At 67.0% G+C, this 224,201-nt stretch carries 213 protein-coding genes, 7 tRNA genes and 1 riboswitch (2 of these 221 running past the window's edge); of the genes, 114 read left to right on the top strand and 106 right to left on the bottom strand.

The window, feature by feature from the left end; all coding sequences use genetic code 11:
* Together DEH84_RS06910 and DEH84_RS06905 are read left to right on the top strand one after the other, a co-directional pair.
* On the top strand, positions 1–143 hold the final stretch of the coding sequence (locus DEH84_RS06910; RefSeq protein WP_159098892.1) for a hypothetical protein. Its footprint begins 163 nt before the window's first position; the window shows 143 of its 306 coding nt (coding positions 164–306); the start codon falls outside the window, past its left edge; its stop codon occupies positions 141–143.
* A gap of 81 nt (positions 144–224) precedes the next feature.
* Positions 225–608 (top strand): hypothetical protein, encoded by a 384-nt coding sequence (locus tag DEH84_RS06905; protein WP_109035980.1) that lies wholly within the window; start codon positions 225–227, stop codon positions 606–608.
* Positions 609–1,236: 628 nt separating this feature from the next.
* Here the strand turns inward: DEH84_RS06905 and DEH84_RS06900 are convergent.
* A complete protein-coding gene (locus DEH84_RS06900; protein WP_109035978.1) occupies positions 1,237–1,629 on the bottom strand; it encodes a helix-turn-helix domain-containing protein in 393 nt (130 codons plus the stop codon).
* A 285-nt stretch (positions 1,630–1,914) separates the two neighbouring features.
* Between DEH84_RS06900 and DEH84_RS06895 the strand changes: the two genes are divergently transcribed.
* The 24 genes from DEH84_RS06895 to DEH84_RS06785 all read left to right on the top strand — a co-directional run bounded on the left by DEH84_RS06895 (position 1,915) and on the right by DEH84_RS06785 (position 12,969).
* Positions 1,915–2,238: a hypothetical protein gene (locus DEH84_RS06895; RefSeq protein WP_109035976.1), complete on the top strand. Its 324-nt coding sequence runs from the start codon at positions 1,915–1,917 to the stop codon at positions 2,236–2,238.
* A complete protein-coding gene (locus DEH84_RS06890; protein ID WP_109035974.1) occupies positions 2,235–2,987 on the top strand; it encodes a helix-turn-helix domain-containing protein in 753 nt (250 codons plus the stop codon). The genes DEH84_RS06895 and DEH84_RS06890 overlap by 4 nt, the downstream gene beginning before the upstream one ends.
* Entirely contained in the window at positions 2,947–3,603 is a 657-nt protein-coding gene (locus DEH84_RS06885) for a hypothetical protein (RefSeq protein ID WP_159098891.1), read from the top strand. Before DEH84_RS06890 ends, DEH84_RS06885 begins: the two co-directional genes overlap by 41 nt.
* Positions 3,600–3,992, top strand: a complete 393-nt coding sequence (locus DEH84_RS06880) for a hypothetical protein (protein ID WP_109035971.1) — start codon at positions 3,600–3,602, stop codon at positions 3,990–3,992. The genes DEH84_RS06885 and DEH84_RS06880 overlap by 4 nt, the downstream gene beginning before the upstream one ends.
* Positions 3,989–4,417, top strand: coding sequence for a hypothetical protein (locus DEH84_RS06875; protein WP_109035969.1), 429 nt, complete (start codon positions 3,989–3,991; stop codon positions 4,415–4,417). The genes DEH84_RS06880 and DEH84_RS06875 overlap by 4 nt, the downstream gene beginning before the upstream one ends.
* Positions 4,414–4,896, top strand: a complete 483-nt coding sequence (locus DEH84_RS06870; protein ID WP_109035967.1) for a hypothetical protein — start codon at positions 4,414–4,416, stop codon at positions 4,894–4,896. The genes DEH84_RS06875 and DEH84_RS06870 overlap by 4 nt, the downstream gene beginning before the upstream one ends.
* Entirely contained in the window at positions 4,893–5,093 is a 201-nt protein-coding gene (locus DEH84_RS06865; RefSeq protein ID WP_109035965.1) for a hypothetical protein, read from the top strand. Before DEH84_RS06870 ends, DEH84_RS06865 begins: the two co-directional genes overlap by 4 nt.
* The gene (locus DEH84_RS06860) at positions 5,090–5,398 is read left to right on the top strand and encodes a Ref family recombination enhancement nuclease (protein ID WP_109035963.1); all 309 of its coding nucleotides are present in this window, start codon (positions 5,090–5,092) and stop codon (positions 5,396–5,398) included. The genes DEH84_RS06865 and DEH84_RS06860 overlap by 4 nt, the downstream gene beginning before the upstream one ends.
* Complete coding sequence (locus tag DEH84_RS06855; protein WP_109035961.1) at positions 5,395–5,778, top strand: DUF1064 domain-containing protein; 384 nt, start codon at positions 5,395–5,397, stop codon at positions 5,776–5,778. The genes DEH84_RS06860 and DEH84_RS06855 overlap by 4 nt, the downstream gene beginning before the upstream one ends.
* A 217-nt stretch (positions 5,779–5,995) precedes the next feature.
* Positions 5,996–6,454, top strand: coding sequence for a hypothetical protein (locus tag DEH84_RS06850; RefSeq protein WP_109035959.1), 459 nt, complete (start codon positions 5,996–5,998; stop codon positions 6,452–6,454).
* A 153-nt stretch (positions 6,455–6,607) separates the two neighbouring features.
* Positions 6,608–6,991: a hypothetical protein gene (locus tag DEH84_RS06845; RefSeq protein ID WP_109035957.1), complete on the top strand. Its 384-nt coding sequence runs from the start codon at positions 6,608–6,610 to the stop codon at positions 6,989–6,991.
* Complete coding sequence (locus DEH84_RS06840) at positions 6,991–7,173, top strand: hypothetical protein (protein ID WP_109035955.1); 183 nt, start codon at positions 6,991–6,993, stop codon at positions 7,171–7,173. The genes DEH84_RS06845 and DEH84_RS06840 overlap by 1 nt, the downstream gene beginning before the upstream one ends.
* A complete protein-coding gene (locus DEH84_RS19085) occupies positions 7,142–7,288 on the top strand; it encodes a hypothetical protein (RefSeq protein ID WP_159098890.1) in 147 nt (48 codons plus the stop codon). Before DEH84_RS06840 ends, DEH84_RS19085 begins: the two co-directional genes overlap by 32 nt.
* 67 nt (positions 7,289–7,355) lie before the next feature.
* Positions 7,356–8,018, top strand: coding sequence for an ATP-binding protein (locus DEH84_RS06835; RefSeq protein WP_109035953.1), 663 nt, complete (start codon positions 7,356–7,358; stop codon positions 8,016–8,018).
* Positions 8,015–8,236: a hypothetical protein gene (locus DEH84_RS06830; RefSeq protein WP_109035951.1), complete on the top strand. Its 222-nt coding sequence runs from the start codon at positions 8,015–8,017 to the stop codon at positions 8,234–8,236. Before DEH84_RS06835 ends, DEH84_RS06830 begins: the two co-directional genes overlap by 4 nt.
* 67 nt (positions 8,237–8,303) lie before the next feature.
* The gene (locus tag DEH84_RS06825) at positions 8,304–8,978 is read left to right on the top strand and encodes a hypothetical protein (protein ID WP_109035949.1); all 675 of its coding nucleotides are present in this window, start codon (positions 8,304–8,306) and stop codon (positions 8,976–8,978) included.
* Between the two features lie 210 nt (positions 8,979–9,188).
* Positions 9,189–9,548 (top strand): hypothetical protein, encoded by a 360-nt coding sequence (locus DEH84_RS06820; RefSeq protein ID WP_109035947.1) that lies wholly within the window; start codon positions 9,189–9,191, stop codon positions 9,546–9,548.
* Positions 9,549–9,559: 11 nt separating this feature from the next.
* Complete coding sequence (locus DEH84_RS06815) at positions 9,560–9,997, top strand: nucleoside triphosphate pyrophosphohydrolase family protein (protein ID WP_218929767.1); 438 nt, start codon at positions 9,560–9,562, stop codon at positions 9,995–9,997.
* Positions 9,998–10,048: 51 nt separating this feature from the next.
* Positions 10,049–10,729 carry a siphovirus Gp157 family protein gene (locus tag DEH84_RS06810; RefSeq protein WP_109035945.1) on the top strand — a complete coding sequence of 227 codons (681 nt, stop codon included), beginning with the start codon at positions 10,049–10,051 and terminating at the stop codon, positions 10,727–10,729.
* 4 nt (positions 10,730–10,733) lie between these two features.
* Positions 10,734–11,003, top strand: coding sequence for a hypothetical protein (locus DEH84_RS06805; RefSeq protein ID WP_109035943.1), 270 nt, complete (start codon positions 10,734–10,736; stop codon positions 11,001–11,003).
* On the top strand, positions 11,000–11,254 hold the full coding sequence (locus tag DEH84_RS06800) for a hypothetical protein (protein ID WP_109035941.1): 255 nt from the start codon (positions 11,000–11,002) through the stop codon (positions 11,252–11,254). The genes DEH84_RS06805 and DEH84_RS06800 overlap by 4 nt, the downstream gene beginning before the upstream one ends.
* A complete protein-coding gene (locus DEH84_RS06795) occupies positions 11,233–11,463 on the top strand; it encodes a DUF4224 domain-containing protein (RefSeq protein ID WP_159098889.1) in 231 nt (76 codons plus the stop codon). The genes DEH84_RS06800 and DEH84_RS06795 overlap by 22 nt, the downstream gene beginning before the upstream one ends.
* Positions 11,464–11,467: 4 nt before the next feature.
* Positions 11,468–11,920 carry a hypothetical protein gene (locus DEH84_RS06790; RefSeq protein ID WP_109035938.1) on the top strand — a complete coding sequence of 151 codons (453 nt, stop codon included), beginning with the start codon at positions 11,468–11,470 and terminating at the stop codon, positions 11,918–11,920.
* Complete coding sequence (locus DEH84_RS06785) at positions 11,917–12,969, top strand: site-specific integrase (protein WP_109035936.1); 1,053 nt, start codon at positions 11,917–11,919, stop codon at positions 12,967–12,969. The genes DEH84_RS06790 and DEH84_RS06785 overlap by 4 nt, the downstream gene beginning before the upstream one ends.
* A gap of 388 nt (positions 12,970–13,357) precedes the next feature.
* Here the strand turns inward: DEH84_RS06785 and DEH84_RS06780 are convergent.
* From DEH84_RS06780 to uvrC, 7 genes are all read right to left on the bottom strand, one after another.
* Positions 13,358–13,433: transfer RNA gene (locus DEH84_RS06780), tRNA-His, on the bottom strand.
* A 42-nt stretch (positions 13,434–13,475) separates the two neighbouring features.
* Complete coding sequence (locus DEH84_RS06775) at positions 13,476–15,422, bottom strand: peptidylprolyl isomerase (RefSeq protein WP_159098888.1); 1,947 nt, start codon at positions 15,420–15,422, stop codon at positions 13,476–13,478.
* A gap of 78 nt (positions 15,423–15,500) precedes the next feature.
* Positions 15,501–15,576: transfer RNA gene (locus tag DEH84_RS06770), tRNA-Val, on the bottom strand.
* Between the two features lie 31 nt (positions 15,577–15,607).
* Positions 15,608–15,880 (bottom strand): HU family DNA-binding protein, encoded by a 273-nt coding sequence (locus tag DEH84_RS06765; RefSeq protein ID WP_109035932.1) that lies wholly within the window; start codon positions 15,878–15,880, stop codon positions 15,608–15,610.
* Between the two features lie 176 nt (positions 15,881–16,056).
* A complete protein-coding gene (gene pgsA, locus DEH84_RS06760; protein ID WP_109035930.1) occupies positions 16,057–16,626 on the bottom strand; it encodes a CDP-diacylglycerol--glycerol-3-phosphate 3-phosphatidyltransferase in 570 nt (189 codons plus the stop codon).
* A gap of 31 nt (positions 16,627–16,657) precedes the next feature.
* Complete coding sequence (locus DEH84_RS06755) at positions 16,658–17,194, bottom strand: hypothetical protein (protein ID WP_245932702.1); 537 nt, start codon at positions 17,192–17,194, stop codon at positions 16,658–16,660.
* On the bottom strand, positions 17,181–19,322 hold the full coding sequence (gene uvrC / locus DEH84_RS19430; RefSeq protein WP_245932701.1) for an excinuclease ABC subunit UvrC: 2,142 nt from the start codon (positions 19,320–19,322) through the stop codon (positions 17,181–17,183). The genes DEH84_RS06755 and uvrC overlap by 14 nt, the downstream gene beginning before the upstream one ends.
* A 62-nt stretch (positions 19,323–19,384) precedes the next feature.
* On the opposite strand from uvrC, the gene earP reads away from it, so the two are divergent.
* From earP to DEH84_RS06725, 4 genes are all read left to right on the top strand, one after another.
* Positions 19,385–20,530 carry an elongation factor P maturation arginine rhamnosyltransferase EarP gene (gene earP, locus DEH84_RS06740; protein ID WP_109035928.1) on the top strand — a complete coding sequence of 382 codons (1,146 nt, stop codon included), beginning with the start codon at positions 19,385–19,387 and terminating at the stop codon, positions 20,528–20,530.
* A 136-nt stretch (positions 20,531–20,666) separates the two neighbouring features.
* On the top strand, positions 20,667–21,221 hold the full coding sequence (gene efp / locus DEH84_RS06735; protein WP_109035926.1) for an elongation factor P: 555 nt from the start codon (positions 20,667–20,669) through the stop codon (positions 21,219–21,221).
* A 119-nt stretch (positions 21,222–21,340) separates the two neighbouring features.
* The gene (locus DEH84_RS06730) at positions 21,341–22,336 is read left to right on the top strand and encodes a GGDEF domain-containing response regulator (RefSeq protein ID WP_109035924.1); all 996 of its coding nucleotides are present in this window, start codon (positions 21,341–21,343) and stop codon (positions 22,334–22,336) included.
* Positions 22,337–22,444: 108 nt separating this feature from the next.
* Entirely contained in the window at positions 22,445–23,464 is a 1,020-nt protein-coding gene (locus DEH84_RS06725; protein WP_109035922.1) for a diguanylate cyclase domain-containing protein, read from the top strand.
* A 6-nt stretch (positions 23,465–23,470) separates the two neighbouring features.
* Here the strand turns inward: DEH84_RS06725 and dusA are convergent, their stop codons facing one another.
* The 8 genes from dusA to DEH84_RS06685 form a co-directional block, all read right to left on the bottom strand.
* Entirely contained in the window at positions 23,471–24,562 is a 1,092-nt protein-coding gene (gene dusA / locus DEH84_RS06720) for a tRNA dihydrouridine(20/20a) synthase DusA (protein ID WP_109035920.1), read from the bottom strand.
* Positions 24,563–24,581: 19 nt separating this feature from the next.
* Positions 24,582–25,724, bottom strand: a complete 1,143-nt coding sequence (locus DEH84_RS06715) for an enoyl-CoA hydratase/isomerase family protein (protein WP_109035918.1) — start codon at positions 25,722–25,724, stop codon at positions 24,582–24,584.
* A 77-nt stretch (positions 25,725–25,801) separates the two neighbouring features.
* A complete protein-coding gene (typA, locus tag DEH84_RS06710) occupies positions 25,802–27,634 on the bottom strand; it encodes a translational GTPase TypA (protein WP_109035916.1) in 1,833 nt (610 codons plus the stop codon).
* A gap of 22 nt (positions 27,635–27,656) precedes the next feature.
* Positions 27,657–28,676, bottom strand: coding sequence for a tRNA pseudouridine(55) synthase TruB (truB, locus tag DEH84_RS06705; RefSeq protein ID WP_109038253.1), 1,020 nt, complete (start codon positions 28,674–28,676; stop codon positions 27,657–27,659).
* A 5-nt stretch (positions 28,677–28,681) separates the two neighbouring features.
* On the bottom strand, positions 28,682–29,080 hold the full coding sequence (gene rbfA, locus DEH84_RS06700) for a 30S ribosome-binding factor RbfA (protein WP_109035914.1): 399 nt from the start codon (positions 29,078–29,080) through the stop codon (positions 28,682–28,684).
* A 94-nt stretch (positions 29,081–29,174) separates the two neighbouring features.
* Positions 29,175–32,252, bottom strand: a complete 3,078-nt coding sequence (gene infB / locus DEH84_RS06695; RefSeq protein WP_109035912.1) for a translation initiation factor IF-2 — start codon at positions 32,250–32,252, stop codon at positions 29,175–29,177.
* A 74-nt stretch (positions 32,253–32,326) separates the two neighbouring features.
* The gene (nusA, locus tag DEH84_RS06690) at positions 32,327–33,802 is read right to left on the bottom strand and encodes a transcription termination factor NusA (RefSeq protein WP_109035910.1); all 1,476 of its coding nucleotides are present in this window, start codon (positions 33,800–33,802) and stop codon (positions 32,327–32,329) included.
* Entirely contained in the window at positions 33,799–34,458 is a 660-nt protein-coding gene (locus DEH84_RS06685) for an LSm family protein (protein WP_109035908.1), read from the bottom strand. The genes nusA and DEH84_RS06685 overlap by 4 nt, the downstream gene beginning before the upstream one ends.
* A gap of 375 nt (positions 34,459–34,833) precedes the next feature.
* On the opposite strand from DEH84_RS06685, the gene fabI reads away from it, so the two are divergent.
* Both fabI and DEH84_RS06675 read left to right on the top strand, forming a co-directional pair.
* Positions 34,834–35,619, top strand: a complete 786-nt coding sequence (fabI, locus tag DEH84_RS06680; RefSeq protein WP_109035906.1) for an enoyl-ACP reductase FabI — start codon at positions 34,834–34,836, stop codon at positions 35,617–35,619.
* Between the two features lie 167 nt (positions 35,620–35,786).
* Positions 35,787–36,077: a DUF4404 family protein gene (locus DEH84_RS06675; RefSeq protein ID WP_109035904.1), complete on the top strand. Its 291-nt coding sequence runs from the start codon at positions 35,787–35,789 to the stop codon at positions 36,075–36,077.
* A gap of 16 nt (positions 36,078–36,093) precedes the next feature.
* On the opposite strand, the gene DEH84_RS06670 is transcribed toward DEH84_RS06675, so the two are convergent.
* From DEH84_RS06670 to DEH84_RS06650, 5 genes are read right to left on the bottom strand one after another with little or no spacing between them, the layout of a single operon-like run.
* Entirely contained in the window at positions 36,094–38,097 is a 2,004-nt protein-coding gene (locus tag DEH84_RS06670) for an ABC transporter ATP-binding protein (RefSeq protein WP_109035902.1), read from the bottom strand.
* A 10-nt stretch (positions 38,098–38,107) separates the two neighbouring features.
* A complete protein-coding gene (locus DEH84_RS06665) occupies positions 38,108–39,547 on the bottom strand; it encodes an ABC transporter permease (RefSeq protein ID WP_109035900.1) in 1,440 nt (479 codons plus the stop codon).
* A 10-nt stretch (positions 39,548–39,557) separates the two neighbouring features.
* Positions 39,558–40,541 (bottom strand): ABC transporter permease, encoded by a 984-nt coding sequence (locus DEH84_RS06660; RefSeq protein WP_109035898.1) that lies wholly within the window; start codon positions 40,539–40,541, stop codon positions 39,558–39,560.
* Entirely contained in the window at positions 40,541–42,802 is a 2,262-nt protein-coding gene (locus DEH84_RS06655; protein ID WP_109035896.1) for an ABC transporter substrate-binding protein, read from the bottom strand. Before DEH84_RS06655 ends, DEH84_RS06660 begins: the two co-directional genes overlap by 1 nt.
* Positions 42,803–42,847: 45 nt before the next feature.
* Positions 42,848–43,792: an LD-carboxypeptidase gene (locus DEH84_RS06650; RefSeq protein WP_109035894.1), complete on the bottom strand. Its 945-nt coding sequence runs from the start codon at positions 43,790–43,792 to the stop codon at positions 42,848–42,850.
* Between the two features lie 84 nt (positions 43,793–43,876).
* On the opposite strand from DEH84_RS06650, the gene DEH84_RS06645 reads away from it, so the two are divergent.
* Positions 43,877–44,893 (top strand): alpha/beta hydrolase, encoded by a 1,017-nt coding sequence (locus DEH84_RS06645; protein WP_109035892.1) that lies wholly within the window; start codon positions 43,877–43,879, stop codon positions 44,891–44,893.
* Here the strand turns inward: DEH84_RS06645 and DEH84_RS19620 are convergent.
* Positions 44,868–44,999, bottom strand: a complete 132-nt coding sequence (locus DEH84_RS19620; RefSeq protein ID WP_281262564.1) for a hypothetical protein — start codon at positions 44,997–44,999, stop codon at positions 44,868–44,870. The two genes, DEH84_RS06645 and DEH84_RS19620, sit on opposite strands and share 26 nt — an antisense overlap.
* 141 nt (positions 45,000–45,140) lie before the next feature.
* Between DEH84_RS19620 and DEH84_RS06640 the strand changes: the two genes are divergently transcribed.
* On the top strand, positions 45,141–46,172 hold the full coding sequence (locus DEH84_RS06640) for a M14 family zinc carboxypeptidase (protein WP_245932700.1): 1,032 nt from the start codon (positions 45,141–45,143) through the stop codon (positions 46,170–46,172).
* Positions 46,173–46,182: 10 nt separating this feature from the next.
* Positions 46,183–47,013 carry an alpha/beta fold hydrolase gene (locus DEH84_RS06635; RefSeq protein ID WP_109035888.1) on the top strand — a complete coding sequence of 277 codons (831 nt, stop codon included), beginning with the start codon at positions 46,183–46,185 and terminating at the stop codon, positions 47,011–47,013.
* Here DEH84_RS06635 and DEH84_RS06630 read toward each other — a convergent pair whose 3' ends face one another.
* From DEH84_RS06630 to cysS, 7 genes are all read right to left on the bottom strand, one after another.
* Complete coding sequence (locus DEH84_RS06630) at positions 47,014–48,024, bottom strand: recombination-associated protein RdgC (RefSeq protein ID WP_109035886.1); 1,011 nt, start codon at positions 48,022–48,024, stop codon at positions 47,014–47,016.
* An 81-nt stretch (positions 48,025–48,105) separates the two neighbouring features.
* Positions 48,106–48,198 (bottom strand) — tRNA-Ser (locus DEH84_RS06625).
* 70 nt (positions 48,199–48,268) lie between these two features.
* Positions 48,269–49,525, bottom strand: coding sequence for an aspartate kinase (locus DEH84_RS06620; protein ID WP_109038252.1), 1,257 nt, complete (start codon positions 49,523–49,525; stop codon positions 48,269–48,271).
* A 113-nt stretch (positions 49,526–49,638) separates the two neighbouring features.
* On the bottom strand, positions 49,639–51,018 hold the full coding sequence (gene tilS / locus DEH84_RS06615; protein ID WP_245932699.1) for a tRNA lysidine(34) synthetase TilS: 1,380 nt from the start codon (positions 51,016–51,018) through the stop codon (positions 49,639–49,641).
* Positions 51,015–51,986, bottom strand: coding sequence for an acetyl-CoA carboxylase carboxyltransferase subunit alpha (locus DEH84_RS06610; protein ID WP_109035884.1), 972 nt, complete (start codon positions 51,984–51,986; stop codon positions 51,015–51,017). Before DEH84_RS06610 ends, tilS begins: the two co-directional genes overlap by 4 nt.
* A 33-nt stretch (positions 51,987–52,019) precedes the next feature.
* Positions 52,020–52,691, bottom strand: coding sequence for a DNA-3-methyladenine glycosylase family protein (locus DEH84_RS06605; RefSeq protein ID WP_109035882.1), 672 nt, complete (start codon positions 52,689–52,691; stop codon positions 52,020–52,022).
* A 23-nt stretch (positions 52,692–52,714) separates the two neighbouring features.
* On the bottom strand, positions 52,715–54,100 hold the full coding sequence (gene cysS, locus DEH84_RS06600) for a cysteine--tRNA ligase (protein WP_109038250.1): 1,386 nt from the start codon (positions 54,098–54,100) through the stop codon (positions 52,715–52,717).
* A 290-nt stretch (positions 54,101–54,390) separates the two neighbouring features.
* Here cysS and DEH84_RS06595 point away from each other — a divergent pair, with 290 nt between their 5' ends.
* The 5 genes from DEH84_RS06595 (at position 54,391) to DEH84_RS06575 (ending at position 58,661) form a co-directional block, all read left to right on the top strand.
* On the top strand, positions 54,391–55,461 hold the full coding sequence (locus DEH84_RS06595) for a nuclear transport factor 2 family protein (RefSeq protein WP_109035880.1): 1,071 nt from the start codon (positions 54,391–54,393) through the stop codon (positions 55,459–55,461).
* 95 nt (positions 55,462–55,556) lie between these two features.
* Positions 55,557–56,786 carry a L,D-transpeptidase family protein gene (locus DEH84_RS06590; protein ID WP_245932698.1) on the top strand — a complete coding sequence of 410 codons (1,230 nt, stop codon included), beginning with the start codon at positions 55,557–55,559 and terminating at the stop codon, positions 56,784–56,786.
* Positions 56,783–57,358, top strand: coding sequence for a peptidylprolyl isomerase (locus DEH84_RS06585; protein WP_109035876.1), 576 nt, complete (start codon positions 56,783–56,785; stop codon positions 57,356–57,358). Before DEH84_RS06590 ends, DEH84_RS06585 begins: the two co-directional genes overlap by 4 nt.
* A 3-nt stretch (positions 57,359–57,361) precedes the next feature.
* Positions 57,362–57,862: a peptidylprolyl isomerase gene (locus tag DEH84_RS06580; RefSeq protein WP_109035874.1), complete on the top strand. Its 501-nt coding sequence runs from the start codon at positions 57,362–57,364 to the stop codon at positions 57,860–57,862.
* 4 nt (positions 57,863–57,866) lie between these two features.
* On the top strand, positions 57,867–58,661 hold the full coding sequence (locus tag DEH84_RS06575) for a UDP-2,3-diacylglucosamine diphosphatase (RefSeq protein WP_109035872.1): 795 nt from the start codon (positions 57,867–57,869) through the stop codon (positions 58,659–58,661).
* A 77-nt stretch (positions 58,662–58,738) separates the two neighbouring features.
* Here the strand turns inward: DEH84_RS06575 and clpA are convergent, their stop codons facing one another.
* Positions 58,739–61,060, bottom strand: coding sequence for an ATP-dependent Clp protease ATP-binding subunit ClpA (clpA, locus tag DEH84_RS06570; RefSeq protein ID WP_109035870.1), 2,322 nt, complete (start codon positions 61,058–61,060; stop codon positions 58,739–58,741).
* Complete coding sequence (clpS, locus tag DEH84_RS06565) at positions 61,057–61,410, bottom strand: ATP-dependent Clp protease adapter ClpS (RefSeq protein WP_109035868.1); 354 nt, start codon at positions 61,408–61,410, stop codon at positions 61,057–61,059. The genes clpA and clpS overlap by 4 nt, the downstream gene beginning before the upstream one ends.
* 343 nt (positions 61,411–61,753) lie before the next feature.
* Between clpS and DEH84_RS06560 the strand changes: the two genes are divergently transcribed.
* Positions 61,754–62,047 (top strand): cold-shock protein, encoded by a 294-nt coding sequence (locus tag DEH84_RS06560; RefSeq protein ID WP_109035866.1) that lies wholly within the window; start codon positions 61,754–61,756, stop codon positions 62,045–62,047.
* Between the two features lie 116 nt (positions 62,048–62,163).
* Here DEH84_RS06560 and icd read toward each other — a convergent pair whose 3' ends face one another.
* The 3 genes from icd to hemN all read right to left on the bottom strand — a co-directional run bounded on the left by icd (position 62,164) and on the right by hemN (position 65,824).
* Positions 62,164–63,417: an NADP-dependent isocitrate dehydrogenase gene (icd, locus tag DEH84_RS06555; RefSeq protein ID WP_109035864.1), complete on the bottom strand. Its 1,254-nt coding sequence runs from the start codon at positions 63,415–63,417 to the stop codon at positions 62,164–62,166.
* Between the two features lie 145 nt (positions 63,418–63,562).
* Positions 63,563–64,390 (bottom strand): sulfite exporter TauE/SafE family protein, encoded by an 828-nt coding sequence (locus DEH84_RS06550; protein ID WP_109035862.1) that lies wholly within the window; start codon positions 64,388–64,390, stop codon positions 63,563–63,565.
* Positions 64,391–64,414: 24 nt separating this feature from the next.
* Entirely contained in the window at positions 64,415–65,824 is a 1,410-nt protein-coding gene (gene hemN / locus DEH84_RS06545; RefSeq protein ID WP_109038249.1) for an oxygen-independent coproporphyrinogen III oxidase, read from the bottom strand.
* Between the two features lie 206 nt (positions 65,825–66,030).
* On the opposite strand from hemN, the gene fnr reads away from it, so the two are divergent.
* Positions 66,031–66,747: a fumarate/nitrate reduction transcriptional regulator Fnr gene (fnr, locus tag DEH84_RS06540; RefSeq protein ID WP_245932755.1), complete on the top strand. Its 717-nt coding sequence runs from the start codon at positions 66,031–66,033 to the stop codon at positions 66,745–66,747.
* A gap of 77 nt (positions 66,748–66,824) precedes the next feature.
* On the opposite strand, the gene DEH84_RS06535 is transcribed toward fnr, so the two are convergent.
* From DEH84_RS06535 to DEH84_RS06495, 9 genes are all read right to left on the bottom strand, one after another.
* Positions 66,825–67,115: a hypothetical protein gene (locus tag DEH84_RS06535; protein WP_179950620.1), complete on the bottom strand. Its 291-nt coding sequence runs from the start codon at positions 67,113–67,115 to the stop codon at positions 66,825–66,827.
* Positions 67,116–67,208: 93 nt separating this feature from the next.
* Positions 67,209–67,472, bottom strand: a complete 264-nt coding sequence (locus tag DEH84_RS06530; RefSeq protein WP_218929766.1) for a nitrogen fixation protein FixH — start codon at positions 67,470–67,472, stop codon at positions 67,209–67,211.
* Between the two features lie 23 nt (positions 67,473–67,495).
* Positions 67,496–68,971, bottom strand: coding sequence for a cytochrome c oxidase accessory protein CcoG (gene ccoG / locus DEH84_RS06525; protein ID WP_109035858.1), 1,476 nt, complete (start codon positions 68,969–68,971; stop codon positions 67,496–67,498).
* Positions 68,972–69,109: 138 nt separating this feature from the next.
* Complete coding sequence (gene ccoP, locus DEH84_RS06520; RefSeq protein WP_109035856.1) at positions 69,110–70,045, bottom strand: cytochrome-c oxidase, cbb3-type subunit III; 936 nt, start codon at positions 70,043–70,045, stop codon at positions 69,110–69,112.
* Between the two features lie 14 nt (positions 70,046–70,059).
* Entirely contained in the window at positions 70,060–70,197 is a 138-nt protein-coding gene (locus tag DEH84_RS06515) for a cbb3-type cytochrome oxidase subunit 3 (protein WP_109035855.1), read from the bottom strand.
* A 12-nt stretch (positions 70,198–70,209) separates the two neighbouring features.
* Positions 70,210–70,842 (bottom strand): cytochrome-c oxidase, cbb3-type subunit II, encoded by a 633-nt coding sequence (ccoO, locus tag DEH84_RS06510; RefSeq protein ID WP_109035853.1) that lies wholly within the window; start codon positions 70,840–70,842, stop codon positions 70,210–70,212.
* 16 nt (positions 70,843–70,858) lie between these two features.
* Entirely contained in the window at positions 70,859–72,295 is a 1,437-nt protein-coding gene (ccoN, locus tag DEH84_RS06505) for a cytochrome-c oxidase, cbb3-type subunit I (RefSeq protein WP_109035851.1), read from the bottom strand.
* Positions 72,296–72,343: 48 nt separating this feature from the next.
* Positions 72,344–72,520: a cbb3-type cytochrome oxidase assembly protein CcoS gene (gene ccoS, locus DEH84_RS06500; protein ID WP_109035849.1), complete on the bottom strand. Its 177-nt coding sequence runs from the start codon at positions 72,518–72,520 to the stop codon at positions 72,344–72,346.
* 7 nt (positions 72,521–72,527) lie between these two features.
* Entirely contained in the window at positions 72,528–74,954 is a 2,427-nt protein-coding gene (locus DEH84_RS06495) for a heavy metal translocating P-type ATPase (protein WP_109035847.1), read from the bottom strand.
* Between the two features lie 159 nt (positions 74,955–75,113).
* On the opposite strand from DEH84_RS06495, the gene DEH84_RS06490 reads away from it, so the two are divergent.
* Positions 75,114–75,545 carry a DUF192 domain-containing protein gene (locus tag DEH84_RS06490; protein ID WP_109038247.1) on the top strand — a complete coding sequence of 144 codons (432 nt, stop codon included), beginning with the start codon at positions 75,114–75,116 and terminating at the stop codon, positions 75,543–75,545.
* A 14-nt stretch (positions 75,546–75,559) separates the two neighbouring features.
* On the opposite strand, the gene DEH84_RS06485 is transcribed toward DEH84_RS06490, so the two are convergent.
* Positions 75,560–76,357 carry a patatin-like phospholipase family protein gene (locus tag DEH84_RS06485; RefSeq protein ID WP_342755631.1) on the bottom strand — a complete coding sequence of 266 codons (798 nt, stop codon included), beginning with the start codon at positions 76,355–76,357 and terminating at the stop codon, positions 75,560–75,562.
* A 219-nt stretch (positions 76,358–76,576) separates the two neighbouring features.
* Between DEH84_RS06485 and DEH84_RS06480 the strand changes: the two genes are divergently transcribed.
* From DEH84_RS06480 to DEH84_RS06425, 12 genes are all read left to right on the top strand, one after another.
* Positions 76,577–77,551: a sulfite exporter TauE/SafE family protein gene (locus DEH84_RS06480; RefSeq protein ID WP_109035843.1), complete on the top strand. Its 975-nt coding sequence runs from the start codon at positions 76,577–76,579 to the stop codon at positions 77,549–77,551.
* Positions 77,552–77,617: 66 nt separating this feature from the next.
* On the top strand, positions 77,618–79,327 hold the full coding sequence (locus DEH84_RS06475) for a nitrite/sulfite reductase (protein ID WP_109035841.1): 1,710 nt from the start codon (positions 77,618–77,620) through the stop codon (positions 79,325–79,327).
* Between the two features lie 26 nt (positions 79,328–79,353).
* Positions 79,354–79,860 carry a DUF934 domain-containing protein gene (locus DEH84_RS06470; protein ID WP_109035839.1) on the top strand — a complete coding sequence of 169 codons (507 nt, stop codon included), beginning with the start codon at positions 79,354–79,356 and terminating at the stop codon, positions 79,858–79,860.
* A gap of 51 nt (positions 79,861–79,911) precedes the next feature.
* Positions 79,912–80,661, top strand: a complete 750-nt coding sequence (locus tag DEH84_RS06465) for a phosphoadenylyl-sulfate reductase (protein ID WP_109035837.1) — start codon at positions 79,912–79,914, stop codon at positions 80,659–80,661.
* 18 nt (positions 80,662–80,679) lie between these two features.
* Entirely contained in the window at positions 80,680–81,633 is a 954-nt protein-coding gene (gene cysD, locus DEH84_RS06460; protein WP_109035835.1) for a sulfate adenylyltransferase subunit CysD, read from the top strand.
* The gene (locus DEH84_RS06455) at positions 81,633–82,958 is read left to right on the top strand and encodes a sulfate adenylyltransferase subunit 1 (RefSeq protein ID WP_109035833.1); all 1,326 of its coding nucleotides are present in this window, start codon (positions 81,633–81,635) and stop codon (positions 82,956–82,958) included. The genes cysD and DEH84_RS06455 overlap by 1 nt, the downstream gene beginning before the upstream one ends.
* Positions 82,959–82,991: 33 nt before the next feature.
* On the top strand, positions 82,992–83,819 hold the full coding sequence (gene cobA, locus DEH84_RS06450; RefSeq protein WP_109035831.1) for a uroporphyrinogen-III C-methyltransferase: 828 nt from the start codon (positions 82,992–82,994) through the stop codon (positions 83,817–83,819).
* A 57-nt stretch (positions 83,820–83,876) separates the two neighbouring features.
* Positions 83,877–84,200, top strand: a complete 324-nt coding sequence (fdxA, locus tag DEH84_RS06445) for a ferredoxin FdxA (protein WP_109035829.1) — start codon at positions 83,877–83,879, stop codon at positions 84,198–84,200.
* Between the two features lie 14 nt (positions 84,201–84,214).
* Entirely contained in the window at positions 84,215–85,312 is a 1,098-nt protein-coding gene (locus DEH84_RS06440) for an NAD(P)/FAD-dependent oxidoreductase (protein ID WP_109035827.1), read from the top strand.
* 5 nt (positions 85,313–85,317) lie between these two features.
* A riboswitch (TPP riboswitch) is annotated at positions 85,318–85,419 on the top strand.
* Between the two features lie 132 nt (positions 85,420–85,551).
* Positions 85,552–87,771, top strand: coding sequence for a TonB-dependent siderophore receptor (locus DEH84_RS06435; RefSeq protein ID WP_159098887.1), 2,220 nt, complete (start codon positions 85,552–85,554; stop codon positions 87,769–87,771).
* Between the two features lie 165 nt (positions 87,772–87,936).
* Positions 87,937–88,012 (top strand) — tRNA-Asn (locus DEH84_RS06430).
* 16 nt (positions 88,013–88,028) lie between these two features.
* A tRNA-Asn gene (locus DEH84_RS06425) sits at positions 88,029–88,104 on the top strand.
* Positions 88,105–88,171: 67 nt separating this feature from the next.
* Here DEH84_RS06425 and DEH84_RS06420 read toward each other — a convergent pair.
* Positions 88,172–88,519 carry a four-helix bundle copper-binding protein gene (locus DEH84_RS06420; RefSeq protein WP_109035823.1) on the bottom strand — a complete coding sequence of 116 codons (348 nt, stop codon included), beginning with the start codon at positions 88,517–88,519 and terminating at the stop codon, positions 88,172–88,174.
* Between the two features lie 256 nt (positions 88,520–88,775).
* Between DEH84_RS06420 and DEH84_RS06415 the strand changes: the two genes are divergently transcribed.
* From DEH84_RS06415 to DEH84_RS06390, 6 genes are all read left to right on the top strand, one after another.
* Entirely contained in the window at positions 88,776–89,174 is a 399-nt protein-coding gene (locus DEH84_RS06415) for a c-type cytochrome (RefSeq protein ID WP_109035821.1), read from the top strand.
* A 109-nt stretch (positions 89,175–89,283) separates the two neighbouring features.
* Positions 89,284–89,712 (top strand): host attachment protein, encoded by a 429-nt coding sequence (locus DEH84_RS06410; protein WP_109035819.1) that lies wholly within the window; start codon positions 89,284–89,286, stop codon positions 89,710–89,712.
* 12 nt (positions 89,713–89,724) lie between these two features.
* Positions 89,725–90,897 (top strand): hypothetical protein, encoded by a 1,173-nt coding sequence (locus DEH84_RS06405; RefSeq protein WP_109035817.1) that lies wholly within the window; start codon positions 89,725–89,727, stop codon positions 90,895–90,897.
* 11 nt (positions 90,898–90,908) lie between these two features.
* Positions 90,909–91,637 carry a ferritin-like domain-containing protein gene (locus DEH84_RS06400; RefSeq protein WP_109035815.1) on the top strand — a complete coding sequence of 243 codons (729 nt, stop codon included), beginning with the start codon at positions 90,909–90,911 and terminating at the stop codon, positions 91,635–91,637.
* Between the two features lie 4 nt (positions 91,638–91,641).
* Positions 91,642–92,937: an SDR family oxidoreductase gene (locus DEH84_RS06395; protein ID WP_218929765.1), complete on the top strand. Its 1,296-nt coding sequence runs from the start codon at positions 91,642–91,644 to the stop codon at positions 92,935–92,937.
* Positions 92,937–93,404, top strand: a complete 468-nt coding sequence (locus DEH84_RS06390; protein ID WP_109035813.1) for a DUF2269 family protein — start codon at positions 92,937–92,939, stop codon at positions 93,402–93,404. Before DEH84_RS06395 ends, DEH84_RS06390 begins: the two co-directional genes overlap by 1 nt.
* A 20-nt stretch (positions 93,405–93,424) precedes the next feature.
* Here DEH84_RS06390 and DEH84_RS06385 read toward each other — a convergent pair whose 3' ends face one another.
* Complete coding sequence (locus DEH84_RS06385; RefSeq protein ID WP_109035811.1) at positions 93,425–94,390, bottom strand: SDR family oxidoreductase; 966 nt, start codon at positions 94,388–94,390, stop codon at positions 93,425–93,427.
* A 226-nt stretch (positions 94,391–94,616) separates the two neighbouring features.
* Here DEH84_RS06385 and DEH84_RS06380 point away from each other — a divergent pair, with 226 nt between their 5' ends.
* Together DEH84_RS06380 and DEH84_RS06375 are read left to right on the top strand one after the other, a co-directional pair.
* Positions 94,617–95,795: a zinc-dependent alcohol dehydrogenase gene (locus DEH84_RS06380; RefSeq protein ID WP_109035809.1), complete on the top strand. Its 1,179-nt coding sequence runs from the start codon at positions 94,617–94,619 to the stop codon at positions 95,793–95,795.
* A gap of 10 nt (positions 95,796–95,805) precedes the next feature.
* On the top strand, positions 95,806–96,330 hold the full coding sequence (locus DEH84_RS06375) for a transcriptional regulator (RefSeq protein ID WP_109035807.1): 525 nt from the start codon (positions 95,806–95,808) through the stop codon (positions 96,328–96,330).
* Here the strand turns inward: DEH84_RS06375 and yfbR are convergent.
* Positions 96,291–96,896: a 5'-deoxynucleotidase gene (yfbR, locus tag DEH84_RS06370; RefSeq protein ID WP_109035805.1), complete on the bottom strand. Its 606-nt coding sequence runs from the start codon at positions 96,894–96,896 to the stop codon at positions 96,291–96,293. The two genes, DEH84_RS06375 and yfbR, sit on opposite strands and share 40 nt — an antisense overlap.
* A gap of 76 nt (positions 96,897–96,972) precedes the next feature.
* Here yfbR and DEH84_RS06365 point away from each other — a divergent pair, with 76 nt between their 5' ends.
* Both DEH84_RS06365 and DEH84_RS06360 read left to right on the top strand, forming a co-directional pair.
* A complete protein-coding gene (locus DEH84_RS06365; RefSeq protein WP_159098886.1) occupies positions 96,973–97,353 on the top strand; it encodes a DUF3592 domain-containing protein in 381 nt (126 codons plus the stop codon).
* A gap of 79 nt (positions 97,354–97,432) precedes the next feature.
* The gene (locus DEH84_RS06360; RefSeq protein WP_109035801.1) at positions 97,433–97,723 is read left to right on the top strand and encodes a metal-sensing transcriptional repressor; all 291 of its coding nucleotides are present in this window, start codon (positions 97,433–97,435) and stop codon (positions 97,721–97,723) included.
* A gap of 4 nt (positions 97,724–97,727) precedes the next feature.
* Here the strand turns inward: DEH84_RS06360 and DEH84_RS06355 are convergent, their stop codons facing one another.
* Genes DEH84_RS06355 through DEH84_RS06345 form a run of 3 tightly spaced genes read right to left on the bottom strand, consistent with a single transcriptional unit; the run spans position 97,728 to position 100,092 of the window.
* Positions 97,728–97,922: a YgaP family membrane protein gene (locus DEH84_RS06355; protein ID WP_109035799.1), complete on the bottom strand. Its 195-nt coding sequence runs from the start codon at positions 97,920–97,922 to the stop codon at positions 97,728–97,730.
* Between the two features lie 35 nt (positions 97,923–97,957).
* Entirely contained in the window at positions 97,958–99,739 is a 1,782-nt protein-coding gene (locus DEH84_RS06350; RefSeq protein WP_109035797.1) for a SulP family inorganic anion transporter, read from the bottom strand.
* Between the two features lie 8 nt (positions 99,740–99,747).
* A complete protein-coding gene (locus tag DEH84_RS06345; RefSeq protein WP_109035795.1) occupies positions 99,748–100,092 on the bottom strand; it encodes an ArsR/SmtB family transcription factor in 345 nt (114 codons plus the stop codon).
* A gap of 74 nt (positions 100,093–100,166) precedes the next feature.
* Here DEH84_RS06345 and DEH84_RS06340 point away from each other — a divergent pair, with 74 nt between their 5' ends.
* The 3 genes from DEH84_RS06340 (at position 100,167) to DEH84_RS06330 (ending at position 103,039) form a co-directional block, all read left to right on the top strand.
* Positions 100,167–101,036 carry an MBL fold metallo-hydrolase gene (locus tag DEH84_RS06340; RefSeq protein WP_109035793.1) on the top strand — a complete coding sequence of 290 codons (870 nt, stop codon included), beginning with the start codon at positions 100,167–100,169 and terminating at the stop codon, positions 101,034–101,036.
* Between the two features lie 33 nt (positions 101,037–101,069).
* Positions 101,070–101,516, top strand: coding sequence for an OsmC family protein (locus tag DEH84_RS06335; protein WP_109035791.1), 447 nt, complete (start codon positions 101,070–101,072; stop codon positions 101,514–101,516).
* Positions 101,517–101,692: 176 nt separating this feature from the next.
* Positions 101,693–103,039, top strand: coding sequence for a DUF3422 family protein (locus tag DEH84_RS06330; RefSeq protein ID WP_109035789.1), 1,347 nt, complete (start codon positions 101,693–101,695; stop codon positions 103,037–103,039).
* Positions 103,040–103,054: 15 nt separating this feature from the next.
* On the opposite strand, the gene DEH84_RS06325 is transcribed toward DEH84_RS06330, so the two are convergent.
* Genes DEH84_RS06325 through DEH84_RS06315 form a run of 3 tightly spaced genes read right to left on the bottom strand, consistent with a single transcriptional unit; the run spans position 103,055 to position 110,354 of the window.
* Positions 103,055–107,311 (bottom strand): translocation/assembly module TamB domain-containing protein, encoded by a 4,257-nt coding sequence (locus tag DEH84_RS06325; protein WP_159098885.1) that lies wholly within the window; start codon positions 107,309–107,311, stop codon positions 103,055–103,057.
* Positions 107,308–109,188 (bottom strand): autotransporter assembly complex protein TamA, encoded by a 1,881-nt coding sequence (locus DEH84_RS06320; protein ID WP_109035785.1) that lies wholly within the window; start codon positions 109,186–109,188, stop codon positions 107,308–107,310. Before DEH84_RS06320 ends, DEH84_RS06325 begins: the two co-directional genes overlap by 4 nt.
* Complete coding sequence (locus DEH84_RS06315; protein WP_109035783.1) at positions 109,185–110,354, bottom strand: vWA domain-containing protein; 1,170 nt, start codon at positions 110,352–110,354, stop codon at positions 109,185–109,187. The genes DEH84_RS06320 and DEH84_RS06315 overlap by 4 nt, the downstream gene beginning before the upstream one ends.
* Before the next feature lie 82 nt (positions 110,355–110,436).
* Between DEH84_RS06315 and DEH84_RS06310 the strand changes: the two genes are divergently transcribed.
* The gene (locus DEH84_RS06310) at positions 110,437–111,615 is read left to right on the top strand and encodes a GGDEF domain-containing protein (protein ID WP_109035781.1); all 1,179 of its coding nucleotides are present in this window, start codon (positions 110,437–110,439) and stop codon (positions 111,613–111,615) included.
* Positions 111,616–111,643: 28 nt separating this feature from the next.
* Here DEH84_RS06310 and DEH84_RS06305 read toward each other — a convergent pair whose 3' ends face one another.
* On the bottom strand, positions 111,644–112,486 hold the full coding sequence (locus tag DEH84_RS06305) for an AAA family ATPase (RefSeq protein WP_109035779.1): 843 nt from the start codon (positions 112,484–112,486) through the stop codon (positions 111,644–111,646).
* 108 nt (positions 112,487–112,594) lie between these two features.
* On the opposite strand from DEH84_RS06305, the gene DEH84_RS06300 reads away from it, so the two are divergent.
* The gene (locus DEH84_RS06300; RefSeq protein WP_109035777.1) at positions 112,595–113,293 is read left to right on the top strand and encodes a c-type cytochrome; all 699 of its coding nucleotides are present in this window, start codon (positions 112,595–112,597) and stop codon (positions 113,291–113,293) included.
* 42 nt (positions 113,294–113,335) lie between these two features.
* Here DEH84_RS06300 and DEH84_RS06295 read toward each other — a convergent pair whose 3' ends face one another.
* The 3 genes from DEH84_RS06295 to DEH84_RS06285 all read right to left on the bottom strand — a co-directional run bounded on the left by DEH84_RS06295 (position 113,336) and on the right by DEH84_RS06285 (position 131,188).
* Complete coding sequence (locus DEH84_RS06295; protein WP_159098884.1) at positions 113,336–130,108, bottom strand: Calx-beta domain-containing protein; 16,773 nt, start codon at positions 130,106–130,108, stop codon at positions 113,336–113,338.
* A gap of 291 nt (positions 130,109–130,399) precedes the next feature.
* The gene (locus tag DEH84_RS06290; RefSeq protein ID WP_109035773.1) at positions 130,400–130,831 is read right to left on the bottom strand and encodes a DUF1841 family protein; all 432 of its coding nucleotides are present in this window, start codon (positions 130,829–130,831) and stop codon (positions 130,400–130,402) included.
* 6 nt (positions 130,832–130,837) lie between these two features.
* Complete coding sequence (locus DEH84_RS06285; protein ID WP_109035771.1) at positions 130,838–131,188, bottom strand: FKBP-type peptidyl-prolyl cis-trans isomerase; 351 nt, start codon at positions 131,186–131,188, stop codon at positions 130,838–130,840.
* Between the two features lie 113 nt (positions 131,189–131,301).
* Here DEH84_RS06285 and DEH84_RS06280 point away from each other — a divergent pair, with 113 nt between their 5' ends.
* Positions 131,302–131,952, top strand: coding sequence for a response regulator (locus DEH84_RS06280; RefSeq protein WP_109035769.1), 651 nt, complete (start codon positions 131,302–131,304; stop codon positions 131,950–131,952).
* A 17-nt stretch (positions 131,953–131,969) separates the two neighbouring features.
* Here DEH84_RS06280 and urtE read toward each other — a convergent pair whose 3' ends face one another.
* The 5 genes from urtE to urtA form a co-directional block, all read right to left on the bottom strand.
* Entirely contained in the window at positions 131,970–132,674 is a 705-nt protein-coding gene (urtE, locus tag DEH84_RS06275) for an urea ABC transporter ATP-binding subunit UrtE (protein ID WP_109035767.1), read from the bottom strand.
* 15 nt (positions 132,675–132,689) lie between these two features.
* Positions 132,690–133,589 carry an urea ABC transporter ATP-binding protein UrtD gene (urtD, locus tag DEH84_RS06270; protein ID WP_109035765.1) on the bottom strand — a complete coding sequence of 300 codons (900 nt, stop codon included), beginning with the start codon at positions 133,587–133,589 and terminating at the stop codon, positions 132,690–132,692.
* Positions 133,586–134,725, bottom strand: coding sequence for an urea ABC transporter permease subunit UrtC (urtC, locus tag DEH84_RS06265; protein ID WP_109035763.1), 1,140 nt, complete (start codon positions 134,723–134,725; stop codon positions 133,586–133,588). The genes urtD and urtC overlap by 4 nt, the downstream gene beginning before the upstream one ends.
* Positions 134,726–134,735: 10 nt before the next feature.
* On the bottom strand, positions 134,736–136,292 hold the full coding sequence (urtB, locus tag DEH84_RS06260; RefSeq protein WP_245932753.1) for an urea ABC transporter permease subunit UrtB: 1,557 nt from the start codon (positions 136,290–136,292) through the stop codon (positions 134,736–134,738).
* 201 nt (positions 136,293–136,493) lie between these two features.
* A complete protein-coding gene (gene urtA / locus DEH84_RS06255; RefSeq protein WP_179950619.1) occupies positions 136,494–137,771 on the bottom strand; it encodes an urea ABC transporter substrate-binding protein in 1,278 nt (425 codons plus the stop codon).
* 344 nt (positions 137,772–138,115) lie between these two features.
* Here urtA and DEH84_RS06250 point away from each other — a divergent pair, with 344 nt between their 5' ends.
* The 3 genes from DEH84_RS06250 to DEH84_RS06240 all read left to right on the top strand — a co-directional run bounded on the left by DEH84_RS06250 (position 138,116) and on the right by DEH84_RS06240 (position 141,017).
* Entirely contained in the window at positions 138,116–139,678 is a 1,563-nt protein-coding gene (locus DEH84_RS06250; RefSeq protein ID WP_281262563.1) for a methyl-accepting chemotaxis protein, read from the top strand.
* Positions 139,679–139,743: 65 nt separating this feature from the next.
* On the top strand, positions 139,744–140,481 hold the full coding sequence (locus tag DEH84_RS06245) for a spermine/spermidine synthase domain-containing protein (RefSeq protein WP_109035759.1): 738 nt from the start codon (positions 139,744–139,746) through the stop codon (positions 140,479–140,481).
* A 14-nt stretch (positions 140,482–140,495) separates the two neighbouring features.
* Entirely contained in the window at positions 140,496–141,017 is a 522-nt protein-coding gene (locus DEH84_RS06240; protein WP_109035758.1) for an NUDIX domain-containing protein, read from the top strand.
* Between the two features lie 49 nt (positions 141,018–141,066).
* Here the strand turns inward: DEH84_RS06240 and DEH84_RS06235 are convergent, their stop codons facing one another.
* Together DEH84_RS06235 and DEH84_RS06230 are read right to left on the bottom strand one after the other, a co-directional pair.
* Positions 141,067–142,026, bottom strand: a complete 960-nt coding sequence (locus DEH84_RS06235; protein WP_109035756.1) for a response regulator transcription factor — start codon at positions 142,024–142,026, stop codon at positions 141,067–141,069.
* Between the two features lie 18 nt (positions 142,027–142,044).
* On the bottom strand, positions 142,045–145,596 hold the full coding sequence (locus DEH84_RS06230; RefSeq protein ID WP_109035754.1) for a hybrid sensor histidine kinase/response regulator: 3,552 nt from the start codon (positions 145,594–145,596) through the stop codon (positions 142,045–142,047).
* 71 nt (positions 145,597–145,667) lie between these two features.
* On the opposite strand from DEH84_RS06230, the gene DEH84_RS06225 reads away from it, so the two are divergent.
* The 7 genes from DEH84_RS06225 (at position 145,668) to ureG (ending at position 150,521) form a co-directional block, all read left to right on the top strand.
* On the top strand, positions 145,668–145,970 hold the full coding sequence (locus DEH84_RS06225) for an urease subunit gamma (RefSeq protein WP_109035752.1): 303 nt from the start codon (positions 145,668–145,670) through the stop codon (positions 145,968–145,970).
* A gap of 126 nt (positions 145,971–146,096) precedes the next feature.
* Positions 146,097–146,279: a hypothetical protein gene (locus DEH84_RS06220; RefSeq protein WP_109035750.1), complete on the top strand. Its 183-nt coding sequence runs from the start codon at positions 146,097–146,099 to the stop codon at positions 146,277–146,279.
* A complete protein-coding gene (locus DEH84_RS06215) occupies positions 146,279–146,584 on the top strand; it encodes an urease subunit beta (RefSeq protein WP_109035748.1) in 306 nt (101 codons plus the stop codon). Before DEH84_RS06220 ends, DEH84_RS06215 begins: the two co-directional genes overlap by 1 nt.
* Positions 146,585–146,646: 62 nt before the next feature.
* Positions 146,647–148,374, top strand: coding sequence for an urease subunit alpha (gene ureC, locus DEH84_RS06210; protein ID WP_109035746.1), 1,728 nt, complete (start codon positions 146,647–146,649; stop codon positions 148,372–148,374).
* A gap of 15 nt (positions 148,375–148,389) precedes the next feature.
* A complete protein-coding gene (gene ureE / locus DEH84_RS06205; protein ID WP_109035743.1) occupies positions 148,390–149,118 on the top strand; it encodes an urease accessory protein UreE in 729 nt (242 codons plus the stop codon).
* Entirely contained in the window at positions 149,119–149,877 is a 759-nt protein-coding gene (locus DEH84_RS06200; protein WP_109035741.1) for an urease accessory protein UreF, read from the top strand.
* Entirely contained in the window at positions 149,874–150,521 is a 648-nt protein-coding gene (gene ureG, locus DEH84_RS06195) for an urease accessory protein UreG (protein ID WP_109035739.1), read from the top strand. The genes DEH84_RS06200 and ureG overlap by 4 nt, the downstream gene beginning before the upstream one ends.
* Here ureG and DEH84_RS06190 read toward each other — a convergent pair.
* The 6 genes from DEH84_RS06190 to DEH84_RS06165 form a co-directional block, all read right to left on the bottom strand.
* Entirely contained in the window at positions 150,508–151,890 is a 1,383-nt protein-coding gene (locus DEH84_RS06190) for an ATP-binding protein (RefSeq protein WP_109035737.1), read from the bottom strand. The genes ureG and DEH84_RS06190 overlap by 14 nt on opposite strands.
* Positions 151,887–152,558, bottom strand: a complete 672-nt coding sequence (locus DEH84_RS06185) for a response regulator transcription factor (protein ID WP_109035735.1) — start codon at positions 152,556–152,558, stop codon at positions 151,887–151,889. The genes DEH84_RS06190 and DEH84_RS06185 overlap by 4 nt, the downstream gene beginning before the upstream one ends.
* Positions 152,533–154,497 carry an LTA synthase family protein gene (locus DEH84_RS06180; RefSeq protein WP_159098883.1) on the bottom strand — a complete coding sequence of 655 codons (1,965 nt, stop codon included), beginning with the start codon at positions 154,495–154,497 and terminating at the stop codon, positions 152,533–152,535. The genes DEH84_RS06185 and DEH84_RS06180 overlap by 26 nt, the downstream gene beginning before the upstream one ends.
* A gap of 116 nt (positions 154,498–154,613) precedes the next feature.
* Positions 154,614–155,213 carry a PEP-CTERM sorting domain-containing protein gene (locus DEH84_RS06175; protein WP_109035731.1) on the bottom strand — a complete coding sequence of 200 codons (600 nt, stop codon included), beginning with the start codon at positions 155,211–155,213 and terminating at the stop codon, positions 154,614–154,616.
* A 161-nt stretch (positions 155,214–155,374) separates the two neighbouring features.
* Positions 155,375–155,449, bottom strand: a tRNA-Arg gene (locus DEH84_RS06170).
* 46 nt (positions 155,450–155,495) lie between these two features.
* Complete coding sequence (locus tag DEH84_RS06165; protein WP_109035729.1) at positions 155,496–155,777, bottom strand: H-NS histone family protein; 282 nt, start codon at positions 155,775–155,777, stop codon at positions 155,496–155,498.
* 237 nt (positions 155,778–156,014) lie between these two features.
* Here DEH84_RS06165 and DEH84_RS06160 point away from each other — a divergent pair, with 237 nt between their 5' ends.
* The 5 genes from DEH84_RS06160 to DEH84_RS19310 all read left to right on the top strand — a co-directional run bounded on the left by DEH84_RS06160 (position 156,015) and on the right by DEH84_RS19310 (position 161,730).
* Positions 156,015–157,676: a methyl-accepting chemotaxis protein gene (locus DEH84_RS06160; RefSeq protein ID WP_109035727.1), complete on the top strand. Its 1,662-nt coding sequence runs from the start codon at positions 156,015–156,017 to the stop codon at positions 157,674–157,676.
* Positions 157,677–157,802: 126 nt separating this feature from the next.
* Positions 157,803–158,546 (top strand): metallophosphoesterase family protein, encoded by a 744-nt coding sequence (locus DEH84_RS06155; RefSeq protein ID WP_109035725.1) that lies wholly within the window; start codon positions 157,803–157,805, stop codon positions 158,544–158,546.
* A complete protein-coding gene (locus tag DEH84_RS06150) occupies positions 158,536–159,984 on the top strand; it encodes a bifunctional serine/threonine-protein kinase/universal stress protein (RefSeq protein ID WP_109035723.1) in 1,449 nt (482 codons plus the stop codon). Before DEH84_RS06155 ends, DEH84_RS06150 begins: the two co-directional genes overlap by 11 nt.
* Positions 159,985–160,085: 101 nt before the next feature.
* On the top strand, positions 160,086–161,084 hold the full coding sequence (locus tag DEH84_RS06145; protein WP_109038243.1) for a sodium-dependent bicarbonate transport family permease: 999 nt from the start codon (positions 160,086–160,088) through the stop codon (positions 161,082–161,084).
* Positions 161,085–161,244: 160 nt separating this feature from the next.
* Positions 161,245–161,730, top strand: a complete 486-nt coding sequence (locus DEH84_RS19310) for a DUF4405 domain-containing protein (RefSeq protein WP_218929764.1) — start codon at positions 161,245–161,247, stop codon at positions 161,728–161,730.
* 6 nt (positions 161,731–161,736) lie between these two features.
* Here DEH84_RS19310 and parC read toward each other — a convergent pair whose 3' ends face one another.
* Positions 161,737–164,061: a DNA topoisomerase IV subunit A gene (gene parC, locus DEH84_RS06135; RefSeq protein WP_109035721.1), complete on the bottom strand. Its 2,325-nt coding sequence runs from the start codon at positions 164,059–164,061 to the stop codon at positions 161,737–161,739.
* A 162-nt stretch (positions 164,062–164,223) separates the two neighbouring features.
* Between parC and DEH84_RS06130 the strand changes: the two genes are divergently transcribed.
* From DEH84_RS06130 to DEH84_RS19615, 7 genes are all read left to right on the top strand, one after another.
* Complete coding sequence (locus DEH84_RS06130) at positions 164,224–165,813, top strand: cryptochrome/deoxyribodipyrimidine photo-lyase family protein (RefSeq protein ID WP_109035719.1); 1,590 nt, start codon at positions 164,224–164,226, stop codon at positions 165,811–165,813.
* 1 nt (position 165,814) lies between these two features.
* A complete protein-coding gene (locus DEH84_RS06125; RefSeq protein ID WP_109035718.1) occupies positions 165,815–165,976 on the top strand; it encodes a DUF2256 domain-containing protein in 162 nt (53 codons plus the stop codon).
* Positions 165,973–167,364 (top strand): DASH family cryptochrome, encoded by a 1,392-nt coding sequence (locus DEH84_RS06120; RefSeq protein ID WP_109035716.1) that lies wholly within the window; start codon positions 165,973–165,975, stop codon positions 167,362–167,364. The genes DEH84_RS06125 and DEH84_RS06120 overlap by 4 nt, the downstream gene beginning before the upstream one ends.
* Positions 167,361–168,899, top strand: coding sequence for a cryptochrome/photolyase family protein (locus DEH84_RS06115; protein ID WP_109035714.1), 1,539 nt, complete (start codon positions 167,361–167,363; stop codon positions 168,897–168,899). Before DEH84_RS06120 ends, DEH84_RS06115 begins: the two co-directional genes overlap by 4 nt.
* A 64-nt stretch (positions 168,900–168,963) precedes the next feature.
* The gene (locus DEH84_RS06110) at positions 168,964–169,818 is read left to right on the top strand and encodes an EAL domain-containing protein (protein ID WP_109035712.1); all 855 of its coding nucleotides are present in this window, start codon (positions 168,964–168,966) and stop codon (positions 169,816–169,818) included.
* Between the two features lie 47 nt (positions 169,819–169,865).
* Positions 169,866–170,477: a methyltransferase domain-containing protein gene (locus DEH84_RS06105; RefSeq protein ID WP_109035710.1), complete on the top strand. Its 612-nt coding sequence runs from the start codon at positions 169,866–169,868 to the stop codon at positions 170,475–170,477.
* Between the two features lie 135 nt (positions 170,478–170,612).
* Positions 170,613–172,172: a methyl-accepting chemotaxis protein gene (locus DEH84_RS19615; protein WP_109035708.1), complete on the top strand. Its 1,560-nt coding sequence runs from the start codon at positions 170,613–170,615 to the stop codon at positions 172,170–172,172.
* A 13-nt stretch (positions 172,173–172,185) separates the two neighbouring features.
* Here DEH84_RS19615 and DEH84_RS06095 read toward each other — a convergent pair whose 3' ends face one another.
* The gene (locus tag DEH84_RS06095) at positions 172,186–174,192 is read right to left on the bottom strand and encodes a DNA topoisomerase IV subunit B (protein ID WP_109035706.1); all 2,007 of its coding nucleotides are present in this window, start codon (positions 174,190–174,192) and stop codon (positions 172,186–172,188) included.
* A gap of 129 nt (positions 174,193–174,321) precedes the next feature.
* On the opposite strand from DEH84_RS06095, the gene DEH84_RS06090 reads away from it, so the two are divergent.
* Positions 174,322–174,921, top strand: coding sequence for an FxDxF family PEP-CTERM protein (locus DEH84_RS06090; protein WP_109035704.1), 600 nt, complete (start codon positions 174,322–174,324; stop codon positions 174,919–174,921).
* Between the two features lie 16 nt (positions 174,922–174,937).
* Here DEH84_RS06090 and fliR read toward each other — a convergent pair whose 3' ends face one another.
* The 13 genes from fliR to fliF all read right to left on the bottom strand — a co-directional run bounded on the left by fliR (position 174,938) and on the right by fliF (position 186,646).
* Positions 174,938–175,702 carry a flagellar biosynthetic protein FliR gene (gene fliR / locus DEH84_RS06085; RefSeq protein WP_109035702.1) on the bottom strand — a complete coding sequence of 255 codons (765 nt, stop codon included), beginning with the start codon at positions 175,700–175,702 and terminating at the stop codon, positions 174,938–174,940.
* A 6-nt stretch (positions 175,703–175,708) separates the two neighbouring features.
* Positions 175,709–175,978 (bottom strand): flagellar biosynthesis protein FliQ, encoded by a 270-nt coding sequence (gene fliQ / locus DEH84_RS06080; protein WP_109035700.1) that lies wholly within the window; start codon positions 175,976–175,978, stop codon positions 175,709–175,711.
* Between the two features lie 14 nt (positions 175,979–175,992).
* Positions 175,993–176,766: a flagellar type III secretion system pore protein FliP gene (gene fliP, locus DEH84_RS06075; RefSeq protein WP_281262562.1), complete on the bottom strand. Its 774-nt coding sequence runs from the start codon at positions 176,764–176,766 to the stop codon at positions 175,993–175,995.
* Positions 176,767–176,768: 2 nt separating this feature from the next.
* A complete protein-coding gene (locus DEH84_RS06070; RefSeq protein ID WP_109035696.1) occupies positions 176,769–177,155 on the bottom strand; it encodes a FliO/MopB family protein in 387 nt (128 codons plus the stop codon).
* A 27-nt stretch (positions 177,156–177,182) separates the two neighbouring features.
* Complete coding sequence (gene fliN / locus DEH84_RS06065; RefSeq protein ID WP_109035694.1) at positions 177,183–177,674, bottom strand: flagellar motor switch protein FliN; 492 nt, start codon at positions 177,672–177,674, stop codon at positions 177,183–177,185.
* On the bottom strand, positions 177,667–178,668 hold the full coding sequence (gene fliM, locus DEH84_RS06060) for a flagellar motor switch protein FliM (protein WP_109035692.1): 1,002 nt from the start codon (positions 178,666–178,668) through the stop codon (positions 177,667–177,669). Before fliM ends, fliN begins: the two co-directional genes overlap by 8 nt.
* Positions 178,669–178,715: 47 nt before the next feature.
* Positions 178,716–179,348: a flagellar basal body-associated FliL family protein gene (locus tag DEH84_RS06055; RefSeq protein ID WP_109035690.1), complete on the bottom strand. Its 633-nt coding sequence runs from the start codon at positions 179,346–179,348 to the stop codon at positions 178,716–178,718.
* A 141-nt stretch (positions 179,349–179,489) separates the two neighbouring features.
* Positions 179,490–180,791, bottom strand: a complete 1,302-nt coding sequence (locus DEH84_RS06050; protein WP_109035688.1) for a flagellar hook-length control protein FliK — start codon at positions 180,789–180,791, stop codon at positions 179,490–179,492.
* Positions 180,792–180,849: 58 nt separating this feature from the next.
* Positions 180,850–181,329 (bottom strand): flagellar export protein FliJ, encoded by a 480-nt coding sequence (gene fliJ / locus DEH84_RS06045; RefSeq protein ID WP_109035686.1) that lies wholly within the window; start codon positions 181,327–181,329, stop codon positions 180,850–180,852.
* A 46-nt stretch (positions 181,330–181,375) separates the two neighbouring features.
* On the bottom strand, positions 181,376–182,806 hold the full coding sequence (fliI, locus tag DEH84_RS06040) for a flagellar protein export ATPase FliI (RefSeq protein ID WP_281262561.1): 1,431 nt from the start codon (positions 182,804–182,806) through the stop codon (positions 181,376–181,378).
* Positions 182,803–183,894 carry a FliH/SctL family protein gene (locus DEH84_RS06035; RefSeq protein ID WP_109035682.1) on the bottom strand — a complete coding sequence of 364 codons (1,092 nt, stop codon included), beginning with the start codon at positions 183,892–183,894 and terminating at the stop codon, positions 182,803–182,805. The genes fliI and DEH84_RS06035 overlap by 4 nt, the downstream gene beginning before the upstream one ends.
* Positions 183,881–184,879, bottom strand: coding sequence for a flagellar motor switch protein FliG (gene fliG, locus DEH84_RS06030; RefSeq protein WP_109035680.1), 999 nt, complete (start codon positions 184,877–184,879; stop codon positions 183,881–183,883). Before fliG ends, DEH84_RS06035 begins: the two co-directional genes overlap by 14 nt.
* Positions 184,880–184,897: 18 nt before the next feature.
* Positions 184,898–186,646: a flagellar basal-body MS-ring/collar protein FliF gene (gene fliF, locus DEH84_RS06025; protein ID WP_109035678.1), complete on the bottom strand. Its 1,749-nt coding sequence runs from the start codon at positions 186,644–186,646 to the stop codon at positions 184,898–184,900.
* A 204-nt stretch (positions 186,647–186,850) separates the two neighbouring features.
* On the opposite strand from fliF, the gene fliE reads away from it, so the two are divergent.
* The 5 genes from fliE to bamC all read left to right on the top strand — a co-directional run bounded on the left by fliE (position 186,851) and on the right by bamC (position 190,886).
* Positions 186,851–187,201: a flagellar hook-basal body complex protein FliE gene (gene fliE, locus DEH84_RS06020; protein ID WP_109035677.1), complete on the top strand. Its 351-nt coding sequence runs from the start codon at positions 186,851–186,853 to the stop codon at positions 187,199–187,201.
* 44 nt (positions 187,202–187,245) lie between these two features.
* Entirely contained in the window at positions 187,246–188,493 is a 1,248-nt protein-coding gene (locus DEH84_RS06015; RefSeq protein WP_109035675.1) for an MFS transporter, read from the top strand.
* A gap of 15 nt (positions 188,494–188,508) precedes the next feature.
* Positions 188,509–188,676: a hypothetical protein gene (locus DEH84_RS19235; RefSeq protein ID WP_170119671.1), complete on the top strand. Its 168-nt coding sequence runs from the start codon at positions 188,509–188,511 to the stop codon at positions 188,674–188,676.
* 96 nt (positions 188,677–188,772) lie between these two features.
* Positions 188,773–189,654, top strand: a complete 882-nt coding sequence (gene dapA / locus DEH84_RS06010) for a 4-hydroxy-tetrahydrodipicolinate synthase (protein WP_109035673.1) — start codon at positions 188,773–188,775, stop codon at positions 189,652–189,654.
* A 62-nt stretch (positions 189,655–189,716) separates the two neighbouring features.
* On the top strand, positions 189,717–190,886 hold the full coding sequence (gene bamC / locus DEH84_RS06005) for an NlpB/DapX family lipoprotein (RefSeq protein ID WP_109035671.1): 1,170 nt from the start codon (positions 189,717–189,719) through the stop codon (positions 190,884–190,886).
* 239 nt (positions 190,887–191,125) lie between these two features.
* Here bamC and DEH84_RS06000 read toward each other — a convergent pair whose 3' ends face one another.
* The 3 genes from DEH84_RS06000 to DEH84_RS05990 all read right to left on the bottom strand — a co-directional run bounded on the left by DEH84_RS06000 (position 191,126) and on the right by DEH84_RS05990 (position 193,181).
* The gene (locus DEH84_RS06000) at positions 191,126–191,332 is read right to left on the bottom strand and encodes a hypothetical protein (protein WP_109035670.1); all 207 of its coding nucleotides are present in this window, start codon (positions 191,330–191,332) and stop codon (positions 191,126–191,128) included.
* A 159-nt stretch (positions 191,333–191,491) separates the two neighbouring features.
* Positions 191,492–191,992, bottom strand: a complete 501-nt coding sequence (locus tag DEH84_RS05995) for a hypothetical protein (protein WP_109035668.1) — start codon at positions 191,990–191,992, stop codon at positions 191,492–191,494.
* Positions 191,993–192,011: 19 nt separating this feature from the next.
* Positions 192,012–193,181: a JmjC domain-containing protein gene (locus DEH84_RS05990; protein WP_109038242.1), complete on the bottom strand. Its 1,170-nt coding sequence runs from the start codon at positions 193,179–193,181 to the stop codon at positions 192,012–192,014.
* Positions 193,182–193,325: 144 nt separating this feature from the next.
* Here DEH84_RS05990 and DEH84_RS05985 point away from each other — a divergent pair, with 144 nt between their 5' ends.
* Positions 193,326–193,850 (top strand): FKBP-type peptidyl-prolyl cis-trans isomerase, encoded by a 525-nt coding sequence (locus DEH84_RS05985; protein ID WP_109035666.1) that lies wholly within the window; start codon positions 193,326–193,328, stop codon positions 193,848–193,850.
* Between the two features lie 4 nt (positions 193,851–193,854).
* Here the strand turns inward: DEH84_RS05985 and dut are convergent, their stop codons facing one another.
* From dut to alaS, 7 genes are all read right to left on the bottom strand, one after another.
* Positions 193,855–194,307: a dUTP diphosphatase gene (gene dut / locus DEH84_RS05980; protein ID WP_109035664.1), complete on the bottom strand. Its 453-nt coding sequence runs from the start codon at positions 194,305–194,307 to the stop codon at positions 193,855–193,857.
* Positions 194,304–195,536 carry a bifunctional phosphopantothenoylcysteine decarboxylase/phosphopantothenate--cysteine ligase CoaBC gene (coaBC, locus tag DEH84_RS05975; RefSeq protein ID WP_109035662.1) on the bottom strand — a complete coding sequence of 411 codons (1,233 nt, stop codon included), beginning with the start codon at positions 195,534–195,536 and terminating at the stop codon, positions 194,304–194,306. Before coaBC ends, dut begins: the two co-directional genes overlap by 4 nt.
* Positions 195,537–195,611: 75 nt before the next feature.
* Complete coding sequence (locus DEH84_RS05970) at positions 195,612–196,667, bottom strand: AraC family transcriptional regulator (RefSeq protein WP_159098882.1); 1,056 nt, start codon at positions 196,665–196,667, stop codon at positions 195,612–195,614.
* Positions 196,668–196,979: 312 nt separating this feature from the next.
* On the bottom strand, positions 196,980–198,050 hold the full coding sequence (locus DEH84_RS05965; protein WP_109035658.1) for an AraC family transcriptional regulator: 1,071 nt from the start codon (positions 198,048–198,050) through the stop codon (positions 196,980–196,982).
* Between the two features lie 73 nt (positions 198,051–198,123).
* Positions 198,124–199,011: a metal-dependent hydrolase gene (locus tag DEH84_RS05960; RefSeq protein ID WP_159098881.1), complete on the bottom strand. Its 888-nt coding sequence runs from the start codon at positions 199,009–199,011 to the stop codon at positions 198,124–198,126.
* 215 nt (positions 199,012–199,226) lie between these two features.
* A complete protein-coding gene (locus tag DEH84_RS05955; RefSeq protein ID WP_109035654.1) occupies positions 199,227–200,120 on the bottom strand; it encodes a metal-dependent hydrolase in 894 nt (297 codons plus the stop codon).
* A gap of 189 nt (positions 200,121–200,309) precedes the next feature.
* Complete coding sequence (alaS, locus tag DEH84_RS05950; protein WP_109035652.1) at positions 200,310–202,937, bottom strand: alanine--tRNA ligase; 2,628 nt, start codon at positions 202,935–202,937, stop codon at positions 200,310–200,312.
* A 146-nt stretch (positions 202,938–203,083) separates the two neighbouring features.
* Here alaS and DEH84_RS05945 point away from each other — a divergent pair, with 146 nt between their 5' ends.
* The gene (locus DEH84_RS05945) at positions 203,084–204,571 is read left to right on the top strand and encodes an NAD-dependent succinate-semialdehyde dehydrogenase (RefSeq protein WP_109035651.1); all 1,488 of its coding nucleotides are present in this window, start codon (positions 203,084–203,086) and stop codon (positions 204,569–204,571) included.
* A 62-nt stretch (positions 204,572–204,633) separates the two neighbouring features.
* Here DEH84_RS05945 and DEH84_RS05940 read toward each other — a convergent pair.
* Positions 204,634–204,707 (bottom strand) — tRNA-Gly (locus DEH84_RS05940).
* A gap of 81 nt (positions 204,708–204,788) precedes the next feature.
* Between DEH84_RS05940 and trmB the strand changes: the two genes are divergently transcribed.
* A complete protein-coding gene (gene trmB, locus DEH84_RS05935; RefSeq protein WP_109035649.1) occupies positions 204,789–205,538 on the top strand; it encodes a tRNA (guanosine(46)-N7)-methyltransferase TrmB in 750 nt (249 codons plus the stop codon).
* A gap of 90 nt (positions 205,539–205,628) precedes the next feature.
* Here the strand turns inward: trmB and DEH84_RS05930 are convergent, their stop codons facing one another.
* From DEH84_RS05930 to msrB, 4 genes are read right to left on the bottom strand one after another with little or no spacing between them, the layout of a single operon-like run.
* Positions 205,629–206,453 (bottom strand): peptidylprolyl isomerase, encoded by an 825-nt coding sequence (locus DEH84_RS05930; protein ID WP_109035647.1) that lies wholly within the window; start codon positions 206,451–206,453, stop codon positions 205,629–205,631.
* A 31-nt stretch (positions 206,454–206,484) separates the two neighbouring features.
* A complete protein-coding gene (locus tag DEH84_RS05925) occupies positions 206,485–206,769 on the bottom strand; it encodes a BolA family protein (RefSeq protein ID WP_109035645.1) in 285 nt (94 codons plus the stop codon).
* Positions 206,770–206,798: 29 nt separating this feature from the next.
* The gene (locus DEH84_RS05920) at positions 206,799–207,437 is read right to left on the bottom strand and encodes a septation protein A (RefSeq protein WP_109035643.1); all 639 of its coding nucleotides are present in this window, start codon (positions 207,435–207,437) and stop codon (positions 206,799–206,801) included.
* A 7-nt stretch (positions 207,438–207,444) separates the two neighbouring features.
* Positions 207,445–207,852, bottom strand: a complete 408-nt coding sequence (gene msrB, locus DEH84_RS05915) for a peptide-methionine (R)-S-oxide reductase MsrB (protein WP_109035641.1) — start codon at positions 207,850–207,852, stop codon at positions 207,445–207,447.
* Between the two features lie 183 nt (positions 207,853–208,035).
* Here msrB and DEH84_RS05910 point away from each other — a divergent pair, with 183 nt between their 5' ends.
* Entirely contained in the window at positions 208,036–208,845 is an 810-nt protein-coding gene (locus DEH84_RS05910) for an undecaprenyl-diphosphate phosphatase (protein ID WP_425429007.1), read from the top strand.
* Between the two features lie 27 nt (positions 208,846–208,872).
* Positions 208,873–209,733, top strand: a complete 861-nt coding sequence (locus DEH84_RS05905; protein ID WP_109035638.1) for a ferritin-like domain-containing protein — start codon at positions 208,873–208,875, stop codon at positions 209,731–209,733.
* Here DEH84_RS05905 and DEH84_RS05900 read toward each other — a convergent pair.
* Together DEH84_RS05900 and hmpA are read right to left on the bottom strand one after the other, a co-directional pair.
* Positions 209,693–210,178 (bottom strand): Rrf2 family transcriptional regulator, encoded by a 486-nt coding sequence (locus tag DEH84_RS05900; RefSeq protein WP_109035636.1) that lies wholly within the window; start codon positions 210,176–210,178, stop codon positions 209,693–209,695. The two genes, DEH84_RS05905 and DEH84_RS05900, sit on opposite strands and share 41 nt — an antisense overlap.
* A gap of 69 nt (positions 210,179–210,247) precedes the next feature.
* A complete protein-coding gene (gene hmpA / locus DEH84_RS05895; RefSeq protein WP_109035634.1) occupies positions 210,248–211,471 on the bottom strand; it encodes an NO-inducible flavohemoprotein in 1,224 nt (407 codons plus the stop codon).
* A 111-nt stretch (positions 211,472–211,582) separates the two neighbouring features.
* Between hmpA and DEH84_RS05890 the strand changes: the two genes are divergently transcribed.
* A complete protein-coding gene (locus tag DEH84_RS05890; RefSeq protein ID WP_425428993.1) occupies positions 211,583–211,810 on the top strand; it encodes a DUF3079 domain-containing protein in 228 nt (75 codons plus the stop codon).
* Positions 211,811–211,824: 14 nt separating this feature from the next.
* Here DEH84_RS05890 and DEH84_RS05885 read toward each other — a convergent pair whose 3' ends face one another.
* Positions 211,825–212,841: an FAD:protein FMN transferase gene (locus DEH84_RS05885; RefSeq protein WP_109035632.1), complete on the bottom strand. Its 1,017-nt coding sequence runs from the start codon at positions 212,839–212,841 to the stop codon at positions 211,825–211,827.
* Between the two features lie 5 nt (positions 212,842–212,846).
* Positions 212,847–213,254 carry a c-type cytochrome gene (locus DEH84_RS05880; protein ID WP_109035630.1) on the bottom strand — a complete coding sequence of 136 codons (408 nt, stop codon included), beginning with the start codon at positions 213,252–213,254 and terminating at the stop codon, positions 212,847–212,849.
* Positions 213,255–213,437: 183 nt separating this feature from the next.
* Here DEH84_RS05880 and DEH84_RS19080 point away from each other — a divergent pair, with 183 nt between their 5' ends.
* The 9 genes from DEH84_RS19080 (at position 213,438) to DEH84_RS05840 (ending at position 223,068) form a co-directional block, all read left to right on the top strand.
* Positions 213,438–213,794, top strand: a complete 357-nt coding sequence (locus tag DEH84_RS19080; protein ID WP_159098880.1) for a DUF2946 family protein — start codon at positions 213,438–213,440, stop codon at positions 213,792–213,794.
* A gap of 26 nt (positions 213,795–213,820) precedes the next feature.
* Entirely contained in the window at positions 213,821–215,755 is a 1,935-nt protein-coding gene (gene nosZ / locus DEH84_RS05875; protein ID WP_109035628.1) for a TAT-dependent nitrous-oxide reductase, read from the top strand.
* Positions 215,752–218,385 carry a NosR/NirI family protein gene (locus DEH84_RS05870; RefSeq protein ID WP_109035626.1) on the top strand — a complete coding sequence of 878 codons (2,634 nt, stop codon included), beginning with the start codon at positions 215,752–215,754 and terminating at the stop codon, positions 218,383–218,385. The genes nosZ and DEH84_RS05870 overlap by 4 nt, the downstream gene beginning before the upstream one ends.
* 61 nt (positions 218,386–218,446) lie before the next feature.
* Positions 218,447–219,679: a nitrous oxide reductase family maturation protein NosD gene (locus tag DEH84_RS05865; RefSeq protein ID WP_109038240.1), complete on the top strand. Its 1,233-nt coding sequence runs from the start codon at positions 218,447–218,449 to the stop codon at positions 219,677–219,679.
* Entirely contained in the window at positions 219,660–220,586 is a 927-nt protein-coding gene (locus tag DEH84_RS05860) for an ABC transporter ATP-binding protein (RefSeq protein ID WP_109035624.1), read from the top strand. Before DEH84_RS05865 ends, DEH84_RS05860 begins: the two co-directional genes overlap by 20 nt.
* Positions 220,583–221,416, top strand: coding sequence for an ABC transporter permease (locus DEH84_RS05855; RefSeq protein WP_109035622.1), 834 nt, complete (start codon positions 220,583–220,585; stop codon positions 221,414–221,416). The genes DEH84_RS05860 and DEH84_RS05855 overlap by 4 nt, the downstream gene beginning before the upstream one ends.
* The gene (locus DEH84_RS05850) at positions 221,413–221,928 is read left to right on the top strand and encodes a nitrous oxide reductase accessory protein NosL (protein ID WP_109035620.1); all 516 of its coding nucleotides are present in this window, start codon (positions 221,413–221,415) and stop codon (positions 221,926–221,928) included. The genes DEH84_RS05855 and DEH84_RS05850 overlap by 4 nt, the downstream gene beginning before the upstream one ends.
* Before the next feature lie 149 nt (positions 221,929–222,077).
* Complete coding sequence (locus DEH84_RS05845; protein ID WP_245932696.1) at positions 222,078–222,581, top strand: nitrous oxide reductase accessory protein NosL; 504 nt, start codon at positions 222,078–222,080, stop codon at positions 222,579–222,581.
* A gap of 43 nt (positions 222,582–222,624) precedes the next feature.
* Entirely contained in the window at positions 222,625–223,068 is a 444-nt protein-coding gene (locus DEH84_RS05840) for a CopD family protein (protein ID WP_109038239.1), read from the top strand.
* Between the two features lie 21 nt (positions 223,069–223,089).
* Here DEH84_RS05840 and xerD read toward each other — a convergent pair whose 3' ends face one another.
* Both xerD and DEH84_RS05830 read right to left on the bottom strand, forming a co-directional pair.
* Complete coding sequence (gene xerD, locus DEH84_RS05835; RefSeq protein ID WP_109035616.1) at positions 223,090–223,986, bottom strand: site-specific tyrosine recombinase XerD; 897 nt, start codon at positions 223,984–223,986, stop codon at positions 223,090–223,092.
* Positions 223,973–224,201, bottom strand: partial view of a chalcone isomerase family protein gene (locus DEH84_RS05830; protein ID WP_159098879.1) — the 3' end only. Its footprint extends 404 nt past the window's final position; 229 of the gene's 633 nt are visible here — the last part of the coding sequence; the start codon falls outside the window, past its right edge; the stop codon is at positions 223,973–223,975. The genes xerD and DEH84_RS05830 overlap by 14 nt, the downstream gene beginning before the upstream one ends.

Here is a 224,201-nt window from a genome sequence, read left to right as displayed (position 1 = left end):
ATGACGACGGGGACGAGCTTTACCGCATCGACCCGGAGGAACTGCGGGCCATCCGTCAGCTGTACCTGACCGGCCGCGAGCTGGAGGCGTCACACCGAGCGCGCACGCTGATCGGCGAGCTGCTGGGGTGCGCCATCTGTTGATTCCGGGGTGCATGCCCCACAACCCGCCGCGCAAACCCTGGCGACATGACCAGGGGCGGCAAACAACCGGAGAACCAGAGAATGCCATTCCGAACGAACAAGCCACCCCGGCCTGGCGCGCTGCGCGTCGTCAAGGCGCAGACCAAGGGGTGCACCGAAGACGGCCTGCGCATCGAGATTGACGGCCAGCTGTTTTGCGACGTCCCGCAGGGCGCCGAGCTGCTGGTGGTGCGCGACGAGCTGACCGACGAAGTGGCCGCCATCTTCGGCCCCGCCGGCGACAGCATGAGCAAGCGCGATGCGGCGCAGTTTGTCGTGTCGGGCCGGCTGGCCCAGGCGTCCGAAAACCTGCTGACCTACATGCACACCAACAAGCTGGACCAGCACGACGCGGCCGGCGGCCTGTACCTGCTGACCGCAGAGGTGCGCACCTGCCTCAACCTGATGGAGTCGGGCCACGCATGAGCGAGCACCACCACCCACCTGCACGCGCCCCGTAGGCGTGACGGTCGAACAACAGCGGCAAACAGTCGGCGCGATAATTCGCCCTGGCTGTTGCGTCACCCACGGGGTGCGCCGCTTGCCTTCTCTCCGGTTGTGCGGAGCGTCGAGCAGCAGTCCTTCCCCTCGGGCCTGGCCCGGGGGCCTTTTTCCCTGGCGCCAACCAGCACCATGACCCGACCCAAACCGGCCGGCACCAGGGAAAAAGGCCCGCCAAAAAGAACGGGCCCCGCGGCATGACCGTGGGGCCCGTCAAGGCAGACAAGCAAGCTAGAGAGTCACGCCGAGACACGAAATCCCAGCGTGCACGAACTATAGCAGCATTCCGACACTATAGGAAGCATTGCAACCCAGCGGGTATGCCTTCTGGCCACAGCGTGGCCAGTGCGTCAGCCGCTGTCACGCCAAGCGTTGCGGCATTGAGACAGACCGCCTCACGGATGAACCGTTGTCGCCCCTCGTCGGTCAGCTGGCTGAGTGCGTCAACGAGGGCGGGCGGCCCATCTTCCTTGATTTCATTGTTCACGGGATTCCTCTTGCCGGCGCGTTGTTGTTGACCCCTGCGGGCCGGCGCCGGAAGGGGCAGTGAGCATCAGGCTTTATCACCGCGGGTAGCGAGCGACAAAGCCAGGTCTAAAAGGGTCTGCTGCACCTGCACCGGGCTGCGTCGATAGAGTTCCAACGCAGTGGCCAAGAACTTGCGTTCCTCGGCATCGTCGCCATCGACTGGCGCCGGGCCTAGTTCGTGGTTGTGATCCATCCACCCGTGCGACAGACCTAGACCGCGCTCCATTTCCCGGCACAGATCGTCCCCGAGGTTCTTGCGACCGTTGTTGATGTGCGAGAGGTAGCGAGGGTTGACGCCAGCCTTGGCGGCAAAGCGGGCGATGCGCCCGTAATCGCTTCGCGCCGCCTCATCTGGCGAGTTCGCAAACTGCAGGAGCAGGTTGCGGTAATTGATAAGCCGTATCTGGTGGATGTCCATGTTTACCTCTCTCTGCGCGTCAGCCGGAAGGCCGCATTGCGCCCTGGATTCGTTATACCTCGGAGCATACGTGCGCGCCCCACAGGATGCAATACACCCTTACGGGTAGCGTGATAAGGCACCTTCATTTGGGTGGCGGCACATAAATCGCAACATTCCAGCAACAGTCACAGGCTCGCAATCTGAGCGTGATGGCGACCGCTGGAGTGTTTTTTTTCGCCCTACTTTGCTACCATGTAGGACGCATTCATACCAACGCGGACACACCGCACAACCGGAGAACCTATGACCGAGAAGAACAGCACGCAGCCCATGGGCCTGCGTGCGTACTGGAAGCACGTGGGCACCGACAACGCCAAGAAAGTGGCCGAGAAGGTCGAAACCAGCTGGGGCTACTTTCGGGCCATGGCGTACGGGCAGAAGCGCCCGAGCTATGACATGGCCAAGAACCTCATTGCCGCCGCGCAGGCCGTTACGCCCGGCTGGGCCCCGGACCTCGAGCTGCTGATGGAAGGGCCGCCCAAGCCCCTGACCAATGGCAGACGCGGCCGGCCGTCGGCCGCCTTCCTGGCTTCGCAAGCCGCTCAGGGCCGAGGTGCGGCGGCATGAGCATTTTCGTCACGTCCCTGGTCTGGAAGTTCAGCAAGTCCGAAGGCTCCACCCTGCTGGTTGCCCTGGCCATTGCCGACTTCGCAGACGACGAAGGGAGAGCCTACCCCGCCGTGTCGACCCTGGCCGCCAAGGCCCGCGTGAGCGAGCGAACCACGCAGTACGCGCTGGCCCAGCTGGTCGACTTGAACGAGCTGCGCATTGAGCGCGGCACCGGCCCGAGAGGCTGCAACACGTACGCAGTGCAGGTGCAAAACCTGCGGGGTGCAAATTCTGCGGGGGTGCAAAACACTGCAGAAGGGGGTGCAACCCATTGCACCCAAACCGTCATAGAACCACCAAAGAAGAAGAAAGAGAAGGACGCAGCCCGCGATCCGATCCGCTTCGACGCCAAGACCGGCGACTTCGTGGGCATCACCGACGACGACCTGGCCATGTGGGCCAAGGCGTACCCGCTGGTCGATGCACGCGGCGAAATCACACGCGCCTCCTGCTGGCTCATCAGCAACCCCACGCGCCAAAAGCAGCAGCTGCGCCGCTTCATCACCAACTGGCTTTCCAAGGCCAACCGTGACCGTGAGAACGGCACCGCGCCGCGCATCGCCTCCCCGCGTGCGCCCTCCCCCGCTCAAGACAAGAACGCCCACCGGGACGCATTCAGCGCGCACCTGTGGGGCAACACCCAGCAACCGCAGAAAGGATCCGATGATGACGGGATCGTTGACGTTGTGGCAACCCAAGTCGAGTAAGGGCGCCGCCCCCATGTCGGTGGAGTCGGTGCGCACCATCCTGGCCACCCTGCAGGCCCGGTATGGCAACAAGTTCGCCGACCTGTGGCGCGGCGTGCCGCCCGCCAGCCTTGAGGCCGTCTGGTCCGAGGATCTGGCCGGCTTCACCGTCGCCGAAATCAAACGCGGCCTGGATGCGTGCAAGCACCGCGACTGGCCGCCCACCCTTCCCGAGTTCATCAACCTGTGCCGCCCGGCCATGGACATGGAGCGGGTGTTTCTGGAGGCGCAAGAGGGCATCCGTGCCCGCGACCGTGGCCAGCCGTACAAGTGGACCCACCCGGCCCTCTATTGGGCCGCCGTCGACTTCGGTGCATCGGACCTCATGCGCATGACCTGGCGCGAGGCCCGCCACCGCTGGCAGCTGTGCATGGACAAGCAGGGGCGCCGCGACACCTGGCCGGCCATACCTGCCCCGCCCGCCGGCTACCTGCCGCCGCCCGAGCCCAAGCAGGCGCCGGCCGCCGTGCGCGAGCAGCTGCGCGGCCTGTTGCAGCAGATGCCCCGCGCCCCCCGCAAGACCACGCCGGCCGAAATGACCAACCGCGTTCAGCAGTACCAGGCAAGCAACCCATGAACACCACCAGATCACCCGAGGCCCGCGTGGCATTGCCCGCCCGCGACCTCACCCCACTGCTGCGGGCCACCACCGGCCGGCAGCGCAAACAGCGCGGCATCGAGCGCGTGCAGAACCGATGCGCCGGCTGGCTGCAGCTCACGCTGGCCGACCTCACCGACTGGCTGCGCGCCGAGCTGGACGCCGGGCATCCGACGTTCACCTACGAACAGTTCAAGGCTCACCAGGCCCGCCGTGGCATCGCGCCGCCCGCCTCCCCGAACGCATGGGGCGCGCTGGCCGGCATGGCCGCGGCGCGAAACCTGGCCGAGTGGACCGGCGAGCACGTCAGCGCCAAGGCGCCCAAGGCGCACAACCGTTCGGTCAAGCTGTGGAGGGCCATAGGATGAGCAGCCTATCCGCAGCGCGAGCCCTGGCCGCCGCCATCAACGTCCCGCAAGGCGACAAGACCCCGCCGGAGGTGCGCCAGCTGCTGGCCGCCTTCGCCTCAATCAAGCCCGCCCCGTGCTCCGACTGCGAGCGCAGCGGCCGGTGTGCGGCCGACCGCACGGCGTGCTGGTCGTTCGTGGCCTACGTGCAGACCGGCAAGCGTCAGAAGGAATACCTCCGCGTGTTCCCCAGCCGCGAGCTGTTCGACCTGGCGCAGCGCAGCGAGGCCGGCCCGGACGACCCGCTGCCCGACATGCCGCCCCGGCTGGCCGCGCTGGTCGAGGCGCGCCGCCATGAGCAGGTGCAGGCATCCAAGCGTCGACTGGCAGAGGCGACCGCTCGCAAGCGGGCAGCGAAGGCCGAGGCCATGGGAGGCGCGTCATGAGCGTGCCCACCGCGTACCAAGGCGAGCTGATGCTGGCCGGCTGGAAAGAAACCCACACGGGCGGCGCGCAGGTGACCTTCTGGCTTCCCGACAGCCAGGCCCTTGAGCCGTTCCGGCACATGACCGTCAAGAAGGGCAACACCGCCGGCCAGCGTTTCATGGCCGTGCTGGTCCTGCTGGGCGATGACGACCTGCCACAAGCCATCGAGCGCAAGCCCGGCGGCCCGCTCGGCGCACTGGCCAAGTCGGCTGTCCTGTTGTGCCAGGGCGATGCCTTCCAGGCGTTCGTGGCCGACCTTGAGGGCATGCAGCTGGCCACACCCGAGGGGCGCGAGCTGCAGGCGTCGGACCACATCAAGCGAGTCTGCCAGGTGGCCAGCCGCAAGGATCTGGACGCCAGCCCGCAGGCCGCCGGACTGTTCCGCGACCTCATGACGCGGTTTCGGGACTGGCGCGAGCGCACGGGGGTGTCCGCATGATCCGTCTATACGCACGCACCAAGGGCTCCAGCGAGCTGGCCATGCTCGAGCTGGACCCTGAGCAGATCACCATCGAGGACGGCCGCACGCTGGCCGCCAGCATGCTGGGCCAGGCGTTGGCCAGCCCGGTGCTGGCCGTCATTGCCGGCGGCCCCGCGGCGCCTGCCGCGCCCAACATCCCGCCGGGGTCCGCATGAGCCGAACCGCCCCCACCAGCGCCTGGCTGGGCCGCGTGGCCGGCATTGGCTGCATCGTGTGCCTGCTGGCTGGCCACCCCGGCACGCCGGCGCACGTGCACCACATCCGCACCGGCCAAGGGGGTGCCCAGCGCGCACCCGATGAGCTGGTGATTCCACTTTGCCCCGAGCACCACACAGGCGACACCGGCCTGCACACCGACCGCGAGCTGTTCGCGCTCATGTGGGGCTCGGAGCTTGATCTGTTGGCGCTGACCATCCGCGAGGTCTGCCGCCAGCTCTACCTTGAAGGAAAGCTGAAATGACAAGCACGCTACTGCACCAGGGCTCGCCACGGGCCAGAGCCCCCGCCTACTTCGCCCTGGGCCGCATGAAGGCCGGGAAGATGAACAAGACCGAGGAAGCCTACAGCCAGCACCTTGAGGCCGAGAAGCAGGCCGGCCGCGTTGTCTGGTGGGCTTTCGAGGGCATGACGTTCAAGCTGGCCGATGACACCCGGTACACCCCCGACTTCAACGTGATGCTGGCCAGCGGCCACATCGAGCAGCACGAAGTCAAAGGGCATTGGCGCGACGACGCCCGCGTGAGGGTCAAGGTGGCCGCCAGCCTGTTCCCGTTCAAGTTCGTGGCCGTCAAGGCGTTGCCCAAGAAGCAGGGCGGCGGCTGGGGCCTGGAGGAATTCTGATGTTCGGACGTCACCCATCTTTCCGGGATCCGATGGTCATTCTGATGAAACGAGAGGAACGCACATGCAAGGGATGCACACACGAAACGACGCAATGGGCACGGCCAGCGTGCGGCCTGGGCAAGAACCACGGGCGCAAGTGCCGGGAATACAGCGAGCGACAGACGAGCCGCCCCTGTTCCCCACCGTCCGCACGGCGCTGAGATGGGCGTGGCAGATGGAGGGCGCGACGTTCTGCAAGTCCCCGCAGTACGGGCCGCCGCCCCCCCGCCGCGCATCGACCCTTGATGGCCTGAGCGTGCAGGAGCGCGTGGCGCAAGCCGCCTGGATCCGGCAGGCCACAGAAAAGCGTCTGCGCCGCGACGAGCTGGAGGTGGTCATGGCGCACTACGCCGAGGGGCGCGGCCGAAACGAGGCCCGCCGCATCGTGTCCCGCCGGGTAGCGTTCGCCGTGCGCAACCGCGACCTGGGGCGAGCCCTCGCCATGCGCCACTTCGACGCGCACCGCGACAGCTGCCCGACGCTGGCCAGCATCGCGGCCGAGTTCGGCGTGCCGGCCCGGACTGTTGAGCGGCTGTCCGCTGTCATCGGCGTGGAGCTGGACCGGCTGCTGGCCGAGGTGGACGAGCGGCTGCACGCGCTGTTTGTCGAAACCGGCATTGCCGCCCGGGTGTGACCCGCCGCCCTGGCGCCATGTTGCGGAATCCCAACAGGTAGCCTTTTTTTGCCTCTTTTGTATCCCGCTGGGTAGCTTTTGCACCCCGACGGGATACATTAGAGCTTGCCGAGAGCAAAAAACAGCCCGGCAAAACAACCGGAGATTTTCACCATGTTGAGCACCCAAAGACCGAGCGCCACCCGGCGCCCCCCCTGCCCCGGCTGCGATGCCGACTACCTGGCAAAGCAGGAAGACGCAGACGCCAAGGCAGACCGTTTCGACGCCATTGCCGACCGCGCCGAGGCCGATTTTCTGCGGGCACTGCGAGCCGACCCGGCGGGCCGGGTTGCGTCCCCCTGGGACTTCGGCGCCAAGTGTGCGCTGGCCGAGGTGGTCTACGCGAACGAGAGCCAGCCAGCCGAGGCGGCCGAGATTGTGGCGGCCATGTCCCTGGTTCTGCGAGGCGACGAGGCCGGCGCCCTGGCCAAGCTGCGCGAGGCGGTGAAGTTTGCCGCCCAGCGTTACGCCGACACCCGCGCCGAGCTGGAGGCGTGATGTACCGCATCGCGTTCATAAACCGCGATGCCCAGCGCGTTGTGCGCTGGATCGAGGAAGGCCGCGCCGAGCTGGATGCGGCCATCGACCGGGCGTTTGACGAAGACGGCGCCCAATTTCTGAGCATCAAAAAGGTCAAGGGAGAAGACCATGGAAACGACCAAGCGAGTGCTGGACGTTGACGGCCCGCACCGCCCCCGGCGCCGCCCCCTGGGGCTGGCCTGGTGGCTTGCGACAGGAGCCAGCGCCCTGCTGTTCCTGGCCGCGTTGAGCGGGCACCCGTTCAACCTGAGATAGCCCGCGGGGCCTTCGGGCCCCTTCCCGAACAGTCGAACAGAGAACCCAACAACCGGAGAACCCCACCATGAGCCATGCAGCGTTGATCCTCGGCGAATCAGGCAGCGGCAAGTCCGCGAGCCTGCGCAACCTTGACCCGGCCCGCACCCTGCTGATCCAGGCCGTCAGAAAGTCCCTGCCCTTCAAGTCCACCGGCTGGCGCCCGTGGAGCCCGCAGAAGGGCGGCAACGTCGTGACCACCGACGACCCCGTGGCCATCGAGCGTTTCATGCGCAAGTCGCCCCACGAAATCGTGGTGATCGACGATTGGCAGTACATCCTGGCCAACGAGTTCATGCGCCGCAGCGGTGAAAAGGGCTTTGACAAGTTCACCGACATTGGCCGCCATGCGTGGGATCTGCTCATGGCCGCCAACAACCTGGCCGACGACCGGCGCGTTTACATCCTGGCCCACACCGCCACGGATGACCTGGGCAACACCCGCGTCAAGACCATCGGCAAGCTGCTGGACGAGAAGATCACGCCCGAAGGGCTGTTCACCATGGTGCTGCGCACCCGCGTGATCGACGGCAAGCACTACTTTTCGACCGTCAACAGCGGCAGCGACACCGTGAAGTCGCCCATGGGCCTGTTCGCTGACGCCATGATCGACAACGACCTGGCCGCCGTCGACGCCGCCGTGTGCGACTACTACGGCATCGGGGCGATGCCCGAGAAGGCCGCGGCATGAGCGTCCAGAACATCACCGGCGACCAGCTGCGCGTCGGCGACACCATCGAGGTGTGGTGGCAACCCAAGCGGGCCACGATCACCGCGCTTCGCCCCTACAACCCGCCGGCCGTGATGGGCCTGCCGCCCGGCAACTGGCGCATTGCGCAGTTTGCCGTCGGCCCGGACATGACCATCGAACCCGGGACCACGTACACCGTGCTGCATCGCGCCAACTGATCCCACCCGAAGCGGGAGCCTGCCCCGCCGAACCCGTCAACAGGCAAACAACCGGAGAACCTGAATCATGAGCACAGTTTTCAAGCTGAACACCGAGAAGGCCAAGGCCGCAGACGCACCCGCCCGCATCAACCAGACCGGCCCCTACCTGGGCAAGTTCACCCGTGCCGAGCTGGTCACGTCGAGGCAGGGCACGCAGGGCGTTGATTTCAGCTTTGTGGCCGAGGACGGCCAGCGCGCCGACTACCTGACCCTGTGGACCGTCAAGAAGGACGGCACCGAGCTGTCCGGCCTCAAGGTGCTGCACGCCCTGCTGGCATGCCTGGCCCTGCGCGAAGTGGCCAGCCAGGCCGGCACCGTCCGCGTGTGGGACAACGAGCAGAAAAAGGAAGTCGACCGCGCCGCCGAGCTGCTGCCCACCCTGATGAATCGCCCCATCGGCGTGGTGCTGCAGCGCGAGGAATACTGGCCCGAGAACGGCAACCAGAAGCGCGACCGCATGAACCTCGTCACCGTGTTTCAGCACGGCACGAACCTCATGGCCAAGGAGATTCTGGACCGCAAGCCGACGGCCGAGGCGCTGGCCAAGTTCGTGCCGACCATCAAGGACAAGCTGGCCGCAGACCGCCCGCAGCGTTCTGGTGGAGGTGGTGGCCAGGCCGGCGGCTATGGCGACCAGGGCCACGCGGGCGCCGGCTATGGCGGCGGCTTCGATCAGATGGATGACGACATCCCTTTCTGACGTCGGGGCGGCGCCTGATGTACCACCCCGAGAGCGATTCGCTGCTTGAGGTGGACTCGATACCGCCAGGCGCCGCCTATGACCCCGATTGGGGGCTGTGTGTGGACGTGACAGGCAACCCCGATCACGAAGCCCGATACCGGCGCGAACAGCGCGCCAACCGATGACAACAGCCCGGCCCCGAGCCGGGCACCACAACCGGAGAAAACCATGCTCAAGAGCATCCAAGTCAGCAAGGCCGACCTCATCGCCGTTGTCGAGGCCAACCGCACCAATCACCGCGAGGAACACCAGAAGGCGCACGCCGCCTGGCGCAGCCAGCAACAGTCGGCACTGAGCGAGGCCCACGCCCACCTGGTCAACAACGGCACACTGCCCGATCGCGGCGCGATCCTGCTGCCCGAACCCAAGAGCTACGAAGCCGAGTACAGCAAGGCGCTGCGCATGCTGCACATGAGCGTGGCCGACACCATCGAGCTGTCCGCTCAGGAGTACGAGGAACTGGTGGAGGACAACTGGCACTGGCAGTCGGCATTCAAGGCCGTGAGCGCCACCTACGCCCGCAAGTGAGGTGCGACACCATGAGCAAGGTCTACACCTTCCCGTCGAATTTCGTCATGAGCCCGCCGCGCATCCAGCACGCGGCCGAAGTCCTGCAGAACCAGTGTCACGGCCTGGCCTACGCCTGCGGCTGGTGGCACGACCTGGGCAGCGGCGCCGATCTGACCAGCACCCCGGGCGAGCCCGCCAAACGCAACGTGGCCGAACTGCTGTGCCTGGTGCACAGCGAGGTGAGCGAAGCCATGGAGGGCCACCGCAAGGGCCTGGCCGACGACAAGCTGCCGCACCGTTCCATGCTCGAGGTCGAGCTGGCTGATGCCGTCATCCGCATCTTTGACATGGCCGGCGGCCTGGGCCTGGACGTGGCCGGCGCCATCGCTGAAAAGCTGGAATTCAACGCCACCCGCGCAGATCACCAGCCCGACAACCGCCGAGCCGACGGCGGCAAGAAGTTCTAACGCGGACCCAAGCCCCGGCACAGACCGGGGCCCGCACAACCGGAGAAACACATGAACGCACCCGTGAAGCCCGAACACCTGGCAAGGCCAGCGCACACCGCCACGCTGTACCAGCTGGCCGATGAGTACATGGAGGGCCTGGCCATCCTGGCCGATGCTGACGTGCCGCCCGAAGTCGTGTTCGACACCCTGGAAGGCATGCAGGGCGAGCTGGTCGACAAGGTGGACGCCGTGATGGCCTACGCCGCCAACTTGCAGGCCCTGGCAACCGTGCGCAAGGCCGAGGCCGAGCGCCTGGCCAAGTCGGCCAAGTCGCTGGAGTCCAAGGTGGAGGGGCTGCACACCTACGTGCAGATCATCCTGGCGCGCACCGGCATCAAGCTGCCCCTGGTCACCGGCCGCTTCACCTTGAACCTGGCCAAGAACCCGCCGAGCACCGACGTCGTGGACGAGGGCAAATTGCCGTCTCTCTACAAGACCGAAACCGTCACACTGTCGGGCAGCCCCGGCCTGTGTGAGCAGGTTCGCATGGCCCTCGAGCAGTCTAGCGACACGTTTGGGATTCTGGCCCGAGCGGCCATTGACAGTAAGGTGACCGTCGACAAAAAGGCCCTGCTGACCGACCTCAAGACTGTTGCGGCGGCCAACGAGGCGAAACAGCCCGGCGATGCGCGTGATGCGATCCCCGGGGCCCGCCTGCAGCCGACCAGCTACCGGCTGACCGTGAAGTAACAGCATGCCGGCAGACACCAAGACCATCGACAAGATGGATACGTTCGGCCGCATCCGGCCGGTCTGCCCGGCGTGCGCCTACCAGCTCACCACGCTGGACATGATGCGCCCGCCGAAGCAGACCGACGACGCACCGACCAGGGCCGCCCTGGCAGACCTCGCGCAGACCGAGGGACGCACGACGATCCGTTGCCCGCGCTGCGCCGTGACGTACCACTGCCGCGGCCACTTCATCCCGCAGTACACCACCGCATTGGACGAAAGCGACCTATGACAGACGCCCGCCTGCGTGACATTCGCGCCATGGCCGAGGCCGAGGGGCTGACCGTCGTGGCCATCAGGCGCACGAACGGCGGCCACGTGAAGCTGACAGCGCGCAACAGCCGCGGCGCCGAGGCCGGCATTGTCATGTCGTTCTCGGCCAGTGACTGGCGCGTGGACATGAAACGCCGCGCCCAGCTGCGCCGCTTTGCCACCGGAAGGTGGACCCCAGGGGGGGCGCCGTGTCTGACGACCTCTGGCTGACCAAAGAGCAGCTGGCCAGGCTGACGGGCTACCGGCAGAAAGCCCGTCAGATCGCCAAGCTGAAAGCCGATCGCATCCCCCACACCGTCAGCCGCACCGGCCACCCCGTCGTGGCCAGGGCGGCCATCGAGGGGGCCGGCGGCATCGAGAAGGTGCGCCGCAAGCGCAAGGAACAGACAGAACCGAATTGGGCCGCCATCGGCCTTTGAACACATGAGCAACGACAACAGCACACCACCGGCAACAGCCGCCCAGGCGTTCGCCCTGTCCGACACCATGGCCGCGCTCACCAGGCCGGCGGCAAAGCATCTGGCCATCATGGCCTATGGCAACAGCATGACCGTCTCCGGCGTCGAGGCGCTGCGCGAGCTGCGCAAGGCCGTCGACTGCGCGCTGGGGGGCGCCAAATACGAGCACTCTCAGCGGCCACACCGCACGGACGCGGAGATAGTCGTGCAGACCGAAATGCTGGCCTCGTTCCTGTTGGGTTGGCGCTGGGGCCAAGAGCCGGAAGCCGGCGCCCCTCCGTTCAGGACAACCCGCAACGTCAAGGCGCAAGGCTGCTGGGATGCTGCCTGCAAGATCCAAGAGCTGCTGACCGATACCGACGTGGAGAACGCGGTGGCGGGCTTTGATGACGCGGCGCCAGAGGGCAAGCAGCCATGACCGAGCACGTCAAGATCGAGGAAGGGCTGTATGCCCGCGTGGGGGCCCGCGTCACCAGCTACAGCACCATGGTCGACGGCAAGCGCGTGCCCTTGGGCAAGACGCTGGACGAGGCCAGGGCCAAGCTGGCCGAGCTGCGCGGCCAGGTCAAGGTGGAGAACACCATCAGGGCCATGTGCCGCGGGTACATCGCCGAGCAGCGCGAGCTGGCCGCCACCGGCGACAGCAACGCGCTGAAACCCCGCACCATTGACGAATACGAAATCTGCCTTGAGGGCAACGTGATCCCCGTGCTGGGCGACATGGCGCCGTCGGCATTCAGGTCGATGCACGCCGCGCAGTATCTGGACAGGCGCCGCAAGGGCAGCACCGACGGAAAGAAGCGCGCCCCCGTCGGCGCCAACAGGGACATGGCGGCCCTGTCCGGCGCCTTCAACTACGGCATGCGCCAGGGCATGGTGGAGTCGAACCCCTGCCACGGCGTCAAGCGCAACAAAGAGCGGGCCCGCACCCGGGACGTGTCCCGCGTCGAGTTCAACGAGTTCATGCGCTTCGCCAAGGAAAAGCCGACCGCGCTCTACATGGCCGCCCTGGTCACCGCCGCCGTGGCCGTCAGCGGCCGGCGCCGCGCCGAGCTGTTGCCGCTTGGGGTCGATGCGCTCACGGACGAGGGGATCGACACCCGGGACGCCAAGACCAAGGCGCACGAAAGCGTGCGCAACTATCTGGTCAAGTGGTCCCCCCTGCTGGTCAGCATCTTGACCGAGGCGCACCGGATCCGGCCGAAGGCCGCGGCCAAGTCGCAACGACTGTTCCCGACCCGCACGGGCGATGCCTACACCCCCAACGGGTTCAAGGCGACGTGGAACAAGCTCATGACGGCTTGGGTCAAGGCCGGCGGCGAGCACTTCACCAGCCACGATCTGCGGGCGTTCTACATCAGCCGCATGCTCGAGCAAGACCGCGACCCGAACACCCACAAGAACGTGGCCACCATGATGCGCGTCTACGACCGGCGCAAGACAATCGAGGTCACCCCGCTGGCATGAGCTGGGCGATCCTTACCCGCCGAGCGGCCCGCCGCGGAAACGTGTCGGGCACCGTGGCGCCGATCTTTGAATGGGTGCCATGCCCCGGGCACCTTGATCCATACCCGACAGCGGAGGCGGCGCGCAGGGCGCTGATGGTCAGCCTGATGCCCGAGCTGGCGGGGCACGATGATGCTCAGATCAAGCGTCATTACCTGGCCTGGCAGCGCAACGTGCAGGCCCACAAGCTGGCCCGCGTGTGACGCGCAAACGACAAAAAAGCCCCCCGGCCGTGTGGCTGGGGGGCTTTCTACCTTTCGGCTATCCTTCGCGTCGTTTCCAAACTTGGAAACTTGGAAAGATTTTCGACTTTCGGCGCGTTGGTGAACGCCGCTAAGTCATTGATTTTTGGGGTGGCTGATGGGACTCGAACCCACGACAACCAGAATCACAATCTGGGACTCTACCAACTGAGCTACAGCCACCGTTGAGCGAAGACTTAGAGTATATCTCGATTTCGCGCCAAGTTACGAAGGTGTGTCGGTTTTTTGCTGCTCGGCCGACTTGTTGCTGCCGTCCATCACCTTCTTGCCCTCGTTCAGGTACTCGACCTTGTACTGGCGCTTGAGGGCGCGGTAGTAGGCATCGGCCTCGGCGCGGCCCCAGTAGTTGCCAAACTGGGCCTCGGTCTCCTGCAGCTCTTGCGGCGACACCTGCGGCGGCACGGCCTTGATCACCTTCAGCAGCGCGACACCGTCCGCCCCCAGGTCCACCACCTTCCAGGCGGGCAGCTGCGATTCGGGCACGCGCAGCGCGGCGTCCATCACCGCAGGCGGCTGGTTGAACACCGTGCGACGCGAGATCTGCACCGACGCGGGCATCTGGGCCTGGTCGGGCGCCTTGCTCCAGGCAGCCAGCTTGCGGTCGGCGTCGGCGCGTGCGGCCTTGCGGGCTTCGGCGGCCACCCAGCGCTCGCGCAGTTGGGCTTCCACGGCCTCATACGGCAGGCGGGCAGCCGGGCTGTACTTCACGATGCGGGCCGACACCAGCTTGCTCGGGCCCACTTCCACCGCTTCGGTGTTGCGCCCCTTCTCGCGGTTGGCCGGATCGAACAGCGCCTCAAGCAGACGCGGGTTGGACAGCACGCCCTGGTCCTTGGCGCCCGGCACGCGCAGCACATCGCTCATCGACTGCACGGAAAGCTTCAACTCGTCCGCCACCGGCTTCAGCGAATCCGACTGCTCGTACACCGCATTGGTGAACTTCTCGGCGGCTTCGGCGTACAGGCGCTGGGCGAGCTGCTTGCGGGCGTCGTCTTCCAGTTGCGCGCGCACTTCCTCGAAGGGCTTGGCCTGGCCACCGCGCACCGCAGTGAGCTTGATGATGTGGAAACCGAATTCGCTTTCAACCAGATCGCTGATCTCGCCGGTCTTCAGCTTGAACACGGCTTCGTCGAAGGGCTTGACCATGGCGCCGCGACCGAAGAAGTCCAGGTCGCCACCATTGGTGGCCGAGCCCTCGTCGCTGGAGTTCGCACGGGCCAGCTCACCGAAGCCGGCCGGGTTCTTGCGCGCCTGGGCGAGCAGGCCCTCGGCCTTGGTGCGGGCGGCCTTTTTCTGATCTGCGGTGGCCTTCGGGTCGACGCTGATCAGAATGTGGCTGGCACGGCGCTCTTCCGGCGTGCTGAAGCGGCTGGCGTTTTCCTGGTAGGCACGACGCAGATCGTCTTCGCTGACCGACACCTGCGACTTCAGGCTGTCCAGATCCAGCACCACGTATTGCACGTCGGCCTTCTCGGGGGCCATCAGCCAGCCGACGTTGGCAGGGTCGTTGTAGAAAGTCTTGAGCTGGTCGGCCGTGGGGTTCAGGCCGGCCACGTAGGCCTTGGGCTCGAACTTCATCCACTGCACTTCACGCACCTGGAACAAGGCCTCGACGGCGTGGCGGTTCGACACCCTGGATGTCTGGCCCGTGTTCTGCACGCCCGACAGCACCTGGCTGAGGGTGAGTTCCTGGCGCAGCAGGCCGACGAACTGGTTGGCCGTCATGCCGCGTGCCTCCAGCATCGCCTTGTTCAGCGTGCCATCCGGGTTGCGCAGGTTGGCGAACTGCGGATCGGTGCTGAACAGGCGTTGCACCCGCGCGTCGGCCGCGGTCAGGTGCTGGTCGTTCGCAGCGGCGGCCAGCACGTACTGGCGCACCAGCGCTTCCAGCGAGCGCTGCTTGAACTGGGGCGTGTCAAACAGCCGCGCATCGACATCGGGCTGCTCCGCGCGTGCGCGCTCGACGGCATTGCGGTGCGCGTTGTCCCACTCGGCCTGAGGCACCTTCTGGCTGCCCACCTTGGCCACTGTGTCGGCCTGGTCCGAGAACTGCGAATAGCCCTGGATGCCGAACACCACGAAGGAGGGAAGGATCAGCACCAGAAGCAGAAGCTGCAGGATGCGGGTGTTATTGCGAACGAAATCGAACATGTCGTAGGACCGGTCTCGCCAGTCGGGTCGCAGACAACACAAAGGCGAACCAAGGTTCGCCTTCTGGATGCCCATCGGTGGTGGGTGCTGAGGGGCTCGAACCCCCGACCTACGCCTTGTAAGGGCGCCGCTCTACCAACTGAGCTAAGCACCCGATGAACTGTGGAAGGCGCTAGTCTAGCTGATTAATTCAGGTGGTCTTTGAGGGCCTTGCCGGGGCGAAATTTCGGGATGCGGGCCTTCTTGATCTTGATGGCGTCGCCGGTTCGGGGGTTGCGCCCCTCACGGGCGGCTCGGGTGCTGACACTGAAGGTGCCGAAACCCACGAGCGTCACCGCGTTGCCCTTCTTCAGCGAGCTGCACACGCCGCCGATGAGGGCCTCCAGCGCCCGACCGGCCGCAGCCTTGGAGATGTCGGCCTGCTCGGCGATGTGCTCGATCAACTCTGCCTTGTTCACGGATACGCCCCCCAATCCAGAATCCAGATGTGCACGCTGACACACGCTTCGAGGCGGGCGTCGGTCAAAAAAGATTCTATGCCGGCGTGGCAGGCCAGGCCGCTTGTCCCGGACGCGGACAAGCTCGCTTGACAGACGGGCTTTGACCCCGCGCAAACAGCCCTCAGGCGCCGGGGTCAGCGCGACTTGGCCCGGATGTCGGGCAGGGCCTTCTTCAGGTAGTACACCATCGACCAGATGGTGAGGGCCGCCGCGATGTAGATCAGCCAGGTGCCCAGTTCACGCGCGTGGAACATGCCGCCCGGCAAGGGGCCGTCGAGCAGCAGCAGCACGATGGCGCCCATCTGGGCCGCCGTCTTCAGCTTGCCCACCATGTGCACCGCCACACTGCGCGACGCACCGATCTGGGCCATCCACTCGCGCAGCGCAGAAATGGCAATCTCACGGCCGATGATGACCAGCGAGATCAAGGCGTTGACCCGGCCGAGTTCCAGCAGGATCAGCAGCGAGGCACAGACGAGGAACTTGTCGGCCACCGGGTCGAGAAAGGCGCCGAACGCCGAGGTCTGGTTCAGGCGACGGGCCAGCCAGCCATCGGCCCAGTCGGTCAGCGCCACGACGACAAACAGGACGCTGGCCATGAGGTTCATCTCGGCCAGGGGCAAAGGCAGGTGGTACACGCCCACGATCAGCGGAATCGCGACGATCCGCGCCCAGGTGAGCAAGGTGGGCAATGTCCAGAACATGGGGTGTCATTGTGCCCGTGATCCGGGCGGATCACCGGCGGTCCAGCGTCATGGGCTTGAACTTGCGCTCGCCGTTGAACAGAAAGGTCTCGTTGAACTTCCAGGGGCGTGGCAGCTTCGACACATCGCCGAAGGGCGCGGCCCGACGCACGGCATCCTTGGCCAGCTCCACCGTGTCGCGCGCCTGCCCGGGGTAGCGCATCACCTCGATGTGGCGGATGCGCCCGTCGGCATGCAGCTCGATGGTGAGCACCGGGATGGCGAGCAGCACGTCCGGCGCCGCGCCGGTGTAAGTCAGGCCCGGATTGGCCGCCACCAGACGCTGGGCCGCCTGCAAACGAGCGGTCTCCCAGTTGCGGGGTGTGGCGGGCGGCGGCAGGGCCACCACCCGGCTGCCCGGCGTCGCGGGAGCCCGTTCGCCCGCCGTGGCCGGCACGGGGGCCGACGGCGAAGGCTCGGTGGGCGACGGAGCACGCTGTGCGCAGCCTCCCAGCACGAGCGCCAAGGTCAGCAGCGCCGCCCCACCCAGGGCAGCCCGCCGGGCACCACGGGGTTCAGCGCAGCGCACGGTAGATCTCCTCGGCCAGGTCCCTCGAAATCCCGTCGACGGTGGCCAGCTCTTCCACACTCGCCGCCGCGACGCCACGCACGCCACCAAAGCGCTGCAGCAGCCGGGCGCGGCGCTTGGGCCCCACGCCGGGAATGTCTTCCAGCTTGCTGCCGCCCGTGCGCACGCTGGCGCGGCGGGCCCGCATGCCGGTGATGGCAAAGCGGTGTGCCTCGTCGCGGATCTGCGCCACCAGCATCAGGGCGGCCGAGGTGGGCGCCAGGGCCAGCTTGGGGCGGCCGTCGGCAAAGACGAGTTCCTCGAGGCCGACCTTGCGGCCCTCGCCCTTCTCCACGCCCACGATGATGGACAACGGCAGGCCCAGCGCCTGGAACACCTCGCGCGCCATGGCGACCTGGCCCTTGCCACCGTCGATGAGGACGATGTCCGGCACGCGGGCCGCCTTGGTGCCGGTGGCGCTGTAGCGGCGCTCCAGCGTCTGCTTCATGGCCGCGTAATCGTCGCCCGGGGTGATGCCGGTGATGTTGTAGCGCCGGTACTGACCCGATTGCATCTTGTGACCCTCGTAGACCACGCACGAGGCCTGGGTGGCTTCGCCGGCCGTGTGCGAGATGTCGAAGCACTCGATGCGCAGCGTGGCCAGGGGGTCGTGCCGGGGTGCCCCGCGCGCCGTGCTGTCGGCATGGCTGGCCTCACCCGTGACGGTGCCGGTCGGACTGGCGTTGTCCGTGTCGTCGCCGCCGGGGGCCTCGCCGTGCCCCGTGGCCGTGTTTTCCGCTTCCTTCGGCGCGCCATCCAGGCCGGCTTCACGGGCATCGAGGTCGAGATCCAGGTTGAGCGCCTCGACCAGCGCGCGGGTGCGGGCCTGCTGGGAGCCTTCTTCCGACAGCAGGCGGGCCAGCGACAGTTCGGCGCCCTTGACGGCCATCTCGAGCCAGACGCGGCGCTGCTCGCGCGGCTGGTGGATGACCGTCACCTTGCGCCCGCCCTGCTCGCCCAGTGCCTCGATCAGCGCCGGGTTCACGGGATGGCTCAGCACCAGCAGGGCCGGCACGCTGCCGCCCAGGTAGTGCTGTGCCAGGAAGGCCTCGAGCACATTGACTTCGCTTGCATGCTGGAGGGCCTCGGCCGAGGCGTCCGGCGCCTCCGCGGGGGTGTCGGCCTCATCCAGCGTCATCACCGCGTCCTGCACATGCACCGGGAAGTGGGCCCGGTCGCCCAGGTGACGGCCGCCGCGCACCATGGCGAGGTTCACACAGGCGCGACCACCAGCCACCTTGACGGCCAGCACGTCGACGTCCTTGTCCATCACCGTGTCCACCGACTGCTGGTGCAGCACGCGTGACAACGCCCCGATCTGATCGCGCACGCCGGCGGCCTGCTCGTACTCCATGCGCTCGGCGTAGGCCATCATCCTGGCCTGCAGGTCATCGAGCACGGCCTCGGGCTCGCCCAGCAGAAAGCGCTCGGCCTGCCCCACCGCCGCGCGGTAGTCCTCGTCCGACACCAGGCCCACACACGGCCCGCTGCACCGTTTGATCTGATAGAGCAGACAGGGGCGCGTGCGGTGGTTGTAGACGGCGTCCTCACAGGTGCGGATCTGGAAGACCTTCTGCAAAAGCTGGATGGTCTCCTTGACTGCCCAGGCGTTGGGAAACGGGCCGAAATAGCGGTGCTTGCGGTCGACGGCGCCGCGGTAGTACGCCATGCGCGGGAAGGCGTGCGTCGCGATCTTCAGATAGGGGTAGCTCTTGTCGTCGCGGAACAGGATGTTGAACCGCGGGTTGAGCGTCTTGATGAGGTTGTTTTCAAGCAGCAAGGCCTCGGCCTCGCTCCGCACCACGGTGGTTTCCATGCGCACGATGCGCGACACCATGTGACCAATGCGGCTTCCCCCGTGGTTCTTGTGGAAGTAGCTTGAAACGCGCTTCTTCAGGTCGCGGGCCTTGCCCACGTACAGCACGTCGCCGCGTGCGTCGAAGTAGCGGTACACCCCCGGCAGCCCCGACAGCGTGCTCACCTCGGCCAGCAACCGCGCCCACGTCTGTTCACGGTCTTCGGCGGGGGCCGGCTCGGGTTGGCCCGGCAGGTCATCGGGCAGGATCGGGGCGTCTTGCGGCTCGCTCATGGGGCGGCATTGTCCCCGACCTGGCGGCATGCCGTCTGCCGCACTTGCCATAATCCGCCCCCATGCTGTGGGACGTGTTCTGTCAGGTCATCGACAACTTCGGCGACATCGGTGTCTGCTGGCGGCTCACCCGCGATCTGGCCGCCCGCGGCCACACCGTGCGGCTCTGGGTGGACGACGCCGCGGCCCTGCAGTGGATGGCGCCCGATGTGCAGTGGACGACGCGGGATGCCCACCGCATCGGCTCGCTGGGCCGCATCACGGTGCACCCGTGGGCCGCGGCCACCGTGGCGGACGACCTGCCCGAGCCCGGTGACGTGGCGATCGAGGCCTTTGGCTGCAACCCGCCAGACACCTTCCTGGCGCGAATGGTGCGCCCCGCCCCGCCGCAATGGATCAATCTGGAATACCTGAGCGCCGAAGACTACGTGGAGCGCAGCCACGGCCTGCAGTCGCCCGTGTGGTCGGGCCCGGCTGCGGGGCTGGTGAAGCACTTCTTCTACCCGGGCTTTACTGCACGCACGGGCGGCCTGCTGCGCGAGCCGGGGTTGATCGAAGCACAGGATGCGATCCGGCAGGACGCGACCGCACGGGCGGCCACGCTGGCAAACCTGCAGGTGCCGCACCAGCCGGAGGAGCGGCTGGCCTCGGTGTTCTGCTACGCGCACGCCCCGCTGGCGCGGTGGCTCGACGCCCTGGCCGCCGAGCCCGTGCCGACCCGGGTGCTCCTGACGCCCGGACACGCCACGCGACTGGGTGAAGCGTGGGCGCACGCCCGGACGGCCGCTGGCACGCCGCCTGCGTCCCACCTGCACCTCACGCCCCTGGCCGCCCTCAGCCAGCCGGACTTCGACCGGCTGCTGGCGTGCTGTGACCTCAACCTGGTGCGCGGGGAAGACTCCGCCGTGCGGGCGCTCTGGGCGGGGCGTCCACACGTCTGGCACATCTACGAACAGGACGACGGGGTGCACGCCGACAAGCTCGACGCCTTCATGGCCCGCTGGATGGCGGGCTGGCCTGCGTCGCTGGCACGGGACGTGTCGGCATGGTGGCGCGCCTGGAACGGTCTGGCGCCCTGGCCTGCCACGCTGCCCGCCTGGCCCGACCCCGCCGGATGGGGGCACGCCACCCTGCGCGCCCGCGAGGCATTGCGCGCTGAACAAGACCTTGTCACACAGTTGATCGCTTTTGTCACGCGGTCAGGCTAAAATCTTAGGCTTTGCTTCTGGCGGAAAGCGCGTGGGCGCGCGTTTCGTGAAGGCCAGCGGCCCAAGAACTGCGGTTTCGGCCACGCGCACAGTGCTGCCGGCCGGCACCGCCAACCCGTTTCCCCCTGGAATCACCATGAAACTCGCACAAGAAATCCGCGCTGGCAACGTCATCATGCAGGGCAAGGACCCGATGGTCGTCCTGAAGACCGAATACAGCCGCGGCGGCCGTGGCGCGGCCACCGTCCGCATCAAGATGAAGAACCTGCTGAACGGCGGCGGCGCCGAAGTGGTCTTCAAGGCCGACGACAAGATGGACCAGATCATCCTCGACAAGAAGGAGTGCACCTACTCCTACTTCGCCGACCCGATGTACGTGTTCATGGACGCCGAGTACAACCAGTTCGAAGTCGAAGCCGAGAACATGGGTGACTCGGTGAACTACCTGCTCGACGGCATGGAAGTCGAAGTGGTGTTCTACGACGGCAAGGCCATCTCGGTCGAACTGCCCACCACCATCGTGCGCGAAATCGAGACCGAGCCGGCCGTCAAGGGCGACACCTCGGGCAAGGTTCTGAAGCCCGCCCGCATCGTCGGCACCGGCTTCGAGATCTCGGTGCCCCTGTTTGTGGAATCGGGCGACAAGATCGAAATCGACACCCGCACCAACGAATACAAGAAGCGCGTCTGATCCAGACCTGCCTCCAAGAAGCACCCTGCGGGGTGCTTTTTTTCGTTTGTGGCGCCTGAAAGCTCCAGTTTTTCACGGTCTGGCCGATAAAACGGCGTCTCTGCTGTACCCGCTCGCCCATGCCTGCCTCACCGATGCACGTCCTGCTGGTTGAAGACCAGCTCTCGGTTCGCTCCACACTGCGACGTCAGCTGGAAGCACATGGCCACAGCGTGACGGAAGCCGAAACCGCCATGGAAGCGGTGGCCGCCTTCCAGCGGCAACGCCCCGACCTCGTTCTCATGGACGTGGTCCTGCCTGTCGAGGACGGCTACTGGGCTGCCCGCGAAATCCGCAGCCTGGAAGGCAGCGACTGGACACCGATCATCTTCCTGTCGGCCCGCGACCACGAACTGGACCTGTGGCGGGGCATCGAGTCCGGCGGCGACGACTACCTCGTCAAGCCCGCCTCGGCCGTGGTGCTGGCTGCCAAGCTGCACGCCATGTCGCGCCTGCAGCGCATGCGGCAACAGCTCATTCAGACCTCGGAAGCCCTGCGAGCAGCGAACGAGCGCCTGGCGCACCTCACCACACTGGACGACCTCACCCAGCTCGGCAACCGCCGGGGTTTCGACGAGCGGCTGTACACCAGCGTGCACCAGTGTGCCCGCGACAAGCAGCCGCTGAGTCTCATCCTGTGCGACATCGACCACTTCAAGGCCTACAACGACGCGCTGGGACACGTGCAGGGCGATGCCTGTCTGCAGCGCGTGGCCAAGGTCCTGCGCTCGGTGTGTCGCCGCCCGCTCGATTACGTCGCGCGCTACGGCGGAGAGGAGTTCGGGCTGATCCTGCCCAACACGCCCCGGTCGGGCGCCATGACCTTTGCCCGCGCGCTGCAGCACATGCTCGCCACGCATGCCGAGCCCCACGCGGCCTCTCCGTTCGGCGTCGTGACGCTGTCGGGCGGCATCACCACCGTGGTGCCCGACGCCAGCACCACCGCGCAGGGCCTGCTGCTGCGGGCCGATGAAGCCCTCTACAGCGCCAAGGCCCAGGGCCGCAACCGCTTCTTCAGCTTCGAGATGCAGGTCGACACAGTGGCCCACCTGCACGGCGACGGCCAGCCGGGCTGACAGCCTGGTCGCGCAGCCCCGTGTTCCCACGGGTGGTATCGACGACACCGCTGAGGCACACTTCGTGCACGCGTTCACGTTTCCGTGGGCATCGGAACCCGTTAAAGCATGCACAACGCCCCGCTACGGGTGCTGGTCGTCGAGGACCAGCCCCTTTTACTCGCCCGCCTGAGCCAGCTTCTGCAGAAAGACGGGCACCAGGTTCTGGAGGCGTCGTCGTTTCATCAGGCCTGGCGCCTGTTCGACGAGCAACGCCCCGACATGCTGCTGCTCGACATCCTGTTGCCGGACGGCAGCGGGCTGGAGCTGGCGCGCCGCATCCGCGCGGGTGCCAAAGGCCCCTGGACACCGATCATTTTCGTGTCGAGCCTGGACAGCGAGGCCGACCTGAGTGCCGCCATCGAGGCCGGCGGCGACGACTACCTCGTGCAACCGGTGTCGCCGCTGGTGCTCAAGGCGAAGGTGCACGCCATGCAGCGCCTGCTTGAGGCCCGGCAGGAGCTGAACGCCACCGCCGTGGCGTTGCAGCAAGCCAATGAGCAGCTGAGCCGGCAGATCCGGCATGACCCGCTCACCGGCCTGGGCAACCGCAAAGGGCTGGATGACCAGCTGGTCCGGGCGCTCGGCGATGCACGGCGGGAACAGCGACCGCTGTCCATGATCCTGTGCGACGTGGACTTCTTCAAGCGCTACAACGACCGCCTGGGCCACCTGGAGGGCGATCAGTGCCTGCAGCAGATCGGCCGCATCCTGCAACAGGTGTGCCGTCGGCCGATGGATTACGCGGCCCGCTACGGCGGCGAGGAATTCGTGCTGCTGCTGCCCTACACGCCGCCTGAAGGGGCACTGAGCTTTGCACTGGCCCTGCTGCACCACATGGAGCGCGACAGCCTCTATCACCCTGATTCCCCGGTGGCCCGCCACGTGACGCTGTCAGGCGGCATGGTCAGCGGCATTCCGGCGGAAGACGAAGACGCCACTGTGTGGCTGCAGCGTGCCGATGAGGCGCTGTACGCGGCCAAGCAACGGGGTCGCGATCGCTTCGTCAGCCTGCAACATGGCCACGACACCGGCGAGCTCCTGGCACGCCGGCTGCCGGCGGGCCAACGCGCCGGCCGCGTGGCCTGAACCGCTTCAGGCCGCGGCGCCTTCCTCGCGCCGAGGCGGGCGGGTGTGCGCCTGCTTCATCACCTCGGCCGGCGGCAGGTTCTTCAGGTGGTGGTCTGACCACACCTGACGCCAGCGCCGGGCACCGGGCAGGCCGTTGTACAGCCCCAGCACGTGCCGCATGACCTGCGGCCAGCGTACCTCACCGTGCGGCCAGCCCGCGGTGCGATCCATTTCGCGCTGCGCATAGGCCACCATCTCGGCCTCGACCTGCTCGCGCGTGAGGCTGTCGGTGCGCGGGCCGCGGCCGAAGAGGCGCTCGTCCCACTCGGCCATCATCCACGGCGTGTGGTACGCCACGCGCCCCACCATCACGCCGTCCAGCGCCACCCCGTCGTGCACGGCGCCGGGCTGCAGCTGCGCCACGCAGGCGTCGTTGTCGGCCAGCCCCCCGTTGAGCACGATGACCAGATGGGGAAAGTCTTGCTTGAGCTGGTGCACCACCTCGTAGCGCAGCGGCGGGATCTCGCGGTTTTCCTTGGGGCTCAGGCCCTTGAGCCAGGCGTTGCGGGCGTGCACGATGAACACCTCGCAGCCCGCCTCGGCCACCGTGCCGACGAAATCGCGCACGAAGGCATAAGACTCGTTCTGATCGATGCCGATGCGGTGCTTCACCGTGATCGGCATGCCGGGGTCGCCGCCGCTCGCATCCAGCATGGCGCGCACGGAGTCGGCCACCAGCCCGGCCTCGTTCATCAGGCAGGCGCCGAAAGCGCCGCGCTGCACGCGCTCGCTCGGGCAGCCGCAGTTCAGGTTGACCTCGTCGTAACCGAACTTCGCGGCCAGCTTCACGCAATGTGCCAGGTCTTCCGGCTCGCTGCCTCCGAGCTGCAGCGCCACCGGGTGCTCGCCTTCGTTGTACTCGAGGAAGCGATGCAGTTGACCATGCACCAGCGCGCCGGTGGTGATCATCTCCGTGTAGAGCCGCGAGTGCGGGCTCAGCAGCCGATGAAAGTAGCGGCAGTGACGATCGGTCCAGTCGAGCATCGGGGCAACGCAGGCGCGCCACGGGCTGAGGCCAGTGGCCGGGTCGATCTTGGGAATGCGTTGAGCGGACATGTCGGCAGGGAAAACGGAATCAGAGGGGATCGTGCAGATCGCGCAGGGGGTGGGCGTGCGGGGGCCACACCCCCTCGAAAAAGGCCTCGACCATCTGAGGCTGCACCTCGGCCACGGCCGCGGGTTGCCAACGCGGCGCATGGTCCTTGTCGACCACCAGCGCGCGGACGCCCTCGACCGTCTCGCTGTCGCGGCCCTTGCGCAGCTGGAAGCAGTGCCGCACCATCGTGCGCTCCATGCGGAAGACCTCGGCCAGCGGCATGCTGCGCGCCCGGCGGATCTGCTCCAACGTCACGCCCATCATCAGCGGTGAATGACCGGCCATGTGCTGCAGGGTCTCTGCCGCCCAGGTGTCCCCCGCCGCCCGGGCGGCTTCGAGCGAGGCCACGATGTCCTGCAGCGTGTGCCCGCTGAAGTGGCGATCGATGTCCGCAAAGCGCGCCGTGGTGGTGGCCTCCGGCAAGGCACCCAGCGGGTGCTGCGCCACGTGGCCCCTCACGCGGGCCATCAGCTCATCGGCGTCACGGGCCGGGCCAGCGCGCAGGCCGTCCAGCAGCGAAGCCAGGCAAGCGCTTTCGGCATGCATGTCGGCCAGGCCGAGCGCCAGCGCATCGGTCACGTGCAGGTGCGGCCCCACCACGCCGAGGTACTCGCCCGCATGGCCGGCCAGCCGCGACAGGAAGTAGCCCCCGCCCACGTCGGGAAACAGGCCGATGCGGGTTTCGGGCATCGCCATGCGCAGCGACGCCGTGGCCACACGCAGATCACACCCTTGCGCCAGCCCCATGCCGCCGCCCATCGTGATGCCGTCCATCCAGGCCACCGTGGGCTTGGGGTAGACGTGGATGAGGTGGTCGAGCGCGTACTCTTCGGTGAAGAAGTCTTCGATCGCCGGATCGCCTGCCAGCGCCGCGTCGTGCATGAAGCGGATGTCACCCCCCGCACAGAAATGGGTCACCACCGGCTTGCCCTCCATCGGCGGCCGGGCCGAGCCCCGCAGCAGCACCCCCAGCACGGCCGGGTCGGTGGCCCACCCCCGCAGCACCACCGTCAACTCGCGCACCATCTCCAGTGTCAGCGCGTTCAAGGCTTTGGGGCGATGCAGGGTGATGACCCCGAGGCCCCCCACCACGTCGGTGAGGATCAGGCTGTCTGCTGGCATGTCTCATGGGCTCCTGGGCGACTTTTCGCCTCTGAAAGGAAAAAAGCGCCCCGCAGGGCGCCTTCGGCGAGATCGGATCAGGCGCTCGCTTCGCGCGAAGCGCGCTTGCGGTCGTGCTCCTTCAGGTGACGCTTGCGCAGGCGGATCGACTTCGGCGTGATCTCGACCAGTTCGTCGTCGTCGATGAAGTCGACGCCGTACTCCAGGGTCAGGTCGATCGGCGGCGTGATCTTGACCGCGTCTTCCTTGCCCGAGACACGGAAGTTGGTCAGCTGCTTGGTGCGGGTGGCGTTCACCACCAGGTCGTTCTCGCGGCTGTGGATGCCGACGATCATGCCTTCGTAGACCGGGTCGTTCGCCTTCACGAACATGCGGCCACGGTCGTCCAGCTTGCCCAGGGCGTAGGTGAAGATTTCACCGTCGTCCATCGAGATCAGCACGCCGTTCTTGCGGCCGCCGATTTCACCCTTGTGGGCTTCATAACCGTCGAAGATCGACGAGATCAGGCCCGAGCCGCGGGTCAGGTTCAGGAACTCGTTGCTGAAGCCGATCAGGCCGCGGGCCGGAATGCGGTACTCGAGGCGCACGCGGCCACGGCCGTCCGGCTCCATGTTCAGCATCTCGCCCTTGCGCAGGCCGAGGGCCTGCATCACGCCGCCCTGGTGGATTTCTTCCACGTCGGCCGTCACCAGCTCCATCGGCTCCGACTTCACGCCGTCGATGTCCTTGAACATCACGCGGGGCTTCGACACGGCCAGCTCGTAGCCTTCACGGCGCATGTTTTCCAGCAGGATGGTCAGGTGCAGTTCGCCGCGGCCACAGACTTCGAAGATGCCGTCTTCGTCGGTTTCCTTCACGCGCAGGGCCACGTTGTGCTGCAGTTCCTTCTGCAGGCGGTCCCAGATCTGGCGGCTGGTCACGAACTTGCCTTCACGGCCGGCCAGCGGCGACGTGTTCACGCAGAAGTTCATGGTCAGCGTCGGCTCGTCGACCTTCAGCATGGGCAGCGGCTGCGGGTTGGCCGGATCGGTCACGGTCACGCCGATGCCGATGTCCTCGATGCCGTTGATCAGAACGATGTGACCCGGGCCGGCTTCCGTGACCTGCACGCGGTCCAGACCCTGGAAGGTCAGCACCTGGTTGATGCGGCCCTTGATGGTCTTGCCGCCGGGACCTTCCATCACGACCACGTCCTGACCCGGCTTGGCCGTGCCCTGGCTGATGCGGCCCACGCCGATGCGGCCCACGAACGACGAGTAGTCCAGCGCCGAGATCTGCAGCTGCAGCGGGGCAGCCGGGTCACCCTTCTGCGGCGGCACGTGCTTCAGGATGGTGTTGAAGAGGGCCGACATGTCGGGGCCCCACTGCTCGCCCGGCGCGCCCTCCTCCAGCGAGGTCCAGCCGTTGATGCCCGAGGCGTACACCACGGGAAAGTCCAGCTGCTCGTCGGTCGCACCCAGCTTGTCGAACAGGTCGAAGGCGGCGTTGATGACGGCATCCGGCTTGGCACCCGGCTTGTCCACCTTGTTGACCACGACGATGGGCTTCAGACCCAGGGCCAGCGCCTTCTTGGTCACGAAGCGCGTCTGCGGCATCGGGCCTTCCTGGGCGTCGATCAGCAGCACCACGCCGTCGACCATCGACAACGCGCGTTCGACTTCACCGCCGAAGTCCGCGTGGCCCGGGGTGTCAACGATGTTGATGTGCGTGCCTTCCCAGCTCACGGCGCAGTTCTTGGCCAGGATGGTGATGCCACGCTCACGTTCGATGGCGTTGTTGTCCATCACCGTGTCGACGATCTTCTCGTGCTCGGCGAAGGTGCCAGACTGGCGCAGCAGCTGGTCGACCATCGTGGTCTTGCCATGGTCAACGTGGGCGATGATCGCGATGTTGCGAATTGGAGTGCTCATAGGAAGCTCACAAAGGTCGGATTCAGGGGGCGGCCACCAGGTCGGCCGGTTGGGAAGCACTGTGCATCAGCACCATGCCTTGCACCTCGGCCGGACTCAACAGACGGGTGGGGATCAGTTCACCGCCCTGGATGTGGGCACTGCCCAGCAACACACGGCGGGCGGCGTCTGCTGGCGCCGCAGGATGGGGCCCGTACACACGCACCTGCGGCGCATCGGGCAACTTCGTTCGCCGGCGCAAGCCGGTGAGGAAACGGGTGGCGTCCTGCTCACCGAGCAGCACGTCAGGCCAGTCGGAGAGCAGCACGTCGGCAGGCTGCAGCAGCGTGTCACGGTCGGATTCGTCCATCGCCAGCAAGGCGTCGAGCGTCACCGCGCCGTCCAGTGTCACGCCGCCGCTGCCCGTGCGACGCAGGCCGATCAGGTGGGCACCACAGCCGAGGTGCTCACCGATGTCCTGGGCCAGGGTGCGGATGTAGGTGCCCTTGCTGCAACGCACGTCGATCTCCAGCACATCATCCTGGCATCCCAGGATGTCGATGCCGTGAATCGTCACGCGGCGCGGCGCACGCTCGATCTCGATGCCTTCGCGGGCGTACTCGTACAGCGCTCGTCCTTCATGCTTGAGCGCCGAGTGCATCGGCGGCACTTGGTCGATCTCGCCAGAGAAGGCCGCGCAGGCCGCAGCAATCGAATCCGGCGTCGTCATTTCCGGCGTCACCGTGCGCGTGGACACCACCTCGCCTTCGGCATCGCCGGTGGTCGTGACCACTCCGAGCTTCACCCGGGCGGTGTAGCGCTTGTCAGCGTCCAAGGACACCTGGGAGAACTTCGTCGCGGCGCCGAAGCACAGGGGCAACAGCCCAGTGGCGAGCGGGTCGAGCGTGCCGGTGTGGCCGGCCTTTTCGGCGCGAAACAGCCACTTCACCTTCTGCAAGGCGTCGTTGCTGGACAGGCCCAGCGGCTTGTCCAGCAGCACCACGCCATGCAGCGCCCGGCGCGGCTTGCGCGGCGGACGACCCGCCCGCTGACCGGCTTGCATCTCGCTCACGGCTGACCGCCCTCCCCGCTGGCGGGCTCGTCCGGGTCCTTGGCCTTGTCGGCCACGGCCCGGTTGATCAGGGCGTTGAGCTCGGCCGCGCGTTCGGTGGTGCGGTCGAAATGGAAGTGCAGCGTGGGCACGGTGTGGATCTGCAGCCGCTTGAAGAGGCTGTTGCGCAGGAAACCGGCGGCCTCGTTCAGGCCGGCCTCGGTGTCTTCCGGGTTGCCGATCAGCAAAGAGAAGAACACCTTGGCGTGGGCGTAATCGGGCGTCACGTCAACATGGCTGATCGTGACCATGCCGATGCGCGGATCCTTGAGGTCGCGAACCAACTCGGCCACATCACGCTGGATCTGGTCGGCGATCCGGTTGCTGCGGTTGGGGGTGGAGCGTTTATGGCGCATGGTGCATTCCTGCTGGCAAACGGCAGCGGCCCATCAAGCACAAACCCCGCCTGGGCTCAGGCGGGGTTGCAAGTGAAAGGGCCTGCGCGGTGTCTTACAGCGTACGGGCCACTTCCTTGATTTCGAAGAACTCCAGGACGTCGCCTTCCTTGATGTCGTTGTAGCCCTTGATGTTGAGGCCGCATTCGAAGCCCTCGCGGACTTCCTTGACATCGTCCTTGAAGCGCTTGAGGCCTTCGAGTTCGCCGGTGTAGATGACCACGTTCTCGCGCAGCAGGCGCAGCTTGGCGCTGCGACGCACCACGCCGTCGGTGACCATACAGCCCGCGATCGTGCCGATCTTCGAGGCGATGAACACCTGGCGGATCTCGGCCGTACCGATGACTTCCTCGCGCTGCTCGGGGGCCAGCATGCCGCCCATCGCTGCCTTCACCTCATCCACAGCGTCGTAGATGATGTTGTAGTAGCGCAGGTCGACACCGTTGTGCTCGGCCAGCTTGCGGGCGTTGGCGTCGGCACGGGTGTTGAACCCGATGATGACGGCCTTCGAGGCAATTGCCAAGTTGACGTCCGACTCGGAGATGCCGCCCACGGCAGCGTGCACGATCTGCACACGCACTTCCTCGGTCGACAGCTTGAGCAGCGAAGCGGCCAGCGCCTCTTGCGAACCCTGCACGTCGGCCTTGATGATGAGCGGCAGCGTCTGAACGTCGGCACCCGAACCCATTTGCTCGAACATGCTCTCGAGCTTGGCGGCCTGCTGCTTGGCCAGCTTCACGTCGCGGTACTTGCCCTGACGGAAGGTGGCGATTTCACGGGCACGGCGCTCGTCCGACAGCACCATGAATTCGTCGCCCGCTGCCGGCACTTCGGTGAGGCCCTGGATTTCGACCGGAATGGACGGACCCGCTTCGGTCGCGGCCTTGCCGTCTTCGTCCAGCATGGCGCGCACGCGGCCATACGAAGCCCCCGCCAGCACGACGTCGCCGCGCTTGAGCGTACCCGACTGCACCAGCACAGTGGCCACAGGACCACGGCCCTTGTCCAGACGCGCTTCGATCACCAGGCCCTTGGCAGCGGAGTCGACCGGAGAGGTCAGCTCCAGCACCTCGGCCTGCAGCAGCACGTTCTCGAGCAGATCGTCGATGCCCTGGCCGGTCTTGGCCGACACCGGCACGAACGGCGACTCACCACCGTAGGCTTCCGGCACCACGGACTCGGCCACCAGTTCCTGCGTCACGCGGTCGAGGTTGTTGCCCGGCTTGTCGATCTTGTTGATCGCCACAACGATGGGCACACCCGCGGCCTTGGCGTGGTGGATGGCTTCCTTGGTCTGCGGCATCACGCCGTCGTCCGCCGCCACCACCAGGATGACGATGTCGGTCGCCTTGGCACCGCGGGCACGCATGGCCGTGAAGGCCTCGTGACCCGGGGTGTCCAGGAAGGTGATCATGCCGCGCGGCGTGTTGACGTGATAAGCGCCAATGTGCTGCGTGATGCCGCCGGCTTCACCTGCTGCCACACGCGAGGTGCGGATGTAGTCCAGCAGCGAGGTCTTGCCGTGGTCGACGTGGCCCATGACGGTCACGACCGGCGCACGCGGGAAGGCCTCGGCGGCCTGGTCGGCGTGTTCCTCTGCCAGGAAGGCGTCCGGATCGTCGAGCTTGGCAGCCAGCGCCTTGTGGCCCATTTCTTCCACCACGATCATGGCGGTTTCCTGGTCCAGGTGCTGGTTGATGGTGACCATCTGGCCGAGCTTCATCATCTGCTTGATGACCTCGGTGGCCTTCACCGACATCTTGTGGGCCAGATCGGACACCGAGATGGTTTCCGGAATGTGGACCTCGATGATCTGCGGCTCGCTCGGTGGCACGAAATTCGATGCGCTGTCGCCGCGGTCGCCACGGCGACCACCCTTGCCGCCCGGGGCCTTCCAGCTGTTGCGGCCAGACCCGCCCGTGTCACCGCCGCGGCCCTTGGAGGGCGCGCCGCGCTTCTTGGCGTCATCGGCCCAGCTCGACGACAGCTTCTCGGACTTGACCGACTTCTTGTCGCCCGGCTTGGCACCGGCACCCGTGGTGGCACCCGGCGTGGCGCCCGGTGCGCCCTTGGGCTTGTGGATCGTGCCCTTGATACCTTCCTTGCCGGCTTCGGCAGGCTTGACTTCTTCGGGCTTCTTGGCCGTCAGCACCTTCTTCGGTGCGTTCATCATGGCGCGGATGGCTGCAGCCTCGGCTTCAGCGGCCTTGCGACGGTTCGCCAGATCGGCCAGTCGCTGCTTTTCTTCCGCTTCACGGTCAGCGGCCTTCACCACGCGCACACCGGCGCCGGGCTTGGGCGCATCGGCCTGCACGGGCACGCCTGGCGTGGCAGCGGGCGCAGCCGGAGCGGCTGCAGCCGGCGTGACGGCAGCGGCCGGCGCCTTGACCGGCTCGGCAGCCTTGGGCTCGGGCGCGGCGGGCTTGTCGGCAGCGGCACGCAGCGTACCGCCCCGCGCGGCGCGCTGGGCGGCGGCGGTCAGGGCAGCGGCTTCGGCACGGGCGGCCTCCTGAGCCGCAGCGCGCTTCGCAACGGCGGCTTCGCGCTCGGCGGCATCATCGCTGGCACCGCCGGCGGGCACAGCCGAAGCCTTGGCAGCAGCAGCGGCAGCCTCGCGTTCGGCCTGCTCGCGGGCAGCCTGCTCGGCTGCGGCACGGGCGCGGGCTTCGGCCTCTTCACGCTCGCGGCGCTCGGCTTCTTCACGCTGGCGACGGGCCTCGGCCAGTTGTTCTTCCTGCTCACGCAAGGCATCAGCCTGGGCACGAGCTTCTTCTTCGCGGCGGGCCAGTTCGGCCTCTTCCTGCGCCTTGGCGGTCGCCTCGTCCACGCCGTCATCGCGCTTCACGAACACGCGCTTCTTCTTGACTTCGACCTGGATGGTGCGGGCTTTGCCAGATGCGTCCGCCTGCTTGATTTCGGTGGTCGACTTGCGGGTCAGCGTGATCTTCTTGCGGTCGCCGCCGGTGGAACCGTGGGCGGTGCGCAGGTGGTCGAGCAGACGCTCTTTGTCGGCCTCCGTGAGCACGTCTTCAGGGGCGGCCTTGGGCACGCCCGCAGACTGAAGCTGCTCCAGCAGTGTCGCAGCCGGGCGATTCAGTTCCGCGGCGAATTGTGCGACGGTGGTCACGGCCATTGTGTTGATCCTTGCGATGAGCTTTTGCGTAAATAGGTCGAGTGGGTCGTCTCAGGTGGCTGAAGCGTGGGCGATCAGGCGAACCAGTGTTCGCGCGCCTTGAGGATCAGGGCGCGCGCCTGTTCGTCGGACACACCGGTGATCTCGGTGAGTTCGTCCACGGCCAGATCGGCGAGATCGTCACGGGTGTGAATGCCCGCTTCGGCCAGCTTCGCAATCAGCTCGGGGGTCAGACCTTCCAGACCCTTGAGATTTTCCGACAAAGCCTCGACTTCTTCTTCCTTGGCGATTTCCATGGTCAGCAAAGCGTCTTTCGCACGGGTGCGCAGCTCGTTGACCGTGTCTTCGTCGAACGATTCCATTTCCAGCATTTCCTGCAGCGGCACATACGCCACTTCTTCCAGGCTGGAGAAACCTTCGGCGATCAGGATGTCGGCGACTTCCTCGTCCACGTCGAGCTTTTCGACGAAGAGCTTGCGGATGGAGTCGCTTTCGACGGCCTGTTTCTGGGCCGATTCCTCGGCCGTCATGATGTTGATGCGCCAGCCGGTCAGGTCCGAGGCCAGGCGCACGTTCTGTCCACCACGGCCGATGGCGATGGCGAGGTTCTCCTCGTCCACAACCACGTCCATGGCGTGTTTTTCTTCGTCCACAAAGATCGACTGCACGTTGGCCGGAGCCAGCGCGCCGATCACGAACTGGGCAGGGTCTTCCGACCACAACACGATGTCGACGCGTTCGCCGGCCAGTTCGTTGGTCACGGCGGTGACGCGCGAGCCGCGCACGCCAACGCAGGTGCCGATCGGATCGACCCGCTTGTCGTGCGACAGCACGGCGATCTTGGCGCGCGAACCTGCGTCACGGGCGCAGCTCTTGATCTCCAGCAGGCCTTGCTCGATCTCGGGCACTTCCTGGGCAAACAGTTCGATCATGAAGTCGGGCGACGAGCGCGACAACATGATCTGCGGACCACGGGCCAGGGTATCGACGCCCAGCATGTAGGCGCGAACGCGGTCGCCCGTGCGCAGGTTTTCCTTCGGGATCATCTCGCCGCGCTTCAGGCGGCCTTCGACGCGACCCGATTCGACAATGATGTCGCCCTTGTCCAGACGCTTGACGGTGCCGACGAAGATCTTCTCGCCGCGCGACAGGAAGTCGTTCAGCAGTTGCTCGCGCTCGGCGTCGCGGATCTTCTGCAGGATGACCTGCTTGGCAGCCTGGGCACCGATGCGGCCGATGGGCAGCGACTCGATCGGCTCTTCGATGTAGTCGTCGACCTCGATGTCGGGGATCTGCTCCTGGGCTTCGAACAGCAGGATTTCAGCATCAGGCAGTTGCAGGCCGGCCTCGTTGGGCACGACGTGCCAGCGGCGGAAGGTCTCGTAGACGCCGGTTTCACGGTCGATGGCGACACGGATGTCGACCTCGCCCTGGTACAGCTTCTTGGTGGCAGAGGCCAGGGCGGATTCGACCGCACCGAACACCACTTCACGGTCGACGCTCTTCTCACGGGAGATGGCGTCCACCAGCATCAGCAATTCACGATTCATTTCTTCTGACCTCCGAGATCTTGCGCCTCATCGACGGCAACAGTACCGTCCGCCGGGGTTGCCGCCCGACGGCTACGCCCCTTGAAACTCACTTCCGGCACCAGACGGGCCTCGCGAATCTCGTCGAGCGTGAAATCCAAAACCTGATCCGCTTCTGCGGGCGGGGCTTCGCCTCTGGCCTGAGCCTTGGCGAGCTTCTTGGCGGCCGTGTTCGACAGCGGCTTGTCTGCATCTGCCGACTTCAGCACCAGGCCCCAGGCCTGCCCCGCCTCGATCTGGGCGGGGTCGGCGCTCTGCGCGGGGCACAGCTCACCGCTGTAACGCTTTCGTCCCTGGAACGGGTGCTTCAAGGCGATCTCGATCTGCTCGCCCACAAAGCGCGCAAAGTGCGCCGGGGTCTTGAGCGGCCGGTCCACACCGGGCGAGGACACCTCGAGGCGGGCGTAATCGGCGTCGATCGTCTCGAGCGCATACTGCAGCTGACGCGTGACCTTCTCGCAGTCGTCCACCGTGACCAGGTCGCCGGGCAAATCGTAGGGCTGATCGGGCAGCCGGTCGATGTAGACACGCAGCAATCCATGCGTACTGCGCTCGCAGTCCACCAGTTCGTAACCCAGACCGGTCACAGTGTCTTCAACGACTTTCAGCCAACTCATCCAGCAAACCCAGCGACGATCGCACCCAGTAAAAAATGTCGAGCAAAAAAAATGGGCTGGAAAGATCCGCCCATTCGTGAACATCCACGAGACGAACTGCCCGCAAGCCACCACGACCTGCCCCGACCACCGTTGTGATCAAAGGCGCCAGCCTTGCGACTTCGGCACTTCGGCATCACAGCCCGCACACCTGCCGCGCTTTTGAAGTGCAAGCAGGCCACATCAGGCAGCCAATCCCGCATTTTACTCCGAGGAAACGGCTCGAGCAAGGCTGCGCGGTGAATTTCCTGTTGTGCGCCACGATGCATGCGAAAATCCGTTCATCGTTGAGCGGGTGGGCGGTTGTTCACCCCTTGTTTTTTTCATGGAGACCATATGGGCTTTCTCGCCGGCAAGCGCCTGCTGATCACCGGACTGCTGTCCAATCGTTCCATCGCCTATGGCATTGCCAAGGCCTGCAAGCGCGAAGGCGCCGAGCTCGCATTCAGCTACGTGGGCGAGCGCTTCAAGGACCGCATCACCGAATTCGCCAGGGAATTCGACTCGGAGCTGGTGTTCGACTGCGACGTGGCGAATGACGAGCAGATCGCCGCGCTGTTCGCGGACCTGGCGAAGACCTGGCCGACGTTCGACGGCTTCGTGCACTCGATCGGCTTTGCACCGCGTGAAGCGATTGCCGGCGACTTCCTGGAAGGTCTGTCGCGCGAGGCCTTCCGCATCGCGCACGACATCTCGGCCTACAGCTTCCCGGCCATGGCCAAGGCGGCCCTGCCCTACCTGAACCCGAACGCCGCGCTGCTGACGCTGTCCTACCTGGGCGCCGAGCGCATCGTGCCGGCATACAACACCATGGGCCTGGCCAAGGCGTCGCTCGAGGCCAGCGTGCGCTACACCGCGTCCAGCCTGGGCCCGAAGGGCATCCGCGTCAATGGCATCTCGGCCGGCCCGATCAAGACCCTGGCTGCCTCGGGCATCAAGGGCTTTGGCAAGATCCTCGACGTGGTGGAGCAGAACGCCCCGCTGCGCCGCAATGTGACGATCGAAGACGTCGGCAACGTGGCTGCGTTCATGCTGTCGGATCTGGCCGCGGGCGTGACCGCCGAGATCACCTATGTGGATGCTGGCTTCAGCCAGGTCATGGGTGGTGTGACGGAGGCCTGAGGCCACACCGGCCCCCACGCCGTGAACCGAGGTCGACCGCGTGTCGGCCTTTTTCATGCCCGCTTGACGACCGTCAGCCCGTGGCAACGTCGGGCTCGCCCTGTCTTGGAAGGCTTGCAACGCCGTCGCACAATGAGGCAGCACCTTACTGACCTCACGGAGTAGCCATGGACGCCACCGAACTCAAGACCCTGCTGCAGCGCCTGAAGAACGAGCTCGAAAGCGGACAGCCTGTGGCCCCGGAGCTCAAGGCCCTGCTGCAGGACCTCGACCGCGACATCCAGCAGGCGCTCGAGGCTCAGCCCTCGCCCGCCGGAAACGAAAAAGCCCCGTCCGAGGACGAGGCTTCCCTGAATGCGCGGGCGCAGGCCATCGAGGCCCGCTTCTCCACGGATCACCCTTATCTGGCCAGCACGCTGCGCGACGTGCTCGACACGCTGGGCAAGATGGGAATCTGATCGGGCCCACCGCCCCTCAGACCGGGCGACGCGGCACCGCAGCCAGCAAGGTCTGCGTGTAAGGGTGCTCGGGCTGCTCGAGCACTTGCGCGGCGGGTCCCTGCTCCACCAGCTGGCCCCGCTGCATCACGGCCACCTGGTCGGCCAGGTAGCTGACGACGCCCATGTTGTGCGTGATGAACAGCAGGCCCAGGCCGAGTTCGGTCTGCAGTTCGCGCAGCAGGTTGAGGATCTGAGCCTGCACCGATACGTCGAGCGCGGAGGTCGGCTCGTCACACACGAGCACCCGTGGCGCCACGGCCAGGGCACGCGCGATGGCCAGCCGTTGTCGCTGCCCGCCGGAGAACTCGTGCGGGAAGCGCGGCAGCGCATCGGTGCGCAGCCCGACCCGGCCCACCAGGTCGGCCACGCGGTCACGGCGCTCGGACGCCGACAGATCGGACCGCAGGGTCAGCAGCCCTTCTTCGAGGATCTCGCTGACGCGCATGCGCGGGTTGAGCGAGGCAAACGGGTCCTGGAACACCATCTGCACCTGCCGCCGGGCAGCCTGCAATGCCGCCCCCTGAAGGGCGAACAGGTTCTGGCGCACGCCCCCGTCAGCCAACCAGGCCTCGCCCGCCACGCGGATGCCGGGCTGGGCCCGCAGCAGCTGGACGATGGCGCGGCCCGTGGTGGTCTTGCCGCACCCCGACTCCCCCACCAGCGCCAGCGTCTGCCCGGGCAGGATGCGGAACGCCACACCGGACACCGCCTGCACCTCGTGCGCGCGCCGGAGCAGCCCGCCGCCGGAGCGGAAGCTGACCGAGAGATCTCGGACTTCGAGCAAGGCCGGTGCTTCAGTCTGTGCCGTGCCCGCTTCGCGTTGCTTCAACGGCTCAGGGCCGGCGGTTGTCGGCACCGGCAAAGCGGACGCCACCGGCGCGGGCGCAGGTGGCACCGGGCCCAGTCGCACGTCGATGGGCGGTCCGAGTCGAACGGCGTCGGGCGGCGGCGGGATGTCGCCCTCGCGGAAGCCATCGGTGACCGGGAAGGTGCCCGCGCCCGCCCCGCCCAGAGGGAACCAGCAACGCACGCGCCCTTCCCCCAGGCGGTCCAGCCGTGGTGCCTCAGCATGGCAGCGGGATTCAGCCCGTTCGCAACGCGGTGCAAAGCGGCAACCCTCGAAGCGCTGCCACAGCGGCGGCACGGAGCCCGCAATGGCGACCAGGGGCTGGCCGCGCCGGGTGGCATCGGGGAGGGCCTGCAGCAGAAGCCGCGCATACGGGTGCTGCGGTCGGCTGAAAAAGCGTGCGGCAGGCGCCTCTTCCACGATCTGGCCGGCGTACATCAGGGCCACGCGGTGCGCCATGTCGGCGACCACGGCGAGGTCGTGCGTGATGAGCAGCAGCCCGAGCTGGCGTTCGCGCTGCAGGTCTTTCAGCAGGTCGAGCACCTGCTTCTGGATGGTGACGTCGAGCGCCGTGGTGGGCTCGTCGGCAATCAGGTAAGCCGGCTCGGCGGCCAGCGTCATGGCAATCATGACCCGCTGCTTCTGCCCACCACTCATCTCGAACGGGTAGCTGTCGATGCGGTGCTCGGGCTCCGGAATGCCGACACGCCGCAGCCATTCGACGGCCTTCGCCAGTGCTGCCTCACCCCGCAGCGGCGTGTGGGTCTCGATCGCCTCGACGATCTGATCCCCGACGCGCATCACCGGGTTGAGGCTGGTGGCCGGCTCCTGAAAGATGATGCCGACGCGGCCGCCGCGCACCTTGCGCATCAGTGATTCGGGGAGCGCCAGCAGCTCGGTGGGCTTGGCGTCGGGGGCATCGGCACTGAGGGCCACGCGCCCGCGTGAGACGCGACCGTTGTCGGGCAGCAGGCGCATCATGGCGAGCGCCGTCATGCTCTTGCCGCAGCCCGATTCGCCCACCAGTGCGTAGGTTTCGCCCCGCGACAGCGCTAGGCTCAGGCCATCGAGCGCGCGCACCAGGCCGGCGTCGGCTTCGAGCACCACCTGCAGGTCATCAAGTTGCAGCATGGGACTTCCTTCAGCGGGGGACGGCGGCGCGCGCCACCTTCACGGGCCGGGCCACACGGGCACGCGGGTCGAAGGCGTCACGCACGGCGTCGGCAAAGAGGTTGGCGGCCAGCACGATGCCCACCATGAACACGAAGGCCGCAGCGAAGGACCACCACACGATGGGGTCGCGCGACATCTCGACGCGCGCCTGGTTGATCATGCCGCCAAAGCTGTTCATCGACGGATCGACCCCGACGCCCACGTAGGACAGCACGGCTTCGTACAGGATCAGGCTGGAGAACTCGAGCACGGTGGTGATCAACACCAGATGCATGACGTTGGGCAGGATGTGCCGGCGCATGATGCGCCACGGCCCGGCACCGAAGGCCACGGCGGCCTGCACGTACTCGAGTTCGCGCAGCTTCAGGGTCTCGGCACGCAACAGGCGGCACAGGCCGGCCCAGCCCGTCACGCCCAGGATCACGCACAGCAGGAAGATCTTGAGGTCGGCCCGCTCCAGCCCGGTCTCGAAAAGCTCGGGGTGCTTGTCGAGGAAGACCTGCACCATCAGCACGCAGGCGGCGATCAGCAGGATGTTCGGCACCGAAGACAGCACGGTGTAGAGGTACTGGATGATGTCGTCGACCCAGCCCTTGAAGTAGCCCGCGGCAATGCCGAAGGCCAGCGCCAGCGGCAAGGTTGCGATGGTGGCCAGCGAGCCGATCACGAAGGCGGTTCGCACGCTCTTGAGCGCCTGGTAGAGCACGTCGTTGCCGGTGCGGTCGGTGCCCAGCACGTGGTAGCCCTGCCCCCAGCTGAGCGCCACGATGCACGCGACCATCACAGACAGCACGGCGGCCGCGAGCCAGGCGGCATGCCAGGCCTGGGGCACCTCGGGTTCGAAGCGACGGCGCATCGCCCAACGCAGCGCCAGCGCCACCACCGCACCCGCCGCGATGCCCACCAGCAGACGCTGGATCAGGTCACGGGCATGGTCGGCCTCCGGATCAGCCAGACCGGCGCCACCGTGCTTGAGCCGGGGATAGGCGCGCGGCGGGGGCAGCGGCACGCCGTGCTCGTCCACGCGCGGCGGCTCACCGGCCTTCGGCGGCACGCTTTCCTTCACGAAACCGTGGGTGGCCAGCGGTGCCGAGTAGCTCTTCTCCCGGCTCTGAACCAGCTTGCTCAGCGCGACATCCAGCAGCGACTCTGTGCGCGTGTCATATGCCTCGGTCGCCCCCGGCTGGCTGGTGAGGGCTCGTCGGAAGTGCACGCTGTCCGTCAGCGTCAGGGCCAGCATGGCCACCAGCACCACGCACGAGGCCATGGCCGGCGCACTGGTGAAGACCTTGCCCCAGGTGGCGCGCAGCGAGGGGTCGCGGCGCACATGGACGATGTAGGCCGCCAACCCGCCGAGCATCAGCCAGAGCACGACGTCTGTCCAGAGAATGACCAGTTTGAATCCCATGCCTGCTGCCTCACTGCATCCGCACGCGCGGGTCGGCCCAGGTGTAGGCCACGTCGATCAGGATGTTCGACAGGATGTAGAGCACCGAGCCGAGGAAGACCATCGTGCGCACGATGGCGAAGTCCTGGCTCGCGATCGCGTCGATGGTGTAGGCGCCCAGCCCCGGGATGCCGAAGAAGCTCTCGGTAACCAGGCCGCCCATGAACAGGTAAGGCAACGACGCCCCCGCACTCGTGATGATGGGCAGCATGGCGTTGCGCAGCACGTGCCGGGTCAGCACGGTGGCTTCCTTCAGACCCTTGGCGCGAGCGGTGCGCACGTAGTCCTTGCCCGCCTCTTCAAGGAACAGGGTGCGGTAGAAGCGCGCCTGCCCCGCCAGGCTGGCGACAAGCATCAGGCCGATGGGCAGCACGAGGAAGCGGATGGCCTCGAGCCCGTTGGCGTAGCCCGAGATGGGCGCCAGCCGCGCCAGGCGCGAGAACAGGTACTGCCCGACGATGATGTAGAACAGGCTGGAGATGGACATCATCACCACGCACACCACCACGCCCCAGAAGTCGACCGGTGTGCCGCGGAACATGACCAGCCACAAAGCGAAGATGACGCTGGCCATCAGGCCGAGGATGAACAACGGCACGGTGAGCTGCAGGCTCACGCCCATGCGCTTGCGGATCTGGTAGCCGATGTCGCCGGCGCTGTCGTTATCGGCCCGGCCGAAGTCGAACAGGAACAGGGACACGGAGCGATCCCAGAACACCGTCTCGGTGAACTTCTCTCTGCCCTGGGCCGCGTCGTTGTAGAGCATGGGCTTGTCGTACCCCCGCTCGGCCTTCCACTTCTCGATCTGCTCGGGTGTGACGCGCTTGCCGCCGATGTTGAGGCGCGCCATGTCGTCCGGCGTGTTGACGGTGAAGAAGAGCACGAAGGTGATCAGGTTCACCCCGATCAGAATGACCAGGCCGTAGCCCAGGCGGCGAAGGATGTAGTTCAGCATCAGCGACCCCGCTTGCTCAGGAGCCCGGCCGGCAGCGGCAGGGCCGTCTGCGCCTCGCGGGTGCGGAAGGTGCGCACGGCCCACCAGGCCATGGCGATGACGGCCAGCACCAGCACGGCAATCGGCCAGTACACAGGGCGATTCCATTCGGCCAGGCTGCGGGTGCGCTCTGCCGTGTCAAGGCGGTAGTACTGCGCCTGGTCACGCACCACGATGCTGGGCTTGCCGTTGTGCAGCCAGCGGTGATAGGCCCCGGACGCATACGGAAAGTACCCCCACGACCAGGGCGCATCTTCCTGGAGGATGCGCACCATCTGGTCGATCACCGCCTGCTTGGCCGGGCCGTCGTCCATCAGGCGCAGGCGGCTGTACAGGCGGTCGTACTCGGGGTTCTGGTAGTTGGCCGCGTTCTCGCCGTCGTGCACCGACTTGGCACCCGGGCCGTACAGCAGGAAGAGGAAGTTCTCGGCATCCGGGTAGTCGGCCAGCCAGCCCCAGGTGAAGATCTGGTGCTTGCCACGACGCACCTTGTCCTGAAACTGGTTGTAGTCGGTGGCACGCACCTCCAGCTGGATGCCCAGCCTGGCGAACTGCTTGCTCGTCCAGTCCAGCGTGGCCTTGGCTTCCGGTGTGGCCGGTGCGCCGAAGTCGTAGTTCAGTACCAGCGGCCTGCCGGTGCGGGCATCGCGGCCATCGGGGTAGCCGGCTTCAGCGAGCAGCTTGCGGGCGTCTTCGATCGGGCGGCGCACGGCCAGACCGTCCACCCAGCGATGGGTGACCGGGTTGAGGCCCTCGCGTGTGCCGTGCCGTGAGCCGAACACCCCGCCTGGCAGGGGGCCCTGGGCCACCTCACCGGCCGCCTTCGGGAAGATGCGGTTGTACTCATCCCAGTCGATGGCGATCGACAGGGCCTGCCGCAGCTTGCGGTTGCGCACGCGCTGCTCGGGCGTGTCGCCCTGCCCCACCACCGGGTCCAGCCAGTTGAAGCCCATGTAGCGAGACGAAAGGTCCACCGTTCGCCTGATCACGATGCCCTTGTCGGTGAACTCCTTGTTGAACCGGTCGGAGTCTTCCATCTGGATCTTGTAGGCGTTGCCATAGCTCATCTGGTCGAACTCGGGCACGTCCAGATAGCCTTGCCGGAACTTGGCATCCTGCGGCACGGACTCCTTCTCCAGGCTGAACACCACCGTGTCCACGAACGGCGTGGGCTTGCCGCAATCGACCAGGAAGCCCAGTGCCTTGTCCTGAGGCTGCCCTTCGCACGGATAGGGCTCACCGCGGTAGTTGGGGTTGCGCTTGAGCACGTGGCGGCGGTCCTGGATGAACTCGGCCATCATGTAGGGCCCCGTGCCCACCGGCCAGGTGTTCAGCGACAGGCCGTTGGCTGCCATGCCGGGCTGCGCATAGAAGGCATCGGCTTCCCAGGGCACCGGCGCCAGAAAGGTCATGGCCATCCAGTACTTCCACTGCGGGTACTTGCCGATGATGCGGATGCGCAGCGTGTGGCTGTCGATGGCCTGGGCGCCGGCCAGCGGCCAGCGGCGGAAATCGAGAAAGGGCTTGTCGCGCGAGGTGGGCGGCAGCCCGGCGCGCAGCTTCTTGTCTTCCTCGCGGATGAGCTTGCCGTACTCGGCCAGCCCGACCACGTACTCGGAGAAGATGCCGAACACCGGCGCGGCCGTGCGCGTGGTGGCGTGGCGCTTGATGGCGTAGACGTAATCGTCTGCCACCAGTTCGCGCGTGCCCGTGTGCCCGAAGGCCCAGGGGCTGCGCTTGTCACCCACCTCACCGGGCTGCAGACGGTGATAGCGGTAGTGCCCCTGCTCATCCCTGGCGAAGGCCGGATGCGGTGCGTACAGGATGCCGCGCTTGAGCGGAATTTCGTAGATGCTTTCGGCAATCTGGTCGGCCGGGGCATCGTCCGGCAGCGGCTTGCCGGCCTTGTCCACATACCGTGGCTGGACCACCGCCGCTGCAGCCTTGGGCACCAGCTCGTAAGGCCGCTTGAGGTAGTGATAGCCGTACAGCGGCTCGTAGACCTGGTAGGTGAACGGCGTTTCGTTGCTGCTGTAGGACGAGGTCGGATCCAGGTAACGGGGCGAGCGCTCGTTGAAGGCGGTGTAGAGCGTGTTCTCGCGCTCCGCGCCCGCCGGATACGGGTTGTTGTGGCAGGCAGCCAGCGCCAGCAGCAGACCGCCCGTCATGGCGATCCGCGAGATGGTCACACCGCGGCGAAACAAGTCCCTCAGTTTGCGCATGGGGCTATTGTGGGCCCGCCCGGCACCGGCTTCACCCAGGGCTTGTCACCAGAGGATGAACGCGTCGCGTCCTTGCACCATGAGGTTCACCTTGCGCCCCACCGGCAGGCACACCTTCACCGGCACATGCCCGAACGGCAGACCCGTGAGGATGGGCGCGGGGCAGACGCTGCGCAGATGGGCGATGACGGTCTTGAGGTTGTAGCCGCGGTCCAGCGGCGACTTGCGGTACTCGGTGAACGCGCCCAGCACGATGGCCTTCTGCTGGGCCAGCACACCGGCCTGGTGCAGCTGCAGCAAGGCGCGCTCGATGCGGTAGGGGTGCTCGTTGACGTCTTCCAGGAACAGAACGCCGCCGCGTACCCTCGGGAAGTGCGGCGTGCCCAGCAGGGCCTGCACGATGGCCAGGTTGCCCCCCCACAGCCGCCCGCTGGTCTCGAGGCCATCGAAGCCCGCTTCGGTGCGGAAGCCCACGGCCTCCAGTTCACCCGACATCGCCTCGGAGAACGTGTCCTGCGTGACGTCGTCGCCACCCAGATCGCTGTCGTCGCGGCCGAAATCGTCGCACGCCATGGGCCCTGCCCACAGGCCCGCACGCACCCCCTCGCCGGGCTGCGCCGCGCCTGCCGCACCGTGAGCCAGCGCAGCGAGGTGCAAGGCCGTCATGTCGCTGTAACCGACCCAGGCCGTACCCTGCTCCACGCTGCGCTGCATGGCCTTCCAGTCCAGCCGATCGAGCAGGCGGCTCAGGCCATACCCTCCGCGGGTGGCCAGCGCCACCGCTGGGGCCTCGCCGGCTATGCGATGCAGGGCCGCCAGCCGGGTATCGTCGTCGCCGGCAAAACGCTGCTGCTTGAGCAACGCGGCCTCGTCGACGCGCACATCGAAGCCCATGGCCTTGAGCCGACGGGCGGCCTTGCGCACGGGTGCGGCCCTGGCCACGATGCCGGAGGGACTGAACAGGACGAGGTCATTGCGGGCGGTACTCATGCGCGCATTGTCGCGTATGGTGTGTCAACGCCGCGGGGCTGCGAACCATTGAGTCAACCAGAAACACCACACCCAGGACCGTCCATGCATTCACGCCGCCTTGCCGTGCCACCGCGTCACCGATGGCTTGCCTTGGCGATCTCCTGGTGGATCGGCCTGCAGGCACTGACCGCCCCGGCAGTGGCCGGCCCGTTGCGTGATCTGCTGCATGCGCGGCAGGCAGCCCGTCTGGATGCGGCCGAGCAGGACATGGAAGAAGCGCCTGGCACAGGCCGCGCCTTCCGCGGGTTGCCCGCGGGCGTGAAGCGTCTGGCGGACCAGTCTTACGGCCCGACCGCCGCGCATCGGTACGACGTCTACCTGCCGCAACGGCCTGCCGACGCGCAACCAATGCCCATCCTCTTCATGGTGCACGGCGGCGGGTGGGCCCGAGGCGACAAGGCCCACGCGCCCGTGGTGGAAAACAAGGTCCGCCACTGGGTGTCGCACGGCGTCGCGCTGGTCTCCGTGAACTACCCGATGCGGCCCGACACCGCGCCCGATCAACAGGCCCGTGAAGTGGCCCGCGCCCTGACCGCGGTGCAGGGTCGCGCCGCATCCTGGGGTGCCGACCCGGCACGCGTGGTGCTCATGGGCCACTCGGCCGGCGCCCACCTGGTCGCGCTACTCTCCGCACGCCCGGAGCGCGCACAGGTGGAAGGGGCCCGGCCGTGGCTGGGCACAGTGTGCCTGGACAGCGCCGCCTTCGATGTCGTGCGCATCATGGAGGCGCGGCACCCCGGCCTGTATGACCGGGCGTTCGGACCGGATCGCGCTGACTGGCTGGCAGCCTCACCCGCGCACCAACTGACGCGTCCCGTCGCGCCCATTCTGGCGGTGTGCAGCGCACGCCGCGCCGAATCATGTCAGCAGGCGCGCGACTTTTCTGCGCGGGTGCCGGCCGGCGCACCTCAGGTCCAGGTACTTCCGGTGGACCTTTCCCACGGCGAGATCAACGCCACGCTGGGAGAGCCCGGCACCTACACCGATGCCGTCGATCGCTTTCTGGGCGGGCTTCCCGGGTGGCGAACACCGCTCAGCGGTGGGCGGCCCACCCACTGAGACGCGACCGCATCAGCGCCCCGCATTCCCACAAGCCCGCGAGCAAGGCAAGCCCCAGGGCCATCGAGCGATACAGGCGGCGCGAACGGATGACGGTGTGAAGCATGGGTGATCCTCCGCCGCGCACGGTACCCGGGGCGTGTGACGGATCCATGACAGTCAACCCTGTCTTCAAACTGACATGGTGACCGGGCACCATCGGCCCATCCGACCACGGGGCGCCAATCCAAGGGGCCCAGCCCCCAGCTTGCTCCCGCACCTCCCCGAACTCGATGACCTTCTTCGGCTGATCGATGCCGGGGGCCGGCACGTCCAGGCGCGGATGGCCTGCAAGGTGGACTGCGGCCCGGTGCAGTTCGATGTGCCCGTGATCAGCCTGGGCAGCCACGATGTCACCCACCCGGCTGTGGCCTTTGTCGGCGGGGTTCACGGGCTGGAGCGAATCGGCTCGCAGGTGGTGATGACCTTTCTGCGCACCGTGATCGAACGCCTCAAATGGGACACGCTGCTGCACCGGCAGCTGGAAAGCCTTCGCATGGTGTTCATGCCGCTGGTGAACCCGGGCGGGCTCTGGCGCGGCACCCGGGCCAACGCGCAGGGGGTCGACCTCATGCGCAACGCGCCCCTGGAAGCAGAGGAACCCGTCCCCTTCCTGATCGGCGGTCAGCGGCTGAGCGCCCTCCTGCCGTGGTACCGCGGCCCGGCCGGGCAGCCCATGCAGCCCGAAAGCCAGGCGCTGTGCGACACCATCGAGCGCGAACTGCTGTCTCGTCCGTTCAGCATCGCGCTCGACTGCCATTCCGGCTTCGGCGTGCAGGACCGGCTGTGGTTTCCGTACGCCCACACGACGCGGCCACTGCCGCACCTGGCCGAACTCCACGCGCTGCGCTGCATCCTCGACCAGGGCTATGCCCATCACCCCTACGTGTTCGAGCCGCAGAGCCAGCAATACCTCACCCATGGCGACCTGTGGGACCACCTGTACCTGCGCGCGCTGACCGGCCATCCCGGCCACCTCTTCCTGCCGCTGACGCTGGAGATGGGCTCCTGGCTGTGGGTCAAGAAGAACCCCCGACAGCTCTTCAACCGCCACGGGATTTTCAACCCGCTCATCGACCATCGGCAGCAGCGCGTGCTGCGCCGGCATCTGGGCCTGATGGATTTTCTGGCGCGTGCTGCCATCGGACACCGGCGCTGGCTTCCTGCAGCCGAAGCCCGAGAAACCTTGCGGCTGGATGCCCTGCGCCGCTGGTACGCCCACAGACCGGAACTGCGATAGGAGCCGCGCCATGCCAGACACTTCGCCGCCCATCTGGATCCTGCTGCGCGGCCTGCTGCGCGAAAGTGGTCACTGGGGCGGGTTCGTGCAGACCCTGCAAGCGGCGCTGCCACTCGGCAGCCTCATCATCACACCCGACCTGCCTGGCAACGGGGCGCGCTGGCGTGAGCCGAGCCCCACGCGTGTGGTCGACATGGTGGAAGCCGTACGAAGCGACCTTCGTGCGCGTGGAGTGGACCGCCCCTGCCACGTTCTTGCCATGTCGCTGGGTGCGATGGTTGCCACGGAATGGGCCCGGACGCACCCGGACGAGTTGCATCGCTGCGTGCTCGTCAACACGAGCCTGCGCCCTTACAGCCCCTTCTGGCACCGACTGCAGCCACAGCAGTACCGCCGCATCGCGCGGCTGATTCTCAGCGGCACCTCGCTGGAATGGGAGGACGGCATCATGCGGATGACGACCCGTCACCCTGGCCCGCGTCAGGCCCTGCTGGCCGCCTGGCTCAGCCTGCGATCCAGTCACCCCGTGAGTCGACTGAACGGGCTGCGACAGCTGTGGGCGGCCGCGCGTTACCGCGCCGACAGCGCGCCCGACGTGCCGCTGCTGTTGCTCAACAGCGCGGGCGACGAGCTGGTTCACCCGAGCTGCTCTGCGCGTCTCGCCACCGCTTGGGGGCTGCGTCTGCACACCCACCCGACAGCCGGACATGACATCCCGGTCGACGATGGGGCCTGGGTGGCCAGACAAGTGGCCGAATGGCTGGCCGACGACACCGCCTGCCCGCAGCCGCCTCCGTTGAACACGGTGGCGGTGGACGTCGCTGTCAGCGCCCCCTTCTGATCACGCCCAGGGTGGGGCGTCGACCGATTCTGCCGGCGCCGTCGTGTCCTGCACCGCGGACGGACGGGCTGCAGGCACCACCGGCGTCTCCTTCGGCATGCTGCCCGGCTCCAATTCGCCACCCAGCGCGTCCAGCAACTCCGGAATCAGCTCGATCAACTCGCCCGTGGCAATGGCCGCATCCGCATCGAAGGACTCGGCCTTGTCCTGCTTGGCCGCTGCAGCCGACGTGCCCTCGAACACCACATCGAGAAACGCCAGCTTGCGCACCTGCAGCGACTCGGTCAGCAGGAAGGAGACGCGGTCGCGCCAGGTCATGGCCACCTTTGTCGGCACCTTGCCGCTCACGATGTGCTGACGCACCTCGTCGGTGTCCAGCGGGTGACGCGCGTAGCGCACGACCGACTTCATTTCGTCCGTCGACTTGAGCTCGCACTCGCGGTCGATCGTGAAGGCGTAAGGGGCCTCCCCCGTGCCCAGCCAGTGCGCCATCGCAACCTGAGGCGACATCTCGGTCTGGATCAGGCTCACGGCAAAACCGGGCATGGCCTGCACCAGCAGGGTCACCACCTCCTCGGCCCGGGCCTGGCTGCCGGTGTCCAGCACCAGCAGGCGCTCCTTGGGCGCAATCCACACCCGCGTCACCGACTGCTTGGTGAACGCCATGGGCAACAGCTCGTGCAAGGCCTGCTCCTTGAGCTCCTTGATCTGCTTCTTGCCCGGCTTGCGGCCAGTCTGCCTCTCGATCTGCGCAGCGATCTCGTCGCAGCGGCGCTTCACGACCGAGCCCGGCACCACCTTCTGCTCAACCATGAGCTTGAGCAGGATCTGGCCATCGACCACCTCGACCAGCGGGCCGTGGTCGACACCACGCGGCTCCAGCCAGCCCACCGACTTTTCCTGCGACGCGCCGCACGGCGCAAAGCGCGACTTTTCCAGCTCGGTTTCGATCTCGGCCGCCGTGGTGCCCCACTCCGAGCCGATGCGATAGACCGTCAGGTTCTTGAACATGGCAGTACGTCCTTCCTTCGCAGCAAATCAAAGCCCAGAAACAAGAAACCCCGAGTGACGGATCACTCGGGGTTCATGTTTTGGCGGAGACGAAGGGATTCGAACCCTTGATGCAGGTTTTGCCCACATACTCCCTTAGCAGGGGAGCACCTTCGGCCTCTCGGTCACGTCTCCAGCAACAGCAGGCATTCTAGCCCAGAATTTCAGGCCGTCTGCCTGTTGCGCTCAAAACAACGCTCGGCGCTCAGGCCTTGGATGCATCCAGGCCGAAAGCCTTGTGGAGGGCGCGCACGGCCAGCTCCATGTACTTCTCGTCGATCACGACCGAGGTCTTGATTTCCGAGGTGGTGATCATCTGGATGTTGATGCCTTCGTCCGACAGCGTCTTGAACATCGTCGAGGCGATGCCCACGTGGCTGCGCATGCCGATGCCGACGATCGACACCTTGCAGATCTTCGGGTCGCCCACGATCTCACGCGCGCCCAGGGCGGGCTGGACCTTGGTCTGCAGCAACTCGATGGTCTTGGCGTAGTCACCGCGCGGCACGGTGAACGAGAAATCCGTCTTGCCGTCGTGCGAGACGTTCTGGATGATCACGTCCACGTCGATGTTGGCCTCGGCCACCTTGCCCAGGATCTGGTAGGCGATGCCGGGGGTGTCGGGCACGCCGACCACGGTGATCTTGGCTTCGTCGCGGCTGAACGCGATGCCGGAAACAACGGCTTGTTCCATGTTCTCGTCTTCCTCAAAACTGATGAGCGTGCCCGACTTGGCTTCTTCTTCCACGTCGATGTCCCAGGGGGTGAAGCTGGAGAGCACGCGGGTCGGTACACGGTACTTGCCGGCAAACTCCACCGAGCGGATCTGCAGGACCTTCGAGCCCAGCGAGGCCATTTCCAGCATCTCTTCAAAGCTGATGGCCTTCATGCGACGGGCTTCCGGCACCACGCGGGGGTCGGTCGTGTACACGCCATCCACGTCGGTGTAGATCAGGCATTCGTCGGCCTTCATGGCCGCGGCGATCGCCACGGCCGAGGTGTCCGAGCCACCGCGACCCAGGGTCGTGATGTGGCCGTTCGGGTCGACGCCCTGGAAACCGGTGATCACCACCACCTTGCCGGCGGCCAGGTCGGCGCGCACGCGAGCATCGTCGATGCTTTCGATACGGGCCTTGGTGAACGACGAGTCGGTCTTGACCGGCACCTGCCAGCCTGCGTAGCTGACGGCTTCGACGCCTTCAGCCTGCAGCGCAATGGCCAGCAGCCCCACGGACACCTGCTCGCCCGTGGAGGCGATCATGTCGAGCTCGCGCGGGCTGGGACGCTCGGAGAGTTCTTTGGCCAGGCCCAGCAGGCGGTTGGTCTCACCGCTCATGGCCGAGGGAACGACCACGAGTTGATGTCCCGCCCGCACCCACTTGGCCACGCGCTTGGCCACGTTGCGGATGCGCTCGGTGGAGCCCATCGACGTGCCGCCGTATTTGTGAACGATCAGTGCCATGTCAGATGTGGTTGAAAAGACCGCGCCGCAGATTGAATCGGCCACGAAGATGACCATGCGCGATCAACCTTCGATTTTAGCCCGGCGCAACCGCGCTTCTTCGGCGGAAACGCTTAACGCGACACCAAAACAGGCGGCAATCCGGTGTCCGTGCTGCCATCAGGCCCGTCGGGCACCCACTGCAGCCCCCATTGAGGCCCCCCTTCGGCGGCCCAGTGCCGGGCGTCCATACCCAGCCCTGGGGCAAACAGCAAGGTGCCGGCCTGCCAGCACAACGGGCCTGCGCGTGCCCATGTCGGCACACCGGCCTGCTGGTATTGCTTCTTCAGTGAGCGCGCCGGCCTGCCGGGCCCCGCCTGAAACTGCTCGCCGCCCGCACGCGCACCCACTTGCATCCCTTGCAAGGCCGACCAAGGCACACCCCGCGCCGACACCAGCTCGGCATGCAGGGCCCCGCGCCAGGCGGGCAGGCGCAGCATCCCATCGGGCGGCATGCTGAGCGTCACCACCTCGGCGGGACAAGCCGCCGGAGCAGGTTGCCCGCCCCCGGGCGAATCGAACCGCAAGCGCCCGCGATAAAGCGACACGCCAAGCGCGGCCCAGCGAGCAGGCTGCTGACGCGCCAACAAGGCCGGCACCTCATTGGCCAGGCGTTCCACCCAGCTCGACGACCACCCTGCTCCGCCCCCGCACTGCGACCACTTGACCAGCATCAACCGGCGCATCGGGGCGTCCAGGTCCGCCCAACCCGCCGCATCCAGCGCACCGGCGCCATCCGTCAACCCGTTCAGCGCGCCCGTCACCGCCTGGTCAACCACGGCCTGCGCATCGGCCAGCCGTCGGGCTGATGCGGCAAGCGCGGCCTCGGCCTCCGGAAACGCCTGCGTCAGCGCCGGCCACACCGCCAGGCGCAGGCGGTTGCGCGCAAAGGCGGGGCTGTCGTTGCTGTCATCCTCCACAGGCGCCAACCCGTGCGCTGCGATGTACGCGTCGATCGCCTGCCGCGTGTGGCCAAGCCACGGACGGATCCAGCAAATGCCACCTCGCCATGCCTCACGCGGCATGGCCGCCAGGCCGGCTGCGCTGCCACCGCGCAAGGCTTGCAGCAACACGGTTTCGGCCTGATCCCGGCGGTGGTGCGCCAGCAGCACGCGGTCTGCACCGGCTTCCCGCGCCATGTCGCGCAGGGCCTCATACCGCGCGGCACGGGCTGCAGCCTCCACGCCTCGCCCATCGTCCGCGCACTGAACGCGGCGCACCATGCAGCGCACCGGCAGGCCCTGCTTGACCCAGGCCGCACAGCAGCGCTCGACGTGCGCCTGCCATGCATCGGCATGGGCGCTCAGGCCGTGGTGCACGTGAAATGCAACGACCGCCAACCCCGGCACATCGCGTGCGGCACTGGCGGTCGCATGGAGCAGCGCCAGGGAGTCCCGCCCCCCGCTGCAGGCCACGGCCACCACGGCCGGGCCTTCAAGCACGGTCGCGCTCAACGCTCCTTGGTGTCGGTGAACCGGCCGTAGCTCTGCAGACGGTCGTAGCGCGTCTGCAGCAGGTCCTTCACCTTCAGGTCGCTGACCTGGCGCAGCGCGTCGTTCAGACCGCGCTTCAGGTTGGCTGCGGCCTGCTTGTGGTCGCGGTGTGCGCCGCCCACCGGCTCGCTCACAATCTTGTCCACCAGGCCCAGCGCCTTCAGGCGGTGTGCCGTGATGCCCAGCGCTTCGGCCGCGTCCGACGCCTTTTCAGCCGTCTTCCACAGGATGGACGCACAGCCCTCGGGCGAAATCACCGAGTACACCGAGTACTGCATCATCAGCACCTGGTCGGCCACGCTGATGGCCAGCGCGCCGCCCGAACCACCTTCACCGATGATGGTGGTGATGATGGGCACTTCCAGCTTGGCCATTTCGAAGATGTTGCGGCCGATGGCCTCGGACTGGTTGCGCTCTTCCGCGCCGATGCCCGGATAGGCACCCGGCGTGTCCACGAAAGTGAACACCGGCAGGCCGAACTTCTCGGCCGTCTGCATCAGGCGCAACGCCTTGCGATAGCCCTCGGGGCGCGACATGCCGAAGTTGCGCGCCGCGCGCTCCTTGGTGTCACGGCCCTTTTGATGGCCCAGCACCATGCACGCCTGGCCATTGAACCGCGCCAGCCCACCCACGATCGACAGGTCGTCGGCGTAGTGGCGGTCACCGTGCATTTCCTGGAAATCGGTGAACAGCTCGTTGACGTAGTCCAGCGTGTACGGACGCTGCGGATGACGCGCGATCTGCGTCACCTGCCACGGCGTCAGGCTGGCATAGATGTCCTTGGTGAGCAGCTGGCTCTTCTTGCTCAGGCGGTCGATTTCTTCAGAGATGTCGACAGCCGATTCGCTCTGCACATAACGCAGCTCTTCGATCTTGGATTCCAGTTCGGCAATCGGTTGCTCGAACTCCAGGAAGTGTCTTTTGCTCATGGCGGATCCTTCTTCTCTCAGGCTGGCACGCGATCAGGCGTCGGAGGGCAGCGGATCAAGGCTGCGCCAAAGATACCAGGTGCCCACGGTACGGTACGGTGCCCAGGCCTCGGCCACGTCGCGTGCCTCGGCACGCGACACGGGTTCACCGCTGAAATAGTTCTGGCTGATGCCCTTGATGAGCCCCACGTCGTCAAGGGGCAGCACGTTCGGACGCAGCAGGTGGAAGATCAGGAACATCTCGGCCGTCCAACGACCGATGCCGCGAATGTCGGTCAGTTCCTCGATGATGGCCTCGTCGTCCATCTTCTGCCAGTCGCTCACATGCACCTGGCCGTTGTCGAAGTGGCCGGCCAGGTCGCGCAGGTAATCCACCTTGCGCGCAGACAAACCCACCTTGCGCAGCACATCGGGCTCGACGCGCAGCAGGTCCTGCACCTTCAGCGGGCCCCGCGCATCTTCGGACTCGACCTCGAACAGGCCAAGCAGACGGTTCCACACCGCCTGCGCCGACGCCACCGACACCTGCTGGCCCACGATCGAACGCGCCAGGGTGGTGAAGGCATCGCCACGCGTGTAGAGGCGTGCATGGCCGTGATCGGCCACCAGCTTGCGCATCACGCGATCGCGCTTGGCCAGATGGCGACAGGCGTCGTCCCAGTAAGTGGGCGTGACCAGGCTGGTGCTCGTCTGGGCTGCACCCATCGTTGACAGAGGGGCGTTCGGCATCAGGCTTTCACCCAGGTCGTGCCTTGGGGACCGTCCTTCAACACCACACCCTGCGCGGCCAGTTCGTCGCGAATGCGATCGGCACCCGCGAAATCGCGCACCTTCTTGGCTTCGGCACGGCGGGCAATCAGCCCTTCGATGGTGGCGGCATCCAGGCCAGCGGCCATGGCCCCACCCTGCAGGTAGGCCTTCGGCTGCTGCTGCAGCAGGCCGAGCACCCCTGCCAGCGCCTTCAACTGCTGGGCCACGGCAGGCGAGCTGGAACGGTTCAGTTCCGCAGCCAGGTCGAACAGCACCGACAGGGCGATGGGCGTGTTGAAGTCCTCGTCCATCGCGGCCTTGAAACGGGCCGCCTGAGGATCGCTCCAGTCCACCTCGACAGCGGCCACCTCGCCGGCCGCATCCAGCGCGGTGTAGAGGCGACGCAACCCGCTGCGGGCATCGTCCAGCCCCGCGTCGCTGTAGTTGAAGGGGCTGCGGTAGTGCGTGCGCAGCATGAAGAAGCGGATGGTCTCGCCGTCGTACTGCTTCAGCACCTCGCGGATGGTGAAGAAGTTGCCCAGGCTCTTCGACATCTTCTCGTTGTCGACGTTGACGAAGCCATTGTGCAACCAGTAGTTGACGAAGCGTTTGCCCGTGGCCCCTTCGCTTTGCGCAATCTCGTTTTCGTGGTGAGGGAACTGGAGATCCAGGCCGCCGCCGTGGATGTCGAACTGCTCGCCCAGCAGACTGCAGCTCATGGCCGAGCACTCGATGTGCCAGCCAGGCCGGCCCGCACCGTACTCCGAGTCGTACTTGGCGTCAGCCGGCTCTTCCGGTTTGGCGGCCTTCCAGAGCACGAAGTCCATCGGATCCTGCTTGCCGTCGTCCACCGCGACGCGCTCGCCGGCGCGCAACTGGTCGAGCGACTTGCCGGACAGCTTGCCATAGCCCTCGAACTTGCGCACGGCGTAGTTCACGTCGCCACTCGGCGCCCGATAGGCCAGGCCACGCGCTTCCAGTCGGCTGATGAGGCTCAGCATCTGCGGCACGTACTCGGTGGCACGCGGCTCATGCGTCGGCGGCTCGATGCCCAGCGCGGCAATGTCCTCGTGCATGGCCGCGGCCATCTCTTCGGTGAGCTGGCGGATGGTGATGCCACGTTCCACCGCACGTCGAATGATCTTGTCATCGATGTCGGTGATGTTGCGGACGTAGGTGACCTGCAGACCGCTCGCGCGCAGCCAGCGCTGCACCACGTCGAACGCCATCATCATGCGGGCGTGGCCCACGTGGCACAGGTCGTAGATCGTCATGCCGCACACATACATGCGGACCTGACCCGGCGTCATCGGTACAAAGGGCTCGACCTGACGCGACAGGCTGTTGAATAAGCGCAGACTCATGAGGAATTCGTGGCGGGCGGCAGACAGGTACAGGGCTTGGACCTCGGAACACACAGGCACCGGAATCCTGGACGACAGACGCGCCTCAGCCCAGTGCGCGCCGGGAAGGCGCTCGCCACCGCTCAGATACAATCGCCGAAGTATAGCGGGAGGCCCGCGGATCAGGGAGATCGTCGAGTCCGACGGCTTCATGGCGCTGCTATCCTCAACCGGTCTTGAACGACCGCCAGCCGCGCGCAAGGCGCCCGTTCGAGGCCGCCCGCAGTCCCCTTCAACCGGTACACGATCCCATGCAAGTTGCAGTGCCCCATGTCGGCCTTCGCCTGACCTCCCTGGCAGCGAAGGTTCTGCTCGTCGCATCCCTGTCCGTTGCGGCCTTCGGCGCCCGCGCCGACGATGTGGCCGATGTCCAGCGCCTGCTGTCGGCAGGCAAGAATGCCGAGGCACTGCAGAAGGCCGACCAGTTCCTCTCCAGCAAGCCGCGCGACCCGATGATGCGATTCCTGCGTGGCATCAGCCTGTCGCAGGCGGGCCGCAGTGCCGAAGCCATCACGGCCTTCACCAAGCTCACGGAAGACTTCCCCGAGCTGCCCGAGCCGTTCAACAACCTGGCTGTGCTGTATGCGCAGCAGGGCCAGTACGACAAGGCTCGCACGGCGCTCGAGATGGCGATCCGCACCAACCCCAGCTACGCCACCGCCTACGAAAACCTCGGCGACGTCTACGCGAAGCTGGCCAGCCAGGCTTACTCCAAAGCGCTGCAGATCGACACCCGCTCGGCTGTGGCGCCCAAGCTCGCGATGATCCGCGACCTGTTCCCCAAGGAGCGCAACAGCATGGTGGCCGCAGCCGGCCAGGCTCCGTCACCCGCACCGGCGCCGACGCCCGTTACGCCGCCGTCGGCCACGCCGGCTCCGGTGACCCCACCGCCCGCCGTCAAGCCGCCGCCTGCACCGCCGGCCGCCAAGCCGGCTCCGGCGCCAGCCCCCGAACCCAAGCCTGCGCCGGCCGAACCGAAGGCCGATCACCGCGCCAAGGACGTCGAGGCCGCCGTGCGCGCCTGGGCCGACGCCTGGGGCCGCAAGGACCTCAAGGACTACTTTGCTGCCTACGCACGCGACTTCGACGGCGGCAAGAGCCGCAAGGCCTGGGAGGAAGAGCGTCGTGATCGCATCAATGGCAAGCGCAGCATTTCGGTGCGCATCAGCAACCTGCGCATCGAGGTCGACGGCAACAAGGCGGTGGCCCGTTTCCGTCAGGATTACAAGGCCGACAGCCTGAGTGTGAGCAGCGGCAAGCGACTGGATCTGGTACAGCGCGGCAACAGCTGGGTCATCGTGAAGGAAAGCACGGGCTCGTGACGATGCGTGAGTGGCGCCACCCGCCAGCCAGTCGGGCAGCGGGGTGGCCTGGGCGTCTCACCCGAAGAGGGCTGGTTGCAGCGACTTGGGTTGCAATGCTGCTGCCTGTGGCGTCGCACGCCTCATCGCCCCGGCAGAAGGTGGTCGAACCGGCCAGGATCGTGCGCGCCAATGTGCGGCCCGCCACCCCGGCCATCCCGCCGCTCCCCAGGCAGGCCGCGCCGGCCGAGGCACGCCTGCTTGAGATCTACCGTCTGATCGGACAGGGGCAGGCCAGGCAAGCGCTCGACAAGGCCCAGGCGCTCGTGCAGGACGTCCCGAATTTTCAGCTGGCTCAACTGGTGTACGGCGACCTGCTGCTTGCCCGCACCCACGCCTTGCCGGCCATGGGGCACGCCCCCGCGCCCCTCGTCGGGCGGGCGCCGCAGCGCCTGGAGCAACTGCGCACCGAGGCCAGCCGCCGCATGGCGGCACTCACCGAGCGCCCCCCGGCCGGCGCCCTGCCCGCTCAGTTCATCGAGGTTCCCTCCACCACCCGACACGCCATCGCGGTGGACGCGAGCCGCTCGCGTCTCTACCTGTTCGAGAACGGCCCCAAGGGTCTGACGCTGGTGGCCGACCATTACGCATCGGTGGGGCGACTCGGCACAGACAAGCGCGCCGAGGGCGACCAACGCACGCCGCTCGGGGTGTACTACATCACCAGCCGACTTGAGTCGAGCCAGCTGACGGATTTCTACGGCGTGGGCGCCCTGCCTCTGAACTACCCGAACGAGTATGACCGCCGCCTCGGCCGCACCGGCAGTGGCATCTGGCTGCATGGGGTGCCCAGCGAAAGCTACGCCCGCAGCCCCAACAGCACCGACGGCTGCGTGGCGCTTGCGAACCCCGAGCTTCAGACGATTCTGCAGAGGGTTCAGCCCCGCACGACGCCCGTCGTGATCGCCCAGCAGCTGCAGTGGATCAAGCCGGACCAGCGCGAGCCGGAACGCCGCGCGCTCAACAACCTCATCGAGGGCTGGCGCGTCGCGCGCACCAACGGTGACCTGAACCGTCTGATGTCCTTCTACTCGAGCCAGTTCTCGGCCGGCAACAGGGACATCACGCAGTGGCGTCAGTTGCTCGAACGCGATGTCGTGCAACAACGCGGGCGGGGCGTGCAGTTGAAAGACCTTGCTATCCTCGGCTGGCGCGACAAGGGCGACGTGCTCGTCGTGACCTTTGGCGAGATCGTCGAAGGTCAGCGCACCGGCGCCATCAAGCGCCAGTACTGGGGCAAGGAAGGCGGCCTCTGGAAAATCTTCTATGAAGGAGTGATCGGATGATGCACCACACCCTGCGGCGTCTTGCGCGCCTCGCTCTGGCCGTCACCTGCGTGACCGCCGCATTCGCGGCACAGGCCCAGACCGTGAAGCTGGTCACCACGCAAGGCGACATCGTGCTGCAACTGGACGCTGCCAAGGCCCCACGCACCGTGGACAACTTCGTGCAGTACGTCAAGGCGGGCCACTACAACGGCACGGTCTTCCACCGCGTCATCGACGGCTTCATGATTCAGGGCGGCGGCATGACGCCCGACCTCAAGGAGAAGCCGACCCGCCCCCCCATTCAGCTCGAGAGCCAGAATGGCCTCAGCAACCAGCGCGGCACGGTCGCCATGGCACGTACCCGCGACCCGCACTCTGCCACCGCGCAGTTCTTCATCAATGTGAAGGACAATGCCTTCCTGGACGCCGCACGTTCGCCGGACGGCCACGGCTACGCCGTCTTCGGCAAGGTGACGCAAGGCATGGACGTGGTCGACCGTATCCGCAAGGTCCGCACGACCCAGCTCGGCATGTACGCCGACGTGCCCGCCGAACCCGTGATCATCAAACAAGCCGTCATCGAGAAATAAGCCATGACCAAGACCGTTGAACTTCAGACCACCGCTGGCGTGATCCGCCTGGAACTCGATGAGGCCAAGGCCCCCATCACCGTTGCCAACTTCCTGGAATACGTGAACGCCGGCCACTACGACGGCACCGTGTTTCACCGCGTCATCAAGGGCTTCATGGTCCAGGGCGGTGGCTTCGAGGCCGGCATGAAGCAGAAGGCCACGCGCGGCGAAATCCAGAACGAGGCCAACAACGGCCTGAAGAACGACAAGTACACCATTGCCATGGCCCGCACCAGCGCACCGCACTCGGCCAGCGCCCAGTTCTTCATCAACGCCGCCAACAACGACTTCCTGAACTTCAAGTCGGAATCGGCCCAGGGTTGGGGCTATGCGGTGTTCGGCAAGGTCGTGGCCGGCACCGAAGTGGTCGACGCGATCGAGAAGGTCCGCACGGGTCGCAAGGGCTTCCATGACGACGTGCCGCTGGACGACGTGGTGATCACGAAGGCCACCGAAGTCTGACGCGATGGGGAAGCCCCCCTTCCCCGCCCCGGACATCCTCACTGCACCGCCCTCGTGGCGGTGCATTGATTTTGTGTCCGACCTGCACCTGCATGAGGGCCTGCTTCGCACGCGCGATGCGTTTGCACGTTACCTGCAGGACACGCCAGCCGATGCCGTGCTCATTCTGGGCGACCTATTCGAAGCCTGGGTGGGCGACGACATGCGCTGCGAGCCTTTTGAAGCCGGCTGCGTTCAGGCATTGCGAGCCTTCGGTGAGCGACGCCACCTTGCCATCATGGTTGGCAACCGCGACTTCCTGCTGGGCGAAGACATGCTACAGGCCTGTGCGGCCCACCCACTCGGCGACCCGACCGTGCTGAAAGCCTTTGGGCAGCGCCACCTGCTCATCCATGGTGACAGCCTGTGCCTGGCCGACACTGCGTATCTGCAGTTTCGGGCGCAAGTTCGCCAGCCAGCCTGGCAGCAAGCCTTCCTGGCCGCGCCGCTCGGCGCACGGCTGGATCAGGCACGTCGCATGCGGGAAGCCAGTCAGGCGCACCAGCAACAGCAGGCGCGAGAAGAATGGGCCGATGTCGATGAAGCCGCCGCAGAGGCCTGGCTGGACGCGGCAGGCGCCCACACCCTGGTTCACGGCCACACACACCGGCCTGCCAGCACCCCCTTCGGCGGACTGCAAGACGGCATGGCCCGCTGGCGACACGTCACGATGGACTGGGACCTCGACCACGGAGCGCCCCGGGCCGAGGTGCTTCGACTCACTGCCGAGGGCTTCTCCCGGCACCCCGTGACAGCCTGACACCCTCGCTCTGAAGCAAAGCCCAGAACGACAACGCGGCCCGGAGGCCGCGTTGTGCTTTCAGCGCCTAACCGGGATCACTCGGCTGTGGCCGCCTCGGGCTTGGTCTTGTCGCTCTTTTTGTTCGGCTGAATGTCGAGCTTGACCTCAGGCTCACCCTTGTCGTTGTCGACCACATCCACCGTCAGGCGCCCGCCGTCGACGAGGCTGCCGAACAGCAGTTCGTCGGCCAGTGCACGACGAATCGTGTCCTGGATCAGCCGCTGCATCGGACGCGCGCCCATCAGCGGGTCGAAACCGCGCTTGGCCAGGTGGCGACGCAGCGCATCGGTGAACGTGACCTCGACCTTCTTCTCGGCCAGCTGGCCTTCCAGCTGCAGCAGGAACTTGTCGACCACGCGCAGGATGACCTCCTCATCCAGCGGCTTGAAGCCCACGATGGCGTCCAGGCGGTTGCGGAACTCCGGCGTGAAGGTGCGCTTGATGTCGCCCATCTCGTCACCCATCTCACGCTGTGTGGTGAAGCCGATGGTGGACTTCTGCAGCGTCTCCGCGCCCGCGTTGGTCGTCATGATGATCAGCACGTTGCGGAAGTCAGCCTTGCGACCGTTGTTGTCCGTCAGCGTGCCGTGGTCCATGACCTGCAGCAGGATGTTGAAAACGTCCGGGTGGGCCTTCTCGATCTCGTCAAGCAGCAGCACCGCATGCGGCTTCTTCGACACCGCCTCGGTCAGCAGGCCACCCTGGTCGAACCCGACGTAGCCCGGAGGCGCCCCGATCAGACGGCTCACCGCATGGCGCTCCATGTACTCCGACATGTCGAAGCGCATCAGCTCAATGCCCAGGATGTAAGCCAGCTGCTTGGCGACCTCCGTCTTGCCGACGCCGGTCGGGCCGCTGAACAGGAAGGCACCGATGGGTTTGTCAGGCTTGCCCAGCCCGGAGCGGGCCATCTTGATGGCCGCCGAAAGGGCATCGATGGCCGCGTCCTGACCGAACACCACGCTCTTCAGATCGCGGTCGAGCGTCTTGAGCTTCGAGCGATCGTCGTTCGACACGCTGGTGCTCGGGATGCGGGCGATCTTCGCAACGATCTCCTCCACCTCGGCACGCGTGATGGTCTTCTTCTGACGGCTCTTGGGCAGCACGCGTTGCGCAGCCCCCGCCTCATCGATGACGTCGATCGCCTTGTCAGGCAGATGCCGGTCGTTGATGAACTTGGCAGACAGCTCGGCAGCGGCCTGGAGGGCTCCCAGCGCGTACTTCACGCTGTGATGCTCTTCGAAGCGCGACTTCAGGCCCTTGAGGATCTCAATGGTCTGCTCGACCGACGGCTCCACCACCTCGACCTTCTGGAAACGGCGCGACAAGGCCGCATCCTTCTCGAAGATACCCCGGAACTCGGTGAAGGTGGTCGCGCCGATGCACTTCAGCTGCCCCGAGCTCAATGCCGGCTTCAGCAGATTGCTCGCGTCCAGCGTGCCACCCGACGCCGCGCCAGCCCCGATGAGGGTATGGATCTCGTCGATGAACAGAATGGCGCCCGCCTGCTCCTTGAGCTGCTTGATCACGGCCTTGAGTCGCTGCTCGAAATCACCGCGGTACTTCGTGCCAGCGAGCAACGCGCCCATGTCGAGGGCAAACACCTCGGCATCGGCCAGCACTTCTGGCACATCGTTCTGGGTGATGCGCCAGGCGAGGCCCTCCGCGATCGCGGTCTTGCCCACACCGGCCTCACCCACCAACAGCGGATTGTTCTTGCGGCGACGGCACAAAACCTGGATCACGCGCTCGACCTCGGACTCGCGCCCGATGAGCGGATCGATCTTGCCTTCGCGGGCCAGCTGGTTGAGGTTCTGGGTGTACTGCTCCAGCGGAGAAGCCTTGCCCTCACCCTCGTCCTTCTCGGCGTCGACCTGGGACGGCTCGGCACCGCTCGACTTCGCTGCCTCGGGCGGATCGGCCTTGCGGATGCCATGCGCAATGAAGTTCACCACGTCGAGACGCGTGACGCCCTGCTGATGCAGGTAATACACGGCGTGGCTGTCCTTCTCCCCGAAGATCGCCACCAGCACGTTCGCCCCGGTGACCTCCTTCTTGCCGCTGCCAGATGACTGGACGTGCATGATCGCGCGCTGGATGACACGCTGGAATCCGAGCGTGGGCTGGGTGTCGACCTCGTCGGTGCCCCCCACGGTCGGCGTGTTGTCCCGGACGAACTGGTCCAGGTTCTTGCGCAGCTCATCCAGATTGGCGGCGCAGGCTTTCAACACCTCGGAAGCAGAGGGGTTGTCGATCAGGGCGAGCAGCAGATGCTCCACGGTGATGAACTCGTGGCGCTGCTGCCGAGCCTCGACGAAGGCCATGTGCAGACTCACTTCCAACTCTTGCGCAATCATGCGGTCTCCAGGATGCACTGCAAGGGATGCCCGGCTTGACGGGCGGCGGCAAGAACGAGTTCGACCTTGGTGGCCGCGACGTCCTTGGTGTAGACGCCGCACACACCACGACCCTCGTGGTGGATTTTGAGCATGATCTGGGTTGCGGTCTCGATGTCGTGACGGAAGTGTTCCTGCAACACGAAGACAACAAACTCCATGGGGGTGAAATCGTCATTCAGCATGACGACCTGAAACAGTCGGGGCGGTTCGAGCGCGAGTTCTTCCTTCTCGGCCACAGCCGCACCCTGCCCGTCCTCTGCGGGCCCTTCCGGCTTGGCCATCAGGATCGGGTGTAACGGATTGGTCATGAAAAAGATTCTACGGGAGCCCCTCACCTCATGCCATGTCATCTTGGGGTGTCCGACCCGGGTTCAAGGGCAGGAAATTCGCAACCCTCACCGTGCTTTTTATTCTTTCCCGCACGAGCCCCGGCAATGTCCACGGGAATACCCCGCCGTCCACTACGGCCATGTGACCTGACTCGAAGCGCGCAACACCGGAGGACCATCCAAACTGCAGAAGTTTCAAGCAGTTACGTACACAAGAATCACGAAACATACCGATCGGCAATTCGGACAGCACCCCTTTGTGGCGCTTGACACGGGCGCTGACACCCCCAGAAAATGAGAACAAATTAACAGGAGGGGCAGTATGGCCACAGGCACTGTCAAGTGGTTCAATGACGCCAAAGGTTTCGGCTTCATCGAACCGGATCAAGGGGGCGGCGACGTGTTCGCCCATTTCTCGTCCATCCAGATGGACGGCTTTCGCACCCTCAAGCAGGGCTCCAAGGTCAGGTACGACCTGGTGGCCGGGCCGAAGGGAATGATGGCGCAGAACATCCAGCCCATGGATGGCGCGACCGCGGGTGACCTCACGGCAGACGCCCTGAGTGACCTGCATTTCCGCGAGCACGCGTCGGCGGGCAGGAGCCTGCCGCACTGACCCTGCTCCCACGGCAGCCCATGCCGCCATGAAGAAAGCCCGCACAAGCGGGCTTTCTTGTTTCAACGCGCCAGCTGGCGCCTTGATGAACGGCACCCGATGGTGCCGAACCAGACTTACATCGACTCGATCATCACCTGACCGAAGCCCGAGCAGGAAACCTGCGTGGCACCGTCCATCAGGCGAGCAAAGTCGTACGTGACCTTCTTGCTCTGGATGGCCTTGTTCATCGAGCTGATGATCAGGTCAGCGGCTTCGAACCAGCCCATGTGGCGCAGCATCATTTCTGCCGACAGGATCTCGGAACCGGGGTTCACGTAGTCCTTGCCAGCGTACTTCGGTGCCGTCCCGTGGGTGGCTTCGAACATCGCCACGCTGTCGGAGAGGTTCGCCCCCGGGGCAATGCCAATGCCGCCGACCTGGGCAGCCAGGGCGTCAGAGATGTAGTCGCCGTTCAGGTTCAGCGTGGCGATCACGCTGTACTCGGCCGGGCGCAGCAGGATCTGCTGCAGGAAGGCGTCGGCGATGGCGTCCTTGATGACGATGTCCTTGCCCGTCCGCGGGTTCTTGAACTTGCACCACGGGCCGCCGTCAATCAGTTCTGCGCCGAACTCGCTTTGTGCCAGCGCGTACGACCAGTCACGGAAGCCACCTTCGGTGAACTTCATGATGTTGCCCTTGTGCACGATCGTCACGCTGGGCTTGTCGTTGTCGATGGCGTACTGGATGGCCTTGCGCATCAGGCGCTCGGTGCCTTCCTTCGACACGGGCTTGATGCCGATGCCCGAGGTTTCCGGGAAGCGGATCTTCTTGACGCCGAACTCGGTCTGCAGGAAGTTGATCAGCTTCTTGGCCTTGTCGCTCTGCGCTTCGAATTCGATGCCGGCGTAGATGTCTTCCGAGTTCTCACGGAAGATCACCATGTCGATCTTTTCCGGCTCCTTCACGGGCGAAGGCACGCCCTTGAAGTAGGTCACCGGGCGCAGGCAGACGTACAGATCCAGTTCCTGGCGCAGGGCCACGTTCAGCGAGCGGATGCCACCACCGACCGGGGTCGTGAGCGGGCCCTTGATCGACACGACATAGTCCTTCAGGACCTGCAGCGTCTCTTCCGGCAGCCACACGTCGGGACCGTACACGCGGGTCGACTTCTCGCCGGCGTAGATCTCCATCCAGTGGATCTGACGCTGACCGCCGTAGGCTTTCGCGACCGCGGCATCGACCACCTTGATCATCACCGGCGTGATGTCGAAGCCGGTGCCATCGCCCTCGATGTAAGGAATGATCGGGTTGTTGGGAACATTGAGCGAGAAGTCCGGGTTGACCGTGATCTTCTGCCCACCTTCGGGCACCTTGATGTGCTGGTACATGTCGTGGTCTCCGCGTTTGGCGTGTCCGAGAAAAACATTGCCATGGATGTCGGCAAGGCGGAACGATTCTACGCCACCGGACAGTCAAATCTTATATAGGACTGACCAGATGGACAGCGGTCTGCCCAGGTGTTGGAATGACGTGTCAGGCGCACCAGGCACGCCATTGCGCCACCAGGTGATGCGACAGTCCCCATGCCGCCATCGCCGCGAGCAGCAAGCCCGATGCCCGGAGCGCCCAGCGCGGATCGATTGGTGCGCCATCAGCACCCGCGTTGGCACTGCTTGCGGCCGCCGCCGTGCCGTCGCGCTGCAGCCAGAGCACGGGCGCCGCGCCGGCCGGCGCGAGCCCGCCCACGCCGCTCGGTGATTGCGCGCTCTGCGCACGCCCCGTGAAGCGGCGGCGCAGCCATGCGAGCAAAGCCGGGGCAAACCAGACCCCTGCGGAACTGGCCACCGCGAACGACAGCATCACCAGGGAACCACCCCACGCGGACGGCGCCAGGACCGCCACCATCAGCGCGCCATACAACAGTCCGCAAGGCATCAGCGCCCACAGCATCCCGGCCAGCAGCACGGCTGCGCGCCGTGCGCTCGGCCGGCCGTCGCCAAGAGCCCCGGACGATGCGAACCGCCTGCGCAGACGGTGATAGAGGTCGATGCCGAACCGGTCGAGCCACGCCGGCACACGCCCCTTCCAGAGCAGCCAGAGGCCGAACAGCACCGCACCGAACTGGGCCATGACCCAGAACGGCTGAAGGATCGCAATTTCGCGCCCCCAGGATGCGACAAGCCCCGCGGAGGCGGCAGCCACGCCGCCCAGCAACGCGTAACCCAGGGCCCGGCCGACGAGTGCCAAACCGGGCAGCCCCTTCGGAAACGCGGCAGCACAGGGCGCGCCGCACATCACGGCACAGTGAGGCAGCCCGCCCAGTCCCATCAGGAAGGCGGAGATCAAGAGGCCAGACAGCATGTCGGCCCCTTCACGCAAGACGGGTCAGATGATTCGGGAGAATCGCTCGACCGCCTTGTCCATCTGCAGATGGCGGTCAAACACCATCGCGATCGCTCGCACGAAATACCAGCCGAGCGCCGTGACACGGACACCGTCGAACTCCACTTGCACCAACCCCGACTCCACGAGCGGTTCCAGCAGGCGCATCTCAGCCTCGAAGTATTGCCGGAAATCGACCAGGTAGGCGAGTTCAATGGATTCGAAGTCCACCCGGCCCTGGCACATGATGGCCATGATGACCGCACGCCTCACCAGGTCATCGCGCGAGAGCGTGAGGCCTCTCACGGTGGGCAATTCACCGCGGCGCAGCGCGTCGTAATACTCGGGCAGCGACTTGGCGTTCTGCATGTAGTGCGGTCCGACGCGGCCAATGGCAGAGACGCCCAGACCGATCACATCACAGTCGGGGTGGGTGCTGTAGCCCTGGAAGTTGCGGTGCAGGCGCCCCTGGCGACGGGCCACCGCCAGGCTGTCATCGTGCAGCGCAAAGTGGTCCATGCCGATGTAGTCGTAGCCCGCCGCACCAAAGCGGTCGATGGCCGAGGCGAGCATCCCGACCTTGTCGGCGCCCGCCGGCAGCGCAGCTGCGTCGATGCGACGTTGCGGCTTGAAGCGTTGCGGCAGGTGTGCGTAGGCATACACGGCCACACGGTCCGGACGGAGCCCGATCACCTGGTCCAGCGTGTGTGCAAAGCGCTCGGGCGTCTGCTTGGGCAGACCGTAGATCAGATCCATGTTGATGGAATCGAATCCCTCGGCGCGGGCCGCTTTCATCAGCTCGGCCACCATTTCATAGGGCTGGACCCGGTGGATGGCCTGCTGAACCAGCGGATCGAAGTCCTGAACACCAAGGCTCAAGCGGTTGAAACCCATGGCCGCCAGGCGCTTGAGTCGCGCGGCATCCACGGTGCGAGGGTCGACTTCGATGGCGTACTCGCCGCCCGGCACGAAACGGAAGGCGTCCTGCAGCATGGTGAGCAGGCCTTCCAGCTCGTCATCGCTGAGGAAGGTGGGGCTGCCGCCACCCAGGTGCAACTGCGACACGGCCTGACCGCGGCCAATCTGGTTGATCACCAATTGAACCTCGGAGCGAAGCGCTTCCAGGTACTCGGTGGCCCGACCATGGTGGCGCGTGATCACTTTGTTGCAGGCGCAGTAGTAGCAGACCGACTCGCAGAACGGGATGTGGACATACAGCGACAGCGGCACGGCACCGCCCGCCATGGCCCCCGCCCCTTCGCTGCGCTGGACGAGCGCCTGGCGGTGCTGGGTCGGCCCGAAGGCCTCCACAAACCGATCGGCCGTCGGGTACGAGGTGTAGCGTGGTCCGGACACGTCAAGTCGAGTCAGCACCTCGCTCGAGATGATGGGGGCGGGTTGAATGGTTATCATGGCCTGGTCGCTCATATACGGAGTCTGTGCCAAACTGGCAGTGCTGCGGGTTGATCTGCCTCAACCTCGAGTCCGGGGATCGGGCAACAATCAGGAAGACCTTGAGGTTCCTCATGTTGAATAACACCATCCCCGTCCTGGACCAGAGCAACACCGACGCATGCCGCTCTTCGAGCAAGGGCTCCACCAACGGTTCGTCGTGTGCAATGAAATACGAAGCATTCAAAGTTGCCTGCTCCAGCTGCAATCTGCGTGAGCTGTGCCTCCCTGTGGGGCTCAGCCAGCCGCAGCTGAGCCATCTGGACTCGCTCGTGGCCACGCGCAAGACCGTCAAGCGGGGCGACGCGTTGTTCCACACGGGCGATGCCTTCCGATCGGTCTATGCGGTGCGCACCGGCTTTTTCAAGACCCGCATCTCCTCCGAGGATGGGCGCGATCAGGTCACCGGCTTCCAGATGGCCGGCGAGTTGCTGGGCCTGGACGGTATCAGCACCGACCGCCATGCCTGTGACGCCATTGCGCTGGAAGATTCTCAGGTCTGCGTGATCCCGTATGCGCAGCTGGAAGACCTGTCGCGCGAGTTCTCGGATCTGCAGCACCAGTTCCACAAGATCATGAGCCGCGAAATCGTGCGTGACCACGGCGTCATGCTGCTGCTGGGCAGCATGCGCGCCGAAGAGCGGCTGGCCGCCTTCCTGCTCAACCTGACGCAGCGCCTGCATGCGCGTGGTTTTTCAGCCTCGGCGCTGGTGCTCCGCATGACGCGGGAAGAGATTGGCAGCTACTTGGGCCTCAAGCTCGAAACCGTGAGCCGCACGTTCTCGAAGTTTCAGGACGAAGGCCTGCTTGAGGTCAAGCAGCGCGACATCCGCATCACCGACGAAGCAGGCCTGCGCGCACTGGTCAACAGCGTGCGGTGCTGATTCCGCATCCCTGATGTGCCTTTGAATAAACCCGCCGCTGGCGGGTTTTTACTTTCGGCGGGGCGAAGCAGCAGAAGTCAGGGACGCGCTGCAGCGTGCCCATGGCGAGACCGCCGAACGCGCCGCTCGATCCGTCTGGCCCCGACCTCGTCATGGCGCATCAGCCAGTGCGACGCCGCCGTAGCCAGGGCAATCAAGGCCCAGAAGGCGAGGAACGTCAGGCTGTAGACGGTGTCGGCATCCGGATACCAGCTGCCGATCTGCAGCATGCCGGGATCCACCCAGGCAAACACCAGCATCTCCAGCAGCCCGGCGACCAAGAACGCGGGCCAGAGGATCTGGGCAGCGTGCAAGCTACGCTGTGTCATGCGGCACTCCTCTCACAGGAATAGGGACACGACCTGATGTTCCGCCAGTCGGGCGGGCTTGCCTGCGGGATTTACCCGCAGGCGGGGGCGCACTCAGCGCTCCGCGGGCTGGGTGCTGCCTTCAGCCGCATGGTTGCGCGCCTTCACCGCGGGCAACTCGTTCGTGGAAGACACCTGGCCTTTGGATGTGTCCAGCACCGGATCCACGTTCTTGACGGCGATGCCGACCGTGAACAAGGAGGCCACGACGACGGCCAGCGGCCCGCCGATCACCATCCACACGATCGGAAGCTTCCACCAGGGGGGCTGGGACACCGGCGCCGAAGGCTGCTCGGAGGCAAGGGCTTGTTCAGACATGAGGGTTCTCCGTGAAGGCCCGCTCAGCGCGGGACCATGAAAGTGGTTCGCTCGCGGATGTCGACCTGCGGGCGGTCACCGTGCCGCAACTGCTCGACCAGCAAGGTCATGCTGTTTGCACCGGTGCCCATCCGGGCGGCCACTTCGGGCGGCACGCGCACGGCAACGGGCACCCAGCGGGCCTCTGCGGGGCCGAGGACGATGTTCTCGCCCCCTTCGACCCGTGCAGCGGTCAGCTGCTCCACACCGATCCGGTAACGCTGCACCTGCTCGCTGGCATTCATCAACTGCACGCGGTAGACGTTCTCCACATAGCCATCATCCACCACCCGGGCCAGAGCCCCGCGGTCGCGGACGATGTCGACCCTGAAGAGAGGTCGGCTATAGATGCTGTACATGAACGCCGCAATCACCGCGAAGAGGATGGCGGTATAGATCAGCACACGGGGGCGCGCCACACGCGCCCACATCTGCGCACGACCCCAACCGTTGTCCATGGAGTTTTCGGTGGCGTAGCGGATCAGGCCACGCGGCGTACCCATCTTGTCCATGACCGAGTCACACACGTCGATGCAGGCGGCACAACCGATGCACTCGTATTGCAGGCCCTTGCGGATGTCGATGCCGGTCGGGCACACCTGGACGCACAGGGTGCAGTCGATGCAATCACCCTTCCCTGCCGCCTTCGCGTCGGTCTTGCGGGAGCGCGATCCACGCGGCTCGCCACGCTTCTCGTCGTAGCTGATGATCAGCGTATCGCGGTCGAACATCGCGCTCTGGAAGCGCGCATACGGGCACATGTACTTGCAGACCTGCTCGCGCATGTAGCCGGCGTTGCCATAGGTGGCAAAGCCGTAAAACAGGATCCAGAAGGATTCCCAGGGGCCGAGACCGAAGCTGATCACGGCCTGGGCCAGTTCACGGATGGGCGTGAAGTAGCCGACGAAGGTGTAGCCCGTCCAGAGCGACACCGTGATCCAGGCAACCTGCTTGCCGGTCTTGCGCAAGACCTTCTGGATGGACCAGGGTGCCTTGTCGAGCTTCATGCGGCGCGTGCGATCGCCTTCGATCTTGCGCTCGATCCACATGAAGATCTCGGTATAGACCGATTGGGGGCACGCGTAACCGCACCACAGCCGACCGGCTACCGCCGTGAACAGAAACAGCCCGTATGCCGAAATCATCAGCAGGGCTGTCAGGTAGATCAGGTCCTGCGGGTAGAGAACCAGATTGAAGAGGTAGAAGCGCCGCGTGCCCAGGTCGAACAGGACCGCCTGGCGATCATTCCACATCAACCAGGGCGTGCCGTAGAAGACGATCTGCGTCACCCACACGAGCACCCAGCGCCAGCGGCTGAACCAACCGGACACCTCGCGCGCGTAGATCTTCTCGGTCTTCTTGTACAGCGACACCGTTTCTTCGCGCCGCTGCTGAGACGCTGCGGGCTGGATGGGGATGACGCGCTTGGTGTCTGCGGAGGGACTGGCTGGCTCTGACATGGCTTGCAGAAATGACTGACGGCGGGGAGGCCGGATACCCCAAAGGGTATCACGATCCATCCTCCGCCGTTCTTTGCTTTCGGATCCAGCTTGACGCGTGTCAAGCTTTGCCGGGCGCAGGGCCCGGCCTGTCACAGGTCACTTGGCCGACGCGGTCTTGACCGGATGAGACTGGGCCCACACGTAGGACGCCACGATCTTGATCTGGTCTTCCGACAGACGCGGGCTCTGGGCCGGCATCACGTTGACCTTGCCGTTGTTGACGATGTGCTGGATGGCCTCTTCGCCCCAGCCATGCAGCCAGACCTTGTCGGTCAGGTTCGGCGCGCCGATGGCCTGGTTGCCCTTGCCGTCCGCACCGTGGCAGGCTGCGCAGGCTGCCTTGAACTTCGCCTTGCCGAGTTCAGCCAGGATCGAGTTGTGGCCCGAACCGGACAGGCTCAGCACGTAGTTCGCCACCTGACGGACTTCGTCCGGGGTGCCGACAGCGGCAGCCATCGGAGGCATCTGGCCACGACGACCCAGCGTGATGGTCTCGATGATCTTCTCGGGCGAGCCGCCGTGCAGCCAGTCACCGTCGGTCAAGTTGGGGAAGCTTTTGGCACCCTTGGCGTCCGAGCCGTGGCAGGCTGCGCAGTTGTTCAGGAACAGACGCTCGCCGATGGCCTGAGCCTGCGGGTCGCGTGCCAGGTCTTCGACCGAGGCGTTCTTGAACTTGGCGAAGATCTTGTCCTGCTCGACCTTGGCCTTGACCATCTCGGCTTCGAGCTGGCCCGTGGAAGACCAGTTCAGCTTGCCGGGGTTGGCACCCAGACCCGGGTACAGCACGAGGTAGCCGATGGCGAAGATCAGCGTGAAGATGAACAGGAACAGCCACCAGCGAGGCAGCGGGTTGTTCAGTTCGCGCAGGTCACCGTCCCACACGTGGCCGGTCGTCTTGTCGACATTACCCTGTGCATCGTAGACAACCTTGTGCTTGGCCGCGCCGATCAGGACGAACGCGCAATACACCAGGCCGAACACCACGATGGCCGTGACATACCACGCCCATCCATTCGAAATGAAGTCGCTCATGTCTGAGCCTCCAGTCAATCTTCTGCGAGAGGCAGCTGGGCTGCCTCTTCAAACTGAGCCTTGTTGCTGCGCGCGTAGGCCCAGACAACGATGCCCACGAAAACGCACAGGCATGCCACCGTGAAGAGGCTTCTCACATCGATGATGTCCATGTGCGCTGCTCCTTACTTGACGGCGGTGCCGAGGACCTGCAGGTACGCGATCACGGCTTCCAGCTCGGTCTTGCCCTTGACCTCCTCGTCGGCGGCCTTGATCTCTGCGTCGGTGTACGGGACACCGACCTTGCGCAGGGCCTCCATGCGGGGCGCCACGGCAGGACCGTCCTGCAGCTTGCTTTCGGCAAGCCACGGGTAAGCCGGCATGTTGGACTCGGGCACCACATCACGCGGGTTGATCAAGTGGGCACGATGCCACTCGTCCGAGTACTTGCCGCCCACGCGGTGCAGGTCGGGACCGGTCCGCTTGGAACCCCACTGGAAGGGGTGGTCGTACACGAACTCGCCGGCCATCGAGTAATGGCCATAACGCAGGGTCTCGGCGCGGAAGGGGCGAACCATCTGCGAGTGGCAGCCGTAGCAGCCTTCACGCAGGTAGACGTCGCGACCGGCCAGCTGGAGCGCGGTGTAGGGCTTCAGGCCTTCCACGGGTTGGGTCGTGCTGTGCTGGAAGAACAGCGGCACGATTTCGACCAGGGCGCCGAAGGCCACGACGACCAGCGTGAGCACGATCATCAGGAAGTTGCTGGTCTCGATCCTCTCGTGGGAGAAGAGCGCAGGCTTGTGGTTGTGATCAGCCATGTTGTTCTCCTTGTTATCAGGCGTGAGCCGGCTGAGCCTGGGCCGAGATCGGCGCATCCACGGCGCGACCAGCCAGGGCAGTCATCACGGTGTTCCACAGCATCAGGATCATGCCGCCCAGGTAGAGCAGGCCGCCCGCGACGCGGATCACGTAGAACGGATAGGTTGCCTTCACGCTTTCGACGAAGGAGTACACCAGGGTGCCGTCCGGGTTCACAGCGCGCCACATCAGGCCCTGCATCACACCGGCAATCCACATCGCAGCGATGTAGAGCACGATGCCGATGGTGGCAGCCCAGAAGTGCAGCGAGATGGCTTGCACCGAGTACATCGTGGTGCGGCCGAACATGCGCGGGATCAGGTAGTACAGCGAGCCCATCGAGATCAGACCCACCCAGCCCAGGGCGCCCGAGTGCACGTGGCCGACCGTCCAGTCGGTGTAGTGCGACAGCGAGTTCACGGTCTTGATGGACATCATCGGACCTTCGAAGGTCGACATGCCGTAGAACGACAGGGCCACGATCAGGAACTTCAGGATCGCGTCGTCGCGCAGCTTGTACCAGGCACCCGACAGGGTCATGATGCCGTTGATCATGCCGCCCCAGGAGGGAGCCAGCAGGATCAGCGAGAACACCATGCCGACGGACTGGGTCCAGTCAGGCAGCGCGGTGTAGTGCAGGTGGTGAGGACCCGCCCACATGTAGGTGAAGATCAGGGCCCAGAAGTGCACGATCGACAGGCGATACGAGTACACGGGCATGCCGGCCTGCTTGGGGATGTAGTAGTACATCATGCCCAGGAAGCCTGCCGTCAGGAAGAAGCCCACGGCATTGTGGCCGTACCACCATTGCACCATGGCGTCCTGAACACCGGCGTACACCGAGTAGGACTTGGTCAGGCTGACGGGGATTTCAGCGCTGTTGACAATGTGCAGCAGGGCCACGGCGATGATGAAGGCGCCGTAGAACCAGTTGGCCACGTAGATGTGGCGAACCTTGCGCATCCCGATGGTGCCGAAGAAGACGACAGCGTAAGCCACCCAGACCAGGGTGATCAGGATGTCGATCGGCCATTCCAGCTCGGCGTATTCCTTGCCGCTGGTGTAGCCCAGGGGCAGCGAGATGGCCGCCAGCAGGATCACCAGTTGCCAACCCCAGAACGTGAAAGCGGCCAGAGGGCCTGCGAAGAGGCGCGTCTGGCACGTTCTTTGCACAACGTGGTAGGACGTTGCGAACAGGGCACAGCCACCGAACGCAAAAATCACCGCATTGGTGTGCAGGGGTCGCAGTCGACCGTAGGAAAGCCAGGGGATCCCGAAATTGAGTTCCGGCCAGGCCAGCTGGGACGCAATGAGGACGCCGACGGCCATACCGACGACGCCCCATAGGACGGCCGCTATGGCGAACTGCCGGACAACCGTGTCGTTGTACGTGGCAGAGTGGGTGGATGCCATCTCTTCTTCTCCTAAGTTACAGCGCGAATTGTGAGGGCAAACCCCCGCCTAAATTTGATGACGCTCAACGTTATCCTCGACTTTTTGAGACTCATCAGACAGGATGCGAATGCCTTCCTGCTCGATGTCTTCAAACTGTCCTGAGTGGACCGCCCATCCCAGGATGGCCAGGATGGCGAGCACCAGCAGGACCGAAACGGGCAACAGGACGTAGAGGATTTCCATGGCGTGATCAGGCTGAAGGGCGGGAGCCCGCCGGATGGGCGCCGAGTCTAAGCGCGTTGAGCACCACGAACAGCGAACTCAGCGCCATGCCGAGGCCCGCCAGCCACGGGGGCAGCAGGCCCATCAGGGCCAGCGGAATGCATGTGAAATTGTAGGCAGCGGCCCACAACAGGTTCTGCCGGACGATGCGCATGGCACGTCGCGCCACGGTCACCGCAGCGGGCACACCCAGCAGCCGCCCCCCCAGCACGATGAAGTCGGCCTGAGACTGGGCCAACGCAGCCCCCTGGTCCAGGGCCACCGACACATCGGCCTTGGCGAGCACGGGGGCGTCGTTGATGCCATCGCCGACCACGGCCACGCGGTGCCCCGCGGCCTGCGCCTGGCGGATCTCTTCGAGTTTGTCTTCGGGCGTGGCCTGGGAGCGGGCCGCCAGGGGCTCGGCACCGGTCGACAGATGGCGGGCTGCAGCGACCACACGCTCGTGCTGGTCGCCGGAAAGCAAAGCCGATTCGCACCCGAGTTGCTGCAATTGTTGCAAGGCGGGGGCCGCCTCGGTGCGGAAGACCTCGTCGAAGACGAAGCCCAGTGCCTCGTCCTGGACGCCCTGGCCCTGGGCATCGAGCGGGGCGATCCACACACGGGCCGCGGACGACACAGGGTCGGGACCCAGCACCCAGGCACCAGAGCCCAGGCGCCAGACGCGGCCTGTGGGATCGCGCCCTTGAACCCCCTTGCCCGCCTCTTCGTGCAAGTCCTGCCAACTGCGTGTGTGCACGGGCTGCCAGGCCTGGACCGCGGCCACGAGGGACCGCGACAGCGGGTGCTGCGAACAGGCGGCCAGGGCAGCGGCGCGCGCAAGCGGCTCGGCGAAGACGGCGGTGCGCCATTCATCGTGACGCCGCCCCTGCCATTCAAGGGCGACCAGACTCAGCTCGCCCTCGGTGAGTGTGCCGGTCTTGTCGAAGTAGACGCGAGACACGGCAGACAAGGCTTCGATCGCGTCCAGCCTGCGAACAAGAACGCCGCGGCGCGCCAGCGCGCCAGCCGCAGAAAGCAGCGCCGCCGGCGCGGCCAGGGACAGGGCACAGGGGCATGTGACGACCAGCACGGAAACCGCCACCCACACTGCGCGCGAGGGGTCAATCCACTGCCAGGCGAGTGCGCCAGCGCCCGCCAGAAAAAGCACCATCCACAGAAAGGGACCGGCCATGCGGTCGGCGGTGCGCATCCAGCCCGGCTTTTCGGTCAACGCCTGTTGAACGAGTGAGACGATCTGCTGATAGCGTGTGTCCGGGCCCAGGCGCTCGACACGCATCCACACCGGGGCGCCGAGGTTCATGCTGCCCGCGACCACCACCTGCCCCGCCACCCGCGGCACGGCGCGCGATTCGCCAGTCAGCAGCGACTCGTCAACCTCCGTGCGACCATCGAGGATCTGCCCGTCCGCCGGGAAGGACTGCCCCACGGCGATCCGCAGGCAGTCGCCGTGCTGCAGCGCAGACAGGGCCACGGATTCGGTCTGGCACGCAGTCCAGTCCGGCGGGGCCGCAGCCGGGTCGGCCGACACGCCAACGGCCCGGTCGACCGCTTCCGGCAGGCGCAGGCACAGCGCCTCCAGGGACTGCGTCACCCGCTCACGCGCGCGCATTTCCAGCCAGCGCCCGGCCAGCAGGAAGGTGACGAACATGGTCAGGGAGTCGAAATAGGCATCGGGCCCGAAGACGTCCTGCGCCCCGAAAGTGACGCCGGTGCTGACAATGAAGGCGGCCGCCATGCCGATCGCGACCGGCGTGTCCATCGCCACCCTGCCCTGCCGCGCAGCGCGCCAGGCGCCAGCAAAGAAGGGCCCGCAGGAAAACAGCATCACCGGGAGGCTCAGCACCCAGCAGGCCCAGTTCAACAACTGCCAGATGTCGGCCGGGATTTCGCCCGGCGAGGCCACGTACTGCGCCCAGGTGATCATCATCACCTGCATCATGCAGAAGCCCGCCACGGAAAGCTGCCACAGCAGCTTGCGCCGCTCACGCAGGCGCTCATGCCCCGCGCGCGCAGCCGAGTCGGGCCAGGCCTTGTAGCCCACCCGCTGCACCGCCTCGACCAGTTCGGACAGCCGGACACGGGCCGGGTCGATCAGGATGCGTGCGCGCTGAGAGGCAGACTGCACCTGGACGTCGGAGACGCCGGGCACCTTGAGCAACGCCGTCTCGATGGTGATGGCACACGCAGCGCAGTACATGCCGGACAGACCCAGGCCGATGCGGCGCTGGCTGCTGCCAAGCGGCGCCTCGAGCACGCACTGCGCAAGCAGGTCCGGATCGTCGAGCCCCGCCGCCTGGGAAGGGGTCAGGGGCGGCAACGGCGGCAGCGCCACGCCGGGCAGGGGCGCGGCGGCTTCACCCGACGGGAAGGCGGTACTGGCAGAGGGAGGCATGGGAGGGCGCTGCTACAGTCTGGCTCGGTGCGAGGGCGGAAAGCCAGGAAGGACTGGCAGAGGCGGCACTGTAAGGGCTGGGCAGAACCCGACCCTGAGCAAGGTCAACGAGGAACCGAGATTGTGTTTCAAGAACGGCTGAAATGGGGGGTGGCCGCGATGGCAGCCACAGCCCTGCTGTGGACAACCACACCCCGGGCCCAGTCGGCCCCTCAGAAGCTGCCCACCATCACCCTGGGCGCCGGCATGCACAACATCCGCGCCGAGGTGGCTTCGACGCCAGAGCAGCACCAGATCGGGCTGATGTTCCGCAAGGAGATGGCGCCCAACGACGGCATGCTGTTCATCTTCGACCGGCCGGGGCAACAGTGCTTCTGGATGAAGAACACGTTGATTCCGCTGTCGGTCGCGTTCATTGCAGACGACGGCACCGTGGTCAACCTGGACGAGATGGCACCGCAGACGCTGGAGTCCCACTGCTCGACGCGGCCCGTGCGCCACGTGCTGGAAATGAACGCTGGCTGGTTTGCGCGCAAAGGGATCAAGCCGGGCAGCAAGCTGAGCGGGGCGCCTTTCGGCACACCCCGCTGAAGCCTGACCACCGCTCACCGTGTGCGGGCGGCAATCCGCTCCTTGAGTTGCGGCAGAACCATCAGTGCGGCCTCACGGCCAGCGAGGATGGAGAGGCGACGGGCACTGAATTCCGTGCTGCCGATGCCTTCGAGCTTGGGGCGCATCACCACGTCCGCATCCTGCAGTTCGAACTGGCTGATGGCGTGCCCCATGATGTTGTAGGTCTGCAGCAGGATGTCGACCGGCCCCTTGACCGGCATGCCTTCGGGGATGGCCGAGATGTCGACCGCGATGACAACGTCGGCGCCCATCTGGCGGGCGAAGCGGACGGGGACGGGAGACACCGCCCCACCGTCGATGTACTCGCGACCCGAGATGCGAACCGGCTCGAACACCGCGGGGACCGAACTGGAAGCCCGCACGGCCGTGCCGACATCGCCTCGGCGGAAGAGGATGGGTTGACCGCTCTGCAGGTCGGTGGCGACGATGCCGAGGGGAACGCGCATCGCTTCAATGTTCTTGCCACCGGTGTGGGTCCGGACGAACCTGGCGAGCGCCTCGCCCTTCAACAGGGAGCGCCCCGGGAAGACCCAGTCGGTGATGGAAGACTCGTCGAGCGACATGGCCATGGTGGCGAGCTCGGTCGGGGTCTTGCCCGCCGCATAGAGGGCCCCCACCACACTCCCCGCCGACGTGCCCACGACGACATCGGGCCGGATGCCTTGTTCCTCAAGCACCTGAAGTACGCCGATGTGGGCAAAGCCGCGGGCGGCACCGCCCCCCAGCGCCACCCCGATCCGGGGCGGCTTGGGTGCGGGTTTCGGTTGCACCACGGCGGGCGTGACAGGCGCGGCAGGCCCCGACGGCAACACGCCGCAGCCCGCCAACAACGCGACCGAAGCGACAGCCAGGCATCCAGCCAAACGCCTTAATACCCAGAAGTTATGTGCAACTTCCATAAATGTTCTTCGTCTTTATATAGTTGATCGATAGCATCCGCAGCTCTCCCACATTGTCACGCGCCGCCGGGCTTCCCATCGCGCAGTTCCATGAAGATCCGCAACCTCGACCTCTCCGACAACCCGATCAATGCGGAGCACACGGCGCTCGGGCTGCCCCCGGTCGAAGACGACATCACCCACCCGTCCAACCATCCGGTGCTGCGCATCGCCGTGTGGGCGGTGGGGTTCCTGCTGGTTGGCGTGCTCGCCTACCTCGCATCGAAGCTCTTCAACGGGCAACACGAACAGACGGGCATGCAGCTCATCGCGAGCACCCTGCAAGGTGACGCGTTCTGGAAGGCGGTCCTGGTCGGCCTTCTGGCGCAGACGGTGGATGGCGCGCTCGGCATGGCGTACGGCATCACGTCGACGTCCTTTCTGCTCGCCACCGGCAGCACGCCCGCTGTGGCGTCGGCCAGTGTGCACATCGCCGAGGTGTTCACGACCGGCGTCTCGGGCATCTCGCACGTGAAGCTGGGGAACGTGAACCGCTCGCTGTTTCTTCGCTTGCTGGTACCCGGCATTCTGGGTGCCAGCCTGGGCGCCTGGGTGGTTTCGTCGGTGGATTCGGCCGTCATCAAACCCATCGTGTCCGCCTATTTGTTCGTCATGGGCCTGTATATCGTCAGCAAGATTTTCAAGAAAATCACGCCGCGCCGTGAAACCCCGAAGCACGTTGCCAAACTGGGGCTGTTCGGAGGGTTTCTGGATGCGGTGGGCGGTGGCGGCTGGGGTCCGGTCGTGACCACGACGCTGGTGGGCACGGGCCAGGATCCACGCACCACCATCGGTTCGGTGAACCTGGCAGAGTTTTTCCTGACTTTTGCCAGCGCCGCCGTGTTTGCCGGCCTGGTCGAGGAAGGGCCGTGGCCGACGGTCGCCGGGCTGGTGGTCGGGGGGCTTTTTGCCGCGCCGTTTGCGGCCTTCCTCACGCAGCGGCTCAACACCCGGACGCTGCTGATGCTGGTAGGCGGAGTGATCTCCTGCATCAGCCTCTACAATCTGTACCGGGCTCTCGGCTGACTGTTTTCAACTTCACTGCAGGCTTTAACCCTCGCGGTCTGATTCGCTTTTCCCTCGCTGCGCACCATGTATCAATATACCGAGTTTGATAAACAGTTTGTCCGCCAGCGCGCGGCGCAATTTCGCGACCAGCTCGAGCGCAACCTCGCGGGCAAGCTGGGCGACGAAGAATTCCGCCCTCTGCGCCTGCAGAACGGCTGGTACATCCAGCGCCATGCGCCAATGCTGCGCGTGGCTGTGCCCTATGGCGAGATGTCGTCGAAACAGATCCGCCAGCTGGCGCGCATCGCGCGCGAGTTCGACCGCGGCTATGCCCACTTCACGACCCGCCAGAACGTTCAGTACAACTGGATTCCGCTGGCCAAGGCCGCCGACGTGATGGAGCTGCTGGCCGAAGTCAACATGCACGGCATCCAGACCTCGGGCAACTGCATCCGCAACATCACGGCCGACGCGACCGTGGGCGTGGCCGAAGACGAGGTCATCGACGCCCGCCCGTATTGCGAAGTGCTGCGCCAGTGGTCCACGCTGCACCCCGAGTTCGCCTTCCTGCCGCGCAAGTTCAAGATCGCCGTGAACGGGGCCAAGGAAGACCGCGCTGCCACCGCCTGGCATGACATCGGCCTGCACCTGGTGAAGAACGACGCCGGCGAAGTGGGCTTCCGCGTGCTGGTGGGCGGCGGCATGGGTCGCACCCCGATCACGGCCACCGAGATCAACGCCTTTGTGCCCTGGCAGCAGATCCTCGTCTACATCGAGGCCATCGTGCGCGTGTACAACCGCTATGGTCGCCGCGACAACATGTACAAGGCGCGGATCAAGATTCTGGTCAAGGCCGAAGGCCAGAAGTTCTTCGACCAGGTCAATGCCGAGTTCCAGAACATCCTTGAGCGTGACGTGGACGGTGCCGCCCACATCATCCCGCAGGCCGAATTCGACCGCGTGAACGCCAGCTTCGCCTTCCCGGCCTCGGTGCAGGCGCACCTGCCCGCCGGCAACGGCCTGCCTGCCGACGCGACCGACGCAGACCGCACCCAGTTCACCAAGTGGCTGGCGCGCAACGTAGTGGGCCACAAGGTGCAGGGCTACAAGAGCGTGCACCTGTCGGTCAAGCGCGTGGGCCAGGCCCCGGGCGATGCCACCGACACCCAGATGGACGCGATCGCCGACATCGCCGACCAGTTCAGCTGCGGCGAGCTGCGCATCACGCACGACCAGAACGTGCTGCTGCCCTTCGTGCGCGAGGAAGACCTGTTTGCCGTGTGGAAGGCTGCCAAGGCGAACAGCTTTGCCTCGCCCAACATCGGCCTGCTGAGCGACATGATCGCCTGCCCGGGCGGCGACTTCTGCGCCCTGGCCAATGCCCGCTCCATCCCCATCGCCAACGACCTGATCGCCCGTTATCAGGATCTGGATGAGCTCTACGACATCGGCGACATCGACCTGCACATCTCGGGTTGCATCAACTCGTGCGGCCACCACCACAGCGGCCACATCGGCATCCTCGGCGTCGACAAGGACGGCACCGAGTGGTATCAGGTGACGCTGGGCGGCTCGGACGGCTCCAATCTGGCGCCGGGCGCCGTGGCCGGCAAGGTCATCGGCCCGTCGTTCTCGGCAGACGAGGTCACCGACGTGATCGAGGCCGTGATCGAGACCTACCGCAGCCAGCGGGCAGCCAACGAGCGCTTCGTCGACACCGTCAAGCGCGTCGGCATCGACCCGTTCAAGACCGCCGCCAACGCCGTGCGCCGCACGACCGCCAAGGCCGCCTGAGCCCCTCGCCGCGAAAGAGACAGACCATGAAATTCATCGATCCCCACCACGACCAGTGGCACACCGTGGGCGGCGAAGACGGCCCGATGTCGCATCCCCCCGTCAAGTCCTACAGCCTGCTGACGCTGGCGCAGTGGCACGCCGTGCGCGAGCAGTGGCCCGCCAAGGGCTCGGCCGACCACAAGCCGGTTGGCGTCATCGTCGGCAACGACGTCGACATCGAGGTGCTGGAAGCTGACCTGGCCAAGCTGGACCTGGTCGTGCTGCAGTTCCCGAAGTGGACCGACGGCCGCGCCTACACGCAGGCCCACATCCTCCGTGCCCGTTACCGCTTCGGCGGCGAAGTGCGCGCCACCGGCGACGTGCTGGTCGACATGATGCCGCTGATGGCCCGCACGGGCTTCGATGCCGTGGTCTTGCGTGCCGATCAGGACCGCGGCATTGCGGAGCGTCAACTGAGCTTCTTTGGCGCACGCGGACACTACCAGGGCGACGTGCAGCAGACCAAGCCGGTCTTCGGCCGTGCGGCCTGAACCGGACTGGAGAGCACGATGAGTGAGGTTTCTGCCATTGGAGGCGTATCGATGCTGGGCGGGCCTGCGGCTGCCGCCGGATCGGCGATCGGCCTCTACAACAACCCGAGCGCCGACTACGCGACCAAGGTTCAGGCCACCGTGGCCCTGCTGAAGGCCGCGGCCTTCGAGCACCCGGGCAAGGTGGTGCAGGCCACGAGCCTGGGCGTCGAGGACATGATCGTCACCGACCTGATCGCCCGCCACCAGCTGCCGATCGCCATTGGCACGCTGGAGACCGGCATGCTGAACCCGGAAACGGCAGCGCTGATCGGCACGATCGAGACGCACTACGCCGACGCCGGCATCCATGTCGAGGTGTATCGCCCGAAGAACGAGGCCGTGGTCGAGTTCGTGAGCCAGCACGGCGAGAAGGCCATGTATGAAAGCATCGACCTGCGCAAGGCCTGCTGCGGCATCCGCAAGCTCGAGCCACTGGCGCGCATGCTGGCCGAGCGCACCGCGTGGATCACCGGCCTGCGCCGCGAGCAATCGAACAACCGCGGCGGCATGCTGGACCGCGAGGTGGACGATGCCGGCCGCGCCAAGTTCAACCCGATGATCGAGTGGACCTGGGGCGATGTGTGGCACTACGTGGCGGTGAACCACGTGCCCTACAACCCGCTGCACGACCAGTTCATGCCGTCCATCGGCTGCGCCCCCTGCACGCGCGCCATTGCCGTCGGCGAGGATTTCCGTGCCGGCCGCTGGTGGTGGGAAGACGAGAAGGCCAAGGAATGCGGCCTGCACGTCCACAAGTGATTCAAGAGCGAGAACAAGATGAGTGATGTGAACCAACTGCTGGCGGAAGTCGACCACCGCCACCTGGACGCGCTGGAAGAGGAAGCGATCTTCATCCTGCGTGAAGTGGCCGCCAGCTTCGAGCGCCCGGGCCTGCTGTTTTCGAGCGGCAAGGATTCGTGCGTGGTGCTGCACCTGGCCGAGAAGGCCTTCAAGATGAAGAACCCGGCCACGGGCAAGCTGGAAGGCAAGCTGCCCTTCCCGCTGGTGCACGTGGACACCGGCCACAACTTTCCGGAAGTGATCGACTTCCGCGAGAAGCGCGTGGCCGAGATCGGCGAGCGCCTGATCGTGGCGCACATGGAAGAGTCGATCAAGAAGGGCACCGTGCGCCTGGCCCACCCGCTGGAATCGCGCAACGGCCACCAGACGGTGACCCTGCTGGAAGCGATCGAAGACAACCGCTTCGACTGCCTGATCGGCGGCGCCCGTCGTGACGAAGAGAAGGCCCGCGCCAAGGAGCGCATCTTCTCGCACCGCGACAGCTTCGGCCAGTGGCAGCCCAAGGAACAGCGCCCCGAGCTGTGGAACCTGTTCAACACCCGCATCAAGCCGGGCGAGCACTTCCGCGCCTTCCCCATCAGCAACTGGACCGAGCTGGACGTGTGGCTGTACATCGCCCGCGAAGGCATCCCGCTGCCCAACATCTATTTCAAGCACGCCCGCCAGGTGATCCGTCGCAAGGGCCTGCTGGTGCCGCTGACCGAGGTGACGCCGGCGCTGGAAGGTGAGACCGTCGAAACGGTGGACGTGCGCTTCCGCACCGTGGGTGACATGACGTGCACCTGCCCGGTCGAATCGACGGCCGCCAACGCCGCCGACATCGTCGCCGAGACCCTGCACGTGACCGTGAGCGAACGTGGCGCCACCCGCATGGACGACCGCACGTCCGAGGCCTCGATGGAGCGCCGCAAGAAGGAAGGTTATTTCTGATGAGCACTGTGACCCACAACGAAGCCAGCACTGAACTGGCTCACAAGGCCCTTCGCTTCCTGACCGCCGGCAGCGTGGACGACGGCAAGAGCACGCTGATCGGCCGCCTGCTGTTCGACAGCCGCGCCATCCTGGCCGACCAGCTGGATGCGCTGGAAAAGCGCGCCGCCGGTGCCCCGATCGACCTGTCGCTGCTGACCGATGGCCTGGAAGCCGAGCGCGAACAGGGCATCACCATCGACGTGGCCTACCGCTACTTCGCGACCAAGACGCGCAAGTTCATCATTGCCGACGCCCCGGGCCACGAGCAGTACACCCGCAACATGGTGACGGCCGCCGCCGGCAGCGATGCCGCCGTGGTGCTGGTCGACATCACCAAGATCGACTGGAAGGCCTCGCCGGTGCCGCTGCTGGCCCAGACGCGCCGTCACAGCTTGCTGGCCCACCTGCTGCGCGTGCCGAACATCGTGTTCGCCATCAACAAGCTGGACGCCATCGAGCAGGACACCGAGACCGCCTTCAACAACGTGAAGGCCTCGCTGGAAGCCTTTGCCGAGCAGGCAGGCATCGTCAACAAGGGCGTGATCCCCGTGTCGGCCCTGCGCGGCGACAACGTGACCACCCCAAGCGCCAACTGGCCCTGGTACAACGGCCCCACCCTGCTGCAGGTGCTGGAGCAGCTGCCGCCGAGCGACGAGCGCCACGACGGCGCCCTGCTGCACCCGGTGCAGTACGTGACGCGCGACAGCGTGGGCGAAGGCGAAGCCTCGGCCTCGGGCACCGGCCACCAGTACCGCGCGTTCTGGGGTCGTATTGCACACGGCGCGGTGAAGGCCGGCGACGAAGTCCAGATCTTCCCGAGCGGCGAGACGGCCATCGTGGCCGAAGTGCGCCACTCGGCGCTGGTGGTCGACCAGTGCGAAGCGGGCCAGTCGGCCGGCATCGTGCTGGACCGCCAGGTCGACATCTCGCGCGGCGACTGGATCCACACGCCGGGCTCCATCAAACCGACGGCCAACTTCACCGCGACGCTGGCCTGGCTGGACACCGAACCCGCCGTGGTCGGTCGCAAGTACTGGGTGCGTCACGGCAACCGCTGGGTGCAGGCACGCATCACGTCGATCGACAACCGGCTGGACATCCACACGCTGGAAGACACCGACGCGCACGAGCTGGCCGTCAACGAGATCGGTCGTGTGCAGATCCAGACCCAGCAGCCGCTGCCCGTCGAGCCCTATGCCAGCAACCGTGTCGGTGGCGCACTGATCGTGGTAGACCCCACGACCAACCGCACCAGCGGCGCCCTGCTCGTCCAGGCTGCCTGACCTTTCACTTCACGCGCGCTGCGCCTTCTCATCGTGGAATCCAAGCCCTGCTCGCTCAAGACGGCCAAAGTGGTTTTCATCGGCGCCGGCCCGGGCGAGGCCGACCTCATCACGGTGCGTGGCAGCCGGCTGCTGTCGCAGGCGCACGTGGTGCTGTTCGACGCACTGGCTGACGCCACGCTGCGGGATCTGGCTCCCCAGGCCGACTGGATCGACGTGGGCAAGCGCGGTTTTTCCGGCAAGGAAGGCAGCGACTTCAACGGTCAGACGCGGATCAACCGCCTGCTGGTCGAGCAGTCGCTGGCCGTGGGTGCCACGCACGGCGAACGGGGGCTGGTCGTGCGGCTCAAGGGTGGCGACCCCAGCCTGTTCGGCCGGCTGGAAGAAGAGTTGCACGCGCTGCGCGACGCCGGCATTGCTTCCGAGGTGGTGCCCGGTGTGACGTCAGCGCTCGCTGCAGCGGCCGCCACACAACGTCCCCTGACACGGCGCGGCTCCGGCCGCAGCGTGAGCTTCACCACCGCCATGACACGCACGGGCGACCTGCAGTGCGGCATGGGCCCAGGCCAGCGCGCGGACACCGAGGTGTTCTACATGGCGGGTCGCCAACTGGCCCCGCTGTCGAAAGGGTTGCTGGAGGCCGGCTGGCCCGGCGACACCGAGGTGAGCGTGGTCTCGCGTGCAGGCTGGCCCGACATGCGCCACAGTCTGCACACCGTGGCCACACTGGACGACGCCAGCGCCATCCATGCCGGGCGACCAACGCTCGTCATCGTGGGGGCTGGCGCCACCGATATTCCTGACGAACCTTTGACCCACATCCCGATCTGCGGCGAAAGCGCATCGGGTTCTCAGGGCTGAAGCCGGCCCCAGCCGGTAAAATCTCGCCCGTCTTACAACCGCTACAAGAGACCTGACATGACCCACGTCGTCACCGAAGCCTGCATCCGCTGCAAATACACCGACTGTGTGGACGTGTGCCCGGTGGACTGCTTCCGCGAAGGCCCGAACTTCCTGGTGATCGATCCGGACGAGTGCATCGACTGCGCCGTCTGCATCCCCGAGTGCCCCGCCAACGCCATCGTCCCGGAAGAGGACGTGCCGGGCAACCAGCAGAGCTACATCAAGCTGAACGCCGACCTGGCCAAGGTGTGGCCGAGCATCACCAAGCGCAAGGATCCGCTGCCCGACGCCGACGAGTGGAAGGACAAGGTCGGCAAGCTCGACCAGCTCATCCGCTGAGGCGTGTGCACGCGATGACCGACACCGATGCGGTCGTGATCGGCGCAGGCCCGGTGGGCCTGTTCCAGGTCTTTCAGCTCGGTCTGCTGGGGCTCCGCGCCCATGTCATCGATGTGCTGCCCGAATCCGGGGGGCAATGCGCTGCGCTGTACCCCGACAAACCGATCTACGACGTTCCCGGCGTGCCGCGCTGCACCGGCCGAGAACTGACGCGCCTGCTGCTCACGCAGGCACAGCCGTTTCTGCAGCCCGCGGATTCGACTTCGGCGGATGCGGCCGACCGCGGTGCGCCGAGCAGCCCCTACGCCAATGTGCATCTGGGCCAGCAGGTGTCCGAACTGGCGCGCGCGGAAGACGGCCACTGGCTCGTCACCTCTGACCGCGGGCAGCAATGGCGCGCCCGCGCCGTCTTCGTGGCCGCGGGCGCCGGTGCCTTCGTGCCGCGCAGCCTGAATCTGCCCGGGCTGCAGGATGCCGTGAACGTGCACTTCCATGTGCCGGAAGCCGGCGCCTTACCCTGGTCCGGGCAGCATGTGGTCGTGGTTGGTGGGGGCGACGAGGCCCTGAGCGCGGTGCTGTCGCTGGCTGAGGACAGCGACCCGGCGCGCCGCCCTGCCCGCTTGACCTTGCTGCACCGCCGCGATGTGTTCCAGGCCGAGCCCGACCTGGATGCGGCCGTGCGTGCGCTGATCGCGCAGGGTCGTGTCGCGTTGTGCGTCGGGATGCCAACCGAGGTGCACGCCACCGACGCGGTGGTTCAGGCGCTGACCCTCCTCACCCCGGAGGAGGCCGCGGTGCGACTGGCGCTGGATCACGTGCTGATCCGCCAAGGCATGAGTCCCAAGCTGGGCCCGCTGACCTCGTGGGGCATGGCGCTGGAGCGCAAGCAGGTGGCGGTGAACACCGCGACCTTCGAGACCTCGCTGCCCCAGGTTTACGCCGTGGGGGACATCAACACCTACCCGGGCAAGAAGCGCCTGCTGCTGTGCGGCTTCCACGAGGCGACGATGGCCGCCCACGCCGCTTCCGCCGCGCTCAATCCGGGCTCTCCTCAGCACCTGCTCTACACGACGACCAGCCCTTTGCTGCGCGAACGTCTGGGCGTGGCGTAAAATCGTGTTTCCGCTGGGGGTGCCCGCCGACACAAGGCGCGGGCTGAGAGAGTCCCTTCGAACCTGAACGAGGTCATGCTCGCGTAGGAAAGCTGGTGGTCTGCCACAGGGCGTGCACATCCGTGCAAGCCTGGTGGCGGGCTGGCGCAGGCCCGTGATGGGCTGTGGACTCTTCTCGTCTCCCCCCTGTTTGACGACCGATGTCCGAAGCGGTGCCCTGGTGCACCGCGTGCCACGCCATGCTGACTTCCGCTTCCGCCGACCGCCCCGCAGCCCGGGCGGCCTCCCGCCTGCCTCGCCCCACCACGATTGCGTACGCCACCCTCCTCGTCTGCGGGCTGCAGACGCAGGCGCTGGCCCAGCAAGCGGGCGACGATGCCACCGTGCAAGCCGTGGGTGTGAGTGCCCAGGCGATCAAGCGCAGCGCCAAGGCCAGCATCGTCGGGCTGGGCGACCTGCCCGCATGGGAGACACCCGCGCAGGCGCAGACCTTCTCGGTCGATGCGCTGCGGGACGCCTTCGTGACGCGGCTGGCCGATCTGACGCGGCTGGACGCCAGCACGACCGACTCGTACAACACCGTGGGCTACTGGGATTACCTGACGGTGCGCGGCTTCACGCTCGACAACGCCTACAACTACCGGCGCGAAGGCCTGCCGGTGAACGCCGAGACCCGGCTGCCGCTGGAAAACAAGTCGGCCGTGGAACTGTTCAAGGGCACGAGTGGCATTCAGGCGGGCGTCAGCGCACCGGGTGGGCTGGTCAACCTGCAGGTCAAACGTCCCGAGGGACGCGTGCACAGCGCCTTCTTCTCGGTGAACGACGCGGGTGAGGCGCGTGCCGCCGTGGACATCGGCGGCCGGTTCGGCCCGGAACGCAGTCTGGGCCTGCGCGTGAATGCCGCCGTGGCCCGCCTGAACACGCAGGTGGACAACACCGAGGGGCACAGCCGGCTGCTGTCGATGGCGACGGACTGGCGCGTGTCGCGCGACACGCTGATCGAGCTGGAGCTGGAAGACAGCTGGCAGAGCCAGCCGAGCGTGGCGGGCCTGAGCCTGCTGGGCGATCGCCTGCCGTCCTCGCGCACGTTCAGCCGCAACCTGAACCTGAACAACCAGCCCTGGAGCCAGCCGGTGCAGTTCGAAGGTCGCACGGGCACGGTACGCTGGACGCAGAACCTGCAGGCGGGCTGGAAATCGACCGTGACGTATGGGGAGCAGCATCTGCGGACGAATGACCGGGCGGCGTTTCCGTTCGGCTGGAACGAGTATGTCGGTCCGGGGCCGGAGGACTACGCCTACTACTACAACTTCAAGAGCGACGGATCCGTAGACCTGTATGACTACCGCTCCGACAACGAGCGCCGCATCACTCGGTCGCTGCTCGCTCAACTCGAGGGGCGCGTGCGCCTTGGCGATCAGGAGCACAACCTGCGTTTCGGGGCGTTGCGCTCGCTGTACCGCACCGCCATCAAGCCGCAGGCCTACAACTACGTGGGTACGCTCAATGTGCTGATCAATCCCAATCAGCCTTTCGATCCGAGCCCGGTCATGGAATCAGCCAGCCCGAACCGCTGGGAGAACTCGACCGAGTTGTCGGTGCAGGACCATGTCCGCCTCGCGCCAAGTTGGCAAGCCTGGCTGGGCCTGCGCCACACCAGCCTCAGCCGCCACAGCCAGGAAACCGACGGCGACGACGACACCTACATCAGCCAGACGATCAACACCCCATGGGCCGCGCTGGGGTGGACCTTTGCACCGCAGACCCAGGCTTATGTGAGCTGGGGCGAAGGCGTGGAAACCAAGGCGGCCCCGCGCAATGCCGCCCTGCTGAACGCAGGCCAGATCCTGCCGGCGGCGAAGAGCCGCCAGACCGAGGTGGGGGTGAAGGGGCAATACAACGCCGGACGGGTGGTCGCGCAATGGGGCGTCAACCTGTTCCAGACGATTCGCCCGCTGGCCGAGACGGTGGACAACACCTTCCGCTACAACGGCGATGCACGCCACCGTGGCGTCGAGGGCTTCTGGCAGGGCCGCATAGGCCCATGGGGCCTGGCCGCCAGCGCGATGCTGTTGGATGCCGAGCGCCGTGGCAGCACGGAGGTGGCCTTGAACGGCAAGCAGCCGGTGAACGTGCCCGAGCGCACCGTGAAGCTGTCGGGCAGCCACACGTGGGGCCTTCCCGTGCCGCTGACACTGCAGGCCGATGTGGTGCACGAGGGCAGCCGGTGGGTTGACTCGGGCAACTCGCTGCGCCTGCCTGCCTGGACCCGACTGGACCTGGGCGTGCGCGCCGTGCAGGGCCGCGATGCGCTGCGGACCATCACGTGGCGGCTGGGCGTGGCGAACGTGTTCGACAAGCGCGGCTGGCGTGAGGCGCCCTCGATGTTCGGCGGGCACACCTATCTGTTCCCCATCACGGGGCGCACAGTGACCGTCTCAGCGCAGATCGACTTCTGACCCGCGCGCGGTGCCGTGTTGCTGTTGCATCGCGCTCACACGGCACGCCTTCAGCAGGGCAGACGATGCCGCACCCTGTTTGCGCCCCAAAAACGATGTTATAGTCTCGGTCTCGGTTGATGAGCACGGCAGCAATGCGGTGAGCAAAAACTGAAGCCGACATATTCCCCGATAGCTCAGTCGGTAGAGCGCCGGACTGTTAATCCGTAGGTCCCTGGTTCGAGCCCAGGTCGGGGAGCCAGAAATTCCGACTTTATTCCTCGATAGCTCAGTCGGTAGAGCGCCGGACTGTTAATCCGTAGGTCCCTGGTTCGAGCCCAGGTCGAGGAGCCAAGGCAAGACAAAGCCCCACGATGTGATGTCGTGGGGCTTTGTTGTTTCTGGCTTCTGCTTACGGGGGTCAGTCTTCCTCTTCGACGTCACCCACCATCTCGCGGCAGGCGTCGGCGCAGCGGCGGCACGACTCGGCGCAGGCTTCGCAGTGCTCCATGTCGTACTGCTCGCACTCGTCGGCGCAGGCGTCGCAGATATCGGCGCACAAGGCGCACACAGCCAGCACGAAATCGCTGTCACGGGCCATCGCTTCAGCGGCCAGCGCACAGACGGCAGCGCAGTCCAGATCGAGCTTGATGCAGTCCTTCATGGTGCCCGGGTCTTCTTCCTCCAGGCAGGCAGCCGCACATTGCAGACAAGCCACCTGACAGGCCTGGCAGGCCTCCAGACAGCTGTAGTTTTCGGGGTCGACCATGGGGGTGTCCTTTCTTGGTAAGAGGCAGATGGCCACGCCGCGGCAACGCACGTGCCCGAACACCCCTCGCCCGGCCGCCGCTTGCGCGCAACCCTGACTGGAACCCCGGGAATCCTTGCTGAAACCCGGCGCGGCGGGCGGTAGGGCTTGCCGGACTTTCGAGCCACAAAGGAACAGGACACGTTAGAAGGGCTGCCTTTCGTGGGCACGGCACCTGCTGCCTGGGGCGCATCCCCCACCTTCGAAGCCTTGCACCATGTCCTTGCTTGCTCCTGCCTTCTCACCCCTCGCGCTGTTGTTGATCGCCCTGCCCGCAGGCGCCCAGACCGGGAGCGGTGGCGCCGGGCAACAACTGCCCACCCTGGCGACCAGCAAAGGCTGTGTGGCTTGCCACGACATCGATGCTCGCAAGGTCGGCCCGTCCTTTCGCGAGATCGCTGGCCGCCACGGAGGTCAGAAGGATGCGGCCAACATGCTGACGGGCAAGATCCTGAATGGCAGCGTCGGCGCCTGGGGCCCGGTCGCCATGCCGCCGAACAAGGCCATGGGCGTGACCGACGCCGAAGCCAAGCAACTGGCCACCTGGATCCTCACGCTGAAATCGCCGGCCGACGCCTCCCGCAAGCCATCGGGCGGCAACCGCGACGCCCGCTGAGCAGTCGGCAGGCTCATCCCGTGAGCCTCATTGACCCGCCCGACGGGGCTGCTTCGCTCGGCACACCGCTTGCCGGCTTCGGAAGCATCCGAACCACCGGGAGACCGATATGCCGACGACCTGGGTTGTGGTGGCCGACGAGGCCATCGCCCGCATCATGCAGCAGCGCCCTGAGGACAAGGGCCTGGATGCCGTCGAGGAACTGACCGACCCGGACGCCCACGCCCGGGAGTCCGACCTGCGCCGCGATGCGTTCGGCCGTCGCGGCATGACCGTCACCGCGTCTGCCGGCGATGGCGAGAAGCACAAGGAGGCCGATGCCTTCGCCACCGACGTGGCCGGCGTGCTCGACAAGGCGTTGCAGCAGGGCCGCTACACGCGCCTGATCCTGATTGCCGCACCGCGGTTCCTGGGTCTGCTGCGCAAGGCCGTCAGCCCGGGCGTGGCGGCGGTCATTGAAAGGGAGCTCGACAAGGACCTCGTGCACGAGACGCACGAAGAGCTGGCCGCGCGATTGCGGCCGACGCCACCGACCTGAAAGGAGGCCGTCATGGCCCAGATCGACCTGTTGAACACCCCGGGCTGCCCGGTCGAACGTCAGCGCTTCACGTGGAAGGAACTCAACCCCAAGCCGCTGAGCAAGCTGGACGACGACGCCTTCAGCCGGGTGCGCGTCATCCTGCTGAACGGCATGGAGCTTGACAGCCTGCGACTCAAGCACATGATCGCGCGCTGCAATGGCCCGCTGCGCGTGCCGCTGGCCGAGGTGCGGCGTGTGGAGCAGCACCAGGCCACCATGGTGAACTGGCTGATCGCTGCCGACCACTCGCCGCTGGAAACCACGATTGCCTACGAGCAGGTGGCCATCGAGGTGACGGCGGCGGTGGCGCAGAACGAGCCGGATCCCTACCTGGCGCAGACCTACCGCTTCGGCCTGCTGGAAGACTTCGACCACCTGTACCGCTATTCGGCGCTGATGGACCGGCTGGAGGGCAAAGACGCGAACAACATCCTGCAGGGCTATACGGACATCGTGCCGGGGCGGCCGACCGTGCTGGAGCACCGTCACCCGACGGACGACGTGCGGCGGCCCTATGACCGCCACAGCACCGCACTGATCAGCAAGCTGCACGCGGCCTTCATCACGGCAGCCGAGTACCAGACGCACGACTACTACATGAACATCGGGCCGACCTTTGCCGACCCGCTGGCGCGCGAGCTGTACGCCGAGATCGCTTCGATCGAGGAGCAGCACGTGACGCAGTACGGCTCGCTGGAAGACCCGGGCGAGAGCCTGCTGGAGAAGTGGCTCATTCAGGAAGCGGCCGAGGTGTACCTGTACCACAGCGCGATGATGTCGGAAGGCAACCCGCGGCTGAAGGCCATCTGGGAGCGCTTCCTCGACTACGAGCTGGGCCACCTGCAGCTGGCCATCCGCCTGTTCAAGGACATCGAACGGCGCGATCCGGCCGAGATCCTGGTGGGTGATCTGCCCGCCCCCCTGCCCTTCAAAAGCCAGCGCGATTACGTGCGCAAGGTGCTGGCCACCGAGGTCGACTACCGCGCCGTGGGCACGGCCTACCTGCCGCGCGGTCAGGAGAGCGAGGCCTCGATGGGCTACCGGCAATACCTGAACTCGATGGGCTCACCGTCGCAGGCGGTGGCAGCTGGCTACCGCTGGACATCGGGCACCGAACTGAGCCGCAAGGTCGTCAATTACTGAAAGGACACGCCATGCACCCGCAACAGACTGGCGCCCACATGGGCATGAACCGCACCGGGGCCAAGATGTCGCCGATCGATGTGTCGGCGATGGAGGAGTACGCGGCCGCGTCACCGGTGTCCGAGTTCGAGAGCGAAGACACGATGACCGCGATGCGGCTGGAGGCCATCGCCGAAGCCGACACCATCGGCTCGGTGCCACTGCCGGGCACGCTGAAGGGCATGGTGACCACCGGGGTGGCGATGTTGAAGGGCGACAACCCGGCCATGCTGCTCGACAAGCTGGGCGAGCGCCTGGCCTTCGAGCGCACCGGCACGCGCCTGTACGAGGCGCTGCTGACAAAGGCGGTGCAGCTGATGCCGGAAGGCGATGCCCGGCTGACCACGCTGCAGCGCATCCATGACCAGGAGGCCGAGCACTTTCAGATGCTTGCCGGCGCGCTGCAGTCGCTGGGTGCCGACCCGACCGCGCAGACGCCGTGCGCCGACGTGGGGGCCCAGATGTCGGCCGGCATCCTCCAGGTCGTGACCGACCCACGGACGGACCTCGCGCAGAGCCTGAACGCCATTCTGACGGCCGAACTCGCAGACCACGCCAGCTGGGAGTTGCTGCAAACGCTGCTGCGGCACACCGGGCACGGCGAGATGGCAGACAGCTTCGGCCTCGCGGTGGAGCAGGAAGCCGAGCACGTGGTCGTCATCCGGCAGATGCTGCAGGACTGCGTGATGGCCGCGGCCTGAGGCCATGTCCCGCACGGTGCTGGTGTGCGGTGCCAGCGGCTTCATCGGCCAGCGGCTGGCGCGTGCGCTGACCGCAAGAGGCCACCACGTGCTGCACGGGGTGCGGGATCCGGCGGCCTTCGAGCGCCTCCACCCCGGTGCGCGGGCCGTGCCGGTGGACTTCTCGGAGCCCCGTGAGCCAGCTCACTGGTTGAGCCTGTTGCGCGGGGTGGACGTGGTGATCAATGCCGTGGGCCTGCTGCGCGAGACGGCACAGCAGCGCTTTGCAGACGTGCAGGCCCGCAGCCCGTGCGCCTTGTTCGAGGCATGCAGCCAGATCGGCGTGCGGCGCGTGATCCAGCTCTCGGCCCTGGGCGCCGACGCCGACGCCGACACCGCATTCTTGCGGAGCAAGCATGTGGCGGACGACTGCCTGCTGGCCTTGCCGCTGCAAGGCGTGGTGTTGCAGCCCTCGCTGGTCTTCGGCCCCGGGGGCGCCAGCACGATGTTGTTCTGCACGCTGGCCAGTCTGCCCGTCGTGCCGCTGCCTGCCGGGGGCACGCAGCCCATCCAGCCGGTGCACCTGGACGATCTGGTGGGGGCCGTGGTGGCCCTGGTGGAATCGGCCCAGCCGGTGCACGGCCGCCTGCCAGTGGTCGGACCGGAGCCCACCACGCTGAAAGCGTATCTCAAGGCCATCCGGAAAGGACTCGGGCTGGATGCGGGCATGTGGATACCAGTGCCCCGCGCGATCATGGCGCGGTTGGCGCATGCAGGCAGTCGCCACCGTGACGCACTGTTCGACGAGGACAGCTGGCGCATGCTGCAGCGGGGCAACACCGGCCCGGCCGCCTCCCTGTCTGCGCTGCTGGGGCGCCCGCCCCGCTCGGCCGAGACCTTTGTGAGCGCCCTGCCCCTCAGCGAGCGCGAGGCGCTGCGGCATCACGCCGTGATGACGTGGTCCCGGCCGCTGTGGCGACTCATCCTGGCGCTGCTGTGGTTCGTCAGCGGGCTTGTGTCGCTGGGGCTGTACCCCGTGGCCGACAGCTTCGCGATGCTGGCGCAGGTGGGCATCCCGGCGGCACTGCGTCCGGTGGCGCTGTACGGCGCAGCCGGGCTGGACATTGCACTGGGAGTGATGACGCTGTGGCGCTCGGGGCGGCGGGTGTGGCTCGCCCAGATCGGACTGATCCTGGCCTACACCGCCGTCATCACGCTGTTCCTGCCAGCGCAGTGGTTGCACCCCTTTGCCCCGATCGTGAAGAACGGCCCCATTCTCGCGATGCTGCTGACGCTCTACGCGACGGAGACGCGGCAATGATGAGCTACCTCTTCATCAAGTGGCTCCATGTGATGTCGTCAACGGTGCTCTTTGGCACGGGGGTGGGCTCGGCCTTCTACCTGCTGTTTGCCAGCCTGCGCGCCGAGCCCCGCACGGTGGCGACGGTGGCGTCGCTGGTGGTGTGGGCCGACACCGTGTTCACGGCCACCACCGCCATCCTGCAGCCCCTCACTGGCCTGTGGCTGGCGGGCCAGGCCGGGTGGCCGCTCAGCCAGGGCTGGCTGAAGTGGTCACTCGTGCTGTATGCGCTCGCCATGGCGTGCTGGCTGCCTGTGGTGGCGTTGCAGATCCGCATGCGCAACACCGCCCGGGCAGCCGTGCAGGCCGGCACCCCACTCCCCCCCGCCTACTGGCGCGATCTGCGCGTCTGGACCGCGCTCGGCGTGCCCGCCTTCCTTGCCTTTCTCGCGTTGTTCTATCTGATGGTGGCCAAACCCGCCTGGTGACGCTGCGAAGCCTGCTTCGGTCAGTGGGGCCGGATACCCGCACCCGTCTGCGGATGGGGCCGCACATTGAGCGCCATCGCCTTGTCCTTGTCGGCGGCGTTTTGATTGCCACGCCCGTACACCAGCCCGGTTTCGCCCGCCTGGTACAGCGTGCCCTCGCGGGCCCGCGGAGGCTCGTTGCGCTGCTGGCGCCCCATCTGCATGCGGGCCATCATGTCGGCCAGCGTCGGCATCACCTTCGCCATGGCCGTGTTGACCACCGCCATGGCCCCCACACGCACATCGCGGGTCGGCTCGGTGGCGGCTTCGAGGATGGCGCTGGCAACCTTCTCTGGCTCGATCATCGGCGTGGGCAGCTTGGGCTCCTGGTCGAGGTAGTTGCCAGCGTGCTCGGGGAACGGCGTGTCCACGGCGGTGGGCTGGATCAGCGTGACGGAGACCGGTGCCTTGTCGGCCTCGAGCTCGATGCGCAAGGCATCGGTGTAGCCCTTCACCGCGTGCTTGCTGGCCGAGTAGAGGGCCTGCAGCGGAATGGCGGCTTCCGAGGCCTCACTGCCGATGTTGATGAGTGCGCCGCCCTGTTGCCGCAGGTAGGGCAAGGCCGCACGCGAGCCATAGACGACACCCCAGAAGTTCGTGCGAAACAGGCGCTCGGCATCGTCGTCCCGCACCTCGTCGGCGCGACCGAAGATCGAAACGCCCGCGTTGTTCACCCAGGTGTCGATGCGCCCGAAGCGGGCCACGGCCTGCGCCGCGATCTGGTCGACCTGATCGCGCTCACCCACGTCGGCCAGCACGGCCATTGCATGGCCACCGGCCTGCTGGATCTGCTCGACCAGGGCCTCGAGCGTGAAGCGGCTGCGACACGACAACACGAGGGTGGCACCTTGCTTGGCAGCGGCCAGCGCCGTGGCCAGCCCGATGCCGCTGGAGGCCCCGGTGATCACCATCACCTGCTGGTCGAGTGGCTTGAGTGCAATTTTCATGGTGAGGCTCCTGCTGGATTGAGGGATGTCGCTTCTCGGGCAATGGCCATGCCCCCACTTCGCCACCCAGGCGTATGCAGACTGCGCCGCAGTGCACGCCCGTGCGGCACGGTTTACCGACGAACTTGCAGCCGCGGCAACCCCGTGCACGCGCTGCGGGCCGACGGCGGCAGGCGCGCGACTTGCCGCGCAGGACCCATCCCAGGTCCGCACGAAGGAGCGCCCCATGAAAGCACTTTGCTGGCACGGCAAGAAAGACATCCGTTTCGACACCGTGCCGGACCCCACCATCGAGCACCCGCGCGACGCCATCATCAAGGTGAGCAGTTGCGCCATCTGCGGCTCGGACCTGCACCTGTACGACGGCTTCATGCCGGGCATGGAACGCGGCGACATCATGGGCCACGAGTTCATGGGCGAGGTCGTCGAAGTCGGCGCGGAAAACAAGCGGCTGAAAGTGGGCGACCGCGTGGTCGTGCCCTTCACCATCATCTGTGGCGAGTGCGACCAGTGCCGGCGCGGCAACTTCTCGGTGTGCGAGCGCAGCAACCGCAAGAAGGATCTGGCAGACAAGGCCTTCGGACACAGCACGGCCGGGCTGTTCGGCTACACGCACCTGACGGGCGGCTATGCCGGCGGGCAGGCCGAGTACGTGCGCGTGCCCTTTGCCGATGTGGCGCCGGTCAAGGTGCCCTCGACCTTGAGCGACGAGCAGGTGCTCTTTCTCGGCGACATCTTCCCGACCGGCTGGCAGGCCGCGGCGCAGTGCGAGATCGAGCCCACCGACACGGTGGCCATCTGGGGCGCGGGCCCGGTGGGCCAGTTCGCCATCCGCAGCGCCATCCTGATGGGTGCCCGCCAGGTGATTGCCATCGACCGCCTGCCCGAGCGGCTCAGCATGGCGGCGGCGGCCGGTGCCATCACGATCAACTTCGAGGAAGAGAGCGTGGTGGAGCGCCTCAATGAGCTGACCGCCGGCAAGGGGCCGGAGAAGTGCATCGATGCCGTGGGCCTGGAGAGCCACGCCACACGTTCGCTGGACGCGATCTACGACCGCGCGAAGCAGGCCACCATGATGGAAACCGACCGGCCACACGTGCTGCGCGAGATGATGTATGTGTGCCGCCCCGCCGGCATCCTTTCGATCCCCGGTGTGTATGGCGGCCTGCTGGACAAGATCCCTTTTGGCGCGGCCATGAACAAGGGGCTCACCATCCGCATGGGGCAGACCCACGTCAACCGGTGGACCGACGACCTGCTGCAGCGCATCGAAGAGGGGCAGATCGACCCCTCGTTCGTGGTCACGCACACGGCGCCGCTCTCCAGCGGACCGGAGATGTACAAGACCTTCCGGGACAAGCACGACGGCTGCGTGAAGGTCGTGCTCAAGCCTGGCCACGCATGAGGAGCACACCATGACGACACACACCACGCTGCACAAGCTGGCCCGCGGCCTGGGCTGGTTCAGCATCGCGCTGGGCACGGCCGAGTTGTTGCGCCCTGCGCCGGCCGCACGCCTGACGGGCATGCGCTCGCAACCCCGGCTGATTCGGGCTTTCGGTGCCCGCGAGATCGTCACCGGCGCGGGCCTGCTGCTCGCGCGCAACCCGGCGCCGTGGCTGTGGGCCCGGGTGGCCGGCGATGTGCTCGACGTGGCGGCGGTGGGCTACGACGCCCGCGACACCTTCCAGCGACGCCGGGTGCCGGCCCGCACCGGCGTGACGCTGGGCGCCCTCGCCGGCGTCTTGCTGGTGGATCTGCTGAGCGCCCAGGCGGCCACGCGCCACACACGGCGGCAGTGCGCCGCCACGCGCTACGACTACAGCGATCGCAGCGGCTGGCCTGCCCCGCCCGAGCAGATGCGCGGGCTCGCGGCCCAAACGCCCGCCGCGTCGTCTGCTCAGTCGCCCTTCATGAGCGAATCGAGCGTCAACTCGTAGCCCGGCCCGAAAGTGTCGAGGAAGTAGCGCATCTCGGGCGTCATGTGCTCTTCCATCTTGCCGCGCACCTGCTCGGCCGCCTGCTCGAATTCGCGGTTGCCGTAGCGCAACTCGGCGCGGCACTTCAACCACGCGCTCAGGCGGTCGGCCTGCTTGATGAGCCGCGCCTCGGCCTCGGGCCAGGCGTGGTGGTCGAGCATCGGGGCCAGCGCCGGCTTGAGCCCCTCCGGCAGCAGGCCCACCATCTCGTCGCACACCTCGCCTTCGAGGTTGGCAGTGGCATGGCGCATGGCCGGCGAGTACTTCACCGGGGTCGGCAGGTCGCCGGTGATGGCCTCGGTGGCATCGTGGAACAGCGCACGCGTGGCCACCGCATTGGGGTCCACAGCCTGGCCGAACACATCCCGCGCAATCACGGCCAGCGCATGGGCCAGCACGGCCACTTCCCAGCTGTGCTGAGCCACGTCCTCCTCCACCGCGTTGCGCATCAGGCCCCAGCGCTTGATGAAGCGCAGGCGTGACAGATGGGCGTAGAAGGGGCTGTGGGAGGCGTGCGGGCTGCTCATGGTCGGCTCACTGGAGAACAGCCCTCGACTTTACTCCGCGGCAACCTGGCGGCCCGATCCCGTGTACGCTGCCGGCATGGGCGATCAACTCGGCAAACTGCTTCTCGTGGCGCTGGTGGTGGGCTTCGGCCTGATCGCGTGGCGCGCGTGGCAGGTCAGGCAGGCCAGTCCGAACTGGCCCACGGTAGAAGGTGAAATGCTGTTGTCGCGGGCCTATCCGCGCAACGAGTCGAACGACGGGCATGGCACGCCCACGCACCACTGGCTGGTTGACGTGCGTTATCGGTACACGGTGCAAGGCGTGACCTACACCGGAGACCGGTTGCGCGCCTTCGTGCCGCCCCTGCCGGACGAAGCCTCGGCACAGAAATGGCTTGCCCCGTATCCGGTCGGCGCGCGCGTGCGTGTGCACTACGACCCGACAAAGCCCGGCAACAGTGTGTTGATCCCGGGTTGACCCATCCCTGATTGCCGCATATGCAAGGCACAATGCCGCCCCACGCCCTCGCCCGTTTTACGCTTTCCGGACATCCCGCATGGCCTCGCTGACCGACCAGAAGAACCGCACCGACGTGCTGAACCGCCTCAAGCGTGCCGAGGGCCAGCTGCGCGGCATCCAGCGCATGATCGAGGAAGGCGACGACTGCCTGGCCATTGCCACGCAGATGGCCGCCGTGCGCAAGGCGCTGGACAGCACCTATGTGCGCATGACCATGTGCTTCATGGAACAGAAGCTGCACGCTGCCATGGCCGAGCCGTCTGCCGACGACAGCGGCCTCGACAGCGTGCTGCAGGACATCGAGACCCTGCTGGGCAAGGTCCGCTGACGCGTCAGTCGCGCTTGAGCTTGCAGGTTGACAGACCGAACGGCATGTAGGCCGGGCACCAGCCCGTGAAGCCGGTGGCCAGCGGCACTACGCCGATCCAGCCCCAGGCCCCGACCGTGCCCGTTGCCGCCAGGGCAATCAGCACCACACCGGCGCCGATGCGCGCCACTCGATCCACACCGCCGACATTGGCTTTCATGGTTTTTCTCCTTTCAGTGAGACAAGAACAGAAGGTCAGATGACATAGCAGGGCTCGGCTACGAGGGAGGTCAGTCGCAGCCAGGCGTCCTGTCCGCTGCGCACGATGCGGCCCTCGAAGCGCTCGGCAATGCCTGCGGCGTGCAGCCGGTCCATCACCGGCCCTTTGATTTCGGCAAGCCACAGGGTCCGCCCCTGTGCCTGTTGGGCAGCGTCGAACGTGAGCAGGGCCTGCCCCGCCGTGTGATCGACGTGGTTCACGGCCGACATCAGCACCACCACGTGGCGTGCCTCGGGCCGCGCCTGGATCAACGCGCACAAGGCCTGCTCGACACGCTGGATGTTGGTGAAGTCGAGGCTGTCGTCCACCCGCAGCCAGATGGCGCCCGGCAGTCGCTCCACCTGATGGCGCTGCACGTTGCGGAAGTGCTCGGTGCCCGGCAGCCGGCCGACCTCGGCGACGTGCGGCTGGCTGTGGCGCCAGATCATCGCGCCGATGGACCAGGCCATGCCCAGCAGGATGCCGGCTTCAAAGCCGACGAGCAGCACGCCTACGGCCGTGCCCACAAAGGCACCGGCCTCGGAGCGGTCGGTGCGGGCCGCCTCGCGCAGCGGGCGCAGGGTCAGGAGCCCGGACACTGCCGTCATGATGACCGCGGCCAGGGCTGCCTTGGGCAGCAGCGCCAGGGCGGGCAGCAGCGCCGCCAGCATCACGACGAGGACGCCGGCGCTGACCAAGCCGGACAACGGGCTGCGTGCTCCTGCGGCCTCGTTCACCACCGAGCGTGACAGCCCACCGGACACCGGCATGCCGCCCAGCAGGGTGCTGCCCAGGTTGGCCGCACCCAGGCCCAGCAATTCGCGGTCTGCATCGACCCGGTCGCCCTGGCGCAGGGCAAAGGTCTGGGCCACCGACATGCTGCTGACGAATCCGACCAGGCTGATGAGCAGCACCGGTACCAACAGACTGGGCACATCGACCTGCGCGAGCGCAGCGGCATCAGGCCACAGCGTGGCGCCACCTTCACTGAACAGGGACACCGCCCCAACGCGGTGAACGAAAGCGTCCAGGCCGCGTTGCAACAGCTCGGCCACGCCCACGGCGGCCAGCAAGCCCACCAGCGGCCACAGCCGGCTCAACACATCGGTGCGCGCGGCAGGCCAGCGCAGCATGCGGCCAATGAACGCCGCCAGGGGGCGACCGGCCATCAGCACGGCCAGGGTGGCGAGGCCCACCACCGCATCGCCCCAGGCGGGCCAGCCGGAGGCCTGCACCCGCTGCGCCAGCGCACGGGCCATGTCGGGCAGCGTGTGGCCCAGGCCGGCCCACCCGACCAGAGGCGCCGCCTGCCCGACCAGAATCAGCAACGCCGACGCCACCGTGAATCCCTGCACCACCGGCCCGCTCAGCAACTGCGACAGGAAGCCGAGGCGGCGCCATCCCATCAGCCCCAGCACCAGGGCCGAGCCCAGTGCCAGGCACCAGGCAAGTGCCTGGTAATGCGCACTGCCTGGCGCTGCCATCGGGCTCAGGGTCTGAGCCACCATGAGCGAGGTGATGGCCGCCGGCCCCACCGACATCGCCCGGCTGCTGCCAAAGGCGGCGTAGGCCACCAACGGCAACACGCTGGCCAACAGCCCCGCCTGCACGGGCAGGCCCGCCAGCATCGCGTACGCCAGGCTTTGCGGCACCAGCATCACGGCCACAACCAGACCGGCCACCACGTCGCCATGCAGATCGGCGCGCTGCCACTGCCGCACCCAGGGGGGCGGCCACGACCACGGCGCCGGATCGGTCACGGGGGCATGGGCCTGCATGGTCACCTTCAGCTGCCGCAGATGCGGCTGTGCAGCACCTGCATCACCGCGGCGGCGTCGTCGCTGGCCAGGCGGTAGTAAATGTGCTTGCCTTCGCGGCGGGTGTCGACCAGGCCTTCCTGGCGCAACACGCCCAGCTGCTGGGACAACGTCGGCTGGCGGATACCCAGGTCGGCTTCGAGATCGCTCACACAGAACTCGCCCTGCGCCAGGCGGCACAGCAGCACGAGGCGGTCGGCATGGGCCATGACCTTGAGCAACGCGCACGCCTTCGCCGCCGAGGCCTGGAGGGCGGCCAGATCGGGGGGCGGAAGCGCACCGGGTGAAACGGAGGGGGCGTCTTTCACTTGCATGTCAAACATTCTATTGACAGATAATCTGTCCGTCAATAAAGTGAATGCAATCTCTTCTTGCCCGGAGCGCTGCCATGCCCCAACCGACCCCCCTGGTCCATTCGCTGTTCGACCCTGCCACCAGCACCTACACCCACATCGTGTACGACCGCGAGCACGGCCATGCCGCCATCGTCGACGCCGTGCTCGACTACGATCACAAGAGCGGGAGGACCCACCACGCGCACAGCGACGCCGTGATCGCCTTCGTGCGCCAGCATGGCCTGACCGTGGACTGGATCCTCGAAACCCACGCCCATGCAGACCACCTGTCGGACGCGCCCTACCTGAAAGCCGCGCTCGGTGGCCGCATCGCCATCGGCCAGCACATTCACCGCGTGCAGCACGTCTTCAAGAAGCTGTTCCATCTCGAGGCCGGCTTTGCCACCGATGGCAGCCAGTTCGACCACCTGTTTGCCGACGGCGAGACCTTCTCGATCGGCACGCTGACCGCGCAGGCCTGGCACGTGCCCGGCCACACCCCGGCCGACATGGCCTTCGTGGTGGGCGACGCCGTGTTCGTGGGCGACACGCTGTTCATGCCCGACGTGGGCACCGCGCGCTGCGACTTCCCCGGTGGCGACGCGCACCAGCTGTACCGCTCGGTGCAGCGGCTGCTGGGCCTGCCCGGCGAGACGCGCCTCTACCTGTGCCACGACTACCCGCCCGACGGCCGCAAGCCCCAGGCCATGACCACGGTGCGCGCCCAGCGCGAGGCCAACATCCACGTGCGCGACGGCATCGGCGAAGACGACTTCGTGGCCCGCCGCCAGGCGCGCGACGCCACGCTGGAAATGCCGGTGCTCATCCTGCCCTCGGTGCAAGTCAACATCCGCGCCGGCCACATGCCGCCGCCCGAGGCCGACGGCCGCCGCTACCTGAAGATCCCGGTTGACGCACTCTGAGCGCCCATCTCCCACCCACCCGAGGACGACACCATGGCCCAGGGCCTCATCCACGTTCACCTGCAGCAGCAGGCCGACTACCGCTTCGAGATCCGCTTCGAAGGCGGCGCCCCCGCCATGCTGGGTGACGAGCCGCCACCGCTCGGGCAGTCTGCAGGGCCTTCGCCCGTGCAGCTGCTGTGCGCTGCGGTGGGCAACTGCCTGGCCGACTCACTGCTGTTCGCGCTGCGCAAGTTCAAACAGGCCCCCGAGCCACTGCGCTGTGAGGTCGAGGCCGAGGTTGGACGCAATGCCGAGGGCCGCCTGCGTGTGCTGAAGATGACGGCCACGCTCCACCTGGGCGTGACGGCCAGCGCGCTGCAACATCTGGAGCGTGTGCTCGACCAGTTCGAGGCCTTCTGCACCGTGACCCAGAGCGTGGGCCAGGGCATTCCCATCACCACCCGGGTGATGGACGCGGACGGCGTGATGCTGCGCTGACAAGCATTGCCAGCCACCCCCTGGGTGACACAGCCACGGCCGCCGCACGGGGCTCATGGGATGAGCCGCCCCCGGGTTCACGGTGCCGCGGGGCGGCTGGCCCAAAACGAGACACCTGAGGGCGATCAGCTTTAGTACAGTAGCCGGCTCCTGCATTCGTGCGCTGCCGTATCGCCATGCTGACCGCCCCCACCGCCGTGAACGCCCCGCCGCTCATCAACGCCCTGCCTGCGGACGACGCGCTGCGCGAGGTGCTGCACAACGAGGTGCACACGCGGCCCTCGCCCCGCATCCGCCTTCCGGCCCTGGTGGTGCATGTGGCCGTGCTCAACGCCGACGTGACGCGCGAACAGGAATGGGCGCATCTGCGCCTGCTGCCCGGGCAGCAGGATCTGCCGCTGGAAGCCCTGAACGGCTCGTTCGTGCGCATGCGTTTTGCCGACCACACTTTCAAGTGGGAGCGGCACACCGAGTTCACCCGCTATTCGCTGGTGCAGACACTGCCCGACGGCGCCGACGAGGGCATGGACGAAGCGACCCTGCTGTCGCACCTGGCGGTCGAGACCGAATGGCTGCGGACCATCCCGGGCCGCACGGTGGCCGCGGTGATGCTCGCCATGGTCAACGACGGCATTGACGACGGCCAGGCCATCAAGGACCGCGCAAGCCAGTGGTTCGAAGGCCGGCCCGTGCTGGCCTCGATGCTGGGCAACGGCCACTCCTGTGGACTGACGGATTTCGCGCTGCGCCCCAGCGGCTTCGAGCGCATGTTCGTCGTCGCGCCCGAAGGCACCAGCGAAACCCGCGCCGGCCGCATCTCGCAGCGCCTGCTCGAGATGGAGACCTACCGCATCATGGCCCTGCGTGGGCTGCCGGTGGCGAAGACCCTGGGCCCCATGCTGACCAGTGCCGAGGCCGAACTGGCCGACATCACGGCCCGCATGGAAGACACCCACTCCAGCGACCAGGAACTGCTCGACACGCTGATCAAACTGGCCGCGCGCGTCGAGCGGGCCACGGCCGAGCACATGTACCGTTTCTCGGCCACGCGGGCCTACAACGACCTGGTGCAGCAACGCATCCGCGAACTGCGCGAGCGCGCCATCCCGGGCACGCAGACCCTGGGCGAGTTCATGCAGCGCCGGCTGTCACCCGCCATCGCGACCGTGGCGGCCACCGCACAGCGCCTGAGTTCGCTGTCGCAGCGGATCGAACGCACCAGCGCCCTGCTGCGCACGCGCGTGGACATCGTCACCGAGGCGCAGAACCAGCAGCTGCTGGCCCAGCTCACCAAGGGCCAGGACATGCAACTCAAACTGCAGACCACCGTGGAAGGCCTGTCGATTGCTGCCATCTCGTACTACGTGGTCAGCCTGATCCTGTACGTGGGCAAGGCCGCGAAGGCCGGCGGCATGCCGGTCAACCCCGAGATGCTGGCAGGAGCGCTCATCCCACTTGTGCTGCTGAGCATCTGGTGGGGCACGCGTCGCCTGCACCGCAAGCTGCACGGCGACGGGCACTGACGGCGCCCTGCCCCGTCAGTCCCAACGCCAGGCGCGGATCAGGTCGACCGCGTTGTCCTGCCCGGCCTGGAAGCGCAGCGTCATCCGCTGGCCCAGGCGATAGATCAGCTGCCAGCTGCCGCTGGTGGCATTGAGGTTGCGTTCGTAGCCGACGTACCAGAAGCGCGAGACCTGCTTGCCCAGGCTCACGACGGTGTCACGCACCGCGCCGTCCGTTTGCCGCACCGAAAGCTGGTCAAGCCCCAGGCGGCCGATGAGGTTGTCGGACGGTGACGACTTCTCGCCCGACAACAGCGCCACGGCGGCACTCTGCAGCAACCCGATGTCGGCGCCGCCCAGGCCACTCGGTGCGCGGCCCAGGACCAGCCAGGACAGCTTTTCGGTCTCGGACATGGCGGGGTCGGAATACAGGCTCACGCGGGGATCCTGTGCCGTGCCGGTGATGGCCACCCCGACCTTCACGTCCACCACGGACACGATGGCGCCCGCGCTGGCAGCGCGGGGCCGCATGGCCAGCACATCCAGGCGCGGGTTCTCGATCGGCCCCGTGAAGGTGATGGCCCCCCGCTCGATCACCAGCTTCTGCCCATAGGCCGCGTAGGTGCCCTGCTGCGTACGCACCGTGCCCGTCAGCGAGGGCCGGTTGTTCGGCGTCGTGAAGCGCAACTGACCCGTCAGCAGTGTGTCGATGCCGCGCCCGCGCAGGCGCAGCGCTTCGCCCAGGTTGATGTCCACCGAGGCGTTGAGCTTGCGCGGCGTGGCGGGGGCCGCAGTGGCCTCGGCCTCGGCCACATCGAGCTGCCCCGGCCGACGCACCACGTTCACATCTTCACCGATGGTGGGTGCGTCGGATCGGCTGATGTCGAACAAGCCCTCGTCGACGCCGATGCGACCGGTCAGGCCGATGTCCTGCGCGCCGAAGGTGGCCTGCAGCGCACCGCTCACGCGCAGGCGCCGGTCCACCCGCTGCAACAGCGTGAACTGCTCGGCCTGCACGCGCAGCGTGGCTTGCGCCGCCTCGGTGAGCAGCGCCTCGCCGTCGGCCCGCAACACACCACCTTGCACGCCCCGCGCCTGCAGGCTCACCAGCCGCGCGTGGTCCCCCTCCAGCTCCAGTACGAACTCGCCGTCGCTGAGCTGCACGCCCAACAAGGGCTGGGCCAGCGCCAGGCGCTGCCCGGTCAGGCGGCCGCGGTACTGCGGCACACCCAGCGTGCCCGCCAGCGTCGCCTGCCCCTGCAGTTGCCCGCCAAGACGCCAGCCCGCTGGCATCCAGCCCCCCCAGGGGCGCAGGCTGCCGATCTGCACGTTCAGCGTGCCGCTCAGCGCGTCCGTGCCAGCAGGCAGGCGATCCGGTGCCGCGGCCTGCACGACCTGCTCGCCACTCAGGCGGCCCAGCACACGGCCTTCGAACAACTCGGTGAGACGCCAGACGCCGTTGCGCGCCTGCAGAACGACCCGGGCCTCGGTGATGCCCAGCGGCTGCTGGCTGTTGCCCTCGATCGTGGGCTCGGACACCGTGACATCGCCCGACTGGCGGGCCAGCACGACGTCGACCGCCCAGGGCTGGCCCCGGCTGTGCCGCACCTGCACATCGCCCCCGACCATGAGGTCGCCGCCCCAGCCCCCCTCAGGCTGCCAACGCTGCAGCAGGGCGGGCATGTTCTGCGGTGGCACCTGAAGGCGCAGATCCGCCTCGGTCACCCCGCCCGACTCGCCGGCCACCCACAACCCTTGCAGACTCTGCAGGTTCAACGTCATGCCCATCACGGTCAGGCGGCTGGCGCCCAGGCGCAGGCGCTGCCCGCCGCCCTCGGGCATCACGCTCAGGCTCACAGGCTGAGCCTCCAGCACGGTCTGGGTCGACGAACGGGTGCCCTGCCACAACAACTTCTGCAACTGCCCCTGCCACCCCTGCCACCCCTGCCCCACCATGCCGCCCTGCGCTTGCAGGTTCAGCCGCAGCGGCAGCTCGGCCCGGGCAACGGCCCCCTCCTTGTTCTTGGGCTGGGACACCATCACCATGTCGGCCTCGGCAGCGAGGCGATGGGCCGAGCCCCGCCCGTCCAGCCGCAGGCGCGCCTGATCCATGCGGCCCAGTGCCGTGCGCACGCCGGCCACGTCCACCGCGGCATCCAGCACGGCATCGGCCTGTCGGGTGTCCAACTGCCAGCGCGCCGTCGCAGTGCTCAGCAGGCCGGGCTGCCCTTGCGGGGTCTGCCAGGTCAGCTGCGCAGCCGACAGTTCCCCCTCGGTGCTGAAGCGCGGCCAGTTGCCAGCCCATTGGATGCGGCCCTGTGCCGTGCCGCCCAGGCGACTCAGACCCACCAGCGGCAGCATGGGTTGCAGCGCGGCCAGGGCCGGGCCCAGGAGCTGCGCCTGCCAGCGCTGATCGGGCAGCGATGCCATCCACCAGGCTGCTGCGCCCTGACCTGGCTTCACCGGCCAGTCGCCCTGCAGGGCCACGCTGTTGCCTGCCGCATCGGCCTTCACGCCCAGGGTGGCCCGCCGCTGGGCGGTGCCGCCCCGCCAGCGCACATCGCCCTGAACGGCCAGGCCAGCCAGCTGGCTGGGCTGCAAGGCCAGATCGGCCTGCCCCCCGCCCAGGCCGTTGACATCGAATCGGGCCTCGCCAGACAGGCGGTTGGCGCCCTGCGCAGCCGCCGGCCAGGGCAGCCACAGCCGGGGGTCGAACGCGCGCACGGTGAGGGTGCCCTTGGCGACCCAGGGAGCCGGCGTAGCAGACGCCGACCAGCGCACCGAGGTGTCGCTCATCACCGCTTCCTGCCCCTGCGGCGCCTGCAACACCAGGCGCGACACGGACAGCGAGTCGGCCTTCACGCGCCCATCCAGCATCAGGCTCACCGGTTGAGCCGGCCAACGGGCTGCGGTGCCGGGCGCCGGGCGCGCCTCGCCGCGCAGACGCGCGATCAGCTCACCTTGCCAGGCCCGCACATCGGTCAGGCGGCCGCCTTGCACGAGGCCGGGCGCGAACTGCACGTCGCCCTGCAAGCGCAGCGGCGGGGCGCGACCATCCAGCGCGGGCAGGTGCACGCCCTGCAGGGCCAGCGTCAGCCGCGGCGGTGGGGTGGCCCGCGCGGCCGTCGGGGTCTCCTGCAAACGCCACCCGCCGGTCAGGGCCAGCTGGCCTGCGGTGCCCGGCTGGCGAGGCACACCGGGCAACTGGGCCGTGAGCGTGATCGATCCCGAGGCCAGCATGGCCTGCAGCCCGCCCTTCTGCCGTGCCTGGTCGAGGGCGATCCTTCCGCGCAGCCCCTGCACCGGCACGCGCCCCACGTCCCAGGCGCCGGACTCGCTGTTGCGCAAATCCACGTCGGCCTCCAGGCCGCGGGCATCCGTCGGGCGCAAGGCGATGTCACCTTGCAGCCGCGTAAGCGGGCCACCGGGCCACAGGGCCGACAGATCGACGTCCCGCGCGCGCGCCGCCAGTTCAGGCAAGGGCCACGCTGCAAAGGGCTGCAGCCGCGCCTGCACGGTCAGTGCCGGTGGCGTGGGGCCCTCACCGCGCCACGCCAGTTCACCCTGAACACGCAAGTCACGCAGCGGCCCCCGTACAGACCAGGTTCCGCCGCCTTCCGCGCGCTTGAGGTCCGCCGTGGCCACCACGGCCAGCGGGCCATCCGTGCCGATCTCGGCCTGTCCGCTGGCACCCCATCCCATCCACGCCAGGCTGCGCAGCATCACGGCGTGCACCGCCACGGGGGTGTCGGTGGCGCGCTCGGGCGCACGCTGCACGCGCACGGTGGCGTCCAGCGCAGTGAACGGTGTCGTGCCCCCCCACAGACCGCTGTGCGCTTCCTGCAGGCGCAGCGTCTTCACTTCCAGCGACACCGGCACCGCAAAGGACTCTGGCGGCGGGCTGGCCGGCCCCGGCGGGCCACTCACCCAGTCGAGCTGCAACCGACGCGCAGACAGCGTCTCGGCGCGCACCCCGAGGCGCCAGCGCACCTGCGGATCCAGAACCAGCGTCAGGCCTTGCCACGCCGGCTCGACCAGCGTCAGTCGCCCGCCTCGCGGCAAGGCCACCTCCAGCCGGCGCGCTGCAAAGTCACCCAGCAGGGCACCGCGGGGCTCGACCACCGTGATGCCGGGCAGCCAGCCGAGCGCCCGCCGTGTGGCCGCCTCGTTGTGCGCCAGCGCCCACACCACGCCCAACAGCAGCACGATGAGCGCCACGACCACGCCCAGCAGCCGGGCCGCCGCAGCGCCCAGCACCCCCACACCCCGGCCCCAACGTGCCCACGCGCTCACAGGCTGATCCCCACGCTGAAGTGAATGCGCCAGTCCTGCAGTTGCTGGCCCCGCGCGATGTCGAGCTTCAGCGGGCCGACCGGGCTGCGAAAGCGCACGCCGACCCCGTAACCGACCTTCGGATCGAGTTTGTCGGCGCTGGCCGCGGCATCACCCACATCCAGGAACAGCGCGCCCCACAAGGCAGGCAGGCGTGCCAGGATGGGCCGCGCCACTTCGACACTCGACGTGAACATCACCCGGCCGCCCGTCACCACGCCATCGGTGATGACGCCAAGCGAGCGGTAGGCATAACCGCGCACCGATTCATCGCCGCCGGCACGGAACAGCAGCGTGTCCGGAATGCTGACGGCCTCGCGTGCAAACACCTGCCCGGCCTCGCCGCGCACGGTGGCATACCAGTTGGCCGGGAGTGGCCAGTACCAGGTCGACCGCACATAGGCCCGGCCGAAAAAGCCTTTTTCTTCCAGCGCGCTGTAGCTGCGGCCCGCGGTCAGCTGGGCCAGCGTGGTGGAGCCCCGCGTGGGCAGCGTGCGGCTGTCCACATCGCGGTAGATCCATTGCACGGTGGCACTGTAGGCCGAGGCCTCGGACACCTTGGCGCCGCCGTCGGCCGTCACGCTGGCGTTCTGCACCTCGATGTAGTCGGTGCGCTCGAGCCGTTCGCCCTCACGCAGCAAGCCCACGCGGGCCCGTGCACTGAGGGTCACCGCCTGGTCGTCTTCCACGATGCGGGTGGCCTGGGTGGACACGAGCCCGCGCCGCCGCCCTTCCCAGGGATGCGAGGTGAAGTCGAGCGAGCCCGCCCGGTCGTTGCGCCCCAGGCGCACCGCGGCCTTGGCCTGCCAGTCGAGCCCGAACAGATTGCGGTGGAGGTACTCGGCCGACACGCGGGGCCCGGTGTCACTGCTGACGCCGACGCCAGTGGTGGCCGCCTGCATCTGCTGCTCGCGCACCTGCACGAGCACCGGTGCGGCCTTGGCATGGGCCGGGTCCAGGTCGGTGGAGACGAAGATGCTCTCGAACAGGTTCAGCTTCTGGATGCGCTCCTGCCAGTCGAGCAGCTGCTTCTCGCTGTAGGGATCACCAGGCCGGAAGGGGGCCGTGTTCACGATGGCGGAGGCCGGCTGCCGATCCAGTCCCTCGATGCGGATGTCGCCGAAGGCAAACGCCGGCCCGCTGTCGGCCACCATGAACAGCCGGGCCTGACGGGTCGTCGCGTCCACGGTCGAGGACGTCCCGCTCCAGACCGCAGTCGGGTAGCCGTCGGCGCGCAACCGGGCCAGCGCCGCGTTCTTGGCCGCCGTCCAGTCGACCTGCCGAAACACCGCGCCCACGGGCAGCCCCCACTGTGCCGACAAGCCATCGACCAGCGTCTGTGCCGCGGCCTCACCTGCTTCGAGCCGCGCGTCAAGTTCGCCTTCAAACACGAACTGCACCCGCGACACCTGGGTCAGCTCGCCCGGCTCGACCGTCAGCGTCACCTCGATGGGCTGGCCGGGCACCTCGTCGTGGACGCGCGTGGTGATGCGGGCACCGAAATAGCCTTCCGCGTCGATCAGGCCACGGGCCTGCTCGGGTGCCGAAACCACCAGCCGCCGCAGTTCGGCACGCGAGATGGGCAACGCCCCCGGCTCGGCGGCTTCGCGCTGGAAACGCGCAATGTCGAGGTATTCACGCAACAGCCGGTCGAGCGGCTCGGGCGCCTGGATGACCAGCCGCCAGCCGTCGGCACGCAACAGGTCGGCCTCTTCGGCGTGCGCCGGGGCGACGGGCTCGGACCCTCCCGCGCCGGTGCCCTGCGCCCATCCGGCAGACGCCATCAGCAAAGCGGACAGACCGGCCAGCAGGCGATGGCGGCCGCGGCCTCTCTTCATTTGCTCAGCAACCGCATTGCGCTCTCGAGGCCCTGCAGCGTCAACGGAAACATCCGCCCGCCGACCAGCTGCTGCATGATCGAGACGCTCTGCCGGTAGGGCCACACCCCCTGCGGCTCTGGATTGATCCACACGTGATTGGGGAACGCGTGCGTCAGGCGGCCGATCCATTCGGCCCCCGGCTCGTCGTTGTTGTACTCGGTGCTGCCACCGGCCTGCAGGATTTCATAGGGGCTCATGGTCGCATCCCCCACGAAAACCAGCTTGTAGTCCTTGTTGTACTTGCGGATGATGTCCCACGTGGGGATCTTCTCGGTAAAGCGCCGGTGGTTGTTCTTCCACATGAAGTCATACACACAGTTGTGGAAGTAGTAGAACTCCAGGTGCTTGAATTCGGACTTTGCCGCGGAAAACAGCTCCTCGACGCGGTGGATGTGGTCGTCCATGGTGCCGCCGACGTCCATCAGCAGGAGCACCTTCACCGTGTTGTGCCGCTCGGGCACCATCTTGATGTCCAGCATGCCGCCGGCCGCCGCCGTGGCGTGGATGGTGTGGTCCAGGTCCAGCTCCTCGGCCGCCCCCTGGCGCGCAAACTTGCGCAGGCGGCGCAGCGCCACCTTGATGTTGCGCGTGTCCAGCTCCACCGTGTCGTCATAGTCCTTGAACGCGCGCTGGTCCCACACCTTCACGGCGCTGCGCTTGCGGCTGCGGTCCTGTCCGATGCGGATGCCGGCCGGGTTGTCACCGTAGGCACCGAAGGGCGACGTGCCGCCGGTGCCGATCCACTTGTTGCCGCCTTCGTGGCGCTCCTTCTGCTCTTCCAGCAGCTGCTTCAGGCGCTCCATCAGCTGATCCCAGCCCATCGCCTCGATCTTGGCGCGGTCCTCCGGGCTCAGGTCCCGTTCGAAATGTTTGCGCAACCATTCCAGCGGCAGCTCGCGCGTCATGTCTATTTCGGACACGCCTTTGAAGTAAGCCCCGAAAGCGCGGTCGAACTTATCGAAATGGGCTTCGTTCTTCACCAGCGTCATGCGCGCGAGGTGGTAGAAATCGTCCACCGACGGGCCGATCACGTCCTGACGGATCGCGTCGAGCAGGCTGAGATACTCCGGAATCGTCACCGGCAGCTTGGCCGAGCGCAAGGCATAGAAGAAGTCGATGAGCATAGGGCGTCCTGCGAGATGACTGGTATTGTGGACCGGCTTGCGTCTCTCTATCTGAAGCACCGTCCCTGAAGTCGAGGGCCGAATGGAAGCGTCCCATTTTCTGATCATCTACATTCTGGTCACCCACACGCTGACGTCGGGCATGTGGTGGGCCGCGGGCAGCTGGATGGGGCTGTCGCGTCGGGCTTCCAAGCACTGGATGCTGTCCAGCGCCTGCTTCGGCATCGGCCTGTTGCTGACCGTGCTGTACGCCGACAGTGTGGACACGGTGCAGTGGATGATGGCCGGGCTGCTGGTGGTGGTGGGGGCCGTGAGCCTGCGCCGCGGGATGCAGACCTTCCTCAAGCTGCCGGAGACGGCGTGCGAGCACGCGCTGGTCACCCTGGTGGGGGTCGGGTTCGCGCTGATCGTGGCCCTGCCGATGGGCTGGCGAGGCGGCGGGATGGCGGCGTGCACCGCGGCCACAGCCTGGGTGCTGGCCCGCCTGGCGCTGGAGTGCTTCCGTCCCCTCAGGGCGGAGTTCGGCCCCGAGACCGCCGCCACCCACGCCACGCTGATGGGACTGGTGGTGCTGACTTTCATGACGACCGCCCTGGCCCTCACCCTGCCCCAAACCCCGTCGCCCTGGCAGCAGTTGCCGCGCGACATGGTCTACCAATGGCTGGTGATGGGCAGCCTCACGCTGTCGATCCTCTCCAGTTTCGTGCTGGGCTATGTGGTGGTGATGCGCCTGGTGCGACGCCTCGAACACCTGTCGCACCATGACGGCCTGACCGGCCTGCTGAACCGCCGCGCCATCGAGGCCATGCTCGACCGGGAGGTGCAGCGGCTGCAGCGTTTTGGCCAACCGTTCTCGCTGCTGCTGATCGACATCGACCACTTCAAGCGCATCAACGACCGCCTGGGCCACGCCGCCGGCGACGCGGTGCTGGCCGCCGTGGCCGGAGCCCTGAAGGAAGAGGCGCGCGAGGTGGACCGCGTGGCGCGCTTTGGTGGCGAGGAGTTCTGCGTGGTGTTGCCGCACACCAGCGAGGAAGGCGCCCTGCACGCAGCCGAGCGCCTGCGGGCCGCCGTGGCGGCGCTCGACGTGCGCTGGGGCGACGAAGGCGTGTCGGTCACGATCAGCATCGGGCTGGCCTGCGCCGAGCATCCGACCGAGACGCTGTCGCAGTTGCTGCGGCGGGCCGACGAGGCCCTCTATCAAGCCAAGGCCGCCGGCCGCAACCGCGTGGTGCTGTCCATGCTGCCCGCTGCGGCGTGACGTGGCCTGTGGCGGGCCGCGGCCACGCTCAGCGGTGGTGGCGGGCCATGTAGACCAGCTTTTCGAACAGGCTCAGGTCCTGCTCGTTCTTGAGCAGCGCGCCCACCAGCGGCGGCACGCTCACCTTTTCGTCCTGACTTTGCAGCGCGTCGGCCGGGATGTCCTCGGCCACAAGCAGCTTCAGCCAGTCGATCAGCTCGGACGTGCTGGGCTTCTTCTTGAGCCCCGGCAGATTGCGGACTTCATAGAAGTGACGCAGTGCGGCCGCCAGCAGGTCTTTCTTGATGTGTGGGAAATGCACATCAACGATCTGCTGCATCGTGGTCGGATCCGGAAAGCGGATGTAATGGAAGAAACACCGACGCAGGAATGCATCCGGCAGGTCCTTCTCGTTGTTCGACGTGATGATGACCAGCGGGCGGTGCTTGGCCTTCACCAGCTGGCGCGTCTCGTAGACGTAGAACTCCATGCGGTCGAGTTCGCGCAACAGATCGTTGGGGAACTCGATGTCGGCCTTGTCGATCTCGTCGATCAGCAGCGCCACGGGCTGGTCGGCATCGAAAGCCTGCCACAGCACACCCTTGACGATGTAGTTGTGAATGTCGCGGACTTTCTCTTCACCGAGCTGGCTGTCGCGCAGGCGGCTGACCGCGTCGTATTCGTAGAGGCCCTGCTGGGCCTTGGTGGTCGACTTGATGTGCCACTGAAGCAGCGGCATGCCCAGTGCCTCGGAGACCTGCTCGGCGAGCATGGTCTTGCCCGTGCCGGGCTCGCCCTTGACCAGCAGGGGGCGCTGCAATTTCAGCGCCGCGTTGACCGCCAGTTTCAGGTCGTCCGTCGCGACGTATTGATCGGTGCCTTGGAATTTCATGCGCAGTCTCAACCGGGTTGTTACTGTGTTCGAGTATAGGACGCCCCCCAATAATGGGTTGTGGTTCGTGTTTTTCCCTGCGTCAGTTCACCCTCATCTGTCCGCCCAATGAAAACACCGTCCGAGCTGTCTCAAGGCCTGCGTGGCCGCCTGCTGTTCAACGTGCCGGCACTCGGTGCCATCCTGCTGGCGAGCCTGACCGCCACCGGGGTCCGCGCCGCCGACGACACGCCACCCGGCGTGACGGCCAAGGTCGCCATGTGCATCGGTTGCCACAGCATCCCGGGCTACCAGGCAAGCTTCCCGGAGGTGCACAAGGTGCCGATGATCTCCGGGCAGAACGCCAAGTACATCGCCGCGGCGCTGACGGCCTACCGGCAAGGTGACCGCAAGCACCCCACGATGAAGAGCGTGGCCGCATCCCTGACCGACCAGGACATCCAGGACATTGCGGCCTACTACGAGTCGCACGGCAAGGACCGCCCTGCCCCGGTGGCCAAAGGTGGCGCGGCCTCTCCCGAGGTCCAGGCACTGCTGACCCGCGGCAACTGCATCGCCTGCCACGGCGAGGGGCTGAACAAGCCCATCGACGCGGGTTACCCCAAGCTCGCCGGCCAGCATGCCGATTACCTGTACGTGGCGCTGAAGTCGTACCAGACGGCCGGCAAGGGGCCGATCGGGCGCAACAACGCCATCATGAGCTCGCAGGTCAAGGCTTTCACGCAGGCCGAGTTGAAGCTGCTGGCCGCGTACACGGCCGGGCTGCAAGGCGACCTGAAGACGGTGCCGCAGTCGCGTTTCCGCTGAGGCCCGAAGCGGACGCCCCCGCCTGGGGAGCGTCCGCCGGGGTCAGCCGTTATCGACCAGCAGTTTGCCGTCGTTGATCAGCTTGGTGATGATCTGCTGATCAGACGCCGAGCTGCCTGCATAGCCTGAAGCCCGCAAGTCCACCCCTTCCAGCACGATGCGCTGCGTTTCGGCGTTGGGCGCCAGATTCGCATTGCCGAAGGTGAACCCCCCCGTCGGGCTCACCTTGATGACCGTGCTGCCGGCCACGCTGGTGGTGTCGAACTCGAGGTAGTTCACCAGATTGCTGCTGGTTTCACCCTGCAGCAGATCGCGCAGATCCAGGACATCGCCACCCGAGCCGGCCGGGCGGACGTCGAAGTCCTTGATCGTGTCGACCGCACGGCCTGCCCCGCTGGTGCCGGCCTCACCCAGGTTCCAGGCGAAGACGTCCACGCCCAGGCCACCCGTCAGGGTGTCGTTGCCCGCGCCGCCCACCAGGGTGTCGTTGCCGTCACCGCCGCTGAGCGTGTCGTTGCCCGCGCCACCATGCAACAGATCGGCCCCGGCGCCACCGGACAGGGTGTCGTTGCCGGCTTCGCCATACAGGCGGTCGGCAGAGGCCCCGCCAGACAGAATGTCATCGCCATCGCGGCCCATGAGCAGGTCGGGCGCGTCGGAGCCCAGCAGCTGCTCTGCGCCGGTGGTGCCGACGACGACGCGGGTCTGATCGAGCTGGATGGACAGTGTCGACGAGGCCGTGTCGCCGTCGCGGTCGGCCAGGGCGAAGGTGACGTTCTCGAACTGGGTGCCGGTCAGCTGACCCGGCGCCGAGTAGGCGTAGGCACCGGTGGCCATGTCGACCACGAGCTTGCCGCCCAGGGCGGTCGTGATGGCCAGCTGCGTGCTCGCGCTGTCGTACTGGTAGACGACGCCGTCGACCGTGACACTGGCGACGTGGCTGAAGCCGTCGGCGCCCATTGCGGCCACCACCGTGCCACTGGTCTTGAGGTTGCCGTTGACGGACGCCCCGAGGGAGCCAGCCAGCACGCCATCCAGCTGGGCCAACGCGCTCACCACGGTGCCCGACAGATCGGCACCGGCCTGCCCGTCGTAGGCCACGGGGTTGAGGTAGGTGGCGCTCACGTCGGCCCCGAGACCGATCGCGTAGCTCTTGATCTGGTTGGAACGCAGGAAGCTGAGCCAGCTGGCCTCTTCCGTGGTGTCGATGCCGTCGCCCAGGCCGGTCTGGGTGCTGGCAGAGGACTGGCCGTTCACACCGGGGGTGGGGTTGGCGCTCGACAGCGTCGGGTTGCCGTCCGAGAAGAAGTAGGAGATGTTCTGCGCGCCGCTCAGCTTGCCGGTGCTGGTGTCGAACGCGGTGCGTGCCGCGGAGAGCGCATAGTCGTAGTTGGTGCCACCCTCTGCGATGATGGTCTGCAGCAGAGCCTTGGCATCGGCCACGCTGAGCCACTGCGCGCCCACGGACTGCGCCGTGTTCGAGAAGGTGACCAGACGCACGGCCACGCTGCCGAACTCGTCGTACTTGTCCAGCAGGTTCTGGATGGACTGCACGGCGACCTGCAGACGGGTGAGCCCATTGATGCCGCTGGCGTCGTTCATGCTGCCCGACACGTCGAGCACGATCATCAGGTTGGTGTCGATCGTGTTGAGCGTGGCGGAGATGGGCGCCGGGTTGGTCGGCGCGTCATCCTCGACGTGGACCACCAGGCTGCCGGTGCCCACCTTGCCCGTGCTGTCGAGCACGCGCACACCGAACGTGATGTCGCGGACGTCCTCGCCGGACGCCGCGTGCTGCACCGGCTGAAGGAGTGCGAAGGTGTAGCTGCCGGACGCGGTGACCTTGACGGTGGCCACCACGGTGGCGCTGCCGTCCGTGCCATCGCGGCCGATGAGGCCGCCGGCGCCGTCGTTGGTCCACACCACGGTCTTGCCGGATGCCGTCACCAGCGGGCTCGACGGTGCGTCGAGTGCGATGGCCTGAACGGTGGCGCCGCCCGTGGTCGTCACGGTGATCTGACCGGTGGCCGCTGTGGCGTTGGTGGTGTCGGGGCTGCCGGTCGTGTCGGCGTTGCCGCCCGCCAGGCCTTCTTCCGAGACGCTCACCGACGTGGCCGACGCGGTCGGTGCACCAGGCACCGGGGCGTTGCGCACCACGTCGAGCAGCAGATTGGAGCTTGCGAGGTCGCCGTCGCCATCGATCAGCGTATAGGTGATGCTCTCCCGGACGTCGGCGGCCAGGCCTTCCGGCGCGCGGTAGGTGTAGGCCCCCGTCAGCCAGTTCAGCGTGAACTGACCGCCCAGTGCCGTCGTGACAGTGAGCTGCGGTTGCGTGGTGCTGTAGGTGTAAGTCTGCCCGTCGATCGTCACCGTGTGGAGGCGGCCACCATCGGCGCCGAAGGCTGTCTGGCCGACGCTGCCCGAAGCAAGGATCTGACCGCTGGTCGAGCCCGCCAGCGTGCCGCTGAGGGTGCTGTCGAGCTGGTTCAGGTTGGCCACGACCGTGCCGCTGGTGTCGAGTGCAAACTGGCCGTTGTAGGCCACCGGATCCAGATAGGTCTGGCTCACACCCGAGCCCAGGCCCACCGCGTAGGAATTGATCTCGTAGGTGTTGAGGAACGAGCGCCAGGCCGCTTCCTCGGTGGCGTCGATGCCGTCTCCGAGATTGGTCTGCGTGGTCGTGCCATTCTGGTTGTTGGTGCCTGCCGTCGGGTTGGTGCTGGAGAGCGTGGGATTGCCGTCCGAGAAGAAGTAGGACACGTTCTGTGCCCCGCTGATCTTGCCGGCGCTGGTGAGGAAGGCCGACTGGGCCGCGCTGAGGGCGTAGTCGTAGTTGGTGCCACCGGAGGCCACGATGGTGGCCAGGGCCGACTTGGCCTCCGACACGCTGAGCCATGTGTCACCCACGGTCTGCGCGCTGCCCGAGAAGGTGACGAGGCGCACGGCCACGGTACCCAGCTCGTCGTAGCGGTCCAGCAGCTTCTGGATGGACTGCACGGCGGCCTGCAGCCGCGTGAGGCTGTCGATGCCGCTGGCGTCGTTCATGCTGCCCGAGATGTCGAGCACGACCATCAGGTTGGTGTCCTGCACCGAGACGGTGGCGGACTGGCTGGCCGGCACGGTCGGCGCATCGTCTTCGACAACGATGGTGAGCGCGCCGGTGGCGGTGTTCACGCCGTCGCCCACGCGCACGCCGAAGTTGAGGCTCAGGGTGTCTTCGCCCTGTGCGCCGTGCTGCAACGGCGCAGACAGTGTGAAGCTGTAGCGGCCTGCCGCATCCATGGTGACGGTCGCCACGGTGGCGGCGTCAGGGGCTGTACCGGCCTTGCCGATCAGGCCGCCTGCGCCGTCGCTGCGCCACACCACCTGCGTGCCGGTGCTGGTGTAGACCGGGTTGCTCGGTGCCAGCAGGCTGATGCTGAGGTTGCTGCTGTCCGGATCGCTGAAGGCGATCTGACCGCTCACGGTGCTCGCGTTGGTGGTGTCCGGCGTGCCGGTTGCGTCCGGCGCGCCGAAGGCCAGGCCCTCTTCGGACACGGCGGCCGTGGCGTTGGCCACCACGGGCGCGTCGTTGACCGCGGTGACGGAGATGGTGGTGATGGCCACGTTGCTGGCCATCGTGCCATCGAACACTTGAACGGCCACCGTGCGCGCCACGGTCGACGGGGTGTCGGTCGTGTTGCTGAAGCCGATGCTCCGGATGGCCTGCTCGTAGGTGGCGAGGCTGGCGACACCGGTCAGGGTGACGACGTTGCCAACGATCGCCACGGACAGGCCAGCAGGCAGCCCGCCTTGCACGGAGAGCACATCACCCGCTTGCGCATTGGTGAGCGTGATCGTGGCGCGGGTGAGCTGTGTGCTGTCGACATCAGTGAGGCGCAGGTCGACATCGGCCACCGAGACGGGGCTGCCGTTTTCGACGTAGTTCGTCTGATAGCCCGTGCCGGTGACACCGCTGGAGTCGTTGCTGTCCAGGTCGATCTGGGTTGGCGCGTCGTTGTCGGTGATGCGCGCGGTGCCTGTGGCGGTGCCGTTGGAGGACTGCGGCAGCGACGCGGTCAGCGTGAAGGTCTCGGTGGACTCCGTCTGGGTGTCGTTGGTGGTCTGCACGCGCACGAGCAGGCTCGTGGTGCCGGCAGCCAGGGTGACCACGCCGCCGGAGACCGGTGCCCAGGATGTGCCGCCGTCCGCGGAGACCTCCATCGCGTTGGCGTAGTCGCTCGGCGCCATGGCGGTGCCGGCGTTGAGCTGCAGGCTGAGAGGCTGACTCGAGGACAGCGGATGCGTCAGGGAGACGGTAAAGGTGGCCTGGTTGCCCTCGGTCACGGTGACATCGGTCACCGCAAGCGCGGGGGTGTCATTGTCCGGGGTGATGCCGGTCGGCACGCTCCCGGTGCCGTCATCCTTGATGGCGGTGGTGGCGGTGATTGCGGTGATCACGGCGCCTGTTGCATTGCTCAGCACCACGCTGAACGACTCGCTGCCTTCGAACGTGCCGTCGTCGTTGATGGCCACCGTGATGGTCTTGCTCGTCTCGTTGGGCGCGAACGTCAGTACGCCGCTGGTCGCCGCGTAGTCGCCACTGGTCGGCGTCGTGCCGGCCTTTGCCGTGCCGTCCTGCGTCGCGTAGTTCACCGTCACCGGGCTGGCGCTCGGGTTCGACAGCGTCACCGTGTAGGTCACCGTGCCGGCCGCTTCATTGACATCGGCCGGGCCGCTGATGCTCAGCGTCGGTTGGCCCGTCGTGTCGGTGATCGTGCCGGTGGCTTCTGCGGGCGTGGTCTGACCAGGCGTGCTGGCTTGCAGCTTGATCGCCTCGGTCGGCTCGCTCGTCGTGTCGGTGTTCACCGGCACGCGCACCACCACCTGATCGGCCGGGGTGTTCGCCGGCACCGTGATCGTCGCCGTGCCGTCCGGGTTCACCGTAATCGGCGTGAAGGTCTGGCCGCCGTCGAAGCTCACGCTCGGCGTGCCGGTGTCGGTGCCCGGCGTGGCTGGGTTCGTCAGGCCGCTCGTGCCGAGGGTCAGCGTCACTGTCGTCGGTGTCGTGCTCGGCGCGCTCAGCGTCACCTGGAAGTCCAGGTTGCCGCCTTCGCTCGCCGTCGGGCTGCTGATGCCCGACACCACCGGGGTGTCGTCATCGGGCGTCACGCCAGGGGGCACGGTGCCCGTGCCGTCGTCCTGGATGGCCGTGGTCGCGGTGCTCGTAGTGATAACCGCACCGCTCGGGTTGCTCAGCACCACGCTGAACGACTCGCTGCCTTCGAACGTGCCATCGTCGTTGATGGCCACCGTGATGGTCTTGCTCGTCTCGTTGGGCGCGAACGTCAGCACGCCGCTGGTGGCTGCGTAATCGCCACTGGTCGGCGTCGTGCCGGCCTTGGCCGTGCCGTCCTGCGTCGCGTAGTTCACCGTCACCGGGCTGGCGCTCGGGTTCGACAGCGTCACCGTGTAGGTGACCGTACCGGCAGCCTCGTTCACCTCGGCCGGGCCGCTGATGCTCAGCGTCGGCTGGCCCGTGGTGTCGGTGATCGTGCCGGTGGCTTCCACCGGAGTCGCTTGATCCGGTGTGCCTGCGGTCAGCTTGATCGCTTCGCTCGGCTCGCTCGTCGTGTCGGTGTTCACCGGCACGCGCACCACCACCTGGTCGGCCGGGGTGTTGGCCGGCACCGTGATCGTCGCCGTGCCATCCGGGTTCACCGTAATCGGCGTGAAGGTCTGGCCGCCGTCGAAGCTCACGCTCGGTGTGCCGGTGTCGGTCCCCAGTGTGGCTGGGTTCGTCAGGCCGGCGGTGCCCAGCGTGATCTGGATCGGCGTGTCCGTCGTGCTCGGCGCGCTCAGCGTCACCTGGAAGTCCAGGTTGCCGCCTTCGCTCGCCGTCGGGCTGCTGATGCCAGACACCACCGGGGTGTCGTCATCGGGCGTCACGCCAGGCGGCACGCTGCCGGTGCCATCGTCCTGGATGGCGGTGGTGGCCGTGTTCGTGGTGATCACGGCGCCTGTTGCATTGCTCAGCACCACGCTGAACGACTCACTGCCTTCGAACGTGCCATCGTCGTTGATGGCCACCGTGATGGTCTTGCTCGTCTCGTTCGGGGCGAAGGTCAGCACGCCACTGGTCGCAGCGTAGTCGCCTGCGGTCGGCGTCGTGCCGGCCTTTGCCGTGCCGTCCTGCGTCGCGTAGTTCACCGTCACCGGGCTGGCGCTCGCGTTCGACAGCGTCACCGTGTAGGTCACCGTGCCGGCGGCCTCGTTCACTTCGGCCGGGCCTGCGATGCTCAGCGTCGGCTGGCCCGTCGTGTCGGTGATCGTGCCGGTGGCTTCTGCGGGCGTGGTCTGACCCGGCGTGCTGGCTTGCAGCTTGATTGCCTCGGTCGGCTCGCTCGTCGTGTCGGTGCTCACCGGCACGCGCACCACCACCTGGTCGGCCGGGGTGTTGGCCGGCACCGTGATCGTCGCCGTGCCGTCCGGGTTCACCGTGATCGGCGTGAAGGTCTGGCCACCGTCGAAGCTCACGCTCGGCGTGCCGGTGTCGGTGCCCGGCGTGGCTGGGTTCGTCAGGCCGCTCGTGCCGAGGGTCAGCGTCACTGTCGTCGGTGTCGTGCTCGGCGCGCTCAGCGTCACCTGGAAGTCCAGGTTGCCGCCTTCGCTCGCCGTCGGGCTGCTGATGCCCGACACCACCGGGGTGTCGTCATCGGGCGTCACGCCAGGGGGCACGGTGCCCGTGCCATCGTCCTGGATGGCGGTGGTGGCCGTGTTCGTGGTGATCACGGCGCCTGTTGCATTGCTCAGCACCACGCTGAACGACTCGCTGCCTTCGAACGTGCCATCGTCGTTGATGGCCACCGTGATGGTCTTGCTCGTCTCGTTCGGGGCGAAGGTAAGCACGCCACTCGTCGAGGCAAAGTCGCCACTGGTCGGGGTTGCGCCGGCCTTCGCCGTGCCGTCCTGCGTCACGTAGTTCACCGTCACCGGGCCGGCGCTCGGGTTCGACAGCGTCACCGTGTAGGTCACCGTGCCGGCCGCCTCGTTGACGTCGGCCGGGCCGCTGATGCTCAGCGTCGGCTGGCCCGTCGTGTCGGTGATCGTGCCGGTGGCTTCTGCGGGCGTGGTCTGATCCGGCGTGCTGGCTTGCAGCTTGATTGCCTCGGTCGGCTCGCTCGTCGTGTCGGTGTTCACCGGCACGCGCACCACCACCTGGTCGGCCGGGGTGTTGGCCGGCACCGTGATCGTTGCCGTGCCGTCCGGGTTCACCGTGATCGGCGTGAAGGTCTGGCCGCCGTCGAAGCTCACGCTCGGTGTGCCGGTGTCGGTGCCCGGCGTGGCTGGGTTCGTCAGGCCGCTCGTGCCGAGGGTCAGCGTCACTGTCGTCGGTGTCGTGCTCGGCGCGCTCAGCGTCACCTGGAAGTCCAGGTTGCCGCCTTCGCTCGCCGTCGGGCTGCTGATGCCAGACACCACAGGGGTGTCGTCATCGGGCGTCACGCCAGGGGGCACGCTGCCGGTGCCATCGTCCTGGATGGCGGTGGTGGCCGTGTTCGTGGTGATCACGGCGCCTGTTGCATTGCTCAGCACCACGCTGAACGACTCACTGCCTTCGAACGTGCCATCGTCGTTGATGGCCACCGTGATGGTCTTGCTCGTCTCGTTCGGGGCGAAGGTCAGCACGCCACTGGTCGCAGCGTAGTCGCCTGCGGTCGGCGTGCTGCCAGCCTTGGCCGTGTCGTCCTGCGTCGCGTAGTTCACCGTCACCGGGCTGGCGCTCGGGTTCGACAGCGTCACCGTGTAGGTCACCGTGCCGGCCGCCTCGTTGACGTCGGCCGGGCCGCTGATGCTCAGCGTCGGCTGGCCCGTCGTGTCGGTGATCGTGCCGGTGGCTTCTGCGGGCGTGGTCTGACCCGGCGTGCTGGCTTGCAGCTTGATTGCCTCGGTCGGCTCGCTCGTCGTGTCGGTGCTCACCGGCACACGCACCACGACCTGGTCGGCCGGGGTGTTGGCCGGCACCGTGATCGTCGCCGTGCCGTCCGGGTTCACCGTGATCGGCGTGAAGGTCTGGCCACCGTCGAAGCTCACGCTCGGCGTGCCGGTGTCGGTGCCCGGCGTGGCTGGGTTCGTCAGGCCGGCGGTGCCCAGCGTGATCTGGATCGGCGTGTCCGTCGTGCTCGGCGCGCTCAGCGTCACCTGGAAGTCCAGGTTGCCGCCTTCAGCCGCCGCCGGGCTGCTGATGTCCGACACCACGGGGGTGTCGTCATCGGGCGTCACGCCAGGCGGCATGCTACCCGTGCCGTCGTCCTGGATGGCCGTGGTGACCGTGCCGGTCGTGATGACCGCACCGCTCGGGTTGCTCAGCACCACGCTGAACGACTCGCTGCCTTCGAACGTGCCGTCGTCGTTGATGGCCACCGTGATGGTCTTGCTCGTCTCGTTGGGCGCGAACGTCAGTACGCCGCTGGTCGCCGCGTAGTCGCCACTGGTCGGCGTCGTGCCGGCCTTTGCCGTGCCGTCCTGCGTCGCGTAGTTCACCGTCACCGGGCTGGCGCTCGGGTTCGACAGCGTCACCGTGTAGGTCACCGTGCCGGCCGCTTCATTGACATCGGCCGGGCCGCTGATGCTCAGCGTCGGCTGGCCCGTTGTGTCGGTGATCGTGCCGGTGGCTTCTGTGGGCGTGGTCTGACCCGGCGTGCTGGCTTGCAGCTTGATCGCCTCGGTCGGCTCACTCGTCGTGTCGGTGTTCACCGGCACGCGCACCACCACCTGATCGGCCGGCGTGTTGGCCGGCACCGTGATCGTCGCCGTGCCGTCCGGGTTCACCGTGATCGGCGTGAAGGTCTGGCCGCCGTCGAAGCTCACGCTCGGTGTGCCGGTGTCGGTGCCCGGCGTGGCCGGGTTCGTCAGGCCGCTCGTGCCGAGGGTCAGCGTCACTGTCGTCGGTGTCGTGCTCGGCGCGCTCAGCGTCACCTGGAAGTCCAGGTTGCCGCCTTCAGCCGCCGCCGGGCTGCTGATGTCCGACACCACGGGGGTGTCGTCATCGGGCGTCACGCCAGGCGGCACGCTGCCAGTGCCGTCGTCCCTGATCGCCGTGGTCGCGGTGCCGCTGGTGATCGTGGCGCCCGTGGAATTGCTCAGCACCAAGCTGAACGACTCACTGCCTTCGAACGTGCCATCGTCGTTGATGGCCACCGTGATGGTCTTGCTGGTCTCGTTGGGGGCGAAGGTCAGCACGCCGCTGGTGGCTGCGTAGTCGCCTGCGGTCGGCGTCGTGCCGGCCTTTGCCGTGCCGTCCTGCGTCGCGTAGTTCACCGTCACCGGGCTGGCGCTCGCGTTCGACAGCGTCACCGTGTAGGTGACCGTACCGGCAGCCTCGTTCACCTCGGCCGGGCCGCTGATGCTCAGCGTCGGCTGGCCCGTGGTGTCGGTGATCGTGCCGGTGGCTTCGGCAGGCACCGTCTGATCCGGCGTGCTGGCTTGCAGCTTGATCGCCTCGGTCGGCTCGCTCGTCGTGTCGGTGTTCACCGGCACGCGCACCACCACCTGGTCGGCCGGGGTGTTGGCCGGCACCGTGATCGTCGCCGTGCCATCCGGGTTCACCGTAATCGGCGTGAAGGTCTGGCCGCCGTCGAAGCTCACGCTCGGTGTGCCGGTGTCGGTCCCCAGTGTGGCTGGGTTCGTCAGGCCGGCGGTGCCCAGCGTGATCTGGATCGGCGTGTCCGTCGTGCTCGGCGCGCTCAGCGTCACCTGGAAGTCCAGGTTGCCGCCTTCAGCCGCCGCCGGGCTGCTGATGTCCGACACCACGGGGGTGTCGTCATCGGGCGTCACGCCAGGCGGCATGCTACCCGTGCCGTCGTCCTGGATGGCCGTGGTGACCGTGCCGGTCGTGATGACCGCACCGCTCGGGTTGCTCAGCACCACGCTGAACGACTCGCTGCCTTCGAACGTGCCGTCGTCGTTGATGGCCACCGTGATGGTCTTGCTCGTCTCGTTGGGCGCGAACGTCAGTACGCCGCTGGTCGCCGCGTAGTCGCCACTGGTCGGCGTCGTGCCGGCCTTTGCCGTGCCGTCCTGCGTCGCGTAGTTCACCGTCACCGGGCTGGCGCTCGGGTTCGACAGCGTCACCGTGTAGGTCACCGTGCCGGCCGCTTCATTGACATCGGCCGGGCCGCTGATGCTCAGCGTCGGCTGGCCCGTTGTGTCGGTGATCGTGCCGGTGGCTTCTGTGGGCGTGGTCTGACCCGGCGTGCTGGCTTGCAGCTTGATCGCCTCGGTCGGCTCACTCGTCGTGTCGGTGTTCACCGGCACGCGCACCACCACCTGGTCGGCCGGGGTGTTGGCCGGCACCGTGATCGTCGCCGTGCCATCCGGGTTCACCGTAATCGGCGTGAAGGTCTGGCCGCCGTCGAAGCTCACGCTCGGTGTGCCGGTGTCGGTCCCCGGCGTGGCCGGGTTCGTCAGGCCGCTCGTGCCGAGGGTCAGCGTCACTGTCGTCGGTGTCGTGCTCGGCGCGCTCAGCGTCACCTGGAAGTCCAGGTTGCCGCCTTCAGCTGCCGTCGGGCTGCTGATGTTCGACACCACCGGAGTGTCGTCATCGGGCGTCACGCCAGGGGGCACGGTGCCCGTGCCATCGTCCTGGATGGCGGTGGTGGCCGTGTTCGTGGTGATCACGGCGCCTGTTGCATTGCTCAGCACCACGCTGAACGACTCGCTGCCTTCGAACGTGCCGTCATCGTTGATGGCCACCGTGATGGTCTTACTCGTCTCGTTCGGGGCGAAGGTCAGCACGCCGCTGGTGGCCGCGTAGTCGCCGGCCATCGGCGTGCTGCCAGCCTTGGCCGTGCCGTCCTGTGTCGCGTAGTTCACCGTCACCGGGCTGGCGCTCGGGTTCGACAGCGTCACCGTGTAGGTCACCGTGCCGGCGGCCTCGTTCACCTCGGCCGGGCCGCTGATGCTCAACGTCGGCTGGCCCGTCGTGTCGGTGATCGTGCCGGTGGCTTCCACCGGAGTCGCTTGATCCGGTGTGCCTGCGGTCAGCTTGATCGCTTCGCTCGGCTCGCTCGTCGTGTCGGTGTTCACCGGCACGCGCACCACCACCTGGTCGGCCGGGGTGTTGGCCGGCACCGTGATCGTCGCCGTGCCATCCGGGTTCACCGTAATCGGCGTGAAGGTCTGGCCGCCGTCGAAGCTCACGCTCGGTGTGCCGGTGTCGGTCCCCAGTGTGGCTGGGTTCGTCAGGCCGGCGGTGCCCAGCGTGATCTGGATCGGCGTGTCCGTCGTGCTCGGCGCGCTCAGCGTCACCTGGAAGTCCAGGTTGCCGCCTTCAGCCGCCGCCGGGCTGCTGATGTCCGACACCACGGGGGTGTCGTCATCGGGCGTCACGCCAGGCGGCACGCTGCCAGTGCCGTCGTCCCTGATCGCCGTGGTCGCGGTGCCGCTGGTGATCGTGGCGCCCGTGGAATTGCTCAGCACCAAGCTGAACGACTCACTGCCTTCGAACGTGCCATCGTCGTTGATGGCCACCGTGATGGTCTTGCTGGTCTCGTTGGGGGCGAAGGTCAGCACGCCGCTGGTGGCTGCGTAGTCGCCTGCGGTCGGCGTGTTGCCAGCCTTGGCCGTGCCATCCTGCGTCGCGTAGTTCACCGTCACCGGGCTGGCGCTCGGGTTCGACAGCGTCACCGTGTAGGTCACCGTGCCGGCCGCCTCGTTGACCTCGGCCGGGCTGCTGATGCTCAGCGTCGGTTGGCCCGTCGTATCGGTGATCGTGCCGGTGGCTTCCACTGGCACCGTCTGGCTGGGTGTCGAAGCGCCGAGCTTGATCGCCTCGGTCGGCTCGCTCGTCGTGTCGGTGTTGACCGGCACGCGCACCACGACCTGATCCGCCGGCGTGTTCGCCGGCACCGTGATCGTCGCCGTGCCATCCGGGTTCACCGTGATCGGCGTGAAGGTCTGGCCGCCGTCGAAGCTCACGCTCGGCGTGCCGGTGTCGGTGCCCGGCGTGGCTGGGTTCGTCAGGCCGGCGGTGCCCAGCGTGATCTGGATCGGCGTGTCCGTCGTGCTCGGCGCGCTCAGCGTCACCTGGAAGTCCAGGTTGCCGCCTTCAGCCGCCGCCGGGCTGCTGATGCCCGACACCACGGGGGTGTCGTCATCGGGCGTCACGCCGGGCGGCACGCTGCCGGTGCCATCGTCCTGGATGGCGGTGGTGGCCGTGTTCGTGGTGATCACGGCGCCTGTTGCATTGCTCAGCACCACGCTGAACGACTCGCTGCCTTCGAACGTGCCGTCGTCGTTGATGGCCACCGTGATGGTCTTGCTCGTCTCGTTGGGCGCGAACGTCAGTACGCCGCTGGTCGCCGCGTAGTCGCCACTGGTCGGCGTCGTGCCGGCCTTTGCCGTGCCGTCCTGCGTCGCGTAGTTCACCGTCACCGGGCTGGCGCTCGGGTTCGACAGCGTCACCGTGTAGGTCACCGTGCCGGCCGCCTCGTTCACTTCGGCCGGGCCTGCGATGCTCAGCGTCGGCTGGCCCGTGGTGTCGGTGATCGTGCCGGTGGCTTCCACCGGTGTCGCTTGATCCGGGGTGCCGGCCGTCAGCTTGATCGCCTCGGTCGGCTCGCTCGTCGTGTCGGTGTTCACCGGCACACGCACCACCACCTGGTCGGCCGGGGTGTTGGCCGGCACCGTGATCGTCGCCGTGCCGTCCGGGTTCACCGTGATCGGCGTGAAGGTCTGGCCACCGTCGAAGCTCACGCTCGGTGTGCCGGTGTCGGTGCCCGGCGTGGCCGGGTTCGTCAGGCCGCTCGTGCCGAGGGTCAGCGTCACTGTCGTCGGTGTCGTGCTCGGCGCGCTCAGCGTCACCTGGAAGTCCAGGTTGCCGCCTTCTGCCACCGTCGGGCTGCTGATGCCCGACACCACGGGGGTGTCGTCATCGGGCGTCACGCCGGGCGGCACGCTGCCGGTGCCATCGTCCTGGATGGCGGTGGTGGCCGTGTTCGTGGTGATCACGGCGCCTGTTGCATTGCTCAGCACCACGCTGAACGACTCACTGCCTTCGAACGTGCCATCGTCGTTGATGGCCACCGTGATGGTCTTGCTCGTCTCGTTCGGGGCGAAGGTCAGCACGCCACTGGTCGCAGCGTAGTCGCCTGCGGTCGGCGTCGTGCCGGCCTTTGCCGTGCCGTCCTGCGTCGCGTAGTTCACCGTCACCGGGCTGGCGCTCGCGTTCGACAGCGTCACCGTGTAGGTCACCGTGCCGGCGGCCTCGTTCACTTCGGCCGGGCCTGCGATGCTCAGCGTCGGCTGGCCCGTCGTGTCGGTGATCGTGCCGGTGGCTTCTGCGGGCGTGGTCTGACCCGGCGTGCTGGCTTGCAGCTTGATTGCCTCGGTCGGCTCGCTCGTCGTGTCGGTGCTCACCGGCACACGCACCACGACCTGGTCGGCCGGGGTGTTGGCCGGCACCGTGATCGTCGCCGTGCCGTCCGGGTTCACCGTGATCGGCGTGAAGGTCTGGCCACCGTCGAAGCTCACGCTCGGCGTGCCGGTGTCGGTGCCCGGCGTGGCTGGGTTCGTCAGGCCGGCGGTGCCCAGCGTGATCTGGATCGGCGTGTCCGTCGTGCTCGGCGCGCTCAGCGTCACCTGGAAGTCCAGGTTGCCGCCTTCAGCCGCCGCCGGGCTGCTGATGTCCGACACCACGGGGGTGTCGTCATCGGGCGTCACGCCAGGCGGCATGCTACCCGTGCCGTCGTCCTGGATGGCCGTGGTGACCGTGCCGGTCGTGATGACCGCACCGCTCGGGTTGCTCAGCACCACGCTGAACGACTCGCTGCCTTCGAACGTGCCGTCGTCGTTGATGGCCACCGTGATGGTCTTGCTCGTCTCGTTGGGCGCGAACGTCAGTACGCCGCTGGTCGCCGCGTAGTCGCCACTGGTCGGCGTCGTGCCGGCCTTTGCCGTGCCGTCCTGCGTCGCGTAGTTCACCGTCACCGGGCTGGCGCTCGGGTTCGACAGCGTCACCGTGTAGGTCACCGTGCCGGCCGCTTCATTGACATCGGCCGGGCCGCTGATGCTCAGCGTCGGCTGGCCCGTTGTGTCGGTGATCGTGCCGGTGGCTTCTGTGGGCGTGGTCTGACCCGGCGTGCTGGCTTGCAGCTTGATCGCCTCGGTCGGCTCACTCGTCGTGTCGGTGTTCACCGGCACGCGCACCACCACCTGGTCGGCCGGGGTGTTGGCCGGCACCGTGATCGTCGCCGTGCCATCCGGGTTCACCGTAATCGGCGTGAAGGTCTGGCCGCCGTCGAAGCTCACGCTCGGTGTGCCGGTGTCGGTCCCCGGCGTGGCCGGGTTCGTCAGGCCGCTCGTGCCGAGGGTCAGCGTCACTGTCGTCGGTGTCGTGCTCGGCGCGCTCAGCGTCACCTGGAAGTCCAGGTTGCCGCCTTCAGCTGCCGTCGGGCTGCTGATGTTCGACACCACCGGAGTGTCGTCATCGGGCGTCACGCCAGGGGGCACGGTGCCCGTGCCATCGTCCTGGATGGCGGTGGTGGCCGTGTTCGTGGTGATCACGGCGCCTGTTGCATTGCTCAGCACCACGCTGAACGACTCGCTGCCTTCGAACGTGCCGTCATCGTTGATGGCCACCGTGATGGTCTTACTCGTCTCGTTCGGGGCGAAGGTCAGCACGCCGCTGGTGGCCGCGTAGTCGCCGGCCATCGGCGTGCTGCCAGCCTTGGCCGTGCCGTCCTGTGTCGCGTAGTTCACCGTCACCGGGCTGGCGCTCGGGTTCGACAGCGTCACCGTGTAGGTCACCGTGCCGGCGGCCTCGTTCACCTCGGCCGGGCCGCTGATGCTCAGCGTGGGTTGCCCCGTCGTGTCGGTGATCGTGCCGGTGCCTTCGGCAGGCACCGTCTGCGCCGGCGTGCCAGCCTGAAGCGTGAGGGTTTCAATCGGCTCGCTGGCAGCATCGGTGTTGACCGGCACCCGCACCACGACCTGGTCGGCGGGGGTGTTCGCCGGGACGACGAAGGTCGCCGTGCCGTCCGGGTTCAGCGTGACCGGGCCGAATGTCTGCCCGCCGTCCACACTGACCTGCGGCACGCTGGTGTCGGCGCCAGGCGTGGCGGCGTTGGTCGCGCCCGCAGGCGCGCCCGGTGCGATGGTGACCTGGGTGTCCGTCGAGCTCGTGTTGCTCAACGTGACCTGGAAGTCGAGGTTGCCGCCTTCCGCCTCGGTCGGACTGCTGACAGACACCACCGTGGGCGTGTCATCGTCCGGCGTGAGCCCCTCGGGCACGCTGCCGGTCCCGTCGTCCTTGATGGCTGTGTTCGCCGTGCCAGTCGCGATGACCGCGCCCGTGGCATTGCTCAACACCACGCTGAACGACTCGCTGCCTTCGAACGTGCCATCGTCGTTGATGGCCACCGTGATGGTCTTGCTCGTCTCGTTCGGGGCGAAGGTCAGCACGCCACTGGTCGCAGCGTAGTCGCCTGCGGTCGGCGTGCTGCCAGCCTTGGCCGTGTCGTCCTGCGTCGCGTAGTTCACCGTCACCGGGCTGGCGCTCGGGTTCGACAGCGTCACCGTGTAGGTCACCGTGCCGGCGGCCTCGTTAACCTCGGCCGGGCCGCTGATGCTCAGCGTCGGCTGGCTCGTCCCGTCGGTGATCGTGCCCGTGCCTTCCACCGGGGTCGCCTGGCTCGGTGTCGAAGCACCCAGCTTGATCGCCTCGGTCGGCTCGCTGATGGCGTCGGGACTCACCGGCACACGCACCACCACCCGATCAGCCGGCGTGTTCGCCGGCACCGTGATCGTCGCCGTGCCGTCCGGGTTCACCGTGATCGGCGTGAAGGTCTGGCCGCCGTCGAAGCTCACGCTCGGTGTGCCGGTGTCGGTGCCCAGCGTGGCTGGGTTCGCCAGGCCGCTCGTGCCCAGCGTCAGCGTCACCGAAGTCGGCGTCGCGCTCGGCCCACTGAGCGTCACCTGGAAGTCCAGATTGCCGCCCTCTGCCGCGGTCGGACTGCTGATGGCTGACACCACCGGGGTGTCGTCATCCGGTGTGATCCCTTCCGGCACGGTGCCCGAGCCATCGTCCACAATGGTTCCAACGCCCGTGCCAGCCGAGATCGCCGCATTCACCGGGTTGCTGAGCACGACGGTGAACGACTCACTGCGCTCGAACGCGGCATCGTCCAGGATGCTGACCGTGATGGTCTTGCTGGTTTCGCCGGGCAGGAAAACGACGTTGCCTGCTCCTGCCACATAGTCCTGACCCGCCAGGGCCGTGCCATCGGCAGTCGCCCAGTTCACGGTCACGGTCTGGCCAGAAGACCGGTCCAGCGTGATCACGAAGGTCGCGGTCCCTAGGGCCTCATCCACCGAGACCGAGTTGATCGACAACGACGGTGCAGGCGTCTCGGGCTGGACGAGCGTTGCGGCAAACAGCGGCCGGTTGTCCGCTGTCACGGCAATCGGTGTTTCAGCCGGCCCGCGCGCCGTGCCATAGACGAACGACTGTGGGCCGACCGACTCCACCACGCGGTCCACACGCAGCCCGGGCTGAAAACCGCCCTCGGCGCCCCCGGTCAGACCTGCGGCTGGCGCCTCTTCATCGGTGGGGTTCTCCAGTGCGTCCAGCGCCCGATCCACGTCCACCGCCTGCGGCTTCGCAGGTTTCGCCGTCACCGTCGTGCCGTCCAGGGGCGAGATCTGAACGATGCCGTCCGCCTCCGTGACGATCTGCTCGCCGCCCTTCATCTTGTCGCCCACACGGATCGGCGTGAGCTTCCCATCGGGGGTTCGGACAAAGGCAGAACCCCACACGGCAGTGACAACACCAGCGGACATGGCAAGAATCGGCATGAAGAAACCCAACTTATCGGTCGTGAACCCTCCAAGTGTAGATTCGTGTAACAGTTTCTTGCGGCCGCCAGCCCCCCCGCCATGCAGGCCTAACGCCAACTAAATCAGCCAATGGTGTGAGTTTGATCACATCCACAGCCGACATTGGCCATTTTGGCTCCCCGCCCCCGCGGGCCCACCCGGCCATGCGGCGGCCGCACCCGGCAGCCAAGGCGCTTCCGATGTTCAGCCGGGGAAAGAGACGCCGACGACCGTGAGCCGGCCGTCGCCAGGGGATCAGCGGGTGGCGAGCGCCAGGATGCGATCGATGTAGGCCTGACCGTCGAAAGGCTGGCCGGAGCGCTGAGAAGCCCACACCATCTCGCCCAGAGCTTCCATGGCCTCATGGTGGGCTGCGTGCAGCGAGCCACGGCGTTCCGCCAGTTTGCTCACCGCCGCCTTGATGCCACGCGGCTGGTCGATGCTCACCTGCTCGGTCAGCGACAGATGCATCGACAGGTGGAGAAAGGGATTGGTTCGCCCGTCCTCCACGCTGTACTGCGCTGCAATGGCCGCATCCACATCGCCCAGGTCCGGGTGGTACTCCGGGTGTTCGGCGATCCAGTCGGCCGCCTGGGCCTCCAGCGGGGTCAGCGGCATTCCGGCCTGGTGCTTGGACCAGGCCTCACAGAAGAAGCGGCGCACCTGCTCCTGACTGGGGGCAAACATGCTGCGTCAGACGCCCAGCAGTTCGACTTCGAACTTCAGCGTGGCGTTCGGGGGGATCACGCCGCCCGCACCGCGCGCACCGTAGCCCAGCTCGGCCGGGATCACCAGCACGCGGGTGCCGCCCACCTTCATGCCCTGCACACCCTCGTCCCAGCCGCGGATGACGTGCCCAGCGCCCAGCGGGAACACGAACGGCTGGCCGCGGTCCTTGCTGGAGTCGAACTTGGCGCCCTGAACGCCGTTCTGATAGAGCCAGCCCGTGTAGTGCACGGAAACGTGGTTGCCAGCCTTCGCTTCGGCCCCGTCGCCCACGACGGTGTCTTCGAATTGCAGGCCGGATGCAGTGGTGATGGGCATGGTGAATGTGTCGTTAAGATAGGGGACTGCAGTCTACCTTTCCAGCTCAGGCCTCAGCCGACTCAGGTTTATTCGGGGACCCGCCCGAGACCCGCGAGTTGGAACCGTCCCTCATGAACGCGCCCACTCCTCTGCCCGAACAGGCCCACAACACCGTCATCGGACGTCTGCAGTCGCTCACCCCACGCCAGATGCAGGTCTGCGAGCTGGTCGTCGAAGGGCTGACGAACAAGGAAATTGCCGAGCGGCTGGACATCACGGTGCACACCGTGAAGGTCCACCGCGCCGAAGTGATGCGCCAGATGGCCGTCGATTCGGTCGCCGAGCTGGTGCGCGCCGTCATGGCGCCTCAGCCCCTGGAGGGAGGCGCCCCCCTCATTGACGTGGCTCGCCCGCTGCGCGTGATCGTCGTTGAAGACCAGGATCTGCTGCGCCAGCTGATGACCCGCAGCCTGAACCAGTTCGGGCACCACGCGGTGGGCGTGCGCAACGGCTACGAACTGGCCGACGAATGGGCCCGTGGCGCGGCCGACATCCTGGTGGTCGACATCGAACTGGGCACGCAGGAAAACGGGCTCGACCTCACCGCCCGCTTCCGCCAGGAAAACGGCTGCGGTGTCATCATCGTGTCAGCCCATGGTCGCACCGACGACCGCATCGCCGGACTCGAGCGCGGTGCCGATGCGTTCTTCGTGAAGCCCGTGAGCTTCAAGGAACTGCACGCGGCCATCACCAACCTGGGCAAGCGGCTGCGCAAGGCCTGATTGGCCCTGCGGCCGCCTCAGATCGACATCAGCTGGCGCACGCCGTCGGCTTCCATGTCGGCGCCCCGACCACGGCGGATCACTTCGCCGCGTTCCATCACCAGGTACTGGTCGGCCAGTTCTGCGGCGAAGTCGTAGAACTGCTCGACCAGCACGATGGCCATGCGCTGGCCGTTCAGCCCTTCATCGGCCAGCTTGCGGATGGCCCGCCCGATGTCCTTGATGATGCTGGGCTGGATACCCTCGGTCGGCTCATCCAGGATCAGCAGCTTGGGGCCCGCAGCCAGCGCGCGGGCAATCGCCAGTTGCTGCTGCTGCCCGCCCGACAGGTCGCCCCCGCGGCGGTGCAGCATCTGCTGGAGCACCGGAAACAGCTCGAACAGTTGCTCGGGCAGCGGCGTGCTGCCGGGCTTGCTCGCCAGGCCCATCTGCAGGTTCTCGGCCACCGTGAGGCGCCCGAAGATCTCGCGGCCCTGGGGCACATACCCCACGCCCAGTCGCACTCGCTCATAGGGCTTGAGGCGGTCGATCGCCTGACCATCCAGCGTGATGCTGCCCGACTTGATCTGCACCAGGCCCATCAGGCTCTTGAGCAGCGTGGTCTTGCCCACGCCGTTGCGGCCCAGGATGACGGTCACCTCGCCCACCTTCGCCTCGAAATCCAGCCCGCGCAGGATGTGCGAGCCACCGTAATACTGGTTGACGGCTTCGATCTTCAGCATGTCGTTCTCTCCTGATCAGCGTCCGAGGTAGACCTCGACGACCTTGTCGTTGGCCTGCACCTCGGCGAGCGTGCCTTCGGCCAGCACGCTGCCCTCATGCAGCACCGTCACCTTTTTCTTGCCGGCAGTCGCGCCCTGCGTGGTGAGCTCGTGGATGAACTTCATGTCGTGCTCGACCACCACCAGCGAATGGGCCCCTTCCAGCGAGAGGAAGAGTTCGGCGGTGCGCTCGGTTTCTTCATCGGTCATGCCGGCCACGGGCTCATCGAGCAGCAACAGCTTGGGGTCCTGCATCAGCAGCATGCCGATCTCCAGCCACTGTTTCTGGCCGTGCGACAGCAGGCCGGCGGTACGCTGAGCCTGGCTCTTCAGGTGGATGAGCTGCAGCATGGCGGCAATGCGGTCCAGCTGTTCGCTGCCCAGCTTGAAGAACACCGAGGCGCGCGGGCCGCGATCGGCCTTCAGCGCCAACTCGAGGTTTTCGAACACGCTCAGGTGCTCGAACACCGTGGGCTTCTGAAACTTGCGGCCAATGCCGATCTGAGCGATCTCGTTCTCGCGCTTCTTCAACAGGTCGATGGTCGAGCCGAAGAAGGCCGTGCCGCTGTCGGGCCGCGTCTTCCCGGTGATCACGTCCATCATCGTGGTCTTGCCCGCCCCGTTGGGCCCGATGATGCAGCGCATCTCGCCCACGGCAATGTCCAGGCTCAGCTTGTTGAGAGCCTTGAAGCCGTCGAAGCTCACCTCGATGTCGTCGAGATACAGGATCGACCCGTGAGCCAGGTCAACCTGATCCGGATCGTCCACCACGCGGCCGTAGCTCGCCTCGCGGCCACCTGACTCGCCGGCATTGGTGGGCGTCTTGTAAGCACGTGCCAGGGCCTGCGTGCCCGCTTCCATCAGATCCGGGGTCATGCCTTCACCTCTGCTTGCTTGTTGAACAGCTTCTTGACGCCGCCGACGATGCCGTGCGGCAGGAACAGGGTCACCACCACGAAGAGCAGCCCCAGGAAATACAGCCAGAACTCGGGGAAGGCCACGGTGAACCAGCTTTTGGCCCCGTTGACGAAGAAGGCGCCGATGATCGGGCCGATCAGCGTGGCACGCCCCCCCACCGCGGTCCAGATCGCGATCTCGATGGAGGCCGCCGCGGACATCTCGCTGGGGTTGATGATGCCGACCTGGGGCACATACAGCGCACCGGCAATGGCGCACATCACGGCCGAGATCGTCCAGATGGTGAGCTTGTAGGCCAGCGGGTTGTAGCCGCAGAACATGACGCGGTTCTCGGCATCGCGGATGGCCTGGAGCACCCGGCCGAACTTGGTGTTCACCAGCCAGCGGGCCATCAGGTAGAAGCCGATCAGCGTCAGGCCGGTGAGGACGAACAGCACCATGCGGGTGGACGGCTGCGCCAGCGGGACGTCGAGGATGCGCTTGAAGTCGGTGAAGCCGTTGTTGCCGCCGAAACCCGTTTCATTGCGGAAGAACAGCAGCATGGCCGCGAACGTCATCGCCTGCGTGATGATCGAGAAATACACACCCTTGATGCGGCTGCGGAACGCGAAGAAGCCGAACACGAAGGCCAGCAGGCCCGGCACCAGCACCACCAGCAGCATCTGCCCGATGAAGCTTTCGCTCAGCGTCCAGTGCCAGGGCACCGTCTTCCAGTCCAGGAAGACCATGAAGTCCGGGATGTCGGCGCCATAGCTGCCGTCACGGCCGATCTGGCGCATCAGGTACATGCCCATGCCGTAGCCGCCCAGCGCAAAGAACAGCCCGTGGCCCAGCGACAGGATGCCGGTGTAGCCCCAGATCAGGTCCATGGCCAGCGCGCAGATGGCGTAGCACATGATCTTGCCGATCAGAGCGACCGCGTAGTCCGACAGGTGGAAGGCCGAGCCGGCCGGCACCAGCATGTTGAGCACCGGGGCCAGCACGACCACCGTGATCACGGCGGCCATCAGGGCGGTCCAGCCCTTGGGGCCCAGCGCGCTGCGGGGCACCGCAACACCGGCCGCAGGCAAAGGGGAAGTCATCACTGCACTCATTGTTTTCTCCTCAGGCTTCGGCGCTGCGGCCCTTCATGGCGAACAGTCCTTGCGGACGCTTCTGGATGAAGATCACCACGATGACCAGCACCATGATCTTCGCCAGCACGGCACCGGACCAGCCTTCCAGCAGCTTGTTCACCATGCCCAGGCCCATGGCTGCATACACGGTGCCCGCCAGTTGGCCCACCCCGCCGGTCACCACCACCATGAACGAATCGACGATGTAGTTCTGCCCGAGGTCGGGTCCCACGTTGCCGATCTGCGAAAGCGCACACCCGGCCAGGCCCGCAATCCCCGCACCCAGCGAGAACGCCATCGTGTCGACCTTCGCGGTGTTGACGCCGACGCACGAGGCCATCGGGCGGTTCTGGGTGACGCTGCGCACGAACAGGCCAAGTCGGGTCTTCGCGATCAGCAGCGTGATGCCGAGCAGCACCAGGCCGGCAAACGCGATGATGGCCAGGCGGTTGTAGGGCAAGGTCAGGTTGCTCAACACCTCGAAGCCGCCCGACATCCAGTTGGGGTTCTCGACCTGCACGTTCTGCGCGCCGAACACCGACCGCACCGCCTGCATCAGGATGAGGCTGATGCCCCAGGACGCCAGCAGGGTCTCGAGCGGGCGGCCATACAGGAAGCGGAACACGCCGCGCTCGAGCACCGCCCCGACCGCAGCTGCAGCCAGGAAGGACGCCGGCACGGCCAGCAGGATGTACCAGTCAAAGAACTGCGGCAGGTGCTGCCGGAACAGGTTCTGAATGACGAACGTGGCGTAGGCGCCGATCATCATCAGCTCGCCGTGCGCCATGTTGATCACGCCCATCAGCCCGTAGGTGATGGCCAAGCCCAGCGCTGCCAGCAGCAGGATGGAGCCCAGGCTGACGCCGGTGAACAGCACACCGGCGTACTCGCCCCAGGCCAGCTTGCGGTTGATGGCGTCCAGTTCGGCTTGCAGCGCACCGCGCACGGCGGCATCGGTTTCGCCACCATCGGCCAGGCGCTCCATCAGCAGCGCGCGGGCCTCGGGGCTGGCGCGCTCGCCCAATGCACGTGCAGCCTCAATGCGGCGCGCAGCGTCAGTGGCCGTCAACAGCGCCTTCGCGCGCACCATCTCCAGTTGCGCCTTCAGACGGGCATCTTGCTCGCTGGCCAGGGCCTTGTCGATCACGGCCAGCTTCGATTCATCGGCCGCGTTGCTCAGGGCCTCGATGGCACTCGCCCGCTCGGCCGGATCCGTTGAGCTGAGCTTGCCCGCGGCCAGGGCCGCCTCGATCTCGCTGGACATCCGGTTGTTGTTGACCACGTCCTCGGCGTCGTCGGGCAGCTTCGCGGGCTGGCCCGATGCGGCTTCGCGGGCGGTGTCGCCCTCGACGATGTAGGCGCGGTTGCCGGCCACCTTCACACTGTCGGCGGCCAGCGCCTCCAGAAAGGCGGGCAGGCCCGGGTCGTTCTTCACCACCAGCAGCTGCAGGGCGGCAATGCGCGCATCGTTGTCTCCAGCGGCCACGGCGTAGGCCTCGTCAGGGGTCAGCGCGTGGGCACTCTGGCAGCCCAGCAAGGCGGCCATCAGGGCGGCGCTCAGCCAGCGGGTCAGGCTGGGGCGACGGCAGGTCGATGCGGCGTCTGGTGTCTTCACAGGCATTCCAGTCATGTCGTTGTCGGCGGCAAAAAAACGCCCCCTGGGGTTACCCCCCAAGGGGCGAACCGCTCTGCTTCTTGGTTCATCCCGTCGTCAAAAGGCGGGGACGGGCACCCGCCTGATCTCGCCTTACTTGGCTTCCGGCTCGTCCTTCTTCTTGTCGTTTCCGGGGATGTAGGGGCTCCAGGGCTGGGCCTTGACCGGGCCCGGGGTCTTCCAGACCACCTTGAACTGGCCGTCGGCCTTCACCTCGCCGATGAACACCGGCTTGTGCAGGTGGTGGTTCTTCTCGTCCATCTTGGACATGAAGCCACCCGGGGCCGGGAAGGTCTGGCCGGCCATCGCGGCAATCACCTTGTCCACATCGGTGGTGCCGGCCTTCTTGACGGCCTGGGCCCACATGTTGATGCCGATGTAGGTGGCTTCCATCGGGTCGTTGGTCAGCGGCTTGTCCTTGTGGCCGGCGATGTTCTTGGCCTTGGCATAAGCCGACCACTTCTTGATGAACTCGGTGTTGGCCGGGCTCTTGACGCTCATGAAGTAGTTCCAGGCAGCCAGGTGGCCGACCAGCGGCTTGGTGTCCACGCCGCGCAGTTCTTCTTCACCCACCGAGAAGGCCACCACGGGCACGTCCTTGGCCTTCAGACCCTGGTTGCCCAGTTCCTTGTAGAAGGGCACGTTCGAGTCGCCGTTGATGGTCGAGACCACGGCCGTCTTCTTGCCTTCGGAAGCGAACTTCTTGATCTTGGCAATGATGGTCTGGTAGTCGGAGTGGCCGAAGGGGGTGTACTCCTCCATGATGTCGGCCTCGGCCACACCCTTGGACTTCAGGAAGGCGCGCAGGATCTTGTTGGTGGTGCGCGGGTAGACGTAGTCGGTGCCCAGCAGCACGAAGCGCTTGGCCGAGCCGCCGTCCTTGCTCATCAGGTATTCCACCGCGGGAATGGCCTGCTGGTTGGGCGCGGCGCCGGTGTAGAACACGTTCTTCTCGAGCTCTTCACCTTCGTACTGCACGGGGTAGAACAGCAGGCCGTTGTTCTCCTTGTAGACCGGCAGCACCGACTTGCGCGACACCGAGGTCCAGCAGCCGAAGGTCACGGCCACCTTGTCCTGGGTCAGCAACTGCTTGGCCTTCTCGGCGAACAGCGGCCAGTTCGAGGCTGGGTCCACCACCACGGGTTCGAGCTTCTTGCCCAGCAGGCCGCCCTTCGCGTTGATCTCGTCGATCGCCATCAGCACGGTGTCCTTGAGCACCGTTTCCGAGATGGCCATGGTGCCGGACAGCGAGTGCAGCACGCCGACCTTGATGGTGTCTGCGGCCGAAGCCATGGTGCTGAAGGCCAGACCGGCGACGCCCAGGGCGACAGCAGACAAGGACTGGACGGCGCTACGACGCGAGATGTTCATGTGAAGGCGCTCCTTTGAAGCGGTGGGTTGAACGTGAACAAGGGGAACCAGGTTCTGATCCGGGGCGCCCTGTCGGGCCCTTGTGCGATCAGATGGGTTCAGTGTGCCGAGGGGGTCGCAAAGGCGGAATACGCCACATGGCGTATCGGTGGTGCAGGGGCTCACGCGGACGGCATGTCCACGTCAAAGAAGTTGACGCTATCCGTTCGATAGGCAACGACAATGACTTACCCCCTCCAGTTTGGGCTCCGCGCACCGAAATGAGTCAGCAAAGCGCTGTTTGTCTAGAACAAACAGCATCCATGTGTCAGCTGTACTGGGGATAACAAATGGCTTTGAATCGCATGACCGTCCGAAAACGCCTGGCCGTCGGCTTCGGCGTGTTGCTCGGCGTGCTGGTGGTCGTCACGGCCATGGCCGTGGTCAAGGTGCAGTCCATCAAGCGCGCGCTGCAGGCCAACAGCGCGGAACACTCGATGATCCAGCGCTACGCCATCAACTTTCGGGGCTCTGCGCACGACCGCGCCATCGCGGTCCGCGACGTCGCACTGAGCAGGACGCCCGAGGAACGCAACAAGGAGCTCGCTGCGATCAACAGGCTCGCCAAGTTTTATGCCGACTCGGCTGCGCCGCTGGAAAAGCTGCTCGCAACCTCGGTCGATGCGGGCGATCTCGCTCCGCTCTACCGCAACATCAAGGACATCGAGGGCCGGGCGGTCGCATCGACGCTGGCCGTGATCCAGCGCGTGGATGCCGGCGACACCGATGGCGCGCACCAGGTTCTCTGGCACGACGCCAAGCCGCAATACGAGCAGTGGCTGGCTGCCATCAACAGGCTGATCGATTACGAAGAAGCCAAACTGCAGGCCAAGAACAAGATTGCGCTGGACGAAGCACAGGGCTTCCTCGCCGTGATGCTCGGCGTGCTGGCCACGTCGCTGGCGGGAGGCGCCTGGCTGGCCTGGGTGATCGGCCGCAGCATCCTTGCGCAACTCGGGGCGGAACCATTGGCGCTGAGCGACATTGCCCAGCGGGTGGCCCAGGGCGACCTCAACCCGGTGCTTGGCGGGCACACCGCGCCCGACGGCAGCGTGCTGGCTTCGCTCGCCGCCATGCAGACGAGCCTGGCGGAAGTGGTCGGCCGGGTGCGAAAGGCCTCGGATGCGATCGCGAGTGGTTCCACCGAGATCGCTCATGGCAGCGTCGATCTGTCGTCTCGAACCGAGCAGCAGGCATCCAGCCTGCAGCAGACAGCCGCTTCGATGGAGCAGATGAACGTCAGCGTGAAGGGCAATGCAGACGCAGCGCGCCAGGCCACCCAGCTTGCTGGCACGGCAAGCGCTGCGGCTGAGAAGGGTGGCACGGTGGTCGGCGAGGTCGTCAGCACGATGGACGACATCACGGAGAGTTCGCGCCGCATCGCCGACATCATCACCGTGATCGACGGCATCGCCTTCCAGACCAACATCCTGGCGCTCAACGCGGCGGTGGAGGCAGCCCGGGCCGGCGAGCAGGGTCGCGGCTTTGCGGTGGTGGCGGGCGAGGTGCGCAGCCTGGCGCAGCGCAGCGCCGAGGCAGCGCGCGAGATCAAGTCGCTGATCGGCTCGAGTGTCGAGAAGGTGGATGCGGGCTCGCGGCTGGTGCGCGAGGCCGGCGCAACGATGGAAGACATCGTCACCCACGTGCGCAGCGTCTCGACACTGATTGCCGAGATCAGCTCCGCCACATCACAACAGGCCACCGGCATCGGCGAGGTGAGCTCGGCGGTGGCCGGCCTGGATCGCACCACGCAGCAGAACGCCTCGCTGGTGGAGCACAGCGCCTCGGCTGCGGCCACGCTCAAGACCCAGGCAGAACAGCTCGCGAGCGCGGTGCGCGTTTTCCGGCTGCGCGACAGCGTGGCCTGAGCGAATGGAGGCGGGGCCCCTAGAATGCAACGCCCCGCCTTCGCAGCCTTGCCTCCGCCTGCACCATGCCCTTAGACCCCCGGCTGCATACCAACAGCCAGACCGTGACCCTCAGCTTCGAGGGCACCCTGATCCAGAGCTGCATGCGCCTGGGCGACCCGGACGACCTGGTGCTGGACTACACCCGCACCATGATGGGCGCCCTGCTCTTCAACCCAAAGCCACGCCGCGTGCTGATGATCGGGCTGGGCGGCGGGTCGATGCTCAAGTACCTGCACCGCCATGTGCCCGAGGCCGACCTCACCGTGGTCGAGATCAGCCAGAGCGTGATCGATCTGCGCGACGCCTTCCACATCCCGCCCGACGACGACCGCCTCCGCACGGTATGCGACGACGGCGCAAAGTTCATGGTGAAGCCACCGCACACCTATGACCTGATCCTCGTCGACGGCTTCACGGGCGATGGCATTGCCGAGCCGCTGTGCTCACGCAGTTTCTACAACCACTGCCGCAAGGCGCTGACGCCCGAGGGGCTGCTGGTGGCCAACGTGCAGGCCGACACCGACCAGACCCGCGAGATCGGCAAGCGCCTGTTCAAGGCCTTCTCGGGCTCGATGATCTCGGTGTTGTCCGACGAGGGCGGCAACGACATCGTGACGGCCGGGCCGCGGCACCTGTTCGAGCAGTGCCGGGCCGATTTCGAGGGGCACTGGCAAGCCCTGGGGCCCGCGCACCAGGCCACACTGGCGGTGACGTCGCAGCGCATTCAGCGGGCGCTGATCAAGGGATTCCCGATCGGGTGACGCTATGCTGCGGCATGAGCTTCCGCTTCTGCCCTCAATGCGCCACGCCACTGCTGGACAAGCCGGTAGACGGCGCCCAGCGCCTGCGCTGCCCGGACACCGCCTGCGGCTTCGTCCACTGGGACAACCCGGTGCCGGTGGTCGCGGCCATCGTCGAACACGAAAACCACATCATCCTGGCCCGCAACGCCGCCTGGGCCGTGCCCTTCTATGCCCTGATCACCGGCTTCCTGGAGAAGCATGACCCCAGCCCGGAAGAAGCCGTGCTGCGCGAGGTGAAGGAAGAGCTCGGCCTCGACGCCACGCAACCAGCCACCTTCGTCGGGCATTACGCCTTCCCCAGGAACAACCAGATCATCCTGGCCTACCACGTGGTCGCCGAGGGCACCATCACGCTCAATGAAGAGCTGGTCGACTACAAGCGCATCCTTCCACAGAAGCTGCGCTACTGGCCCGCCGCCACCGGCCTCGCTTTGCGTGACTGGCTGCTGAGCCAGGGCCACACGCCCGAGGCGCTGGAGCTGCCCAAGCTGTAAGCCGTGCAAGGCGCCTCAACGGGCCGCAAGCAGGCCGAGGAGACCGGACTCAGCGGGCCTTCAGCTGCCCCACCCGGCTCATCGCCAGCCCTGCCGCCGCCGTGCGCGTCTCCACCCCCAGCTTGGCAAAGATATGCTCGAGCTGCTTCTTGACCGTGGCCGGGCTGCTGCCCAGGATGTCGCCGATGTCGCGGTTGGTCTTGCCCTTCACCACCCAGTACAGCACCTCGCCCTCGCGCGTGGTGAGCTTGAACTCCTGGCTCAGGGCTTCCATCGCAGCCTGGTCGGAGCTTTCCTGCATCACCAGCAGCCACTCGTCTTCGCCCGTGGGCTGGTGCAGCGCAAAGCTCAACCGACGGCTACCCTGGTTCACCACCCAGGCCGGCGGGAGGGGCGGTGCCTCGCCGCGCTCGATCGCCTGCGCCATGCGTGGCGCGTGCAGGCGCAGCCAGTCGGCCAGCTCCGCCGGGGCAGCCGTCTCCGGCACGTCGAAGAAGGCCTGCATCAGCTTGCGCGCCAGCGGCGTCTGCCACAGGATGCGTCCATCCGGGACGCGCACGGTCATCGACGCATGACCGAACGCATCCAGCGCATTGCGCGCCTGCCGGGCCTGCCGGGCACTGTGCATGTGGGCCTCGATGCGGGCCAGCACCTCGCGTGGCCGAATGGGTTTGACCACGTAATCCACGCCGCCCGCCTGGAAGGCCGCCACCACATGCTCGGTCTCGCTCAGGCCGGTCATGAAGACGATGGGGATGTGGCTGGTTTCGGCGGTGGCCTTCAGACGCCGGGCCACTTCGAAGCCGTCCATGCCGGGCATGACGGCATCCAGCAGGATGATGTCGGGCACCATCTGCGAAGCCCGTTGCAGCGCGGCCTCGCCGTGGGTGGCCACCAGCACGGTGTAGCCGGCTTCGTCCAGCGCATCGTGCAGCAAGGAGAGGTTGTCCGGCACGTCGTCCACGATGAGGACGACGTCGGTACGGCTGCGGTCGAGTGTCTCCAGCATCGGTTCAGGCTCTGTGCATCACGGCGCCGATTGTGCCTGCGCCAGCGCCTCGCGCAGGCTCGAGGCCATGGCATCGAGCTGAAACTGGCGCGCCATCGTCCGCATGCGCTGCACGAAGGCCTCGCAGGCCGGCTCGTCGGCGGCCATCTGGTCGAGCGCCTGGTGCACGCCCCGCATGTAGCCAGTGTGCACTTGATCCTCCAGCCGGCGCAGGGCGTCGTGCGACGGCAGCGAGGCCGTCGGGGCCGCTGTCGCGGGCGCCGGCACCACCGAGCCGGGCGCCCCCCGGTCGGTGACCGACTCGATCCACTGCAAACCTAGTCGGCGCCCCAGCCAGTCCAGCAGTTCACTCACGCGCACCGGCTTGACGATGAAGTCGTCGGGCGTGATGCCCACATCGTTTTCCAGCGCCTTGTCGAACGCGTTGGCCGACACGATGGCCGACGGCGCGTCGCACAGGCGCTGCTCACGGATGGCGCGCAGCGTGTCCCACCCGTCGAGGCCGGGCATGGCCAGATCCATGAACAGGGCATGGGGCAAGGCCAGCGGCGGCGTAGCGCGCAACTGCGCCAGGCACGCCACGCCAGACGGCAGCGGCGTCACCTCGAAGCCCAGCGGCTCGAGGATGCGGACCAGCAGGCCGCGGTCGGCCTCTTCGTTGTCCACCACCCAGATGCGGCGGCGCTCGCCGACGTAGCCCGTGCGCTGCCCGCGGCGTGGCGCCGCCTGGGCCAGGCCGGCCACCCGCACCTGGGGCAGGAACAGTCGGATGCTGAACGTCGTGCCGATACCTGGTGCGCTCTGCACCCGCATCTCGCCGCCCATGAGGTCCGTCAGCATCTTGCTGATCGTGAGCCCCAGCCCTGTGCCACTGGCCGAGCTGCCGGCCGCCGATGAACCCCGCGCGAACGGCTCGAACACCTTGTCGAGCTCCTCCTGCGCAATCCCGGGCCCCGTGTCGGTGATGTCGATCTGCGCAATCTCTCGCGCATAGCGCACCTTGAAGCACACCTCGCCGGCATGGGTGAACTTCACCGCGTTGCCCAGCACGTTGATCAGGATCTGGCGCACACGCCTTTCGTCGGCCCGCACCACGTCGGGCAGGCCCGGGTCGATGTCGGCGACGAAACGCAGCTGCTTGGCGCGCGCCTCGGGCTCGATGAGGCTCACCATCTGATACAGCAGCTCCGGCAGCCGGACCGGCTTCACGTCCAGCGTGAGCTTGCCGCTTTCAATGCGCGCGATGTCGAGCGTGCCTTCGATGAGCGACAGCAGGTGGTCGCCCCCCCGCTTGATGACACCCACGGCGTGCTTGACGTGCTCGGGCAGCTTCTCGTCTTCATCAAGCAGCTGGGCATAGCCGAGGATGCCGTTGAGTGGTGTGCGCAACTCATGGCTGATGGTCGAGATGTAGCGGCTCTTGGCCAGGTTGGCCTGCTCGGCGGTCTGCTTGGCCTGCTGCAGCTTCTCGTCGGTGACGCGGTGCGAGGCAATCTCGCGCACCAGCAGATGGGTCTGCCGGTTCGATTCTTCCTGAGCCACCTGACGGCTCTTGTGCGTGAGCACCACCCACCACGCCACCACGCCCACGATCAGCACGAGCGCGGCGAACACCTTGGTGAAGGCCTGCTGGAGCAGCTGGGCCGGGTCCATCGCGGTGGGCACGATGCTGTCCAGCTCGCGCAGCTGCTGCTGGAACACCAGGCCGAACAGCGCGCCCAGCAGGCCCGTCAGCACCAGCATCACCACCAGGAACTGGCCCAGTTCGGTGTCCACGCGCTGCCACAGGCGATCCGGCAGCAGCCGCCGGCCCAGCGCCCGCCACTGCACGGCCCAGCGCGCGTGTGGCTTGCACAGGTCCTGGCAGCGCGCATCGAGCGAACAGCACAGCGAGCAGATGAAGCCCTGGTAGGCCGGGCATTGCGCCACGTCGTCCTGCTCGTATTCGCGCTCACACACCGTGCAGCGGTGCAGTGCGCGCAGGCGGATCACCTTGCTCAGTGGCCGGCCCGCAGGGATGCCGGCTGGCTCATGGCCCTCCGCAGCCGCGGCGGCTTGGGGCTCGAACTGGGCCCGCGCCAGGTAGTAGCGCCCTTTCGTGGCCCAGGCGATCAAAGGCGACACGACGAAGGCGACGACCATGGCGATCACCGCCGAGAAGGCCTGGGCAAGCTCGCCCAGCAGCCCCACATGGGCCAGCACCGACACCAGCGAGGCCACGCCCATCGCGCCCACCCCGACCGGGTTGATGTCGTACAGATAAGCCCGCTTGAACTCGATGCCCGGCGGCGACCAGCCCAAGGGCTTGTTGATGACCAGATCGGCCACCACCGCCATGATCCACGCGATGGCGATGTTGCCGTACAGCCCCAGCACCTTGCCCAGCGCCTGGAACAGATTCAGCTCCATCAGCAGCAAGGCAATCACGGTGTTGAACACGACCCACACCACCCGCCCGGGGTGGCTGTGCGTGACCCGCGCAAAGAAGTTCGACCACGCCAGCGAACCGGCATAGGCATTCGTCACGTTGATCTTGATCTGCGACACGACGACGAACAGCGCCACCGCGGCAATCGCCCAGCGTTGATCGGGAAAAACCTTCTCCCACGCGACGAGGTACATCTGGTTCGGATCCAGCGCCCGCTCGACCGGCACGGCGAAGCTCATGGCCAGCCAGGCCAGCAACGCACCGCCCAGCATCTTCAGCACGCCGGGTATCACCCAACCCGGCCCGCCCACGAACACCGAGGCCCACCAGCGTGCGGGCTGCCCGGGCCGGGCCTCCGGCATGAAGCGCAGGTAGTCGGCCTGCTCGCCCATCTGCGTGATCAGGGCCACGCCCACCGTCAGCGCCGCACCGAAGCCCAGCACACTGAAGGCGCCATGCTGCCCATCGGCGCCCGCATAGCCGGCCAGGTCATGCAGGATCGTCGGGTGATCCTGAAAGACGTAGACATAGGGCACCACCAGCATCACCAGCCACAAAGGCAGCGTGAACAGCTGCAGCCGGCTGATGGTCGTGACCCCGTGGGTGACCAGCGGGATCACCACCAGCGCGCAGACCAGGTAACCCCAGGCGGGCGGGATGTCGAAGGCAAGCTCCAGCGCATAGGCCATGACGGCGGCTTCGAGCGCGAAGAAGATGAAGGTGAAGCTCGCGTAGATCAGCGAGGTGATGGTCGAGCCGATGTAGCCAAAGCCCGCGCCCCGCGTCAGCAGGTCCATGTCGACGCCGTGCCGGGCGGCATAGACGCTGATCGGCCAGCCGGCCAGCAGGATGATCAGCCCCGTGGCCAGAATGGCCCAGAAGGCGTTGAGGAAGCCGTGCTCGACCAGCAAGGTGGCTCCCACCGCCTCGAGCACCAGAAACGACGAGGCCCCGAACGCGGTGTTGGCCACACGCCAGTCGCTCCAGCGGCGCGCCGAGCGGGGCGTGAAGCGCAGGGCATAGTCTTCCAGCGTCTCGGTGGCCACCCAGGTGTTGTAGTCGCGTCGCACCTTGACGACACGCTGCAGCGCCTCGCCGGGCGCCGCGTTCAGGGCTGGACTGTTTTGGTCTGGGTCTTGCATAGTGAAGGATCAAGCCGGCCTGACACCGCAATTTCAGTGCCGCAGCCCTGCCTGGCTCCACACGAGACACCATGGAACTGACCCCTCGCGAAAAAGACAAGCTGCTGATCTTCACCGCCGCCCTGCTGGCCGAGCGCCGCAAGGCCCGCGGGCTGAAGCTGAACTACCCGGAAGCGGTGGCGATGATCACGGCCGCCATCATGGAAGGCGCACGCGACGGCAAGAGCGTGGCTGCGCTGATGAGCGAGGGCAAGACCGTGCTGAGCCGCGCCGACGTGATGGACGGTGTGGCCGATCTGATTCCTGAGATTCAGGTGGAAGCCACCTTCCCGGATGGCACCAAGTTGGTGACCGTGCACCAACCGATTGCATGACACCGTACAACCCGGCGCGCGATGCACCAATCAAGCGCATTGCGCCAACGACGTCATAAGCTCACGCACCACGCCGCCCCTCTCGACCGGCCTACCGGCCGCACTGTCTACCCGACGAGCACCACGATGAAGCACGCCATTCACACTGCCCTGACCGCCTTCGCCACCGGCCTCACCTGCCTGTCTGCCCATGCCCACGAAGGCCACGGCATGCCGGGCGTGGCGCACTGGCACAGCACCGACGTGCTGGGCTTCCTGGCCGCCGCCGTGGCCGTGGGCGCGGCCGTCTGGTTCAAGGGCCGCAAGTGATGACGCCCGGCGAACTGCTCACCGACGGCCCGGACATCGAGCTCAACCCGGGCCGCCGCACGTTGACCTTGGTGGTCGAGAACGCGGGCGACCGTCCCATCCAGGTCGGCTCGCACTACCACTTCGCCGAAACCAACGGGGCCCTGCGCTTCGACCGTGAGGCCGCGCGCGGCATGCGTCTGAACATCGCATCCGGCACCGCCGTGCGCTTCGAGCCCGGCCAGCAACGCACCGTCGAGCTGGTGGACTACGCCGGCGACCGCGTGGTCTTCGGCTTCCGCGGCCTTGTTCAGGGCGCGCTCTGACGCCCTGCACGCCCCCAGCCCCCTTCACATCGCCCCACCCTGCCCCGACTGGATTCCTGACGATGGCAAGCATTCCCCGACGCGCGTATGCCGAGATGTTCGGCCCCACCACCGGCGACCGCGTGCGCCTGGCCGACACCAACCTCATCATCGAGGTCGAGCGTGACCTGACCTTGCAGGCCGGCGGCTACGGCGAAGAGGTGAAGTTCGGCGGCGGCAAGACCATCCGTGACGGCATGGGCCAGAGCCAGCGCATGAACGGCCCGGAGGCTGGCGACGCGTGTGACTGCGTGCTGACCAACGCACTCATCCTCGACCACTGGGGCATCGTCAAGGCCGACATCGGCATCAAGGCCGGCCGCATCGTCAAGATCGGCAAGGCCGGCAACCCCGACGTGCAACCCGGCGTCGACATCGTCATCGGCCCGGGCACCGAGATCGTGGCCGCCGAAGGCATGATCGTCACGGCCGGCGGCATCGACACGCACATCCACTTTATCTGCCCGCAGCAGATCGAAGAGGCGCTGATGAGCGGCGTGACCACCATGATCGGCGGCGGCACTGGCCCCGCTACCGGCACCTTTGCCACCACCTGCACGCCGGGGCCCGACAACATCGCCCTGATGCTGAAGGCGGCCGAGGCCTTCCCCATGAACATCGGCTTTCTGGGCAAGGGCAATGCCTCGCAGCCCGAGGCGCTGCGCCAGCAGGTGAACGCCGGCGTGATCGGCATGAAGCTGCACGAAGACTGGGGCACCACGCCCGCGGCCATCGACACCTGCCTGAGCGTGGCCGAAGAAACGGATGTGCAGGTCGCCATCCACACTGACACGCTGAACGAATCGGGCTTTGTGGAGGACACCGTGGCCGCGTTCAAGGGCCGCACCATCCACAGCTTCCACACCGAAGGCGCGGGCGGTGGCCACGCACCCGACATCATGAAGGTGGTGGGCGAGCCCAACGTGCTGCCCTCGTCGACCAACCCGACGCGCCCCTTCACGGTCAACACCATCGACGAGCACCTCGACATGCTCATGGTGTGTCACCACCTCGATGCCTCGATCGCCGAAGACCTGGCCTTCGCCGAAAGCCGCATCCGCCGTGAAACGATTGCCGCCGAGGACATCCTGCACGACCTGGGCGCCATCAGCATGTTCAGCTCCGACTCGCAGGCCATGGGCCGCGTCGGCGAGGTCATTCTGCGCACCTGGCAGACGGCTCACAAGATGAAGGCCCAGCGTGGCGCCCTGCCCGGCGACACGGCCCGCCACGACAACGCGCGCGTCAAGCGCTATGTGGCCAAGTACACCATCAACCCGGCGCTCGCCCACGGCGTGTCGCACGAAGTGGGCAGCGTCGAAGAAGGCAAGTGGGCCGATCTGGTGATCTGGAAGCCCGCCTTCTTCGGCATCAAGCCCAGCATCATCATGAAGGGCGGCTTCATTGCGGCCGCGGCCATGGGTGACCCGAACGCCTCGATTCCCACGCCGCAGCCGGTGCACTACCGCGCCATGTTCGGCAGTTTCGGGGGCGCCCTGCAGCGCACCTCGCTGACCTTCATGAGCCAGGCCGCCATCGCGGCCGGCCTGCCCGAGCAGTACGGCCTGAAGAAGACCATCGTGGGCGTGAAGGGCTGCCGCACCGTGAAGAAGGCCGACATGGTGCACAACCACTATCTGCCGAAGATGGAGATCGATGCGCAGACCTACCAGGTGCGTGCCGACGGCCAGCTGCTGGTGTGCGAGCCGGCCACCGAGTTGCCCATGGCGCAGCGTTACTTCCTGTTCTGACGCACACTGCCGGGCATGCTGACCGTCAACAAACTCCTCCCCCAAGGCCAGGGCCTGGCCTCCGTGCTGCTCAAACGCGCTGCCACCGTCGAACTCGACTGGGACGTGCGCCAGAAGAGCCGCTTCGACGCCACCGACAGCCAGGGCCGCACCCTGGGCGTGTTCCTGCCCCGCGGCACCGTGGTGCGCGGCGGCGACGTGCTGGTGACCGAAGATGGCGCAATGATCCGCGTACAGGCGGCCCCGCAGCCGGTGCTGGTGATCACGCCCTGCGCCGAGCACGGCTCGCCCTTCGACCTGGTGCGAGCCGCCTACCACCTGGGCAACCGCCATGTGCAGATCGAGCTGCAGCCCGACTACCTGAAGATCGAGCCCGATCACGTGCTGGCCGACATGCTGCGCGCCATGCACCTGACGGTGCGCGAGGCCACCGAAGGCTTCGAGCCCGAAGGCGGTGCCTACGCCAGCGGCGGGCATGGGCATCACGGCCACAGCCATGACCACGGCGGGCACGACCACGCGGGGCACGACCACGACCATGGACACGCCCACGGCACGGCCAACCCGCCCCACGGCGCCCCCGGGCACGTGCACGGCCCGGGTTGCAGCCATGGTCATCACGATCACGCCGCCCCCGCCGCCAGCGCCAGCCGCGGCAAACCCATTGGCATCGCCGTGAAGGCCGCACCGGCGCCGCACGTGCACGGCCCGGGCTGCGGTCACGACCACGATCACGACCACTGAATGCCGCGCGTCCTGTCTCGCCCGGCGCCGCTCTCGCCTGGCGCCCGGTTGCATCTGATGTGGCTGGCCTCGCCCGCCTTGCCGGTGGGCGGCTTCAGCTACTCCGAAGGCCTGGAGGCCGCGGTCGATTCGGGCCGCGTCACCGGTGAAGCCGACGCCGCCGCCTGGCTGCGCGACCAGCTCCACCTGGCCGTGGCCCGCAGCGACCTGGCCGTGGTGGCACGTGCCGTGCCGGCCTGGCAGCGACATGACCTTGCCCGCGTGCACGAACTGAACGACTGGGTGCTGCAGACCCGCGAGACCAGCGAGTTGCGGCTGCAGACCGAGCAGATGGGCCGCTCGCTGGTTGAGTGGCTGCGCAACCGCGGGGGTGGCGCACAGGCCGATGCCGACGACGCCAGGCTGGCCCAGTGCGCGGCCCTACCGCCCGCCCCCACCTGGCCCGTCGCCTTTGCGCTGGCCGTGGCGCAGTGCCTGCCCGCCGCCGCCCCCGGTCAGGACAGCGACGCCGCCCTGCGCGAAGCCCTGTTGAGCTTCACCTTTGGCTGGGCCGAGAACATGGTGCAGGCAGCCATCAAGGCCGTGCCGCTGGGCCAGAGCGCCGGCCAGCGCATCCTCCAGGCCCTGGTGGACGCCATCCCCGACGCCATCGACCACGCCCTGACCCTGCCCGACTCGCAGCGCCAGGCCTTCACCCCCATGCTGGCCATCCTGAGTGCCCAGCACGAAACGCAATACTCCCGCCTGTTCCGATCATGAGCAACCTGCACCACATCCCCGGCCGCACCAAGAAACTGCCCCCGCTGCGCGTGGGCGTGGGCGGCCCGGTGGGCTCCGGCAAGACGACCCTGCTCGAGATGCTCTGCAAGACCCTGCGCGAGCAGTACGACCTCGTCGTCATCACGAACGACATCTACACAAAGGAAGACCAGCGCCTGCTGACCGTGGCGGGTGCGCTGGATCCGGAACGCATCATGGGCGTGGAGACCGGCGGCTGCCCGCACACCGCCATCCGCGAAGACGCCTCGATCAACCTCGAAGCCGTCGACCGCATGCTGGCCAAGTACCCGAACGCCGACATCGTCTTCATCGAGTCGGGCGGCGACAACCTGGCCGCCACTTTCAGCCCCGAGCTGTCCGACCTCACCATCTACGTGATCGACGTGGCCGCCGGCGAGAAGATCCCGCGCAAGGGCGGCCCCGGCATCACCAAGAGCGACCTGTTCGTGATCAACAAGACCGACCTGGCCCCCTACGTGGGCGCCAACCTCGAGGTCATGGAGGCCGACACGAAACGCATGCGCCCGACGCGCCCGTTCGTGATGACGAACCTGAAGACGAAGGCGGGGCTGGACCAGGTGATCTCGTTCATCGAGACCAAAGGGATGCTCAAGACCGCGTGACCTCGGGGGCTTGCCGCGGCAGGGTCAGCATCGCACGCAGGCCGCCATCGAGCGCAAAGACCAGGTGCCCGCCATGCCGGGCCGCCACCTGGCGCGCGATCGACAGCCCGAGCCCCGCCCCGTCTCCCCGCGCACCGAGTCGATCGAATCGGTCGCCCAGCCTGGGCAGGTCCTCCGGACGCACACCCGGGCCGGTGTCGTGCACGACAACGGCGACACCGCCCTCCATCGGATCGACCGCGACCCGCACCTCACCACCTGAGGGCGTGTACTTCAACGCGTTGCTCAGCAGGTTGTCGACCGCCATCGCGATCCACTCCGGGTGCCCGGGCACGTGCGGCACGCCGAGGGCAGCCTGCAAGGACACCTCCAGGCCACGTGCCAGGGCGGCCACCGCGACCGCGGCCACCCGGTCTTGCACCAGCGCAGCCAGATCCAGGTCATGCCGCCAGCCGGGCGTGGCGCTCAAGGGCGCTTCCGTGTCATGGTCAAGGCGGGCCAGCGCGAGCAGCTCGTCGGTCAGCCGCGTGGCCCGGTCGAGCGCCTGCATGGCGTTCGCCAGCGCCGTCTCACGCACTTGCGCCTCGTCTGCCCCGCGTGCCACCTCGATCTGAGCCCGGCAGGCCGCCAGCGGCGTGCGGAGTTCGTGTGAGGCATCGGCCGTAAAGCGCCGTTCGGTCGCCAGGGTTCGTGCCAGCCGCGTCATCAGCGCGTTGATCTCCTGCACCAGCGGCACGGTTTCCGACGGCTGCCCGGCCTCACTCACCGGCGCCAGATCCACCGCACGACGCCGCGCAATCTGTTTGCCCAATTGATGCAAGGGCATCAACCCCCTGCGCACCCCCCAACGTACCACCGGCGTGAGCAAGAGCACCGTGGCCAGGGTTGGCAAGCCCAGGCCCAGCGCCAGCGCCCGTGCCAGTTCGTTGCGTTCGGTCATGGGCTTGAGCACCGCCAGCCAGCGCCCGGCCTGCGCCTGCTCGAACCACCACACCCGCCAGCCGAGCCCACCGACATCCACGGTGCTCGCGGTGCGCAAGCCGGCCGGGTCACGTGGGCGTTCGGCAAACGCCAGCGGTGGCGCCATCGGGCTGCGGTACAGCAACGCCCCCTGTGGTGACCACGCCAGCACGGCGAGGTCCACCCCGTCGCCGTCGGGCTCGTCGATCAGCATCTCGTCCAGCGACTCATGCAATGCCGCGACGGACTGCGGCAGCAGGGGCAAGGCCACCGCCATCAGCTGCTGGTCGTAGATCTCGTCGACCTCCTCCACCACAGACCAGTACGTCCATGCGGCCATCGCCACCCACACCGGCAGCAAGACCACCAGCAGGCTGCGAACCAGCCTTGCGCGCAAGGACGTGCTCACGCTGTCGCCTTCGCCGGGTTGAGCACGTAGCCCACACCCCGGATCGTCACGATCCAGTCTGCCCCCAGCTTGCGACGCAGGTGGTGCACGTGAACCTCGACGGCATTGCTCGCAATGTCTTGCCCCCAGTCATACAGCGCCTCGGTCAACTGGGCCTGAGACTGCGGGCGCTGCGGCGATCGCATCAATCTGGCCAGGATGTCGAACTCGCGCACGGCGAGCGTCACGGGTTGCCCATGGCATGTCACGGTGCGCGAGGCGGGGTCGAGACTCAGTGCCCCCCAACGGAACACCGGCGCCGCCTGCCCTGCCGCGCGTCGCCCCATGGCCCGCAGTCGGGCCGCCAGCTCGGCCATGTCCACGGGTTTGATGAGGTAGTCGTCGGCCCCCGCGTCCAGCCCGGCCACGCGGTCCTCGATGGCATCGCGGGCCGTCAGGAACAGCACCGGCGTGGCGTCACCGCGCTGACGCAGTGCGGTCAGCACGGCCTCGCCAGGCATGCCGGGCAACTGACGGTCCAGCACGATGGCGTCGTAGCGGTGGGTCGCGAGCGCCGTCATGGCGTGCTCACCCGACGCCACCCAATCGACCGTCATGCCCGACTGCCGCAGGCCTTGCTGCAAGCCGTTGCCGAGCAGGCTGTCATCCTCCACCAACAGGATCCGCATGGCCGTCTGCCACCCTTTCATCGGCCTTCAGGCCGGCATGATGGTAAGCCCACGCAGCCCCCTGATACCAGCTGATCGCATCGGCCACGGCATCCCAGGGCGCGGATACGGGCTCGGGCAGTGCGCGCCCCTGCGCCACCCGCGTCGAGCGGACACCGCCGCGCGGATCCAGCCGCACCAGCACCCCGTCGCGCACCACCCCCAGATCCTGGTAGGTGCTGATGAAGGCCCGCTCGCGGCCGGGCTCCAGGTCAAACAAGTCATACCCGAGGAAGCGGCTCTCGTAGCGGAAGTTCAGCAACCCCAGCAAGGTGGGCGCGATGTCGATCTGGCTGGCGAGGCGGTCGACCTGCTTCGGACCGATGTATGCAGGCGCGTAGACGATGGCCGGGATGTGATAGCGCTCCAGCGGCAGATCGGTCTTGCCCGCGCTGGCCGCACAGTGGTCGGCCACGATGACGAACACCGTGTCGCGGAACCACGGGTGCTTTGCTGCTTCGTCGATGAAGCGGCCAATGGCCCAGTCCGTGTACTTCACGCCGCCCGCGCGCCCCGTGTGCGAGGGGATGTCGATGCGGCCGTCCGGATAGGTGAACGGGCGGTGGTTCGACGTGGTCATGACGTGCATGAACGACGGGCGCCCCTTTGCGTACGATGCATCGGCCTGCTGCATCGCCAGCGTGAACAGGTCTTCGTCGGCCACGCCCCAGATGTTCTCGTGGTGGATCGCCGCGGCGGGGATGGACAGGCGGTCCACGACCTCGTAACTGTTGGCGGAAAAGAAGGCGTTCATGTTGTCGAAGTAGCCGTACCCGCCATACACATAGCGTGTGTCATAGCCCTTGGCGCGGAACACGCTGCCCAGCGAGAACAGCCCCTCGTTGTGCGGCCGCTTGACGATGGACTGACCGGGCGTGGGCGGCACGGCCAGCGACAGCGCCTCCAGACCGCGCACCGTGCGGGTGCCCGTGGCATACAAACGCGTGAACAGCAGCCCCTCTCGGGCGAGCTGGTCCAGTCGGGGCGTCAGGCCATCCCGGTTGCCGAAGGCAGCCATGAAGTCGGCCGACAGGCTCTCCACCGAGATCAGCACCACGTTGAGGTGACGTTCCGGCACACCATAGTCCACCAGCCGCGTCAGGTCGTCCGTGCCCCGGTTGCGCAACCGGGCGTGCGGCGTCGCCAGTTGCCGGCGCAGGCGTGCCAGCGCATCCTCGGCCGGCAGGCTCTGATAGAAGTGCTCGAAATCGAGTTCGTTGTGGCGCAACGCGGCAAAGAACTCGTAGACACCGTCGCCGCTGAGGTCGTTGAGGTAGCGGTTGTCCGAGTGCTGCTTCATGTCAGCACGCACGGCAAGATGGCCTGGCGCCAGCAGCATCCCGATCACCACAGGCAGCGCCCAGGTCAGGCGGCCCTTGGCCTCGGTGGCGGCGGCCGGCATCAGCACGCGCCGCCCGAACCACACCGCGCCGACGGACACCAGCGCCATGAGGCCCAGCAACTTGCCCACGGGATAGGACTCCCGGATGTTGCCCACCACCTCATGGGTGTAGAGCAGGTAATCCACCGCGATGAAGTTGAAGCGGGTGCCGAATTCTTCCCAGAAGAGCCACTCGGCCGTGCAGACGAACAGCATCAGCATCAGCCACGCAGCGAGCCCGCACGCGGTGAGCGCGCGCCACCCGTGGCGTGCCCACCAGGCGGCCGGAGACAGGGCGAGGTAGAGGGCCAGCGGCCACAGCAGCGACGCGCCCGCGAGCGCATCGAACATCAGCCCACGCCCCATGACCTGCCCCGCCGTGCCAAGCGAGATGGGAGCCTGGCCGCCGATGCGCCACCACAGCAGGGCGCGCAGGGCGCTGGAGAGAAGAAGGAAGAGTCCCCACCAGCGGAGCCAGGTCTGCCAACCAGCCGGTCGGGAAGGTACACAGGACTGCATCGCGCGCCACGCCATCAAAGAATGAAGACGTCATTGAACGCACGCTGCCTTATCCCAGCCTTAAGGAAAAAGGGGCCTGAGGCCCCCATGCACGCTGCCTCTCCGGCGGTTGACGCTCAGTTGCCGCGACGGCGGCGCGACAGCCCGCCCGCCACGGCCAGACCGGCCAGCACCAGGGCGTAAGACGAAGGCTCGGGCACCACGGCCACCAGCTTCTCGCTGCCCTTGCCATTCAGCGCGGTACCCTGTAACTTGACGGCAAAGCGGAAATCCGGCGTGCCGAGGTCGGCCAGGCTCACACCACTCAGCTGGAACGAAATCGACTCGCCCGCATTGACGCCCGCCTTCGACGACGGCTTCAGCGCGGCCACCGAGTAGTCGACATTCCAGCCCAGGCTGGTCGGCAGGTGGGCGGCCTCCTTGGTGGCTTTCTGAAAGCTCACGTCCCCGGTGGTACCCGCGAACGACACCGAATCACCGCTGCCGACTTCGAAGCTCACACCGGCGATGAACGACTGGTTGCCGTCCTGCAGGGCGTTGGAGATGGTCAACAGCCCGGCATCGCTGAGCGACCAGCTCAGCACCGAAGAACCCGTGCCATCGCAACTCGTGGTGCCCGCGCAAACGAAACCACCGGTGCTGGCCTGGGCCGACATGGACCCGACCATGGCAACGGCCAGCGCGACGCCCTTGACCACGAAAGAAAGCTTGCTCATTTCAGATGTTCCCTTCTTTGTTAGAGGCCCTGATGGGGGCCTTCGCAGAAGAGTGTCCGATAGAGCCAGGGAAGAATCTACGCCCAACCGCGGGGCTCGAGGTGTAACGTCCGTAGCGCGAGGCAAGCTGGCGTCGGGTACGCCGTGGACGACGACGCAGGTGGTCCCCCCGCCAGGAATCGAACCTGGATTTCTCGCTTAGGAGGCAAGCGTACTATCCGTTGTACTACAGGGAGAGACCAGGGCGCCGAGTGTACAACCAAGCCGGCCGGCCCTCGCGGCTCACTCGGGCGCCACGTCTTCGGACACGCGCAGTTCCTGCACGGTGTAGCCCTCGCGCGTCAGCGCCTCACGCAGCCATTGCGGCTGTGCACCCTGCCCGTCCCACGTCTCACCGCTCAATGGATGACGGTACCGGTGGCGGGCCGGCGGCGGAGACTCATCCGGCCGCGGCACGGCTGCCACAACGGGGGCATCGGAGTGCAGCTCGCTTGGCGTGATATGCCAAAAATCCACGAGCTTGCGGATCGCACGCAGCACGGCCTCTTGTTCTGGGGTCATCATGGCGGGCCTCTGGAGGGCCGGGCGTTTCAACCGGGAGTCCGGTTCACGGACGTGATGCTAGCAAACCGATCATCGGCTACCGGACATCGTGTGATTTCGCTGGCAGTTTCCCCTCAAATTTCGGCCCGTAATGCCGAATACCCCTCTACATTCCCTCATCCCCATTGCCAACGGGGATCCGCAGACAGGACGGGCCGTTTGCTTCCTGTCAAGCACAACCCTTGACTGCTGAACACCATGCGCGTGAACCTGCCCGTCATCGATGAGCCCTTCCCCTACCCTCGGGGAATGTCGCTCGTCTCCACCACCGACCTGAAGGGCCGCATCACCTATTGCAACCCGGCCTTCATCCACGTCAGCGGCTACACGCGGGACGAACTGCTGGGACAACCCCACAACATGATCCGGCATCCGGACATGCCGGGGGAGGCCTTCCGGGACATGTGGTCCGCCATCCAGGCCGGCCGGCCATGGTCGGGGCTGGTGAAGAACCGCCGCAAGGATGGTCGGCACTACTGGGTGCGCGCCAACGTGACGCCGCTGATGCAGGGCAGCGAGCCCGTCGGCTTCATGTCCGTGCGCACCGAGCCGGAGGCCGCCGAGATCGACGCCGCCACGCGGCTGTACGCCCAGATGCGCGCCGAAGCCGAATCGGGTGCCCGCACGGTCGGGCTGCACAACGGGCGCGTGGTGCGTCTGGGCTGGCGCGGCAAGCTGTCCGACCTCACCTACATGGATCTGGCCGGCGAGCTGACCGTGGCCTCCGTCATCATGACGGCGCTGGGCTTCGGCCTGGGCATGCTGGTCGAACACGGTCTGGAGGCACTCGGCAACGCCAAATGGTTGCTCGCCGCGCTGTTCATGCTGGGCATCGGCCTGCTCGGCCGCGTCGTCTTCAGTCGACTGGCCGTCGCGCCGTTCCGCGACCTGCTGAGCTTTGCCAACCGCATGGCAGCCGGCGACCTCACCGTGCCCATCCATTCCGACCGGCTGGACATCGTGGGCCAGTTCACGCGGGCGCTCAACCAGTTGCAGGTCAACCTGCGAGCCATCGTGAGCGACGCGCGCACCGAGGTCGACCAGATGCTGATCGCCACCCGCGAGATCGCCTCGGGCAACCAGGACCTCTCCGGCCGCACGGAAGCCCAGGCCAGCAGCCTGGAGGAAACGGCGGCTTCGATGGAGGAGATCACCGGCACCGTGCGCCAGAGCGCCGACACCGCCCAGCAGGCGGCCCAACTTGCCGAGCAGACCACCAGCATCACGCAACGCAGTGACCAGGCGGTCGACAACCTCACCCGCACAATCCGCGCGATCGAGGAATCGTCCTCGCGCATCAACGACATCATCCAGGTCATCGACAGCATCGCCTTCCAGACCAACATCCTGGCGCTCAACGCCGCGGTGGAAGCCGCACGGGCGGGCGAGCAAGGGCGCGGTTTTGCCGTGGTGGCCGCCGAGGTGCGGGCCCTGGCGCAGCGCACTGCCACCGCCGCCAAGGAGGTCAAGCAACTCATCACCGACTCGGGCGAGAAGGTCAAGGCCGGCGCCGACATGAGCGAAGCCGCACGCGTGTCCATGCGCGAGGCGCTCACCTCGGTCGACCAGGTCGGATCGCTGGTGGGCACGATCAGCCACGGCGCGCGCGAGCAACTCAGCGGCATCTCGCAGATCAACCAGGCGGTGTCGCAACTGGACGGCATCACGCAGCAGAACGCGGCGGCCGTGGAGCAGATCGCGGCCGCCTCCATGTCGATGGCCGAGCGCGCCCGCGTGCTGGCCGACTCGGTGAAGGTGTTCCGCCTCGACGCCAGCGACAAGCACCACGGCGACACCGATGCCGTGGCGCTGCGCAAGGCCGCCAAAACCGCGCACGAGGCCGCACCCGCCTCCCGCTGAACCTGCGTTCACCCCCTGGCACGCGGGCCGTGCCAGGGGTTAATCCTGAGCCGCGCCGAGGCAATCCGGGCGATTTCGTGAGCTGGGCTGGCTAGACTCGACTGAGTCTGCCCTCGCCCCTCTGCCATGAAACTCGCGCTGCTGTCCGACCTCCACGCCAACCGCCAGGCCACCGAAGCCGTCTACGCCGACGCCCTCGCGCAGGGCTTCGACCGCCTCGTGTTCCTCGGGGATTACGTGGACTACGGCGGCGACCCGGGCTGGACGCTGGATTTCGTGCGTGCACGGCAGGCGGAAGGCGCCCTGTGCGTGCGGGGCAACCACGATGACGCCCTGGGCGAGCACACCACCAGCCAGATGGCGGACCACGTCATGCCCTCGCTCGCGTGGACCAAGGCCCAGCTGACGCCGGCGCAGCGTGACTGGGTGATCGGCCTGCCGCTGACCGCCGAGATCGGCCCCTGTCTGGTGGCCCACGCGAACGTCCACGACCCCGCCCACTGGGAGTACCTGCAGGGCCGCATGGAGGCCACGCGCAGCCTGTTTGCCACCCAGCACCAGTTCGTGTTCTGCGGCCACATGCATCAGCCCTGCCTGTACCACCTGTCGGCCACCGGCAAGGCGGGCGAGTTCATGCCGGTCGGCGGCGTGCCCATCAACCTGTCGCCCGCGCGGCGCTGGCTGGCCATCCCGGGCTCGGTGGGCCAGCCACGCGACGGCAATCCGGCGGCGTGCTACGCCACCTTTGACACGGATTCAGCCCTGCTCACCTTCCATCGCGTACCTTATGACCATGAGACCGCCGCACGCCGTGTGCGCGAGGCAGGTCTGCCCGAGGCCCTCGCAGAAAGGCTGATCGATGGACGATAAGGAGACGACCCTGACGGCGCCTGCACCGCGTCTGCAGGAAGGCATGGTGATCGACGGCTTTCTGCTCAAGCAGAAGCTGCACATGGGCGGCATGGCCACGCTGTGGGACGTGGTCCGTGTGGACGGACAGCCCGGGCCCGGCGATGGCGAAGGCCCGCTCATCATGAAGATCCCGCGCATCAAGGGCGGCGAAGATCCCGCCACCATCGTCGGCTTCGAGGTCGAGCAGATGGTCATGCCCATGCTCAAAGGGCCGCACGTGCCGCGTTTCATCGCGAAGGGCGATTTCATCCGCCAGCCCTACATCGTGATGGAGCACATTCCGGGCGTGTCGCTGCGCCCCCGGCTCGATGAGGCACCCCTGCCTGCCGACGACGTGGCCAGCATTGGCGCGCGCGTGGCCGTGGCCCTGCATGCGCTGCACAAGCAGCACGTCGTGCACCTCGACATCAAGCCGAGCAACATCCTGTTCCGGCCCGATGGCACCGTGGTGCTCGTGGACTTCGGCCTGTCGCGGCACGACCAGCTCCCCGATCTGCTGGAGGAAGAGTTCTCGTTGCCCATGGGGACAGGGCCCTACATCTCGCCGGAGCAGGTGCAGTTCGTGCGCAACGACCCGCGCAGCGACCTGTTCGCCCTGGGCGTGATGCTCTACCACCTGAGCACGGGCCAGCGGCCTTTCGGGCAGCCCAACACCGTGAGCGGGCTGCGCAAGCGGCTCTACACGGACCCGGTGCCACCGCGCGCCATCAAGCCCGATCTGCCGCCGTGGCTGCAGGAGGTCATCCTGCGCTGCCTGGAGGTCGATCCCGACAAGCGCTATCAGAGCGCCGCCCAGATCGCCCAGGACCTGCAGCACCCCGACCAGATCGCGCTGACACCGCGCGCAGACCGCCTGGGCACCAGTGGCAAGCTCAAGACCCTGAGCCGCTGGTTCAAGGCCATGGGCAATGAGCCCAAGGTCGAGACCACGACCGTGGGCCATGTGGAGCGCTGCCCGATCATCATGGTGGCGATCGGCGTGAAGACCGGTACACCGGAACTCGACCAGAAGCTGCTGTCGACCGTGCGCCGCATCCTTCAGATCGAGCCCGGCGCCCGGCTGGCCTGCGTGAGCATCATGAAGACCAACCGCATCGGCATGGACACCCTGACCGACGAACAGGGCAACAGCCTGCACGTGCAACAGCTGGTCGCGATCAAGCACTGGGCCCGCCCGCTGCAGCAGGACCTCAAGCTCGACGAGCAGCGCCTGACGTTTCATGTGCTCGAGGCGCCGGACACCGCCGCCGCCATCGTCGATTTCGCCAACCGCAACCAGGTCGACCACATCGTGATGGGCGCGCGGGGCAACTCGGCGCTGCGGCGCTATCTGGGCAGCGTGAGCGCGCAGGTGGTGGCCGAGGCCGAATGTTCGGTCACGGTGGTTCGCGTCTGAGGGGGCACGCCCCATCACATCGGCCATCCCGATGATTTGAATTCGAACATTTTAGTTTTCATGATTGATCGGAAGCCCTAGCATCCGACCCCATGAATGCTCTGTCGAATCTGCTGGACCCTGCGGTCCTGTTCTTTGTGTTTGGCGTGGTCGCGGGTCTGCTGCGCTCCAACCTCGAGATCCCCGCGGCCATCAGCCGCTTCCTGTCCCTCTACCTGCTGATGTCGGTGGGCCTCAAGGGCGGTTTCTCGCTGTCCCAAAGCGGCCTGGGCCCCCATGTGGTCACCGGCCTGCTGGCCGCGGCCCTGCTGGCGGTGGTGATCCCGTTGATGGGGTATGTGCTGCTCAAGCGCTGGCTGAACAAGCTCGACGCCGCGGCCGTCGCGGCCACCTACGGCTCGGTCTCCGCCACCACCTTCATCGCGGCCACGCAGTACCTCGCCAACCAGGGCATCGAATTCGGTGGCCACATGGCGGCGGCCCTGGTGCTGATGGAATCACCGGCCATCATCATGGCCGTGGCCCTGGCCAGCTGGGTGCGACGCCAGCAGCGGAACACGGCGCCCGTGGTCACGGCCACGCAACCGGCCGCCGAAGGCCCGCCGCTGGGTGTCAAGGCCGTACTGCACGAGGCCCTGACCGACGGCGCCCAGTTGCTGCTGCTGGGCAGCCTGGTGGTCGGCATGGTGACGGGCGAACACGGCAAGGCCATGATGGAGCCCTTCTCGTCGGGCCTGTTCAAGGGCATGCTGGCCATCTTCCTGCTGGACATGGGGCTGCTGGTGGCGCGGCAGTTGCCGCTGCTCAAGGGCGTGCCGGCCGGTCTGCTGGCCTACGGCCTGCTGGGCCCGCTGGTGCATGGGGCGCTGGCCATCGGGCTGGCATGGACGCTGGGCCTCTCGCAGGGCGACGCCACCCTGCTGACGGTGCTGGCGGCCAGTGCGTCGTACATCGTGGTGCCCGCGGTGCTGCGCCACGCCATCCCCGAGGCCAACCCGGGCCTCTATCTGGGGCTGTCGCTCGCCGTCACCTTCGTGTTCAACATTCTGGCCGGCATCCCGCTGTACACGGCCGTGGTGGCGCGCCTGTGGCACGGCTGAGCGCCCCGCTCGCAGGCAGGCCGGTCAGCATGAGCGTGTAGCGGGTCGGCGCGGGCGCGGGCATCACGCCGCTTCTTGCGACAAGGCAAGTCGGCCACGGCCGGCAGGCCGGACACTGGCAGGCATCTCGGCCTCTCCGGCCTCATTCACGTCGCCCGCCATGACCATCTCGCGCAACTGGGCCACGCCGCTCACCATCGGCAGCTTTCTGCTGATGGCCGTCACCGGCCTTCTGATGTTCTTCCACCTCGATACCGGCCTGAACAAGGCCGCCCACGAATGGCTGGGCTGGGCCATGGTGGCCGGCGTGGTGGCGCACGGGGTCGCCAACGGGCCGGCCTTTGTGCGGCACCTGAAGCAACCCGTCGGGCGGGTGCTGATCGGGGTGTTTGCCGTGCTGTTGATCGGCTCCTTCCTGGTGCCTCAGCAGGGTGGCGGCAGCCCGGCCGGCCTGGCCATCAACACCCTGACCCACGCCCCCTTGAGCCGGGTGGCCGCGCTGCGCGGCGAGCCGGTCGAGGCCCTGGTCGGCCGCCTGGAACAGGCGGGCTTCACGGTCCAGGGACCGGACCAGAACCTGGCCAGCGTGGCTGGCGACCGCGAGCAGGTTGGCAAAGCGCTGCGCGCCGCCCTGCCCACGCCCTGAGCAGCGTCAGCCCATCGCCTGCAGCGACAGCACCTTCTGGAAGGCATCCACCAGCTTGCCCTTGCGGGCGCGCTTGCCGACGTGCGCCGCGTAGGCGCTGTTGCGCACATCCTCTTCCTTGGGCTTGCCGCCCCGCGTGGTGCCGATCACGCGCACGCCCTGGTGCACGGTGGCGATCGCAATCAACGGGTCAGCCTGGGTGTCGACCTCCATCAGCGTGAGGCCGCGGCCGCCATTGGACTGGAGCTTGAGCTCGTCCAGGCCGAACACCAGCATGCGACCGCTCTGTGCCAGGCAAGCCACCTGGGTGTGGGCGGGCTGCACGCGCACCGGTGGCAGCAGCGTGGCGCCTTCGTCCAGCGTCAGGAAACCCTTGCCGCCCTTCTGGCGCGTCATCAGATCCCCCAGCCGGGCCAGCAAACCGAAGCCGGCGCTGCTGGCCAGCAGCACGGTCTGGTCGGGTGAGCCGGCCAGGTAATGGCGCGGCTGCGTGCCGGATTCGAGCTCGATCATGGTCGTGATGGGCTGGCCATCGCCGCGGGCACCGGGCAGGCTGCTGACCGGCACGCTGTAGACGCGGCCATTGTTGCCCAGCACGATGAGCGGGTCGACCGTGCGGCACTCGAAGGTGCCGTACAGGCCGTCGCCCGCCTTGAAGGCGAAGCCCGCCGGGTCGTGGCCATGGCCGGTGCGGGCGCGCACCCAGCCCTTTTCACTGATCACCACCGTCACCGGCTCGTCGATCACCTTCACTTCGGCCACGGCGCGCTTTTCGGCCTGGATCAGCGTGCGGCGCTCGTCGCCGAACTGCTTGGCGTCGGCCTCGATCTCCTTGATCACCGTGCGGCGCAGCACCGTGTTGCTGCCCAGGATCTCTTCGAGCTTGCCCTGCTCGCCACGCAGATCGGACAATTCCTGTTCGATCTTGATGGCCTCCAGCCGGGCCAGCTGGCGCAGCCGGATCTCAAGAATGTCCTCGGCCTGGCGGTCGCTCAGGTTGAAGCGCTCGATCAGCGCGGCCTTGGGCTCGTCGCTGTGGCGGATGATGGCGATCACCTCGTCGATGTTGAGCAGCACCAGCTGCCGGCCTTCGAGGATGTGGATGCGGTCGAGCACCTTGTCCAGGCGGTGCTGCGTGCGGCGGGTGACGGTTTCCATGCGGAAGCCGATCCACTCGGACAGGATCTGCCGCAGATTCTTCTGCGTCGGCCGGCCGTCGGCGCCCACCATGGTGAGGTTGATCGGGGCCGAGGTTTCGAGGCTGGTGTGGGCCAGCAGCGTGTTGATCAGCTCCTGCTGGTCGATGGTGCGACTCTTGGGCTCGAACACCAGGCGCACCGGAGCGTCCTTGCTCGACTCGTCGCGCACAGCGTCCAGCACCGACAACACGGTGGTCTTGAGCTGCAACTGCTCGGCCGTCAGGGCCTTCTTGCCAGCTTTGATCTTGGGGTTGCTCAGCTCCTCGATCTCTTCCAGCACCTTCTGCGAACTGGTGCCGTGCGGCAGTTCGGTGACGACGAGCTGCCACTGGCCGCGGGCCAGGTCTTCAATCTTCCAGCGTGCGCGCACCTTGAGGCTGCCGCGGCCGGTGCGGTAGGCGTCGGCAATGTCCTGCGCGCTGGAGATGATCTGGCCGCCCCCGGGGAAATCGGGGCCGGGCAGCATTTCGGCGAGTTCGGCGTCAGACAGCTGGTCGTTGCGGATCAGGGCCACCGTGGCGGCGGCCACTTCACGCAGGTTGTGGCTGGGGATCTCGGTGGCCAGGCCCACGGCAATGCCGCTGGCGCCGTTGAGCAGCACGAAGGGCAGGCGCGCGGGCAGTTGCCTGGGCTCCTCGGTCGAGCCATCGTAGTTCGGCACGAAGTCGACCGTGCCCATGTCGATCTCGTCGAGCAGCAGGCGGGCAATCGGCGACAGTCTGGCTTCGGTGTAACGCATGGCCGCGGCACCATCCCCGTCGCGCGAGCCGAAGTTGCCCTGGCCGTCGATCAGCGGGTAGCGCAGCGCGAAGTCCTGCGCCATGCGCACCATGGCGTCGTAGGCGGCGGTGTCGCCATGCGGGTGATAGCGGCCCAGGACGTCGCCCACCACGCGGGCGCTCTTGACGGGCTTGGGGCCGGTGTTGCCCGAGAAGGTGAGGCCCATGCGCGCCATCGCATACAGGATGCGGCGCTGCACGGGCTTCTGTCCGTCACACACGTCGGGCAGGGCGCGGCCCTTCACCACGCTCAGTGCGTACTCGAGGTAGGCGCGCTCGGCGTAGTGGGCCAGGGTCAGGGACTCGCCGCCATCGCTGGGCGGCGCAGTGAAATCGATGGTCTGTTGGGTCATCGTGGTCGGTCAATGCGGGCCCGGGCTGTCCGGGCGGAAGGAAGTGTAGTGGCACGGCGGCCTCTCGCCGGCGGCGGGCGGGCCTCCCTTTGACGCGGGTTTGCATCGGATTGCCGGACTCAGTCTCGCGGCAGAGCGCCGCAGCCTCGCTACGCTCATCGGATGTCTGCCCTCGTCTGGTTCAAGCGCGACCTGCGTACGGTCGACCACGCGCCGCTGCATGCAGCGCTGGCGCGCCACGGTGCAGCCGGGGTGCGCTGCCTGTACGTGATCGAGCCCTCGCTGTGGCGGCAACCCGATGCATCGGCGCGGCAGTGGGCGTTTGTGCGCGAAAGCCTGATCGAACTGGAACAGGCGCTGAGCCGGGCCGGCTGCCGCCTGATGGTGCGCCAGGGTGAGGTGGTCGACGTACTGGACGCGCTGTGGCTTGAAGCCCCGTTCGAGGCGCTGCTGGCCCACGAAGAAACGGGCAACGCGGTGACGTACCAGCGCGATGTGGCGGTGGCGCAGTGGTGCACGGCGCACGGTGTGGTGTTTGGCGAAACACCGCAGACCGGGGTCGTGCGGCGCCTGCGCGACCGGAACGGGTGGCATCGGCACTGGCAGCGCTTCATGGCCAGCCCGACGCTGCGGGCACCGATGACGCAAGATGTTGGCAGAGCCGCAGCGCCGGGTCTTGTGCTGCCCGCCTCCGCCGCGCTGGGCCTGACCGACGGGCTGCCGCGCCATCGCCAGCGTGGCGGCCGCGAAGCAGGCATGGCGGTGTTGAACGAGTTCCTGCATGACCGTTGCGGGCGCTACCGCGGGGGCATCTCGTCGCCGCTGTCGGCCCCCACCGCGTGCTCGCGTCTGTCGCCCTACCTCGCATGGGGCTGCCTGTCGATGCGCGAGGTGGTGCAGGCCACCGAAGCCCGCATGGACGTGCTTCACGCGCAGGCCGCCCTTGACCCGCACGCGGCCAGGCAGCACGCTGGCCTGAGCGCGTTCCTGAGCCGCCTGCACTGGCACTGCCACTTCATTCAGAAGCTGGAGAGCGAGCCCGAGCTGGAGTGGCGCAACCTGCACCGCGGCTACGACGGCCTGCGCGACGAAACCGCCGACGAGGCCCGCCTCGCGGCCCTGATGGCAGGCCGCACCGGATGGCCGCTGGTGGATGCCTGCGTGACGATGCTGCGCGAGACCGGCTGGCTCAACTTCCGCATGCGCGCCATGCTGGTGTCCGTGGCCACGTATCCGCTCTGGCTGCACTGGCGGCCCGTGGGCCTGTGGCTGGCGCGCCAGTTCGTCGACTACGAGCCCGGCATCCACTGGAGCCAGATGCAGATGCAGGCAGGCACCACGGGCATCAACACCACCCGGGTCTACAACCCGATCAAGCAGGCGCGCGACCAGGACCCGCAAGGGCACTTCGTGCGCCGATGGCTGCCTGCCCTGCGCCGCGTGCCCGACACCTGGCTGTTCGAGCCGTGGCGCATGCCGCCCGATGTGCAGCAGCGCTGTGGTGTGCGGGTGGGCAGCGACCCGGCTGCAGACATCCCGCTGCCGCTGGTGGACCTGGAGACGGCCTTGCGGACCGCCCGTGCCCAGGTGCACGCCGTGCGGGCGCGGCCCGACGTGAAGGCTGCCGTGGCCGGGATCGTCGAGCGGCACGGCTCGCGCGTGAACCGCGATGGCCGCGGCCTGGGCCCGCGCCGCAGCCGCAGCCCCGCAACGCCGGCGGCCGACCATCCGCAGCTGTCCCTGGAGTTCTGACATGCGCATGCGCAAGAAAGCCGATCTGCCCACCAAGCTGTGCCTGGCCTGCCAGCGGCCCTTCGCCTGGCGGCGCAAATGGGCGCGCGACTGGGACGAGGTCAAGTACTGCTCCGACCGCTGCCGACAGCAGCGCCCCTCACAGGGCAAGGCTGCCGCATGAGCACGGTGATCCACTGGTTCCGCCACGACCTGCGTCTGGCTGACAACCCGGCCCTGACCCGCGCGGTGCGGGCCGCCCAGGCCCACGGGCACACCCTGCTGCCGGTCTACATCTGGGATCCGGCCCAGGCGCAGCCCACACGCTGGGTGCCACGCCGCATGGGGCCGCACCGCATGGCCGTGCTGGCCGACACGCTGACTGCGCTCGACAGCGCCCTGCAGCAACGCGGCAGCCGCCTGCTGGTGTTGCACGGCGCGGCCGTGTCCCTTCTGCCGCGGCTGGTGCGGGCGGTGCAGGCCGTGCAGGTGAGCGCCGAGGCCATTGCCGCGCCCGAGGAGCAGGACGAGGCCGACGCGCTGGCGCGCACAGCCCGCCTGGAGGGATGGCGCTGGACGCCGGTGTGGCAGTCGAGCCTGCTGGATCCACCCGACCTGCCCTTTGCCGTGGAGCGGACCCCGGACGTGTTCACCGCCTTTCGGCAGCAAGTGGAGCGCGCCGACGTGCAACCCCGGGCGCCGCTGCCCGCCGCCGCCCGGCTGCCAGCCCTGCCCCCGCACGATGCGCTCTGGGAGCCGATGGCTGCGGCACAGGGTCATGCTGCGCGGCTCACTCAGGATGGCGCGCACGGGCCGCCCTTGCTGTGCCACACCCCGCTGAAACGGCCTGTGCCCCCCGTGCTGATGCCGGAGGCACGTTCGGCCTTTCCCTACCACCTGCCCGCCTGCGCCCCTGGCGAGGCTGGCGCGCAGGACCATCTGGCTCAGTACATGAGCCGCAAACTGCCACACAGCTACAAGCACACGCGCAATGGCCTGATCGGCGTGGACTACTCGAGCAAGCTCTCTCCCTGGCTGGCGAGCGGCGCGCTGTCGGCCCCGCAGATCATGGCGGCGCTGCGCGCCTTCGAGGCCGAACACGGCGCAAACGACGGCAGCTACTGGCTGTGGTTCGAGTTGCTGTGGCGCGATCATTTCCGGCTGATGCACCTCAAGCACGGCCGTGCGCTGTATCGCGCCCGGGGCCTGACTCAACTGTCCCCACCGCCCCATGACCCCCAGGCCTTCCAGCGCTGGTGCGAGGCCCGCACCGGACAGCCCCTGGTGGACGCCGGCATGCGGGAACTGGCAGCCAGCGGCTTTCTGTCCAACCGCATGCGGCAGGTGGTGGCCAGCCACCTGGTGCACGACCTGCGCTGTGACTGGCGTGCCGGGGCCGCCTGGTTCGAATCCCAACTCGTCGACCACGACGTCTACAGCAACCAGGGGAACTGGCTGTATGTGGCCGGCCGCGGCACCGACCCGCGAGGCGGACGCCGCTTCAACCTCGACAAGCAGGCGCAGGACCACGACCCACAAGGCCACTACCGCCGGCTGTGGGGCACCGCATGACCACACTGCGCCTCATCCTCGGTGACCAACTCAACCCGCAGCACAGCTGGTTGGCCGAGGTGCACCCGGATGTCGTCTACGTGTTGATGGAGGTACGCAGCGAGACCGACTACGTGCAGCACCACGCGCAGAAAATCCTCGCGATCTTCGCCGGCCTGCGGGACATGGCGCGCCGCTTGAAAGAAGCCGGCCACCGCGTGCGCTACGTCGCCATCGACGATGCGAGCAACCGCCAGTCGATCACGGGCAACCTGAGTGCCCTCGTGGCCCATTACGGTGCCCTGCGCGTCGCGTACCAGGCACCCGATGAATGGCGGCTTGACGCCGAGCTGGCGGCCTGGGCCCGGGGGCAACGCGCGCAAGGCGTCGTGGTCGAGATGGTGGACAGCGAGCACTTCCTGACCACACGCGACGAGGCCCGGGCCATCTTCCAGGGCCGCACGCAGTGGTTGATGGAGCACTTCTACCGGCAGATGCGCCTGCGCCACGGCGTGCTGCTGGAGGCCGATGGCAAGCCATCCGGCGGCCAGTGGAACTTCGACCACGACAACCGCAAGCCGTGGCCCGGCACCCCGGCCGAGCCTGCCGACTGGCGCACCCCGCACGACCATCGCGCGCTGTGGTCCACCATCGAAGCGGCCGGTGTCGCCCACTTCGGTGAGCCGCAGGCCGGCACGCTGGCCTGGCCGCTGAACCGCGAAGAAGCCCTGCAGCACCTGGCTGCCTTCGTGCAGCACGCCCTGCCCCACTTCGGCGACTTCCAGGACGCGCTGACGCACCGCGGCTGGCGCCTGTTTCACTCGCTGCTGTCGTTCGCGCTCAACACCAAGATGCTGAACCCGCGCGAGGTGGTGGGCGCGGCAACGGCCGCCTGGCAAGCCGGCCACGCGCCCCTGCCCGCGGTGGAAGGCTTCATCCGGCAGATCCTCGGCTGGCGCGAGTACGTGCGCGGCGTGTACTGGGCCCACATGCCGGGCTACACCGAGCGCAACCAGCTGGGCCACACGCGCCCGCTGCCCGCCTGGTTCTGGACGGGCGACACGCGGATGGCGTGCATGAAGCAGGCCATCGGCCAGTCGCTGCGCGAGGCCTACGCCCACCACATCCAGCGTCTGATGGTGATCGGCAATTTCGCGCTGCTGGCGGGGCTCGATCCACAAGCGGTGCATCGGTGGTATCTGGGCGTCTACATCGACGCCTTCGAGTGGGTGGAGGCGCCCAACACGCTGGGCATGAGCCAGTTTGCAGACGGCGGCCAGCTGGCCACCAAGCCTTACGTGTCGAGCGCCGCCTACCTGCACCGCATGGGCGACCATTGCGCCGGCTGCCCCTACGACCGCAAGGCCCGACTGGGCGAAAACGCCTGCCCCTTCAACGCGCTCTACTGGGATTTCCACCTGCGGCATGAACAGACCTTGCGTCGCAACCCTCGCATCGGCATGGTCTACAAGCAGATCGACCGCATGACACCCGACGAGCGCACCGCCACCCAGGCCCAGGCCACACGGTGGCTGGCAGACATCGACACGCTCTGACGCGCCGCCGGGATCGGGGCACCCGAAGGGGCGCCATGCCGTCGAGGCGCTGCGCGACCGCGGCATGCTGATCGCGCTGGACGATTTCGGCGCCGGCCACTCCGACTTCGACCGCGTCTGGCGCATCCGGCCGGACATCGTCAAGCTCGACCGCAGCCTGGTCACCGCCCTGGCCGAAGACCCGGCGCGCCTGCGTGTCATCACGCAGACGGTATCCGTGCTGCACGAGGCCGAGGCCCTGGTGCTCATGGAGGGCATCGAGACGGCGCGCGAGGCGCTGCTCGCGCTGGAGTCGGATGTCGATCTGGTGCAAGGCTTCTACTTTGCGCGCCCGCATCCTGAACTCGATCGCCGCGCGCGCCACGACGACATCGTGGCGCTGCATGGCGAGCTGGCCCGCTTCCGCGCCGCCCAGCGGCAGCGCCAGAAGAACCTGCTCGCCCCCTTCCAGAACGCCATCGGCTATGCGGGCGTGCTGCTGAGCGCGGGGCGCTCGCTGGACGAAGCCGCGCGCTCGTTCCTGGCGCTGCCCGGTGCACTGGTCTGCTTCGTGCTGGACGAATCCGGCTTCCAGGTGGGGCCGAACCTGTGGGTGGAAGACCAGCGCACCGCACAGGGGCCGGCCTTCAGTCCGCTGGCGCAGGCGGACGGCGCCTGCTGGGCGCGCCGGCCGTACTTCAAGCGTGCGCTCCAGTCACCGGGACGCGTACAGGTGACCCGCCCCTACCGAACTCTGGGCGGCAAGGGCATGACGGTCACCGTCTCCTACGCCTTCCAGCAGGCCCAACCGCATGGCGAGGCCGAATCGGGGTGGCGCGTGGTGTGCGGTGATGTGAGCTGGGGCCCGGGGGGTGTCCGGCACGCCGAAGAGCCCGACGCCGCCGATCCGCCCCCTACCTTCCCTGCGCCCCTCGCCTGATCAGCCGGCTACCATGCGGGGTATTTCCACTCCCGCAGACAAGCGCAATGACCGGCCCCACCCGCGCCTTCTGGCAAGAACGCTTCGACACCGAACAGACTGGCTGGGACCGCGGCGGCCCGAGTCCCCAGCTGAACGCATGGCTGGACAGCGGCGTCCTTCAACCCTGCCGCATCGCCGTGCCCGGCTGCGGCAACGGCTGGGAGGTGGCCGAGTTGGCGGCCCGCGGCTTCGATGTCACCGGCATCGACTACACCGAGGCGGCGGTGGCCCGTACCCGCGCACTGTGTGCCGAGCGCGGCTTCCAGGCCCACGTTGTCCAGGCCGACGTGCTGACCTTCCAGCCAGATGCCCCCTATGACGCCGTGTACGAGCAGACCTGCCTGTGCGCGCTCCACCCCGATCACTGGGTGACGTACGCCGGGCAACTGCACACGTGGCTGAAGCCCGGTGGCCGGCTCCATGCCCTGCTGATGCAGCGGGTGCGCCCCGAAGCCAGCGAACAGGGACTGATCGAAGGGCCGCCCTATCACTGCGACATCAACGCCGTGCGCGCGCTGTTTCCCGCAACACGGTGGCAGTGGACCAAGCCGCCGTACATCAAGGTACCGCATCCCAGCCTGTCGCATGAACTGGCGCTGACGTTAGACCGCCTTTGATCCACATCAAACGCATTGCATGCACAGGGCATGTCTAAGTCACAGGTCCGGAAAACCGGTTTTTTCCCCTTCAGGTCGACGCCAATTGGCCGAAAGTGAAAGAACCGATAAATCCAACAAAGGAACCCGGACTCCATGACACGCTCATCTTCCACCCCGTTCGGCATCGCCGGACGTCTGATGGCCGTGGTGGCGCTGCTGACCCTGGTGCTGGTGGGCACCGCGGTCTATGCCACCCGCCAGCTCGGTGAGGTCGAACACCTCGCCCTGCGCGCCGAAAAGAACCGCGTCCCGCAGCTCACGCGGATGGCGCACATCGAGTTGAACGTGACGCGGGTGTCACTTCAACTGCGCCACGCCATGCTGGCCCGTACCCCGGCCGAACGACAGGCCGCGCTCGATGACATCGGCGCCAAGCGCCGCCTCATCGACGAGGAGCTGGAACGCTACCGCAGCCTCCTGCTGACGGACGTCGGTCGGCAACGCTACGCCGCGCTGCCGGATCTGCTCAAAGCCTTCTGGAAGACCGGCGAGGCCAACATCGCCCTGATTCAGCAGGATCGCAAGGACGAGGCGTTTGCCTTTCTCGTCGAGCACACCATCCCGGCGCGCAACGCGCTGCTCAAGGTGCTTGCCGACACGGTCGAGTACCAGAGCCACAGCCTTTCGGAAGAAGTCACCGACATTCAGAACGCCGCAGACGCCATCCGGCGCACACTGCTGGGCGCGTTCGCCTTCCTGATCGCGGGGCTCATCGGCTTTGCCGTGTGGACCGGTCGCACGCTCCGTCAGCGTGTGCGCGCTGCACAGACCGTGGCCGAGCGGGTGCGTGACGGCGACCTGGCCAGCGAGATCCGGGACGAGGCGCGAGACGAGCTCTCGCCGCTGGTGAACGCCCTGGCCGAGATGCAGGCCGCTCTGGCGCGTGTCGTGTCGGGCGTGCGCAGCAGCGCCGAAAGCGTGGCGACCGCCAGCCGTGAAATCGCGCTGGGCAACCAGAACCTGTCGGTGCGCACCGAGAGCCAGGCGTCGGCACTGGAGGAGACGGCCGCCACCATGGACCAGCTCGGCGCGACCGTGCACCACAACGCCCAGCAGGCGCAGCAGGCCACGCAACTGGCCGAAGAAGCCGCGTCCGTGGCGGTACAGGGCGGCACGGTGGTGGGCAACGTCGTGCAGACGATGCAGGGCATCTCGTCGTCCTCGCGCCAGATCGCCGACATCATCAGTGTCATCGACGGCATCGCGTTCCAGACGAACATCCTGGCGCTCAATGCCGCCGTGGAAGCCGCCCGCGCGGGCGAGCAGGGCCGTGGCTTCGCCGTGGTGGCCAGCGAGGTGCGCAACCTCGCGCAGCGCAGCGCCGAGGCCGCCCGCGAGATCAAGTCGCTGATCCAGGGCAGCGTGGAACAGGTCGAGCAAGGCGCGACGCTGGTCCAGGAAGCCGGCGAAACCATGGACGGCATCGTGCGCGCCATCACGCGGGTCAACGAGATCGTCCGCGAGATCAGCACCGCCAGCCGCGAGCAGAGCGCCGGCATCGGCCAGATCGGGCAGGCCATCGATCAGATGGACCAGTCCACCCAGCAGAACGCTGCGCTGGTGGAGGAATCGGCCGCGGCCACGCAGAGCATGAACCACCGCGCCGATGAACTGGTGCAGGCCGTGGCCGCCTTCCGACTCCGCCACGCCTGAACGACAACGTCGCTCAGATGTCGACGTCGACCGCGTCGCCGTGCAGCTCCATCAGCTCACGGCGCGACGCGGCCTCACCCTTGCCCATCAGGCGGTTGAACGCCCCTTCGGTGTCACAGAAGCCAGGCTCGCCGTAGGCCACCGGCAGCAGGCGGCGGGTGTCCGGGTTCAGCGTGGTGTCCCACAGCTGTTCGGCGTTCATCTCGCCCAGGCCCTTGAAGCGGCTGATGCTCCAGGCGCCTTCGCGGCAGCCTTCCTTGCGCAGCTTGTCGAGGATGGCGGTGAGCTCGCCCTCGTCCAGCGCATACAGCTTGGCCGCCGGCTTCTTGCCGCGCGCCGGCGCATCCACCCGGAACAGCGGCGGGCGAGCAATGTAGATGTGGCCCGTCTCGATCAGCTTCGGGAAGTGACGGAAGAACAACGTGAGCAGCAGCACCTGAATGTGAGAGCCGTCCACGTCGGCGTCCGACAGGATGCAGATCTTGCCGTAGCGCAGCCCTGACAGGTCGACCTCGTCGTTCGGCCCGTGCGGGTCGACCCCGATGGCCACCGAAATGTCGTGGATCTCGTTGTTGGCGAACAGGCGGTCGCGCTCGACTTCCCAGGCGTTGAGCACCTTGCCGCGCAGCGGGAGGATGGCCTGCGTCTCCTTGTCGCGGCCCATCTTGGCGCTGCCACCGGCCGAGTCGCCCTCGACGAGGAACACCTCGTTGAACGCGATGTCGCGGCTTTCGCAGTCGGTCAGCTTGCCCGGCAGCACGGCCACGCCGGAGCTCTTCTTCTTCTCGACTTTCTGGCCGGCCCGCTGGCGCGCCTGCGCCTGCTTGATCACCAGTTCGGCCAGCTTGCGGCCGTACTCCACGTGCTGGTTGAGCCACAGCTCCATGGCGGGCTTCACGTAGGTGGTCACCAGGCGCAGTGCATCGCGGCTGTTCAGGCGCTCCTTCGTCTGCCCCTGGAACTGCGGGTCCAGCACCTTGGCGCTCAGCACGAAGCTGGCGCGGCTGAACACGTCGTCGGGCATCAGCTTCACACCCTTGGGCATCAGCGAATGCATCTCGATGAAACCCTTCACCGCGTTGAACAGGCCGTCCTTCAGCCCCGCCTCGTGCGTGCCGCCGGCGACGGTCGGGATCAGGTTGACGTAGCTTTCGCGCATGGGCGCGCCTTCTTCGGTGAAGGCCACGCACCAGGCCGCGCCCTCGCCTTCGGCGAAGTTCTCGGTCTCGCTGCCGCTGGCGTACTGCTCGCCCTCGAACAGCGGGATGACCGGATCGGTCGTCAGCGTCTGGGTCAGGTAGTCGCGCAGGCCGCCCTTGTAGAGCCAGGTCTGCACCTCGGCGTCCTTGCCGGCCTTCTCGATGGTGAGCGTGATGGTCACGCCCGGCATCAGCACGGCCTTGCTGCGCAGCATGTGCACCAGCTCGCCACGCGGCAGTTCGGCGCTTTCGAAGTACTTCGCGTCCGGCCACACGCGCACCGTGGTGCCGTTCTTGCGGTCGCCACTGGCGGCCGGGCGCACGGCCACCGGCTCGATCACGTCGCCGCCGCTGAAGGCCAGCGTGGCCACCTGCTTGTCGCGGCACACCGTCACCTGCAGGCGCGTGGCCAGCGCGTTGGTCACGCTCACGCCCACGCCGTGCAGGCCGCCCGAGAAGCTGTAGGCCCCGCCCGACCCCTTGTCGAACTTGCCCCCCGCATGCAGGCGGGTGAACACGATTTCGACGACCGCCACGCCCTCCTCCGGATGCAGGCCGAAGGGGATGCCCCGGCCGTCGTCTTCCACGCTGATCGAACCATCGGTGTGCAGCGTGACGGCGATGCGCTTGCCAAAGCCCGCCAGCGCCTCGTCGGCCGCGTTGTCGATCACTTCCTGGATGACGTGCAGCGGGTTGTCCGTGCGGGTGTACATGCCCGGCCGCTGCTTGACGGGCTCCAGGCCCTTGAGGACGCGGATGGAGCCCTCGCCGTAGGTGGCGCTGGGCTGGGTGGACGCTTTGGAAGACGGCTTGACTGACATGGGGGCCGATTCTACGGACGTCTGGCTGCCCCCTTACCCAGGCGCACCCCATGCACCCTTCGGTTGCGTTTGCACACACCCCCATCGTTCCGTGACAAAATCCACACTGTTCACGAACCGGATTCCTTCATGAAGCTGCTGCAGCGCGCCACCGCCTCCTTTCTGACCGCCATGACGCTGGCCGGCAGCGCGTGGGCGAACACGAGCTACACGGTCGGCATCCCGACGGCTGACCCGTACACGCGGTTCGAAAACCACGTGGCGCCGGGCGAGTTCAGTGACAGCTTCAATTTCAGGCTCAGCGCCCCGACCTCGGGTTACATCTGGCTGTTCGCCCGCCAGGATGCCTGGTTCGGCTTCGATCAGGTCGAAGACACCGAGGGCGTTTCGCTGGTGCTGGTGAACAACCGGACAGAGCGCGAGTACCGCGCCGTGCTCTTCCCCGAAGCGCAGCGCACCGTGTCGCTGCTCGAGCCCGGCGTGATGGACATGGTGGTGGCCGGCTTCGACCCCAACAAGTCGCTGTTCCTGTCGGGTGACTTCGCCGCCGGCGATTACTCGGCCTTTGTGTCTGGCACGGCCACCGGCTCGGCCGGGTCGAGTTACATCGCGAAGTTCAGCTTTGCTCAGCCAGTGCCCGAGCCGAGCTCGATGGCGCTGATGCTGCTGGGCCTGGGTGCGGTGGCCTGGGCAACACACGCACGGTCTGGCCAGCGCAAACCGAGCTGAACCCGGCCGCTGCAGCTCACTGGAAGTATCCCAGCATCCGCTCGATCGCCATCGTGAAGGGCTGCTGCATCATCGGCAGCGTGAGCCACAGGCCTGTCAGGCCCACGCCCAGCGTCACCGGGAAGCCCACCGAGAAGATGTTCATCTGAGGTGCCACGCGCGCCACCAGGCCCATCACCATGTTGATGAGGATGAGCATGGCGACCACGGGCAGCGACACCCACAGTCCCAGCTTGAACAGCTCGGCCCCCCAGGTCTGCGGCTGAACCACCTTCATGAACGCGAGCGGTTCGGGTGACACCGGAAAGGCCTGAAAGCTCTGCAGGACGGCGGCGGTCAGCAGCAGATGGCCGTTCATCACCACGAACAGCCACGCCGCCACGGTCCCATAGAAGCGGGCGACGGCGTTCAGCTGCCCACCGCTGGTCGGGTCGAAGAAGGATGCGAAGCTCAGGCCCATCTGCAGGCCCACGATCTCACCCGCAAACTCGATGGCGGCAAACACCACACGCGCCGCAAAGCCCACCGTCAGGCCGATCAGCACCTGCTGCACGATCAGCATCAACGCGTGCGGCGAGGCAATGGTGTACGCCTTCAGCTCGGGCGGCAGACTGGGTTCGGCCGCTACGGCCACCAGCAGCGCCAGCCCGATGCGCACCCGGCGCGGCACCACCCGCATCGAGAGCACCGGCGCGGAGGTGAACAGGCCCAGCACCCGGAAGAAGGCCCAGAGCCAGGGCGAGATCCACGCCAGCACCTCGGCTTCGGTGAAGGACACCACGGTGCGTCAGCCCACCACGTTGGGAATGTTCTGCAGCACCTGCTGGATGTAGTCCACCAGCGTGCTGATCATCCACGGGCCGGCCACGGCCAGCGTGGCGAACGCGGCCAGCAGCTTGGGCACGAAGGACAGCGTCTGCTCGTGGATCTGCGTGGCCGCCTGGAAGATGCTGACCACCAGGCCGACGGCCAGCACGACGAGCACGATGGGCCCGCACACGGTCAACAGGGTCAGCAGGCCGTCACGGCTGATGGTGAGTGCTTGTTGGGGATCCATGGTCGGCTTTCAGTTCACTGCACGAAGCTGGCGGCCAGGGAGCCGAGCAGCAGGTTCCAGCCATCGGCCAGCACGAAGAGCATCAGCTTGAAGGGCAAGGCCACGAGCACGGGCGACAGCATCATCATCCCCAGGCTCATCAGCACGCTGGCCACGATCATGTCGATGACCAGGAAGGGAATGAAGATCAGGAAGCCGATCTGGAAGGCCGACTTCAATTCGCTGGTGACGAAGGCCGGCACCAGCACGCGGAAAGGCACAGTCTCGGGCTTGACTTCGCCTTCGATGCGCGCAAGTTTGACGAACAGGCCCAGGTCGGACTGGCGCGTCTGCTTGAGCATGAACTGGCGCATCGGCGCCTGGCCGCGCTCCAGCGCCTCGTTGAAGCTGATCTGGCTGGCGGCGAAAGGCTCGTAGGCCTCCTTGTAGACCTTGTCCAGCGTCGGGCCCATGACGAACATCGTGAGGAACAGCGACAGGCCGACGATGACCTGGTTGGGCGGTGCCGCCTGCGTGCCCAGGGCCTGACGCATCAGGCTCAGCACGATGGCGATGCGGGTGAAGCCCGTCATCATCAGCAGCACGGCCGGCAGGAAGCTGAGTGCCGTGAAGAACAGCAGCGTCTGGATGGGCACCGAGTAGCTGTTGCCCGAGGGGCCCTGCCCCACCATGAGCGGCAGGCTTGCGGGGGCCGTGGGGGTCTGGGCCCACACCAGGCCACCGGCCAGGCTCAGGCCCAGTGCGGCCAGCAGGCGCAGTGCCAGGCGGCGTCGATTCGAAGAAGACATGGTCATGCCTGAGGGCCGTTGGAGGTGCCCTGGTTGCCAGCGGCCTTGCCGGCCGTCAGGCGGCTCAGCACGGCAGCGAAGGCCTGCGCGGGGGGCACGGCCTGCGCGGGTTCATAGCCAGACAGCGGCGCCATCGCGTGCAGCTTGCTGATGCGCTGCGCGGTGACGCTGAGGATGAGCCAGGTGCGGTCTTCGCCGGCGCCCACCTCGACGGCCACCAGGCGCTGGCCCGGGCCCAGGTTGAGCACGCTGATGGTCTTCATCAGCGCCTGCCCGCCCGGCAGACCGCCGCCCTGGGCCAGGCCCGATCGCTTGAGCAGCCACAGGCACACGGGGATGCAGGCCACCACGAACACGAACCAGAACACCATCAATCCACTGGAGGCCATCGCCCTGCTCTTTCTCTGTGTGAGGGATCAGCCGCCGCGGCTGAGGCGGCGCATGCGCTCGGACGGGGTCACGATGTCGGTCAGGCGGATGCCGAACTTGTCGTTGACCACCACCACTTCGCCCTGCGCAATCAGGAAGCCGTTGACCAGCACGTCCATCGGCTCGCCGGCCAGCGCATCCAGCTCCACCACCGAGCCCTGCGCCAGTTGCAGGATGTTCTTGATGGGGATGCGGGTGCGGCCCAGTTCCACCGTCAGCTGGACGGGGATGTCCAGGATCATGTTGATGTCGTTGCCGGCCGGGTTGGCAGCCGGCTGCTGTGGCGCGAAGTTGGCAAACGCCGCAGGCGTCATCTGCGGGGCGGCACTGGTCACTTCGCTGGCCGCCGAGGCGAACACATCGTCGGCCGAAGCAGCGCCACCGGAAGAAGCCTGCTGCGCCAGCGCGGCCTCCCATTCGGCCGCCATCGCGTCCTGTTCGGCGCCGTCGCTCGGGGGGAACTCTGCAGCATCAGACATGTCGGTCTCCCAGCCAGCCTGTGTTGCCGGCCGTCAGTAGCTTTTCAATACGGAGGGAATACTTGCCGTTCGAGGTGCCGTAGTAGCAGTCGAACACGGGCACGCCATCGACCTTGGCCTGGATGATCTTCTCCAGGTCGAGCTCGATGAAGTCGCCGGGCTTGAGCGCCAGCAGGGTCTCGACCGTGGCAGGCGCATGGCCCAGCTCGGCCACCAGGCTGACCTCGGCAGACTGGATCTGCTGGGTCAGCAGCGTCACCCAGCGGCGATCCGGCTCGGCCGAGTCGCCCTGGATGGACGAGAACAGGATGTCGCGGATCGGCTCCAGCGTCGCATACGGGATGCAGATGTGGATGGTGCCGCTGGTGTCGCCGATTTCCAGCGTGAACGAGCAGCACACCACGATCTCGCTGGGCGTGGCCACGGTGGCGAACTGCGGCTGCATTTCCGAACGCTGGTAGTCGAGCTCGACCGGGTAGATGCCCTGCCACGAGCGCTTGTACTCTTCGCTGATCACGTCGACCAGGCGGCGGATGATGCGTTGCTCGGTGGCCGAGAAGTCGCGGCCTTCGATGCGCGTATGGAACTTGCCCGAGCCGCCGAACAGCGCGTCGATCACCGAGAACACCAGCGTCGGATCACAGACGATCAGGCCCGAGCCACGCAGCGGCTTGATGGCCATGATGTTGAAGTTCGTCGGCACGACGATGTCGCGCAGAAAGGCGCTGTACTTCTGCACTTTGATGCCGCCCACCGAGACTTCGGGCGACTTGCGGATCAGGTTGAAGAGGCCGATGCGGATGTTGCGGGCAAAGCGCTCGTTGATGATCTCCATCGTGGGCATGCGCCCACGCACGATGCGCTCTTGCTGCGCGAGGTTGTACTCGCGGATGCCTTCCTTGGGCGTCTCGTCCTGCTCGAGCTTCTGGCTTTCGCCCGTGATGCCCTGCAACAGGGCATCGACTTCGTCTTGCGAGAGGATTTGCTGGGTCATGGTCGGCAGACTTCAGAGACCGTGGGCGCGAGGGTCGACACGCTCGTTCACTGGATGATGAACGAGGAGTAGGCGACCTGGACGATCGGGTTGTAGAGCTCGACGCGGCGCTTCTTCTTTTTCTTCTTCTTGGCCGTGTCTTCCGCCGCTTCTTCCTCTTCGGGGTCTTCCACCTCATAGCCCATCGCGCGGGCGGCCTCGCGGCGGATCTCTTCGGCGAGTTGCTGCTTGCCTTCGGCCGTCAGCAGTTCGGTCGACGACTTGTGCGACAGGATCAGCAGGATGGCGTTGCGGATGGCCGGCATGTAGGCCTTCATCTCTTCGCCCAGCTTGGGGTCGTCCACCTGCAGGCTCACACCCACCTGGGCGTAGCGCTCTTCGTCCTTGTCCGCCAGGTTGACCACGAACGGGTCCAGCGGCACGAAGGTGGGCGGGGCGGCATGTTCATCCTTGCCATGCGCGGGCTTCTTGGCCGACTTGGCGGGCTTGGCGTGCTCTTCCTCGCCGCCTTCTTCCGCAGCCGCTTCGGCCTCGGCCGCATTCTTCTTCATCACGAAAAAGGCGGCCCCCCCCCCGCCCAGCAGCAACACAGCCACTGCAGCAAGGATGATGATCAGTTTCTTCTTGCCCTTCTTGGGGGCGTCGCCATCGGCGGGGGCCGCAGCAGGGGCAGCTGACATTCGCTCTTCTCCTGGAGTCCATGCCCTGCACACTCAAACGGTGTACAGGCCATGGGTGGATTGTCCGAAGCCAGCCGCATCGCGAAAAAGCGATAAGCCCGGTGAAAGGCGTTTGATTCTCCGCTGCGGTGTCGCGCCCGCTCAGGCGTAGAGGTCCAGACCGCCCAGTCTCCCTGGGCGCGGCACGTTCACCGGACGCATCGCTGCCTCGTGGTCGAGGCCAGCCTCCGTGTCGGCCCGGCCAGCCCGGCCCGTGGTGATCCCGCCACGCTGGGCGTCGGCCTGAGCAGATGGCTGACCAAAGGACTGCTGGGCGGTCTGGTCAGACACGCCGGCACCGGTCAGGCTCAGGCCCACGCTGTCGAGCGCGCTGGACAACACGGACATGCTGGCCTCGATGGCCTTTCTCGTTTCTAACGCGGCGGCCGCGAAGTCCACCTGGGCAGACTGGCCATCCAGTGAAATCTTCACGCTGATGGGCCCCATCTCGGCCGGATTCAGGTGCAGCTCGGCCGTCATCGGGCCTTCGGTGCCGGCACGACCGACCCACACGCGAACCTGATCCGAGAGTGCCTGTGCGAAATCCGGGCTGTTCACGGGGGTCTGCAGGGTGGCGCTCTGGGTCGGGGCGTCGGTGCGGGCGGCTTGCGCCGGGGCGCCGCGCAGGCCGCCGGCCATCAGGCTGGCAAACGCATCGGTTTCCACCTTCTGCTCGCCCGACTTGCCGGTGGGCGACAGCATGGCATCGGCCTGCAGGGCCAGCGTGCCGGAGGCCTGACGCCAGGCAGCCGGATCCAGGGCCAACGTGCCCTGGCCTGCCGCGTCGGTGGCCTGTGCGCCCTGGCCTGCGGCCGCCTCGGCCTGCTCACCGCCCGACAACGCTGCGGCCGCTTCGGCAGCCAGGGCATCGGCCTCGGCCTGCCCTGCCAGCCAGGCCATCAGGCCCGCGGCATCACCCGGCTGAAGGTGGGCCGGCGGCTGCAGCTCCTGCACCAGCGGGCCGCCATCGGCTGCGGCGGCCGCGCGCTGCTCTTCGGTCTCGCGCGTGCTGCCCTCTTCGGCCGGCTTCTCACTGGATTCGGCTCGCTGCCCTTCCTTGGCGGGCGCAGGCTTGTTGCGCGCCTCTGCCCGGTTGACGCTGCGATCGGCCGGGCGCTGGGCCTGCATGGCCACCTCGGGCTGCGTTGCTTGCGGGCGCACCGGCACGGGGGTACGGACCGGCTGGGGCGCCTTCGCGACCTGGGCCGGGCGCGCGGGCGCGCTCGCCGGCTTCGGCGCGGGCTCGCTGCCGGCCTGCTGCTGGCTCATCAGCTGCGCGAACGAGGGCGCGCCACTGCCGGCCTGCTGAGCCGCCAGGCGGGAGGCGAGGTCACCCAGGCTGCTGCCGTTGACGGCGTTCGGGCTGACGGTGACGTTCTTGTTGCTGGCAATCGGAGAGCTCATCGCGGGGTTCCTTGGGGCTGCAGCGGGTCAGACGGAGAACGAAACAGGAATCAAGCAATCACAGGGGCCCGACGGCCATCGACAGGGTGCCGCCCAGGCCACTGCCACCTCGGGTGAGACGGGCTGCCATCTCGTCGGTGGCCTTCTGCTCCTGGCGGGCCGCACGCACCTGCTGTTCGGCATGGCGGCGGTCGATCAGCTGCGAGACGGCGGCCACGCGGCGCTCGCGCTCGATCAGCTGGGCCTGCAGGCGGTCCACATTGGCACGGGCCAGGCTCACGCGGCGATCCTGCTCGCCCACGGCTTCGGCCAGGCGGGCCATGAAATCCTGGTAGCAGCGCAGGATTTCCATGCCGCCGCTCTGGCGGAACTGCGCCTGCCAGCGCTGCTCGTAATCACGGCGCCAGTCGGTCAGGGACTGGGCCTGCCGTTGTGCGGCGTCCAGGGCCTTGCGACCGGCGTCCAGGGCGCTGAGGGCCTCGTCACGGGCCTTCTCGGCCGACTCGAGCACCATCAACAGGGCGTGTGCACCGCTCATCGGGCCACCTTCTTTTCAACGACGTTCATGAACTGCTTGGACGACATCAGGGATTCACAATCTGGTGAAGCTGCGCGACGCTGTCTTCCAGCATAGCGGGGGTGTGCATGCCTTGCTGCAGCATGTGCACCATGGAAGGGTGAACACGCACGGCCATGTCCAGTTCCGGATCGCCGCCAGGCACATAGGCGCCGAGCTGGATCAGGTCACGCGCCTTGCTGTAGCGCGACCACAACTGGCGGAAGCGACGGGCATCGTCGATGTGCATGGGGTCGGCCACGTTGTGCATCACCCGAGAGGCCGACCGTTCGATGTCGATGGCCGGGAAATGCCCGGCCTCGGCCAGATCGCGCGACAGGACAATGTGGCCGTCCAGGATGGCGCGCGCCGCGTCGGCAATCGGGTCCTGTTGGTCGTCGCCTTCGGACAGCACGGTGTAGAACGCGGTGATCGAGCCATGGCCATTCAGGCCGTTGCCGCTGCGTTCCACCAGCTGCGGCAGCTTGGCAAAGCACGAGGGCGGGTAGCCCTTGGTGGCCGGCGGCTCGCCAATGGCCAGGGCGATCTCGCGCTGGGCCATCGCATAGCGGGTCAGCGAATCCATCAGCAGCAGCACGTGCAGGCCTTGATCGCGGAAGTGCTCGGCCACGGCGGTGGCGTAGTTGGCGCCCTGCATGCGGGTCAACGGCGGGGCATCGGCCGGTGCGGCCACCACCACCGAGCGGGCCAGGCCCTCTTCGCCCAGGATGTCCTCGATGAACTCCTTGACTTCGCGGCCCCGCTCGCCGATCAGGCCCACCACGATGACGTCGGCCTGCGTGTAGCGGGCCATCATGCCCAGCAGCACCGATTTGCCCACGCCGGAGCCGGCGAACAGGCCGATCCGCTGCCCGCGGCCCACGGTCAGCATCGAATTGATGGCGCGAACGCCGGTGTCCAGCGGCAGGCGCACCGGATCACGCTCCATCGCGTTGATGGGGCGGCGGGCCAGCGGCTCGCTGCGCACGTCCTTCAGCGGGCCCATGCGGTCCAGCGGCTCGCCCTGGGCGTTCACCACCCGGCCCAGCAGGCCGCTGCCCACGGGCAGATGGCGGGTGCGGTCTTCGCTGCGGCGCCACGGGTGATTCGGGCGCCCCAGCACCGGCGGGTTGACGGGAATCGTGCGCGGCACCACGCGGGCGCCGCTGGCCAGGCCATGCACCTCGGCGGTCGGCATCAGGTACGCCCGGTCGCCGGCAAAGCCCACCACTTCGGCCAGCACCGGCGTGGATTCCAGCCGGGCTTCCGAGTGGATCTCGCAGACGGCGCCCACCGGCAGACGCAGGCCGGCGGCCTCCAGCACCAGCCCGGCCACGCGCACCAGCTTGCCCTGGTTCTCCAGCGGGCTGCGGGCCATGGCGCAATCGTCCAGATCGTCCAGAAAACGGCTCCAGCGGTCCATCGCCACGCCGGGCTGCAATTGCAAGGGCATGTTCATGCTTCACCTCCGTCGTCGGGTCGCACGTCGCCCTCATCGGCCGATACCGCGGTGTTGCGCGTGTCCTCGCGACCGCCGTTCCATTCCGTCTTGTGACCGATCGAAGCCGCCGCCAGGTTCCAGCGCGCCTCCACGGTGGCATCCACGATGGCGATGTCCGATTCGACGATGCAGCCGCCGCGGGCGAGCATCGGGTCGGGCACGACGCGGGCGCCCCGCGCCTGAAGCAACTCGTCCAGCTGCCCCTGGGCCAGGGCGTGGTCATCCGGATTCAGGCGCAGCACGATCTGCCGCGCTGACGACAGCAGCGCACCCAACGCCTCCTCGGCCACCGCCACGACCACTTCCGGGCGCTGCAGCAACTCGGTGCGCACGGCCTGGCGGGCCAGTTCCAGCGCCACGCCGGCAATGCGGCCGGCCAGCTGCTGCTCCAGCAGCTCCAGCCGATGATGGAAATCGGCCGCCAGCGCGCCAATCTGGTCGTTCATGTAGGCGGCCATCTGCGCGCCCTGGGTCTGCTTGTAGGTCTCCAGCGCGGCCAGCCCGTTGCGGTAGCCGTCCTGGTAGCCGCTCTGGCGCGCCTGCTCGACCAGCTCGTCCACGCTGGGGCCGGCCGGCGCCGCAGCCTGCTCAGCAGCCTTGGCTGCCGCTGCGGCCGCCGCCTCGGCAGCACGGGTTTCAGCCTCGGCCTGGCCCGGCACCCCCCCCACAATGGGCCGGCGCATGGCCGGACGCGGAGGCTGCTGCGGCGGCACGGCCGCACGGGGTCCGGCCGCGGGGGCGTCAGCCTGTGCGGCGGCGCCACCAAATGCCGGGCGCGCACCCGGCACGCCCGACGCACCGGCAGCCGACCCGGCCGACGGCGCAAACGGCCGCTGCGTGGCCCGCATCTCGGCGGCAGCACGCTCGGCCAGCGTCGGCTTGCGCACGCCGGTTTCCACGGGCGCGGGCGGCGGGGTCTCGAAGGTCTCCAGGTTCCAGGCCGAGAAGCTGCCCAGCTCTTCGCGCGGAATGAAGCGCGTGTACGAGCTGCTGCCGTGGCCGCCGGGGGCCGCTGGCGCCTGGGGCTTGGGCTTAGACGTACTCATCGTCTCCTCCGCTGGCCAGCGTGATCTGGCCTTCGTCGGCCAGACGGCGGACGATCTTCAGCATTTCCTTCTGCTCGCCCTCGACCTCGGACAGCTTGACCGGGCCGCGCGACTCCAGGTCCTCGCGCAGCGTTTCGGCCGCCCGGCTGGACATGTTCTTGAAGACCTTTTCCTTGATCTCGGGCGACGCCCCCTTGAGCGCGATGATCAGCGACTCGGTCTGCACTTCCTTGAGCAGCGTCTGGAAGCCCTTGTCGTCGAGCTTGATCAGGTCGTCGAAGGTGAACATGTTGTCCATGATCTTCTGAGCCAGGTCGCCATCCGATTCGCGGATGTAGTCCAGCACCGACGTCTCGACGCTCGAGCCCATCAGGTTGATGATCTCGGCCGCCGGCTTCACACCGCCCAGCGACGACTTGCGCATCTGGCTGCCCCCCGCCGACAGCACGCGCGACAGCACCTCGTTCAGGTCCTTGAGCGCCGCTGGCTGGATGCCATCGAGCGTCGCGATCCGCACCATCACCTCGTTGCGGTGCCGGTCGCCGAAGCACTTCAGCACCGACGAGGCCTGGTCCGGGCTCAGGTGAACCAGGATGGCCGCCACGATCTGCGGGTGCTCGTTGCGCAGCAGTTCCGCCACCGAGCCCGGGTCCATCCACTTCAGGCTCTCGATGCCCGTGACGTCGCTGCCCTGGATGATGCGGTCGATCAGCAGGTTGGCCTTGTCATCGCCCAGCGCCTTGCGCAGCACCGACTTGATGTACTCGTCGGTGTCCGGCACCAGCGAGCCCATCTCGACGGCTTCGTCCTTGAAGCGGTCCAGCACCGACTCGATGCGGTCCTTCGTGATCGTCTTGAGCTTGGCGATCGTCTCACCCAGGCTCTGCACTTCCTTTGGCTCGAGGTGCTTGAACACGCCGGCGGCTTCCTCTTCCCCGAGGGACATCAGGAGGATGGCGGCGTCTTCGAGTCCTTTTTCGTCCATGGTGCGACCTGTTCGTGCTCAGTTGTTCACCCAGCCGCGCAGCAGCGTGGCCATGGCAAGCGGGTTCTCTCGGGCCATCTTGCGGGCCTCTTCCAGGCGGGCGTCGATGCCCGGGGCCTCCAGCGCCGCCACGGGCAGGCCATCCTCGCCAATGACCTCGCCCGGGCGGAGCTTCACCCCTTCAGGGCCTTCCAACGCCGGCAGCTCGTTGAGGTCGTCGACCACGGCACTGAGCTTGGGCTGCTCATCGGCCGGCTCCGGCGGCAGCGGACGGGCCGCCTTGATCGCCGGGCGGATGGCCCCGAACACCACGATCAGCGCAGCCAGCGCCAGGCCCAGCGGCACCGCCAGCGTGCGGATCATGTCCTGCGTCTGCGGGTCCTTCCACAGCGAGACTTCCTGCGGCTCTTCCTTGGTGATCTGGAACGGCGTCGTGATCAGCTTGACCGAATCGCCCCGCTTCTCGTCGGCCCCGATCGCCTCGCGCACCAGCGCCGTCAGCTTGTCCAGTTCTTCCTGCGAGATGGCCTCGGTCGTGGTCTTGCCCTTCGCGTCGGTCACGCTGCGGTGGTTCAGCACCACGGCTGCATTCAACCGACGGACATTGCCCGTGCTGTTGCGGATCACGCGCACCGTGCGGTCCACCTCGTAGTTGGTCACGTTCTCGCGGCGGCTCGTGCCTCCGGTGGCGCCCTGCTGCGCGGCCCCCAGCGGCTGCGAAGCCCCGTTGACCGGCGCCGTGGCGGGCACCGGCGGCTGGTTGGTGGCCGCACCCGGGATGCCCGACGGCGTGTTGTTGCCCTGCCCCACCTGCTCGCTCGACTGCTGGCTGCGGATGGTGGCCTGGTTGGGGCCCTGATTCGGCTTGAACTCCTCGGCGGTCTGCTCCACCTGAGAGAAGTCCACCTCGGCCGTCACCTGAGCGCGGAGGTTGTCGCGGCCCACCACCGGCTCCAGGATGTCACGCACACGCTGCGTGAAGTTGGATTCGATCTGGCGCACGTACTGCAACTGCTGGGCGTCCAGCCCGGCCTGCGCCGACTCCATGCCTTCTTTCGGGCCCGACAGCAGCGAACCGCTCTGGTCGACCACACTCACGGCCTTTGGCGACATCTCCGGCACGCTGGACGACACCAGATGCACGATGCCGGCGATCTGCGCCTTGTCGAGCGAGCGCCCCGGCAGCAGCGTCAGCACCACCGAGGCCGACGCCTTCTGCTGCTCGCGGAAGAAACCGTTCTGGTTTGGGAGCGCCAGGTGCACCCGCGCGCTCTCCACACCCGACAACGCCTGGATCGAGCGGGTCAGCTCGCCCTCCAGGCCCCGCTGGAAGTTCAGCCGCTCCTGGAACTGCGTGACGCCGAACTTCTGGTTCTCCATCAGCTCGAAGCCCACCACCGAGCCCTTCGGCAGCCCGGCCGACGCCATTTTCAGGCGCAGGTCATGCACCTTCTCGGCCGGCACCATGATCGCGCCACCGCCCTCGGTGTACTTGTAAGGCACCTGCATCTGCTGCAGCTGCGCAATGATCGCGCCGCCGTCCTTGTCGGACAGATTGGAATACAGGACGCGGTACTCGCCCTCGCGGCCGGCCAGCAGCATCGCGATGAAGATGGCCACCAGCGCGGCAATGCCGCCGCCCAGCATGAGCTTGCGCTGCATGGGCAGGGCCATGATCCGCTGGACAAAGCCAGGCGGCGTGCTGTCCACCACCTCGGCGGGCGGGACAACGGCGGCAGCAGATGAGGGGGCGACAGTGACTTCCATGAGCGTCTGGTCGGGGGGCCCGACATCGTCGAGACACGATGCCGTAAACCCACTGGAACACGCCCATTATTCGAAGAGGAGGCGGGGAAAAGTGCCGGGAACAGCCGCAGAAATGCCAAGCACTTCCCCGCTTCTGTTGCAGCCAGCCTGCGTAGGATGGCCAGCGTGGTGAATGGCATCACGCCCTAATCTGCTTTTCGGCACATGGATCTCAAACTGAAGCCCTTCGATTTCGCCCAGGCCGCCGCCAAGGCTGGCATGGCCGACGTCGCGCGCCGGGTCGAAGCCAAGACCCGCGCCGAAGCCGCACAGGGCAGCGGTGCCGTCGAGAAGCCCAGCTTCCAGACCGCTCTCACCGGCGCCCTGGGCTCGATCAGCAAGGCGCAAGCCACGGCCACCAACCTGCAGCGCGAGGTGCAGTTCGACAACCCCACCGTCAGCCTGGAAGAAACCATGATCGCCATGCAGAAGGCGCAGCTGGGTTTCCAATCTGCTGTCCAGGTGCGCAACAAGCTCGTTCAGGCGTACACGGATATCATGAACATGCAGGTCTGAGCCGCCCTCCGGCTCGGCTGCTGCCGGGCCCCGCGCCTCCTGCCATGCAACCCTCCGTCCGCCCCCTTCCTCTGGGTCCGCTGCTGCTATGCAGCGCGATCGTCGTCACGCTCTCCATGGGCATCCGCCACGGTTTCGGCCTGTGGCTCCAGCCCGTCATCATGGCGCACGGCTGGCAACGCGAGGACTTCGCCCTCGCCATGGCACTGCAAAACCTGATCTGGGGTGCCTCCGGTCCCTTCGTGGGCTGGTGGGCCGACCGCACCGGCGCCACCCGGGTGCTCTGGACGGGGGCCGCGCTGTACGCCCTGGGCCTGCTGGGCATGGCCACCAGCTCCGACCTCCTGTTCTTCAACCTCAGCACCGGCGTCACCATCGGCCTGGCCCAGGCCTGCACCACCTACGCCGTGGTCTACGGCGTCGTCGGCCGCCATGTCTCGGCCGAGCGCCGCTCCTGGGCCATGGGCCTGGTCGCCGCGGCCGGCTCCTTCGGGCAGTTCCTGATGGTGCCCGTCTCGAGCTGGCTCATCCAGAACCTCGGCTGGTCACAGGCGTTGATGGGCCTGGCCGTGTCTGCCTTGCTGATCGCCCCGGCCGCATTCGGCCTGCGCGAGCAACGCCTGCCCGCCACGCCCGCAAGCCCGGGCAGCCCGCCCACGACCGCCCCCTCGACCGGCCCGGTCGGCGCCATGGCCGCCCTGCGTGAAGCCTTCCAGCACCGCGACTACCTGCTGCTCACCGCCGGCTACTTCGTCTGCGGCTTCCAGGTCGCCTTCATCGCCGTCCACCTGCCCAGCTACCTGAAAGACAACCAGCTCGCTCCTGAAGTGGCCACCACCGCGCTGGCCCTCATCGGCCTGTTCAACATCTTCGGCACCTACTCGGTGGGCCTGCTGGGGCAGCGCCTGCGCAAGAACCACATCCTGGCCGCCATCTACCTGCTGCGCGCCATCGTGATGGTGCTCTTTCTGATGACCCCCCCCACGCCGCTCACCGTGGGCGTGTTCGCCGCCACCATGGGCGCGCTGTGGCTGTCCACCGTGCCGCCCACGAACGCCGTGGTCGCCCAGATGATGGGGGTGCGACACCTCTCGATGCTGGGGGGCACCGTCTTCTTCTCCCACCAGATCGGCTCCTTCCTGGGCGTCTGGCTGGCAGGCCGTCTCTATGACGCGACCGGCAGCTACAACGTCGTCTGGTGGATCGCGATTGCGCTGGGCCTGGTGGCGTTCGCCCTCAACCTGCCGATCCGCGAGCACCAGCAGCCGGCGCGACGGCTCGCCAGCGCCTGATTCCGTACCCGAGCGATGACCACGCCCCGCCCCCTCCCGCAGCCCCCTGCCAGCGGCCCGCCCGCGTGGCTCAGGGTGCTCGGCTGGGCCGTGGCCCTGGCCGCCCTGGCCGGCGTGTTCCTGCTCTACACCCGCGCCGATCTGGTGGTCGACCTGGCCAACCAGCTCTGGACCTGTTTCTGAGCGCCCCCATCGCGCCCCGCCCTCGTTTCACCGCGGTCTTCTCCCGAAAGACGGCGGTCGATGGCTGATTAGAATGGCAGGATTGAAGGAAGCACCATGACAACCATTTCCGGCAGCATCGTGGCGTTGGTCACGCCCTTTCATGAAGATGGCAGCGTCGACTACGACAGCCTGCGCAAGCTCATCGACTGGCACATCGCCGAAGGCACCAATGTGATCGGCGTCGTCGGCACGACCGGCGAGTCGCCCACCGTGTCCGTCGACGAACACTGCGAGATCATCCGCGTGGCCGTCGAACAGGCCAAGGGCCGCGTGCCCATCATGGCGGGCGCCGGCGCCAATTCCACGCGCGAGGCGATCGAGCTGTCCGAGTTCGCCAGGAAGGTCGGCGCCGACTGCACGCTGCAGGTCGTTCCTTACTACAACAAGCCCACACAGGACGGCATCTACGCCCACTTCAAGGCCATTGCCGAAGCGGTCGACATCCCCGTGGTGCTCTACAACGTCCCCGGTCGCACCGTGGCCGACATGTCGCCCGAGACGGCACTGCGCCTGGCCCAGATCCCCGGCGTCATCGGCATCAAGGAAGCCACCGGCAACATCGATCGCGCAGCATGGCTGATCCGTCAGGCCCCGAAGGGCTTCTCGGTCTACTCCGGTGACGATCCGACCGCCTTTGCGCTGATGCTGCTCGGCGGCCACGGCAACATCAGCGTGACGGCCAACGTCGCCCCGCGCGCCATGGCCGACCTGTGTGCCGCCGCGATGGCCAAGGACGCCGCCCGCGCCATCGACCTGCACATGAAGCTGCTGCCCCTGCACAAGCAGCTGTTCTGCGAGCCCAACCCGATCCCGGTGAAGTGGGCCCTCACGCGCATGGGCAAGGTTGGTGGTACGCTGCGGCTGCCCCTGACCGAGCTCACCGCCGGCGGCCAGCAACTGGTCGAATCTGCGCTGCGCGAATCCGGGGTGCTGTAACTCACCCGACGTCCGGGCACGGTCGTCCTCGCACGGCCTGCCCGGCCTCATTCCCTCCATCCATGTCGATCCACTCCCGTCACCCGACCACGCTTGCACTGGGCGCGACCCTCTCCGTCGCACTGCTCACCTCCGGTTGCTCTGCCCTTGACAACGCCTTGTCCGGTGACAAGGTCGACTACAAGACCAGCGGCGCCAAGACGGTGAAGCTGGACGTGCCGCCCGACCTGAGTCAGCTGCCCGGACAATCGCGCTACGGCCAGGTCGCCACTGGCGCCGTCTCGGCCACGAGCATGGCGCGCAACACCGCGCAGGCCGAAGCGGCCGTCGCACCGGGTGCCGCAGTGGCCCCCAACACCCAGGGCGTGGTCAAGCTCGAGCGCCAGGGCCAGAACCGCTGGCTGGCCGTCGCCCTGCCGCCGGAAAAAGTCTGGGACGAAGCCGAGGCCTTCTGGGAAGAGATGGGCTTCGAGCTGGCCACCAACCGCCGTGACATCGGCCTGATGGAAACGTCCTGGGCCGAGAACCGCAAGAAGGTGCCCGAAGGCGGCATCCGCAACCTGCTGGGTCGCGTGTTCGAAGCGCTGTACGACACGGGCGAGCGCGACCAGTACCGCACCCGCATCGAACGCGCCGCAAACGGCACGACCGAGGTCTACATCACGCACCGCGGCATGATCGAAGAGTACGTCGACGCCCGCAAGGAGCAGACGACCTGGAAGACCCGCCCGAGCGACCCCGGCCTGGAGGCCGAGATGCTGTCGCGCCTGATGGCGCGCCTGGGCGCGCCGAAGGAAACCGTCGCCGCGGCCCGGACCGAAGCGGGCGCCGCCCCGGCCGCTCAGCCCGCCGACTCGAAGACGGCGCGGGTGGCATCCCTCGCCGCCAATGGCACCAGCCTCACCGTGGCCACCGACTTCGACACCGCCTGGCGTCGCGTCGGGCTGGCGCTCGACCGCAGCGGCTTCACGGTCGAGAACCGGGATCGCAAGCTGGGCATCTACGAGGTGCGGCTGTCCGACACCGATCCGCAAGCCAAGAAGCCCGGGTTCTTTGCGCGCCTGTTCGGCAGCGACAAGAGCCAGACCGAGGGCCTGAGCCGCTACCGCGTCGAGGTCTCTGGCGAGAGCCGCACCCAGACGCAGGTGCGGGTGACGGACGAAAAGGGCCAGGCCGCCAGCGGTGACACCGCCCGCCGCATCGCCAAACAACTGGCTGACGAACTGAACTGACCCATGAGGCGGACGCTGTCCGTCGCCTCAACAAAAAACCCCGATCGGGCCATGCCCGAGTCGGGGTTTTTTGTTGACACCGTCATGCAGATCCGGCGCGAAAAGGCAGGCCTCTGGTTAACCCTGCATGAACGCGGTGCATGCAACGCCCAGCACCGTCGCGTACCCTGAAGCACAGCGACATATGAACGAAAAAAAGCCGCTCCGAAGAGCGGCTTTTCAGCACAATCGAACCGAAATCAGTTCGAAGCAGCAGCCGAAGCGGCCGAAGCAGCTTCCGGAGCCGAAGCGACTTCCGAAGCAGCTTCCGGAGCCGAGGCAACTTCCGGAGCCGAAGCGACTTCCGAAGCGGCCGGGGCGGCTTCAACAGCGGGTTCTTCTTTCTTACCGCAAGCGGCCAGGGCCATGGCAGCGATCAGCGAAGCCAGCAGGAGCGACTTTTTCATGCTTGTGTCCTCAAAGGAGTGTCAATTAAAACCGAGGTATTGGAACTGTGCAAAGCCCACAGTCCCATCTTGAAACGAGACAAGGGCAAAGGATGCATCGCAGCGGTTTTCCTCTGCGCCACATTCAATCAAGGATTATAGGGTCTCTACGATCATTCCCTAGAGGCCCAGGGTGGTAGGAGGCAGCGCCTCCGACGAGCGTTGCAAAATTACGTCAAGTTCAGCCCGCCAGGTTGCCAGACGGGCCTTGTCGCGGGACCACAGCCCCGTGCCATGACGCAAGTCCAGAATCTTGAGCCCGATCATCCCGTCCAGCAGAAATATCGGGTGCACTTCGTCTCGCAACGCCTCGGGCGCCCGCAGACAGGTGATGCGGTGGGACCAGGTGCCTCGCCACTGCGCCCAGCGCGGATGACGTCGGGGCAACGCGTCGAAGTCGCCCCCCAGCAGCGTCAAGCGCTTGCGCCCGCCGGTCACAGCCCACTCGTGCCACGCCGCCATCACACTGCGCTCGCCCAGCGGCCAATGGGCAAAGTCCCTGTCGGCCACCCAGACATCCGAGGGTGAGGCGGCCAGCATGGCCATCGCAGCACGAAAGCGGTCGCCCGCATCGCGCCATCCGTCGATCCGACCGGTGTCGTGCCCTTCAGCCACGTGCATGGCTTGCCTCCTTACCGTATCAGCCCATCGGATGCAGCCAGCCGTCCTCCGACCACTGGTGCAGCAGCTCGCGCAGGGCGTCGCTCGCCTGGGCCACCGTGCGGGCATCCAGCCAGCGCTGGTCGGCCAGCAGACGCAGATGCCGCGCGTCCTTGCCGGCCGCACGCCACGATTCGCCGTTGGCGAACACGCGCTTGTCGTCGTAGACCATGCGGGTCCGCGCGTCCAGGCGCACGCCACAGCCCTCCGGGAGCGGCTCGCCCGGGTGGAACCACACGCGCGGCTTGGGCTCGGTCATGATCTCGCCCAGCGCCGTGCGCAAGGCCTCGGGGTCCTTCAGCGCGCGGGCCACGGCGTCGGCTGCAAAGTCCTGCAGCGACGCCGGCACCCGCCCCGGCGTGACGGTGGCGGGCTGACCCGGATCCCTGTACAGCTGTGGCTTCTCGGGGCTTTCCATGCCCTCCATCCAGCGGATCAGCACCTCGCGCGCCAGTTCGGTCGCCTCCGGCACGCGGAACCCGATCGAGCAGGTCATGCACTCGCCGCCCTCCGCAATGCCATCGTGGGCCCAGCGCGGCGGCAGGTACAGCATGTCGCCCGGCTCGAGCACCCATTCTTCTTCTGGCTCGAAGTGCGTGAGGATCTTGAGCGGCACGTCCGGTTGCAGCGAAGCGTCCTTCAACGGCCCGATGCGCCAACGGCGGCTGCCGTGCACCTGCAGCAGGAACACGTCGTACGAGTCGAAATGCGGCCCCACTCCGCCCTGCTCCGTGGCGTACGAAATCATCAGATCGTCCATACGGGCGTCCGGCACGAAGCGGAAACGTTGCAGCAACTCGGTGGCCGCGGGCACGTGCAGGTCCAAACCCTGCACCAGCAGGGTCCAGCCGGGCTGGGTCAGCGGCGGCAGTTGCCGGCGCGTGAACGGGCCGTGCGACAGGCGCCAGCCGACGTCGGTGTCGACCGCGGCCTTGCGTGCGCGCGGCTCGGTGCCAGGCAGGCGCTGAACAATGAGGCGCGACTCGACCTCTTCCTCGGCGGCCAGGGCAAAGAGCGCCGCACGGTCGACGGGCGGCTTGACGCCCGGCACCGCCTGGCGAATCAGCAGCGGCTTCTTCTGCCAGTAGCGGCGCATGAAGGTCTGCGGGCTGATGCCGCCGAGCAGCGGGGTCGGGGCGTCGATGTCGATGGCGGCAGGCACGGCGGCGTGCGCGGGGGCGGGTTGTCTAGGCATGCCCGGGATTGTGCGCCGAGTGCCGCGCTTCGGCATCTGCGCAGGCTCAAGTCACCGGCGCGCGGCGCTCAGCGGCATCGGGCATGAGATGATCGCGGGATGATCATTTCTTCTCCGTGCGTGGTGAGCCTGACGTGGCGTCTTGAAGATGCCCAGGGCCGGTTGATTGACGAGCTGCAGGAACCGATGGAATTCCTGGTCGGCGGCGAGGACCTGCTCGCCAAGGTCGAAACCACCCTCATCGGCCAGAGCGAGGGCTTCGAGGCCCACCTGTTTCTCGAGCCCGAACACGCATTTGGCGACTACCACGCCGAACTGGTGTTTTTCGAGTCACGCGACATCTTCCCCGATGGCGTTTCCGAGGGCATGCAGTTCGACGGCCCGCCGGCGGGCAGCACGACCCCGGATCTGCCCAAGGACGCGATCTACACCGTCACCGAGGTGTACGACAGCCACGTGGTGCTGGACGGCAACCACCCGCTGGCCGGCATCGCGCTGCGCCTGTCCCTGAAGGTGTGTGACGTGCGCACCGCCACCGAAGAAGAGGTGGAACAGGGCTCGGTCTCGTCGTCCCTGTTCAGCCTGGCGCCGCCGTCTGCCCCGCCGGGCGAGACGCTGCACTGAGCGCTCAGCCCCGCCCTGTCGAGCCGAAACCGCCTTCCCCCCGCGTGGAGGCCTCGCCGAACTGCTCGACCTGGCGGAAGGCCGCCTGCACCACCGGCACGATCACCAGCTGCGCGATGCGCTCCATGGGCTGGATCGTGAAGGCGGCCTGCCCACGGTTCCAGCAGCTCACCATCAGCGGGCCCTGGTAGTCGGAGTCGATCAGGCCGACGAGGTTGCCCAGCACGATGCCGTGCTTGTGGCCCAGCCCCGAGCGAGGCAGGATCATGGCGGCCAGCCCCGGGTCGCCCAGATGGATCGCCAGACCCGTCGGGATCAGCTCCGCCTGCCCGGGCTGCAGCACCACCGGCTCGGCCAGACAGGCCCGCAAGTCAAGCCCGGCGCTGCCGGCCGTGGCATACGCCGGCAAGGCGTCTGCCATGCGGGGATCAAGAATGCGGACGTCGACGGTGGTCATGCGGTGCGGTTCGAAAGGCGTTGAGAGAGTTCCTGCATCAGGATGCGGGCGAGCGTGAGCTTGTCGGCCTGGCTGCCATCGGCCGGCAGGGCGTGGTGCGAATCGGCGTCGACCACCAGCAGGCTGTTCTCGTCACGCCCGAAGGTGGCCGGCCCCAGGTTGCCGATGATCAGCGGGATGCGCTTGCGCTGCAGCTTGGCGCGCGCGTGGGTCAGCAGCTGCTCGCTTTCTGCAGCAAAACCCACGCAGTACGGTGCGCCGGGCAATGCGGCCACCGCAGCCAGGATGTCGGGGTTCTCCGTCAGCGCGAAGGTCGGGGCCACTTTCTTGCCTTCCTTCTTGATCTTCTGGTCGCTCTGCGTGGCGGGACGCCAGTCGGCCACGGCGGCGGTGGCGATGAAGACCTCGTGCTGTGCCGCCGCGGGCAGCACCACGTCATGCATCTGCTGTGCTGTCATCACGTCGATGCGGCGCACGCCCCGCGGCGTGGGCAGGTGCACCGGGCCCGCCACCAGTGTGACTTCCGCACCCGCCTCCTGAGCGGCGCGGGCCAGCGCAAAGCCCATCTTGCCGCTGGAATGGTTGGTGATGCCCCGCACCGGGTCGATCGGCTCGAAGGTGGGGCCTGCGGTGATCAGCACCTTGCGGCCCGCCAGCACCTTGGGCTGGAAGTGGGCGATCACGGCGTCGCGCAGCGCTTCAGGTTCCAGCATGCGGCCGTCGCCCGTTTCGCCACAGGCCTGCTCGCCGCAGCCGGGGCCCAGGATGACCGTGCCGTCGGCCTGCAGGGTGGCCACGTTGCGTTGGGTGGCCGGGTGCGACCACATTTCGCGGTTCATGGCGGGCGCCACCAGCAAGGCGGTGTGCTCACGCGGGCGGGCGAGACAGGTGAGGCTCAACAGCTCGTCGGCGCGACCGGTGGCCAGGCGGGCCATGAAGTCGGCACTGGCCGGCGCGATCACGATGGCATCGGCCTCGCGCCCGAGGTTGATGTGCGCCATGTTGTTGTCGGGGCGCGCATCCCACTGGCTGGTGAAGACGGGTCGGCCCGACAGGGCCTGGAAAGTGACCGGGGTGATGAAGGCCTCGGCGGCCTCGGTCATGACGACCTGGACGGTGGCGCCGGCCTTCACGAGCAGGCGGACCAGTTCGGCCGACTTGTAGCAGGCGATGCCGCCGGTCAGGCCGAGCACGATGTGCCGGCCGTGAAGCTCATTGCGATCTGACATGGCCGGGACTCTATCAGGCCCCGGCCCTCAGGACGGCCCGGCCTGCACCGGGACCCGCGCAAAAACAGGGTGGTCTCAGCGCGCCACGCCCACAGCGTTCAGCTGGTTGCGATAGGCGCTGGGCGACAGGCCGGTCCAGCGCTTGAACGCAAAGGTGAAGGCGCGTCGATCGGAGAACCCCAGCTCGGTGCTGATGGACTCCATGCTGATGGCCCGGCGCTTGAGCATCACGCGGGCGCGGTGCAGCTTGGCCTCAGACTGGATGTCGACGTACTTCATGCCTTCGGACTGCAGCCGGCGCTGCAGCGTGCGTGGGTGCAAGCCCAGCGCCGACGCAGTGGCATCCAGCCCCTCACGCAGCAGCTCGGGACGGCGCTCGAGCGCCCAGCGCACCTCGTCCACCACGCGGCGGGTGCCGCCCTCCTGGCTCAGCCGGCGCTCGATCATCTGGCGAGCGCGGGTCAGCACCTGAGGCACGGGCGTGCGCAGCGGCGCGTCGAGCCAGCGGCGGTCCATCACCAGCGCATCCATGCCTTCGTCGAAGAACACCGGCACGCGGAAGTGGTCGTTGAACTCCTGGGCGTAATCCGGCTTCGGGCCCGACACCCGCACGGACAGCAGCCACTGGGGCTCGCGGGTCGCGCGGGTGATCAGCTGGTAGACGGCAGCCAGCATCACCTCACGCACCGGGGCCAGCTTGGCACTGTCGGCATGGGGCACGGTCATCTCGACGCGAAGATGGGCTTCGGCGTTGAACTCGTCAAGGCGCAGTTCCATCCAGGGGGTCAGCAACTCGCGGGCCCAGCCGGCCAGCTCGAGGATGTCGCGCACCGTGGAGCACGATGCGATGAAGGCATCGAATTCGGCGTAGTGCTCGAACACGAAGCAGTCACCCAGCACGAAAGGGAAATGCCGGCCCTTGGCGCTTTCCACGCAGCGCGAGAAGGCCTTGAGCAGGACATCCGGGCTGACGCGCATCTGCGCCTGCAGTTTGTCATGCGGGCCGATGCCGGCTTCTGAAAGCGCCTGTTCGACCGGAAAGCCGCAGACGGACGCGGCCTGACGCCAGCTCCCGAGGGCCGGCAGGGGAACGGACGACAAGGTGGTGCGGGGAGCTTGCGTGACTTGCATGGCAGTCCTGTTCAGGTCGATACAGTAAGGTCGGGTGGTATATCTGACAACGAAAACCACCAGATTCAGCGTCGTTACAGAGGGCGCCGAACGGCTTTTCCGTGTGTCTGAATTTAGGCCCTGCCCCGGTGCCAGCCAAGGAATTTTGCGCGCCATTTCGGAGCAAAAGGCGCCAATCCCCCCATCCCAGTGGCCCGGATCACGTCATCGGTACCCGGTGGTTTCCCTCGGTGCGGGACAAATCGCGCAAAACAAAGGGCCCTCCAGGGGCCCTTTCGACTACGCGTGTTACAAGATCACCCGGCCGTGTTTTCACACCTGGCGTTCGCGCCAAGCGCTCGGTGTGCATCCCTCCCAGCGCTTGAACGCGGCCGTGAAGGCCCGCCGATCCGAGAAGCCGAGGCGCACGCTGATGTCGTCGATCGACACTTCGCCGCGCCTGAGCCATTCACACGCCAGTCGATGCCGCATGCGCGCCTGGACCCCCAGGTAGCTGTCGTTCTCGTCCTTGAGGCGCCGTTGCAAGGTGCGCGGGTGAAGGTTCAGGCGGTCGGCCATGTCTTCCACGCCCAGCGCCAGCAGCGTGGGATCGCGTGCGATCAACTCCTCCACCTCGGCGGCCACGCCCTGGCGGCGCGTTTCCTTGCCCAGGCGTTGCTCGGCAAGCTGCTGGGCCTGCTGATGCAGGGCCGGAAACGCCCCTTCCAGCTGCACGTCCAGGGCGTGCCGGTCGAACACGAGGGCGTCTTCCTTCTGCCCGAAGCGGACCATGCCCTCCGGAAAGAACGCGCGCATCTGGGCGGCATGCGGCGTCGCATCCTCCGCGATCTTGAAACGCACCTCGCGAAAGTTCTCTTCGTGGCCCACGAGGTTGCGGCCGAACTTGCGCACGCACGCCATGATCGCGTGGGACACGAGGTGCAGCGGCAAGCCGAACCGGCCGATGTCGGGCACGGGCACGTCGAAGCCGATGACAACGCGGGCTTCGTCGCCCTGCTCTTCCAGCTCGATGGTGATCCAGGGCAGCACCACCTTGCGCGCCATCTTGGCGGCATTGAGCGCGTCGCGCAGCGTGGGGCTGGTGGTCAGCAGCGTTTCGAACTCGGGCAGCGATTCGAAGGCGAATGTGTCGCCCAGCACCAGCGGAAAGTACTTGTCCGGCGACATCGCGACGCACTGCTCCAGCACGGACACCATCTGCAGCGGCGAGACCCGCGCCTCTTCGAGGCGGATCAGGTCGATGGTGATGCCCGCTTCCTTGAAGAGCGGCTGCACGTTGAAGCCGCACTTGGCCGCGGCCTTGATCCAGCTCGAGAGCATGAACAGCGGGATGGGCCGGATGCCCAGCGCCTCGAGCATGGCTGGTGGAAGGGGAATACGCATAAACGAAATCGGCACACTCCCAATGAGTGTGCCGAAGTCTAACCAGTTCGGAGGACGGGCGTCGGGGAATCCGTCAGCGCACCAGGGCAGCGCGCATCAGCTCGCTGGCCTCGACGGGGTCGCGGTTGACGCTGAAGGCCGACAGCCATTGGTCGTAGCCCGGCTGCTCGGTTTCCTGCCAAGGGTGGAAGCCGACACGGTAGTACGGGAAGTAATGCCGCACCAGGGGCGCCAGCAGGCCGGACGGCTTGAGCAGCCACCACATGCCCTTGGCGTGCATCTTCCGGCGCTCCCACCACGAGAACCCGTCCATCTTCAGCATCTGGTCACAGAAGTAGTGGATGGTGAGCGGGAACATCACCGTGGTGTGCAGCATGGCGGCAATGCGCTTGGCGTAGCCGACCTTGGCGTAGTCCTCCATCACGTCGTAGGCCACGCCCTTGTGCTCGACTTCCTCGATGGCGTGCCAGGCGTACATGGCGCGCACGCGCGGGTCCGCCTCCTTCATGATGTCGCGCTGGTCGAACAGCGTGTGCGCCCCAATGGACGTGAAATGCTCGAGCGCGCAGGTGATCGCCAGCGTGTAGCCGCGGCTGAAGCGTCCCCGGTAGTTGGTGAACAGCAGGTCGTCCAGCCACTTGGTGAGGCGGTCGACATCGATGCCCTGCTGGCGCAGCCGCTCGTTGTACTGGTTGTGCACCATGCTGTGCTGAGCTTCCTGGCGGTTGAAGCCCTTGATCTCGTCGAGCAGCTGGCGGTCCGAGATCTGGTCGCGGAAGTCGCGCACGCAGGTCATGAAGAACTTCTCGCCGGGCGGGAAGATGATCGACATGGCGTCGAACAGGCGCGTCTTGAACGGGTCACCGCCGAACCAGTACTTGGGGATGTCGGCGTGGTCGAGCTGGAAGTCGAGGCGCTCGCGCGGCACGATGGGGTGCATGGCAGGGTGCTTCGTGGTCATGTCATGCCTCTCTGGCGTGATGAAGTGCAATACCTGGATTCTGAAAAATGACCCTGCTGGCACACAGGATGAGGCGTGACAGCAAGGTTTCCGCTGCGACATGTGCAGGCAGGGACTTTCCCTGATGGCGCGCTTGCCCCCTTGGCGGCGCCGCAAAAAAAGAAGGCCCCGAAGGGCCTTGAATCGCAATAGGAGCGAGAAGAGAAGCGTGGGGATCAGAGCGCGAGCGCCATGCGGGTCTGCTCGCTGGCCTTGACCGGGTCGCCGCTGGCGTTGAAGGCTGCGAGCCACTGGTCGTAGCCAGGCTGCTCGGTCTCCTGCCAGGGGTGGTAGCCCGGCTTGTAGTACTGCCAGTAGGCCTTGGCCATGGGCTGCAGCAAACCGCCCGGCTTGAACATCCACACCAGGCCTTTGGCCGACAGCTTCAGACGCTGCCACCCCGTGAAACCGTCCTGCTTCAGCAAGGCGTGCTGGACGTAGTGAATCGTGACCGGGAACATCACGGTGGCATGCACCAGCGCCCAGATGCGCTTGAAATAGCCGACCTTGGCGTAATCCTCCATCACGTCGTAGGCCACACCCTTGTGCTCCACCTCTTCGATGGCGTGCCAGTTGTACATGGCGCGCACCCGGGGATCGGCGTGCTTCATGATGTCGCGCTTGTCGAACAAGCTGTGCGCAATGATGGACGTGAAGTGCTCCAGCGCCGAGGTGACGGCCAGGTTGTAGCCCTTGCTGTACTTCGACCGGTAGTCGCGGTTCAGCATGTTGTCCACATAGGCCGTGAGGCGATCGACGTCCACGCCCTGCTTGCGCAGGCGGTCGTTGTCCTGCCGGTGCACCATGCTGTGTTGCGCTTCCTGCAAGTTGAAATCCTTGATTTCCTGCAGCAGCTTGGGATCGGAGATCTGGTCGCGGAAGTCGCGCACGCAGTTCATGAAGTACTTCTCGCCGGGCGGGAAGATGATCGAAAGCGCGTCCCAGAAGCGTGATTGAAAGGCGTCGCCGCCCATCCAGTATTTCGGAATGTCGCCATCCAGACCGAACTGCAGCTTCAGGCGCGGCACGATCGGGTGCTTGGCGGTGGCTTTGGTCGTTGCGGTGCTCATGTGCGTCCTCAGGAGGGGTTCTTGTTAGTCCTTACTTTAGGAAAATGGGCGCCTGCACAACAGGATGCTGTGCGACCCGAAGGATTCCTACCTGACAAATTGCCGCATCGCCGGCGGTTCAAACCCGCTTCAGCATGAAAAAAGCGCCCCGCAGGGCGCTTTGTGATCCGGCCGGAGACGCCGGTGGCATCAGAGGCGATCGGCCACCCAGGCCTGCACGCCGGCCAGGGCCTGCGGCAGCGCAGCGGCGTCGGTGCCGCCGGCCATGGCCATGTCGGGCTTGCCGCCGCCCTTGCCACCCACCTGCTGGGCGACGAAGTTGACCAGCTCGCCGGCCTTGACCTTGGCCGTCGTGTCGGCCGTCACGCCGGCAGCCAGCTGCACCTTGGCGCCGTCCACCGCTGCGAGCACGATGGCGGCCGTCTTCAGCTTGTTCTTGAGCTGGTCCATGGTGTTGCGCAGCGTGGCGGCGTCAGCGCCTTCCAGGCGGGCCGCCAGCACCTTCACGCCCTTGATGTCGACCGCCTGGGCCACCAGTTCGTCCCCCTGGGCGGAAGCCAGCTTGCCCTTGAGCGCTGCGATCTCCTTCTCGAGCGCGCGGATCTGGTCCTGCGAGGCGGCCACGCGGGCCGGCACGTCATGCGGCGTGGCCTTCAGCAAGGCAGCCAGCCCGTTGACCGTGCTTTCCAGCTTCTGCGTGTAGGCCAGGGCGTTGTCGCCGGTGATGGCTTCCACGCGGCGCACGCCGGCGGCCACACCGCCTTCGGCCACGATCTTGAACAGGCCGATGTCGCCCGTGCGCTTGACGTGGGTGCCGCCACACAACTCCTTCGAGGAGCCGATGCTCAGCACACGCACGGTCTCGCCGTACTTCTCGCCGAACAGCATCATGGCGCCGCTCTTCTGGGCGTCGTCCAGGGCCATGACCTGGGCCTGCGCGTCGGCGTTGGCCAGGATCTCGGCGTTGACCAGGGCTTCGATCTCGCGGATCTCCTCGTCGGTCAGCGGCTGGCCGTGCGAGAAGTCGAAGCGGGTGCGGTCCGGGGTGACCTGTGAGCCCTTCTGCTGCACGTGCTCACCCAGCACCTCGCGCAGGGCCTTGTGCATCAGGTGGGTGGCGCTGTGGTTGCGCACCGTCTTGGCACGCAACTCGGCATCGACCTTGGCGTTGAGGGTGTCACCCACCTTGACGGCGCCTTCGACCACGCGGCCGTGGTGACCGAACACATCAGCCTGGATCTTGAGCGTGTCCTCCACCACGAAGCGGCTGGTGGCGTTGCGCATGTCGCCGCTGTCGCCGCACTGACCGCCGCTTTCGGCGTAGAACGGCGTGTGGTCCAGCACGATCACGGCGTCGTCGCCGGCATTGGCCTGCTGCACCGATGCACCGTCGACGTAGATGGCGGTCACGGTGGCGGCTTCGCGGGCCAAGTGGTCGTAGCCGTGGAAGGTGGTGGCAGCGCCGCTGTACTCCAGCCCGGCGGCCATCTTGAACTTGCCGGCCGCACGGGCCTGCTCGCGCTGGCGGGCCATGGCGGCATCGAAGCCGGCCTGGTCGACGGTGACGTCGCGCTCGCGGCAGACGTCGGCGGTCAGGTCGACCGGGAAGCCGTAGGTGTCGTGCAGCTTGAAGGCGGTTTCGCCATCGATGACCTTGGCACCCGTGGCCAGGGCGCCTTCCAGGATTTCCATGCCGTTGGCAATGGTCTGGAAGAAGCGCTCTTCCTCGGTCTTCAGGACCTCAGTGATGCGCTTTTCATTGGCGCGCAGCTCGGGATAGGCCTCGCCCATCTCGGCCACCAGGGCCGCGACCAGCTTGTGGAAGAACGGGGTGCGGGCGCCCAGCTTGTAGCCGTGGCGGATGGCACGGCGCGTGATGCGGCGCAGCACGTAGCCGCGGCCTTCGTTGCTGGGGATGACGCCATCGGCCACCGTGAACGAGCAGGCGCGGATGTGGTCGGCGATCACCTTGAGCGACGGGCTGTTGGGGTCGAAGCCCTCGCCGCCCGACGCCGTGACGGCCTCGCGGGCTGCGGCCAACAGGTTCTGGAACAGGTCGATCTCGTAGTTGCTGTGCTTGCCCTGCAGCACCGTGGCGATGCGCTCCAGGCCCATGCCGGTGTCCACCGAGGGCTTGGGCAGCGGGTGCATCACGCCGTCTTCGGTGCGGTTGAACTGCATGAAGACGTTGTTCCAGATCTCGATGTAGCGGTCGCCGTCTTCGTCCGGGCTGCCCGGGGGGCCGCCGGCGATCTCGGGACCGTGGTCGAAGAAGATCTCGGTGCACGGGCCGCAGGGGCCGGTGTCGCCCATCATCCAGAAGTTGTCGGACATGTAGCGGCCGCCCTTGTTGTCGCCGATGCGCACGATGCGCTCGGCGGGCACGCCCACCACCTTGTTCCAGATCTCGTAGGCCTCGTCGTCTTCCTGGTAGACGGTGACCCACAGCTTGTCCTTCGGGAGCTTGAAGTGCTCGGTCAGCAGCTCCCAGGCGTAACTGATGGCGTCCTTCTTGAAGTAATCGCCAAACGAGAAGTTGCCCAGCATCTCGAAGAAGGTGTGATGCCGCGCGGTGTACCCGACGTTGTCCAGATCGTTGTGCTTGCCGCCGGCGCGGATGCACTTCTGCGACGTGGTGGCGCGCGTGTACGGCCGCTTGTCAAAGCCCAGGAACACGTCCTTGAACTGGTTCATGCCCGCGTTCGTGAACAGCAGGGTCGGGTCGTCACCGGGCACCACGGGGCTGGACGCGACGATGGTGTGGCCTTTGGACTCGAAGTACTTCAGGAAGGTCGAACGGATCTGGGCGGCTTTCATCCGGGGTCTTTCTCTTAGGGCTGGGCGCCGGGGCGGCGTGCAACAGCAATCCACCTCGCGGGCAGGGCTCAGCGAAGCCCCTGATTATAGATTTCGGGCTGCCGCCTATGATGGCCCGCCATCAAGACCTGTCACGGAGCCACACCATGGATGCCATCGCCTCGCCCCTGGCCTCACTGCAAGACCCGACGCTGCTGAAGACCCAGGCCCTCGTCAACGGCCAGTGGGTGGACGGCTCCAGCCGCTTCGCCGTGCACGACCCGGCCACGGGCGCCCTGCTGGCGGAGGTGGCCAACCTCGGGGCCGCGGAGACCGAGCACGCGATCGCCGCGGCCAACGCGGCCTGGCCGGCCTGGCGCGCCCTGACGGCCAAGGCCCGGGGCGCCATCCTGATGAAGTGGTTTCACCTGCTGCACCAGCACGCCGACGACCTGGCCCGCATCATGACCGCCGAACAGGGCAAGCCCCTCGCCGAGTCGCGCGGTGAGGTGGGCTACGGCGCCTCGTTCATCGAGTGGTTTGCCGAAGAGGCCCGCCGCGCCTACGGCGAGACCATCCCGACCACCGACCCGACCAAGCGCTATCTGGTGGTGCGCCAGCCCGTGGGCGTGTGCGCGGCCATCACACCGTGGAACTTCCCGATTGCGATGATCACGCGCAAGGTGGCCCCGGCCCTGGCAGCCGGCTGCCCGGTGGTGATCAAGCCGGCCGAGGCGACCCCGCTCTCGGCCCTGGCGGTGGCCGAGCTCGCCTTGCGCGCGGGGATGCCGGATGGCGTGCTGAACGTGATCACGGCCGATGCGCAGCGCTCGATCGAGGTCGGCAAGGTGCTGTGCGCGAGCGACACGGTGCGGCACCTGTCGTTCACCGGCTCCACCGAGGTGGGCCGCATCCTGATGCAGCAGTGCGCCCCCACCGTCAAGAAGCTGTCGCTGGAGCTGGGCGGCAATGCGCCCTTCATCGTGTTCGACGACGCCGACCTGGATGCCGCCGTGGAAGGTGCGCTGGTCAGCAAGTACCGCAACGCCGGCCAGACCTGCGTGTGCGCCAACCGGCTGTACGCCCAGGCCGGCATCTACGAGGCCTTTGTCGAAAAGCTGGCCGCGCGGGTGGCCGAGATGAAGGTGGGCAATGGCTTCGAGCCCGGCGTGGTCCAGGGCCCGCTGATCGACGCCGAAGCGCTGAACAAGGTCGAAACGCTGATGGGCGATGCCCTGGCCAAGGGTGCGCGCGTGCTGACCGGCGGGGCGCGGGCCAGCGTCGCGGGGGGCGCGTTCTACCAGCCCACCGTGCTGGCCAATGTGGATGCCAGCATGCGGATGGCGCGTGAAGAGATCTTCGGGCCGGTGGCGCCGGTCTTCCGCTTCGAGAGCGAAGCCGATGCCGTCCGCATGGCGAATGACACGGAGTTCGGGCTGGCGAGCTACTTCTACAGCCGCGACGTGGGCCGCATCTTCCGGGTCAGCGAGGCGCTGGAGTACGGCATGGTGGGCGTCAACACGGGGTTGATCTCGACGTGCGAAGTGCCGTTTGGCGGGGTCAAGCAGTCAGGGCTTGGGCGTGAAGGCGCGCGCCAGGGGCTGGATGACTACCTGGAGACCAAGTACGTGTGCCTGGGCGGGCTGGATCGCTGAGTCGGCCCTAACACACCCGCCGAAAAGCAGAACGGCGACCCGAGGGTCGCCGTTGTCGATTCTGGAGCGGGTGATGGGAATCGAACCCACGTATCAAGCTTGGGAAGCTGGCGTTCTACCATTGAACTACACCCGCGTGTGCGACGCATTCTAGCGCAGCCACTGCGCGGATTGAGGCACACTCTCGTCCTTTCGTCCGACGCTGTAGCGAACGCGCATGTCTTCCAGTGATCCCACCCTGCCCGCCTCGGCCGACGAGGCCCAGCCCGCCGCCGACGCGGCCAGCGAGCGCCCTGAACATCCCCGCACCATCCGGAGCTACGTGATGCGCGCCGGACGCACCACGGAGGGCCAGGCACGCGCCTTGAGCGAACTGGGCCCGCGCTTCGTGCTGCCTTTCGCACAGCAACCGCTGGATCTGGCTGCAGCGTTCGGCCGCACGGCACCGGTGGTGTTCGAGATCGGCTTCGGGATGGGTGACGCCACGGCCAAGATCGCCCAGACCCTGCCCGACACCGACTTCATCGGCTGCGAGGTGCATGAACCCGGCGTGGGCGCCCTGCTCAAGCAGATCGGCGAACGGGGGCTGACCAACCTGCGCATCGTTCAGCACGATGCCGTGGAGGTGCTGGAACACATGATCCGCCCCGGCTCGCTGGCCGGCGTCCACATCTTCTTCCCTGATCCGTGGCACAAGAAGCGCCACCACAAGCGCCGCCTCATCCAGCCGCCGTTCGTGGCGAAACTCGTGCAGCACCTGACCCCAGGCGGCTACCTGCACTGCGCCACAGACTGGGAACCCTATGCCCAGCAGATGCTGGAAGTGCTGTCGGCCGAGCCCACCCTGGAAAACACGGCGCAAGGCTACGCCGAGAAGCCGGCCTACCGCCCGCTGACCAAGTTCGAAAACCGCGGCCTGCGCCTGGGCCACGGCGTGTGGGACCTGGTCTTCCGCAAGCGGGGTTGAAGCGGGCACCGCGCCCGAGCCCCGGCAGCGCGCGGGCTCACCAATGAAAAACGCCCCTCGCGGGGCGTTTTCTCTTTCAGGCAGAGCGCATCACTCGCTGAACTTGTAGTCGGTCTTGGCCTTGGCGCGCAGATCGTCGCGGAACTTCGCCAGCTTGGCCTGGGCCTGACGCTGCATCAGCTGGCCCTTGACCTCGTCGAACGACGGGAACTGGGCGGTGCGCACGTCTTCCAGCTTGATGATGTGGAAGCCGAACTGCGACTTCACCGGGGAGTCGGTGACCTGGCCCTTCTGCAGCTTGGTCATGGCCTGCGAGAACTCGGGCACGTAGTTGCCGGGGTTCGCCCAGTCCAGATCGCCACCGTTTTCAGCCGAGCCCGGATCCTTCGAGTTCTTCTTGGCCAGGTCTTCGAACTTGGCGCCGCCCTTGATCTGTGCGATCAGGGCCTTGGCCTCGTCTTCCTTCTCGACCAGGATGTGGCGAGCACGGTATTCCTGGCCACCGTTGGCGGCCTTGATCTTGTCGTACTCGGCCTTGGCTTCAGCTTCGTCCGGCTTGTTCTTCTTCTCGAAGTCCTGGAACAGGGCACGGATCAGGATGGACTGGCGCGCCAGTTCCATCTGGGCCTTGTAGTCGGCCGAACCCTGCAGACCGCGGCGCTCGGCTTCCTGGATGAAGATCTCGCGCAGCACGACTTCGTCCTTGACCTTCTGCTCCAGCTCGGGCGAACGCTCTTGCGGAGGCTGGCCGGGCTGCTGGGGTTGCTTCAGGATCTGTTCGATCATGGCCTCGGCACGCGCCTTGGGCACAGCCTTGCCATTGACGATGGCGATGTTTTGCGCGAACACCAGCGGGGCGGCCAGCGTGAGCGATGCAGCCAGCGCGGCAGCCTTGGCGATACGAGAGGTCTTCATGGTAGGAGCGGAACGCTTTCTTGAATGGAATTCAGACGGGCTCGGCCTTGATCGCCAGAGCGTGAATCCCATGGGCGATCAGATTGCGCAGGGCATCATACACAAGGCGGTGGCGTTGAACGTGAGACAGTCCGTTGAAGCAACGCGCCTTTACCTGCACCGTGAAATGCGTGCCGCTGGACGCCCCGCTGGAGCCCGCATGGCCGGCGTGCGCGAGGGAATCGTCCACCACCTGAAGGGATTCGGGCTCGAGGGCGGCGCGCAGCACGGCCTCGATCTGCTCGGCGGTCACGGGAAAGGCGTTGTCTTGGCTCATGGCAGGTTCTTCAGCGGATACGGCGGGCATCAGGACGCGGCCTTGTCGGTGGCCTCGGCCGGCATGTGGCGACTCAGGTAGACCCCTTGCAGCAGCGTGAACACCAGCGTCAGGCCGAGGCTGCCCCAGAGCTTGAAGCTCACCCAGATGTCGGTCGGGAAGTTGAAGGCCACGTACAGGTTCAGCACGCCCATGCCGGCAAAGAAAGCCACCCAGGCCCAGCCCAGTCGACGCCAGACGGCATCCGGCACCTGGATCTGGCCGCCCATCATCTGATTGAGCATCTTTTTGCCCAGCACCACCTCGGTGATGAACAGGCCGGCACCCATCACCCAGTAGATCGCGGTCGGCTTCCACTTGATGAAGGTCTCGTCGTGGAACCAGAGGGTCAGCCCGCCCAGCACCACGACGATGCCCAGGCCGATCCACAGCATGCGGTCCACTGGCTTGCGCAGGGCCTTCAGCACCACCACCTGCAGCAGCGTCACCACGATGACGACCACGGTGGCCAGCAAGGTGGGGGCCTCCGTGGGCCCCACGGCGCCGCCGGACACGGCAAAGCCCAGGTACTGCGTCATCCATGCCGCGGCCTGCTCCCGATGGCCTTCGCCCCACTTGAAGGCGATGAAGAACAGGATGATGGGGAGCAGGTCGAACAGGATTTTCATGGGGGTCTCAGGGCTGGCGCGGCTCGAAGTCTAGCGCGGCGGAATTGATGCAGAAGCGTTCACCCGTGGGGGCCGGCCCGTCATCGAACACATGCCCCAGGTGGGCGCCGCAGTTCTGACAACGCACCTCCACCCGGGTCATGCCGTGGCTGGTGTCGAGCACGCGCTCGACCCGGGCCTGTTCGGTAGGCTGCCAGTAACTGGGCCAGCCGCAGCCTGCGTCGAATTTCGTTTCCGATTCGAACAGCGTGACACCGCAGCACACGCATTTGTACTGCCCTTCAGCGAAGTGATCCCAGTAGCGGCCGGTGAACGCCCGCTCGGTGGCCGCATGGCGGGTGACCTCGTAATCGAGCGGCGCCAGCTGGGCCCGCCACTCGGCATCGGTTTTCTTGACCTGGTAGTCGTCGCTCATGGTGATCCGTCCTTGGTACCGCGCGGGCTGTGCCGCATGTGGCGCAGTGTAGACAAGCCCCCCTGTCCCTGGGGAAGGGCGGGTTGATGCCCCCTGCCGGTCGCCTAACATCGGTGCTCGTTTCCCCCAAGCCCTCAACCGGTGCCAGTCGTGGACGTCATCCTGTTTGTCAAAGCCGCCCTCATGGGCATCGTGGAAGGGCTCACCGAGTTCCTGCCCATTTCCAGCACCGGACACCTCATCCTGGCCGGCTCGCTGCTCGACTTCGGCCACAGCGCCGGCGCCGACAAGGCCAAGGTGTTCGACATCGCCATCCAGACCGGCGCCATCTTTGCCGTGGTGCTGGTGTACTGGCAGCGCGTGAAGGACACGGTCACCGGCCTCACGAGCGAGCCGAAGGCGCAGCGCTTTGCGCTCAACGTGCTGATCGGCTTCGTGCCGGCCATCATCCTGGGGCTGCTGCTCGGCAAGGCGATCAAGACGCATCTGTTCACGCCCACGGTGGTGGCCATCACCTTCATTGCGGGCGGCCTCCTGATCCTGCTGGCTGAGCGCATGGCGCTGAGCCGCCCTGCCCCGCGCGTGCAGACGGTGGACGATCTGACCCCGATGGACGCGCTGAAGGTGGGCCTGGTGCAGTGCCTGGCGCTGGTGCCGGGCACGAGCCGCTCGGGCGCGTCGATCATCGGCGGGATGATGCTGGGCCTGTCGCGCAAGGCAGCCACCGACTACAGCTTCTTCCTGGGCATCCCGACGCTGATGGGGGCGGGCGTCTACAGCCTGTACAAGGAGCGGCACCTGCTGTCGCTGGCCGATCTGCCGCTGTTCGGCACCGGCCTGGTGTTTGCCTTCCTGTCGGCCTGGGTGTGCGTGCGCTGGCTGATCCGCTATGTGTCCAGTCACAACTTCAATCCGTTTGCCTGGTACCGCATCGCCTTCGGCATCGTCATTCTGGTGACGGCGCACTTCGGCTGGGTGACCTGGGCCGAGTGACGCAGCGGGGCTGGGCACAATACGCGGATGTCTGCGCGTGAAGAAGCCCTCGTCATCCTGCTGAACCCCGATCCGGCCACCAAGGCCGACGCCGCCCGGCGGCTGTATGCGCGCCTGGGCGGCGATGCGGCGCAGGTCGCAGCGGCCGGCGACGCGGCTTTGCCCGACGTGCCAGGACTCAGCGCAGACGATTGCGTCCCCCCGCTGCGGCTGAGCGCGGCGCAACAGGCCGCCATGCCGGGGCGCCCGGAACGCCCTCACCTCGTGCCGGCCAAGCAGGTGCCCTCGCGCTCGCCCTTCACGCTGGAGGGCCGCGCGGCGCTGCTGCATGCGATCTGCCACATCGAGTTCAACGCGATCAATCTGGCGCTGGACGCGTGCTGGCGTTTTGCCGGCATGCCGGTCGCGTTCTACCTCGACTGGCTGCGCGTGGCGTCGGAAGAGGCTTTGCACTTCAGCCTGCTGCGCGACCACCTGCGAACGCTGGGGCATGACTACGGCGACTTCGACGCGCACGACGGCCTGTGGAGCATGTGCGAGAAAACCAGCGACGACATCCTGGCCCGCATGGCCCTGGTGCCCCGGACGCTGGAAGCCCGCGGGCTGGACGCCACGCCGCTGATCCAGGACAAGCTGACCCGCGCAGGCGATCTGGAGGCCGTGCGCATCCTCGACATCATCCTGCGCGACGAGGTGGGGCACGTGGCCATCGGCAACCGCTGGTTCCACCGGCTGTGCCTGGAGCGGGGGCTGGATGCCGTCAGCCTGTACCCGGAGTTGGTGCGGCGTTATGAGGCGCCGCGGTTGCGGCCGCCCTTCAACGAAGCTGCGCGCAAGGCCGCCGGCTTCACCGATGACGAACTGGCGTTTCTGCTGGGGGTGGACTGATCGAAGTCGGGAGCAACGGGCGGTGCAGACGCACGATGACTTCGCCCGTTGTGCCGCGCACCGCCGCAGCCAGCGTGTGGCGATTCAACTCGGCGTAGAAGGCCTCGGTGGCACCGCCCAGCAGGCCCTTGAGCTCGCACTGGCCGCGCAACACGCACGGGGGCTCACCGCAGTTGATGAGTTCGTCCGTGCGCTCCAGCGTGCGCACGACATCGCCCAGCCGATAGGCCTCGGCGGGCCGGGCCAGGCGGATGCCCCCGCCCTTGCCGCGCAAGTTCACCAGCCAGCCTTGCTGCCCCATGAACTGCACGACCTTGGTCAGGTGGTTGTGGGCCACGTCGAACCGTTCGGCAATCTCGCCAATGGTGGTGACCTCGCCTGGCGATGAACCGGACAGGTACATCAGGACGCGCAGGCCCAGGTCCGTGAATCGTGTCAGCTGCATTCGACGCTCTCGTGCTCTGAATCAGCGAGCATAACCAAGGCAGGACGCAGCCGACACGGGCCCGCCGGATCAGGCCGTGACGCCACCCGTGCCGAAGGCTTCGGCATGGATGCGTTCGGCCGGCACACCGCGGCTGCGCAGGGTACGGATCTGCTCGGCCATGAAGCCGGCCGGCCCACACACGTAGTGGTCTGCATCCGCCGGCAGCAACGGCGTGCCCGTCAGCGCGGCAAGGTCCAGGCGCCCCACCGCGTGGCGCTGCACAGAGCCGGCATCCTGTCCATCCGCGGCGGACTCGTGAACGATCCAGGCCTGTCCGTCGGGCAGCTGCTCGATCAGTTCGCCCACCCGGGCACCAAAGGCCTGCACCCCAGCGTGGCGTGCGGCATGCAGGAAACGCACCGGCCGACGTGAACCGGTCTGCACCAGCCGCTCCAGCATGGCGACCATGGGCGTGATGCCCACCCCGGCGCTGACCAGCACCACCGGGCTGTCGCGGTCTTCGTGCAGGTAGAAATCGCCGACTGGCGGCGCGACCTCGATCAGATCTCCCTCTTTGACTTGCCCGTGCAGGAAGTTGGACACCATGCCTTCGGCTTGCTGCGCCGGATCGCGTTCACGCTTGACCGAGATGCGCAGGTGGTCTTGCCCGGGGGCGCACGACAGGCTGTACTGGCGCGGCTGGCGATAACCCAGCTCGGGCACCACGACGCGAACGGAAACGTACTGCCCCGCGCGGTAGTGCGGGACCTTGCCGCCGTCGGCCGGCGCCAGTTCGAACGAGGTGATCTCTTCGCTTTCCGGCTGCTTGCGACGGATGCGGAAGGTTCGCCACCCGGTCCAGCCGCCCTCGCGCGTGGCCGATTCGTCGTACAGCGCACGCTCCATGCCGACCATCATGTCGGCCAGCTGGCCGTAAGCCGCGGCCCAGGCGTCGATCAGTTCCGGGGTGGCCGCCTCGCCGAGCACTTCGGCGATGGATGCCAGCAGATGGCGGCCCACGATGGCGTAGTGCTCGCTCCGGATGCCGAGGCTGACGTGCTTGGCCGCCACCCGCTCGAGCACAGGCACCAGCACACCGGGGTTGTCGATGTGCTGGGCATAGGCGGCCACGGCCATGGCCAGCGCCTGCTGTTGCGCCCCATTGCGCTGGTGCCCCTGGTTGAACACCTCGCGCAGTTCAGGGTTGTGCTGGAACATGCGCGCATAGAAGTGGGTGGTGAGGGCCACCCCGTGCTCCTGGAGCACGGGGGCGGTGGCCTTGACGAGGGTTCGGGTGGTCTCTGGCAACATCGTGAGGGATCCTTTCTTGAAGATGCATTATGCATGCATGTTCAAAAAAGGGCTGACACCCCTATGCCGTGAAGGGTCCGAGGCTGACGCGCATCAAAACCATGCTGCCCGATGGAGCGGGACACTGAGGACGTGCGCAAACGCTTTCCCATCAATCCCCCCCACCCCGAGCGAGTGTGCTGGGGCTGCGACAGATACTGCCCTGCGGGCTCGATGGCCTGCGGGAATGGCTCGGATCGCACGGCCCATCCGGCGGAGCTGTTCGGGCCGGACTGGGACACATGGTCACCGCCGCAGGAAGGCGAGGCCCTGGCCCCCAAGGCGCAGGGCGAGCACTGAGAACGTGCGCTGGATCAGGCGTTGAGCCACCGCGCCATGCCGGCGGTGTGCCAGCGTGTGCGATTGCGCTCGAACATCAGGACGTCTGCCCGGCCCTGAAGGTCGCGCAGGATTGCCGCACGTTGTGCCGGGTTGGCCGCCATGAGGGCCGCGCCACGGCCATTGACGGCAGCCCCATCGCGGGCCACCAGAACCACGCCGTGCGGCCCTTGTGTCGGCATGCCGGTTCGGGCATCGAGGATGTGGTGATAGCGCTGCCCGCCACGCTCGAAGCACCGCTCGTAGTCCCCCGATGAGACCACCACGCCGTCGCGCAGCGTGACCACACCGGCGATTCGCTCGGGCGCGTGCGCGTCCCGGATGCCCACACGCCAGTCACGCCCCTGCCACCGCCCGGCGGTGATCACATCCCCTCCGCCGTTGATCTGCGCGTTCTGCACACCGTGCAGGCGCAGCACGGTCATGCCGGCCTGGAGGATGGGCAACTTGGCGATGCCGCCAAGGTCGAGCAGCATGTGCGGCCGACGCAGGAAGGCCGTGCCATGGTCGGTGTCGAGCACCACGTCGCGGTGGTCGACCAGCGAGCGCGCTTGCGCGAGCTCCGCACGCGTCGGCATGGCGGCCTGCGCTGCGTCGAAGCGCCAGCCGGCGTACGCCCCCACCGTGATGTCGAAGGCCCCGCCACTGACGCGGGACAGCGACCGGGCTTCGTTCAGCACATGCATCACGTCGGGCGTGATGCGGACTGGCGTGCGACCGGCATGCCGTTGCAGCACAGCGACCACACTGTCGGGCTCGTAACGACTGAGGTTGCCCACCAGGCGCCCCATCTCTGCCCACGCTGCCTGCATCGCGTTCTCACGCAAGGCGGCATCGTGGTGCTGCACGGTGATGTCGACCCGGGTGCCCATCATCGTGCGGCTGTCGTGGCTGGCAGCGCTGTGCGCCGAAGCCACGCGGGCGCCACAGAGCGGAATCAGCAGCGTCGCGCCCAGCCACTGCCTGCGCGTCAGACCAAGCTGTGCAGCCATGGCATTCAGCGCGACTGCGCCACCATGTAGTCAACCGCGGCCTTGACCTCTTCGTCCTTCAACGCGGGGCTTCCCCCCCGCGGCGGCATCATGCCCTTCGCCCCCGTGAAGCCTTCAAGGGCGTGCTGGTAAAGCGCGCCTTCGCCCTGTGCAAGGCGCTGGCCCCAGTCGGCCTTGTCCCCGGGCTTCGGCGCGCCACCCACCCCGGCTGCGTGGCACATCGCGCAGGTCTTGCCATACACGCTCTTGCCCAGCGTGTTCTCGGCCACTGGAGCCGGCGGCGGGCTAGCTTCGGTGGCGGTCGCGCTGGCCGACGGCGTGTTCTGGGCGGCGGCAGGCGCCTGTTCCTGCTTGCTGCAAGCCATGAGGCTCAGCGCGGCCAGGGTGATCAGGGTCAGTTCTCGAATGTGCATGGTGCGTCTCCACAAGCGCGGTTCAGTCGCCTGATTCTGGAACGCCGCCGACTGCGCCGCCAAGCGCATTTCCTCAGAAGCCGCAGGCCTTGTTGGACCTTGGTGAATCTTGAACTGGTTCAAGGACACCGCGCCTCGGGACTCCGACGATGCGGATGCTTTTTGCAAGTCACATCCGCCGCCATGTCGATCCTTCGCCTCGTACGTCGCCTGCCCACCTGGGTCGTGGTGGTCGTGCTGATGGCATGGGGACACAGCATGGCCGCCCCCTTGTTCAGGCCGCTCACGCTCGACACCATCTGCCGCGGTGGTGGGGCGATCGTCAGCGTGGTCAAGATCGATCAGGACGCCCCGGGTGGGGCCGCGCACCAGCACGGCCAATGCGGCCAGTGCATGCCATCGGACGCCTCGCCGCCGCCCTTTTCAACGACGCCACCCAGGCTCGTGCGCACCGCGTCGGTCGCGGTCACGCTGCCTTCTTCTCCCGCTTTTCACCAACGCCTTGTGCCACCACCGGCACGAGGTCCTCCTGCCGTCTGAGTCAAGCCAAACAAAAGGTTGTCATCATGAAAGACCAAGAGATCAAGAAGCCGCAGAACCCCGAGACCATCGGTCAGGGACGCCGTCAGTTCATGAGCCGCGCTGCGCTCTCGGGCCTCGCCCTGGGCGCCGTGGCCTGCACGGACAAGGGCGTGGGCGCAGCCCCGGCGGCATCGGCCGCGGGGTCAGGCCCTGCGGGCAACGCAGCCGAATCCGGCGTGCACATCAAGCCCGGTGAGCTCGACACCTACTACGGCCTGTGGAGCGGCGGCCACACCGGCGACATGCGCGTGCTGGGCCTGCCGTCCGGCCGCGAAATCCTGCGCATCCCCGTGTTCAACCCCGATGCGCTCGTGGGCTGGGGCATCACCAACGAGTCCAAGAAGATCATGGGCACCAAGCCCGATGGCTCCTTGCGCTACACGGTCGCCGACACTCACCACACGCACGCGTCGTACAAGGATGGCAACTACGACGGCCGCTATGCCTGGGTGAACGACAAGATCAACTCGCGCATTGCCCGCATCCGTCTGGACTACTTCGTCTGCGACAAGATCACCGAGTTGCCCAATGTGCAGGGCTTTCACGGCATCTTCCCGGACAAGGCCGACCCGGTCGACCCGAAGATCAACTACACCACGCGCGTGTTCTGCGGCGGCGAGTTCGCCATCCCGCTGCCCAACAACGTCGGCACCGACGACGACAGCAAGTACCGCTCGATGTTCACGTGCGTGGACGCCGAGACCATGGAAGTGCGCTGGCAGGTGCTGATCGACGGCAACTGCGACCTGGTGGCCACCTCGTACGACGGCAAGCTCGCGGCCACCAATCAGTACAACATCGAGATGGGTGCGCACTATGAAGACATGATGTCGGCCGAACGCGATGCCTGCCTGTTCTTCAACGTGGGCCGCATCGAAGCCGCCGTCAAGGCCGGCAAGTTCAAGACCATCGGCGACTCCAAGGTGCCTGTGGTGGACGGCACGCGCGAGGCCAACAAGGACCCCAAGACCGCACTGACCGCTTATGTGTCCGTGCCCAAGAACCCGCACGGCGTGAACGCCAGCCCCGATGGCAAGTACTTCATCTGCGCCGGCAAGCTCTCGCCCACCGCGACCGTGATCGAACTGGCCAAGGTGCTGGACTATTTTGAGGGCAAGCTGGCCGAGATCGACAAGGCCATCGTGGCCGAGGTCGAGCTGGGCCTGGGCCCCCTGCACACGGCCTTCGACGGCCGCGGCAATGCCTACACCACACTCTTCCTGGACAGCCAGGTGGTGAAGTGGAACGTGGACGCCGCCATCAAGTTCCACGCGGGCGACAAGAGCGCCAAGTACGTGGTCGACCGCCTTGATGTGCAATACCAGCCTGGCCACTTGAACGCCAGCCACTCGGAGACCAAGGCTGCCGATGGCAAGTACCTCGCCGTGGGTTGCAAGTTCTCCAAGGACCGCTTCCTGCCCGTGGGCCCGCTGCACCCCGAGAACGAACAGATGATCGACATCTCGGGCGACAAGATGAAGTTGATGGCCGACCACCCGGTGCGCGGCGAGCCGCACGACTTCATCATCTTCAAGCGCGACATCGTCAAGCCCAAGCAGATCTACTCGCACGACGACTTCCCGCTGGCGATCCGCGATCCGAAGGAATCGGGCGTGTTCCGTCAGGGCAAGAAGGTCACGGTCAAGCTGACATCACAGGCGCCCGCCTTCAGCCTGCGCGAGTTCAAGCTCAAGAAGGGCGATGAGGTCACGCTGATCCTGACCAACCTGGACAAGGTCGAAGACCTGACCCACGGCTTCGCGATCCCGAAGTACAACGTGAACTTCATCGTGAACCCGCAGGAGACGGCCTCCGTCACGTTCATCGCAGACAAGCCTGGCGTGTTCTGGTGCTACTGCACGCACTTCTGCCATGCCCTGCACCTTGAAATGCGCACGCGCATGATCGTCGAGGCATGATGTTTCACACAGTTCGTTCCTGCTGGGCTCGCCTGGTGCTGCGCACGCTGGCTGCACTGGCCCTTCTGTCCCTGGTGTCTGTTGCGCAGGCTGCAACGGGTGCTTATGAGGCAGCCCTGCCGGACGATCTGGGCACCGTGCGCGACCTGTGCGCGCACGTGCCATGCCATGACGTGTTCCCCGGCGCGAAGAGCTTTTCCGAGCGCACGGGACAGCCGCCCTATGTGCAGGCCTATGGTGAGGCCGTGGCCGGCAAGAAGCCGTTGCTGGGTTACGTGATGCTCTCCACCGACATCACGGACACGCCGGCCTATTCCGGCAAGCCGGTGGTCACACTGATCGGCATGGACATGCAGGGCCGGTATGTGGGGGTCAAGGTGCTCAAGCACTCGGAGCCCATCCTGCTGCTGGGCATCCCTGAGTCGGCGCTGATCAAGTTCAACAACCAGTACCTTGGCAAGTCCGTCAAGGACAAGATCGAAGTCGGCCCCTCGCGGCCTGATGAAGGCGTGCTGGGCGTCGACGCCATCTCGGGGGCCACCGTCACCGTCATCGCCCAGAACCAGGTGATGCGCTTGTCTGGCGCGGCAGTCGCGCGGCAGGTGGGCATCCTGGCACCCGATGTGCGCCCCGCCGCACGCTTTCACACCACGGGCCAACGCTGGTCCTGGCCTGAGCTGGTCAAGATGGGCGCGGTGCAGCGCCTGCTGGTCAAGCCTGAACAGGTCGGTCTGGCGCGTGGCAGCGAGCCTTTCATCGAACTCTGGTTTGGCGATCTGAACCAGCCCGATCTGGGCGCAAGCCTGCTGGGTCAGGATGGCTGGGCCAGCCTGCACGGGCAACTGAAGGAAGGGGAACGCGCCTTCTTCGTCATCCGCACCGGCGGTGAAGAATCCTTCAAGGGTTCGGGCTTTGTGCGCGGCGGTATCTATGACCGTGTCCAGATCAAGCAGGGGCACGACGCCTACACGTTCCGTGACCTGGACTACCTCAACCTGTACGGCCTGAGCGCCCAGGGCGCCCCCGACTACAACGAATCGGCCATCTTCATCGTTCGGGCCAAGGGCTTCTCGGCCGCCTACCCCTGGAAGCTGAGCTTCATGGGCAACCGCGTGGACCGCGCCACCGGCGCGCGCAGCTTCGCCAGCTTCGATGCCCGCTACTGGCTGCCGGCCGAGATGCTCGAAGGCGGCCGCCCCGAAGTGACGGAAGACGAGGCACCGTGGCAGCGCGTGTGGCGCACCCGGGCCGTGTCCATCGGACTCTTCGTGGCGCTGCTGGTGGCGGTGACCATCGTGTACGCGATGCGTGAACGGCTCACGCGCCTGTCCACCCACAAGAACAAGTGGCCCGTCAACGCATTCAAGTACAGCGCATGGGCCCTGAGCATCGTGTTCGTGGGCTTCGGTGTCATGGCACAGCCCAGCATCACGCAGGTGCTCACGTGGTTCCACTCGGTGCTGTTCCAGTGGACGTGGTCCCTGTTCCTGTCGGATCCGTTCATCTTCGTGTTCTGGATCTTCATCATCCTGACCGTGTTCCTGTTCGGACGCGGGCTGTTCTGTGGCTGGATGTGCCCCTTCGGATCGCTGTCGGAGGCGCTCTACAAGATCGGCAGCAAGGTGGGACTCCAGCGCTGGCAAGGCCACCTGCCACGCCCGGTACACGACCGACTCAAGTGGCTCAAGTACGCAGTCTTCTTTGGCCTGCTGACGGTGTCGATGTTCTCCATGGGCCTGGCCGAGATGCTGGCCGAGGTCGAGCCCTTCAAGACGACGTTCCTGGTCGGCATCCACAACCGCGCCTGGCCTTATGGCTTGTTCGTGTGCGTGCTGCTGGGTGTGTCGCTGTTCATCGAACGGCCCTATTGCAAGTACATCTGCCCGCTGGGCGCCGCCCTGGCCATGCCCAGCACCTTCCGGTGGTTCGGCCTGCGCCGCAAGCAGGACTGCAACAGCTGCAAGGCATGTGCGGTGGGCTGCGGCTCGCTGGCCATCGACGATAAGGGCCGCATCGACCATCGCGAATGCCTGCATTGTCTGGATTGCATGGTGCTCTACACCGACCAGCACGGCTGCCCGCCGCTGTCGAAGGAGCGCAAGCGCCGTGAACGCGATCGCCTGCTGATCACCCCGATCGGCGAAAACGGCTACTTCATCCCCATCGCGGCCGAGCCAGTGCGCATGAGCGACAAGGTGGCGCAGGGGCCGGATCCGCGCTGGCCCACCGACGCTGTCACACCTCCGTACGCCACCGGCACACGGGGCCTGCGCTGGGCCATGCTGGAAGTACGAGACCACCTGTGGCCCTGGAGCCGGGACGGCTGGCGCCACCACCGCGCACTGCAGATCGCGGGGCTCTCGCTGGCCATCGTGGCCAGCGTGGCGTGGTTGCTCGCTGCCACCGGGCGCCTGTCGTCCGGCGCGCTGATCGGCTGGTGGTTCGGCTGGAGTGTGTACGAAGTGCTGATCCGCATGGGAGGCCGCCGCTACGTCAAGGACGGCCCGTGGTGGCAGGCGAACTACCGACATGCCTCCTGGATGGACATGCTGAGCTACGTCGGCTTCAAGAACCTGCTGGTCGGGGCCACGCTGTTCCTGGTCCTCAAGGCGATGGGCTGGCTGGGGTAAGGCCGTGCTGCATCGCCACGCTCTGACCGTCGTGCTGACTGGGCTGCTGTCGCTCGGCACCATGGCCGCTCATGCCGCCACTGTGCGCGTGCATGCTGGCGAATCGATCCAGGCCGCCATCGACCGCGCGCGCCCTGGTGACGTGCTGGAGATCGAAAAAGGCCGCTACAGCGGGCCGGTGCGCGTGGACCGGCCCCTGACCCTGCGAGGCCTGCAACGACCCACGCTGAGCGGGGGATTCGAGGCGGACACCATCCGGGTCACGGCCCCCGATGTCCTGATCGAAGGCCTGATCGTGCGCGACTCCGGCCACAGTCTGAAACACCAGCATGCGGGCATCTACCTTCAGCCCGGCGCACACCGCGCCGTGGTGCGCGGGTGTGATCTGACCTACAACCTCTTCGGCCTGTGGATCGAGAAGGCCAACGACGTGCGCATCGAAGGCAACGTCATCACCGGCCTCCGCGAGCTGAACTCCGCTCAGCGGGGCAACGGCATTCAGCTCTACAACACCACGGGCGCCCGCATCCTGAACAACCAGATCAGCTTCGTGCGCGATGCGCTGTACATCGATGTGTCGCATCGCGCCGAGTTCAAGGGCAACAAGCTGCACCACAGCCGCTACGGCAGCCACTACATGAACTCGTACCACAACCTCTGGGAGGGCAATGACAGCTACCGCAACCGCGGTGGCCTGGCCTTGATGGAGGTGCGAGATCAGGTTGTGCGAGGCAACCGCACCTGGGCCAACGCGGACCACGGCATCATGCTGCGCACGCTGCAGGACTCCTTGATCGAGGGCAACGTGGTGGCCGACAACGAGCGCGGCCTCTTCATCTACGACGTCGAGTACGCCACGCTTCGCGGCAACCTCGTCATCGGCAACCGAACGGGCGTGCACCTGGCCGCCGGCTCGACCCGCAACGTGGTGCAGGGCAACGACTTCATCGCCAACGGCGAGCAAGTCCGCTACCTGGGCTCACGCGATGAGCGATGGGGCCCTGCCCCGGGACAGCCCGGTGAGCTGGGCAACCACTGGAGCAACTACCTGGGCTGGGACCGCGATGGCAACGGCCTGGGCGACGTGCCCTACGAGGCCAATGACCTGGTCGACCGCCTGCAATGGCGCTATCCCACGATGAAGCTCCTGCTCGGCAGTCCGGCCGTGCAGGCCTTGCGCCTGCTGAGCCAGCAGTTCCCTGTGCTGCGTGCACCCAGCGTGGTCGACCCCAGCCCTCGCCTGCGTCCCCACCATACCGAATGGAGCCACTGGCTTGACCCCTCCCGACCCTGACCCCATCACCCTGCGGCAGGTGCGCAAGCACTATGGCGCGGTCCATGCCGTCGACGGCGTCGACCTCGATGTGCGACGCGGCGAACTCTTCGGCCTGATCGGGCACAACGGTGCAGGCAAGAGCACGCTGTTCAAGTTGATGCTCGGGCTCATCGCGCCCACCTCCGGCGAACTGCGCGTGGCGGGCAGCCCGGTGCATGGCTCCGCATTCCGCCATGCCCGCCGTCGCATCGGCTACCTGCCCGAGAACCTCGTGCTCTACGACAACCTCAACGGGTTGGAAACCCTGCACTTCTTCGCGCGACTGAAGGGCGCACCGTTGACCTCGTGCCAGCCACTGCTTGAGCAGGTGGGCCTGAAGGACGCCGCTTTGCGACCCATACGCGGCTACTCCAAAGGCATGCGCCAGCGCCTCGGCTTTGCGCAGGCCTTGCTCGGCGAGCCCCACCTGCTGTTTCTTGACGAACCCACGACGGGGCTCGATCCCGCCGCCACACGTGACTTCTACGCGCAGCTCGATGTCCTGCGCGGACGTGGCGTCACCATGGTGATCACCTCGCACATCCTGGCCGAGCTGGAGGCCCGTGTAGACCGACTCGCCATCATGGCGAGCGGCCGCGTGCTGGCGTGCGGCAGCGTGGCCGCCTTGCGTGAGCAGAGCAGCCTGCCGCTCACGATCGACGTGCGGGCTGCCCCCGGCGCCGCCACGGCACTGATCGAGCGGCTTGCCGCCCTGCAGCCGACCGCAGTCGCTCTGCAGGCCGAGGGCTTCAAGGTGACCTGCGCCCGCGCGCTGAAGCTGCGCGTCCTGCAGGTGCTCATGGCGAGCGGCACCGGCGTGGACGATGTGCAGATTCATGAACCCTCGCTCGAAGACCTCTTCTTCGGTCTCCGGAGGGCCGCATGAGTGCCACCTGTCTACTCGAATGGCGCCAGATTCGCGCGCTGGCACGCAAAGAGTTCAGCGACCGCCTGCGCAACCGCTGGGTCATGGTCGTCGCCCTCGTCTTCACGGTGGCCTCGCTGCTCATCACCTACTTCGGCGCTGCCGCGCAGGGCCAGGTCGGCCCCACCTCCATCGAGCTCACGATTGCCAGCCTCGTCAGCCTGGTCATCTACCTGGTGCCGCTGATCGCGCTGTTGCTCGGCTTCGACGCCATCGTGGGCGAACGCGAGCGGGGCTCACTGGATCTGCTGCTGTCGCTGCCCATCACGCGGCAGGAGCTGCTGCTCGGCAAGTACCTCGGCCTCGCGATGGCGCTCACGCTGTCCACCCTGGCGGGCTTCACGCTCGTGGGCGGGCTGCTGTGGCGCCAGTTCGGGTGGGCGGGCCTCTACCACTACGCCGGCTTCGTGGCCAGCGCCTGGATGCTCGGCCTGACCTTTCTGAGCCTGGCGGTGCTGATCTCGGTGCTGGCACACGACCGCGCCCGCGCCTCGGGGCTCGCCATCATGCTGTGGTTCGCCCTCGTGCTGGTGTTCGACTTGTTGCTCCTCGGTGTGCTGGTGGCCAGTGCTGGCCGGCTGGGTGGCGAGCCCCTGCCCTGGCTGCTGCTGTGCAACCCGGCCGACCTCTTCCGCATCCTCAATGTGTTCTCGCTGGACGACATGCGCACCCTCTACGGGCTGACCAGCATCGTGCCGCCCGCCCTCGCCAATCCCTGGCTGCTGGGCGGCGCCATGCTCGCCTGGATTGCCGCGCCACTCGGTCTGGCTGCCTGGAGATTCCGACCATGATTCCCCGCCGACAATTCCTGCTGCTGGCCGGTGCTGCCCTCGTCCTGAGCGCCTGCGAACGCCAGCCTGACCAGGTTATCGCCGCCGCCGAGATCGAAGCCGGCTCGACCTGCGACCTGGACGGCATGCTGCTGGCCGATTACCCCGGCCCCAAGGCGCAGATCCATTACCAGGGCGATGCCCAGCCGCACTGGTTCTGTGACACGGTGGAAATGTTCTCTGCACTACTCAAGCCCGAGCAGACCCGCCCCATCCTGGCGGTGTACGTGCAGGACATGGCCAAGGCCGACTGGGACCAGCCGCGCGGCCACTGGTTCGACGCCCGCAAGGGCTTCTATGTGCAAGGCAGCAAGCGCCATGGCTCCATGGGCCCCACGCTGGCCAGTTTCACCAGCGCGGCCGACGCCCAGGCCTTCGCCGGTCAGTTCGGTGGACGGGTGCTGAAGTTTGCCGACGTCACCCCGGACATGGCCGACCTCAGCGGCGGCGCCCAGCACGACGGCCGGATGTGATGCACACCCCCGTGGTATCGGCCCTCCGCCGGCCACATGTCAGATGGTGGCTCGCAGGCGGCGCCCTGTTGGCGGTTGCCACGCTCATGCCGGGCTCTGGCGCGGTTCGATCCGCCTCGGTTGCCCCGCCATCGCCAGCGGAGGCCGATGTGTGCCGCAGCATCCTGCCGCACACCTACGACGCCCGCTCCGGCCTGCCCCGCCATGCCGCCCGCCCCATCCCGCAGGACGCACGCTGCCCGGTGTGCGGCATGTTTCCGGCGCGCACGCCGCGCTGGGCCGCCCAGCTCATCTTCGACGACGGGGCGGCCTACTTCTTCGACTCGCCGGTGAGCCTGCTGCTGTACCTGCAGGACGTGGGGCGCTACAGCCGGGGACGCCTGCACACCGAGGTGCGCGCCAGCTACGTTCAGGACTTCGAAACCGGCACCTGGCTGCCCCTCGATTCGGCCTGGTTCGTTCACGGCTCGGACGCGCTGGGACCCATGCGGGCCGGCAACCTGCCGCCATTCCGCACACGGTCCGACGCCGAAGCCTTTGCCCGACGCCACGGCGGCCAGATCCTCTCGGCGGCCCCATTGCGGCGCGCGCTGCCCGACGCGCTGCGCAGGCAGGCCCCCCATCGACACGGCGCCCGTCCGCCCGGTCGCTGAAAGCACCGACAATCGAACGGCCCCGGCTTCTCCCTGCATGGCGATGTACAGCACCGTTCTCCTTCTGCACATTCTGGCCGCCACCGTCTGGACGGGCGGTCACCTCGTCCTCGCCACCACCGTGCTGCCGCGGGCGCTGAAGCAAGGCGATGTCCGCATCCTGCTCGATTTCGAGTCGGCATACGAACGCATCGGCATGCCTGCGCTGATCATTCAGGTGCTGACCGGCCTCTGGATGGCGCACACACTGGTGCCCGACATGGGGCGGTGGCTGTCGCTGGCCGACCGGCCCGCCACGCTGGTGGCGGCCAAGCTCGCGCTGCTGGCCGTGACGGTGCTCACTGCGCTTGATGCCCGCTTGCGTGTTATCCCCCGCCTTACGGCACAGACCCTGCCCGCCATGGGGCGCCGCATCGGCATCGTGACGGTGACCTCGGTGCTGTTCGTGGTCGTTGGCGTGTCGTTCCGGGGCGGGCTCTTTGCGTGAGCCACCGCGGCCAGGCCGCGCCTAACCGCGCGGATGATGCTGGCTGTGCAGCTGGCGCAGGCGCTCCCGCGCCACGTGCGTGTAAACCTGCGTGGTCGAGATGTCGGCGTGGCCCAGCAGCATCTGCACAACACGCAGATCGGCGCCGTGATTCAGCAGGTGCGTGGCGAACGCATGCCGCAAGGTGTGCGGCGACAGGGGCTGCGTGATGCCGGCCAGCATCGCGTACTTTTTGATCAGCTTCCAGAACATCTGGCGGGTCATGGGACCACCACGCGCGGTCACGAACAGCGCATCGCTCACCTGCCCGCCAAGGATCACCGCCCGGGCCTCGGCCAGGTAACGGCGCAGCCAGTCGCCGGCCTCGCCACCAAAGGGCACCAGCCGCTCCTTGCTGCCCTTGCCAGTGATGCGCAGCACGCCGTCGTCCAGCCCCACATGCACCGACTTGAGCTCGACCAGCTCGCTGACACGCAGGCCGCTGGCGTACATCAGCTCGAGCATGGCCCGGTCGCGCAACCCCAGACTTTCATGCACATCGGGGGCGTTCAACAGCGCTTCGACCTGGCTCTCGGTCAGCGTGCCGGGCACCCGCATGCGTTGACGGGGCGCATCCATCCGCACGGTCGGGTCCTGCGATGTGAGGTGCTCGCGCACCGCCCAGCGGTAGAAGCGTCGGAACACGCTCAGACGCCGACCTGCCGACGAGGGCTTGGTCACGCTGTGACGTGCCAGGGTGTAGCCCAGCAAGTCGGTCTCGGTGGCCGACACCAGCGTGCGCCCGATTTCTTCATGCGCCAGCCAGTCGGCCAGCGCCTGCAGATCACGACGGTAGGCGCCCAGGGTGTTGGCGCTCAGGCCGTCTTCCAGCCACAGCGCGTCAATGAAGCGGTCGAGGTGCGGATCAGACACCGCCACGCATCATCCCCTGCTTCATGCGTGCGTCCACCGGGTTGTCGCCCACGAAGATCTTCATGACTGCACGGTAGAGGTCTTCACCCGGAATGGCCGTACCCACCGGGCGGTCGTTGTGCTGCAGCAGCACGCCGCGGCCCGGCACGTAGTCGAGGTCCAGCGTGTCGCCCACCTTCAGGTCTCCAACACCGTCCAGATGCGTGGCCAGCGTGGTGAGG

Source organism: Aquabacterium olei (genome assembly GCF_003100395.1).
GTDB lineage: Bacteria > Pseudomonadota > Gammaproteobacteria > Burkholderiales > Burkholderiaceae_C > Aquabacterium > Aquabacterium olei.
The sequence above is the reverse complement of the archived record's forward strand: the minus strand, read 5'-3'. Positions and strand labels throughout refer to the sequence as shown.

Coding starts and splice junctions, on each gene's coding strand:
- DEH84_RS06905 (WP_109035980.1), top strand. CDS start 225: ATGCCATTCCGAACGAACAAGCCACCCCGGCCTGGCGCGCTGCGCGTC.
- DEH84_RS06900 (WP_109035978.1), bottom strand. CDS start 1,629: ATGGACATCCACCAGATACGGCTTATCAATTACCGCAACCTGCTCCTG.
- DEH84_RS06895 (WP_109035976.1), top strand. CDS start 1,915: ATGACCGAGAAGAACAGCACGCAGCCCATGGGCCTGCGTGCGTACTGG.
- DEH84_RS06890 (WP_109035974.1), top strand. CDS start 2,235: ATGAGCATTTTCGTCACGTCCCTGGTCTGGAAGTTCAGCAAGTCCGAA.
- DEH84_RS06885 (WP_159098891.1), top strand. CDS start 2,947: ATGACGGGATCGTTGACGTTGTGGCAACCCAAGTCGAGTAAGGGCGCC.
- DEH84_RS06880 (WP_109035971.1), top strand. CDS start 3,600: ATGAACACCACCAGATCACCCGAGGCCCGCGTGGCATTGCCCGCCCGC.
- DEH84_RS06875 (WP_109035969.1), top strand. CDS start 3,989: ATGAGCAGCCTATCCGCAGCGCGAGCCCTGGCCGCCGCCATCAACGTC.
- DEH84_RS06870 (WP_109035967.1), top strand. CDS start 4,414: ATGAGCGTGCCCACCGCGTACCAAGGCGAGCTGATGCTGGCCGGCTGG.
- DEH84_RS06865 (WP_109035965.1), top strand. CDS start 4,893: ATGATCCGTCTATACGCACGCACCAAGGGCTCCAGCGAGCTGGCCATG.
- DEH84_RS06860 (WP_109035963.1), top strand. CDS start 5,090: ATGAGCCGAACCGCCCCCACCAGCGCCTGGCTGGGCCGCGTGGCCGGC.
- DEH84_RS06855 (WP_109035961.1), top strand. CDS start 5,395: ATGACAAGCACGCTACTGCACCAGGGCTCGCCACGGGCCAGAGCCCCC.
- DEH84_RS06850 (WP_109035959.1), top strand. CDS start 5,996: ATGGAGGGCGCGACGTTCTGCAAGTCCCCGCAGTACGGGCCGCCGCCC.
- DEH84_RS06845 (WP_109035957.1), top strand. CDS start 6,608: ATGTTGAGCACCCAAAGACCGAGCGCCACCCGGCGCCCCCCCTGCCCC.
- DEH84_RS06840 (WP_109035955.1), top strand. CDS start 6,991: ATGTACCGCATCGCGTTCATAAACCGCGATGCCCAGCGCGTTGTGCGC.
- DEH84_RS19085 (WP_159098890.1), top strand. CDS start 7,142: ATGGAAACGACCAAGCGAGTGCTGGACGTTGACGGCCCGCACCGCCCC.
- DEH84_RS06835 (WP_109035953.1), top strand. CDS start 7,356: ATGAGCCATGCAGCGTTGATCCTCGGCGAATCAGGCAGCGGCAAGTCC.
- DEH84_RS06830 (WP_109035951.1), top strand. CDS start 8,015: ATGAGCGTCCAGAACATCACCGGCGACCAGCTGCGCGTCGGCGACACC.
- DEH84_RS06825 (WP_109035949.1), top strand. CDS start 8,304: ATGAGCACAGTTTTCAAGCTGAACACCGAGAAGGCCAAGGCCGCAGAC.
- DEH84_RS06820 (WP_109035947.1), top strand. CDS start 9,189: ATGCTCAAGAGCATCCAAGTCAGCAAGGCCGACCTCATCGCCGTTGTC.
- DEH84_RS06815 (WP_218929767.1), top strand. CDS start 9,560: ATGAGCAAGGTCTACACCTTCCCGTCGAATTTCGTCATGAGCCCGCCG.
- DEH84_RS06810 (WP_109035945.1), top strand. CDS start 10,049: ATGAACGCACCCGTGAAGCCCGAACACCTGGCAAGGCCAGCGCACACC.
- DEH84_RS06805 (WP_109035943.1), top strand. CDS start 10,734: ATGCCGGCAGACACCAAGACCATCGACAAGATGGATACGTTCGGCCGC.
- DEH84_RS06800 (WP_109035941.1), top strand. CDS start 11,000: ATGACAGACGCCCGCCTGCGTGACATTCGCGCCATGGCCGAGGCCGAG.
- DEH84_RS06790 (WP_109035938.1), top strand. CDS start 11,468: ATGAGCAACGACAACAGCACACCACCGGCAACAGCCGCCCAGGCGTTC.
- DEH84_RS06785 (WP_109035936.1), top strand. CDS start 11,917: ATGACCGAGCACGTCAAGATCGAGGAAGGGCTGTATGCCCGCGTGGGG.
- DEH84_RS06775 (WP_159098888.1), bottom strand. CDS start 15,422: ATGTTCGATTTCGTTCGCAATAACACCCGCATCCTGCAGCTTCTGCTT.
- pgsA (WP_109035930.1), bottom strand. CDS start 16,626: ATGTTCTGGACATTGCCCACCTTGCTCACCTGGGCGCGGATCGTCGCG.
- uvrC (WP_245932701.1), bottom strand. CDS start 19,322: ATGAGCGAGCCGCAAGACGCCCCGATCCTGCCCGATGACCTGCCGGGC.
- earP (WP_109035928.1), top strand. CDS start 19,385: ATGCTGTGGGACGTGTTCTGTCAGGTCATCGACAACTTCGGCGACATC.
- efp (WP_109035926.1), top strand. CDS start 20,667: ATGAAACTCGCACAAGAAATCCGCGCTGGCAACGTCATCATGCAGGGC.
- DEH84_RS06730 (WP_109035924.1), top strand. CDS start 21,341: ATGCCTGCCTCACCGATGCACGTCCTGCTGGTTGAAGACCAGCTCTCG.
- DEH84_RS06725 (WP_109035922.1), top strand. CDS start 22,445: ATGCACAACGCCCCGCTACGGGTGCTGGTCGTCGAGGACCAGCCCCTT.
- dusA (WP_109035920.1), bottom strand. CDS start 24,562: ATGTCCGCTCAACGCATTCCCAAGATCGACCCGGCCACTGGCCTCAGC.
- DEH84_RS06715 (WP_109035918.1), bottom strand. CDS start 25,724: ATGCCAGCAGACAGCCTGATCCTCACCGACGTGGTGGGGGGCCTCGGG.
- typA (WP_109035916.1), bottom strand. CDS start 27,634: ATGAGCACTCCAATTCGCAACATCGCGATCATCGCCCACGTTGACCAT.
- truB (WP_109038253.1), bottom strand. CDS start 28,676: ATGCAAGCCGGTCAGCGGGCGGGTCGTCCGCCGCGCAAGCCGCGCCGG.
- rbfA (WP_109035914.1), bottom strand. CDS start 29,080: ATGCGCCATAAACGCTCCACCCCCAACCGCAGCAACCGGATCGCCGAC.
- infB (WP_109035912.1), bottom strand. CDS start 32,252: ATGGCCGTGACCACCGTCGCACAATTCGCCGCGGAACTGAATCGCCCG.
- nusA (WP_109035910.1), bottom strand. CDS start 33,802: ATGAATCGTGAATTGCTGATGCTGGTGGACGCCATCTCCCGTGAGAAG.
- DEH84_RS06685 (WP_109035908.1), bottom strand. CDS start 34,458: ATGAGTTGGCTGAAAGTCGTTGAAGACACTGTGACCGGTCTGGGTTAC.
- fabI (WP_109035906.1), top strand. CDS start 34,834: ATGGGCTTTCTCGCCGGCAAGCGCCTGCTGATCACCGGACTGCTGTCC.
- DEH84_RS06675 (WP_109035904.1), top strand. CDS start 35,787: ATGGACGCCACCGAACTCAAGACCCTGCTGCAGCGCCTGAAGAACGAG.
- DEH84_RS06670 (WP_109035902.1), bottom strand. CDS start 38,097: ATGCTGCAACTTGATGACCTGCAGGTGGTGCTCGAAGCCGACGCCGGC.
- DEH84_RS06665 (WP_109035900.1), bottom strand. CDS start 39,547: ATGGGATTCAAACTGGTCATTCTCTGGACAGACGTCGTGCTCTGGCTG.
- DEH84_RS06660 (WP_109035898.1), bottom strand. CDS start 40,541: ATGCTGAACTACATCCTTCGCCGCCTGGGCTACGGCCTGGTCATTCTG.
- DEH84_RS06655 (WP_109035896.1), bottom strand. CDS start 42,802: ATGCGCAAACTGAGGGACTTGTTTCGCCGCGGTGTGACCATCTCGCGG.
- DEH84_RS06650 (WP_109035894.1), bottom strand. CDS start 43,792: ATGAGTACCGCCCGCAATGACCTCGTCCTGTTCAGTCCCTCCGGCATC.
- DEH84_RS06645 (WP_109035892.1), top strand. CDS start 43,877: ATGCATTCACGCCGCCTTGCCGTGCCACCGCGTCACCGATGGCTTGCC.
- DEH84_RS19620 (WP_281262564.1), bottom strand. CDS start 44,999: ATGCTTCACACCGTCATCCGTTCGCGCCGCCTGTATCGCTCGATGGCC.
- DEH84_RS06635 (WP_109035888.1), top strand. CDS start 46,183: ATGCCAGACACTTCGCCGCCCATCTGGATCCTGCTGCGCGGCCTGCTG.
- DEH84_RS06630 (WP_109035886.1), bottom strand. CDS start 48,024: ATGTTCAAGAACCTGACGGTCTATCGCATCGGCTCGGAGTGGGGCACC.
- DEH84_RS06620 (WP_109038252.1), bottom strand. CDS start 49,525: ATGGCACTGATCGTTCACAAATACGGCGGCACGTCGATGGGCTCCACC.
- DEH84_RS06610 (WP_109035884.1), bottom strand. CDS start 51,986: ATGAGCAAAAGACACTTCCTGGAGTTCGAGCAACCGATTGCCGAACTG.
- DEH84_RS06605 (WP_109035882.1), bottom strand. CDS start 52,691: ATGGGTGCAGCCCAGACGAGCACCAGCCTGGTCACGCCCACTTACTGG.
- cysS (WP_109038250.1), bottom strand. CDS start 54,100: ATGAGTCTGCGCTTATTCAACAGCCTGTCGCGTCAGGTCGAGCCCTTT.
- DEH84_RS06595 (WP_109035880.1), top strand. CDS start 54,391: ATGCAAGTTGCAGTGCCCCATGTCGGCCTTCGCCTGACCTCCCTGGCA.
- DEH84_RS06590 (WP_245932698.1), top strand. CDS start 55,557: ATGCTGCTGCCTGTGGCGTCGCACGCCTCATCGCCCCGGCAGAAGGTG.
- DEH84_RS06585 (WP_109035876.1), top strand. CDS start 56,783: ATGATGCACCACACCCTGCGGCGTCTTGCGCGCCTCGCTCTGGCCGTC.
- DEH84_RS06580 (WP_109035874.1), top strand. CDS start 57,362: ATGACCAAGACCGTTGAACTTCAGACCACCGCTGGCGTGATCCGCCTG.
- DEH84_RS06575 (WP_109035872.1), top strand. CDS start 57,867: ATGGGGAAGCCCCCCTTCCCCGCCCCGGACATCCTCACTGCACCGCCC.
- clpA (WP_109035870.1), bottom strand. CDS start 61,060: ATGATTGCGCAAGAGTTGGAAGTGAGTCTGCACATGGCCTTCGTCGAG.
- clpS (WP_109035868.1), bottom strand. CDS start 61,410: ATGACCAATCCGTTACACCCGATCCTGATGGCCAAGCCGGAAGGGCCC.
- DEH84_RS06560 (WP_109035866.1), top strand. CDS start 61,754: ATGGCCACAGGCACTGTCAAGTGGTTCAATGACGCCAAAGGTTTCGGC.
- icd (WP_109035864.1), bottom strand. CDS start 63,417: ATGTACCAGCACATCAAGGTGCCCGAAGGTGGGCAGAAGATCACGGTC.
- DEH84_RS06550 (WP_109035862.1), bottom strand. CDS start 64,390: ATGCTGTCTGGCCTCTTGATCTCCGCCTTCCTGATGGGACTGGGCGGG.
- hemN (WP_109038249.1), bottom strand. CDS start 65,824: ATGATAACCATTCAACCCGCCCCCATCATCTCGAGCGAGGTGCTGACT.
- fnr (WP_245932755.1), top strand. CDS start 66,031: ATGAAATACGAAGCATTCAAAGTTGCCTGCTCCAGCTGCAATCTGCGT.
- DEH84_RS06535 (WP_179950620.1), bottom strand. CDS start 67,115: ATGACACAGCGTAGCTTGCACGCTGCCCAGATCCTCTGGCCCGCGTTC.
- DEH84_RS06530 (WP_218929766.1), bottom strand. CDS start 67,472: ATGTCTGAACAAGCCCTTGCCTCCGAGCAGCCTTCGGCGCCGGTGTCC.
- ccoG (WP_109035858.1), bottom strand. CDS start 68,971: ATGTCAGAGCCAGCCAGTCCCTCCGCAGACACCAAGCGCGTCATCCCC.
- ccoP (WP_109035856.1), bottom strand. CDS start 70,045: ATGAGCGACTTCATTTCGAATGGATGGGCGTGGTATGTCACGGCCATC.
- DEH84_RS06515 (WP_109035855.1), bottom strand. CDS start 70,197: ATGGACATCATCGATGTGAGAAGCCTCTTCACGGTGGCATGCCTGTGC.
- ccoO (WP_109035853.1), bottom strand. CDS start 70,842: ATGGCTGATCACAACCACAAGCCTGCGCTCTTCTCCCACGAGAGGATC.
- ccoN (WP_109035851.1), bottom strand. CDS start 72,295: ATGGCATCCACCCACTCTGCCACGTACAACGACACGGTTGTCCGGCAG.
- ccoS (WP_109035849.1), bottom strand. CDS start 72,520: ATGGAAATCCTCTACGTCCTGTTGCCCGTTTCGGTCCTGCTGGTGCTC.
- DEH84_RS06495 (WP_109035847.1), bottom strand. CDS start 74,954: ATGCCTCCCTCTGCCAGTACCGCCTTCCCGTCGGGTGAAGCCGCCGCG.
- DEH84_RS06490 (WP_109038247.1), top strand. CDS start 75,114: ATGGCAGCCACAGCCCTGCTGTGGACAACCACACCCCGGGCCCAGTCG.
- DEH84_RS06480 (WP_109035843.1), top strand. CDS start 76,577: ATGAAGATCCGCAACCTCGACCTCTCCGACAACCCGATCAATGCGGAG.
- DEH84_RS06475 (WP_109035841.1), top strand. CDS start 77,618: ATGTATCAATATACCGAGTTTGATAAACAGTTTGTCCGCCAGCGCGCG.
- DEH84_RS06470 (WP_109035839.1), top strand. CDS start 79,354: ATGAAATTCATCGATCCCCACCACGACCAGTGGCACACCGTGGGCGGC.
- DEH84_RS06465 (WP_109035837.1), top strand. CDS start 79,912: ATGCTGGGCGGGCCTGCGGCTGCCGCCGGATCGGCGATCGGCCTCTAC.
- cysD (WP_109035835.1), top strand. CDS start 80,680: ATGAGTGATGTGAACCAACTGCTGGCGGAAGTCGACCACCGCCACCTG.
- DEH84_RS06455 (WP_109035833.1), top strand. CDS start 81,633: ATGAGCACTGTGACCCACAACGAAGCCAGCACTGAACTGGCTCACAAG.
- fdxA (WP_109035829.1), top strand. CDS start 83,877: ATGACCCACGTCGTCACCGAAGCCTGCATCCGCTGCAAATACACCGAC.
- DEH84_RS06440 (WP_109035827.1), top strand. CDS start 84,215: ATGACCGACACCGATGCGGTCGTGATCGGCGCAGGCCCGGTGGGCCTG.
- DEH84_RS06435 (WP_159098887.1), top strand. CDS start 85,552: ATGCTGACTTCCGCTTCCGCCGACCGCCCCGCAGCCCGGGCGGCCTCC.
- DEH84_RS06420 (WP_109035823.1), bottom strand. CDS start 88,519: ATGGTCGACCCCGAAAACTACAGCTGTCTGGAGGCCTGCCAGGCCTGT.
- DEH84_RS06415 (WP_109035821.1), top strand. CDS start 88,776: ATGTCCTTGCTTGCTCCTGCCTTCTCACCCCTCGCGCTGTTGTTGATC.
- DEH84_RS06410 (WP_109035819.1), top strand. CDS start 89,284: ATGCCGACGACCTGGGTTGTGGTGGCCGACGAGGCCATCGCCCGCATC.
- DEH84_RS06405 (WP_109035817.1), top strand. CDS start 89,725: ATGGCCCAGATCGACCTGTTGAACACCCCGGGCTGCCCGGTCGAACGT.
- DEH84_RS06400 (WP_109035815.1), top strand. CDS start 90,909: ATGCACCCGCAACAGACTGGCGCCCACATGGGCATGAACCGCACCGGG.
- DEH84_RS06395 (WP_218929765.1), top strand. CDS start 91,642: ATGTCCCGCACGGTGCTGGTGTGCGGTGCCAGCGGCTTCATCGGCCAG.
- DEH84_RS06390 (WP_109035813.1), top strand. CDS start 92,937: ATGAGCTACCTCTTCATCAAGTGGCTCCATGTGATGTCGTCAACGGTG.
- DEH84_RS06385 (WP_109035811.1), bottom strand. CDS start 94,390: ATGAAAATTGCACTCAAGCCACTCGACCAGCAGGTGATGGTGATCACC.
- DEH84_RS06380 (WP_109035809.1), top strand. CDS start 94,617: ATGAAAGCACTTTGCTGGCACGGCAAGAAAGACATCCGTTTCGACACC.
- DEH84_RS06375 (WP_109035807.1), top strand. CDS start 95,806: ATGACGACACACACCACGCTGCACAAGCTGGCCCGCGGCCTGGGCTGG.
- yfbR (WP_109035805.1), bottom strand. CDS start 96,896: ATGAGCAGCCCGCACGCCTCCCACAGCCCCTTCTACGCCCATCTGTCA.
- DEH84_RS06365 (WP_159098886.1), top strand. CDS start 96,973: ATGGGCGATCAACTCGGCAAACTGCTTCTCGTGGCGCTGGTGGTGGGC.
- DEH84_RS06360 (WP_109035801.1), top strand. CDS start 97,433: ATGGCCTCGCTGACCGACCAGAAGAACCGCACCGACGTGCTGAACCGC.
- DEH84_RS06355 (WP_109035799.1), bottom strand. CDS start 97,922: ATGAAAGCCAATGTCGGCGGTGTGGATCGAGTGGCGCGCATCGGCGCC.
- DEH84_RS06350 (WP_109035797.1), bottom strand. CDS start 99,739: ATGCAGGCCCATGCCCCCGTGACCGATCCGGCGCCGTGGTCGTGGCCG.
- DEH84_RS06345 (WP_109035795.1), bottom strand. CDS start 100,092: ATGCAAGTGAAAGACGCCCCCTCCGTTTCACCCGGTGCGCTTCCGCCC.
- DEH84_RS06340 (WP_109035793.1), top strand. CDS start 100,167: ATGCCCCAACCGACCCCCCTGGTCCATTCGCTGTTCGACCCTGCCACC.
- DEH84_RS06335 (WP_109035791.1), top strand. CDS start 101,070: ATGGCCCAGGGCCTCATCCACGTTCACCTGCAGCAGCAGGCCGACTAC.
- DEH84_RS06330 (WP_109035789.1), top strand. CDS start 101,693: ATGCTGACCGCCCCCACCGCCGTGAACGCCCCGCCGCTCATCAACGCC.
- DEH84_RS06320 (WP_109035785.1), bottom strand. CDS start 109,188: ATGAAGAGAGGCCGCGGCCGCCATCGCCTGCTGGCCGGTCTGTCCGCT.
- DEH84_RS06315 (WP_109035783.1), bottom strand. CDS start 110,354: ATGCTCATCGACTTCTTCTATGCCTTGCGCTCGGCCAAGCTGCCGGTG.
- DEH84_RS06310 (WP_109035781.1), top strand. CDS start 110,437: ATGGAAGCGTCCCATTTTCTGATCATCTACATTCTGGTCACCCACACG.
- DEH84_RS06305 (WP_109035779.1), bottom strand. CDS start 112,486: ATGAAATTCCAAGGCACCGATCAATACGTCGCGACGGACGACCTGAAA.
- DEH84_RS06300 (WP_109035777.1), top strand. CDS start 112,595: ATGAAAACACCGTCCGAGCTGTCTCAAGGCCTGCGTGGCCGCCTGCTG.
- DEH84_RS06295 (WP_159098884.1), bottom strand. CDS start 130,108: ATGTCCGCTGGTGTTGTCACTGCCGTGTGGGGTTCTGCCTTTGTCCGA.
- DEH84_RS06290 (WP_109035773.1), bottom strand. CDS start 130,831: ATGTTTGCCCCCAGTCAGGAGCAGGTGCGCCGCTTCTTCTGTGAGGCC.
- DEH84_RS06285 (WP_109035771.1), bottom strand. CDS start 131,188: ATGCCCATCACCACTGCATCCGGCCTGCAATTCGAAGACACCGTCGTG.
- DEH84_RS06280 (WP_109035769.1), top strand. CDS start 131,302: ATGAACGCGCCCACTCCTCTGCCCGAACAGGCCCACAACACCGTCATC.
- urtE (WP_109035767.1), bottom strand. CDS start 132,674: ATGCTGAAGATCGAAGCCGTCAACCAGTATTACGGTGGCTCGCACATC.
- urtD (WP_109035765.1), bottom strand. CDS start 133,589: ATGACCCCGGATCTGATGGAAGCGGGCACGCAGGCCCTGGCACGTGCT.
- urtC (WP_109035763.1), bottom strand. CDS start 134,725: ATGAGTGCAGTGATGACTTCCCCTTTGCCTGCGGCCGGTGTTGCGGTG.
- urtB (WP_245932753.1), bottom strand. CDS start 136,292: ATGGCCGCCTTGCTGGGCTGCCAGAGTGCCCACGCGCTGACCCCTGAC.
- urtA (WP_179950619.1), bottom strand. CDS start 137,771: ATGAACATCTCGCGTCGTAGCGCCGTCCAGTCCTTGTCTGCTGTCGCC.
- DEH84_RS06250 (WP_281262563.1), top strand. CDS start 138,116: ATGACCGTCCGAAAACGCCTGGCCGTCGGCTTCGGCGTGTTGCTCGGC.
- DEH84_RS06245 (WP_109035759.1), top strand. CDS start 139,744: ATGCCCTTAGACCCCCGGCTGCATACCAACAGCCAGACCGTGACCCTC.
- DEH84_RS06240 (WP_109035758.1), top strand. CDS start 140,496: ATGAGCTTCCGCTTCTGCCCTCAATGCGCCACGCCACTGCTGGACAAG.
- DEH84_RS06235 (WP_109035756.1), bottom strand. CDS start 142,026: ATGCTGGAGACACTCGACCGCAGCCGTACCGACGTCGTCCTCATCGTG.
- DEH84_RS06230 (WP_109035754.1), bottom strand. CDS start 145,596: ATGCAAGACCCAGACCAAAACAGTCCAGCCCTGAACGCGGCGCCCGGC.
- DEH84_RS06225 (WP_109035752.1), top strand. CDS start 145,668: ATGGAACTGACCCCTCGCGAAAAAGACAAGCTGCTGATCTTCACCGCC.
- DEH84_RS06220 (WP_109035750.1), top strand. CDS start 146,097: ATGAAGCACGCCATTCACACTGCCCTGACCGCCTTCGCCACCGGCCTC.
- DEH84_RS06215 (WP_109035748.1), top strand. CDS start 146,279: ATGACGCCCGGCGAACTGCTCACCGACGGCCCGGACATCGAGCTCAAC.
- ureC (WP_109035746.1), top strand. CDS start 146,647: ATGGCAAGCATTCCCCGACGCGCGTATGCCGAGATGTTCGGCCCCACC.
- ureE (WP_109035743.1), top strand. CDS start 148,390: ATGCTGACCGTCAACAAACTCCTCCCCCAAGGCCAGGGCCTGGCCTCC.
- DEH84_RS06200 (WP_109035741.1), top strand. CDS start 149,119: ATGCCGCGCGTCCTGTCTCGCCCGGCGCCGCTCTCGCCTGGCGCCCGG.
- ureG (WP_109035739.1), top strand. CDS start 149,874: ATGAGCAACCTGCACCACATCCCCGGCCGCACCAAGAAACTGCCCCCG.
- DEH84_RS06185 (WP_109035735.1), bottom strand. CDS start 152,558: ATGCGGATCCTGTTGGTGGAGGATGACAGCCTGCTCGGCAACGGCTTG.
- DEH84_RS06180 (WP_159098883.1), bottom strand. CDS start 154,497: ATGCAGTCCTGTGTACCTTCCCGACCGGCTGGTTGGCAGACCTGGCTC.
- DEH84_RS06175 (WP_109035731.1), bottom strand. CDS start 155,213: ATGAGCAAGCTTTCTTTCGTGGTCAAGGGCGTCGCGCTGGCCGTTGCC.
- DEH84_RS06165 (WP_109035729.1), bottom strand. CDS start 155,777: ATGATGACCCCAGAACAAGAGGCCGTGCTGCGTGCGATCCGCAAGCTC.
- DEH84_RS06160 (WP_109035727.1), top strand. CDS start 156,015: ATGCGCGTGAACCTGCCCGTCATCGATGAGCCCTTCCCCTACCCTCGG.
- DEH84_RS06155 (WP_109035725.1), top strand. CDS start 157,803: ATGAAACTCGCGCTGCTGTCCGACCTCCACGCCAACCGCCAGGCCACC.
- DEH84_RS06150 (WP_109035723.1), top strand. CDS start 158,536: ATGGACGATAAGGAGACGACCCTGACGGCGCCTGCACCGCGTCTGCAG.
- DEH84_RS19310 (WP_218929764.1), top strand. CDS start 161,245: ATGACCATCTCGCGCAACTGGGCCACGCCGCTCACCATCGGCAGCTTT.
- parC (WP_109035721.1), bottom strand. CDS start 164,061: ATGACCCAACAGACCATCGATTTCACTGCGCCGCCCAGCGATGGCGGC.
- DEH84_RS06130 (WP_109035719.1), top strand. CDS start 164,224: ATGTCTGCCCTCGTCTGGTTCAAGCGCGACCTGCGTACGGTCGACCAC.
- DEH84_RS06125 (WP_109035718.1), top strand. CDS start 165,815: ATGCGCATGCGCAAGAAAGCCGATCTGCCCACCAAGCTGTGCCTGGCC.
- DEH84_RS06120 (WP_109035716.1), top strand. CDS start 165,973: ATGAGCACGGTGATCCACTGGTTCCGCCACGACCTGCGTCTGGCTGAC.
- DEH84_RS06115 (WP_109035714.1), top strand. CDS start 167,361: ATGACCACACTGCGCCTCATCCTCGGTGACCAACTCAACCCGCAGCAC.
- DEH84_RS06110 (WP_109035712.1), top strand. CDS start 168,964: ATGCTGATCGCGCTGGACGATTTCGGCGCCGGCCACTCCGACTTCGAC.
- DEH84_RS06105 (WP_109035710.1), top strand. CDS start 169,866: ATGACCGGCCCCACCCGCGCCTTCTGGCAAGAACGCTTCGACACCGAA.
- DEH84_RS19615 (WP_109035708.1), top strand. CDS start 170,613: ATGACACGCTCATCTTCCACCCCGTTCGGCATCGCCGGACGTCTGATG.
- DEH84_RS06095 (WP_109035706.1), bottom strand. CDS start 174,192: ATGTCAGTCAAGCCGTCTTCCAAAGCGTCCACCCAGCCCAGCGCCACC.
- DEH84_RS06090 (WP_109035704.1), top strand. CDS start 174,322: ATGAAGCTGCTGCAGCGCGCCACCGCCTCCTTTCTGACCGCCATGACG.
- fliQ (WP_109035700.1), bottom strand. CDS start 175,978: ATGGATCCCCAACAAGCACTCACCATCAGCCGTGACGGCCTGCTGACC.
- fliP (WP_281262562.1), bottom strand. CDS start 176,766: ATGTCTTCTTCGAATCGACGCCGCCTGGCACTGCGCCTGCTGGCCGCA.
- DEH84_RS06070 (WP_109035696.1), bottom strand. CDS start 177,155: ATGGCCTCCAGTGGATTGATGGTGTTCTGGTTCGTGTTCGTGGTGGCC.
- fliN (WP_109035694.1), bottom strand. CDS start 177,674: ATGTCTGATGCTGCAGAGTTCCCCCCGAGCGACGGCGCCGAACAGGAC.
- fliM (WP_109035692.1), bottom strand. CDS start 178,668: ATGACCCAGCAAATCCTCTCGCAAGACGAAGTCGATGCCCTGTTGCAG.
- DEH84_RS06055 (WP_109035690.1), bottom strand. CDS start 179,348: ATGTCAGCTGCCCCTGCTGCGGCCCCCGCCGATGGCGACGCCCCCAAG.
- DEH84_RS06050 (WP_109035688.1), bottom strand. CDS start 180,791: ATGAGCTCTCCGATTGCCAGCAACAAGAACGTCACCGTCAGCCCGAAC.
- fliJ (WP_109035686.1), bottom strand. CDS start 181,329: ATGAGCGGTGCACACGCCCTGTTGATGGTGCTCGAGTCGGCCGAGAAG.
- fliI (WP_281262561.1), bottom strand. CDS start 182,806: ATGAACATGCCCTTGCAATTGCAGCCCGGCGTGGCGATGGACCGCTGG.
- DEH84_RS06035 (WP_109035682.1), bottom strand. CDS start 183,894: ATGAGTACGTCTAAGCCCAAGCCCCAGGCGCCAGCGGCCCCCGGCGGC.
- fliG (WP_109035680.1), bottom strand. CDS start 184,879: ATGGACGAAAAAGGACTCGAAGACGCCGCCATCCTCCTGATGTCCCTC.
- fliF (WP_109035678.1), bottom strand. CDS start 186,646: ATGGAAGTCACTGTCGCCCCCTCATCTGCTGCCGCCGTTGTCCCGCCC.
- fliE (WP_109035677.1), top strand. CDS start 186,851: ATGGATCTCAAACTGAAGCCCTTCGATTTCGCCCAGGCCGCCGCCAAG.
- DEH84_RS06015 (WP_109035675.1), top strand. CDS start 187,246: ATGCAACCCTCCGTCCGCCCCCTTCCTCTGGGTCCGCTGCTGCTATGC.
- DEH84_RS19235 (WP_170119671.1), top strand. CDS start 188,509: ATGACCACGCCCCGCCCCCTCCCGCAGCCCCCTGCCAGCGGCCCGCCC.
- dapA (WP_109035673.1), top strand. CDS start 188,773: ATGACAACCATTTCCGGCAGCATCGTGGCGTTGGTCACGCCCTTTCAT.
- bamC (WP_109035671.1), top strand. CDS start 189,717: ATGTCGATCCACTCCCGTCACCCGACCACGCTTGCACTGGGCGCGACC.
- DEH84_RS06000 (WP_109035670.1), bottom strand. CDS start 191,332: ATGAAAAAGTCGCTCCTGCTGGCTTCGCTGATCGCTGCCATGGCCCTG.
- DEH84_RS05995 (WP_109035668.1), bottom strand. CDS start 191,992: ATGCACGTGGCTGAAGGGCACGACACCGGTCGGATCGACGGATGGCGC.
- DEH84_RS05985 (WP_109035666.1), top strand. CDS start 193,326: ATGATCATTTCTTCTCCGTGCGTGGTGAGCCTGACGTGGCGTCTTGAA.
- dut (WP_109035664.1), bottom strand. CDS start 194,307: ATGACCACCGTCGACGTCCGCATTCTTGATCCCCGCATGGCAGACGCC.
- coaBC (WP_109035662.1), bottom strand. CDS start 195,536: ATGTCAGATCGCAATGAGCTTCACGGCCGGCACATCGTGCTCGGCCTG.
- DEH84_RS05970 (WP_159098882.1), bottom strand. CDS start 196,667: ATGCAAGTCACGCAAGCTCCCCGCACCACCTTGTCGTCCGTTCCCCTG.
- DEH84_RS05965 (WP_109035658.1), bottom strand. CDS start 198,050: ATGCGTATTCCCCTTCCACCAGCCATGCTCGAGGCGCTGGGCATCCGG.
- DEH84_RS05960 (WP_159098881.1), bottom strand. CDS start 199,011: ATGACCACGAAGCACCCTGCCATGCACCCCATCGTGCCGCGCGAGCGC.
- DEH84_RS05955 (WP_109035654.1), bottom strand. CDS start 200,120: ATGAGCACCGCAACGACCAAAGCCACCGCCAAGCACCCGATCGTGCCG.
- alaS (WP_109035652.1), bottom strand. CDS start 202,937: ATGAAAGCCGCCCAGATCCGTTCGACCTTCCTGAAGTACTTCGAGTCC.
- DEH84_RS05945 (WP_109035651.1), top strand. CDS start 203,084: ATGGATGCCATCGCCTCGCCCCTGGCCTCACTGCAAGACCCGACGCTG.
- trmB (WP_109035649.1), top strand. CDS start 204,789: ATGTCTTCCAGTGATCCCACCCTGCCCGCCTCGGCCGACGAGGCCCAG.
- DEH84_RS05930 (WP_109035647.1), bottom strand. CDS start 206,453: ATGAAGACCTCTCGTATCGCCAAGGCTGCCGCGCTGGCTGCATCGCTC.
- DEH84_RS05925 (WP_109035645.1), bottom strand. CDS start 206,769: ATGAGCCAAGACAACGCCTTTCCCGTGACCGCCGAGCAGATCGAGGCC.
- DEH84_RS05920 (WP_109035643.1), bottom strand. CDS start 207,437: ATGAAAATCCTGTTCGACCTGCTCCCCATCATCCTGTTCTTCATCGCC.
- msrB (WP_109035641.1), bottom strand. CDS start 207,852: ATGAGCGACGACTACCAGGTCAAGAAAACCGATGCCGAGTGGCGGGCC.
- DEH84_RS05910 (WP_425429007.1), top strand. CDS start 208,036: ATGGGCATCGTGGAAGGGCTCACCGAGTTCCTGCCCATTTCCAGCACC.
- DEH84_RS05905 (WP_109035638.1), top strand. CDS start 208,873: ATGTCTGCGCGTGAAGAAGCCCTCGTCATCCTGCTGAACCCCGATCCG.
- DEH84_RS05900 (WP_109035636.1), bottom strand. CDS start 210,178: ATGCAGCTGACACGATTCACGGACCTGGGCCTGCGCGTCCTGATGTAC.
- hmpA (WP_109035634.1), bottom strand. CDS start 211,471: ATGTTGCCAGAGACCACCCGAACCCTCGTCAAGGCCACCGCCCCCGTG.
- DEH84_RS05890 (WP_425428993.1), top strand. CDS start 211,583: ATGGAGCGGGACACTGAGGACGTGCGCAAACGCTTTCCCATCAATCCC.
- DEH84_RS05885 (WP_109035632.1), bottom strand. CDS start 212,841: ATGGCTGCACAGCTTGGTCTGACGCGCAGGCAGTGGCTGGGCGCGACG.
- DEH84_RS05880 (WP_109035630.1), bottom strand. CDS start 213,254: ATGCACATTCGAGAACTGACCCTGATCACCCTGGCCGCGCTGAGCCTC.
- DEH84_RS19080 (WP_159098880.1), top strand. CDS start 213,438: ATGTCGATCCTTCGCCTCGTACGTCGCCTGCCCACCTGGGTCGTGGTG.
- nosZ (WP_109035628.1), top strand. CDS start 213,821: ATGAAAGACCAAGAGATCAAGAAGCCGCAGAACCCCGAGACCATCGGT.
- DEH84_RS05870 (WP_109035626.1), top strand. CDS start 215,752: ATGATGTTTCACACAGTTCGTTCCTGCTGGGCTCGCCTGGTGCTGCGC.
- DEH84_RS05865 (WP_109038240.1), top strand. CDS start 218,447: ATGGCCGCTCATGCCGCCACTGTGCGCGTGCATGCTGGCGAATCGATC.
- DEH84_RS05855 (WP_109035622.1), top strand. CDS start 220,583: ATGAGTGCCACCTGTCTACTCGAATGGCGCCAGATTCGCGCGCTGGCA.
- DEH84_RS05850 (WP_109035620.1), top strand. CDS start 221,413: ATGATTCCCCGCCGACAATTCCTGCTGCTGGCCGGTGCTGCCCTCGTC.
- DEH84_RS05840 (WP_109038239.1), top strand. CDS start 222,625: ATGTACAGCACCGTTCTCCTTCTGCACATTCTGGCCGCCACCGTCTGG.